We start from the raw sequence: 230,686 nt of genomic DNA, 5'->3' as shown, positions 1-230,686 counted from the left end.
TCATAAAAATCTGCGGTTTTTAGAAGTATTTCATCAAGAGAACCTGATTCTTCTCCTACTTTAATCATAGAATATACCATTGGAGGAAAAATATCAATATCCTTTATGGTAGTTGAAAGAGGTACTCCCTTTCTTATATCTTTTACAGCTTCTTCAAGTCCATTTACTACAACTACATTTCCAACAACTCTACTCACTACCTCCAAGGCTTGAATGAGAGGTATACCACTAGATAAAAGAGTTGCTAAGGTTCTCGTAAATCTAGATGTGATGATTTTTATATTAGTCCTTTTTATACCAGGAATTTTAAGCTTTATAGTATCAAATAAAAGTCTTCCTGAATTTGTATGACTATAAAACTTGATACCTATAAATATCAAAAATATAATTGAAATATCTATATACCAATAATTCTCAAGTCTATTGCTCATATTTAATAATATTCTAGTCGGAGTAGGTAATCCTGTACCACTACTTTCAAACATGCCTATAAATGTAGGCATGACATTGACTAACAAAAATATAACTACTGCTATGGATACAATGATGAGTATAACTGGATATACAAAGGCACCTTTAACTTTATTGTCAATTTTATTTTCCTTTTCATAGTGAGTAGCCATTCTGTCCATAATGACATCTAGAGTACCACTCACTTCTCCAGCTTCCACCATGTTTATTAAAAGCATTGGAAATACTTTTTCATGTTTTTTCATTGCCTCAGACAAAGTCATACCTTTTTGTACATCTTCATAACTTTCTTTTATAGCATTTTTTAAGGTTTTATTTTCAGTTTGTTTTTCAAGTATATCAAGACAAGTTACAATACTTATTCCAGCATTGAGCATAGTATAAAACTGTCTGCAAAATACAGCAATATCTTTTTTCCCCACTTTAGAATTTAGTGAAATTGCCCTTTTAGGGTCTGAAACTTCAGCTTCTTCAATAGAAATAGGATGAAATTTCTTTCCCTTTAGCATATATATGACATCTTCTGTACTTTGACCTTCAAAAATTCCCTCTGTTATTTGACCTGTATCTGAAACAGCCCTATATTTATAAATCAAATCATCACCACCCTAAATCACATATCTTTTCATGAGTTCTGTATTAAATGCTTGATTTAAAGCTGTTTCTCTTGATATAATTCCTTTTTTATAGTGTTCTAATATGGAATTGTCCATAGTTTCCATTCCATACTTTGCACCAGTTTGAATAGCTGTATCTATCTGATAAGATTTTTCTTCTCTAATCAAATTTCTTATAGCTGGAGTTGCAATCATCACTTCAAAAGCAGCAACTCTACCGCTTCCATCAGATTTTTGCAATAATTGTTGAGAAACAATGCCCTGTATAGTAGACGCAAATTGAATTCTAATTTGTTGCTGTTGATGAGGTGGAAATACATCTATGATTCTATCAATAGTTTTAGCTGCTCCCAATGTATGAAGAGTTGAAAAAACTAAGTGGCCAGTTTCAGCAGCTGTAAGAGCTATACCTATTGTCTCTAAATCCCTCATCTCTCCTACCAATATCACATCTGGGTCTTGCCTTAAAGCTGCCCTAAGTGCATTTGAAAAACTATAGGAATCGGAGCCAATTTCTCTTTGATTAACGATACTTTTTTCATGTCTATGTAAATATTCAATGGGATCCTCAAGCGTTAAAATATGACAACTCCTTTCGTGATTTATGAGATCTATCATAGAAGCTAGAGTAGTAGATTTTCCACTTCCTGTTGGACCTGTTACAAGGACAAGTCCTCTTGGTTGTCTAGCTAAATCACTGACTACTTTAGGAAGTCCCAATTCCTCCATAGTAGGAATTTTAAGCGGAATAATTCTTAGTGCCGCTCCAAAACTACCTCTTTGTTTATACGCATTGACACGAAATCTTCCAACACCAGGACTAGAAAAAGAAGTATCTATTTCGCCATTTCTATTTAACTCTTCAAACTGTCTTTCATTTAATATCTCTTGAACTAATTTTTTTGTATCCTCAGGTCTTAGTACTTCTTCCCCATATTTTATCAAGGAACCATTTATTCTAAATATAGGTGGTACTCCAACTGTTAAGTGAATATCAGATGCATTTTTCTCTGTCCCAATTTTTATTAAATCAAATAGTTCCATCAAAATCCCCCTATCCTAAAGTATATCCTACTCTCAATACTTCATCTACAGTAGTTGTGCCTTCCAATGCAAGCTTTTTAGCATTTTCAAACAGAGTATTCATTCCCTTATTCACAGCAGAATTTCTAATATCATCTGTTGTCATCTTTTTATCTATGAAATTTCTTATTTCTTCATCTATATTCATCACTTCATGGACAGCAGTTCTTCCTTTAAATCCATTGTTGCATACATTACAACCGCTAGGTCTATATAAAGTAATACTTTCACTTGTATCTATACCCAAAATCTCCTTCTCAATGTCACTAGCCTCATAGGGTACTTTGCATTTATCGCAAAGTTTCTTAACAAGTCTTTGAGAAATAATCCCTATAACTGCAGAAGATATCAAATAGGGTTCAATCCCCATATCTACAAGTCTAGCTATACTTGAAGCAGTGTCATTGGTATGAAGAGTTGACAATACCAAGTGACCTGTGATAGCTGCTCTAACTGCAATTTCTGCTGTCTCAGAATCTCTTATCTCTCCAACCATGATTATATCTGGGTCTTGTCTAAGAATAGATCTCAAACCACTGGCAAAAGTAAGTCCTGCTTTATTGTTGACTTGAACTTGGTTTATACCTTTCAATTTATATTCCACTGGATCTTCAACAGTAATAATATTTTTTTCTATACTATTGAGTTCCTTCAATACAGTATATAGAGTAGTTGTCTTTCCGCTTCCTGTTGGGCCTGTAACCAATATAATACCATAAGGTTGAGCTAATATTTTGTCAAAAGTATCTAAATCCCTTTTTCTAAATCCCAATTGACTTTTTGTAAACATGAAATTGCTTCTATCAAGTAATCTTATAACTACTTTTTCTCCATAAACTGTAGGCAAAGAAGAAATACGCATATCTATTTCTTTTCCTTCAAGTATAGTTTCAACCCTACCATCTTGAGGAATTCTTTTTTCTGCTATATCCATTTTGCCCATGATTTTTATCCTAGTAGTTATAGCGGATAAGCTATTTTTAGACAATGTCATTATCTCTACTAAATCCCCATCTATTCTAAATCTAACTCTGATTTCTTCAGAAAAAGGTTCTATATGTATATCACTAGCTCTCATCTTTATAGCTTGTCCAATAATAGAATTTACAAGCTTAACAACCGGAGCACTATTTACATCCACAAGCTCTTCTTCGTTTATATCTTCAACTGAAACCGGTTCATAAGATCCCTCAAATTCTTCCAGTAATTTTTTAGCCGCTTCTTCTTCATAATATTTTTCAATAGCATTTAAAATATGGAATTTTGAAGATATGACCGGTTGAATATCATATCCTGTTGAAAGTTTAATATCATCTATAGCAAAAATATTTAAAGGATCAGCCATAGCTACAATTAAATACCCATTCTTTTTATCTATAGCAATCAAATCATATCTTCTTGCCAAATTTTCAGGTATTATTTTAGCTATTTTAGGATTGACTATATATTTCTCCAAATCTACATGAGGTATACCTAGTTGAAACTCCAATACCTCTATTATATCGTTTTCTGTAACAAATCCCATTTCTACCAGTACTTCTCCAAGCCTTCTATTTGTCTTTTTCTGTTCATCCAATGCCTGTTCTAATTGCTTGTCATCAATTTTATTTGCATACAATAGAAGATCTCCCAATTTCATATTGTTCATTCTCATACAATTCACCTTTTTATAGTCTATTTTGCTTCATACTATTATTCTACACTATAATGTAAAAATCCTTTTATTTCATCAATATTTATTGCTATATTTTTATCGACAGAAAACCATATTTTTTGACTTAATATTGCTTGATTGATAAGCATATCCATGCCGCCAATTATCTTCATGTTTTTTTTCTCTGCATTTTTCAAAAATTTTGTTTTAATTGGTTTATATATAATATCGCAAACTACAGTTTTATTAGAAAAAATTGAAATATCAATAGGAACTTCATCAGTATCTGGATACATTCCTATTGAAGTGCAATTTACAACTATATCTACATCTGTATATTGGGAAAAACTTTTTAAATCATCATATTCTACTGATATATCTCCAAATTTATTAGAGATATTATAAGCTAATTTTTTGCTTTTTTCTATAGTTCTATTTAAAATTATAATCTTTTTAGCTCCACTCTGTGCTAATTTCATAGAAATAGCATGACTTCCACCACCTGCTCCTAAAACTAAAATTTTTTTGTCTTTTATATGAATTCCACTATCTATGAGAGATTTGACAAATCCAGCTCCATCAGTATTGTATCCTATAAATTTCCCATCTAGATATTTTACAGTGTTTACAGCACCTAACAATCTTGCCTCCTCATCAATCTCATCTAAATATTTCATAATGTGAATTTTATAAGGAATTGTAACATTGAAGCCTTTAATTCCTAAAATTTTAAAAGTATCTAATACTTGGTGTAAATCATTATCCTCTACGTTGAAGCACATATAAATGCAATTCATATTGTTTATATTAAAAATATAATTGTGAATTTCAGGTGACAAACTTTTTTCAATTGGATTTCCTATTAGGCAATACAATTGAGTGTTCCAATTTATATTCATTTTTTCACTCCTATGATTTTTATTTATCACTAGTATATCATTTTTTTTATTTTTTTAAATATATCATTTATGATAATATTTATTATGATATATTTTCCCTTAAAGTTCCTTCATAAAAAAAATATAAAATGAAACAATATTAATTAGGAGGTGAAGAATTTGAAAAATAACAAAATAGCTATTTTCCTCACAATAGTTTTAGCTTTTGTTTTTACAGCTACAGGGTGTCAAACTAAAACGCCTCAACGTCCAAATGTAAGAAATGAAAGAATAGAAAATAGAGTTGGAACCAATCAAAAAAGAAATATAACTCAAAATAAAGTTGGAAATAATAGGATTGATTCTAACTTAAACAATGATGTAAGAAATAGAGATATGGTTAAAACTGACAGAAATTTAAATATGACTGATAGGGCTGAAAAAATAGCAAGAAATGTGGCAAAATTAAAAGAAGTAAACAGTGCAACTTGTGTAATAACTGGAAATACTGCTTTAATTGGTATTGATATGAAAGATAATATAGAAGGTAAAATGACTAATGATTTAAAAAGAAAAGTTGAAAGTTCTGTAAGAAACACTGACAAAAATATAAAAAATGTTACAGTTACAGCAGATGTAGATTTATATAAAAGAATTAGCAATATGGCAAGAGATATACGTAATGGAAGACCTATAACTGGTTTTACTGATGAAATTCAAGAAATGCTTAGAAGAATAACTCCTAGCAAATAAAAATCCGGATTTTTCCGGATTTTTATTTAATTTAACAGCTTTGATTTTTGAAAGCTTTGTTTAATTTTTTTATAGCTCTCTTTTCAATTCTGGATACATAAGATCTAGATATTCCAAGAAAATTTGCTATTTCTCTTTGAGTTTTACAGCCACCATCAACTAATCCGTATCTCAATTCAATAATAGTTTTTTCTCTTCCTTTTAAAACTTCATTTATTTTTGAGTACAATTTTTTTACTTGTATTTTTAAATCTACTTCGTCAATAACTTCATCTGCATCAGTCCCTAATATATCAATTAAAGATATTTCATTGCCTTCCTTGTCTACTCCAATAGGTTCTTGAAGAGAAATTTCTACTTTAGATTTTTTATCTGCACGAATAGTCATGAGTATTTCATTATCTATACACCTAGCTGCATAAGTTGCTAATCTGGTGCCTTTTTCTTTGTCATAGGTAGATATGGCTTTTATAAGTCCAATAGTTCCAATAGATATGAGATCATCTAAATCCTTCCCAGTATTTGTGTATTTCTTTACAATATGGGCTACAAGTCTTAAATTCCTTTCTATTAAAATATTTCTTGCCTCTTCATCCCCTTGCTCATACAAATCTAAATAGTATTCTTCTTCTTCCTTGGTCAATGGATTTGGAAAAGAATTCGTACTGGAAATATATCCTGAAAAGACTAAAAAAGGGTTCAATAACCCCCCCAAAAAAAACCAAAAAGTCATGCTCATGAAAAGGCACCTCCATATTTCCCTTAATAAAGTATATGAAGGTAGCCCAATAGAAGTGCCAGTCCTATCTATTTTTCATATATATTTCTCTTGCAATTTTCCCAAATATAGGAACAGCTGATTTAGAACCAGAAAACCCCTCTTCTACAAAAACTGTAATCACATATTTAGGATTTTCTCTTGGATAATATCCAGAAAACCAACCATGAATTGTATTTTCCCCGTTTAATATGGCTTGGGCTGATCCTGTTTTACCACAAGCACCTCCTATATCTTCTAAATTCAATTTCTTGGCCGTTCCCCTCAGTACTACTTCTGCCATAAATTTATTGACTATTTGGCTGTTTTCTTTAGATATAATTCTTTTTTCCTCGTTTTTCTTGAATTCTTTAACCATACGTCCATCTTCAGTGACTATTCCTTTAACTATTGATAAATCTTTTTCCACTCCATTATTTGCAAGTATCATCATCATATTTGTCACTTGAAGAGGCGTAACTTCAATCTTTCCTTGACCAATAGATATATTGCCTACGGATGGCCCTATTAGCTCTTCTCCATAAGGTAAATTTCCAGCAACTTCTTCAAGAAGCCCTATATTTAATTTTCTACCATAGCCCATCTTTTGAGCCATATCAATTATTTTTTTACTTCCCACCCTTTTCCCTATCTGAATAAACACTGAATTGCAGGATTTAGCAAAAGCTTCTTCCGCTGAAATGTAGCCATGCCCTCCTTCTTTGTTACATTTTATGACTAAATCATTTAATTTCTCAAATCCACTACAATAAAAATATTCATTTGCTATATCTGGCTCTTCTTCAAGAGCAGCAAGAAGTACCACAATCTTGAACAATGAACCAGGAGGATAAGAAACTTGAATAGCTTTATTGTAAAGTTCCATATTATCTTTTTTTAAATAAGCATCTACTTCATCTTGATCAAAATTTGGTCTACTTGCAACCGCCACTATATCACCAGTATCTACTTCAGCTACTACAACAGCACCATTGACATTTTCCTCATCTATAGCCTCTTCTACTATTTTTTGTATATGATAATCAATAGTTAATTTCACACTATTAGGTTTTTTGAATTCTTCATTTTCTACTACTACAAATCCTCCACCAGGTATAATTCTTTTTTTCTTATTATCAACTTCAAAATATATAGACCCTACTTCATTGTTTTTAAGTATATCGTCAAATACTTTTTCAATCCCACTTTCTCCGCTATTATCACTTCGCTTTACATAACCTATAACATGAGACAGCATATTCATTTCATCATATCTTAACGTTTTTTCAGAAATAAAAATTCCTTTAGGCAATTTTTTATCTTTTAAAGTTTTTTTAAGTGGAAATTCTAAAATCTTGTCAGAACTATTCTCAACAATACTTTTCTTATTTGCATCTGTATATTCCATGATAAATTTGATACTCTCTTCATTATCTATAACTTGATCTTTTATGACAAACATGGTTGTGACTCTACTTCTATTAGTCAGAGGAATAAGATTTCTATCATATATAATTCCTCTAGGAGGATATACTTTTACTTCCCTCGCTCTTTGTCTTATAGCTGCTAATCTATATTCATTAGATTTAGCAGTTTGAATCCATGCAAGTCTAGATATCAATATAATAAATATGGATAATGACAACATTGACAATCTCAATATTTTAGTTTTAATTGGACTATTTCTTTGACTCCTCATAAAAAAACCTCCATTATATTGGTATAAATAGTATTTCCAATTTATAATGGAGGTATTATAATTTTATGCATTTATTATAGATTTTATTTTCGTAACCATTATATCTATGGCTACTTTGTTATATCCACCTTCTGGAATTATAATATCAGCATATTTCTTAGTTGGCTCTATAAATTGCATATGTGCAGGCCTTACTGTACTCATATACTGATCAATGACAGAATCTAAACTTCTTCCTCTTTCCTGTAAGTCCCTAGTGATACGTCTTATAACTCTCACATCTGAATCTGTATCTACAAATATCTTTATGTCCAATAAATCTCTAATTCTTTCATCATACAATATAAGTATCCCTTCTAAAATAATAATATCTTTAGGACATACAGTCACAGTCTCTTTTTTTCTATTGTGTATTTCAAAATCATAAATAGGTTTCTCTATAGTTTTACCTTCCATAAGCATTTTTAAATGCTCTATAAGCAAATCATTGTCAAAAGCAAATGGATGGTCATAATTTGTCTTTTTTCTCTCATCAAAAGTCAAATGGCTCTGGTCTTTGTAATAAGAATCTTGTTCAATAATTGCCACATTTTTATCTTCAATGGATTTATAGATTTCTTTTGAAACAGTACTCTTTCCAGAGCCTGTCCCTCCAGTAATTCCTATGATTATAGGTTTTTTCAACTATATCAATCCCTTCTTGGTATTCTTATGATATCCCATTTCTGGACTGGTCTATCCATCTTCATCTTTACGATCTGCTGTGGATGTGGAGCAACATCTATGCTATTTCCCTCTTCATCCCACATGTTTTCTATCTTTTGTTTGAAATAATCTTTATTGGGCCCAAAAACTTCTATTTCATCACCTAAAAACATTCTATTTCTCTGCTCTATAGTAGCTATTTTAGTTTCTTCATCATAATCCAATACAAGCCCTACAAAATCATATTCTCTAATATAAGAACTACTAGTATACACTTGATCCTCACCAGTAGGCTTGTTAAAGTAAAATCCTGTAGTAAAATCTCTATAGCTAGCTTTTTTAATTTCATCTAGCCACTCTTCTTTATATTTGTATTGATTACCTAATCTAAAATACTCGTCTATAGCCATCCTATAAGATCTAACTACAGTAGCTACATAATATTGACTTTTAACTCTTCCTTCAATTTTAAAACTAGAAATACCTGCTTCTACCAATTCAGGAATATGGTCTATCATGCATAAATCTTTTGAATTAAATATAAAAGTTCCCTTTTCATTTTCATATATTGGATAGTATTCGCCTGGTCTTTTTTCCTCCATAAGTGTATACTTCCATCTGCAAGGATGAGCGCATTCTCCTCTATTTGAATCTCTTCCTGCCATATAATTGCTAAGTAAACATCTACCTGAATAAGATATGCACATAGCACCATGAACAAAAGCTTCTATTTCTAAATCTTCAGGCAATCTCTTTTTAATTTCCTTGATTTCTTCTAAAGATAGTTCCCTAGCAACAACTATTCTCTTGATTCCTAAATCATACCAAAACTTTACAGTTTCATAATTTGTAACGCTAGCTTGAGTACTCAAATGTATTGGCATATTTGGAGAAACCCTTCTAACTATAGAAAAAACTCCTGGATCAGCTACAATCACCCCATCTATATGAAGTTTTTCCAACTCAAGAACATATTCATCTAAACCAATCAAATCTTCATTGTGAGGAATTATATTTAAAGTAATATATACTTTTTTGCCCCTTTCATGAGCAAATTTGACTCCCTCACCAATTTCTTCAATAGTGAAATTTTTAGAAGCTTTCCTTAAACCAAATTCTTCTCCACCTAGATAAACTGCATCAGCACCATATATAATTGCCATCTTTAATTTTTCTAAATCTCCAGCAGGAGCTAACAATTCTAATTTTTTCAACTAATTCCCTCCTTCCTTATACGTTAAAGCTACGCCATCTCCCAAAGGCAAAACACTTGTTATAAAACCTTCTAAATCAGAAATATACTTTAAATATTGTCGCATTCGTTTAACTATTGTTTTTTTTCTTCTAACAACCAATTCATCACTAGCAACCATTCCTTTATATAATACATTGTCAGAAACTATCAATCCATCATCATTTAACAATTTAGAACAATCTCTAAAAAAATCCAAATAATGACCCTTTGATGCATCCAGAAATATAAAATCATATTTACCAGTCAATTTTGGCAATATCTCCTCTGCATCTCCTTCAAGAATTTCTATTTTGCCACTATAATATGAACTGTTTATATTATTCATAGCTATATCAATCATATCTTGCCTTTTCTCAATAGTTGTAATATTTGCTTTACCTTGGGTTCCATATGCCATAATCAATGCCGAATATCCAATGGCTGTTCCAACTTCCAATATGTTTAAAGGCTTTTTCATTTTTAAGATAAGTATTAGAAATTGTGCTACTTCAGGGTGAATTATAGGTATATGGTTTTCATTGGCATACTTTTCCAAATCCATGAAAATTTCAGGTTTACAAGGCAATATACTTCTTATGTATTCTTCAATATACTCCTCATTTATATTGTTCAACTAAATCTCTCCTTTAATTTGTTACATAAATAATACGTGGAGTTCTACCACGTATTATTCCATATTCAATACAAAAATACTACTTTTTATTTTTAGCATTGATATGATCTTTATAATTCGTTGAAAATGTATGGGTTCCATCTCCATTAGACACAAAAAACAAATAGTCTACATCAGCTGGATGCATAGCTGCTTGAATAGATTTAAGTCCTGGAGAAGCTATAGGACCAGGTGGCAAACCCTTATGTGTATAAGTATTATAAACTGAATCTACTTTTAAATCATCATAACTAAGCTTTTCTTTTCTCTCTCCCAATGCATATTGAACCGTAGCACAGGATTCTAAAAGCATACCTTTTTTTATTCTATTGTAAAATACTGCAGAAATAATATCTCTTTCCTCATCAACTTTAGCCTCTCTTTCAACAATAGAAGCTAAAGTCACTATCTCATTTAAAGACAATTCGCTATTAGCTAAATTGTCTTTAATATTATCTTCATAGACTTCTTCAAATTTATCCAGCATTTTCTCTATTATTTCTTCTTCTGTAGATCCTATTTTTACAGTATAAGTAGCTGGAAACAAATAGCCCTCTAAACTTAGTCCTTTTGGTACCTCTTTTAAAAAGGGATACTTGTCCCCATATTTTCTAGCATTTTTGGTCAAAGCCATAAACTTTTCTTCATCTACCAAATTCATTGCCGAAAGTCTACTTCCAATTTGTTTAAGCTCAAATCCCTCAGGTATAGTAAATTTAACTATATTTTTATTTTCTCCTCCCATAGAAAGATTTTCTATGATTTGACTTACATCCATACTTGTGTTTAATATATATTCTCCAGCCTTCAATTTCCCATCAAGACCTAGACTTTTAACTACATATCTAAATACATTTTTATCTTTAATTAAACCTTCCCTCTTCAATATATCTGCAATCTTTGCTGTACTACTCCCCATAGGAATATCTACATTAATATCTACAGGATTCTCATATGAAACTGCTTCAAGACTATTTTTATAATAAACCCTCAATCCTATAAATATAAATACAAGTAGAAATAAAAATATTATTTTGTTTTTCTTCCCCTTTTTTTTATTTGCACTTTCTGACACAAAATCTCCACCTTTTTTTAGCTTTTACTTATTTTATTATACAATCATTAGCTTTTCATTACAAGAATTATGTCCTAAAAGCAATAATTATTTATTACCTTGTCTAAATATACTATTATATGCCATAAGTATAATATTCCCAAAGATAGCCACTGAAGCCAGCTCTCCTCCAGCAATCCCTATTACAGTATACCAATATGGCACCTTAGTAAAATAAGATACCCATATAGATACTATAAATCCATTTAATATAACAGGTGGAAGAATTCCAAAAATTTTATTTGGCATTTTGCTTGTCAGATAAGCTGCAAAAAGAGTCACTAAACTGCCACCAACAATATCTATAAGCCCGAAACCAGATACAAAAGCCAATATCAAATTTGAAATAAAGCATCCTATAAAAACGCCTGGTACAGCTGCACTTTCTATTAAAGGCAATAAAGTTAAACCTTCCGCTATCCTCAATTGAATAGGTCCAAATGCTAACTGTCCAATGGGAATTTGAATGGCAACCAATACAACATATATACCTGCAATTAGACCAGCTTTAGTTAAATATTTAGTATCCATTCGAACCCTCCAATACTCTAATTTTCTTCTATCTCTACATTTACAGCTTTTTCAATTATATCATAGATATCTGCTACCAATTGAGAAAATCTCATTTCAGCTATAAAATAATCTTTAATATCTGGATTTAGCATAAGTACATCTTGCAATTTCTGCAATTTTTCTACCTTGTCTTCAGATATTTCATTCCCTGACAACTGTTCCATCTGAATTTCAAGAGCTTTTTTTCTAAAATCTTCAATCATCTCTTTGTTTTTTTCATTTGAAAAAGCTTTCTTCTGTTTTTCACAGTATTCCTTATACTCATTAGATTCTTTTATAGACTTTGCCAATCTATGAGCTTCATCATAAACATTCATCTTATCTCCTCCTAATCAAATATTTAACATGATTGGGACCAATATGGGAACTAATGTAGATAAAATCACTCCCGTAATAAAGGCCACTACTGCCGTCTGAGAATTTGTAGATTTAGAAATAATTGGGAGAGATGTATCCATTGCTGTTGCTCCACAAGGAGCAATACTTTCTAAAAAACCTATACGATTTGCAACTGTTGGAACTATTATGAGTGCTATTATTTCTCTAAATACATTGGTCAAAAAAGCTATAGCACTTAATTCATTTGAATAACTAGCAAGTATCATAGCCGACAAACTATACCAGCCAAGTCCTGCTCCTACAGCTCCTGCTTCATTTATAGGCATCTTTAAGAAAAATCCTCCTACTATACTTCCAATGATGCTACCAACAATAATCATCAATGGAACTAACAATATCTTAAATCCCATTTTTTTGAGATTTGAAAACACGTTTTTTTGCTTTCCAATATCTATTCCAACAAAAAACAATAGTAGACACAATCCAACGTCTATTACAATATCTGTATATTGAAAAAAACAAGATGGCAATAAAAAATATCCTACACCAATGCCTAGTCCAACAGATAGAATAATTTTAAGACTCATGGGACTTTTCCTCCTCATCGGTTATTATGAATTTTCTTACTAATCTTACAAAAAATATACTAAAAACAATTGAGAACACAGCTAAAAACAATGCCTTAATACCAATAGTAAAAAATGAAGAAATCACTTTATCATCTAATCCTATTCTTATTCCCATGATAAAAAGAAGAAATAAAAGACAAATATTTTGTATAATCCCAAGTTTGCTATTAAATTTTTCACCCATCAAATCCTTATATCCTATCATGCCGCCAATTATAAGTAATGCTAAATATAGAATAAGTCTTAAACCCATACTGTTCCTCCTTTAAAGTTTAATATCTTATTTATTAATTATTATACTATAAATAAATAAGATACTAAAGAGAAAGTCGTAATTTTATACGACTTTCTCAATTGAACATATTTTTTATAACCCATAGGAAAATTCTAATTTTCCTTAATATAAAACTTTCCAAAATGAGTCTCAAAAGGCTTCCTTGATTTTTAATGCTTCCATTGGAAGCATTTTTTACACTTCCATGATAATAGGAAGTATCATCGGATTTCTCTTTATTTTCTCATATATAAAACCTCTTAGTCCATCTCTAATATTAGATTTTAGCGTAGCCCAATCAGTTATGTGATTTTTTACACATTCATCCAATACTTCTTTTACTACAGCTCTAGATTCTTCCATGAGATCTTCAGATTCTCTTACATAGACAAATCCTCTTGATATAATATCTGGTCCTGCTATAACCGTACCATCTTGCTTACTAATAGTCACTACAACTACAATCAAACCATCTTCAGAAAGATGCTTTCTATCACGAAGCACTATATTTCCAACATCTCCTATGCCCAATCCATCAACCAATATATTTCCAGAAGTAACACTTGGTCCAAAATGAGCAGAATCAGGAGTAAACTCTATAACAGATCCATTTTGAGCTATAAATATGTTTTCTTTATCCATTCCCAATTCTTCTGCCAATTGGGCATGCCTCTTTAAATGCCTATATTCTCCATGAACAGGTATGAAATACTTAGGATTTACAAGAGTATGAATGAGCTTTAATTCTTCTTGACAAGCATGACCTGATACATGGACATCAGCCAAAGATTCATATATTACATTTGCACCTTTTTCCATCAATTGATTTATAACTCTAGAAACGGTTTTCTCATTTCCAGGTATAGGAGTTGCTGATATTATAACTAAATCTCCAGGAACTAATTCCAATTTCCTATGTTCTGAATATGCCATCCTTGATAGGGCTGACATAGGTTCACCTTGGCTACCAGTAGTTATGACAACTATTTCATTATAGGGGAAATTGTTCATATCATTTATATCTATTAATGTACCATCAGGAATGTTCAAATATCCAAGTTCTAATGCTACATTTATGACATTCACCATACTTCTTCCTGAAACTACAACTTTTCTTCCAAACAATACGGCTGAGTTTACAATTTGTTGAATCCTATGAATATTTGAAGCAAAAGTTGCAACTATAATTCTTTGGTCTGCCATCAAAAAAATATCATTAAATGTAGCTCCAACAGTTTTCTCTGACATAGTATATCCTGGTCTTTCTACATTCGTACTATCTGCCAAAAGGGCAAGAACTCCTCTGCTACCTATCTCAGCAAATTTATGCAAATCAATCATATTGTTGTTTATTGGTGTATAATCAATCTTAAAATCACCAGTATGAACAACAGTACCAATAGGTGTGTGTATAGCCAATGCAACAGAATCAGGTATGCTATGTGCAGTTTTTATAAACTCAATATTAAAACATCCCAAATTTATATTGTCATTTGGTTTTATTATATTTAATTTTACATTGTTCATATTGTGTTCCTTAAATTTATTTTCCACCAATCCCAAGGTCAACTTAGTTCCATATATAGGAACATTTATTTTTTTCAAAACATATGGCAAGGCTCCGATGTGATCTTCATGTCCATGAGTTAAAACTATAGCCCTAACCTTTTCCCTATTCTTCAATAGATAGGTTATATCTGGTATCACCATATCTATGCCCAACATCTCATCTTCAGGAAAAATAAGACCACAATCTATAACTACAATATCATCATCATATTCTATAACTGTAATATTTTTTCCAACCTCTCCCAATCCTCCAAGAGGTATTATTTTTAATTTGCTATTTTTCTTTGCCAAACTATAATCACTCCTTTAATCATTAATTTTCCCATTTAGTATGATATTTAGTATTCTAAATATTAATTATTAATCGCTACAAAAAAATAACCCCCATAAGGGGATTTATTTTTGACAATTTTTTTGACATTCTTTACAATACCCAAAAAATTTTACATTGTGGTCTACTATTCTAAACATCCCTTCCTTCTCAATTTCATGTTCTAGATTTTCCAGCAAATCCAATTTAACTTCATACACTTTGCCGCAACCTAAACATATTAAATGATGATGATGATGATCCGTTGTATTTGTATTTATTTCATACCTATTGCATCCATCATCAAAATTTAGTTTTGAAATTATGTTCAATTGTTCAAAAAGTTGCAATGTTCTATAAACCGTTGCCAATCCTATCTCTGGATATTTGTCCTTTACGATATCATAAATTTCCTCAGGACTTAAATGGCTCCCCCTATTGTCTATAATTACATCCAATATAGCTCTTCTCTGTGTAGTAAGTTTATACCCTGCTTCCTTTAATATTTCTTTTATACTATCAGCATTGATATCCATTTTTTCACCTGCTCAATCATTCTATATATAGAATACATATATATAAATTAAATGTCAACTACTCTAATTTCTTTTATTGCATATTTTCTTTAACAATAGTTTCATAAGCAAGTATTACATCGTTTAATTCTTCATCATCATCTATGCCCGAAAGATATACTTGACCGTCTGCATCATGTTCAATTCTTAAAATATAAGCATCCCCTTCCAAATCATCAATAGGAAACAATACAGCGTAGTCAGAATCATCCAATCCAAAAGTAGCAGAAACCTCAAACTCTTTTTCCTTTCCCATCTCATCTATAAGAATTATTTTTTCATCCACAGTATTCACCTTCTTCTTATCTTCTATCTAAAAAAGTCTGCAATATATAAGTAGCTGCTACTTTATCAATAACTTTTTTCCTCTCTTCTCTCTTTACATCTCCATCTATCAGCATACGTTCAGCAGATACAGTAGTCAGTCTCTCATCTTCCAATATTATCTCAATATTATTTAAAGCTTTTTTCATTTTTTCAACAAAATTTAAAACCTTTTGACCTTGAGGACCAATAGTATTGTTCATGTTTTTAGGCAAACCAACTACTACTTTACTTACATTGTATTCGTTTACAATATTTTTTAACTCTTCCATATCATTTTTGATACTAGTTCTTCTAATAGTAGTCACCCCTTGAGCAATCATTCCCAAGGGATCACTTACTGCAACTCCTATAGTCTTATCTCCAACATCTAATCCTAATATTCTCTCCATAATCATTCTCCATTTAAATAAATTCTATTCATTTGCCAAATATTCCATCACCGTATATATAAAGAAAACCATTATTAAATTCATAGATAACCCAGCTAATATTATACCAGAATCATTAACCAAAAATCCTACTATGCTTCCTACTATGCTACTTACAAAACCTATAAAAAGATATTTATTCTTATTAAAAATATCCCTTATTTTATCTTCAAGTACTGTAAATATCAACACTTGACAAAAAATATTTACATATAATGCCTTTGCCCAAATAGAAGAACCAACTAATTTTATATTCATAAGTATCTTCCTAAAAGCAATGTTGTTGGCAATATTGCTTCCATCACTACTCATCATCATAATAGTTTTGCCTAAATGAGTAGGATTGGGATTAAATTTAATATCTATAAAGGCCATGGCCACAACAAACAAAATCGTTAAAATACCCATGCTCAATATTTTTTTCAAACTCATTTCCCTATCTAAGCTTTCCATTATAAAATATAATAATGCAAAGACTATAGAAATAGAACCTCCCACATTAGCTCCAAGTTTAGGATGTCCTACTACAATAGCAGATAAAACAAGTAAAATATATGATATAAACTTATTTCCACCTCTATTCAAATTCATACTTAAAAAAACTGTAGTAGCACCCAAAAATACTCCAACTAACTCATTTCCTAATCCAAAGTATCTAGCTCCAATAGCTGGATCATGTCCCAATACAGAATACCTAGATAAATTGCCTCCACTAAACATATCCACAATAATTATTCCATAAATAAGTCCAGAAATTAAAATTGCTTTGTTCTTCACTTTTAAATTATATATAATAAAAATAAAAGCAACTATAGAAAATAAAAGAGTCAATATAAACTTTGTATAAGTATCCCATTTTCCAAAAGAAGCTACTAAAAATCCAATGGGAATTACTCCTATAGCAATTAAAAAAATTTTTAACATCTTGTACAAATTATCCTTTATTTTAATCTTTAAAGCTAGCACTATTGTGACAAATAACATTACGATTATAGATAAAATACTATATATATTTAATAGATAAAATCTACTTTTAGAAACAATATCTATCCTTCCATTGCTATTTAAAATAAATTGTAGATTTTCAATACTCTTTTTACATTCAATAATATTTCCTGACATATTGTCTCTTGATGTATTTAAAAAACTTGAAATTGTAGGAGCTATATCTATATTTGTTACAACACCATCTCTTCTAGTAGTTGATGAAGTAAGTATACCTTTTGGTACATTGTGACCCCATATGATTACAGGTGAAAGTTTTGAATTTTGTATTCTTTCTTCTCCACTATTAGGACTCAATATAATGAAAAGTGAATTGTCTTTATCAATTTCTTTGGTAAAATTTCCTAAAAACTCATCTATTCTATAAAGTATTTCTGTTCTATGCTTTTCAAACATTTCATCCGTCAATTCACTACTATAAAAACTAAGTCTATCTAAATCTCCAGTTTCTATGACTATAAGAGACGATTCATCTTTTACTTTACCTATCTCTTTAATAAGTTTGTCATAATCAGTCCTAAAACCATAAGGTGATTCTCCGTCTTCAACCAACACACCATCTACATTTCCAAAATCAATCAAGCCTTTTGAATCCATTGGTATCAAGCTACTAGGTCTATATACTTTATCAATAGTATCTGCATTTCCAAATATAGCAGTTTTAAGATTAGCTTCATGCAAACTATCACCTAAAGCCCCTATATATGGCATATAAGTATTTTCCTTATTATATTCTAGTATTTTATTTAAATTTGTATTTCCTACTTCATAACTTCCTTCTATAGGGGCTATTCTTCTCTCATAGACTTCTATATTGTTTTCATTTAAATTATAGGCTTTGGCCCCTTCATCAGTAGTATAAGCCTTTTTGGAAGAATTTATAGTCAGAAAACTTTCTGGTCCCTTATATCCATATAATCCTTTAGTATTCATAAGTCCAATGGAACCTTCATCAATAATTTTTTTAAGCTTAGGCATATGAGAAATATCTTCTAATGTATATTTATTTACAACCACTAGATATACAGTTTTCTTGCTATCTTTATCCTCTTGAGCAAAACTATATTCATTTGTAAAAATAGAAAAAACAATTATTAATATAAAAAACCAAATTATATATTTTGACTTATGCAATTGAATCTCTCCTACTTTTCATCCTTCTCATTTTTTAAATAGTATTTTAGCAATTCTTCAATTAATTCATCTCTCTCAAGCTTTCTAATTAAACTTCTAGCATTGTTGTAGCTAGTTATATATGTTGGATCTCCAGATAATATATATCCAATCATTTGATTGATAGGATTGTACCCTTTTTCTTCTAGAGCTTCATATACAGTTAGAATTATATTTCTAGCCTCATTTACATTTTCTTTTGGTGGTTCAAACTTCATGGTTTCATTAAAGTTGTTGTTCATAAAAACACCCCCTTATATATATATACCATAAACTGTTCATTATATACACCCTTTTAAAATAAATATTAGCCAAATAAATGGCTAATATTTATTTTAATTTACTATTTTTTTAATTGTACTTTTATGAGACTATCTACTAATTTCAAGGCTTCATCTATCTTAGTTGGATCCTTGCCACCAGCCTGTGCCATGTCTGGGCGGCCACCACCACCGCCACCAGTAGTTTTAGCGACTTCTCTTATGATATTTCCTGCATGAAGTCCCCTACCAACTAAATCCTTTGTGACCATAGTGACAAATGATACTTTGTCATCTATAACTGAAGACAATACAATCACTCCAGAATCTAAATGACTTTTAACCTCATCGCCTAAATTTCTAAGACTATTTATATCCATGCCTTCCGCTCTATAAGTGACAACATTTATATCCTCTACAATATGCCTTTGTTTTGCAACATCTTCAGCTAAAGAAGAAGCCATTTTGGATTTTAAGGATTCAATTTCCTTTTCTTTCTCTTTTAGTTCTTCTGTTAGATTTCTTACCTTTTCTTTTATATCTTTTTTACTTGTCTTAAGTATGGCTGAAATTGAATGTATATCTTCTTCCAATTCTATTAGGTATCCATAAGCTCCTCTTCCAGTTACAGCCTCTATTCTTCTAACTCCTGATGCTATACTAGATTCATTGACAATTTTAAATAATCCTATACTGCTAGTATTAGCTACGTGAGTTCCTCCGCATAATTCTTTGCTGTAATCACCCATTTTAACCATTCTCACTATATCTTTATATTTTTCATCAAATAGTGCCATAGCTCCAGATTCTTGTGCTTCTTTCAAACTTGTTTCAACTACATTTACCTCTAATTCTTCTAGAATTTTCTCATTGACTATTTTTTCTATTCTATTTAAATCCTCATTGCTAATAGCTTCAAAATGCGTAAAATCGAATCTCAATCTGTTAGATAATACTAGCGAACCCGCCTGATTCACATGTTCTCCCAAAACATCTTTTAAAGCTCTATGGAGCAAATGAGTAGCAGAGTGATTTCTTGCAATATCTTTTCTTCTCTTTTCATCAACTAATGCAAGAATTTCTTCTCCTTCTCTTATTTCTCCACTCTCTACCTTTACTAAATGAAATATCACATCTTCTTTGGTCTTTTTTGTATCTAAAACATAAGCTTTAAAATTATCATTCTCAATTAGCCCTATATCGCCTATTTGACCTCCGCTTTCTCCATAAAAAGGAGTTTCGTGAAGAAGAACTATACCCTCTTCACCTTCGTTTAGAGAAGAAACTTTATTATTATCTTTAAATAATCCAATGATATTAGAATTCAATCTAGTATGCTCATAGCCTTTAAATAGAGTATTATACCCTTTAAATCTTTCAGAAAGCTCATCTTTTCCCCAAGCTCCTACACCAACATCTTCTCTAGCTTTTCTCGCTCTTTCTCTTTGAGCTTCCATTTCCATATTAAATTCCATTTCATCAACCTTAAGTCCCATTTCTTCTAAAATCTCTCTAGTCAAATCTAGTGGAAAACCATAAGTATCATAAAGTTTAAATGCTTTATCTCCATCCAATACAGTTTCATTATTTGCCTTCATTTCTTCCACGTATTCTTCAAGTATATGAATGCCTTGATCTATGGTTTCTCTGAACTTTTCTTCCTCTGATTTAATAACTTTCTTTATCTGTTCCCCATTTCTTTCAATTTCATCATATTCATCTTTCCAAATATCAATTACTTTAGATGAAAGATTATATAAAAATATATCTTCAATTCCAAGTAACTTTCCATGTCTTGCAGCTCTTCTTATAAGCCTTCTAAGCACATATCCTCTACCTTCATTGCTTGGAAGTATGCCATCAGAAACCATGAAAGTTATAGCCCTTATATGATCAGTTATAACTCTTATGGATTCATCTACCTTTGGGTCTTCTCCATATTTCTTACCACAAACATTTTCTACTTCCCTCAACAAAGTGTTTATAACTCCAACTTCAAAAATATTTCTAGCTCCTTCTAATACAGCTGTAATCCTCTCAAGACCCATTCCTGTATCTATATTTGGATTTGGAAGTGGATTGTAGTTACCAAACTCATCTTTATCATATTGAGAAAATACTAAATTCCAAACTTCTACATATCTATCACAGTCACAACCTGGCTTACATGTAGGTTTCCCGCATCCATATTCCTCTCCTCTATCTACATATATCTCTGAACATGGCCCACAAGGTCCAACCTCAAGTTCCCAAAAATTATCTTCTTTCCCGAGCCTAACTATTTTTTTAGCTTCAATGCCTATTTTCTCATTCCATATTTGAAAAGCCTCATCATCATCAGTATATATAGTAACCCAAATTTTGTCTTCAGGTATCTCTAATCTTTGAGTTATAAACTCCCACGCCCACTCTATAGCTTCCTCTTTAAAGTAATCCCCAAAAGAAAAATTTCCGAGCATTTCAAAGAAAGTAGCATGTCTATCTGTTTTACCTACATTTTCAATATCCCCAGTTCTAACACATTTCTGACAAGTTGCAACTCTCCTTCTAGGTGGAACACTTTCACCAGTAAAATATGGTTTTAAAGGTGCCATTCCTGCATTTATTAAAAGTAAACTCTTGTCATTTTTAGGAACTAACGAAAAACTATCTAGTACTAAATGGTTTTTTTCTTCAAAAAAACTTAAAAATTCTTTCCTCACTTCATGTAATCCGAATTTCTTCATGCCATATACACCTCGCTTATATCCTTGAAAATTTATTATTACAAAAAACCCGTCCTAAAACAAAAAAGGACGAGTACCAATTTCTGCTCTATACCTAGGATTATAATTAAAAAACTTTCAATTGTCAACAATCTAACTTCTACTGCGACTTTCTACAAAATGTGAATATATAATTTTTAGTATTGCAACCACAGGTATAGCAAGAACCATTCCCAATATCCCAAAAAAACCTCCTCCAATTATCAAAGATAGCATAACAGTCACAGGATGAATTCCTACACTCTCTCCAACTATTTTGGGAGTTATTATATCATTTTCTATTTGTTGTATAATGGTGAATATAATTATTACCCATAAAGCTTTAATGGGACTTTCTAAAATAGCAAAAAAAACTGCTGGAATTATTCCTATGATTGGGCCAAAATAAGGTATTATATCAGCAAGTCCCGCCAACATACCTATGATAAATGCAAAATTAATTTTTAATAAAGCTAAAGCAATAGTTGTACTAACACCAACAAATATGGCTACTATAACTCTTCCTCTTATAAACTGACCCAACATATTATCTATCTCTTTAAATAAATTTATCATTTCATTTCTATGAGATTTTGGAATTATCAAATAAATTTTTTTCTTGAAGAACTCTTTGTCTTTCAAAAAATAAAATGAAATAATGGGGATAATAGCAATGATAAATATTTTAGAAAACATATTTATTATTTTATCTACAAAATCAGAAAACCACTTTATAATAAAACTCTCAATACTTTCCAGATTTTCTTTAAACACATCCTTTACTCCATCTAATTGAGGAGGTAAATTGCTTGATTTTAATAAACTACTATTATTTATATTGTATAAAAAATTGTTTATCTGATCTATATAATTTGGCAAAACATTTCCTAATTTTTTAAATTCTCTTATGATTTTAGGTAAAAACGTAAAGAAAACAACAGCTAATATAGCTATAATGAGAATATAAACTATAATTACACTCCATAATCTAGGTATTCCTTTTTTTTCAATGAGTTCAACTACAGGATTAAATAAATAGGCAAAAATTAGAGAGAAAATTGTTATATTTATTATTTCTGATAAAAATGGATACTTTTTTATTAGCATATATAAAATATATAATATAAGTACATATATGAATGTAGTAGTAAATTTCTTATTGTCTACTTTGATTTTCTTCTCTTCATCCACATATCTATTACCAATATTTATTATATAGTATATAATGACAAGAAGAAGTATACCAATGAGGAGCAAAATGTTATGTCTTATGTTTTCCCAAAATGGCATATAATTCCTTGATATAAGATAGGTAGCCAAAGCTACCTATCCCCAAAATGAAGTTATCCCATTTTTTATATTAGACATAGTTTTTCTAGTATTTCTTCTCATCTTTCTTCTTTGTTTTGAGTCTATTCTAGAAGCTGCATACATTCCAGTTGAAGCTCCTAATATTGTTCCTATCATTGCTCCTCTTCCAAAACCGTTTTTCATCTTTATCCTCTCCTTTATTTTATTTCTACATTTATTGTTCCTATTTCCTACTGTACTAATTCTAGTAGTTTTTTGTAATATTCTTTGTTTTTGCTAATAATGTCTTTTATATTCTCCCCAACTATTAAACTATCATCATTTATCCTTATATCTCCTACATCTGGTATGAAACTTCTTCCTTTAGATATATCTTCTAAAAAACCTTCCGTAATAATATAGCCAACTAATTTGCCATCATTAAAATTAAATAGCAAATCCTTCACCATTCCTAAACATTCTCCAGTCTCTGTATAAACTATTTTGTCTATAAATTTTATCTTCTCTATTGAAACACATTCCTGTTCATTCCACTCTTCAAATTTTATAATACTATTTCCATTTACTATAATTGAATCTTTTTTAAATGAAATTATTTTTTTTAATGGCAAAGTATTTTTTTCTTTTATTAACTTTCCATTTTTAATCACTATATTTGTTAAATATTTTAAGTTTTTAGACAATATCCCATCATATACTTCTCCAATTTTTTCATTGCTTTCAACATCTAACACTTTCATTCCAATCAAATTTTTATATTTAATCAATTGTACTCCTCTTTTCAAAATATAGTTTATTATTATTATTATTATTATTGTTTCACATAATAAAACAAATATTAAAAGCTACTGAAAAATTTCAGTAGCTTTTAATATTTCCTATTCTTCTATTTCTTCACCATGAGGATCTTCATCTGGGTTAAAATCCTCCAGTCCATCTATATGGATATTGTTCTTTTTCGAATAATCCAATAGAGCTGATTTTATAGCTTGTTCTGCAAGTACTGAACAATGCATTTTAACTGGTGGCAATCCATCAAGAGCTTCAGCAACAGCTTTGTTTGAAATTTTCATTGCCTCATTTATAGATTTTCCTTTAATCATTTCAGTTGCCATACTTGATGATGCAATAGCTGAGCCACATCCAAAAGTTTTAAATTTAGCATCAACAATAATACCATCTTCTATTTTTAAATACATTTTCATGATATCTCCACATTTTGGATTCCCAACTTCTCCTACTCCATCAGCATTTGGAATTTCTCCAACATTTCTTGGATTTCTAAAATGATCCATTACTTTTTCTGAATACATTATTTCTCCCCCTTTGCTTTTTCGTATAATGGTGACATATCCCTAAGTCTTTGAACTATAGGTATAAGTTTTTCAACTACATAATCAACTTCTTCCTCAGTATTGAAATCACCTAATGTAAGTCTCAACGAACCATGAGCTATCTCATGTGGCAATCCTATAGCTAGCAATACATGAGAGGGATCTAATGAGCCAGATGTACAGGCAGAACCACTAGAACCTGCCACGCCTTCCATATCTAAGCTAAGTAGCAAGGATTCGCCTTCAATATATTTGAAACAAAAGTTTGTGTTTCCAGGCAATCTATTTGTTGGATGACCATTTAGTCTTACATCCTCAATATTATCAAATACTCCCTTTATAAGCCTTTCCCTTAAACTGATGAGTTTTTTATTGTGTTCATCTAATTTTTCATATGCAAGTTCTATAGCTTTGCCTAGTCCTACAATTCCTGGAACATTTTCAGTTCCTGCTCTTTTATTTTTTTCTTGAGCTCCACCTTCTATCAAATTGTCAAGCTTAACTCCTTGTCTAATATATAGTGCACCTATGCCTTTTGGTCCATAAAACTTGTGAGCTGACAACGAAAGTAAATCTATATTTAGTTCATTTACATCTATCTTTATATTTCCTATAGCTTGAACTGCATCAGTATGAAAATATATACCTTTTTCCTTAGCTATTTCACCAATTTCCTTGATAGGCTGTATAGTTCCAATTTCATTGTTAGCAAACATTATTGAAATAAGTATAGTTTCATCAGTGATTGAACTTTTTAATTGTTCAATATCCACTACACCATATTCATCAACATCCAAATAGGTAATTCTAAAACCTTGCCTTTCTAAAAATTCACAAGTATGAAGGACTGCATGATGTTCAATCTTTGATGTAATAATATGATTTCCTTTATGTCTATTGGCAAATGCAATTCCCTTTATCGCCCAGTTATCTGCCTCAGAACCACCACTAGTAAAATAAATTTCTTTTGATTTTGCACCTAGAACTGTAGCCACTTGTTCTCTAGCCTTTTCAATAGCATTTTTAGATTGACCGCCTAGAGAATATATGCTAGATGGATTTCCATACTTTTCACTAAAATAAGGTAACATTTCAGCCAACACTTCTTTTTTTGTAGGAGTTGTGGCTGCATTATCCATATAAATATAGTTTCTCATAACAATTCCTCCTAAACTTCTAATTTCTTATTTGCCATAATAGTATTATGTTCATCAACCATATCCTGAAGAGTAATAGAATCAACTACATCATCTATGCTATCCCTAATTCTTGTCCATACAAGCTTTGTAACACAATACTCTGCTTTTTCACATTTAAACATCTCATTATCAAGTACACAATCTGCTGGTGCCATATCTCCTTCCAAAACTCTCAAAATATTCCCTACAGTAATTTCATCAGGAGACTTGGCAAGTAAATAACCACCTTGAGCTCCACGAACACTTTCAAGGAGTCCATTTTTTTTCAATACAGCAACCAATTGTTCTAAATAATTTTCAGATATATTTTGTTCATCAGCCACATTTTTCAAAGGAATTGGCCCTTCTCCATAGTGAAGTGCAAGTTGAAACATCGCTTTAAGCCCATATCTTCCCTTTGTAGACAGCTTCATTTTTTCACCTCTTTTAATCCCAACTGAATTACTTGGTTTTCTTTTATAAGTATATTATACCCTAGTATTTTTGTCAACATTCATTTAAATAAAAAAGAAGAGCATTTTGCTCTTCTTTTCGTTAGTCTTCAAGTTGTGGAGGGAAGAAATCAGGGAATGGCTCATATTCGAAATTATCACATATATCCCCAAACTCCTCACACTCTCGTGGTTCTGGACAAAAATCAACAACAGGTATCAACAATTGAACTCTTCCAACAACTTTAGTTATTATAAATACTCCTGCAGCAAAAGAAACTTTTCCACTAGATACTATAGGGGTGCCTAAAACTTTTGAACTAGTTTCAACTACTATATCAAAAGTGAATTCATCTCTAGCATCTGGTATAAATAATTTTATATCTTTTAATATATCAGGTAAGAATTTTTCCATGCTGCTTCCATCAGTAAAAATAATCTCATATGGTATTTTTAGTGTAAAACTCACCCTTTTGAAATTTGTTTGATTTTCTATATCTGTTACAATCAATGTATTTGGTTCTATAAACCCTTGCTTGAACCTGATAGCTTTAAATGTTTTTCCACCTAAATCTTGCTCAATTTTACTAAAACAACGCCTTTGTTGACAACTATCATATACTTTATCAACTATTATGCAATCATATTCATATTCCACCTCTTGTTTTGTATGAACTTCATCACTCCCGTTAATTACTTTCTTAAATTCACTCATGTTTTCACTCCTTTCTTTTAATAAAATAACTTCTTCTTACATATTATGAAATAAGAGAAGTTTTGTGATATTTTTTTAAGGGGTGAGAATATGAATATAAAAATAATAAAAAGTTCACTTTTAAGAGATTTAAACGGTCAATATTGCAATTTTTATATAAATCAAAACAATAAACTCATGGTAGATAAATTTGACTCTTCTAGCAATCTTATGAATACTTCTTTAGTATATAGTGAGCATGTACTAGATTTTTCAGCTTTTATAGATAATAAAAACAAAATACATTTAATCTATTTGTTAGAAGATGGAAGTTTGATTTATTCTATATACTTTGATGATAAATGGTCAGAGAGTTTAGTTGGAAAATTAAATTTGAAATCTAATATTTATAACAATCTTTCCATATATATAATAAAAAATGTAATATATATTTTTTATGCCTATTCCAATTTAGTCAACAGGAAAATTTGGACTATAGAAGTAGTCATTGGTAACAAAACAAGTTGGAGCAAAAAAAGAATTGCAACGACATTATCTGAAAATTTGTTTAATCCATTTTATGTTGATTATGATAAAATAGGAAACATACATTTTATTTATACGTCCAAAGATGGTGAAACAAGCCAAATATACTACACTTTTTACAATACCTATATAGAAAGTTGGAATCAAATGCCCTTTCAAATTTCTGATTCAAATACAAAAAATCTATTTCCATATTTATTTGTAGATTCAAAAGATAATATACATGTATTGTGGTATGCACTAAAAAACAGAGATTACGAACTTCAATATAAAAAGCTCTCTCAAAATAGCAAAAACAAATATAAATGGAAAACAATTAATTTACCTTCCATAAAAAACTGTACTTTTACTCCAATCATATTTGAATCAAAAAATATGCTAAAAATTGTATACTTAAAAAACAAAACTATAAATTCACTATATTCCTTAGATAATGGAGAATCTTGGAATACAAGTGATAAAATGAACTTAGATTTAGAATGTTTGCATTTTTCAAATTACGTATCTGTTTTTGAAGAAGATTATTGCCTGGGAAAAGTAAACAATTCTTATTGCAAAATAGACAACAAAATATCATTCTATTTTAAAGATGTTAATGATACTAATTCAAAAATAAAAATGGAAACTTTAGAATTTCTTCATGAAAACACAGAAAATAAAAGCAATGAAGAAATAGAAAAGATTCCAAAAACAAAAGAAATAGATGATTTAGCCAATTTAAAAGAAAGCATAATGGAAATGAACAGTATAATCAAGAAAATTCAAATATCCATAGATAATATAGAAAATGATATACTCACCTTAAAAAAGGCAATTAAAAAAAAAGATGATGTGAATTTTTTAGAAAAATTGCTTGCTTTTTTTAAATGAGATAATTTAGATTTTTAATTGTCTTTTTCCCATTTTTTCTTTCGATGCAATAAAGACTTTCTATATCAGTATTTAATTTGCTAGTTTCTCTTTTCAAAATTTCTAAATAATTTATATCTTTAAATTTGATAGAATAGCTACATCCAGCTTTTAATTCACATGGTGTTGAAATGAGCTGAAAACAGCTATATCCTAAATTTTCTAATATATATTGAATTTGTATAGCATAATTTTTAGATTTAAATACAGCTATATAATATTTTTCGTCTTTCATTTTCTTCACCTCTTTATATTATAAATATTTTAAAATATAAATATTTGTTACATCTTTATATGTGTAAAATAAAAATTTAGGAGTATGAATATGAGTATGAATGTTGTATTTCCATCAAACCGATTTATTAAAATTGAACCTGATGATTTAGATAGACTTTCCAGCAAAGGAGTATCTGTAATTACCCCAACTAATAGATTGAACTGCATGTACAATATATTTAACAATTTTCTAAATCAATCTTTTTTGAAAAAAGAACTAATAATAATATTAAACAACAATTTACTAAATTTAAACGAATGGAGAAAAGAAGCTAGTAAATATGAAAATGAAAATATAAGAATTTATCAATTAGATGAAAAAATATCTTTAGGAGAATGCTTAAATTATGCTGTAGAAAAAGCAAATTATCAAATAATAGCTAAATTTGATGATGATGATTTTTATGCTCATGAATACATTAAAGACTCAATAAAACCTTTTCTCTATACCGAGGCAAGCATAATAGGAAAATCTACTACATATATTTATTTTCAAAAAAATAATATCTTAGCAATAAAAAATCCTAAAAGAGAAAATAGATATACTTATAGAGTAGAGGGAGCTACTATGTTGATAGATAGAGAGGTATTTCAAAATGTAAAATTTTCCGATAAAAATATTGGTGAAGATCTACAGTTTTGCAAAGACTGTATAAAAGAAGGCTATAAAATTTTTTCTACCAACAAATATTATTATATTTATATAAGACACAACAATCACACTTGGAATATCGATGATGATGAATTGATAAAACAATGCAAAGTAATAGGAAAACTAGAGTCGCCAATAGATATACCCATTTTCTAATGCTTCTTTTTTGTCAAACATTCCTTTTATATCAATCAGTATCTTTTCTTCATCTTTTTTGTACATTTTATCTAAATCTTCTAAATTAAGTTTTAAAAACTCCTTATGAGGTACTGAAAATATCAGTATATCCGCCTCTTTTATAGATCCTATAGAATGCAATTTTATATTGAAATTATTTAAAACTTCTTCGCCATTGGCAACTTGATCAACTACCTCTACAATAGCTCCCTTTTCTTCCAACCTTTTTACTATTTTAGCTACTTGAGTATTTCTTATATCTGAACAATTTTCTTTAAAAGTAATACCAAATACAACTATTTTAACTTTATTTATTTTTTTATTTTTAGAAGACAATATATCTAAAATATTATTGACAACGTATTCTTCCATATACTCATTTATATTTCTTGCTTCATAAATAATTTTAGGGTCATATCCTAATTCTCTAGCTTTGAACATTAAATAATAGGAATCCACTCCTATACAATGACCACCTACCAGTCCTGGAGTGAAATTTAAAAAATTCCACTTTGTCCTAGCACTTTCCAATACTTTGTTTGTGTCTATTTTGGCTTTATTTAGTATAATAGATATTTCATTCATAAGTGCAATATTTACATCCCTTTGTACATTTTCTATTAGTTTTGATGCTTCTGCTACTTTTATATTATCTACCTTATATATTCCAGCTTTTACTACCATTTCGTATACCTTTGAAACTATTTCAACAGTTTCATCATCTATACCAGCTACTATTTTTTTTATGTTTTCAAGCCTGTTTGTAATATCTCCTGGATTTAACCTTTCTGGAGAATAAGATACTTTAAAATCTGACCTTACTTTTAATCCTGACTCAATTTCAAGCAATGGTATACATATTTCTTCTGTAACTCCGGGATAAACTGTAGATTCATATACTATTATGGAACCTTTTGTAATATTTCTAGCTACCATTTTTGTAGCATTCAACACAAACTTTAAATCTGGTTGACCATTTACTACTGGTGTTGGAACTGCAATAATGAAAAACTTTGCTTCCCTAAGGAGTTTCTCTTCATCAGTAAATACAACTCCAGAACTTTCTATTTCTTCTTTACTTATTTCATTTGTAATGTCAATTCCCTTTTGCAAATTTTCTATTTTATTTTTATTTATATCAAATCCAATAACTGATGCTCTTTTGGCAAAAGCTATGGATAATGGCAAACCAACATATCCTAGTCCAACAACTACTATCTTAGCTTTTTTATTTTTTATTTCTTCATATAAATTCATCCTATCTCCTCCTAAAATGTCTCTTTTCATAAATATAATATGTATAAGATAGATAATAAGTTAAATATTGTAACAGAATAAAACATAAAAAAATACATTAGATTAGGAACTCTATTAGGAGGTAAAAACATGAATTTTAGAGGTATTTCAGTGATTACATGTACCAATAGAAAAAATTTCATTGACAATGTTTTTGAAAATTTTAATAGACAAAACTATAAAGATAAAGAACTCATCATAATAATAAATGACAACAATATAGATAAATCTCTATATGATGAAAAATGTGAAAATCATGAAAATATTAGAGTTTATAGAATAAATCAAGCATATAATTTAGGATTTTGTCTAAACTTTGGCATAGAAAAAGCTAAAAAAGATATAATTGCTAAATTTGATGATGATGACTATTATGGTGAAAAATATTTGGAGGAATGTATGGAAGCTTTCAATTTCACAAACGCTGATATAGTTGGAAAATATACTTTCTTTATATATTTTGAAAATTTAAGTGCACTAGCCCTTAGAAAAAGAAATCAAGAAAATTCCTTTGTCACCAATGTATCAGGTGCCACATTAGCTTTTAAAAAAAGTGTATTTAAAAAAGTAAAATTTAATACATCTCTAAGAAGTGGAGTAGATACGGATTTTAGGAAACGAGCTTCAAGAAATGAATTTAAAATTTATTCAACTTCTAAATACAATTTTGTTGCACACCGGCATGCAAATCTAAAAGATCATACGTGGAAAATAAAAGATAGTGAACTTCTAAAAACATTCCCTATAATAAAATATACAGATGATTATAGAGAAATAGTTTCACCACTTGAATTAAATTTATGAAAAGTAACAAAACAAATTATTGTTCATATATTTTAAATATAGAATAAATACTTCATATTGGAGGAGAATTTCAAATGGAAGATAGTCAGACAAAAATCATGATAATAGAAAGTAGTTTCAATATATGGCCTATGAAAAAAGAGCGACTTAGTAGCGATTGGATTGAAAATAGAATAAAAATATTTATGGGCTATACTTTAAAAAGTCTTAAAGCTCAAACAAATCAAAATTTTTTAGCTCTAATAAAATATGATTCTAGAAGTAAAAACATAATAGAAAACGAACTCAAAAAATATGAAAAGCTTCCTGAAAATATTAAATTCGTGACATCAGAAGAATTCGCAGAAATAGTCTCAGAAAAAACAAAAAATCATGATTTACTATATATGATACGATTAGACTGTGATGATATGTATCGTAAAACTTTTATACAACAACTCTACGATATAAATCCTTCAAAAGAAACAAAAGTCATCATAAATCAAAATGGATATATATATGATTCTGTAAAAAATAGAATAGCAAAATTTTTCTATACATCCCCAAATTATTATACACTCATCTATGATGTAGATAAATACCTAGATGGTGAAAGATATGCTCTCCCTGGAGGACATGACTATGCTATAAAACTACCACATGAAATAATATCAAAACGCAACTATATTCGCCATGCCCATACACATAACACTGTAACTTGTTTCGAAAGATATGGAATAAAAGATAAAGATATTATTAAAGATGAAAAAATAATAAATGACATATTAAAAGACTTTATGGAATAAACAAAATTTCAACTGAGAGCTTTTACTCAAATATAAACAGCGAGAAGAAAGTTTTTTAATCTTCTCGCTACTAGTATGTTCTTCAAACTTAATCTACTATGACCAAACTATTTTTAGCTAATAAAAATGAATTAACTTTTCTCAATTGGGTACTTTTTTTGATAACAGATCCTTTTTCTACAATACTTGAATCAATTATAGAATCAATATTTGAAATATTGGATTCATCTAATATAATACTATTTTCAATTTGACAATTAGAAATAGAGACATTGTTCCCTAGTGATGTATAGGGACCTATATAAGAATTTTGTATCATGACACCATCTCCTATACTAACTGGTCCCCTAATGATACTATTTATTATTTTTGAATCTTTACCAAGAACTATTTTCCCAGTGATATTAGTCGAAATAATTTCTCCCGATACATTATTTTCTATATCAATAAGTTTATTCATATTTTCTTTCAATATATCTTCAGGGCCACCTAAATCCTTCCATTCTCCTTCTAATATATCATAAGTCACACTATAATTATTATCTAGTAGCCATTTTATAGCATCTGTTATCTCATATTCACCTCTCCATGAAGGTTTTATATTTTCGCATGCTTTAAATATATTTGAATCAAAAGCATATATACCTGTAATAGCTAAATTTGTTGGTGGATTTTTAGGCTTTTCAACTAAATCTACTATTTTACCATTTAAAACATCAGCTACTCCAAATTGAGATGGATTTTCAACTTCTTTCAATAATATACTACAGTTTACCTTTTCAGAATTAAATTTATCTAGAAATTTTTTCAAACTAAATTGATAAATATTGTCTCCCAATATCATGATAAATTTTTCATCACCAATAAATCCCCTTGCGGAAACAACTGCATTGGCAAGTCCGATTGGTTTATCTTGATCTATATAAGTGTATTTTATTTTTTCTCTTTTTTCGTAGAAGCTTAATGCTCTATTAAAAATCTCTTCTTTTTGATTTGACAAAATTCCAATATCCACTATATTAGCTTCAACTAAAGAATCTATTATATAGAATAATATTGGTTTATTTGCTATAGGAATAAGCTGCTTTTGAATGGAAAGAGTCACAGGCCAAAGCCTGCTACCCATTCCACCACACAATATAAGAGCCTTCATAGTATAAACTCCTCCCTTAATCAATTAGTTTGTTCCACCAATTTTGGTTTTTCTCATACCATTTTACAGTTTCATTTAATCCATCTTTTAAATTATAAATAGGTTTCCATCCTATTTCTTTTAATATTTTAGTATTATCTAATGCATACCTAAAATCATGACCTCGCCTATCACTTACAAATTCAATCTGATCTTCTGATTTATTTAATAGTCTCAATATCTCCTTCACTATATTTATATTGCTTTCTTCTTCACCTGTACTAATATTATATATCTCCCCTATCTTTCCCCTATCAATAACCATATCTATCGCTCTACAATGATCAAATACATAAATCCACTCTCTTATATTTTGTCCATTGCCATAAATAGGCAATTTCTCTCCTTTTATTGCTTTTATCGTCATCAAAGGAATAAGCTTTTCTGGAAACTGATATGGTCCATAATTGTTACAACTCCTCGTAATAATTACAGGAAATTTATATGTCTTGTAATAAGAAAGGCAAAGCAAATCTGCACCAGCTTTACTTGCAGAATAAGGATTTGATGGATTTATATTAGAATTCTCTGTAAAGAGACCATCTCTTCCCAATGAACCATAAACTTCATCAGTAGATACTTGTATGAATTTTTCTATCCCATGTTTTCGAGCAACTTCCAATAGAGTATGAGTTCCAACTATATTTGTTTTAGTAAATATAAGTGAATCTTCTATGCTCCTATCAACATGAGACTCAGCTGCAAAATTAACTATATAGTCAATTTTATCATTAAACAATTGTTGCAACAGTTTTTCATCGTTTATAGAACCCTTAACAAATCTATGTCTTTTATCTTCTAGCAAATCTCTTATATTATCTATATTTCCTGCATAAGTCAATTTGTTTAAATTTATAACTTCACAATCACGATATTTATTTAAAAAATATCGTGTAAAATTGCTCCCAATAAAACCTGCTCCACCTGTCACTAATATTCTTTTCAATTTTAATCACCATCCTATTTGTTTTCTAATACCATAGTATTTAAATAGGAGCAATTTTGATATTGTAAATCAGATAAAATAGATAAAATAAAAAGTCTTAGTATTTCAACTAAGACTTTTTATTTTATCTATTTGTTTAGTTTTTCTTTTAATTTTTCCAACATATCAACAGTCATACTTGACAAATCATATTTTGGATCCCAACCCCATTCTTCTCTTGCTGCACTATCATCTAGAGAATTTGGCCAAGAATCTGCAATAGCTTGTCTCACTGGGTCTACATCATAATCTATTTCGAACTCTGGTATATGTTTCTTGATTTCAGCTGCAATATCTTCTGGTGCAAAACTCATAGCAGTTATATTGAAAGCATTTCTATGAATAAGTTTATCTGGATTTGCTTCCATCAAACCTATGATTGCATCAAGAGCATCTGGCATATACATCATATCCATAAAAGTACCTTCTTTGATAAAGCTTGTATATTTCTTTTGTTTCAATGCTTCGTAGTAGATATGTACAGCATAATCTGTAGTTCCACCACCTGGCAATGTTTCATAAGAAATAAGTCCTGGAAAACGTACTCCTCTTGTGTCTACGCCAAACTTTTTATAGTAATAGTCACATAACAATTCTCCTGCTACTTTTGTCACACCATACATAGTCTCTGGCCTTTGTATAGTATCTTGTGGTGTTTTGTCTTTTGGAGTAGATGGACCAAAAGCCGCAATAGAACTTGGAGTAAATACAGCACAATTTGCTTCTCTTGCTACTTCCAATACATTGTATAGACCATTCATGTTTATATTCCATGCTTGATTTGGTTTTTGTTCTCCAACTGCTGAAAGTAATGCTGCTAAGTGAACAATTGTATTTACTCCATGTTTTTTCACAACATCTGCAATTTGTTCAGCATTTGTCACTTCTACAATTTCAAAAGGGCCTGATTCAATTACTTTTTCTTGACCTTCTTTCATTCTTCTACTACTAGCTACAACATTGTCATTTCCGTATATTTTTCTCAATTCCATAGTTAGTTCTGAACCAATTTGACCTAAAGCACCAGTAACTAAAATTTTTCTCATTACATCGCACCTCCAAATAATAGGTATACTTTTTTAACTAGCAATTCAATTATAACATATTTTCACAAATTCAAAAACTTAATTTAATTTAATAATCAAACATATAAAATAGTTTGAGGCAAGGGAATTATCCCTTGCCTATTTAACTACAATATTATATATTTTACCTGGGACATATATCTCTTTAACTATATTTTTTCCCTCAACATATTTTCTCGTACCTTCATTTTTCAAAACTTTTTCTCTTATTGACTCTTTTGTCTCGTCTATAGATATTGTTTCCTTTCCTCTAACCTTGCCATTTATTTGTATAGCAATTTCAACTACATCATCTACGATTTTGTCCTTATCCCATTTTGGCCATGTAGCCTCATGTAGCATACCGCCCAAGTTTAATCTATCCCAAATTTCTTCAGTAATATGTGGTGCTACAGGATTTAACAAAATGAGATAAGTTCTCATATCTTCATGAGTAATCTTACCTACACTATTGAATTCATTTAATAGTGACATAAGGGCTGCTATAGCAGTATTAAATTTAAGATTTTCATAATCCTCTGTTACCTTCTTAATAGTTTTATGAATACTGGTTTCTAGCTCTTTAGAGTAAACATCGCCTTCTACGACGATATCTTGCAATCTCCACACTCTTTCCAAAAATCTTCTACATCCTTTAACTCCATTTTCTGACCAAGGAACACTTTTTTCAAAGTCTCCAATAAACATTTCGTAGGTTCTCAATGTATCAGCGCCATATTTATTGACTATCTCATCTGGATTGATTACATTCCCTCTAGATTTTGACATTTTTTCATTATTTTCTCCCAGTATCATTCCATGAGAAGTTCTCTTTTTATATGGTTCAGGACAAGGCACTACTCCTAAATCATATAAAAATTTATGCCAAAATCTTGAATAAAGTAAATGTAGTGTAGTATGCTCCATTCCACCATTGTACCAATCTACTGGTAGCCAATAATCTAATTCTTCTTTACTTGCCAACTCATTTTCATTGTGTGGGTCTATATATCTTAAAAAGTACCAAGATGAACCAGCCCATTGAGGCATAGTATCTGTTTCTCTTTTAGCCTTTCCTCCACATTTAGGGCAAGTTGTTTCTACCCAATCTTTCATCTTAGCAAGAGGTGATTCTCCGTTGTCTGTAGGTTCATAGCTTTCAACTTCAGGCAACAAAACAGGCAATTCTTCTTCTGGAACAGGAACCCATCCACATTTTTCACAATAAACTAGTGGTATAGGTTCTCCCCAATATCTTTGGCGAGAAAATACCCAATCTCTCAACTTGTAATTTATTTTTCTCTCTCCAAGACCTTTTTCTACAAGCCAATCGCTTATCTTCTTTTTAGCTTCTTTGACTTCTAATCCATTTAAGAAGCCTGAATTGACCAATATTCCTGATTCAGTATCTGTATATGCACTTTCTTCTACATTTCCACCCGCTACAACTTCTACTATTGGAAGTCCAAATTTCTTTGCAAATTCCCAGTCCCTACTGTCATGACCAGGTACCGCCATGATAGCTCCTGTACCATAGCTTATAAGTACATAATCAGAAATCCAAATAGGAATTTCTTTTCCATTGGCTGGATTTATAGCTTTTAATCCTTTTATCTCAACACCAGTTTTTTCTTTAACTAATTCAGTTCTTTCAAAATCAGATTTTTTGCTACTCATTTCCTGATAAGCTCTTAACTCATCTAAATTTTCAATTTCATCCTTGTATTTTTCTATCAATGGATGTTCAGGTGCTATAACCATATAAGTAGAACCATACAATGTATCTGGTCTAGTCGTAAAAACTCTCAATTTGTCATTTTTGCCACTGATTTGAAAATCCACTTCCATTCCTTCAGATTTACCTATCCAATTTATTTGTTGTGTTTTTACTCTTTCAATATAGTCTACTGTATCCAAATCATTTATAAGTCTATCTGCATATTCAGTAATCTTAAGCATCCACTGGTTCTTAACCTTTCTTACAACTTCTCCACCACATCTCTCACAAGTACCATTTACAACTTCTTCATTTGCCAAACCTACTTTACAGGAAGTACACCAATTTATAGGCATTTCTTGCTTATAAGCAAGACCTTTTTCAAACATCTTCAAAAATATCCATTGCGTCCATTTATAATACTTTGGATCTGTAGTATTTATTTCTTTTGACCAATCAAAAGAAAAGCCTATAGACTTAAGTTGATTTTTAAACATCTCTACATTTTTTTCTGTAACAATTTTGGGATGAATTTTATTTTTAATTGCAAAATTTTCTGTTGGAAGTCCAAAAGCATCCCAGCCCATTGGATATAATACATTATATCCTTCAAATCTTCTTTTTCTTGCAACTATATCTAAAGCAGTATAAGGTCTTGGATGACCTACATGTAATCCTTTCCCAGAAGGATAAGGAAATTCTATTAGAGCATAAAACTTAGGTTTAGACTTATCGCTACTAGTCTTAAAAACTTCCTTTTCTTCCCAAATATCTTGCCATTTCTTTTCAATAACATTTGGATTGTACTCAGCCATTTTTCAAACCTCCTCATATTTTTAAAGATAAAAAAACCTCTCGTCATATTAGAGACGAAAGGTTTACTCCGCGGTACCACACTAATTGGAAGATTTCATCTTCCCACTTTAAAATATAACGGCTTACAACCGGTCAAAGCTACTATTTTCACTTTGACAACTCAGAAACGAGTTCAGTTTTAGCTAATACTGTTTTGCACCAACCAACAGTTCTCTTTAAATAACTTGAAACCTACTACTTTTCTTCAAAGTTTATATATGATTTTTCTGTATTATAACAAATTTAGGATATAAAATCAACAATATTTTAAAATTCTGCTGAATTAACCGTCCTTGGGAAAGGTAATACGTCTCTAATATTGCTCATACCAGTTATATACATTATAGCTCTTTCAAATCCAAGACCATACCCTGCATGTTTAGTTCCACCATATTTTCTCAATTCTAAATACCACCAATATGCCTCCTTATCTAATCCCAATTCGTCCATTCTTCCCTCAAGCACATCTAGTCTTTCTTCTCTTTGGCTTCCTCCAATTATTTCTCCCACTCCAGGTACAAGTAAGTCCATAGCTGCAACAGTTTTTTCATCATCATTTAATCTCATATAAAAAGCCTTTATATCCTTTGGATAATCTATAACAAATACGGGTTTCTTGAATACTTTCTCAGTTATATATCGCTCATGTTCAGTCTGCAAATCCATTCCCCATTCTACAGGATAATCAAATTTCTCTCCTGATTTCTTTAAAATATCAACTGCTTCTGTATATGTTATACATCCAAAATCAGAATTTACTACATTTTCTAATCTTCCAAAAAGTCCTTTATCTACAAAAGAATTAAAAAACTCCATTTCTTCTTTTGCATTTTCCAAACAATAATTTATAACATATTTCATCATATCTTCTGCCAAGTTCATATCATCACGAAGATCTGCAAATGCAATTTCAGGTTCTATCATCCAAAATTCTGCCGCATGTCTTGCAGTATTTGAATTTTCTGCTCTAAATGTTGGGCCAAAAGTATATACATTTCTAAAAGCTAGTGCATAAGCTTCTGCTTCCAACTGACCACTAACTGTTAAATTAGTTTCTTTTCCAAAAAAATCTTCTTTAAAATCAACTTTTTTGTTCTCATCTAATGGCAAATTTTCTAAATCCAAAGTAGTGACTCTAAACATTTCTCCTGCTCCTTCAGCATCACTTGCTGTAATTATAGGAGTGTGGACATAGACGAACCCTCTTTCTTGGAAAAATTTGTGTATTGCATATGCAGCTAAACTCCTCACTCTAAATACTGCAGAAAAAGTATTGCTTCTAGGCCTTAAATGAGCTATTGTTCTCAAATATTCAAAAGAATGTCTTTTCTTTTGCAGTGGATAATCATTGTTAGAATAGCCCTCCACTAAAATATTAGTCGCTTTAATTTCAAAAGGCTGTTTAGCTTCAGGAGTTGGATCTAATTTCCCTTCAACTACTATAGATGAACTAATAGGAAGTTTGCAAATATCTTTAAAATTTTCCATATTTTCATCAAATACAACCTGAATGTTCTTGAAAAAAGTTCCATCATTAACTTCAATAAAACCAAATACTTTAGAACTCCTTAAAGTTCTCACCCATCCTTCAATTTTTACATCCTTATTTAGATATTTTTCCGTTTCTCTATAAATTTCTTTTACAGTAAGTTTTTCCATTTTATCTCTCCTCTCATAAAAATGTACAAAAAAACCTTTCATCCTTCTAAAGGGACGAAAGGTTCGCGGTGCCACCCTAATTGCTACATAAATAGCCACTTAATTTTGGTACTTTTCTATATACCTATCACATATAACGGTGTGAATCCGTCTAAGCCTACTCTAAAAATTTCGGTTAGAGACTCTAGGATGTTCTTCAATATAGCCTAAGTATCGGTCTTCCACCATCACCGAATCGCTATAACTTCAACTATACCTACTCTTCCCTTCACTGTCTTTAAACTATTATTATCATCATTATAGTTTTATTATTCATTTTTGTCAAATAGTTCATGCAATCTTTCACTAATAATTTTTTCATAACCATTTTTAGTAGGATTATAATAAATTTTATCTTTATATTCATCAGGTAAATATTGTTGCACAACAAAAGAATTAGGATAATCATGAGGGTATTTGTACTGAAGACCATAGCCAAAATTTTTAGCTCCATTGTAACTAGCATCTTTTAAATGTTTGGGAACTCCTCCTATCTCATTGTTCCTAACATCTGACAAAGCTTTATTTATTCCTAGATAAGAAGCATTGCTTTTAGGTGCACAAGCTATATACAGAGCTGCTTGGGCTAAAGGAATTCTTCCTTCAGGCATCCCAACTATTTCAACTGCGTGAAAAGCAGATACAGCTATAGAAAGTGCTTGAGGATCGGCATTCCCAACATCTTCAGAGGCACATATGATAATGCGCCTTGCTATAAACTTTGGATCTTCTCCGGCTTCTATCATCTTTGCTAACCAATACAAAGTAGCATCTGGATCTGAACCCCTCATACTTTTTATGAAAGCGGAAATTGTATCATAGTGCTCATCCCCACTTTTGTCATATTTAATTCCTTTCGTCTGAATTGAATTAATTATGGTATCTTTGTCTATATAAATCGTATTGTTTACATCACTTTCAGTTGTTAAAACCGCTAACTCTAAAGAGTTTAGCACTACCCTTGCATCTCCATTTGCTATATCTACAAGACATTCTATTGCTTCTTCATCTATATTTACATTGAATTTTCCAAGACCTTTTTCACTGTCATTTAAAGCCCTTAAAATAAGTTTTTTTAAATCATCCCTTTTTAAGGGTTCCATCTTTATGATTACAGTTCTAGAAAGAAGTGCTTTATTTACTTCAAAATAAGGATTTTCTGTAGTCGCACCTATAAGTATTATTATACCTTTTTCAACAAAAGGTAATAGTGCATCTTGTTGAGATTTATTAAATCTGTGAATTTCATCAATGAACAATATAGTCCTATTGCCATGCATTTTCAATTCTTCTTCTGCTCTTTCCGTAACAAGTCTAATATCCTTCACTCCAGATGTAACGGCACTTAGTTTCTCAAATTTCATATTTGTAGTGTTGGCAACAATCATAGCCAATGTAGTTTTCCCAGTTCCAGGAGGACCATATAATATCATAGAAGGAAGTCTATCTGCACTAATTGATCTTCTTAAAAACTTTCCATCTCCCAGCACATGCTCTTGACCAACAAATTCTTCTAATGTTGTAGGCCTCATTCTTTCAGCAAGAGGTGCTTCCCTTTTCAATTGTCTTTCCATACTGTAGCTAAATAAATCCATTTAATCACCTAATTCGCTTTAAACATATATTTTCTTTACATATATAGAGGTCATAGCTTTAAGTATTCCTCCATATTTTAGTTTAAAATTTATTTTATCTCCGACTTTATATTCTATTTTACTATCAGTTACATCTAATAGCAAGTGGTCGCTACTTCCCCCTAAAATTATTATATCTTCATCTAAAGGCAATATATCCCCTAAATCTATATCTTGCTTTCCAATAGCACATATCATTCTCTTTCTAATTCCTCTATCAATGAATTCAGGTTTATTCCCAAAAGCATCCATTCCTATCTCTCCAATGGGCACTGAAGGCTTTTCTTTAAGCTCTATAGCTTCTACTTCCAATATAAAGGCATCGTCAAAAGTTCCCTCTATTCTATTTCCAAAGGCAGTTTCTCTTCCAAGTACCAATGATTCACCCAATCTAAGTTGATTTATTCCTTTAGGTATTTTGTTTTCAAACACAAGATGTAAACTGCTAGAATTCCCTCCAGATATAATTTCTAATTCAATTCCATATTTTCTAGATATAGACTTTTTCAATTCAACCAATCTACTTAAATTTTCTTCCCTTGGAATTACTCCTCCATAGCAAGTCAAATTTGTACCTATTCCTATAAGTTTAATCCCTTCAAGCTTTAGTACTTCACCTACAGTAGTGTATATGTCTTCATCTTTAAAAAGTCCTTCCCTTAAATCTCCTAAATCAATCATCAAAATAATTTTGTGAATTTTATTTTTTCTCATAGCAATTTTTGAAAGAGCTTTTATAGTTTCTATTTCAGAATTCAAAGATATATCTGCATATTGAACTACTTCTTCAGCCTCACTAATCATAGGTAATCGCAACAATATTTTAGGTATATCTATATCTTTTAATTTCATTAAATTTTCAATTCTAGAATCTGCTAAATAGTTAACTCCACCATCTATATAAGCTTTTACTATTTTAGGATCAGCACAAAAAACTTTCGTTACTCCAGCAACATTTATACCTAATTTATCACATTTATTAACTATTGTCTCTGTATTTTTTTTAACTTTCTCTAAATTGATTTTAATTCTAGGATATTCCATTTTTACCCCCCATTTTTATATTATATTTTAAACAAGCCCAACAATATTGTTGGACTTGTTTAATCAATTTCTAAGCTATTCTTTAGAAGTTTAAGTGAAGCTTCAGGATATTTTATAGAAAGTACCCCTAGAGAAGCCATTATATAATCATTATCTATTAATATAGTCACATCTTCATTTGGCAAAAGTTCCATTCCATTATTACTTTTTGAGATTTTTTTCATTATATCCAATCTCCTAGAAAGTCGAGTCAATGCTCCCCCTGTTCCAACAATATATTTTACTTGTGTCAAATCTTTTCCCTCTGCAACAGTTCTTTTCCCATTCGGCCCATAAAGATTCCTATAAGAACCTGAATGCCTTTTTAAAGCTACTGCTACTGCATGATGGGTCAATTCTTCAACAAATTTTTTTTCTTTTTCCGTTACAGGTATAGGTTTGCGATTAGCTATAATTTCTTTTAATTCTTGTGAACTTATGCTTAAGTTTTCCATTAATTTATCTTTTCCTACTATATCTACAATATTGTGCATATTTACATATACACCTAAATCTCCTTCTACTGTTCTTTTAGCTTTAGGCTCAGGGCTTATCAAAATCCTAGAAATCTCTTCACTTCCATCTGTCACTGAATGCACATCAGTCGTAGCTCCTCCAACATCTAATGTAAGCAAATCCCCTAATTCCTCATACAGTAGTTGAGACGAAAGCATCACCGCACCAGGAGTAGGAAGTATCGGACCTGTAACCATATCTCTTATTTTCTCCATTCCTGGAGCATGAACTATATGCTTTTCGAAAACATCCTGAATTACTTTTCTAGTAGGCTCAATATTTAACTCATCAATTTTAGGATAGACATTCTCTACTATATATAGTTCTGATTTTGAATTTGCAAAAATTTCTTTTACTTCTTCCTGATTTTCAATATTTCCAGCATAAATAACTGGTACATTTAAATTTAGTTCAGCTATTATTTGAGAATTGTAAATTGCCGTATCTCTTTCTCCATAATCCACCCCACCAGCAATTAAAATGATATTAGGATTTATTTCAACAATCTTCTTTATATCAGTTTTTCTAAGCTTGCCTGAAGTAATATACTTTATATTGGCTCCTGCCCCTAATGCTGCCTCTTTAGCTGCTCTAACCGTCATATCATACACTAGACCATGAACAGTCATTCTAAGTCCTCCTGCCGCACTACTGGTGGCTATAAGCTCATCATAATCTATATTATCAATCTTTAAATTATTTTTCAAATCCTCAATTGCATCTTTTAGTCCAATATTTACATCTCCTTCTAATACAGACGTTGGAGCCTGCCCTTGTCCTATAAATATAGGACAAGGGCTATGAATACCATCAAAAGCATTTATAACTGTAGTAGTACTACCTATTTCTGCAACTAAAATATCAATCTTCATTTTTCATCTCTCTTCTCTTTTTAACTAGAAATGTTGCTACATGAGCTCCATTAGTTCCTCTTCCAAATCCTGCATCTACTCCACTTTTAACTGCAATTTCATTTGAAACTTGAGTTCCACCTGCAGCAAGAATTATCTTATCCCTTACACCCTTTTCAATACAATATTCATTTAATCTCTTCATATTTTTATAATGAATATCATCGTGACTAATAATTGTAGAAGCCAGTATAGCATCGGCATTAAGTTCTATTGCAGCATCTACTAATTTTTCAACAGGCACCGATGTCCCAAGATAATGACATTCTATCCCAAATTTTTCAATTCCCCCATGTTTGATGTCTATTATTTCTCTTAAGCCAACAGAATGTTCATCTTCTCCTACTGTTGCTGCTACTATCTTCATAGGATGAGCTTCTATCTCTTTTCTAATCTCATCATCAGACATTATTTCTGGTTTTGGAGGTATAACTAAATCTTTAGTATCTATGGTGAATGGTACTCTGCCCTTTAACTCAATTCTAGTTCCTTCTGCCTGTTGCATTATTTCTTTGTGAATAACTTCCACATCCTCAAGACCCAATTTTTTACCTATTTCAATTGCTGCAAATTCAGCAACTCTTTCTTCAGCAGGTAAAAACAATGTAATTTGAATGATTCCATCACCCATCCATTCCATTTCTGGTTTCAACTTTGTAGTCTCTCTTAATTCTCTAGTTTCTTCCAATCTTATATTTACATTATCATTTTCATCTAATTCATCAATATACACAATCTTTTCTGGCTTTTCAAAAGTACAACCATCAATAAGTGTCGATGGATTATCTACTGCATTTTCATCATATTGAGCCACATTGTTGTATCCAAAATGTGCTGTAACTGGTGCCATATAATCTTTTTCTCTTTCATATACTGTACCTACACCTACTCCACCATCAATCTTTCTAAATATTCCATCTCCATTTCGTTCTGGATAATATCCTGAATCTACAAAGAAACCTTCTTCAACAGCTTTAAAATATCCACCTACTTCTATGATTTCTTCCATAAATAAAACTGCTCTTTCTTTTAACTCTCTTACTTTCTCTGCCAGTTCTCCTTCATCTCTCTTTATTTCAACCATTTCTATTAATCCATCCATACCTATAAGTGCTTGCTTAGCAGTATCAATAGCTTCCATATTGTATATATGCCATGGAACATTTCTACCCTCATCAGGTGTAATTGTTGATTGAATTTCCGCTCTTGTCAATTTAGAAATAAGTAAATTTAAAACATGAGTCACAGTAGCTTCTCTTGTAGAAGATTCCATATATTTTGTATTCATTTGAGCACGCATTTTATATTCGCTAAACAACTCCCTTAAGGCTACAGCATAAGGTAAATCTAATCTCATACAAGGTGCTGGAGGAGCTGTTGGTGGTACAGTCGAAAGACAAATATTTTCTTTTTTCATTCCAACCTTAACTGAAAACATAGAGTTTAATGCATGCTGTACCATAAGTTCTGGCATGACTTTCCAAGCTTCTCTAGCAGTAGCATTTGCATTGTGTGCACCATCAATTTGAGCCATATCTGCCCAAGACATAATCTTTTTGGCACAGGCAGCATCTACAAAAGATCTAACCATATTTATATTTCTATATAAAACATTGTATTGAGGATCTTGATGAGCTCCATTTACACCTTCTTCTGCAAACATAACTGCTATTTCAGGTCCAGCAACACCACTCACATAAGAGTGATAGTTGATTGGACGACCAACCTCGTCTTCAATCATATCTAAGGCTTTTCTCTGTGCACGTACCTGTTTTCTAGTAACAGGTATTCCTCCAATTCCCTGTGGTGTTCCCTCTATTAGTCCATCAAAATGACTTTGCCCTGCAGTTCTGATGACCATGATGTGATCTGCACCATGCCATGCAGCCATCCTCATACGTCTTATATCATCTTCAAACCTTCCAGATGCAATTTCTGTAGTTATGACATTATTTGGTTGAGGATCTATAAAATCAAAAGATTTGCTAGCTGGCAATGGTTGACTTTGTTTTAATGGCTCTGAAGTCTCATAGTATTCAAACTTTCCTATTTTCATAGGTTCATCTGAACCCTTTCTCCAAGTCCAGCCTCTCCTTCTAGGCCTATATTTATCTAAATCTTTCAATATATTTTCAATATCTAATTTTTCATTTGGTTTAAGCTCCATCAATTTTCACCTCCCTTAAATATATCTATCACATCTTCCCACATTGTATCTTCTGAAAGTGCAAGTCCTGCATCTCTTATAGACATATCTTTTTCTTTTGCCAATCTATATACAAGATTCCCAGCTCCCTTTCCTAGAAGTCCTCTTTCTACCGCTCCATTGACTATACTATTAGCCTCCAAACTAGAAAAACCCATTCTCAAAAGTACGGATCTTTCTATTGAAGGAGATGTATTTTTATATGCTAAATCCACAAGTGGATTTACAATCTGTTCTGCCAATTCCCAAAATCTTTGCTCAAGTTCTTCTTCAGTTAAATTTGCAAGATGCTTTCTCCTCTCTTGAAAATCATCTTCCCTTTTCAATTAAAACACCCCCTTAATATTCAACACCAAGCTCATCCAATACATTTTTTACAAATTTTGCATCTGACTTGCTGTCTTCCTCTAAAAATTTAAAATCCTCCTCTGTCACTTTACCCACCTTAAAATTTTCAATACATTTTTTTATATAAGATTTTTTGAGTTTATCTAAATCAACTTCTTCAATTTCTATATAACTTGGATCTTTGGGTAATATTATATTCTCCCCAGGTATTTCCTCTATCGGATCTCCTATTTTTATTTCAATTCCATTTTCCTTTGCAAAAGTAAGCTGTGGCTGTATATGTTTACCTGCCCCAGTATATTCAGTTTCTTGAACAACTATCATTTCATCTTTATCTAATTCTTGAGCTATTTTAAATGCTGCAGTAAGTGCAGTATTTCCTGCTGGTCCTCTCTCTATTCCCTCCAATTGAGCTAGAGCTTCAGTCATATAAAATACAGAACCCTGATTTACAGTTACATACCTATCCATATATCTCAATGGTCTTGCAGCTGATCTTGGAACATCCGATCTATCTGGCCAAGTAGAAAATGGAATTCCAAATCCTGTATGCCCTGTAGTAAAAGATTTTTTATTGAATTGAGTATCACTTGCCATATGAAGGCCCTTTAAATTCACACTAGCACCTACCACTTGACTTTGAGCTCCAGCTTTTAAAAGCCCTCTAGCAGTTCCAGTTAAATTGCCCCCACCAGCATTTGTCACGACCACTACATCTGGGTCTCTTCCTTCTCTTTCCCTAAATTGCATTGACAACTCATATCCCAATGTTTCTACTCCTGCAATTCCAAAAGGAGTATATAGAGAAGCATTGAAAAATCCAGTTTCTTCTAGCAGCATCAAAAAAGTAGAAAACAATTCTGGTCCAACAGTAAGTTGTAAAACTTCGGCACCAAAAGCTTCACACTTTCTTGCTTTTTCAACAATTTCAGGTTGACCAATTCCTCTTGAATCATAGCACTCTTGAACTATTATGCACTTAAGCCCTCTCATAGCAGCTTGACTGGCAACAGCAGCACCATAATTTCCACTTGTAGCAGCAATGACACCCTTATATCCTAATTTTTGAGCATGATAACAAGCTGTAGCTGCTCTTCTCGCTTTAAAGCTTCCAGATGGATTAGAAGCTTCATCTTTTACAAAGATTCTAGCTCCTTTTCCACTAGGTGCAAATTTTCTTGCCAACTTGGTCAAATTTTTAAGTTCTAATATAGGTGTATTTCCAACACCAGTTTCTCTTTGAATACTTTCAATCTCTTGTAGACTATAACCAGTCTCTCTCATCATTCTTTCATAATCAAAGGCTATGCTTCCAGATTCAAACGTATCATAATCTATTCCTACAGCTTTTTTCATTATCTCCCCTTTTCTAGCCATCAATCCTTCAAAACTCTTATCTTTAGTCATCTCTCTCACCTACCTCTTCAAGGATATTCCTAACTTGTCTGCCTATATACAAAAGTTCAGGAATACATTTGCCAAAATCATGAGTATAATAAGGATTTATCTCTATCAAAATTCCGCTAGTCTTTCTTCCGATATAAGTTTCAATTTCTACTTCATCACCTATATTGGCCACATCATTTAAAAGAAATCCTTTATCCCACATTTCTAAAGGTACTTTTTGTGTATCCTCTGGCAAATGGGGTGACCTTTCTTCTGGTTTCAATACTATCTTGTGAATTCTTACCCAATCACCTTTTTTAGCATCCATCAAAATCTCCTCTTTTCATCAACTATTTTTCAATTAAATCTCTCATATCGCCCATTATAGCTCTAGGTACAGGCAAATCTATCATTGTTTTGAGTCCTGGACATGCATTTATGACATGTGGAATCATATTTACACACATAGCAATAGTTCCTATTCCACCAGGAATTTCAGGATTTATAGCCATACTGATATTTGGTGTACCCTTTATCCTTATATAATCTCCTGTATGAACCCCCTCAAGTTCTGGCTCTACCTGTTGTGGATGTATCATTTTTACTTTTACTTTTCCATCCACCTTTCCGAACCCTAGCATATTTACTCCAGCAACATTTCCTGCTTCTACTTCAGCAAAAGGTGCTTTTCTATAAACAGTTGACACTATTGGTTCCTGTGTTTGAGTTATTTGTTCGTCTAATTCCCAACCTATAGCATCGGTTATCATCCTGATTGATTCATGAAATCCTACATGTCCTGCAATAGTACCATCATTTACACCTCTTTCAAACTCTTCAACTGTAAGTCCAACACCTTGTTCTTCCATAACTGCAGGACCAAATGGAGACAAACTATTCACTCTCTCTGCTTCAATTTCTTCTACACTTTCACAAGCTCCAGTCAAACATATCACAAGTAAATCCATTATAAGACCTGGGTTTATTCCAGTACCTAAAACTGTAACACCATTTTCCTTAGCAATTCTATCTAATTCATCAGCCAATTCTTTTTCTTGTGCTTTTGGATATGCCATTTGCTCAGCAGTGGTTATAACATTTATTTTTCTTTCAAGACAAAATTTTATTTTGTCAAATACTCCTTTCACAAATGAATCTGTAGCAATAAGCACAATATCTGCTGCTCCCTCTTTTATAATTTCTTCAGGTCTATCCCCGATTATGACATCTTTTCTATTTCCTCTTTCAAATCCTAAAACCTCATACATGCTTTTGTTTACTTTTTGTGGATGCATATCACATACTCCAACAATTTCTACTCCTTTTTTCTTAAGTAGCATATTAGCCATTCCACTACCCATTGCTCCAAATCCCCACAATATAACCTTCACATTTTCTCTTTCCATGAAAACACCTCCTGAATATTTTCGCTATGCATATACATATGCAATATTGTTGCCAATTTGTGAGATTTCGAATTTTTAAGAAAATTGCGATAAATACTATACTTCTGTTTCTTAAAATTAATAAAAAAGTGCAAAAAATATTGCACTTTTATGCAATATTTTTTGCACTAAATTTCGTACTTTTTAATTTTATGTTGGAGGGTTTGTCTTTTTATTCCTAAGTCATTTGCAGTTCTAGAAATATTGTACTTGTTTTGGAGCAATGTCTTTTCAATAAGAGCTCGTTCTATCGATTCTAATAACTCTGGCAAAGGCTTATCCTTATTTATCTCATCTATCAAAACAGCTTTTGAGCTACTACTAGGACTAAATAAATGTTCACAAGAAATAAAATATTCCTTTTTCAAAACATGCTCATCACAAGAAATATAATTCATTGCTGATTCTATAGCATTTTCTAGTTCTCTCACGTTTCCTGGCCAATGATATTTTTTAAGACAAGACAACACCTCTTCAGATAGTAACCAAACATCTTTATTTAAAATTTTATTGTATTTTTTGATAAAATGCTCACATAAAATTGGTATATCATCTAATCTTTCTCTTAATGGAGGAATTTTTATATACATAACATTGAGTCTATAATAGAGATCCTTCCGCAAAGTGCCTTTTTTTACACTTTCCAGTGGTTCTTCATTGGTAGTAGCAATTATTTTTATATCTACTGGAATATCCTTTGTTCCTCCAACTCTTCTTATATATCCCTCTTGCAACACTCTTAAAATTTTTGACTGAAGCGATAAAGCCATAGAATTTATCTCATCAAGCATGAGAGTACCTCCATTGGCCTCTTCGAATATGCCAGGTCTATCAACAGCTCCTGTAAATCCACCTTTTTCCGTCCCAAACAATATGCCTTCAAGGAGAGATTCAGGTATAGCAGCACAGTTCTGTGCTATAAAGGGTTTGTTCTTTCTACTTCCTTCATAGTGAATACTTTGAGCAAACAGCTCCTTTCCAGAACCCGTTTCACCATATATAAGTACACTAGAAGGAGATTCACTTGCCCTTCTAGCAATATATATAGACTTTTTCAATTCTTTGTTATTTCCTATAATGTCTTTAAAGACATATTTTTTTATGCCTATTTTCTTGTTTTCTTGTTTTCCAGTACTTAACTCATTTTGCAAATCAATCAATTGATCAGACAATTTCTTTATATATGTGACATTTTGAGAAATTTCCAATGCTCCAACTATTTCTTCTTTATAATATAAGGGTATAGTAGAATTTACAGATGTTATTTTTTGACCCTTATAATTTAAATAAGTTTGAGTTCTATTTAAAATAGCTTCTCCTGTATTTAAAACTTTTATTAGAGTACTGCTTTCCTCATCCAGACTAGGAAAAATCTCAAGTATATCTTTGTTCAATACAGCATTCCCATCAAGTCCCTCTAATTTAGCCATAGCCTCATTATATATTATAGTTTTTCTATTTTTGTCTATCGCATGAATCCCCACATCAGCATGATGCAAAACATTTTGCAGTACTATATCATTAAATTCCTTCTTCGTCATTTTATCAACCTCTTGAAATATGTTTTTTAAAACAGTTATTTCAACACAATAGCTGCTACCATTCTCTCTTTGATCCCCATTTCTTTTCTATAAGAATAAAATATATCATTATTGCAACTGGTACATAATTTGCTTATAGAAATGTTTTCTTCATGAATTCCTGATTTCATAAGAATTTTCTTATTTGCCTCCCACAAATCCAAATGCCACTTATTTTTGTTTGTAGATTTAAATATCTCATTGCAAAATTCAAATCTTTTTTTAAATTCATCATATACCTCTATCCCAATTTCATAGCAGCAAGGACCAATTGAAGGTCCAATAGCCACTAATATATCATCAATACTCGAATTGTATTTTTCTTTCATAAGATTTACCATTTTCCCACCTATATTTTGTACAGTACCCCTCCAACCACCATGTGCTAATCCAATAACTTTTTTATTAGGATCTAAAAAAAACAATGGAACACAATCCGCATAATAAGTAACCAATACAATATTAGTTTTATCAGTTAGTAGTCCATCCACTCCATTAGGATAAACGTTTTCTTTATAAAAATTTATGTCTTCTAAAACAGCAATATTGGTACCATGCACTTGATTTGAAACTACAATATTCTCTAGTCCAACATTAAATACTTTAGCTATGTTTTCTAATGTGTTTTCCTTATTCCATCCCATCCTAGTAGAAAAGAGATGATCTACATTCTCCACATTATCAAAAGATTTTATTGTATAATAAAAAACTTCTTCTTTAGATACAATATTAAAACTCATCATTTCACCTCTTTTTATAAAAATAGGACCTTAAAATATAAAGTCCTCATACTAATTTTCTTCATCTAATAACTTTTTTAATTCATCCATAAAAGTATTTATATCTTTAAATTGTCTATATACAGATGCAAATCTTACATAAGATACTTCATCTACATTTTTAAGATGATTCATCACCATTTCGCCAATATGTTGACTCGTCACTTCTTTTTCCATTGAATTGTACAATGTCTTTTCTATACTATCCACTATATCTTCTATAATTTGCATAGATACTGGACGTTTTTCACATGCCTTTATGATACCTGTAAGTATTTTATTTCTATCATAAGTTTGCCTATTGCCATCTTTTTTTACTACAATTAAAGGAATTTCTTCTACCTTTTCATAAGTAGTAAATCTTTTACCACATTTAATACATTCTCTTCGTCTTCTAATAGCTTGTCCTTCATCAGTAGGTCTCGAATCAATCACTTTAGTTTCATAATAATCACAAAAAGGGCATTTCATATACTCACCTCTTATAAAAATCTATTTATTTTGATTATAATATATAGATTTTAGTTTGTCTAATAGGTATTATTCCACTTCTTTTAAATCCACTAAAATAATGTCTATTCCAATCTTCAATATATCTTTCCAAGCTATGACTAAATCTTGATTTTTACCAAAAAAATTAAATATCTTTCCTGGAGCTGGAATAACTATTGCGGTAACTATACCTTTATCTAAATCAACCTCTACATCATCAATGATACCTACTCTTGAGCCATCTCTTATATTTATAACTTCTTTCTCTGTCATATCAGAAATTTTAACCATTACCTCACACCACCTTTTTTATTTCTTATTTATATATACACTTTAACCATCATAAAATATTACTAAATATTTGTGAGGTAATGGTAGAATTTATATAAGCTTTCTCATGTGTTTTAATGCATTTTTCTCAAGCCTTGAAACTTGAGCCTGAGATATGCCAATTTCTTCTGCTACCTCCATCTGAGTTTTTCCTTCATAAAACCTCAAATTCAATATAAGTTTTTCTCTTTCATTTAATCTATCCAATGCTTCCCTAAGGGCTATCTCTTGAAGCCAAACCTCATCTTCACTTTTATCATCTTTTACTTGATCCATTACATATATTGCATCCCCACTGTCGTGATAAATAGGTTCAAACAATGATATTGGTTCTTGAATTGAATCTAGGGCAAAAACTACTTCTTCCTTGGGTAAATTTAATTCTTCTGCAATTTCAGTGATAGTTGGCTCTTTTGAATTTTTATAAATCAACTGATCCCTAGCTTGTAGTGCCTTATATGCAATATCTCTCAATGACCTACTAACCCTTATAGAATTGTTATCTCTTAAATACCTCCTTATTTCTCCTATAATCATAGGTACTGCATAAGTAGAAAATTTGACATTTTGGCTCAAATCAAAATTGTCTATAGCTTTTATTAAGCCAATACAACCTACTTGAAACAAATCGTCTACATACTCGCCCCTTTTGTTAAATCTTTGTATGATACTTAATACAAGTCTTAAATTGCCATTTATAAATTTTTCTCTAGCTTCCATATCTCCTGCTTTAATTTTTACAAACAATTCTTGCATTTCTTCATTAGTCAAAACAGGTAATTTTGATGTATTGACTCCACAAATTTCTACTTTATTGTTTCGCATAGGGTCCTTCATTCCTTTCGTGATTTATTGCCCCTTTTAAAATAAAATTATTGCCCATAGATGTTTTTTTATTCAATTATTAATGTAAATAGATTAACTATAGCATTTTACTCATTTCTTTTCTGAGACGTTTTATAATTCTCTTTTCAAGTCGTGAAATATATGACTGAGATATTCCAAGCATATCAGCTACCTCTTTTTGAGTTTTTTCTTGACCATTTTTTAAACCAAATCTAAGTTCAACTATTTTTTTCTCTCTACTTGACAATCTGTCTATAGCTTGATTTAACAATTCCCTATCTATATCTTCTTCCAAGTACTTAAATATTGTATCTCCATCAGTACCCAATATATCTGACAGCAACAACTCATTTCCATCCCAATCTACATTTAAAGGTTCATCAAAAGATATTTCTCCTTTCGATTTGTTATTTCTCCTCAAATACATGAGAATTTCATTTTCTATACATTTAGAAGCATAAGTAGCCAACTTTATATTTTTATCAGGATTAAAAGTATTTACAGCCTTTATAAGTCCAATAGTACCGATAGAAATCAAGTCTTCCACACATACACCAGTATTTTCAAATTTTCGTGCAATATATACAACTAGTCTCAAATTTCTTTCTATCAAAATACTCTTTATATTTTCATCATCTTTCATTTGTGCAACTAAACTTACTTCTTCTTCTGGCTTTAAAGGTGGAGGCAATACTTCTCCACTTCCAATATAAAAAACCTCTTTTAAAATTTTAAGTTTAGAGCCAATTTTAAATAATATTATACTTAACTTTAATCTAAATTTATTTAACCTTTTCATAGTATCACCTTCCAATCAATATAAAATTTCTGGATTTAACAATGCCATATAATTGTCATCCCTAGACAGTTTGTTGTTGTATATGCCAATCAATACATTTTCTTTTACCTTTTTTTCGCATCGCTCATTATCAATAATTATCTTATCAGGTTTAAAACCTAGAAGAATTCCATATTCTTTTCCTATAGATTTAAAAGGAATAACTCTTAATTTAATTTCATTATTTACTTCTACCATGACATTAGAAATAGTATCTAAATCTAAATTTAATTCTTTATTAGCTATGAATACATCTTGAACTTTTTTAGGAAGCAATTCCTTAATAGCATGAAATTCCACTATAATGACTGGATTTTGGCTTATGGGCTCTTTGAGAGAATTTCCTGTATCAACAAGTGCCACTATTTCTGCTTTTTTTTCATTCAAATTGATAATTACATTAGTCAAAATATTTTTCTTATTTAATCGAATTTGTAAAAATTCAAAAATATATTTTACTAAAATAAAAGATAGAGAAATACCTAATATTAAAAATTCAACAGAAAAATCTTGGATATAAAAAGCTCCATTTTTAAGAGATAGATTAGAATTAAATATATAAAATAATCCCAGTGTAGCTCCTGCAAATACAAATGATGTAGTATAAAAAATTGCCAACAATCTTATAAATGAAGAAAATTTTTCGGGATTAAAGGCTAAAATTATTATTAATATAGATATAGAAAATTTAACACTAAATTTAGTCATAAAATTAAGAGATGGGAAAAAAATAACCAAAGTATAAAGAGAACCTACACATGCAGCAATAAATAATCTAATTTTTTTCGAATCCGTTCTACTTACTGCTTTGACAGCATATAGTATAATATAGTTAATGATTACATTTTCTAGGAGTAAGTATTCTACATATATGTCCAATTCGAAAGCCCCCTTAAAATTTCATTATATTTTACTCTTATTCATAATTTATTAAATATATGTCTATTATATAATGTTTGTCTTGAAAATAATGTCATTTCTAGGGTGAAAAAAAATCGCTTCCCGTATTTGAGAAACGATTTTCCGACACATTCTTTATTTTTCTCTTCTTCTTAAAAAAGTTGGAATATCAAGATCGTCCATGTCAAATTGACTACTAGCTACCTCTTCCCTAGCTCTTAATCTATCATCAGCATTGGTCTTCATCATACCGTCAATCTGCTTTGTTTTTTTCTCTCCAAATCCCGTAGCAATAACTGTTATTTTGAGCTCATCATTTAATGTTTCATCTATTCCTGCTCCAAATATAATATTTGCATCTTGATCTACAGATTGTCTTATAAGATCTGCTGCTTCATTTACTTCAAATATTCCTAAATCTCCTCCCCCAGTAATATTTAAAAGTACCGCTTTTGCACCTTCAATAGAAGTTTCAAGAAGAGGACTCTGTATAGCTTGTCTCGCTGCATCTTGTGCTCTATTGTCTCCTGAAGCTTTTCCTATTCCCATATGAGCAATTCCTTGATCATACATAATTGTCTTAACATCAGCAAAATCAAGATTTATAAGAGCTGGTACTGCTATAAGATCTGAAATACCTTGAATACCTTGTTTCAAAACTTCGTCTGCCATCATAAAAGCTTCTACCATTGTAGTCTTTTTTTCAGCTACTTGTAAAAGTCTATCATTTGGAATAGTAACCAGTGTATCAACTCTATTTTTCAATTCCTCTATTCCCTTTTCAGCATGTACCATTCTTCTCTTTCCTTCAAAAGTAAAAGGTTTTGTCACTACACCTACAGTCAATATTCCCATTTCTTTAGCAACTTCAGCTACTATAGGAGCTGCTCCTGTACCAGTACCGCCTCCCATTCCAGCTGTAATAAAAATCATATCTGCACCCCTTATGGCATCTGTAATTTCATTTTTGCTTTCTTCTGCCGCCTTCATTCCAACCTCAGGATTTGCACCAGCACCTAAACCTTTTGTCAATTTTTCTCCTATCTGCACTTTTATTTCAGCCTTAGAAGTTTGCAATGCTTGTCTATCAGTATTTATTGCAATAAATTCAACACCTTTAACATTTGCTTCAACCATTCTATTTATAGCATTGTTTCCGCCTCCACCAACGCCTATAACTTTAATATGAGCAAATTGTTCAAAATCTACATCAAAGTCAAACACTTTGTAAACCCCCTTCTTTATTTACTAAAAATATTCCTCCCAAATTTTCTTAAAAAATGATGATATACTGCTACTAGAACCTTTTCTATTTTTACCTTTCCTGACTTCTAAATTATTATATTCGACATAATAATTAAATTTCCTCTTTAATGAATAATTAATTAGTCCAACTCCACTTGAATAAATAGGATCATTAACCCCAATATATTTAGGTTTACCAATTCTTACTGGTAAATTAAATATTTTATTTGCCAGTTCTTTTACTCCTGGAAAATTACTCGTTCCACCTCCAGTCAATACTATTCCAGTCAATATTTCTTGTTTTACACCTTGCCTTATGAGTTCAGTATTTATAAGTTCAAAAACCTCCCCTACTCTAGCCTCGATGATTCTACTTAATTCCAATTCAGAAATACGTACTTTTTCGTTAATTCCAATAGGATTTATATCAAATACATTCTTGTCACTAGATAAAGGGGTATAGGCAATTCCTAAATTTTTCTTTATATTTTCACTTTCATTGTAAGAAATTCTCAGCCCAACAGAAATATCATTTGTAATATGATTTCCAGCTATAGGAATTAAATTATTATAGATTAATTGTCCATTCTTAAAAAGTGAAAAATCGCTAGTTCCAGCTCCTATATCTATAACAAGAACTCCCAATTCTCTTTCATCTTTTGAAAGCACAGATTCAGATAATGCAAAGGGCTCTGGGACTATTCCAAGTACTTCCAATCCTGCTCCATTCACACTTTTGACTGCATTTAATATTGTAGTAGACGAACCAATAACAATATCAACATCAGCTTCCAGTCTGATTCCTACCATCCCAATAGGGTCTTTTATCTCATCATATCCATCTATTATGTATTGGATAGGAATGATATCAATAATCTGCTGATCTTGAGGCATAGAAATAATTGTTGCTGAATTTAAAACCCTTTTTACATCATCATAATTTATTTCTCTGTCTTCCCCAGATACTGCTATTATACCTTTGTTTCTTATGAGCTTTGTATATCCACCTGGTATATTCACATAAGTATCAAATACCTCGACATCTGCCATATTTTCTGCCTGTTCCAAAGCATAATTTATTGCATTGGAAGTTGACTCAATGTCCACAACTACACCCTTTTTTATTCCCTCACAAGGACAATTTCCAACTCCAACTATTTGAAGTTGACCATTCTTATCTATCTCGCTAATAATAACACAAACCTTTGATGTTCCTAAATCAATGGAGGTAATATGCTCACCCATAAGTCTGCCCCCTTTGGACAAAAAAACAATAGCCTTTTAAAAAGTATATCATTTTTTTGATTGTTTTGATATAAGAAAAACTTCTATAGAAGTATTAAAAATTATTGTTTTTGTTTGGTTCTAAATAAAAGAAGTCTTCTAATAGTAGCAAAGTTTTCAAACAATCTGCCACCAAAAGTAAAAATCGCAGCATAGTATAGAGGCACTCCCAATCGATCACCAATATAAGCCAAAAAAGCTGCTAGTATTGCATTTCCAAAAAAACCTGATATAAATATTTTTACATCAAACTTATCCTCCAAATTAGCTCTTACTCCTCCAAAAACCGAGTCAAGACAAGCCAAAATGGCAACTGATACATATAATGCATAAGTTGGACTATATGTTATTGGCAAAAGCAATCCCACTACAACACCTATTAAAGTACCAATTATTGCATAAAACAATTTAATCACCTTCTTTTTTTGGTTTTGCATAATAAAAACTAAAATATTCAGAATACGCAGGAATGTGAATTTTATCTTCTACATTTGACTCTATAGATATTTTATATACATTTTTCAATGTATATCCATACGTTCCAGGTGCATTTATGGCAGCATATAGTTGTTTAGGATTTCCAATAGCTTTTATAACAAAGGGGCTTCCCAAACTCTTTCCATTAACTCTTATTATAGGACCTCCACACTTTATTTCAGACATGGGCATAATCCTTTGACCATTTATGCTAATTGCTTCAGCACCTGCTACTCTCAAATCATTTAAAATTTCAAGTATATCTGAATCATGTATAACATCATCTTTAGCCTCTGCACCTACTATTTCAATATTTTGATTGTCTCGCATTTTTATAACTATACCAGGCCCTTCCATAGCAGTAAAACCTGCTATAACTTTATTTTTGTTTAATTCTTCTATAATTAGTTCTTGTATATCTTCGCCCTTTTCGTTAAATTCTTCTAATTTTTTTAATTCCTCTTGCTTTTCTTTTATGAGCAATTTTAATTCCTCTATCTCTTTTTCGGAATTACTTATCTCATTTTTTTTAACCTGTATGGATTTTAAAGTAACTAAATTATAGCTTTCAACATGTTGCTTCATCTGAACCACTAACATAAAACCCAACAGTATACTAAAAAATAAAAGTATTAGATTTACATTGCCCTTTCTATTCATATTCATCCCCCTAGGGTTATTTAGCTATTTCAGGTAATGGCTTTGCATAAGTAAACTCTTTGGTTTTTTTATATTTGGAGATCATAATGTTTTTTTCCTGTTTGATTTGAACAATATAATCAGTATAATATTCCAAATGCCACAATATTCCTCCCTTTAACGCTAAAGAAGACTCCAACAATGCTGGATCTCCAATAGCCTTAATAACTATAGGCGGACTAATAGATACCCCATTTATTTCAATATGATTTCCTACTCTAACTATTTCAGTATAAGCTGTATACCTTTGATCATTTATAGATATGGCCTCTGCCTCAGAAGCATTTAATGCACTAATAATTTGCAACAATATATCCAATTCATTTACTATACTTGATTCTTCTCCAAACTGTACATCCATAGGAGGATCATTTATCTCCAAAACTATTCCAGGACCTTCTACATCTGAATATCCTGCAAACATTCTATATTTTTCCAAATCCTTGTATAAATTTTCTGTATATACACTTTTATCTGCCTCATTTTTCTCATACTTATTTATTTTACTCTCTACCTCATTTAATTCTCTAGTTAAAGCTTGCTTTTCATCTTGCAGCTTTTTTAGCTCCAAACCTAACTGTTGAGCCCTCTGAGTAGGTAATACTCCTTCACCTACAGTTTCATTTACAGTTTTAATTTGTATAGCTAAAATAATTCCAAGGAATATGCACACCAACATAATAGCTATTTGACCTTTATTGTTCTTCATTTGAATCCTCCCGCTCATTATCAGTTACAACAATAGGATTTTCTCCTTTATTTAAATAAATATATCTACAAGGAATATCTTTTACATTTAAATCATTTAAAATTTCTTTTATATACCTTAATTTATATTCTACATTATTTAATGGTCCAAAATCAACAAGAACACCATCCTTCAATTCCATAATAATATTGTCACCGTTAGAAACATCAATGGTATTTATTTCATTTAACAAATTCGTCTTATTGCTAATATCTATAAAACCTAATATATTATCTACAAATTCTTCATTTTCACTTGTTATCTTATACCCTACATCCGGCTTATCTATATTTGCACCTTTCAATATAGTTAATTTGTTGTTAGGCTCTGAATCAATCTTAAGCACAATTCCGTCAACATCTAAATAAACATTTGAACCTCCATGAGATATTATAAATTTTTCATTTCTTTCTTCTATTTCAATTATTAATTTGTTTGGAAGTCTTCTTTTCACAACTGCTTCTTTTATATAGGGATGTTTTTTTAAATTCTTCTCAATTTCACCAGAACTTACTTTGAAAATATTTTCTCGCATTGGATTGCCAGAAGCTTTGATTACCTTATCGTTGGAAATCTTTTTATTTCCAATGACTTCAATATTAGATATATTAAAAAAAGTCGTCTTAAAAGAAACTACCAAAAATATTCCAAATAACAGCAATAAAATTATAAATACAATTTTTCTTCTTTTCCTCTTGATTCTTTTATCTATTCTTTCCTTTTTACCCATGAATGCACCACCTATAATAGCTTGTCCCTTCGCATTATAGCAGCAAAAAGCTGCTATTTCACTTTTTCAATATCTGCTCCTAGTTCTCTTAATTTTAAGTCCAAATCTTCATAACCTCTTTCTATATGATATATATTATCTACCTCTGTAGTTCCCTTAGCTACAAGACCCGCTAGAACTAGACTTGCTCCACCTCTTAAATCCTTTGATTTCACTTTTGCTCCTGTCAATTCCTTTACACCTTTAACTACAGCTACACGACCTATGATTTTAATATTAGCTCCCATACGTATAAGCTCTTCTGCATGTTTAAATCTATTTTCAAAAACTGTTTCTGAAATAATACTTGTACCATTTGCTATACTTAATAATGCCATCATTTGAGCCTGCATATCTGTTGGAAATCCTGGATAAGGCAATGTTTGAACCATTTCTATGGAATTTAGCTTTTTAGGACCCACAATTTTTAAAGAATTAGAATCATAATAAACTAATGCTCCAGCTTCTTTCAATTTAGCTACAATTGCTTGAATATGATCTGTTTCAATGTTTTTTAAAACTACTTCTCCACCTGTTATAGTAGAAGCTGTCATATAAGTACCCGCAACTATTCGATCTGGAATTATTGTATGCTTTACATCTTTAAATTTATCAACACCTTCAATTTTAATAATGCTAGTTCCTGCTCCAGAAATTTTAGCTCCACATTTGTTTAGATAAGTCTGCAAATCTACAATCTCTGGTTCTCTTGCGGCATTTCTAATGACTGTAGTTCCCCTTGCCCTTACAGCAGCCAGTATTGTGTTTTCAGTAGCTCCTACACTTGGATAATCAAGTTGTATTTCACATCCTTCTAATTTTTCACATTTACAATGAAGAAAACCATGAGATTCTTCTATTGTTGCCCCCATTTCCTTTAAAGCTTTTAAATGCAAATCTATAGGCCTTGGGCCTATCTCACATCCACCTGGATAACTTATTATCACTTCCCCACATCTAGAAAGCATTGCTCCCATAAGTATTATAGAGGAACGCATCTCTCTTACTAAATCATCAGGAATAACAAAACTATTTAAATGCCTCGAATCAACATATATAATATTATCCATTCTATCTACTATACAGCCAATAGAAAGTAATATTTTCTCCATTATTTCTACATCTCTTAAATTGGGAGTATTAAATATTGTACTCCTGTTTTGACCAACAACTGTAGCGGCTAGAATAGGCAGTACTGCATTTTTTGCACCAGAAACATTAACTTCTCCTGCCAGTTTTTTTCCTCCATTAATTATATACTTACCCATCATCACACCTCCAAAATATGCAACAACTATGTATAACATATATTTACATTGTATGCATATTCTAAAAAAGGTGTTACAGAGAAATTATTTTATCATATCATCTATCATATCAACTATTTTATTGACTGCATTTATTTTTCCCATTTTTTTACTGTTTAGTGCCATGTTTTTTAATCTTTCTTTATCATTTAAAAGTTCCAAAATAAGTTCATTTAACCTTTCTCCTGTCAAGTCTTTTTCTAAAATAACCATACTAGCACCTTGCTTTTCAAGAGCACGAGCATTGTACTCTTGATGGTTTTCAGCAGTATAGGCCTTGGGGATTATAATACTTGGAACACCTATAGCTGTGAGCTCTGAAAGAGTTATGGCTCCCGCACTAGTAATAACTAAATCTGCAATGTTTAAACCCTTTGGCATATCAAAAAAATAAGGCAATATTTTTATATTATCTTTAATCGCTATTTTATCTTGACCTATCATTTGTATAAAATCATCATAAAATCTTTTCCCTGTTATGTGAAGTATTTGTATATTGGGATTATCTACATTTTTACTTATGACATAATACATTGCTTCGTTTAACTTTTTTTGACCACCACTTCCACCAAAAGAAAGTACAAAAGGAATATCTGGACTAATTCCAAGCTCTTTATAGGCCTCTTCTCTATCAATTGTAGCTAAACTTTTCCTGACTGGGTTTCCTGTAATAACAACTTTTTCAGGGTATTTAAAATATTTTTTGGATTCTTCAAAGCTACCTGCTACCTTATCTACATATCTACAAAGAATTTTGTTTGTCACTCCTGGAAATGCATTTTGTTCATGTATAAGAGTAGGAATTTTTCTTTTACTCGCTACATAAACTACAGGTCCACATACATAACCACCAGTTCCTATGACAACATCTGGTCTAAATTCTTTTATGATTTTTTTAGCATCATTTATTCCAAGAAACAGTTCTTTAACCGCCTTAAAAGCATCTTTCGAAAGCTTTCTAGGAAAGCCTTGTACACGTATAGTCTTAAATTTAAAACCCTCTTTAGGAACCAATTCACTTTCCATACCTTTCTCAGTACCAACATATAATATATCTGCATCTTTATATCTTTCCTTAATTTCATTGGCAATGGCTAATGCAGGATAAATATGTCCACCAGTTCCTCCACCAGTAATTAAAAATTTCATTTATCTTCAACTCCTATCTAGTTGCGTATGCCTTGATATATTCAAAAGTATTCCTATGGAACCCATATATAGTATAAGAGAAGTACCTCCAGCACTAATAAGTGGTAATGGAATTCCAGTTGTAGGAACAGAAGATGTGACTACTGCTATATGTATTAGAGTTTGTATTGTAATAAGTGCAGTAATACCAGTAGCCAAAAAACATCCGAAAAGATCATCAATATTCAGTGCTATTTTTATCCCTCGCCATATAAGCAATAAGAATAATAATATAACCGTTAGACAACCTAAAAAACCTAATTCCTCACCAATAATAGAAAAGATAAAATCATTATATGGCTCAGGAATATAAAAGAATTTCTGCCTACTCTTTCCCAAACCTAACCCAAACAATCCTCCAGAACCTAATGCATAAAGAGATTGAACAGCTTGCCATCCATAGTCATTTTTATATAAAAAAGGATCTCTAAATGCAAGCATTCTCATCTTTCTAAATTCTTCTGCCATAATTGCCTTATATATTCCAAAGCCCCCCATAACACCCAAAACTACTAAATATACAATTTGAATTCCTGCTACAAATACCATACTAATCAAAGTCAATCCCAAAGTAACACTTGTACTTAAGTCTTTTTGTGCAATTATAAGCCCACATGAAATCCCTATAATGATAAGAGATGGCAGTACACCTTTTTTTAAATTTTTGATTTTATCTCTATTTCTAGATAAAAAATATGACATATATATTATAGAACCTATTTTTATTAAATCTGAAGGCATAAAAGTAGTAAAGCCTATATATACCCATCTCCTTGCACCATTAAATTCCCTGCCAAGTGGGGTAAATACCAACAGCCCTGATAGCAATGACAAAATGAAAATAGGAGTAGCCATTTTCTCTAATTTTTTATAATTAAAATTCATAAAGAAAAATAGAATAAATAATCCTAATACACTGGCTATTATTTGTTTCCTTAAAAAATAGTATCCATCTTTCATCTTATATATTGCATCAGGCCAGCTAGAACTAAAAACCATGATAATTCCTATGAATACCAATAGGATAGTAGATAAGAGCAAAGTAAAATCACTAGCTCTCTTTTTCGCCATCACTTTTCCTCCTTTAATTCAAAAGCAGCTTTTTTAAAATCCCTGCCCCTTTCTTCATAACTTTTATACATATCCCAACTTGCACAAGCAGGTGAAAGCAATATTTCATCTCCATTTTCAGCTAGCTCAAAACACTTATTTACTGCTTCTTTCATATTATTTACTATATATATATTATTAAAGCCATGATTAATTGCAGTTTGTTTAATTTTTTCTTTAGTTTCTCCTAAAAGCACCAAAGACTTAACCTTTCCATCAAATGATTTAACAAAATCATCAAATTCAGTCCCTTTGTCCATACCACCTGCTATAAGTACAATTGGTCCTTTAAGAGCTTCAACTGCTTTAATGCTTGCATCTGGATTGGTTCCTTTTGAATCATTGTAAAACTTTATTCCATCTATAGTAGTTACATATTCTATTCTGTGTTCTACTCCTTCAAAGGTTCTAAGTACATTAGCCATAGTATCAATATCTATTCCCATAGCATATCCAATAGCTATACTTCCTAGTGCATTTTCTAGATTGTGCTTACCAGGAATTTTTATTTCATTCCAAGGCATAACCTTTATTTTTTCACTTCCAGTATTTATAACTATATAGTCTCCATCTATATATACACCACTATCTAAAGTATTGTTTGTGCTAAACCATATAACATTTGAATGCAATTCATTTTTAATGCTTCTTAAAATATCATTATCATAATTTAATACAGTATAGTCTTCACTATCTTGCTTTATAAGTATTTTTTTCTTTGCCTCTATATATTTTTCATAAGAACCATGCCAATTTATATGATCAGGAGTGATATTTATAATGAGACTCACCTTAGGTTTGAAATATTTTGTGCTTTCCAATTGAAAACTACTAGTTTCTATAACAAAGATATCATTAGCACTTGAATTTACTACTTCCCAAAGTATTCCCACACCAATATTGCCAACTACATGACATGGATATCCAGCTTTTTTAAAAAATTCACCTGTCAAAGTAGTTGTTGTAGTTTTCCCATTGGTACCAGTAATAGCTATAAATTTATTTTTAATATTCAATCTATAGGCAAGTTCTATATCAGTCATAACTTCAATATTAAGTTTTTCGGCTTTTTGTATAATAGGCAACCCTAATGGAATTCCAGGACTTTTTATGATCAAATCTATATCATCTAATGGTATATCATTTGTTCCTAAATACAATTTAGCTCCATAAGAATCTATCTCTTCCAGAAAATCTTTTAGTTCTTCTTCTTTTTTTGCATCGCTTATAACAATATTTGCTCCCAATTTGTCTAGAGCTTTAACAGTAGAAACGCCGCTAATTCCTAATCCTAAAATAAGTACATTTTTATTTTTTAAATCCATTTCAAACACCTAGCTTTCTAATTTAATTTACACTTACAATTCCAATTAAACAAAGTATAACTGTTGCAATCCAAAAAACAGCTACAACTCTAGTTTCTGGCCATCCTTTTTGTTCAAAGTGATGATGTAATGGAGCCATTAAAAAGACCCTTTTCCCAGTCAATTTATATGATATGACTTGAATAATAACAGATAGAGCTTCTATGAAATATATTCCACCAGCAATAGGAATGACTAATGGCAAATTAAGAAGTATTGCAATAGCTGAGACAGCACCTCCAAGGGCAAGAGAACCTGTATCTCCCATAAAAACTCTAGCAGGATAAGAATTATACACCAAAAACCCAAGACATGCACCTGCCATTGCTGCTGCAAAAATAGAAGTACTAGTCATACCCCAATTTAGAGCTACGAGCCCAAAAAAAGATAGAACTATCAAAGTAACACCAGAAGCCAATCCATCAAGACCATCAGTTAAATTCACACTGTTTACAGTGCCAACTACAACAAAAACAATGAAAGGCACATAAAAAGCTCCTAAATCTAAATATTTATTTGCTGCAAAAGGAATAAGTATTTTTGTCCCCAATACAGAAGTATGAGATTGGTAAACTGCCAATATTGTCGCCAATATAATTTGACCAATAAGTTTTTGATAAGGCTTTAATCCCAAAGATCTCTTTTTAGCTACCTTTATATAATCATCAATAAACCCAATGAGCCCAAATCCAAGAGTAGATAAAAGCAATACATACATATCTCTATTCATCATTCCAGATGTAAATGTAGTAATAATTAATGCAATAAGCATAATCACTCCACCCATGGTAGGAGTTCCACTTTTTTTTAAGTGAGTTTTAGGACCTTCCTCTCTAACATTTTGCCCAATTTTTAACTTTCTTAAAAGTGGTATAAGTATTGGACCCAAAATAATCGTTATAGCAAAAGAAATAACAGTAATCCTTATCGCATCTGTATATTCAATCATTGTAATTTCTCCTCTCTTGTATAAAACTAATTATCCAATTTTTTTAAAGTATCTAAGACAATTTGTCTTTCATCAAAAGGTATTATATTGTCCTTAATAATAGTGTATGTTTCATGACCTTTCCCAGCAAGTAAAATAATATCCTTAGGTTTTGCATTTTTTATAGCATATTCTATGGCTTCTTTCCTATCAACTATCTTTATATAATTAGCATTGACTTTTTTTACTCCTTCTACTACATCATCTATGATTTCTTCTGGTTCTTCATATCTGGGATTGTCTGAAGTAACAATCAAAAAATCTGCATACTTGCCGACAGTTTCCCCCATTATAGGTCTTTTTGTCTTATCTCTATTTCCCCCAGCTCCAAAAACTACAACTATTCTTCCTTCCCTAAATTTTTCAATAGCAGTCAAAACTTTTTCAAGACCATCTGGAGTATGTGCAAAATCTATTATTACTGTAAAATCTCTATCTGTAGGAACAAGTTCAAATCTTCCTTTAACCCCTTTTACAGCTTCAAGACCATTTTTTATTGTTTCAAGCTCAATACCATAAAAATAGCCACAACTAGCTGCTGCAAGAGAATTATATATGCTAAATTCACCAGGAATATTTAAATTTATATCTATAGAGCCCTTTGGTGTATTTAATACAAAATCAACACCTCTAGAATGATATTCTATATTAGTTGCATAAATATCTGAACTTTCTCTAATTCCATAGGTAAGAATAGGAGTATCAATTGAAGAAATTTTTTTAACAATTTTTTGTCCATAAAAATCATCAATATTTATTATATTGCATTTACTAGTCATATAAAATAATTTCAATTTTGCATTGAAATAATTTTCTATTGTTTCATGATAATCCAAATGATCTCTACTTAAATTTGTAAATATACCTACATCAAAATTACAATCCATAACTCTCTTTAAATCCAATGAATGGGATGAAACTTCCATAACGCAATACTCTATTTTTTCTCTATGCATATCATGCAAATACTTTTGAATAACCAATGATTCTGGTGTGGTATTTTCAGTTTTTTTCAATTCTCCATTTATAACGCTTCCAATTGTTCCAATGATTCCAGTTTTTCTATCAGCACATTCCAAAATACTTTGCACTAAATAAGTAATAGTAGTCTTTCCATTTGTACCTGTAATCCCTATCATCTCCATATTTTTCGACGGACTATCATAAAAATTAGAACTCACCTTAGAAAGACTAGCTCTGCTATCTTTAACTTTTATAAGTGTAATGTCTTCATCTAATATTTCAACATCTTTTTCAACTATAATTGCAGTAGCACCTCTTTTTATAGCATCTTCTATGTACTTATGACCATCTGTTTTAAATCCTTCAATTGCAACAAATAAATATTTTTCTTTTGTTTCTCTAGAATTGTAACAAATTCCAACTATATCTTTATCTAAACTCCCATTTATTTTTTCAATTTCTAATCCTTTAACAAGAGTTTCAAGCTCCATGATTTCACCTCTTTAGTTTTTTCTTTATTTGTAAATCAATTAAAAGGCAACTATAAAGTCGCCCTTTAATATATTACTCTTTAATGTCAGAAAATTCAACTTCAACTATTATATTTTCATCAATTTCTGTACCTGGACTTGGTTTCTGACTTGTAACAGTACCATTCCCATTAAGTTTATATTTTAAATTCATCTCGTCTAAAATTTTAATTACTTCATCTTTATTTTTACCAGTAAGTTCAGGCATTACTATAATATTCGAATTTTTTCTCTTATCATTTAAATACAAATCTATAATAGCGCCCCTACTTACTTCTGTTCCAGGTAATGGGAACTGATCTATGACTATGGATTTTTCTGTAACTTCTATAGTCTCTGTATTGTACTTAAATTGTAAATCTGTAAGTATCTTTCCAGCATCTACTATATTTTTATTTCTAACATCTGGGACTTTTACTTTATTGTTAAACTCTTCCCTTTCTTTTTCTGTATATTTAGGTTCTATATCTAAATATTTAAGAGTTTCTTCTACTATCTCACCCATTACAGGCCCAGCAATAACTCCTCCATAGTAAGCTCCGGCAGTAGGTTCATCAATTATAACCAATACAGCTATTTTAGGATCATCTACTGGAGCTATGGCTGCAAAAGAAGAAATATATTTCCCTTGAGCATATTTCCCATCAATAACCTTTTGTGCTGTTCCAGTTTTCCCACCAATTCTATATCCAGGAACATATGCATTTTTCCCTGTTCCCTCTGAAACAACCGATTCCAATATATCAAGCAATTGCTTTGAAGTCTCTTCCGATATAACTTTTCTTTTTACTTCAGGTTCAAAATTATGAACAATATTTCCATCTGAATCTATTAACTCTTTAACCAATCTAGGTTTCATGAGATTTCCACCATTTCCAACAGCAGAAATAGCAGTTATAAGTTGAATAGGAGTCACAGCAATTCCCTGTCCATAAGATATAGTAGCCAAATTTATTTCTTTAATGTTTTCTGCACTAGGTGGAATAATACCGGCTTGCTCACCTGTCAAATCTATTCCTGTAGTTTGACCAAATCCAAAAGCCTTTATATATTTATACATTCTTTCATTTCCAATTCTTCTTCCCAAATTTACAAATACCACATTGCAAGAATTTTGAACGCCTTCCTTAAAAGTTTGATCCCCATGAGGATTGTAATATCGCCAACATTTTAGTTTCGATCCAGGTATATCATTAATAAATCCACCACAATAAAAATGGCTATCAGGAGATACTACATTTTCTTCAAGACCAATAGCTGAAGTTATAATCTTAAAAGTAGAGCCAGGTTCATAAGCATCATTTATCGCAAAATTTCTCCACATATCATACCACTTCTTTTGAAGTTCGTCTTGAGGTAGATTTTTCCATTCCTCTTTTAAGTTTTCATCTAGAGGTTCCCTCGGATTGTTTGGATCAAAATCAGGTTTCGAAGCCATAGCCAATATATCTCCAGTATTGGGATCCATAACAATTATAGAAACATTTTTCGCTTTATTCTTAATCAAAGCTTCTAATGCTGCCTTTTCTGCAAAATGTTGTATTGTTTCATCTATGGTTAATACGACACCTAGTCCATCTTTAGCTTCATACATTTTTTCACTTCCATAAGGAAGTTGTCTTTGTTTTGCATCAGTGCTTTTTATCCATTTCCCTGGTGTACCATTTAAATATTTGTCATAAGTTTTTTCAATTCCATATAGACCATTGTTGTCAATATCCGTAAAACCTATAATATGGCTTGCAAAACTTCCATAAGGATAATACCTTTTATTGTCATCGATTATTTCTATTCCTTTTAAATTTGCCTTTCTAAGTTCTTCTGCCTCTTCTTTTGTTATCCATTGCTTTATTTTTTCTACTCTTTGTCTTTTAGTTATTTTTTTATATACTTCTTCTTCATCCATATTAAGTATTTCTGAAACTTTTTTAGCTGTAGCTTCAGGTTTTTCTACATCTGCTGGACTACACCACACAGTATAAGCACTGACACTAATAGCTAATTTTTTCCCATTGGTATCGTATATTATTCCTCTTTTAGCTTTTATCTCAATGCCTTTAGTTTGCTGCTCAAGAGCACCCTTCTTTAGTTCTTCTCCTTTTACAATCTGTATATATCCTAACTTTATCGTTAAAAAAAGTGTTATAAAAGATACAGCAAAAAATATAAATACTAATCTTTTCTTTGTTATGTTGCTAGGTGCTGGCATCGACTAACCCTCCTAGAATAATTTTAATACCGCATCCATCATACTTTTAATATATTGAACTAAAAAGAAATTTTCTTCTGCTACTTCCTTATCATCCTGAACATTTTCATCCATAGAAATATAAACTATCTGCTCATCCGTTGGATAATCCATTCCCAATTTTATTTTTGCATCCTCTTCTATTTTAGAAGAACTTTTAACTCTGTCAAGTTCAGCTAATAAATCTTGCTTTTCTTTTTCCAATTCTATTTTTTGACTTTCCAATTGTGTGATTTCAAGTCTTAATTGAGTAATATGTGCATATCTATATAATATTAATAAACAGATCATTAAAGCTATAATTGCAGAAGCAATAAATTGCAACTTATTTTTAGAATTGCTTTTTTTACTTGTATTTTTTCTTCTTCTGTCTGAAACATTGTTGTTTCTAACATTCTCTCTAATATTTTCATTGTAATAATAGTTTTCTTCAGTTTTAGCTACTAACAAATTTATTCACACCTCCTTTAGAATAGAACATTAAATTTTTTCAGCTACTCTCAACTTAGCACTTCTAGACCTAGGATTTGTTTGTATTTCATCCATACTAGGTACAATAGGCTTTCTAGTCACTATATTTATTTCTCTTTTCTTGTTGCAAACACATACTGGAAATTCTTTAGGACAAATACAATCTTGATATAATTCTTTAAAAGTATCTTTAACTATTCTATCTTCTAGTGAATGAAAAGTAATGATACATATACGCCCACCTGCATTTAACATATGAGTTGCATCTATTATTGCATTTTTTAAAATCTTCAATTCTCCATTTACTTCAATACGAATTGCCTGAAAAGTCTTTTTAGCCGGATGATGTCCTTCTTGTCTTGCACCCTTTGGTATGGCTTTTTTAATAACCGAAACCAAATCCAAAGTAGTATCAATAGTTCTACTTTTCCTTTCTTCTACTATAAATTCTGCAATTCTTTTAGCCCATTTTTCCTCTCCATAATCCCATAAAATCTTTTCTAATTCTAATTCACTATATTTATTGACTATATCCCAAGCAGAAAACTCTTGACTTAAATCCATTCTCATATCTAACGGTGCATCTTTTTGATAAGAAAACCCCCTTGATTCCTCATCTAATTGATGAGAAGACACACCTAAATCAAGTAATATTCCATCAACACCTTCTATATTTAAATCTTCAAGTACAAGTTTTATATTTTTGAAATTGTTCTTAACTATAGTGACTCTATTTTCATATGGTGCTAATACTGTTTTAGCTTTTTTTATAGCATTTATGTCCTGATCAATCCCTATCAATTTGCCATATTTAAGTCTCTTTGCTATTTCTATAGAATGACCAGCACCACCTAAAGTACCATCTACATATATTCCATCTTCTTTTATATTTAGTCCTTCTAAAACCTCATTAAGCATAACTGGCACATGTTCAAAATTCAAAATATCAACTCCTAATTTTATATTCCCAATTCAGCCATTTTTTCTGATATACTTTCATAACTTAAATTTTCATCTTCATTGTACAAATTCCATTCATCCTTGCTCCATATTTCAACTCTAGTAGATACTCCTATGATAACTGCATCCTTTTCTAGCTTTGAATGAACTCTTAAATTAGATGGTATAAGTACTCTGCCTTGTTTATCCAATTCACATTCGCAAGCACCAGAAAAGAAAAATCTCACAAAAGCTCTAGCATCTCTACTAGTTAAAGGCAAGGATTTCAATTTCTCCTCTAATACATGCCATTCACTTTTAGGGTAAATAAACAGACAATTATCCAAACCTTTAGTCATGATAAAATTAGAACCAAGATCATCTCTAAATCTAGATGGAATTGTAATTCTTCCCTTGTCATCTAATGTATGCTGATATTCTCCAATGAACATCTATCTCACCCCAAAAGTATAACATTTCAAACCACTTCTCACCACTTTAAACCACTTCTTATTAGTTCTATATAGTTTCTTAAAATCCTTCAATGAAATGAAAAAATTTTTGAATATTTCATAGGACTTTTAGCCCATTTTCACTTGTTTTTGACAAATTTCTTAGGAAAAAATCATAAAAAAAATAAAGTAGACAAAAATCCACTTTATTTTGACAAGTTTTTTATGAAATACTTGCTTTTTTCTTCCTATAAAATAATATAATCATTGCTAATATTGCTATGACTAGACTTACCAATTGGGCTACTCTAATAGGTCCTAACATGAGACTGTCAATCCTTAAACCTTCTATGAAAAACCTGCCTAAAGAATATAGTGCTAAATATAACAAAAACGTTTCTCCATTTACTTTAGATTTGTTTTTTCTATACCACATTAAAAATATGAAAACTAAAAAGTCCCATATGGATTCATACAAAAAAGTAGGATGAACTTTTACTCCATCTATCACAATTCCCCAAGGTAAATCTGTCGGAGTGCCATAGGCTTCTTGATTTATATAATTTCCCCATCTGCCAATAGCCTGACCAAGAACAATACTAGGAGCACATATATCAACTAATTGCCAAAAATTCACCTTCCTCTTTTTACAAAATATAATTGCTGTAACTACTGCTGCAATTAGAGCTCCATGTATGGCCATTCCTCCACCTCTAAAATTTAAAATCTGTTTGGGATTTTTCCCATAATAGTCCCACATAAAAGCTACATAATACAGTCTTGCTCCCAATACAGATAATGGAATAGCATAAAGCAATACATCAATTAAATCATCTTCTTTAAATCCTACTCTCTTTGCTTCCCTAAATGCCAACAATGCTCCTATAACAATCCCACTAGAAATAAGTATCCCATACCATTTAACTTCTAATCCAAATAATGTGAAAGCTACAGGGTCCATATAAACCGCCCCCTTTCTATTTATCAGTATCTTTTAATAATAACACACAAGTAAATTTTTTTAAAGTCAAATTACATTGGTTTTATAACTGATAGTGTATAATTATCTTTGTCAAAATGTGAATTAAATCTATGAAATACATCATCAAAAGTAATTTTATCATATACATCTAAAAGATTTATAAATAGATAATCTAAAAAATAGTAATTAACAAAATTGTTGGCTATAAATTCTACTGAATTAAATCCCATTAAATCGGAACCCATACTTTTCTTTTTAATTCTCAAAAAATCTTCTTCTTTTAAGCCTTTACTTTTCAATTCATTTAAATACTTAATTATCCTTTCAAGAACTAATTCAGGATTTTTAGACTGACCAGATATAACAGAATGACCATAGTTCTCATGACCAGTATACTGACCTCCAAAACTGCCATCTATGATTCCTTCATTGTACAATTCTTGATAAAACTCTGAACTTTGACCAAATAGCATATCTAGCAATATATTTGTTGTCACCTCTCTTTTTATGAGTTTTTCTCCCAAAAATCCAATATCCTTTTCTTTAAATCCAATAGCAAATATAGGCATATAGGTGATAAGCTTTTCTTCAATGTATTTTTCTTTGATACTATTTGGTTCTTCATTATATATTCGAACTATATCTTCACTAGAATTTATATCTTTTTTTTCAACTCTTTCAACAGCTTCAACTGCCTTGTCAAAAGAAATATCTCCAGTCATAACTAAAATCATATTTTTAGGATTGTAAAAAGTATTGTAGCATTTGTAAAGAATATTTACATCAATTTTCTGTATGCTTTCCACTGTTCCAGCTATATCTATTTTAACTGGATGTTCATAATACATTCCTCTTAAACAGTTAAAAAAAACCCTCCATCCAGGATTGTCCTCATACATTTTTATTTCCTGTGCTATAATTCCTTTTTCCTTTTCCACATTTTCATTTGTAAAATATGGATTCTGAACAAATTTTATTAAAAGTTCCAAACTCTCATAGAAATTGTCTGTGCAAGAAAAAAGATATGCTGTCTGATTAAAATTTGTATAGGCATTTACATCCGTTCCAAGTCTTGAAAACTTATCAATTATATCTTCATCTGGCTCTTCAAATAATTTATGCTCTAAAAAATGTGCTACTCCTTGTGGAACTTCTAATACATTTTTTTCACCAATAGGTATAAATCTATTGTCATTCGAACCATAGTTTGTTGCAAAAATTGCATATTTTTTGCTATAGCCTTTTTTAGGTATAAAATATATTTTTAATCCACTATCCAATTCACAAGAAATAACTTCTTCATTTATCTTGTTGTTCCTGTATACTTTTTTATCCAAAAAAATTCCCTCCTAAATCATCAATTCTTTTTTCCCAAAAAATAAATTGTATCTAAATAAAAGGTATTTGATGCTTTTTTGATATCCTCTTTATTTATTTTATAAATATCTTCTACAATTTCCTCAATAGTTCTACTATCATTAGATATAACTCTGCTTAAAAAATATTCACTTATTAAATAATTGCTATCTACTATAGACTTCATTTGACTAGATACAGATTTTTTTGCTATTTTAATTTCTTCTTCTGTAAACAATCCATTTCTCATTTCATCTAGTTGCTTTCTTATTATTTCTATAGTTTTTTCTAAATTATCTACATCTATTCCAGCATCTATAAGTATAAGAGATTTATATTTATACATACTTGAGCCAATATAATAAGCTAAACTTTCTTTTTCTCTGACCATTCTAAAAAGTTTTGAATTTGGCCCTCCCCCAAATATATAATTTGCTAGTATTGCACTACTATACAACTTATCTTCATAAGGAAGGCTAGTTCTATAACCTATAACAAGCTTTCCTTGATTTACATCCATGTCTTCATAAACCATATTTTTGGTCTGTATCACACTTGCAATTTTTTCCCTAGGAACTTCAACAATATTTCTCCTATCAATTCTAAAAATATTTGCTATATTAACTATAAGTTTTTCATCAAATTCTCCTACGTAAAATATCTCTATAGGGAATTTTTCTAAAATATATCTATAATGTTCATATAAATTTTCTTCATTTATTTTATCTAAATCTTCAGTATAACCATATTCATATACGCTGTATTTTTCATTTCTACACATCTCTTCTATGCATCTATTTATGGCATAATCTCTCTTGTTGTTGATTTTTCCTTCAATAATTCTCTTTAAATTTTCTTTTTCTTGTTCTACATATTTATGACTAAAAAAATTGTTTTCTAAATAAGGTTCATATACTATTTCCCTTAACATTTTTATCACATCTGTAAAATATTCCTCATCATTTACATACATACCCTTAGGAAACTCTATAGTAAATCTCAAAACATGTCTTTCTCCTTTTTTATTTATATTTATACTCATGGATGAACCATACATTTCTTCAAGTTTTCTCTCAAGTTCTAGATTTGTACTGTAATTTTTTGTTCCTCTCTTCAAAACCAGTGGTATTAAAGCGTTTTTTGTAGCATCTTTGCGATTTAAAGGCATTATGATATAAAAACTAATCAAATTTGACTTTAATTTATCAGTTTTAATAAGATTTAAGTTCATACCTTCAGTTATATTTACTCTTAAATTTGACAATGACACAATTCCACCCTCCTCAAATCTTTTTATTTCATAATATCACATTTATATAAATAATATGGCTTATTAATCATTATATGAAAAAATCCAGCCTAAAGACCGGATTTCACTCATTATTCTTTTCACTGGATATCCTCTTTTTTATTTTATTTATCTCTTCTCTATAATTTTTTATATCTTCACCTTTTATTAAATTTTGTTCTATATTATCTACTTTTTCAAAAATTTTTGCATCATCCGTTATGAATACATTGTTTATCGTATTGTCATTATTCATAACAATATCTTTTATCATCCCCTTCATTCCAATAGTTAAAGTATTTTCATCTGACATTTCTACAGCCACAACAATATCATCATCATATATAATAGCAGTGGCATCTTCTATGCCTATCAGATCAACAACATTGTCTGCAATGTTTTCTGCTATTTCTACAAATTCATTTGTTTTACTTGCAACTACATTTGTACTCACATTTTCATTGTTTTCCTCTTCTACTTTTACCTCATTTTTTTTACAACTACACATTATAAACACTAAAAATACTACTAAAAAAGTTGAAACAATCACTTTTGTTTTTTTTCTTATCATGTTTTATAACCTCCCATTTACAAAATTCCTTTAATATATATTGTCCTATTTATGAAAATTTTATGAAATATAATAGATATTTTAAGAAAAATAAAATCTAATTAAAATATCTATTATATTGAATAAACAAAATTGATAATATATAATTGTTTAGGAGAATGATTACTATTTTTTGAAAGGAAGATTTAGATGAAATTAGGAATTGTAGGACTACCAAATGTAGGAAAAAGCACTCTTTTCAATGCCTTGACTGCTTCTAAAGCAGAGGCAGAAAATTATCCATTTTGCACAATAGAGCCAAATGTAGGAATAGTACCTGTGCCTGATCATAGATTGGATGAATTGGCAGAGCTTGTTCATCCTGAAAAAATAACGCCTGCAACTGTTGAGTTTTTCGATATTGCAGGCCTTGTAAAAGGTGCCAGTAGTGGAGAAGGATTGGGAAACAAGTTTCTATCTCATATTCGTGAAGTAGAAGCCATAGCACATGTAGTTAGATGCTTTGAAGATGAAAATGTAACCCATGTAGAAGGCCGAATAGATCCTATAAATGACATAGAAATTATAAATATAGAACTAATGCTTGCAGACTTAGAGATAATAGATAAAAGATTGTCTAAAGTTGAAAAAGTTCTAAAAGGAGATAAAAGTTATTTAAAAGAATATGAATTGTTAGCCACACTAAAAAAGACTATTGAAGATGGAAAATCTCCCAGAACATTAGATTTTTCTCAGGAAGAAAAAGAGATAATTAAAAGCTTTAGTCTTCTATCATTAAAACCAGTTTTATATATTTGCAATATTTCTGAAGATGATTTGATAGAAGGATACGAAGATAATTCATATGTAAATAGTGTAAAAAAATATGCTGAACTTGAAAACTCCGAAGTAATAGCCGTTTCGGCAAAAATAGAATCCGAAATTTCTCTACTTGATAAAGAAGAAAAAGAAATGTTCCTAAATGAATTGAATTTAAAAGAATCAGGATTGGATAAATTGATAAAAGCAAGTTATAACCTTCTAGGACTTATGAGTTTCTTAACTGCAGGCCCTAAAGAAGTAAGAGCTTGGACTATCAAAAAAGGAACAAAAGCACCTCAAGCTGCAGGAAAAATTCATACTGATATGGAAAGAGGATTTATAAGAGCTGAAGTCATAAACTATAAAGAATTGATTGAATGTGGTGGATATACTCATGCCAGAGAAAAAGGACTTATTCGTTCAGAAGGAAAAGATTATATAATGCAAGATGGAGACGTAGTAGTATTTAGATTCAATGTATAAAATTGATTATAAAAAAGTATAAAATTGATTATAAAAAACCATAGTTAAACTATGGTTTTTTATTCTTCTATAGATTGTACTATTTTAACGGAAGCACTAGCTCCAATTCTACTTGCTCCTGCTTCGATCATTTTTTTCACAGTATCATAATCTCTTATGCCACCTGAAGCCTTGACTCCTAATCTATCTCCAACTGTTTTTCTCATCAATTTTACATCCTCTACTGTTGCTCCACCTGTACTAAACCCTGTAGAAGTCTTCACAAAGTCTGCTCCAGCCTCTTCTGAAATTTCACAAGCTTTTACTTTTTCCTCATCATTTAAAAGACAAGTTTCAATGATTACTTTAACTAGCGCCTTTCCTTTAGCTGCATCAACTACTGCCTTTATATCTTCCTTCACAGTATCATAGTCTTTACTTTTTAGTGCTCCTATATTTATGACCATATCTAATTCATCAGCACCATTTTTTATAGCTTCCAAAGCTTCAAAGGCTTTTACTTCCTTTGGAGTACTTCCCAATGGAAACCCTATAACAGTAGCTACTTTAACACTACTTTCTTTCAATTCATCTTTAGCCAATTTTACATAATAAGGATTTACACAAACTGAAAAGAAATTGTATTCCTTGGCTTCCCTACAAAGGTCCACAATCATTTCAGCTGTAGCATCTGGCTTAAGTAGTGTATGATCAATCATAGATGCTATATTTTTCATAGATTCCCAACCTCCATTATTTTATTATTTCCACGATGTCACCATTTTTTAATCCTGCAGCATTTCCCTCTTCCATGTCTATATGCATTTCTAGTCTATGTCCTTCTCCAGAACGTATAAGTACATTGTCAAACACCAATCCTCTAAGTCCTTTAACTTTTACACTGACAATATCTCCATTTTCAACACCAAATTCTTTTGCTTCTTCTGGATGCATATGGATATGTCTAGCTGCTACGATGACTCCTTCTTTTATTTCAATTTCAGCTTTTGGTCCAACTATCTTGACTCCAGGTGTTCCTAAAATATCTCCTGAATTTCTAACCATTGGTTCAATTCCAAGAGTGAAAGCATCAGAAATTGAAATTTCTACTTGAGTATTTTTTCTAACAGGTCCCAATACTCGTACACCTTTTAAAGTTCCTTTTGGTCCAACTATATCAACTTTTTCCTCAGCTGCAAACTGACCTGGCTGTGATAAATCTTTTTTCTTATTTAACTCATATCCTGTTCCAAACAATACATCTAAATCACTTTGAGATAAATGTATATGTTTATTGGACATAGCTGCTGGCAATTCTGTTCTCATATAAAAATTCCTCCCCATGTTTATGTAAGATATTTTTTCTTATTGATTACCGTAATTATTATATGACTTTACAATATAAAAATCAAATCATTAGATTAAAAGTTTGTACAATTTATCAAAAAAGCTAGGAAACGATACCGTTACACATTCACTTTGTTGTATATGAGATTTACCATCTGCATTAAGTGCTGCAATATTTAAGGCCATCGCTATTCTATGGTCATTGTAGCTATTCAAAGTTGCTGGTTTTAAAGAGGAAACCCCCTCAATGACAAGACCATCTTCAAGTTCTTCTACTTTTGCTCCCATTTTATTTAACTCAACAGCCATAGCATTTAACCTATTGCTTTCTTTGTATTTTAACTCCTCGGCATCTCTTATAGTAGTTGTTCCTTCTGCAAGAGCTGCTGCTACAGCCAAAATAGGTATTTCATCTATTAGAGTACTTATTCTGCTTCCATTTATATCTATACCCTTTAGTTTTGAATACCTAACCCTTATATCTCCTATCGGCTCATAATTTGCTATTCTTTTATTTTGAATCTCAATATCTCCCCCCATTTCCTTCAATGCTTCCAAAATACCTATCCTGCTTTTGTTTATTCCTACATCTCTAATCAAAATATCCGAACCCTTCAACGTCAAAGCTCCAACTATAAAAAATGCAGCTGACGAAATATCTCCTGGAACAAATAAATTTTTCCCTTTTAATTTAGCATTATCTTTCATATAAATTAATTTATCAATTTTACATATATAAGCACCAAAATATTTTAGCATTCTTTCAGTATGATCTCTAGAAAAACCTTTTTCTTCAATACAAGTCTCTCCTTGAGCATAAATAGAAGCTAACAATATTGCTGATTTAACTTGGGCACTATCTATTGGCATTTTATAGTAAATCCCATTTAATTTTTCAGATGGATAAATTTCAATGGGAGGATATTCATCTTCTACCCCCTTAATATTTCCATTCATTTGTCTAAGAGGAAAAATAATTCTCTTCATAGGTCTACCATTTAAAGAACTGTCTCCTACAAGAATTGAAGGAAAATCTTGTCCTATAAGTATTCCACTTATAAGCCTCATGGTAGTCCCTGAATTTCCACAATATAATATTCCCTCAGGACTCTTTAATCCACTTTTACCAACCCCTTCTATTAGAACATTATCTTCTTTCATATCTATATGAACACCCATTTTTCTAAAACATTCTATAGTAGCTAAAGTATCCTCTGAAACTAAAAAATTTTTTATTTCTGTCTTACCTTCAGCAATAGCACCAAGCATTATACTTCTATGAGATATGGATTTATCTCCTGGTACTCTTATTTCTCCTTTCAACATAGCCAATCACCCTTTAAAGATTTTCTTATAGTTTCTTTACTTACATTGTCAAATATATCTACCTTGTTTTTCCCTGTAGGAAGAACAAATACTATTCTTTCATTTAGGTTTTTCTTATCGTGAGACATTTTAGACAATATCTTTGTCATATTCTCATTGGAAAAATGTACTGGTACAACTAAACTTTTCAGGGTTTCAATTATTTCACAGAAATATTCTTCATCTATTAAACCCATTTCTTTAGAAATAAAGCTTTCATACATCATACCCAATATAATAGCTTCTCCATGTTTATATCTATTAAAATCATAAAGTGATTCAATCCCATGACCTATAGTATGTCCAAAATTTAAAATTTTTCTAATTCCCTTATCTTTCTCATCCATTGCTACAACTTGAGTTTTTATAGATACACATTTTTCTACAACTTCTGTTAAAATTTCCTCATCAAAATCATATATACTTTGAATATTACCTTTCACATATCTAAAAAAATCATAATCTTTTATTATGCCATATTTTAAAACTTCTCCCAATCCAGAAGTCATTTCCCTTCTATCTAAAGTTTTTAAAAAATTAATATCTATAAAAGTTTTTATAGGGAAATAAAAAGAACCTATCATATTTTTATATTTACCAAAATCTATACCTACTTTTCCTCCAATACTACTATCTACTTGAGCTAAAAGAGTGGTTGGAATTTGAATATATTCAACTCCCCTCAAATAAGTAGCAGCCACAAAACCTGAAATATCTCCTACTACACCGCCACCAAAACTTATAATTGTAGTAGACCTGTCATAATTATATTTTATAAGTTCCATATAAATATTTTCCACAACTTTTAAACACTTGCTTTTTTCTCCTGACTCTAAAATATACACTCTGGTTTTAAAAGGTGATAAATAATAGAGTACCTCCTCTAAATAGTATTCACTCACATTCTCATCAGTTATGAGAAAAATATTCTTCTTATTTTCTTCTTTTAAAAATTGTCTTATATCTTTAAATAAAGAAACTCCAATGACATTTTCCATCTCATCACCTGCTTGATAAATAATTTATATATGCTTTGAAATTTCTATTCATCTCTTCTATACTGTCACCGCCAAATTTTCCTATCATTTCATTGGCTAATACAATTCCAAGCATATGTTCCCCTACTATGCTAGCAGAAGGTACAGCACATACATCAGAACGTTCCACTTGAGCCAACGCTACTTTTTTAGTCACCATATCCACACTATTTAATGGTTTTTTCAATGTTGGTATAGGTTTCATAGTACATCTAATTATAATATCTTCTCCATTTGATATTCCTCCTTCTATACCTCCAGCATTGTTAGTAACTCTATAGTATCCATTGTCATCATAAAAAATTTCATCATGAACTTCCGAACCATATTTTCCGCTAAATTCATGCCCCAAACCTATTTCCACACTCTTAATTCCTGGTATACTCATGATTGCCTGTGCTATTTTCCCATCTAATTTACTATCCCAACTTATATGGTTTCCTAATCCTATAGAAACTCCACTAGCTACAATCTCAATACTTCCCCCCAAAGTGTCTCCAGCATCTCCTGTTTTTTGTATTTTTTTTAAAATATCACTTTCTGCTTTGTCATCTATAACGCGCACAGGAGAAGAATCAGCATTTTTTATTTCATCCAAAAATGTTCCTGAATACAAAGTTTTCTTTGATTTAATACCTCCTATTTCTATGACATGGCTATATATCTCAATATTAAATTTTTTAAGCATAAGTTTACAAATACTTCCTATAGCTACTCTCATAGCTGTTTCCCTAGCACTAGCTCTTTCTAATACATTTCTAATATTAGTCTGATTGTATTTAATAGCTCCTGAAAAATCTGCATGACCTGGTCTTGGTCTTGTTATTTCAGATAATTCCTTTAAACACCCTCTATTTGCTATAGAAATACCAATAGGATTTCCAGTAGTTAAACCATTGTATACACCAGATAATATATTTACTTCATCCATTTCTATACTCATTCTTTCACTTCTACCAAAACCTTTTTGTCTTCTTTTCAATTCATTGTTTATAAAATCTAAATCTATTTCTAGATTTGCAGGAATTCCCTCAACTATACCTGTCAGTTGCTCTCCATGAGATTCACCTGATGTCAAAAAACGAATCATATTTTCACCACCCTATATATTTTACAAAAAACTTCTACCTATGAAGGTAGAAGTTTTTGATATTTTCAATATTTTTCCCTATACTGCATACTTCTTTTAGTACTTCTTCTCTACTTTGAACAGGTAAATCATCCGTTCCAGAAACAAAATAGTTTCCTAAATATTTTACATCAATAGATTTAAAAAATAAATCAACAGTTTTCACAGAAGCATCAAATTGATCATGTGAAAAAGGTGCTCCTCCTACAGACAAAAAAACGCCTATTCTATCTTCATCTTTCCTATATTTCTTTTTCAATGAATATTTCATTGAAAAATATTTTTGGCACCTATCTATAACTATTTTAGACAAACTACTGACTGTATTGAAATATAATGGAGAAGCCAATATAAATATATCACTTTCATCAAAATATTTATAAACTATTTGCATATCATCTTTTATTACGCATTCTCCAGTTTTTTCACAATATCCACAAGCAGTACAAGAATATATTTTTAAATCTTTTAAATACAATTTATCTATAATATAATCATTTTCACTCATGCCTTTTAAAAGAGTGTCCAAAATCAAATCTGTATTTTGGCCTTTTCTTGGGCTACCCATAAGGGCTATCACCTTTTTCATAAAACCCTCCTACTCATTCATTGCATATTTGGTATATCTAAGCAAAGTTGAAATAAGCATAGAGTGAATTGGTATACATGCTAAACTACTTAGTAATCTACCAGGAAAAAGAACCAAGAAACCTTTCTTAAATATTATAGATAGCCAATAAGTATTTAATCCAAGGGAAATGACAATATATGAAATACTGACCATGAAAACTACTTTGTCAAAAGAAAAAAACTTGTTTCCACTTTCTTTTCCTCTCAAAAATATTGGCAAAAATATAAGTGCTCCAAATACTATTATGAATATTATTGAAATCAATAATGACACAGGTTCCTCATAAAGATAAAGTTTACCTTCATTTATTGATAAAAGTTTTTCTTCAAAGAAAACTCCTATCATGCCCAAAACTAAAAGAAAAATAATGATAGAATTAACAATACTATAATCTTTTTCAATTTTATTTTTCTTAAAGAAATTTGAAATAAGTCCTGGTATAGCTCCCCAAAGTATAGAACTCAATGTAAATCCAGGAAAATATGCTCCTTGAGGATTCACAACTACTCCTATCAAATCAGCTGCAAGTCCACTTAAACCTCCAACCAATGGCCCAAACAATATGCCACTGAGCATTAGAGGAGATTCACCAAAACTAAGCCTTATGGCTGGCAATCCTCCTAGAGGAATCATGAAATAAAGGAATCTAGTGAATACTATACTCAAAGCTGTCAAAAAACTAGCCATTACCAATTTTCTTGTAGTTATACCCTTTCTTGCTCTATCCACGACTACACCTCCTTTCCTTTTAGTGATAGACATGCTATCACATAAAGGAAAGGAAGCTCCTTAATGGACAGCGGACGCAATAGAGAACCGCAGAAAATATCTTTCGTTTAAGGGCTACTTCCCATCCCTTAACACTTAACGCTCTCTATCTACTCTGTCTATTCTCATATGCATTATACATGAAAAAAATGTTTTTGTAAATTAAAATCAATATATATGTTTTTTAATTATCATTTCATATATTACTCCATAAAATATTGAAACAAGTCCAAAAATCAGAGAAAAAATCGCCATAATCTTATAATATAAGCCAAAAGACGTACTTTTAGATAAAACATATAAAGTCATACCCAAAAATAAATACCTAAATACTTTTTCACTACTAAAAACATGATTTTTAGCACTCATAACCTTATTTTTATTCTCTTTGTATTTATTGATAATTATCTCCTCTATATCATCTTTTGATGGATACATATTTACTTTCTTTAAAATAAAAAGTAATTTTTCAAAATCAATAAACTCTATATCTTTATATTCCTCTTTTATCCCCTCAACAAAATAAGAACTTGTGACACAAATTCCTTCTTCCGCCCCCATCATTGACATATGATACTTAAAACTTTTAATATCTCTTGTCGTAACCCTCTCATCCTGCGCAATTCTTATACATTTAACAGCATATATTTTGTCATGTATCTGTCCTATCAAATCAATATCATTTTCATATTCAACAAAAGATGTATTGTAATAATTTTCCAATACTTTTTTTACATACAATATAAATTCATAATTTGTAAAGGTATTTATTTCTTTCATTATTTTCTTTTTGCTAAGATCGTTGTTTATATCAAGTATTTTTTTCTTGAATTTTCGCATTTTAAAATAATAGCTTATATATAAAACAAAAATAAGTGCTGATATTGAAATAATTATAGAAAAAACAATATTATTAGTTTGTATAAACAAATAAATTAAGAATACAATAGAAAGTATCAATTTAATCAAAACACTGTCAATTACAACAGCATTGTATCCCTTGCCATCTTTCATTTTTTTCAAGTAATAATTTTTAATTTTTTTGTCCCTATTTATTTTTTTTATATAATTACTCATTTTATCCAATAAATCATCATCCAATTTTATTTTTCATCCTCACTTTCAATGAATTTATAGATATTAGTATTATTGACATAAAAATTAAAAATGATAACCCTATATCCTTTACAATATTAATGAAAAATTCTTCAGGAAAAATTCTAATCATAATATCTGTACTTGGATCTAAAAGCCATAAATCATTGTTGAATAATGCCAAATGAAAATATGTAAAATATTTGTTAAAATCCAAATGCAAAAGTAAATATAGGATACCCATAGCTAAAAATGAACTACAAATAGAATAATTTAAAGTCTTCATAAGTATATTAAAATCTATTAAATACAAATAAGTAAAACTTATTAAAAATAATGTCATGGAAATATCTCTGATTAAAAATCCTTTATCAAACAATAGTTTAACATCGCTTATATGAGCTAATTCTCTTTCATTAAAATATCTTTTTAAATATTTTTCACCTTTATGTCCTTTAAAATAATCAAACAATTCATTGGTCAATTTCATCAATTCATTTATCTCTAGCCCTGTACTATTGGGAATATTATATTGTAAATATTTACTTTCATAGTATTTTTCATTGAATGCCAAAAGACTAATGCATATAAAAAGAATAGATATAGGTAAAAATATTCCTAATAGCGCTGAGTATCCTTTTTTCATATATACCTCCTAGGAATGAGTTAAAATAAGACCCGAAAAATCGGGTCTATGACATGGCCTGTTCTAATTTATCCAAATACTTTATAGGAAACATTCTAAGTAATTCTTTGTATTGCTCTACGGTAAGTCCTTGAACTGTTGTATATATTTCAATCTTTTCATCTACACTTGCATTTTTAAATCTTTCTTTTATGTTTTCAAAATCGGTCACATTTTCCATCTTAACACTCCTCTATAAATATATTTATATGTTTTTAGTATGTTTAGTAAAGTATTTTTTATTCAAAAAAAGAACTAACTTTAATTTAAAGTTAGCCCCTTTTCACAAAAAACACTTAAGATTATTCAATTTCTAAATCATCAGGAATTTCCCAATTGTGGTAAACTTCTTGAACATCATCATTATCTTCAAGATTTTCTATGAGTTTCACCATATTTTTTATGTCTTTTTCTTCTGTAAGACTAATTGTATTTTGCGGTATTTGTGAAATTTCAGCGGTCACAAAATTGAATCCCTTTTCTTTTAGTGCATCTCTTATACTATTGAAATCTTCTGGTGAAGTAATAATTTCATATCCATTTTCATCACTTGTAAAATCTTCGGCTCCTAGTTCTATAGCTTCCATCATAAGTTCCTCTTCGTCTATACTATCATCTCTTTCAATAGCAAGTACACCTTTTCTGTCAAACATAAATGAAACGCAACCAGTTTGACCTAAATTCCCACCAAATTTATCAAAAGCATGTCTTACATCTGATGCAGTTCTATTTCTATTGTCAGTTAAACAAGATACTAGTACTGCTATTCCTCCAGGACCATATCCTTCGTATACAATTTCTTCAAAATTGCTTGCATCTAAATCTCCAGCAGCTTTTTTTATAGCTCTTTCTATATTGTCATTTGGCAAATTTTCTGCTTTTGCTTTTTCAATAGCAGCTTTAAGTGCAGTATTATATTCTGGATCAGTTCCACCTTCTCTTACAGCCACCATTATATATCTTGTCAATTTGGTAAACACTTTTCCTCTTCTAGCATCCTCTTTGCCTTTTTTGTGTTTTATATTTGACCATTTAGAATGTCCTGACATAACTGTTTCTACCTCCTTAAATTACTAGCATAAATATTTTACCATATACTTTAATTTATTTCATCTAAAATTTAAAAATTGGAGGATATTTTCTCTTGTGTTCACTTCTTTTATTTAGCCTTTCAATTTTTTCTTTTACTTCATCTTCTGCATAACCGGTCTTTATATAATTGTCCAGCACATCATATCCAAATCCCATTTCCTTTTCATCAGTCTGATCTTCCCAAAGTCCTGCAGTAGGTGCCTTTTTGATGACTATTTCTGGAATGTTTAAAAATTTAGCCATTTCCCTCACTTCGCTTTTCACAAATGAGGCAATAGGAAGTATATCCACTCCACTATCTCCATGCTTTGTAAAATAGCCCACAGTTAATTCACTTTTATTGCTTGGACCTACTACCAAATAGTTATTTAATTGAGCAAAATAATATAGGGTAGTCATTCTAAGTCTTGGCTTCACATTTGCTTGTGCTAATTTATTTTCCCCCTTATCTAGTACAGTTTTCATAAAAACATCATAAGTATCTGTCAAATCAACTTTAATGGTCTTTAAATCTAAACTTTCCGCCACCAACATTCCATGTTCTTCATCTATTGGATTGCTATGACAAGGCATGATGATTCCTAAACTATCTTCTGGAAAAGCCTTTTTAGAAAGTCCCGCTACCACTGCCGAATCTATTCCACCACTTAATCCAAAAACTACGCCTTTACTTCCTGATTCTTCTACTCTTTCTTTTATCCATCCAACTATTTCATTACATACTTTTTCAACATTTTCCATATATTTTCCTCCCCATATTATTCATAAATACCTGTACTCAAATACCTTTCTCCAGTATCTGGAGCTATAGCTACAATTTTTTTACCTTTACCTAGTTTTTTAGCCCACTTTAAAGCAGCAAAAGCTGCTGCACCAGAAGAAATTCCCACTAGCAACCCTTCTCTTTTGGCCAGCATAATTGTAGTATTTATGGCATCTTCATCCGAAACAGTTTCTACTGTATCTAGTATATCAACATCCAATATTTCAGGTATGAAATTTGCTCCTATTCCTTGAATTTTGTGAGGCCCTGGCTTGCCACCAGAAATAATTGGCGAAGACTTTGGTTCTACACCTATTATTTTTACATCTGGTATTTCATTTTTTAAAACTTTTCCTATACCTGTAATAGTACCACCCGTTCCTATACCTGCAACAAAAGCATCTATAGCACCATCCATTTGATTTATTATTTCTAATGCAGTAGTCTTTTCATGTGCCTTTGGGTTATCTTTGTTCCTGAATTGATAGGGCATGAAATAGTTCTCATTTTCTCTAACCAATTCTTCTGCTTTTGCTACTGCACCACTCATACCACTAGCACCTGGCGTCAAAAGAACTTCCGCACCATAGGCCTTTAACAAATTTCTTCTCTCTATACTCATAGTTTCTGGCATAACTAATATTACTTTGTATCCTTTAGAAGCTCCAACCATTGCAAGACCTATTCCAGTATTCCCACTAGTAGGTTCTACGATTACAGAACCACTTTTTAATCTTCCACATTTTTCTGCTTCTTCTATCATATATAATGCTGGTCTATCCTTGACGCTACCTCCTGGATTAAAATATTCCAATTTCAAATATACATCTGCCCAATCTTTTTCCACAATATGAGAAATTTTCAATATAGGAGTATTCCCAATAAGATCTATAATATTATTTGCAACTTTCATTTTATACCTCCAAAATTTTTATTTAAATATATTGAATAAGGTTGACTTATTTAGGCAAGATTAAATATAATACATAACTTTCATAATATTATATCATAAAGTTTCTAAAAGGAGAAAATATGAAGAAAAACAATCTTAAAATAATAAGTATAGGCCTTATAACTGGACTTATAAATGGGCTTTTTGGTTCTGGAGGTGGCACCATTATAGTTCCAACAATGACATTTTTGTTAGGAATAGATGATCACAAAGCTCATGCAACAGCTATAGCTGTAATACTTCCTTTAACTATCATAAGTACTATAATATATTGTAGACAAAATATCATAAAATATGATGTAGCATTTAAAGTAGCCATAGGTGGAATTGCAGGAAGTTTTATAGGATCTAACTTGCTTAACAAAGTTCCTACAAATATTTTAAGAAAAATTTTTGGTTCATTTATGATATTAGCAGCAATAAGGTTGTTGATAAAATGAAGCTACTCATCATTGGATTTTTATCTGGAATAATCAGTGGAATGGGAATTGGTGGTGGTACTATACTTATACCATCCTTATTACTTTTTACAACTCTATCGCAAAAAGAAACTCAAGGCATAAATTTAATTGTATTTATCCCCATAGCAATTGTAGCCCTAATCACTCATTTAAAAAACAAAAATATAGAATTAAAACTAACAATTCATCTCATCATAGGTGGTATTGCAGGAGCAATTATTGGTTCAATACTAGCCACCAATATAGATTCAAATATGCTCAGAAAATTGTTCAGTGTATTTCTGTTGATTATAGGAATATATGAGCTTTTCAGTCAAAAAAATAGGCTATAGAAGCCTATTTTTGGTCAATCCAATTTTACTCCATTTTTTAAGGAAAGATATTCTTCTCCAATATCATCAACTATAGCTGTACCGTTAGTTAAATCCATTATAATTCCTATAAACGAATTGTAATCTTCATAATCTGCATAGACCAATAAATTAACTGCATCATCATAAATAGTATCTATCATTATAATCCCATTAGTTTTTAGATAATTTTCAACTTTCCCATATAGAGTATAGTCTAGTCTTATTTTGACCTTCCTAAAAAGTACTTTTTCTATGATATTTCCTGCTTCCAATCCAATTTTTGCTCCTTTTGTATATGCCCTTATGAGTCCCCCTGTTCCCAATTTTATTCCACCAAAATATCTAGTGACTACTACCACTACATTTCTCAAATCCTCTTTCTTTATGACTTCCAATACAGGAATACCAGCTGTACCACTAGGCTCTCCATCATCACTATATCTTTGAATATTGTTGTCATCTCCTACTACATAAGCATATACATTATGAGTTGCATCTTTATGTAAAGTTTTTATTTCTTCGATAAAAGCTAAAGCCTCTCCTTCATTTTCAATAGGTTTAGCATATCCAATAAATCTAGACTTATTTATAATTATTTCATCTTTTCCTATATTATGAATAGTTTTATATCGTATGTTCATTTAAATCCCCTTTCATGCTTAAGCTAAATATATTATACCATTAAAACAAAAAAAAATAGAAGGGCAGATATCTGCCCTAAACATAAACTTCTTCCATTTTCTCGAATTCTTTAAAGACTAAATACTTTTTAAAAGAAAGATTTACAAGAGATTTATCTTGACTATAGGTTATTCTTTCCATAGCTTCTTTTATACTAAAAAATCCCCCATCCAAAAATCCTTCATCTTTATTCACTTCATATTTTTTGCTAGGAGCCTCCATGATGTACCATGTAATCACATTACATACTGGCTGTTTCCTCGATAAAGAATAAAATTCGTAACTAGTCTCGCCTGCAGTAGACACAATTTTTGCATCTATCCCTGCTTCAAACTTGATACGGTTTAAAGCAGTATCCGTAGGTAGAGAATTGTTACGAATTTTACCTTTTGGCAAAACCCATTCACCTTTTTCATTTTTTAAGATGAATACCTTATCATTGTGGAAAACTATACCGCCAGCACAGCTTCTCACTATCATTGGCAATCAGCCTCCTTTTTCTTATTATTATAATCATACCCCAAAATAGAAAGAATTTCAACATTTTTCTGAAAATTATTTTCCTACTACTATCTTATGTAATAAATACATATTTAATCATATTTATATATTGTTTCTTATCTTGTCTATAGTATCTAAAGCATTTCTTCTCACATACCCCTTCTCATCATTTAATGATATTCTTTTAAGCAACTCTATAGTTTCATCATCTCCAATTGAAGATAGTGCCTTTATAGCATATTGCCTAACTTGAGGATTTTCATCTTTCAACTTTTCCTCCAGCAAAGATTTTGTTTCTTTTTTATTTATCTTTCCTAGTGCTGAGCAAGAAAGTCTTCTATAATTGACATTTTTGCTATTTAGCTCCATCTTCAAAAAAGGAATCAGTCTTTCATCTTTTAATTCTCCTATTAACCATATAAGTATCATTCTATCTTCAGGATTTTTAAATTTTATATACCTTTTATATATATCTTTGGAGAGCAATTCTTTTTCTTCATCCGTCATACCATTCAAATAGCATAATCTCTCTTTCTTGGGCAAACTTATTATTTTTATCAGTTCATCTTCTTTTTTATTATCTTTGTTTGCCTGCTCTATCTTACATCTAATAATATCCTTCTCCACTTCCTCCTTTGACATTCTTCTAATAATAGCTATAGTTTCCAATGATTTTCCCTCTTTGTACAAAAAATAGCTTATATAATGATCCTCTATATTAGATATGTTCTTCCATAAATCTTCGTACATAATATCACCTATTCCAATATATAATCAGAATACTTAATAAAATCTATGCTATTTAAGCTGACTAAGACCTCTGTCCCTTCTTCTCTATGCAAAATTTTTTCTACATTGTAATTGTCAAGAATGTAAGATAATATATTTTGCTTATCATAAGGAATTCGCATAGTTACTTTTCTGTATTCAAAAGGCAAATTTTCTTCAATCATTTTAAATAAAACATCCATATTATGTCCTTCTTTAGCAGATATGAATACTTTTTTATCTATAAATTTGTTATCATATACCAATTTATCTATTTCTGCTATATCGATCTTGTTAAAAACAGTAATTATAGGTTTATCTAAAACATCCAAATCTTTTAAAATATCATAAGTAGTTTTTATTTGAATGTCTAAATCACTATTTGAAGCATCTACTACATGAAGAAGCAAATCAGCATATTTAACTTCCTCTAATGTTCCCTTAAAGGCTTCAATTAAATGAGTAGGCAATTTACTTACAAAACCGACTGTATCTGTTATAAGAAAATCTTGTCCATTTAATAGTTTTCCTCTACGTAATGTGGTATCTAAAGTAGCAAAAAGCATATCATAGACAAATACTTCTTTTTGTTCATCAAAATCTTCTCTATACTCTAGCATCTTATTCATAAGAGTAGACTTTCCTGCATTTGTATACCCAACCAGTGCTACAACAGGCAAATTTGAATCTATTCTCTTTTTTCTCTTAACTTCTCTTACCTTTTCAATTTCCTTTAATTGTTTTTCAATATTCCCAATTTCTCTTAATATATGACGTCTATCAGTTTCCAATTTCATTTCACCAGGACCTCTAGTACCTATTCCTCCACCTTCTCTTGACAAATAATCCCTAAGTCCTATAAGCCTTGGAAGTCTATATTTAAGTTGAGCAAGCTCTACTTGGAGTTTACCCTCTTTTGAAGTAGCTCTTTTGGCAAAAATATCTAAAATCAAATTAGTTCTATCGATTATTTTCTTTTCAATTATATTCTCTAAATTTCTAATTTGAGCAGGAGAAAGTTCATCATTAAATACAACTGTATCTATATCCAATTCATAGCAATAGTTTTTTATCTCCTCTGCCTTTCCTTTACCTATATAAAAAGCTGCATCTACTCTGTCTTTCTTTTGAATAATTCTCTCAACAACTTCACCGTTAGCTGCCTTTACAAGTTCTTCCAATTCATTTATAGAATTGTCTATATCATACTTTTCATCTTTTAAATCTACACCTACAACAAGTACCTTTTCAAGTTTATCCTGTGTAAAATCCACAATATCACCATCCATTTTTATTAGATCATCTACTATTATATTACATTTAAAGATTTTTTCCTAATATTATTTAATAATACTTAGTATATCATCTTTAGGCACATTTACATATTGATTTGGTACATCTCCTATAATTATAGTTTCAGCAATAGGAACACTTGAAGTAACCTTTATATTTTCCGATACCAATGGAACTATAATTTTTATTTCAGCTATAACTATTAGATAAATCCTATGCCTAGTTTGGTTTATTCCTGATTCTTGAAATTCAGTGGCAAAATCTACAGTTACTGCACCCTGTGGTACTATTTGAAGTTTTATACTTGGAAGCTTCACTATTTGAATGTCAAAAGCATTATTTAAGGGAATTTTTATGTCTGATTTTGAAATATTCTTAAGTTGATTTTGCACCTCTACAGCTACTTCTGAGGCTATAGAATTCATAAGTATTGTATTGGCCTGCATAAGAGTCACTTTACCTTTGTCATCATATTTTACAGAAATAAGATCAGTATAATCTATATTGTCATTTGTAATTATAGATGTTGCATCATTTATTGCTTGAGTAGCAATTGCTTTAGCCCTTATTTCAGAAACAGCTACTAAAGTAGCCTTTATATTGTTGTTTATATAGATGAACATGTATACTATAATTACAGCTGGCAAAACTATCCATACAATAAATCTTTTATTTTTGTTTCTATGCTTCAAAAAAAGTCCCCCCCTGTATATAATATATGCAGATAAAGTTAATAGTGTGCATTTTAAAATTTTATATTATAATAGTATTGAAACTACCCTATGAGTTAACAAGGCTTTTTTTATGTGGTATAATTAAACTATTATTTTACCTATCTCTCATTTAAGGAGGTATATTGATGTCTGAAGATAATACTAGAAAACAAGAAAGTGAAAAGAAAAAGAAGAAAAAGAAGAAAAAAAATGGACTTAAAATCTTTTTATTGATATTGTTAATGATTCTTGTAGTTGGAATTGGTACAGTAACTGGTATGGTCATAGCTATTGCAAAAGATGCCCCACAAATAGATCCAACTAATATTGGTTCATTACTTAGTCAAACTTCATTTATATTGGATGAAAATGGCAATACAATAGAAAAAATTCAAACAGATGAATACAGAACTATTGTCAGCTTAGAAAAAATGCCACCTCATTTACAAAATGCTTTTATATCAATAGAGGATGAAAGATTTAGAAAACATATTGGAGTAGATCCAAAAGGTATAATTAGTGCTATGTTTGATAATATAAAAGCTGGGGCAACTGTCAGAGGTGCTAGCACTATAACACAACAATTAGCAAGAAACTTATATTTAAACAATGACAAAAAATTAGATAGAAAAATAAAAGAAGCCTATCTTGCTATGCAAATGGAAAAAGCTTTGACTAAAGATCAAATACTAGAAGCCTATTTAAATAGGATAGATTTAGGTCAAGGTGCCTTTGGTGTTCAAGAAGCAGCTCAGACATATTTCTCAAAAAATGTAGATGAATTAACTATTGCAGAAAGTGCTCTTTTGGCCGGGATAGTCAAGAGCCCTTCAAAGTATTCACCATACTTTACAGTTAGACCTGAAGATTTTAATAGCGATACACAAGAAGAAATTGGACAGATAGATAAATTTGGAGAAAAATTTATTGTCATAAGTAATAAAAACGCCATTAAAAGACAACATGTAGTTTTAGGTAAAATGAAAGAGCTTGGATATATTTCTGATAAAGAATATAATGAAGCAATAAACCAAGATATTAAAGCAATTTTAAAACCTGGACAAAAGAAAATAAATGGTATATCTTCTTATTTCACAGACTATGTAAAAGTACAAGCAATAGAGGCAATGATAGAGAAACTGGGATATACTAGAGAGCAAGCTGAAAAAGAATTGTACACTGGCGGACTCAAGATCTATTCTACTATGGATGTAAATATGCAACACAAAGTAGAAGATATCTATGCAAATTTTACCGAAATATTATTTGGAAATCCTGAAAAATTGAAAGGCCCAGTTCTTATTGACTGGTCTTTGGACAAAAAAAAGAATATAGTAGATGAAAGAAAAAAAATCATATACTACAAACAAGAAAATCTATTTGATGAAAATTTCAATCTTGTGATAGAAAAAGGAACTTTTGAAATTCGAGATGGGAATATAGCTATAAACAATAAAAAGATTACTCCATACAAAAATAATTTAGATATTGGGGATTATTATGTTATTGATAATAAGAAAAATTTAGTTACTCATCCTGTAGGCAGCTTAACTTTGCCAGAAAATAGTTTTAAAGTAGAAGAAAATGGTGAAATATTGATACTAAATACTTTTTTATCACAAAAAGAAGATTTCTATAAAATTAATGAAAATGGTCATTTGATTATTAATTCAAATTATTTCTATAGAAGCAAGGATGGAATTGTGCAACCACAATCTGCAACTGTAATTATGGATTATAGAACCGGAGCAATAAAAGCTCTAGTTGGTGGAAGAGATATAAAAGGAAACAAACTTTTAAATAGAGCTACTTCTTCCCAAAGACAACCAGGTTCATCTATAAAACCAATTGCTGTATATCTTCCAGCACTCGACAATGGATTCACTGCAGCTTCTGTAATAGATGATATTCCACATTACAACGAAAATGGAGAACTATGGCCAAAAAACTGGTACAGTGGCTATAGAGGTCTTACTACTTTAAGAAATAGTGTAGAACAATCTATAAATGTAAACTCAGTAAAAGTACTGGAATCTATAGGAATAAATACTTCTTTGGAATATTTAAAACGCCTTGGGATAATTAATGAAGAACATCCTGAAAAAGATAACTTTGTATCAAGAGCAGAAGATAAAGCTAATAATGACGAAAATTTAGCAGCACTAGGGCTTGGTGGTATGACTAAAGGATTAACTCCGCTAGAAATGACGGCAGCTTATGGTGCAATTGCAAATGGTGGAACTTACACAAAACCTATAACTTTTACAAAGATATTAGATAAGGATGGCAATATCCTTATTGAAAATAATCCTAAACAAAATATAGTAGTATCACCAGAAATAGCTTATATAATGTCTGATATTTTAAGAACTACAGTGGCTAATGGAATTGCTGGAAGAGCACAGATTCCAAAAATGCCTACAGCAGGTAAAACTGGTACTACTCAAGAAAATGCAGATGCATGGTTTGTAGGATTTACTCCATATTATGTATCTGCTGTATGGATAGGAAATGACTCGCCTACTATAAAGTTGACAAAAGGAAGCGCTATGGCTGCTGAACTTTGGAAAAATATAATGATAAAATCTCATGAAAATTTAGAACCTAAAAGTTTTGAAATGCCTCCAAATATAGTAAAACTAAGTGTATGTAGTCAATCTGGAAAATTGCCTTCAGAAACGTGCAGTGGAGACCCTAGGGGGAATACAATTGTAAGCGAAATATTTGCCAAAGGTACTGAACCTAGAGAACATTGTGATACCCATATAGTACTAGATATTGATACAACCACAGGTAAAATTGCAAATGAATACTGTCCTAAAGATGCTATTCAAAGTAAAGTATTCATAAAAAGAGAACCACCATATAATCCTTCAGAACACAATGGTATTGTACCAAAAGATTATCAATATACTGCACCATGGGAAATTTGTCCTGTACACAATCAGGAAAATGCCATAGATGAATGGATGAATGAACAATTCAACGAAGAAAATAACGGCGAAGAAGAAACACCCATTGATGAAAACCCAGGAAACAATACTGAAAATCCAAACAATAAAAATGAAAACAACCAGAATGAACAAAATCCAGGAAATAACGGGAATGAAAACGGAAACTAAGGAAGATATTCTTCCTTAGTTTTTTGTCTTTGGATTAGATACTACAGACATTATATATCCAAAAATAATAGCTGCTGCTATTCCACCTGACGCCGCTTCTAATCCTCCTGTAAAAACCCCTATAAACCCATTTTTATCTACTCCTTTAAATACACCTTTACACAATGCATATCCAAATCCAGTGAGAGGCACAGAAGCTCCAGCACCTGCAAATTTAATCAATGGTTCATAAATACCTAGAGCAGTGAGAATGACCCCCGAGGTAACATATATGACTAATATATGAGCTGGAGTCAATTTTGTTGTATTCATAATTATTTGAGCTATAGCACAAATAAGCCCCCCAACTATAAAAGCCTTTAAATACTCCATATTTTCACCTCCTGTTTTATTTTTCATTGGAAATAGTCAATGCATGAGCTATCCCTGGTATAGACTCACCTTGTTGTGTCATGGTAGGTGAATGCAAAGCTCCTGTAGAAATAAGCAGCACTTTATTTAAATTTCCATTCAACATTTCATTATATATATAGCCATTAAACACTACAGCAGAGCAACCACAACCACTTCCACCAGCATGGGTATCCTGTTTTTTGCTATCAAATATTTTTATACCACAATCAGTATATACTTTGGAAATATCATATCCCTGCTTTTTCATGAAATCTACAACTATATCTTTCCCCACATGACCTAAATCTCCTGTAATGATCAAATCATAGTCATCTGGTGTATATCCTGTATCCTTAAAATGAATAGAAATAGTATCTACAGCTGCAGGTGCCATGGCAGAGCCCATATTGTTTACATCTTTTATGCCTAGATCTATAACTTTCCCAGTAGTAATATATGTGATATAAGGACCACTTCCTTCCAAAGACAAAATAGATGCTCCAGCACCTGTAACTGTCCACTGAGCTGAAAATGGTCTTTGAGTTCCAAATTCCAATGGAAATCTATATTGTCTTTCAGCTGTACTAAAATGACTCGAAGTAACACAAGCTACCTTGTCAGCAAAACCACCATCTATAATCATAGCCCCTAAGCTTAATGATTCAGACATAGTAGAACAAGCCCCATATAATCCAAAATAGGGCACACCTAGTTGCCTAGCACAATAAGAAGAAGTTGTGATTTGATTTAGTAAATCACCAGAAAAAAGGTAATCTATATCGCGTTCAGATAAATTAGCTTTTGAAATAGCAAGTTTAACAGCCTCCTCTTGCATTTTACTTTCACATTTTTCCCAAGACTCTTGTCCCCATTTGTCATCTTCAAGAATTAAATCAAAGTAATTCTTAAGTGGTCCTCCACCCTCTTTGGGACCTACTATAGTAGCTGTACTGATAATCGAAGGGGGATTTGCAAATTTAATAGTTTGAGCGCCTATTTTTTTTAATGACATATCATTTACCTCCTCCCAACAATATATAAATAATCCCAACTATTGTAGAACTTCCTATACCATAAACAAGTACTGGTCCCGCTATAGTAAACATTCTTGCTGCAACCCCAAATACATATCCCTCTCTTTTAAACTCCATTGCAGGAGATACTATGGAATTTGCAAAACCCGTTATAGGGACAGCCGCACCAGCTCCTCCTATCTTTGCTATCTTGTCATAAATACCAATACCTGTCAAAAATGAACCTAAAAAAACTAAAACTATAGATGTCCCAGCTGCAACTTCACTTTCATCCAATCCTCTCCCTATAAGCCAATTTCTAATTAATTGACCTAATGTACATATAAGACCGCCTATCACGAAAGCCCAAAATATATTTTTAAAATAAGTAGGCCTTGGAATTTTCCTTTCTGCGTATTCCTGATAATCCTTTTTGTTTAATTTATCCATGTTTTACTCCTTTCTATATCATTTTATGATTATTAGCCAATGTGCAAGGGAACCTACCACTTTCCCCATAACTATTGCCAATATTAAATAAGTAACATAATCTCTTAAATCTAATTTCCTAGCTACTACAGGAATTACATTTAATACTTCTGCCAATGCAGATGCAGATAATCCAACAAATATACCAAAAAATACCCCAAAGAATATTGACATATATTTATTTAATTTAAAAGAAATATTTAAGCAAAAAATTAGACTAAACAAAAACATTCCTAATGTAAGCACTCTTTGATACAGTACTATATGTTCATCAGTATCTGAAATTTGAGCAAGTCTAGGTATGATTCCAAGCAATGTAATAAAAGCTGCTGCTGCATTTCCTACTACAACACCTCCTGATATAGAAAGAATTAGAAGAACAATATTTTTTATCATTTCTTCACCACCATCTAAAGAGGATTATTTGTATCTTTAATCTTTTGTATCATAAACTCATCTACATTTTTATTGTACAAATCCATCTCCACCTCTAGTGGCCCTGGTTCTTTTCTTCTAGATTTATTGCTAAAATTAGAACTAAAAAATGCTGTCATACCTATTCCTATACCTATCGAATAAGGAATAAGCATTATAAGAGGATTACTTTTCCCTTCCCCTGTAACTATAAAATATAATTTTTCCATAGAATCTTTCATATTTACATCTTCATGAAAGTTTACTATCGCCAATCCTGCACCTAAAAATAATGATATACATACAATCAATACTTTAAGAATTTTGAAAAAATTGTTTTTTTTCGTTGAAGATTTTACTTCAATAAGTATTTCTTCTTTACCAATCATATTTACCTCAACATCATTCCTTGTATTTTCAATCTTATTGATAATATCTATAGCAGATACAAAATCTGAAATTTCTTCTTCCTTTGCTTTATATATTTTTAAATTTTCAAGATACTTTTGAACATCAGAATTTCTACAATAAACTTCAGCTACGTCAGTTAACAATACACTGCTATTTGGCTCAGCAGTATACCTAGTTTCTAACTTTATGTATATTTGCTCTTTATCCATATCTTTCACTCTCCTAAATCATATATACGATTCTGTTTACAAATTTTGCTTTTTTAGGAACGGATTTGTTAGAATTGTTTGTTCTATAAAATATTAAACCTATTGAAAAAGATAATACTAAAACTAAAACTAAAATTATTTTCTTGGTTATGATTTTTTTCATTCTATCACTCCAATTTAAAAATTCTAATTTTAGTATTTGCACTTATCTAATTTTCATTCAAAAAAAAAGGCATGTATTCATGCCTTCACCAACATATTTCTTATATCTTCCAATATTCTTTTTTCTATTCTAGAGACTTGAACTTGAGATATTCCAAGCATTTCTGCCACTTCAACTTGAGTTTTATCCCTAAAATATCTCATGACTATCACTTGTCTATCTCTAGGTTTCAACCGATTTAAGAGTTCCTTTAAAAGTATACTATCAATAACATCTATTTCGTCTTCTTCATTACTTAATTTATCTATAAGATATAGCGGAGAACCATCGCTTTGATTAATAACATCATACAAATAATCTGGCTGATAACTTGAATCTAATGCTACAACTATTTCCTCTTTATCTACATCAACTTCATCAGCTATCTCTTGTATTGTAGGTTCTCTTCCCAATTCTTTAGTTAATCTTTCTTTAGCGTATTTAGCCTTAGTAGCAGTTTGTTTTAGAGATCTGCTGACTTTTATCATACCATCATCTCTTAAAAATCTTTTTATTTCACCCATAATCATAGGAACAGCATAAGTAGAAAATCTAACATCATAGCTTGAATCGAATTTATCAATAGCCTTTAGCAAACCAATACATCCTATTTGAAATAAATCTTCAATATCATAACCCCTATTAGTAAATCCTCTTAAAACACTTTTTACAAGACCTAGATTGCTACAAACCAGTTTTTCTTTTGCTGTCTCGTCTCCCTGTTGAGCCAGTTGAATCAATTTCATAGTTTCTTCATGGCTTAAAAGATTGTTTTCATAAGATTCTCTATTCTCCATAGTATCTACTCCTTATTGGAAAGACTTTGGAACTTTTTCCTCATTTTAACCACTGTCCCTTCTCCTATATGACTAACAACTTCTAATTTATCCATAAAAGTTTCCATGACAGTAAATCCCATACCCGATCTTTCCAATTCAGGTCTTGACGTATAAAAAGGCTCCATAGCTTTTTCTAAATCTTCTATGCCCTTCCCATTGTCATAAACTAATATCTCTATTTCTTGATTCTCTATTATAGCTTCTATAGTAACAATTCCTTCTGTATCTTCATATCCATGTATGATAGCATTAGTCACTGCCTCTGACACAGCTGTTTTTATATCAGATATTTCTTCAATAGTAGGATCCAATTGGGAAGCAAAAGCAGCCACAACTACTCTTGCAAATGCCTCATTTGTTGATTTGCTCAGAAATTCAAGCTTCATATAATTTTTATCGTTCATAGTATTCTCACCTCTCTAAACTATTATTTATAGCATTTTCTATAGAATCGTATAGCTCAATTATTTTTAGAATTCCAGACATACGTAATATTCTAATCACATTTGAACTAGAACTAACAATAGAAACTTTTCCACCATTTTCTTCACACATCTTATACCTTCCCATGATAAGTCCAATCCCTGAGCTGTCCATAAAATTTAACTCTCTTAAATCAAATACAATATTTTTCTTTCCTTCATCCAAATACCAACTATCAATTTTCTCTCTTGCCTCTTCTGTACTATGATGATCTAATTCCCCCTTAAATTTAACTATCAAAGTATCCTCAATAGTATCTAAAATAAGTCGCAAAATACCGCCTCCTGACCTTGAATTTTAAATTAACTATTCTACAAAGCCTATATATATTCCTTCAATGAAAAATGACTAGTTTTGTAAAAAAAAGAAAAATAGAGTCAAAAGACTCTATTTTAAATGTTTACATGCAACTACAACATGACTCAACAATATAGATGTTGTCACACTACCTACACCTCCAGGCACAGGAGTGATACTCTTTACTTTCGTATTTACATTATCAAAATCTACATCGCCAGAAATATTTCCATCTTTGTCTAAACTAATTCCTACATCTATTATAGATGAATTTTCATTAAAATATTCTTCATTAAAATATTTGGCTCTTCCAAGAGCTGTAACTACTATGTCTGAATTTTTTGTGACTTCTTTTAAATCTTTTGTTCTTGAATGACAAATAGTTACTGTAGCATTTTTCCCTAAAAGCATCATACTCAAAGGTTTTCCCACAACCATACTTCTATTTACAACTGAAACTTTTGCACCTTCTAGGGGTATGCCATAAAATTCCATGATCTTCATTGCTGCTTTAGGAGTACATGGAGCAAATCCATCCATATTTCCTTCAAATACCTTTTCTAAATTTAGTGGATTCATACAATCTACATCCTTTAATGGACTAATTGTATTGTTTATTAGTTCTTCATCTATATGTTTAGGAAGAGGCCTAAAAATAAGTATACCATGAACATCCATATCTTGATTTAATTTTTCTATAATCTCTAACAAGCCTTCAGTAGAAATAGATTCTTCCAATTCATATACTTTTCCAACAATTCCTACGCTATCACAATTTTTTAAAATACTTTTTTCATATGCAATGTCATCGGGATTTTGGCCTACTCTTAAAATCGCTAGTGTAGGATTTATCCCTCTATTTTTTAATTCAACTACTTCTTTTTTTACATTTTCTTTTATACTTTTAGCTACTTCTTTTCCACTTAAAATATTAGCCATACAGAAACCTCCCAATATATATGTAGTAATTTTATTATAACATAAAAATCCCAAAAAAATGTAGTAGAGAGTTGCTCTCCACTACATTTTTTCACATATATAAATATATGTCTTTATTTCCTTCTATTTAGTTTTAGCAGTTTTGCCTTTCAAATCCTCTTCAAGAACAGATTTTCCCATAAATCTAACTATGCTATAAATTAAAGCTAAACCAAGAATCAAAACTAGTGCCGCAGGTGCACCTGTAAGTCCTTCTATTAAATAGCATATTATTGAAACAACTGCAACTACCATGGCATAGGGCATTTGAGTACTTACATGATCCAAGTGATCAGCTCCAGCTGCCATAGATGACATAATCGTTGTATCTGAAATAGGTGAAACGTGATCTCCCAAAATTGCCCCACTTAGAACTGTACTTATAGTTACAATCAACATAGTAGGATCTGCTCCCATTTCTACATAACTTTCTGCCAATGGCAATGCCAATGGTACAACTATAGCCATTGTTCCCCAAGCAGTACCAGTAGCAATAGAAATAAGAGAAGATATTATAAATACTATCACTGGCAACAATGCAATTGGCAAAGAACCAGATACAGCTCCTACCAAAAATCTAGCAGCCCCTACATCTTTTGTCACACTGCCAATTGACCAAGCAAGTACCAATATAATACAAGCCATGACCATAGACTTAGCTCCCTCTACCCAAGTATCAAAAGCTTCTCCAACTGTGAAAATTTTTTGTGCTACTCCCATAATTATGGCAACCATACTAGAAATAATAGAACCCCATAACAAAGCTTTAAATGAGTCTCCATTTCCAAAAGCTTCTCTAAAGCTTGTAGCACCTTCTGAGCCAGTATACCAAATACCTACAAATACAACTATTATCAATGTCAATATAGGTACAATAGCATTTGAAGCCTTAAGCTTAATATCACTTCTAATTTCCATCTTTGCTATTTCACTACTACTCATTGGATTGGAACCATCTGCAACAAGTTTTCCCTGTAAGTCTAGCTCTTTTTTCAGCTTCATACATTGGTCCAAAATCCCTTTGAGTTAAGATTATAATTAAAACCATAAATAAAGTGAAAATGCAATAATACATATATGGTATAGTTTTTAGAAAAATGCCATATCCATTGACTTCCATTCCCATTCCCTTATATGCATCAACTATAACTCCAATCATATATCCAACCCAAGTTGATACCAAAGCAAGACCTGTAATTGGTGCTGCAGTTGAATCTATAATATATGATAATTTTTCCTTTGACACATTGTTCCTGTCTGTCAAAGGTCGCATTGTAGGTCCAACTATCAATGTATTGGCATAATCATCAAAAAATACAAGTACTCCCAAAACCCAAGTGAAAAGTTGTGCAGTTTTAGGATTCTTCACTTTTTTCCCTAGTTTTTCTGCAACAGCCAAAGTTCCACCCATCTTATTTACTACGCCAATCATTCCACCAATAGCCAATAAAAATATAATAACGCTAGCAGAATCTGGATCTGCAAGTGAACCTAAAATATATTCATCTAAAGATCTCAAAAAACCAAGACCTGGATTCCATCCATTAAGCATTGTAGCTCCAAGAAATACTCCTAAAAATAAAGATAATAATACCTGTTTAGTGACAAAAGCTAATACAATTGCAACAAGTGGTGGTAAAATTGATAACCACCCAAAATCAAGTTCTTCATTGTTTTCTGCAAATACTGGGATTGTTAATATAAAAACTAAAATTATCAACACAGACAAAAACGTTTTCTTGTTCATTGATAATCCTCCTTCTGTTTATTTTTTCACAATGATCGCTATAATAACCTCCTTCCTAAAATATTAGAACTCCTCCCTTTAAATAATTTATTTAAAACTATTAAAAGAAGCCAAGTGCAATAACTGTTGAAAGTATTCCTACTAAAGTTCCTGTCACTAAGTCCTTAAAAGAGTGCCTTTTTAATTTTATTCTAGCCCAAAACACTACAGGTAATAATAAGAACAGCCAAAGTGCTGAAGCCCCCAAAAAATTATATAAAAGTGTTATCGGACCAGATACCCCACAAGCATGTCCACTAGCTTTAACTTTGACAATCTTATTCACGAAAGCTAGCATACCTCCCGAAGCAATATATGCACTAAAAATCTTTTCTACAATAACTGGTGCCCTCAAGATAAAAACAAGAATCGTACCTAATATATAACTTGAAACTGCTAAAATAAAAGCAAGCTTTCTTTCTCCATCTCTTCCCTGATCCTTGAAACCCGGCAAAATCTTTTTAAGAGGATAAGCCAACAATGGTGTTAGAGTTAGAAAAAAAATTGAATACAAATACCATCCAACACTCTTAAAATCTTTTCTAAAATTTAAATATAATAGTGTAACTGAAAAAAAAGCTACTATTGGAACTACTGTCAAAACACTGATTAATTTAGCTATTTTTTCTTTCAAATAATTACCCCCTAAAAACTATTTATTAGTCACAATTCTTCTCGCCGTTACATATCTAGAGGCATAATATTTTGAATTTATATTTATTTTCTCTACTCTTTTAGACCCTGAAGATGCATGAATCATCTCTTGATCTCCTATGTAAAGACCTACATGAGAAATTCCCTTTCCAGAAGTATTAAAAAACACCAAATCTCCAGGTAAAAGTTCTGATTTTTTAACAGGAGTACCTACTCCTACTTGATCTCTAGATGATCTTGGAAGTTTAATTCCTAAACTATTTTTATAAATTGAAAATGTAAGCCCTGAACAATCATAACCTTTTTTTCCTGTATCTCCAGATACATAGCGACTGCCAACTGCAGCATAAGCACTTGATATAAGCTTATTCAAACTAGAAGTTCTTCTTGAAAACATATTTCTTGAAGCAAATTCTCTTTCTCCATTAAACTTTATATAATCCTTTGGTATTTGAAATTCATTTCCAGATTCATCTATAATAATAAATTTATTGTTCTTAAATTCCTTAATGGGTACTATATCTCCTTTAACTAATACATAAAAATATTTACCACCATTATTTATAGTTTTATTGACTGTGGAAATTCCACAATTTATGTAATCTTCTTCAAATGACTCATCTTTAAAGAATTTCAATTTTGCATAGCCTTTATTGAAGTTCTTTCCCGCAAATAATCCATACTCTCCAGAAGAACTGATTAAAGTAACAACTTCTCCAGGCTTTAATTCTCCTATAACTTTTCCATCTAAATTTGGTTTGTCCAACAAATTTGTTTTGTCTATAGCTCTATAATTTTTATTAATTTTTTTAGTTTTTAAAACATACTCTTTGGGCACTTCGTAAAAATTCGAATCTCTCTTTATTGTATATGAATCTTTAGACTCTTCTTCTATATCAACTACTTCCTCTTGACTAAAATTTTCTTTAACTCCATTTTTATTGGATGAACTAAAATTTTTTATAAATATTCCTGTATCAGCAAATCCTATAGATGAAAACATGACTAATATTAAAATAGTAGCTATAAAAGGTCTTCTCTTTTCCCCCACCGCCAACACATCCTTTTTTATTAGTCTTCCCTAAAAACTTATTATATTTTTTATTATATATTATATTATGCTATGTAGCAATATCATAAACGATTTTTATTTTAAGAATTTTGCAAATTTTTTAAGTGTTTAAGTGTTATGAAAAACCCAAGAAAATTAGTCCTCTTGGGTTCCAATTGGTTCTACGTGAACCATACAATGCTTTACATTCGAAACTCCGCCTTCAATAGAATCATGAACCTCTTCTGCTATTTCATGACCTTTTTTTACAGTAAGAGCTCCCTCAACAGAAATCTCAATATCTACATACAGTTTGTTTCCAAACATTCTAGTCTTTAATAAATTTATATTTTCAACCCCTTCTATAGATTGAGCCAATTTTTTTATCTTGTCTACAGTTTCATCATCTGCAGACTCATCTACTAATTCCTTAGTAGCTCTTATATATAGAGTCAACACCTACCTTAATTACAAACAAACTAACCACTATACCGGCTATAGGATCTAATACCTTTAAGCCCATCCTAGCACCAAGTATTCCAGCAAAAGTTCCAATAGAAGAAAATGCATCCGATCTATGATGCCATGCATCAGCTTCAAGCGATAGGCTTTTTATTTTTCTTGCTACTTTAACTGTATACCAATACATACCTTCCTTAGCTATAATAGAAACCAAAGCAGCTATCAACGCTATAAAGCCAGGTGTTTTAATATCGCCATATATTAATACCTTTATTCCTTCATATCCAATAAATAGGCCTGTTAATATAAGCATGGCACTTAAAATTTTTGCAAATACAGCTTCATACCTCTCATGACCATAAGGATGTTCTTTGTCTGCTTCTTTCGATGATAACTTTAATCCAAAAATCACTACAACGGTAGTCAAGCACATCTGACAAAGTATGAACTCCATCAGCAAGCATAGCACTACTTTTCCCTACAACTCCAGCAATTATTTTAAAAATAGACAAAATTACATTTACTATTATTGTGATAACTGAAGTTTTAACTCCCAATTTGTAATCATCCATAATATTACCTCCAGAATATATAATATTATATTATTATATGCATAATTTATTTCAATTGATAATATTATATACCCATCAATCTCAAAAATCTAGCATTTTACACAAATAGAACTCATTATCAATTGATAATGAGTTCTATTAAATAAAAGGAGTAGCAATAAAAAATCCACTAAAATAGGATTAGTAAGTGTAATGGCTATTTCACTTCCAATTCATCAACGTATTCATTACAATTTTTACAATAATATCTAATTTCCACTTGAGTTCCACAATCTTTATGACAAACTGTTTTATTGCAATTATCTAGATACCTATTTGCCCATAATATCATGGCATTAAATACATGATTAAAATCCTTTCCTTTCTCCGTCATCATATATTTATATCTAGGCGGATGTTCATTGTATAGTTCTAAATATATGAGCTCATTTTCCTCAAGGATTTTTATCCTATCTGAAAGGATATTTGTAGGTATTGGTTCTAATGCTTCTTCCAGTTCTTTAAAAGTATTTTTGCCTTTAGATATTCTGTGAAGAACCAACATAGTCCATCTATCTCCTAAAATATTTAAAGTTTGAGCTAAATTGCAATCAAAATCATAAGTATTCTTCAACATATCACTTCCTTTCTAATCCACCATCTATAAGCATTTTCATAAATTCTTTATCCACAGCTCCTGGCACATAACTAACTAAATTTCCATCCTTGTCTATTACAAAAGTTGTAGGAAAAGCTTGTATAGAGTATTGTCCTAATATATCTCCAGTTTGATCGAATACCACTGGATATGTGTATCCATTGTCCTTTAAAAATTTTTTTATGTCTTCCTCAGACCCTTCTTTCCCCAAATTTGGAGCAGCTACACCTAATATTATAATGTCTCCAGAATTTTTTTCATATTCCTCATATATAGCTTCTATGTCTGGCATTTCCATTCTACAAGGCGGACACCATGTAGCCCAGAAATTCAAAAATATCACTTTTCCTTTATACTCACTTATAGTATGAGTATTTCCATATTGATCAACTAGTGTAAAATCAATTGCTGGAATTTTTGTATCTTCCTCATCAGACTCATCAGAAATCTCTTCATTATACTCCACTACATTTTTATTTGAATTTTTAAAGTATCCTACTGCTTTATCAGTTCCACCTAATGCCATGACTAAGCCTGCTATTAAAAGAATAATTCCCCCAATTTTTTGTATTGTACTCATATGAAGTTTTATTTTGTCTACATATTTAAATAGTTTGTCATAAAAAATAGCAATTAGAATAAAAGGTAATGTAAATCCAATAGTATATACTAATATCAACAAGTTCCCTGCCAATACACTTTTAGAATTTGAAGCTATTATTAATACAGAAGCTAGCATAGGTCCAACACAGGGACTCCATCCAAAGCTAAAAGAAAATCCTAACAAATAAGCTGTCCAGGGTTTCATTTGGCGAGTATCTACATTTAGTCTCTTTCCTTTTTGGAGAAATGGCAAATTTAAATATCCTGAATATAAAAGTCCCATAATCATTATGATAATTCCACCTATTAAATTCATAGTTTCTTTATTCTTTGTAAAAAATTGACTAATTGCATTTATTGAAGTTCCCAGTATAAAAAAAGTTGTAGATACTCCTAATACAAATAAAATAGTATTTTTAAGTAGAGGGCTATCTTTTAAATTATCATCACCTTCTTTTATACTCTTCACATTGCTACCTGATAAAATAGCCAAATATATTGGCAAAATTGAAAGTACACAAGGCGAAAAAAACGAAAGCAATCCTTCCGAAAACACTACAAACCCACTTATATGTCCCATATCATCGTCTCCTTTCTCAATCATATAATTATTTGTTGATTTAAATTTTAAAGTGACTTTATTTTTTAAAGTTACTATTCATTATAAATGTGTTGCTAAAATAAGTCAACACATTTATAATAAATTAAAAGTATCATCTATACTATTCATAGATGATACTTTTATAAATATATCTTATTCTTCTTCCCAAGCTAAGGACCTATTTACTGCTTTCTTCCATCCTCTGTATATCTTTTCTCTATCTTCTTCATTCATTTTTGGATTAAATACTCTATCGACATTCCATTTTGTAGATATTTCTTCTGTATCTTTCCAGAAATCTACTGCTAATCCCGCTAAATATGATGCTCCTAATGCTGTAGTTTCTATGACTTTTGGTCTGTGAACAGGTACTCCTAATATATCTGATTGAAATTGCATTAGGAAATTGTTTGCCACAGCACCACCATCTACTTTTAGTTCTTTTAGATCTATTCCTGAATCTTCTTCCATTGCCTGTAGTACGTCTTTGGTTTGATAGGCTATGGCTTCAAGAGCAGCTCTTATGATATGATTTCTATTTGCCCCTCTTGTAAGTCCTACAATAGTTCCTCTTGCATACATATCCCAATATGGAGCTCCAAGGCCTACAAACGCTGGTACTATATATACTCCATTTGTATCCTCGACCTTTGAAGCAAAATATTCACTGTCTGATGAATCTGATATGAGTCTCAATTCATCTCTTAACCATTGAATAAGTGCTCCTGCTATAAATATGCTACCTTCTAGTGCATAATTAACTTTTCCATCAATACCCCAAGCAATTGTCGTAAGTAATCCATTTTTTGATGGTACGGCTACTTCACCTGTATTCATAAGCATAAAACAACCTGTACCATAGGTGTTTTTAGCCATTCCCTCACCATAACACGCCTGACCAAATAGTGCCGCTTGTTGATCTCCTGCTATTCCCGCTATTGGAATTTCAGCTCCTCCAAAAGTTTTTTCATCTGTCACACCATATACTTCACTAGATGGTCTTGCTTGTGGTAACATAGAAATTGGAATATCTAATTCTTTTAATATTTTTTCATCCCAACATAAATCTTTTATATTAAATAGCATAGTCCTTGATGCATTTGAATAGTCAGTTACATGAACTTTGCCTCTGGTCAAATTCCAAAGTAGCCAAGTGTCAATGTTTCCAAAGAGGAGCTCTCCATTTTCTGCTTTTTCCCTAGCTCCTTCTACATTGTCAAGAATCCATTTGATTTTGGTACCTGAAAAATATGCATCTATTACTAATCCTGTATTATCTTTTATATATTCTTCTAATCCTCTTTTTTTCAATTCATCACATATTGGAGCTGTTCTTCTACATTGCCATACTATAGCATTATATATAGGTTTCCCTGTGTTTTTATCCCATACTACAGTAGTTTCCCTTTGGTTTGTAATTCCTATGGCTGCTATTTCTTGAGGTCTAACCCCGGCAGTTTCTAATACTTCTCTAGCCACTCCCATCTGGCTACCCCATATTTCCATTGGATCGTGCTCTACCCAACCTGGTTTTGGGTATATTTGTTTAAATTCTTTTTGAGCTACTTGAATTATTTCTGCATTTTTGTTAAACAATATAGCCCTTGAACTTGTAGTGCCTTGATCTAGAGCCATTATATATTTCTTTTCCACTGTAACTTCCCCCTTAATTAATTGTATTTAAACATCTAAATCTAAATCCAAATGTTGAAAATTAAATTGTATATTAAAGCTCCAACTATTCCGCCCACTACTGGACCAAAGATTGGAACCCAAGCGTATTCCCAATCTGAATCTCTTTTATTTGGTATTGGAAGTATTGCATGAGCTATTCTTGGACCAAGATCTCTAGCAGGATTTATTGCATAACCTGTAGGTCCTCCTAGACTCAAACCTATTGAGAAAACCACAATACCTGCCAACATTGGTCCTAATGGTCCTACTGCATTGTTTGCATTTCCTGTCCCTAAAATTCCAACTACTAACATTGCAGTTCCTATAACTTCTGTGATGAAATTTCTTCTAAAGTTTCTTATAGCTGGTGCAGTACAAAATACACCTAGTTTTGCATCTTTGTCATCAGTTTCAGCAAAATGATCTTTAAATGCAGCATAAGCAAGCATTGCACCTACTATAGCTCCTAATATTTGTGATATTATATATCCTGGTACTAATTTCCATGAAAGATTGCCTAAAACAGCCATAGCAATAGAAACTGCTGGATTTAGATGAGCTCCACTTACCCATCCAGTAGTATATGCAGCTATTGCTACAGCAAATCCCCAACCAGCCGCTATAACAATCCAACCTGAATTCTGCCCTTTTGATTTTTTCAAAGATACATTACAGCAAACGCCACTACCTAACAATATCAATATAAGTGTACCAAAAAATTCGCTTAAATACATAGCCATATTTGACATTTATGATTCCCCCTTTTTAGTTTTAGATAAATTTTCCTAGCTATTCTTCCGTTTTTCATTTATTTATCGGGGGTTTTACACAATCACCTCCTAAATTTAGTCTCTTGTATATCTCTATGATATAAATAGCGATTTTATTTGCATTTTTCATTTTTTCTAAAAAATCTTTTATTATTATTTTCATATATTATAACAATGAAACTTTCCTATTCATTGCAAAAAATATCTTTCCTACTCAATTTAAGTAACATTAACTAATTTAATTTTTGATTTCTTTTTAAAAATTCCCACATTAGAAAAACCCATCATTTTTACCTATAATACCATCATATCATCAAAGTAGCTAATTTTAAGATAAATATAATATTTGTATTATTCACGTAAGATGATATAATCAATTCAAGAATGTATTAAGCAGTAAAAATATTATATTAGGAGGATAAAAATGATACTTGGATTGTTGATTACAGTATTGGTATTTGTTTTTATACTTATGATATTTTTATTTGTAGGAGTGACTATAACATTTAGTTTGTTTGCAAAATTATTGGCTCCATTTGCATTGATAGGCTTGGGCATTTATCTTATTGACAAAAACAATAAGGTCTAAATATTAAAAATGTGATATAATATATATAAACAACTTAATAAGGAGGCGGATATGAAATGACTAATATACTACTAGATGATGTTGTATCAGCCTTAACTGAACTAAAAAATGAAGTAAATAATATAGAAAATAATATGAACCGCTACCAAAAAAATATGACCAAAAAAATTCAGACTATAGAAAAAAAGATAGATACTAAAAATAACAAAAATTTAGACAATCAAGTATGGATTAATGAATACTTCACATGGATGCATATGAATTAGATAAAGCCTACAAAAAATTGTAGGCTTTAATTATTTTCAAAACCAGCCAAAACTCGCTCCATTGGCTTATGTATGATGAGTAGGTCTATAAGCCGAGTTCTGTCTTAGACGGTCATCTATCTAAGACCTATTGTTGCCAATAGGTTCTTGCGACCTACCTACGGGACGACAACGGGCAGCTGTCTTTTTATGTCCCTACTTGGTCTTGCTCCAGATGGGGTTTACAGAGCCAACTAGTCGCCTAGTTGCTGGTGAGCCCTTACCTCACCTTTCCACCCTTACCTATTGCTAGGCGGTATATTTCTGTTGCACTATCCTTGGGGTCACCCCCACTGGGTATTACCCAGCATCCTGCCCTATGGAGCTCGGACTTTCCTCATGCAAAATGCACGTGACCATCCGACCTACTCATCTCTTCAGTTTTTCAGCATAAATACTATAACACATATATTAAACTATTGCAAAGGTAATTTTTGTGAATTATCTACAAAGTACAAAATTCTACCACAATTTTCACATTGAACTATTTCATGATTCTCTTTTACTTTATTTATCAAATAAGTTGGCAATATCATATGACATCCACTGCATTCATCTCCTATGATTTCTGCCATAACCTTTTCCTTGTTATTTTTAATATTTTTATATTTTTCATATATCCCTTTTTCTAATTTTGAAGATATTTCATATATATAATCAATTTCTTCTTTTGCATTTTGCCTCAACTCATCGGTAATCATCTTGTATTCTTCAGCATATCTTTTAAATTCTTCTTTAATATTTTCGTATTCAACTTCTATCTTTCCCATATCAATTTTAAAATTTTCTATTTCTTCTATTAAAGATATTATCTCCATTTCTATATCATTTATGTCTTTTCTTATATTTTTACTTTCTTTATCCATATAATCTAGTTGTTTTAAATCTGTAATAGTTCCACTATATAACTCTTTCTCAATTTCGTCCAATTGAAAATTTAAATCTCTTAATGTTTCACTGTTTTTAATTAGCTTTTTATCACTTTCATCTATACTTTTTTTCCTGTTCTCTAACTTTAATTCTAAATTTTGAATTTTAATAGTCATATTTTCTATATGACCTTTTTTGGCCAATTCCTCTAACTTTGCTTTTATTTTTTTTAATTTTTCATCGTGCTTTTGAAGTTCCCACAACAAATCTAGTTGTTCCATAATTTTTACCCCCATTTTCAATATATTTTGAATGGAGCGGTACTTTTTTCGTGTATAAACACCTCTACATTTTTGTTGGTTTCTTTCAGAATTTTTTCCTTAATAATAGGCAAGATAATTTTTTCAGTATTGAAATGATTTCCATCTATAAGTACAATCCCTAGTTCATTGGCTAATTGCGCTTCATGATACTTTATGTCACTGGTCAAATATAAATCTACTCCACTCTTGTAAGCAGCATATATAAAATCTCCACCGCTTCCACCACATAAAGCAACTCTTCCAATATTCTTATTTGTTTCGCCATATACCAATAAATTGTCAGCATCTAACTTCTCTTTTACAATATCCAAAAACTCATAAAGGCCCATTTCTTTTATATTTCCTACTCTTCCATAGCCATACAAAATACCATCCATTCCCTCACAAGATTTCTCCAATACTTTCACGTCTTCTAATCCCAGTAGTTCAGCCAGTATATCATTTATACCTCCACTTGCCACATCCAAATTTGTATGGGCATTATATACCACTATATCTTTTTTTATAAGATCACATATAAGCTTTCCTTTATAATTGTCTGTAGTTATTTCATAAATAGGATTAAACAAAATTGGATGATGAGTAATAATCATATCTACATTTTCTTTTACAGCTTTTTCGTATGTATTCAAATCTAAATCCAAAGATACAAGTATTCTTTCTACCTCTTTCTCTCCATCTCCTATCTGAAATCCCGTATGATCCCAACTATCTACTAAATAGGATGGTGCCCACTCATTCATAATATTCATTATATCAAAAGCTTTCATAACATTTTAACACCTCTCTATATTGCCTCAATTTTTCAATAAGTTCTTTTTTTCTCTCTACAGCTTTTTCTGATTCTTCACTATCTAATTTTTCAAGAATGCTTTCAGTCTTCTTAATTTTATACTGTATGTATTCTTTCATTTGTAAATCTCTTTTGTCGACTAATTTCTTACTTATTTCATAATATATCTCATTTTCTACATAGTCCTTTCCATGTTCTGCATATATTATCTCATAATATTTATCTTCTTCTTTAACTATTTTTTCATCTATTATCTTAAAATTGTTGTTGTATAAATATCTTCTCAATTCATCAGCAGCAATCATAGGCTGTAAAATAAAATTGTTTATAGTTTCAGCTATTTGTACATTGGATTTGATTATATCTATAATAAGTGGTCCTCCCATCCCAGCAATTATGACAGTGTCAACTTCAAAAGGTTTTAAAACCTCTAAACCATTACCCAATCTAGTTTCTATATTCCTTTTATATCCCAATTCTTCAATAATTTCCTCTGCTTTTTTCAGCGAACCCTTACTTATATCATTTGCTATAACTTTTTTACTTATATTTTTCTCAATTAAATAAACTGGTATATATCCATGATCTGTGCCTATATCCGCTACTATAGAATGATTTTTAACAAAAGTTGCAATACCTAAAAGTCTTGGTGATAACTTCATATGTTTTCCTTCCTTTTTTTGTAATCTAAAAATTAAAGATTCGCATTGGCGAATCCCTAATTATTCTAAGAAATCTTTCAATTTTTTACTTCTACTTGGATGTCTAAGTTTCCTCAATGCTTTGGCTTCTATTTGTCTAATTCTTTCTCTTGTTACATCAAATTCTTTTCCTACTTCCTCTAGAGTTCTTGCTCTTCCATCATCTAAACCAAATCTGAGTCTCAAAACTTTTTGCTCTCTTGGTGTAAGAGTATCTAATACATCTAACAATTGTTCTTTCAAAAGAGTATAAGTAGCTGCTTCTGCTGGTGCCTGAGCTTCATCATCAGGTATAAAATCTCCCAAATGACTATCTTCTTCTTCTCCTATAGGTGTTTCCAATGAAACTGGCTCTTGAGCTATCTTCATAATTTCTCTAACTTTTTCTACATCCATATTCATTTCTTTAGCAACCTCTTCTGGCGTAGGGTCTCTACCCAACTCTTGCACTAATTGCCTAGACACTCTCATAAGTTTATTTATCGTTTCTACCATATGAACAGGTATCCTTATAGTCCTAGCCTGATCAGCAATAGCCCTAGTAATAGCTTGACGTATCCACCAAGTAGCATAGGTGCTAAACTTATATCCCTTTGTATAATCAAATTTTTCTACAGCTTTCATAAGACCTAAATTGCCTTCTTGTATTAAATCAAGAAATAACATACCTCTTCCCACATATCGCTTTGCAATACTCACTACAAGTCTTAAATTTGCTTCAGCAAGTCGTTTTTTAGCTTCCTCATCTCCATCTTCCATTCTCTTTGCCAATTCTATTTCTTCTTCAGCGGTAAGAAGTGGTATTTTCCCTATTTCCTTCAAATACATTCTAACTGGATCATCTACACTAATTCCTTTTGGAACTGACAAATCTTCTTCTTTTATATCTGGAACATCTTCATCGCTTTCATCAGTTTCTAACAATATCTCATCATCTTTTTCACCAACTATATCTATTCCCATTTCTTCTAAACTTTGATAAACTTCATCTATTTGTTCAGAATCCATATCTATTTCTTCTAAACTATCCATTATTTCCTTATAGGTGAGCATCCCTTGTTTTTTCCCTTTACTTATCAACGCTTTTATAGCGTCCATTTTTTCTTTTTTATTTTTATCTTTTTCCATGTGGTCCACCAGAACTCCCTCCTTTCAGTAAAACTATTGGTGCAAGTTCAACTCTCTGTCTATTTCTAATATTTGTAAACATAACTGTTTGAATTTTTCAACATCCCTTTCAGTTTTATCTGGTTTTTTATCAATCTCATTTATTTCTTTTGATATCTCTTTTCTTTTCATTTTTAATTTAGAGTAAAAAATAGTTTCTAATAAATCTTCTATAACCTTATCTATTTCTCCTTCTTCTATATTTATATCCATGTTTAAGATTTCTTTTATTTTTTCACTATCTACATCATCTCTACCATCAAAATGGTCATAGATACTATCTATATTCATATTTTCGTTTTCTTCATAAAAATCAAATATAAACTTAGCCAACTCTCTGCATTCAAAATTCATAAAATCCTCTGAGTTTAATCTATTTTTAATTTTAAAAAACTTTCTCTTGTCTTTTGATATTAAATATATAATAGTCTTTTCTGCTTTAAGATGAGCAGGTTCTAAAACATTTTTTACAGGAATTATTTTATCTTTATTATTTCTATAATTAGCATTTATATACTTGTCCTTTGGAATCATTTTGTATTCACTTTTAATTGCTTCACTTGATATTCCTGTTTCCTTGGCAATCTTATCTAAATATACATCTCTTTCAACAGGACTTTTTATTCCCTTCAAAAACTTTCCCATATCCCTTGTAAACATAATCTTTTCACTTGGATTATTTAAATCATATCTATTTTTATAGAAATATATTTTAAAATCGATATAATTTAAACTATTTTGAAATAAGTTTTCGAATTTTTCTCTTCCATACTTCTTTATAAAATCATCAGGATCATAGTTCATAGGTAATACCAACACTTTAGCATTTATTCCTTCTTCTTTTAATAAATCCAATGCTCTATTTGCAGCATTGATACCAGCTGTATCAGAATCATAACATATATAAATTTCATCTTTATATCTAACAAGCATCTTACCTTGCTCAGGTGTAAAAGCTGTCCCGAGACTAGCAACTGCATAATCTATCCCGCTATTGTATAGAGAAACTACATCCATATATCCTTCTACAAGAACCACCTTTTTTCTATCGGATTTCCTATTTAAAATATTTAGTCCATATAAATTGTTCCTTTTAGAAAAAACAATTGTTTCAGGAGAATTTAAATATTTAGGATTAGAAGAATCAATAGACCTTCCACCAAAAGCTATAACATTACCTCTAGTATCCACAATAGGAAAAATAATTCTGTTTCTGAACCTGTCATAATAACCATTCTTGCCTTTTTTCTTGATTATTAGTCCAGCCATTTCTAAATCTTTTTCTTCAAATCCTTTTTTTACTAAATAATTAAGCAAACTATCCCATCTGCCATCTGCAAAACCCAGACCATAAACTTTAATAGTCTTTTCACTTACAGCTCTCTTTTTTAGATAAGATAAAGCCGCAGCATTAGATTTTAAACTATAATAAAAAAACCTAGCAGTTTCCCTATTTATATTGTATAAAAGCTTTTTTTCTTTCATAAGTTCAACATTTTTCTCGTTTTCCTTTTCATCTATAATTATTCCTAGTTTGTCTGCTAAAAATTTTACTGCTTCAGGAAAAGACAAATTTTCCTCTTTCATAATGAAAGAAATAACATCTCCACTTTCTCCACAACCAAAGCAATGATAAAACTGTTTTGTAGGCGATACTGAAAAAGATGGTGTCTTTTCACTGTGAAATGGGCACAATCCCACATAATTCGAGCCTGTCCTCTTCAAATTTATATATTGAGATATTATATCAACAATATCACTACTTGAGCGAACCCTTTCTATTATTTCATCATTTATCAAATAACTCATAACAACCACCCTACTAGTAAACACAATATGCATTTACTAAACACTTAAAATATATTCGACATATATTTTTATTTTCCTTCTTTTTTTTAATATTTTTCCCACGGTTTAGGTATGAAAATATTGTAAAACAAATTTATTGCATATCTATCTGTCATCCCTGCAATATAATCACAAATCATATCTTCTCTAGATAAATTTTTTTCTTCATAAATTTTTCTATCAAGACTAGACACTTTGTCTGAATGACTTAAATAATAATCATATAATTCTGTAATGACATACTTAGCTTTTTCTTCTTCAGATTTTGCATTTTTATTTAAATAAACTCTTTCGAACATAAACTCCCTAAGTTTTTTTGTATAGTATTCTACTTCATCACTAGTAGAAATTTGTGGACTATCCATACTACATTCTATTATGTCCAATATCATAGTATTGATTCTTTCTCCATGACTTCTTCCCAATACCTTTATACAATCCTTAGGTAAATCTTTATTCTTTATAATATTTGCCCTAATAGCATCATCTATATCATGATTTATATAAGCTATTCTATCTGCTTTTCTAACTATCAATCCTTCTAAAGTATGAGGAAAATTTTTTCCTGTATGATTGAGTATCCCATCTCTTACCTCATATGTCAGATTTAATCCAACTCTATGCTCATCATGTTCCAAATAATCTACTACCCTTAAGCTTTGCTCATTGTGCCGAAATCCTCCAGGATGAAGTTCATTTAATACATTCTCTCCCGTATGGCCAAATGGTGTATGCCCTAAATCATGCCCTAAGGCTATAGCTTCTGCCAAATCTTCATTTAATCTAAGGGCTCTAGATATGGTTCTAGAAATTTGAGATACTTCTAAAGTATGAGTAAGTCTAGTTCTATAATGATCTCCACCAGGAGATATAAATACCTGAGTCTTATGTTTTAATCTCCTAAAAGCTTTTGAATGTATAATTCTATCTCTATCTCTTTGAAAATCTGTTCTAATTTCGCATTTATTCTCTAAAGTTAATCTACCTTTTGTCTCTGAACTCAAAGTTGCATATTGAGAAAGAATGTTTCTTTCAATCTCTTCAGTTTTTAATCGTATATTCATATCATATATACCCCTTTTACATAAATACTTAAAAATATTCCTGATATTATATATACAACAAAATTATTTATAATCCTTTATTTTTCAAAAATTTTATTTGCACTTTAAAAGTAAAATAGAAGCATTGTATATAACAATACTTCTATTTTCCATAATCATCTCCAAAATTGTGTTTCATTATCTCCAATATTATCCCTGCGGTTTCCTCTACTGCTTTGTTGGAAACATCTATAACTTTACATTGCAATTTCTCCATTATCTTTTTTGAATATTCAAGCTCTTCTTCTATCCTTGAAATACTTGCATAGTTTGCATTGTTGCTAAGGCCAAGGGCTTTTAATCTTTCCTGTCTTATTTCGTTGAGTTTTTGAGAATTTGCAATCAATCCAAATACTCTTTTCGTATCCTTTTCAAAAAGTTCTGATGGTGCAGGTACTTCAGGTACTAGTGGCACATTAGCTACTTTAAAATTTTTATGTGCTAAATACATACTAAGTGGTGTTTTAGAAGTTCTAGATACACCGACTAAAACTATATCAGCTTTTTTTATGCCTCTTGGATCTTTACCATCATCGTATTTAACTGCAAATTCAACAGCCTCAACTTTTTTAAAATATTGTTCATCTAATTTTCGTATAAGACCTGATTCTCTTTTTGGTCCAAATCCAACTACATTCTCTATAGCATCTAATATTGGACTCATCAAATCTACAACTTGTATATTGTATTCTTTTGATTTCTCTATAATAAATTTCTTTAGTCTCTCTATAACAATAGTAAAAACTATAATGCTTCTTTCTTCTTTAGCCTCTTCAAATATTTCTACTATTTGTTCTTCTTCAGTCACATATGGAAATCTTCTGACTTCATATTTTTCTGTATTGAATTGACTCACAGCAGCTTTAGCAACCTGTTCACCTGTTTCTCCAATGGAATCTGATAAAACATAAACTACTACATTTCCATCCATAAATTTACCCCCTTAATCATTCTTCCCAAGCTCTACAAACAATTGGGTAATAGTAGTTTTGGAAATTTTTCCTACGATTCTATATTCACTTTTCCCGTCTTTTATTTCAACTTCTTCCACTACTGGAATACTATCTACTTCATGATCTATAATTTTCATAGCTGCATCTAATATAGTTTCTTCTGGCTTTGTAACAACGATATTAGGCATCCTAGTCATGATAACCCCTATAGGCGTTTTGTTTAAATCCAATCCTCCTATAGCATTTTTCAAAAAATCTTTTCTTGAAACTACTCCTGTTAAAAAGCCATTGGATGTAACAAATATAGAACTTACATCCTCTAAAAAAAGAGTAACTATTGCATCATAAATACTGACTTCTTCATCAACTACTACAGGAACAGATTTCACTTCAGCTACCTTTATTTTTCTTATACTTTCAGAAACAAAACTAAAAGCTGTCTTTCCAGTATAAAAATATCCCACTTTGGGCCTAGCATCTAAAATTCCAGACATAGTGAGTATGGCTAAATCAGGTCTTAATGTAGATCTTGTAAGTTTAAGCTTTTTTGCAATTGCTTCCCCAGTAATAGGCTCATTTTCTTTCACAATATCTATTATTTTTTCTTGTCTCTCACTTAATTGAATAAAAATCACCACCCCTCACATGATGGTATATTTTAAACAAGCCCACATATGTGGGCTTATATTTATTTGCTTACTATTTTAGATAAATCACAAATCATAAGCATGGTATCAGATATTTTTCTTATAAGTCCCAATCTATTGTACTTTATTTTTTCATCTTCAACCATTACCATTACATTGTCAAAAAAACTATCAATAGGCTCTTTGAGAGAAATCATATAATCTAGTGCTTTATCATATTCTTTTTTATTAAGAGCAGCTATTACTTTCTCTTCAACAATATTGAACGTTTCATAAAGTCTTATTTCTTCTTTCTCAACTAATAAATCTCTTTTAACTTCATTAGTTTCTGATTTATCAGCTAGTGTCTTGACTCTATTGAAAGCCTGAAGTATATCATTTAACTCTTCTTTATTTAGCCATGTATTTAATTTATCTGCTCTAAGTTTCATATCGAATACATCATCTATTCCTGTAGCTAATATAGCATCTACTATATCATATCTAATACCCATATCTATAAACATGTTTTTTATTCTTCCATTGAAGAACTCCAATATATCCCCTTTTACTTGATTGTAATCAAAAGCTAAGCCATTTTCTTCTACATAAATATATAATGCGAAATCTATTAGTTCTCCTAATGAAAGATTTAATTTTTTATCCAATATTATATTTATTATGCCTAGGGCCTGCCTTCTTAATCCATAAGGATCTTGAGAACCTGTTGGTTGAATTCCTATGGCAAAACATCCGGCAATAGTATCTAACTTGTCAGCAATACTTAAAACTGCTCCTGCTGTAGTTGTTGGAAGTTCATCTCCAGCATATCTAGGAAGATATTGCTCATATATAGCTAAACTTGTTATTTCATTTTCTCCTGATATTTTCGCATACTCTCTACCCATAACTCCTTGAAGTTCAGTGAATTCATCTACCATCTTAGTCACTAAATCAGCTTTTGACAAATATCCTGCTCTTTCAATATTTTTTGCTGTTTCTTCTCCTACCTCGAGATAATTCCCAATTTTGACTGCTAACTTCTGAATTCTAATAGTTTTGTCATAAAGGGTTCCCAATTTTTCTTGAAATACAATATCCTTTAACCTTTCTACACAATTTTCTAGAGGCTCTTTCTTATCTTCATTGAAGAAAAACTTTGCATCCTCTAGCCTTGCGCCTATTACTTTTTCATTCCCTTTTATGACCATATCTATATAATCTTCATTTCCATTTCTTACAGTTATAAAATATGGTAGCAATCTTTTTTTATCATCTACAACTGGAAAATATCTCTGATGTTCTTTCATAGGGGTAATGACTACTTCTTTAGGTAATTCCAAATATTCTTCTTTTATTCTGCCTATAATTGGGGTTGGATATTCTACTATATTAGTTATTTCATCTAGGAGTGCTTCGTCTTGCAATATATTTCCGCCTTTTTCTCTAGCTAATTTCTCACAACCATATTTTATTTTTTCTTTTCTTATATTTGCATCAACTATTACATAATTTTCCTTTAGCTTTGGAACATACTCATCTACATTTTCTATTTCTATATGACTACTGCCTAAAAATCTGTGCCCTCTGGTTATGTTTGAAGCAACTATTCCTTCCAAATCAAATTCTACAACTCTGTCATTTAGCATTGACAATATCCATCTAATAGGCCTTGCAAAACGTAAGTTTTTGCCTCCCCATTTCATGGATTTAGGAAAAGATATAGATTTTATCATATTGGGCATATTTTCTTTTAATATATCTTCTACAAATTTTCCTTCTTTAACCTTATTTACATATACATATTCTTCTCCATTGTGTTCTTGCAAAAATATATCATCCAAACTAATTCCTTGACCCCTCATAAAACCTTCTAGTGCTTTTGTTGGGTTGCCTTCCTCATCAAAAGCTATTTTTTTTGATGGTCCCTTAACTACTTCTTTTAAATCCTTTTGTCTTTCTGCCAAACCATCTATTAGAAGTACTAATCTTCTTGGTGTTGAATTCAATTTTACTTCTTCAAATTCAATTCTCTCATTTTCAAGTAAATTTATAGTATAATTTTTCATCTGCTCTAAAGTACTTTTTACAAACCTTGCAGGCATTTCTTCTACTCCAATTTCTAATAAGTATTTATTACTCATTAGACACACCTCCCTTATTTAAGAGGGGATACCCAAGTTCTTCTCTTTTCTTTAAATATCTTTGTGCTACAAGCTTAGCTAAATTTCTAACTCTACTTATATAATGAGTTCTCTCCGTAACAGAAATAGCCCCTCTAGCATCTAATACATTGAATGCATGAGAACACTTAAGTACATAATCATAACTAGGAAGTACTAGTCCTTCTTCAATAGCTCTTCTTGCTTCTTCTTCATACATATTAAATAATGTAGTCAAACTTTCTATATTAGCTTTTTCAAAACTGTATACAGACTGTTCATACTCTGCTTGCTTGAATATTTCACCATATTTAATTCTATCATTCCACTGAATATCAAATATATTGTCTACATCTTGAAGATACATCGCTATCCTTTCTAGACCATAAGTAAGTTCTGCTGACTCTAAATCGCAGTTTACGCTACCTATTTGTTGAAAGTATGTAAATTGAGTAATTTCCATTCCATCTAACCATACTTCCCAACCTAAACCCCATGCACCCAAGGTAGGAGCTTCCCAATTATCTTCAACAAATCTTATATCATGCTTTAAAGGTTCTATCCCTATTGCTTTCAAACTTTCCAAATAAAGATCTTGTACATCCTCTGGAGATGGTTTTAAAATGACTTGTAGTTGATGATGCTGATAAACCCTGTTTGGATTTTCCCCATACCTTGCATCTGCAGGTCTTCTTGATGGTTCCACATATACTACCTTCCAAGGCTCTGGACCTAATGCCCTTAAAAAAGTATGTGGATTCATCGTTCCAGCACCTTTTTCTACATCATAAGGCTCTAAAATAATGCACCCCTTGCTTCCCCAATATTCAAGTAATTTCAGCATTAATTCCTGAAAATACATTTTTGTTACCTCCTTAATTTGTGGATTAAAAATATTTTGACATAAAAAAACCTTTACATCCCTATAGGGACGAAAGGTAACTTCCGCGGTTCCACCCTACTTAATACCTTTTAAAAGGTATTCTCTCATGATATATGCTCAGAAGTGCCCTTTATCAATTCATTATACTAGGCTCTCACCACCCCTAGCTCGCTTATATAATATATATTGACTACTATCTTCTTCATTGCATAGTTTCTTTAGTTCATCTATAGTTAATAATCTAGCAAAAAAATTTAAGCTTGTCAATACTATGCATTATCATCATCTGAATCAGAAGATTGTTTACTACCTGACATTTTCTTTTCCACAGCTTCATTGATATTTACAACTTCTCCATTTTCTTTTACTATTTCGAAAGTACATTTTGAAAACAAAGCTGTACTAAAACCTAATAGTGCAATCTGTGGAGATAGTACTGTACCTATTGCCCCAGCAGTAATTGGTATATTCATAATCACTTCCCCATCTTTTCTTATAATTATCTTTGTAACATTTCCTTTTTTCAAAGATTCTTTTACTTTTTCAAATATTTGCTCACTTGTATTCCCTAAATTTTGTGCAAAAGTTTTATCCTTGCTTTCAATATAAACAATAGCCTCAACTACATCTCCATCACAAGCCTCCAAAGCTTCCTTTGCTTCTTTATAGCTAGCATTCGTTCTTGCAACTACTTTATCAATATCATCTAAAGATATACTCACATTAGGCACCTCCATTTTTTTCAATTGATTTAATAAAATTTAATGAATTAAAATGATCTTTTTCTATACATGTCAATATATATTGTACCAAAATATCCTGCAATTTAGTCATGACATCTTTAGGCAACTTGATTTCACCTAAATTGTCTAGAGAAGTATATAAAAGAAGTTTTAAATATTTAAGCATAGATTTATCCATGTACCGACTAGTTTTTTCCAATCCAAAGCAATCTTCGCATATAATTCCACCTTGCTTTATACTAAATCTTAGTGTTTCATTTATATCCTTTCCACATATAACGCAACTGTCTAAAAATGGTCTAAAACCTAAAAATGATATATATTTTATTTCAAAACTAATTATAAATTTTAAAAAATCATCATCCATATTAGACAGTACACTCAAAGCTTTTATCAACAATTTAAAAAGTTTTTCATTTGGTTCCTCTTCCACAATAGAAGAATCAACCAGTTCTAAAAGATAAGTACCATATAGAAGCCTATTCATATCTTCTCTTATATCATAGAAAGAATTCAAGATATCACCTTGACTTATATGATAAAAATTTTTACCTTTATAGAAAGTATATTCACTATAAGAAAAGACTTGACTACTAGCAATAAATGGGCTTCTTGGTCTCAATGCTCCTCTAGCAATGGCATGAATTTTCCCATGTTTTAGAGAAAATATATTTAGTATCTTATCTGTTTCTTCAAACTTTGTTTCTCTTAAAACTATTCCTTCAGATTTTACAAGCATTTAGTCACTCCAATACTATTCATATCCAAAATACTTTATCTTATTTTCCTTGTCTCTCCAATTTTTTTCTACCTTTACCCATAGTTGTAAATTAACTTGACTTCCCAAAAGATTTTCTATATCAATTCTAGCACTTTTACCTATCCCTTTTAATTTTCTTCCATTTTTCCCAATGATAATCCCTTTATGAGATTCTTTTTCGCAATAAATTGTAGCATGAACATCTATTATGTCTTTGTCATCTCTTGTATTTATCATATCAATTGCTACAAATACTCCATGAGGTACTTCTTCTTCCAGATAATGAAGTGCTTTTTCCCTTATAATTTCAGCTATAATAAATCTCTCAGGCTGATCTGTTATCATATCTTCTGGAAAATATTGTGGCCCTTCTGGCAACATTCTTTTTAATACATCTATATAAAGAGCCACATTGGTCCCATTCATTGCAGAAATTGGTATTATGTCATCAAACATATTTAATCTTCTATATGTGTCCATTATTTCAGCTATATCTTCTTTTGAGAGCTTATCTATTTTATTTATAACTAATATTTTAGGTGTTCTAACACCCCTTAATTGCGAAATAATATTTTCATCTAGTGGTCCTATTCTTTTGCTATTGTCTACCATAAAAGTAACTACATCAACTTCATTTAATGTACTCTTAGATATATTCATCATATATTCATCTAATTTATTTTTAGGTTTATGAATACCTGGAGTATCTATAAACACTATTTGAAAATCATTTTGAGTATATACACATTGAATTTTGTTTCTTGTAGTTTGAGGTTTATCTGAAATAATTGAAACCTTTTCTCCGATTATAAAATTTAAAAGCGTTGATTTTCCTACATTAGGTCTTCCTATTATAGTTACAAAACCTGATTTATACATAGCATCACTCCTATTTCACTGCATTTTCTAAATCTTCTGGCCCAAAACTGTAAGGCAACAATTCATCTAAAGTATATTCTTTGTATTCATCTAATGATTTAGCAATGATTATTTTTGCATTTTTCCCAAATTCTCTTATAACTTGTCTACAAACTCCACATGGATAAGTAAAACCCGCATCTCCTACAATAGCTATAGCTTTTATGTTTCTCTTTCCTTCTGAAATTGCCTTAAAAATAGCAGTTCTTTCAGCACAGTTTGTAGGACTATATGAGGCTGATTCAATATTGCACCCTCCATATATACTACCATCTTCCATAAGTACTGCTGCTCCTACATGAAAATTTGAATAAGGCACATAAGCCATTTTTTTAGCTTCAAAAGCCTTTTCTATAAGTTCTCTTTGATTCAAAACAATCACTCCTATTTAATAGCTAAATTTGTTTTTGTATTTATCACTTGAATCCAAGTGATGCCAGAATTGAATTTTATTTCTCTTCCACTTTCATCATAGTATTTAGTTTTAGCATTTCTAGAATTTTTAGTCCAAGTAATATTTTGACCTTGTCCATTGGTTATATATATACCATTTCCACTACCTATCAAATCAATTTTAAGTCTACCTTCTTTATCAACAACTTTTGTATTGGCCTCTTGTATGACAATATTTTTAGCTACAATTGGTATATTGTAATATTCATCAATATGAAGCTTACCATCTTTATATCTTTTATAATTTTTTTTAGCTTCATCATACACATACTGAGTATTGTTTTCATTGTTGTAGATAATAGTTACATCTTTTGCAGAAAAGCCATTTATTTCAGTATCTTCAGTGAAAAATTTAAATCCTTCAAAGTTTCCTTCTAGTTTATATCCTCTTTCAGCCTGAGTTTTTCGTATAATATTCATATTTGTATAAAGATTGTGAGGCTTTTTTTTGCCATTCTTAGTATTTCTATAAAAAACACTTGGTGAACTTGACAATCCATCAATATCTGCAATACCTAAGGTTTTTATATCTTTTTTAGCTTCCTCGCTTCCGCCGACTCTTACATATATTGGATCATACTCCAATAGAGTAGTAACAAAATAAGGTCTTGAACTTCTAATTGGCCCTAATTCTTCTGGGTCATTTATAAGAAATATTCCCATATATCTTGTATAAGGTGCTTCTACCATAAATTCATAAACCACTTCTGCTTCTGAAAGGCCCGCTTGCCATCTAGCTCTTGGATGATTATCAAACATAACCGCTACTGGCCTTCTACTTACTTTTCCCTTAGATGCATAAATTCCGCTTAAAGGTGAAGGTATGCCTTCCTTCAAACCTTCGTCTTCTTTTCCATCTTCTTTATTTACTTCTTCATCGTCAGCAATTACTATCCCTTCATCATCTCCTATCCCCACTTCATTTCTTCTGCAACCCACACCAATTAAGCCAATAGAAAATACCAAGAAAATAAATAATATCTTTTTCATAAATCCCTCCTGTTAGCCTATAATTTGGAAAACTAAAATTCCTATTAAAATTCCCAATACAGCACCTGTTATCACTTCAAAAGAACTATGAATTTTCCCTTCTACTCTACTTTCTCCTAATAGTATAGCCATAAAATAAGCCAATGTTGTGATTAATACATTTTGAGCTAAAAAACTTATGATTGTTGCTATTAAAAAACCAATAGCTGAATGTCCACTAACTATTCCTCCTTTAAAAGGAGTACCTGTTTGAGCTATTGTTTTTATAATTACAGTTATAATTATGACTAAAAATATAGATATAAAAGTCAAATGAATTGGTGAATTTTTGATTTTAAATAATAGTAAATGGGAATAAGGATTTAATCTATCAAAAAACAATAAATAACCCACCACTATAGCATTTATAGCTGATACGAGAACTGCCCCTGCCGCCACATCTTTTGCAATTTTTGCTAAAGGATGATAATCCTCTGTAAAAAGATCTATGGATTTTTCTATAGATGTATTTATCATTTCTGAAGCTATCACAAAACTTACTGTTAAAAATAGTATCAAAAATTCAAGTCTACTAAAATTTAAAAATAGACTTAAAACAAGAACTATAACAGCTAAACTAAAATGTATCCTCATATTTCTTTGAGTTTTTAATGTATAAATTATTCCATCTACCGCATAATTAAAACTATCTATAAGACTTCTAGATTTCATTTAACCACCTTATTTTATTCATTTTTAAATATCTTTAAAGTTTTCATGACGCTTTTTTCCTTTTCTCTCATAATCCTTTTATCTTCATCTGTCATATGATCATATCCAAGAAGATGAAACATACTATGAGCAGTTAAATACGCTATTTCTCTTTCAAAAGTATGTCCATATTCTTTTGATTGTTCTAAAGCACGTTCAAGAGATATGACAATATCACCTAAAAGAGGTGTAAAAAGACCAAAAGAATCTTCCTCCATAGGAAAAGAAAGCACATCTGTAGGAGAATCTACATTTCTATATTCTTTATTTAATTCTCTAATTTCTTCATTGTCTACAAAAGAAACGCTCACTTCCACATCTGTAGAATGTTCCTCTTCTTTTAAACATTCCTCTATAACCTGATTTATAATAGTTTCAATGGCTTCAATTTTTTCATCTATTTCTATCTTGTCCTGTCTATTATCTATATATATATCCATCTATATCTCTCCTTTAATTTCGCCTTTTACTTCATTTATATCAAGCTTTGGATACTCTATCCTATCATGGAATATGCCCAAAAGTACAGTACAAAAAATATTGGCAATTGTGTTTAAATCTTTTAAAGTCAAGTCACATTCTTCAAGTTGTCCATCTTCTAATTTGCCCTTTATAATATTTCTGACCATTTCTTCTATTTTCCCTTTGTTAGGTTCCTTAATAGATCTAACTGCAGCCTCCACTGAATCAGCTAACATTATTATAGCTGCTTCTTTGGTCTGAGGCCTAGGCCCTTTATATCTGAAATCCTCAATCTTTACATTTTCACTATTTTCACCTTTTAGTGCTTTATAATAAAAATATGCTACTATCGTATCTCCATGATGTTGAATTATTATATCCTTTATTTCTTTAGGCAAATTATACTCTTCTGCCATTGTTAGCCCATCTTTAGTATGATTTGTTATAATCAGTGTACTAAGGCTTGGGTTTAATTTGTCATGAGGATTGTCAAATCCAAACTGATTTTCTTTAAACAAATAAGGTCTCTTTAGTTTTCCTATATCATGATAATATGCTCCAACTCTTGCTATAAGTGGATTTGCTCCTACTTCCTCTGCAGCTGCCTCACTTAAATTTCCTACCAACACACTGTGATGATATGTCCCAGGAGCCTCCATAAGTAATTTTTTTAGAAGGGGCTGATTTGGGTTAGAAAGTTCTAGTAACTTAAGAGGAGTCAATATTTGAAATACATTTTCCCACAAAGGCAATGTACCTATAGTTAAAACTGCACAAAAAATCCCATTTAATACACCATATCCACTCTTTATAAGGGTATCTAAAATATCTGCTCTTTTTACAAGACCAAAAGATACTATAGTCAAAACATTTACAATTCCAACTACCAATCCATTGAAAAAAATATTATATCTTTGGGAGGCATTTATCACGCTAAATGCTCCTATACTTCCTCCAATCAATAGCATAGCTACTACACTTTCATCAACTTTTAAAATAATTCCAATTAAAAAGGCCAATATAGCATTTATTATTAAAGCCAGTTTTGGATTTATGATAAGAGTAATGAGCATAGCGGCTGTAGAAACAGGCATTATATATGGTGAAATACTATATACTCCTTCAGATATAAGAACTATACTTATAATTATAATATCTAGTATAACTAGCTTTGAACTTGTGAAAACTTCCTTGTTAAAATGATATAAATACAACCCTATCACAGATTCTACTAATAGAATAATAATAATTGTACCTATTATGGTACTTAAATCATACCCTTCTTTTTCTTTTAAAAGCCCAGAATCTTTTATCATTTCATATGCATTTACATCTATTCTATCGCCTTTTCTTACAATTACTTGATTTTCTTTCACAATAACTGGCTCTACATTTTCAGCTACCTCTAACTTTTTCCTTTGAGTTGCCTCCATATCTAAAAACTTATTGGGTTCTATAGTAGATTCTATAAGAACCATACCTAGTTCCTTTTCTTCTTTGGACATATCCAAAGTTTTAAAAATACTTTTTACATTTTCCATTTCATACTCTAACTCTTCTTCTTTTATACCTGTGCTCATTATTTGATTTATAATATCATATATAGCATTTTCTAAAGAATTTAATTCTTTGTTGTCTATTCTCACAGCTATATTAAAGTATTTAGGTTGTAATTTTATATTTGATTGTTCTTCAAGCAAATTGGCTTTCTTTGTATTGCTCATATTGTCATAAGCTTTTACATCTTTCACAAGGCCAAAAAAAACTCTAATATCATTTTTCATTTTCATCTGAACAGATGGATTGACTCTAAATCTAGGCTCAACCCTTTCCATTGCCTCATTTTTTAATTTTTGCGTAGCACCTTTATCTTCTATATCTTTAGTAGCTCTAATTTCATAAGGAGATACATCTCCTATCCTTACCTTTACCTTTTTCGGCTCTATGTTGTCAATAATTGTAAAAAACAGAAGCAATGTAAAAATAATTTGTAATACTATAATGCCAACATTTTTGTGTTCAGAAAAATATGAAACCACCCTTTTAACTTTTGGCCTTTTTATTCGTTTGTCCTTAATTTTTTGTTTCATCATGGGATAACCCCCCAACAAAATATCTACTCAGCATTTTTTTCATATTTGTCATAAGCTTCTATTATTTTCTGTACCAATGGATGTCTCACAATATCTAATTTTGTTAGATAAACAAAATCTATACCATTTATTCCAGAAAGTATTTTAGTTACAGTCTTAAGACCAGAGGACTTTCCACGTGGCAAGTCTATTTGAGTGATATCACCAGTGATTATAGCTTTTGAACCAAATCCTAATCTTGTTAAAAACATTTTCATCTGCTCATTTGTAGTATTTTGTGCTTCATCAAGTATTACATAAGCAGAATCCAATGTTCTTCCTCTCATATATGCTAATGGTGCTACTTCTATAAGCCCTTTCTCAACAAACTTTCCATAAGTCTCAAAACCCATTATATCAAATAGTGCATCATATACAGGTCTTAAATATGGATCCACTTTTTCTTGTAAATCTCCAGGCAAAAATCCTAGATTTTCTCCAGCTTCCACTGCAGGCCTTGTCAATATTATTCTATTGACTTCCTTATTCTTAAAAGCATTTACTGCCATAGCCATAGCAAGATAAGTTTTCCCAGTACCTGCTGGACCAATTCCAAATACTATATCATTATTTTTTATAGAATCAATGTATCTTTTCTGACCTAAAGTTTTAGGTTTTATACTCTTTCCAGATGAAGTGATACATATAGTTTCATCTATTAATTCTTTTACCTTTTCTTCTTTTCCTTCATAAATAAGTTGAATGGTATACATTAGCTCTTGCTTTGCAAGTTTACCTTGTGCTTTTATTATTTCAATTAATTTATATATAAGCCTATCTACCAGCATAACTGGAATTTCTTCACCTATTATTTTTATTTCTCCACTCCTCAAAAGAATTTCTACACTAAATTCACTTTCAATTATCTTTATATTTTCATCAAATTTGCCAAATAACTCAAATACAACATTTTCATCCTCTATAGCAATGATTTTCTCCGTGATGTCTTTACTCAAAACTAATCCTCCCTATTATAAATTATTTGCTTTTCTCCTATATCTTCAATAGCTTCTATAATTACCTGTGTTATCAATTTGTTATCTTCTATATTATACTTCACATCTTTAGATATTACTTGACTATCTTTAGGCAATATCTTATTTATTTCTTGTACTGCCAATACTTGGGTTGAACGTTTCAGTGAATCTATATTTTGTTTTATTTTCTTTACTTCAACTTCTCTATATTCATAGCTTACAATTTGTATAGGTAAAAAATCCACTATATTTTTTGTATCCTCAACTACTATATACTCTTTAAAAGGAATTTCTCCTTCTATAATTTGTATTCCTTTTTCTCCAAATTTCAACTCTTTTCTTATATAAACCTCACCAGTCTCCTCTTTTATTTCTTTTTCGATAGCTTCTTCCATTGTATACGCATATCTAGTGATGGCTAATACTTCCCCATCTGAATGAACAAGTATATTTTCTTCCATAGACTCATCTTTTATGATCCCAGTTATTAATACTTGACCTTTTTCTACTACCTGGCCCTCTTCTACGATGCTTTTCCCATTTCTTGCAATGACTTTTTTTATAACTCCTTTTTTCTTAGCTACAATATTGCAAGGAGTTTTCGTATCTATTTTTTCAGGTGGTAATTCCTGTTCTTTTACATTTATAAAAAGTTTAGTTCCTCTCATCTCAACTGAAACAAAAGAAAATTCATCAAATTCATCAAATATTTTATTTTTTATATTTTCAAAGTCTATATTATATTTCATTTTACCTGAAGAAACATCTATGCTATTCAAAAATTTTATGATTTCTTCATCCTTAATCTTTTCATTTCCTAATATTTCAATACTCCATATAAACGAAGATAAAAATATTATAAGTGCTATAAATATTATAAAACCAATTCCAAACATTTTTCTCTTTCTAATCTTTTCTAACAAAAAAGGAAAACCCTTTTTATCAATTATATATACCCTACAGCCTACAGTCTTTACAACCTCCCTTAGAGCTTTAAAACCCTCTAAACTTACTTTCCCTTCAATAACTGTATATTCAATTCTTTCTATATCCCAAAGGTATATATCCTTGTTTACAGCTAAGTTTAAAAACTTTTCAAGAGTAAGTCCTTCAACTCTAATAATAACATATCCTCTAAAATAATTCCATATTTTTATAGCTAGCATATATACACCCCTTAGTACAAAAATTCAAGCTTTTCGATAAGCCCTGAAATAATTATCTCTTCTGAAAGAATGGTTTTTAAATACATATCAGAACCAGTTATTTTAATAACTCCAGAATTCGTATTAATTCTTATAATTTCTTTTGTGTATTCAATAATACCTTTGTGATTAGTAACTAGTATTTGCATATTACCTATCATTGTTATCTTCGGCAAATCCATGACTATTTCTTTTGGAAGCTCAAATATATCTGAAATATTCGACTTTATATCATCCACTTTATTTTTCACTTAAAAAGCCCTCCTTTTTATTTAAATTTATGCTTAAAATAAAGGAGGTATTACAAAATAAAGAGTATGTAGTCTTTGTACTTGACTAACATACTCTTTATTTTTAATAAACTTTATTTTGTCTACATTTTGGTTCTGATAATATTTCTTTCATTACTATCCCTTTAACAATATCATTTTTAGTAAATTCACCTAATACTTGTGATTTTTCTTTGGCTTCTTTGCTTTCTTTTTCTACATCAATATTTTGTACTTTAACTTCATCAAGCTCATATTCCGAGTCTAGATATCTGTAATTTTCATTAGTTTCTCTTCTTTCTTCAACTAAAGATTTCCTTTGTTTATTTTCTACAGTTAAAGGTACTTTTTTTTCTTTTTTCTTTGTATTGTATTTTTTCATGTCAGACTTAGATAAAGTATTTGATTTAGTACCTTTAGCCATTTCTATTTTGTTTTTTTCTTGAATGCTTTTGATTATTATAGGTAGTAGAAAAATAAAAAATATAGTTAAAATATCGGAAATGTCCATATTAACACATCCTCAAAATTTATTCTTTATACTCATCTTCTTTAGTCATTTTAGAAATAGAACTTCTCATATCTGTATCAGCTAATAAATTTTTCATATTGTAATAATCCATAAAACCAATTTTTCCTTCTTTAAGTGAAACTGCCAATGCAAGTGGTACTTCTGCCTCTGATTCTACTACTTTTGCTTTCATAGCTTGAACTTCTGCTTTCATTTCTTGTTCTCTTGCTACAGCCATAGCTCTTCTTTCTTCTGCCTTAGCTTGAGCAATTCTTTTATCAGCTTCTGCCTGATCCGTCTGCAATTTAGCTCCAATATTTCTTCCTACATCTACATCAGCTATATCAATGGAAAGTATCTCAAATGCTGTGCCTGAATCTAGTCCTTTATCTAATACAGTTTTGGATATACTGTCAGGGTTTTCAAGCACTTCTTTATGGCTGCTTGAACTACCTACTGTTGTAACAATGCCTTCTCCAACTCTGGCAATAATAGTTTCTTCACCAGCGCCTCCTACTAACCTTTCAATATTAGCTCTCACAGTGACTCTAGCTTTAACCATAACTTCAATACCATCTTTTGCTACCGCAGATATCACTGGTGTTTCAATGACCTTAGGGTTTACACTTACTTGCACTGCTTCTAATACATTTCTTCCAGCTAAATCTATAGCAGCTGCCCTCTCAAATTCCAATGGAATTTCTGCTCTTTGAGCTGCTATCAATGCATCTACTAAAACATTTACATTCCCACCAGCTAAATAATGTGCTTCCAACTCATTTACGCTTATATCTAATCCAGCTTTTGTTGCTTTAATCATTGGATTAACAATTCTTGAAGGTACAACTCTTCTAAGTCTCATACCTATCAAATTTGAAATACTTACTTTTACACCTGAAAAGAAAGCCGTTATCCACAATCCTACAGGAACAAAAGTAAAAAACAATATTACCAGTAAAACAATAAGAATTGTAATTCCTATAGTAAATCCTAAACTACCTGTCATTTTCTAACCTCCTCACAATAATTTTTGAGCCTTCCACTTTTCCTATTTTTATCTTTGAACCTTTACTTATATAGTTTCCCTCTGATAGTGCATCCATTCTTTTTCCTTCTACCTCTATTATTCCACTTGGTCTCAATTCTGTTATAGCTATACCTTCTTTTCCTAAATATTCAATTTTAGAATTTGCACTTGTATATCCTTCCTGATTTTTCTGCTCTGTAGAAAGTACTATTTTGTCAAAATAGGGTTTCTTATGACCATATTTTACCAATATAACTGTGATAATAGCGGTGATAATAATAGAAATACTTACAGCCATTAAAGCGTTTTGTAGGGAATTCATAGCCAATACTAATCCTATGACCACAAGAATTATGCCGCTTATCCCAGGTAATCCAAACCCTGGAACCATTCCTTCGACTATTAAAAGTATCATACCTGCAACAAATAAAATTATAGAAGTCCATTCTGTATTCCCTGCCATCATATTGCCACCAAAAAATAATCCAAATGAAATAATACTTATGATGCCACCAATTCCAAATCCAGGAGTAAATATTTCTATCATCATTCCAATGAAACCAAGAGTTAATAAAATTGTACTGACATAAGGATTGGTGATTATTTTGACTATTTTCATTTCTGTTTCTGTAGAATTTGTATTTCCTTCACAATAAGATAGTGAACTAACAAAAATCAAGATCATAAATACTGTCAATAAAATTTTACCCACATTCCTACACTTCATATCATCACCCCCATTAATCCTATTATATTATCTAATCATTAAAAATACAATAAATAAAAAACCTAGGTAATTAAACCTAGGTTTATTCCAAGTATTTTCTTGCAATACTATTCACCATGCTACCATCAGCTTTACCTTTGATCTTAGGCATAACTGATTTCATAATAAGTCCAATATCTTTTATGGATTTAGCATCTACTTCTTTTATTGTTTCCTTGACTATTTCTTCAACTTCTTCTTCTGTTAATTGTTTAGGCAAATATTCAAGTAAAATTTCAATTTCTTTTTTTGTCTGTTCAACTAAATCTTCTCGTCCACCTTTTTCAAAATCCTGTATAACATCTCTTTTTTCTTTTACTTGCTTAGCTATAATATCTATAATATCTTCATCAGTTAGTTCAATTCTTTCATCGACTTCTCTTTGCTTGATACTTGCTCTCACCATCGTGATAGTATTTTTCCTCAAGGTGTCTTTATTTTTCATTGAAGATTTCATATCTTCCATAAGCTTATCTTTTAGAGACATACTTCCACCTTCTTAGTATCTACCTTTGTTTTTTCTTCTAGCTGCTTCAGATTTTTTCTTACGTTTCACGCTAGGCTTTTCATAGTGTTCTCTTTTTCTAACTTCAGCCATAACACCTGAACGAGCACATTGTCTTTTAAATCTTTTTAGTGCATTGTCTAGTGATTCGTTTTCTCCGACCCTAATTTCTGCCATCTATTTCTCCCTCCCCTCATCCACTGCAAGAGTACCTACTACACTATATGCAGTAAGCGGAATTCGGCACTAGATTATTATACATTATATGTGGAATTTATGCAACTAGATTTTAACCTGGTGGCCATAACAATTGTCTTCCACCTAATACGTGAAAATGAAGATGTTCTACTGTTTGTCCTCCATATTCACCACAATTATTTATAATCCTGTATCCTTTTTCATCTAGTCCTTTTTCCTTAGCTATTTTCTTTATAATCAATACAATATGACTAATAATAGATACATTGTTTTCATCAATTTCTTTTATAGAAGAAATATGCTCTTTAGGAATAACTAAAAAGTGGACAGGAGATTGTGGGTTTATGTCATTAAAAACTATAACTTTATCATCTTCATAAATCTTATCTGCCGGTATTTCTCCATGTGCAATTTTACAAAATATGCAATCACTCATCCCATTCACCTCCTAATACCATTCTAATTATTATATTCTACGTAAAAATTAAAATTCCTCTATTTCTCCAATTAAATTTTCATCATCTAGACTAATTATTTTTACAGATAGTATTTCTCCCTTATATTCATCCTTAAAAGGTGCCTTAACCCTTACATAATTTGTAGTATAGCCTTCTATGAACCTTGGATCTTTTGATTCTTCTTCGAACAATACTTTGAGTTTTTTACCTAATAAGTTTTTATTGAATTTATTAGAAAGTTCTTCTCCCAAATTGATCAATTTTTCACTTCTCTCATTTTTTATATTGCCATCTACTTGATTTATATATTTGCTAGCAGGGGTCCCTTTTCTAGGAGAATATTTGAACACATGAATTCTAGAAAAATTTATTTCCTTTACAAAATCATAAGTCTCTTCAAATTCTTTTTCTCCTTCTCCAGGAAATCCTACTATTACATCAGTAGTAATTCCAGCATAAGGCATATACTCCCTTATGAGCTTTACAATATTTCTATATTCGCATGTCGTATATTTTCTATTCATCCTCTTTAGAATAGTATCTGAACCACTTTGTAGGGATAAATGAAAATGATCACAAACTTTGGGCATATTGCTTATACTTTCCATAAACTCTCTATCTATGAGTGTTGGTTCAATAGAACTAAGTCTTATTCTTTCAATACCTTCAATTTTATTTACTTCTTTTATAACATCTAGTAAACTGATGTCTCCTAGATCTTTTCCATAACTGGCTACATGAATACCTGTAAGGACTACCTCTTTAAACCCAGCTTGTGAAAGCCTTTCCGCTTCATCTATTATGTTTTCAAGTGGTCTACTTCTAATAGGACCTCTAGCATAAGGTATAATACAATATGAACAATATTGATTACAGCCGTCTTGTATCTTTATATAGGCCCTAGTCCTTGATTTAACTTCTTCAATCTCCAATTCTTCGAAATCTTTAAGTTCTCTAAAATCTTTAACCATATTTATCTGTTTTTTTTCTTCTTTTGCCTTTTCACATAGCTCCACAATTTTTCTTTTATCACTTGTACCAATTATGACATCTACATCACTCATTTTCTCTATCTCTTTTGGGGCTACTTGAGCATAGCACCCTACCACCGCTATAATAGAATCATGATTAAGTTTCTTTGCCCTTCTAATAAATTGTCTGGATTTTCTATCTCCTAAATTGGTTACAGTACACGTATTTATAACATATACATCTGCATATTCATTTTCATTTACTATATTATATCCAAATTTTTCAAACAATTCTTCCATTGCTTCTGTTTCATATTGGTTTACTTTACATCCTAGTGTGTGAAAAGCAACTTTTTTCATTTAACCACTCCTAAATATCTCCTAATTCATATAATAATATTGACATAGCCACCAATCCTGCAGTTTCTGTTCTGAGTATTCTGGGCCCTAAAGAAACTATATTGCTACCAATACTTCTAAGTTCTTCAATTTCTCTTTCTTCAAATCCACCTTCTGGACCAATAATGATATGAATTTTTTCTCCCTCAATATTTTTCATAACATCCTTTAAATGAACTGTTTCTTCATCCTCATAGGGCACCAGAATGTTTTTTTCATCTTTTAGGGAAGATAGCATGTCATTAAATGAAATAATGTTTTTAACTATTGGTATGCAATCTCTCTTGCTCTGTTTAGCTGCTTCTAAAGCTATTTTATTCCAACGTTCTACCTTTTTATTTTCCTTTTTTATATCATTTATTTTTACGACAGTTCTATCAGTAATCAAAGGATATATCTCCGCAGCTCCCAATTCAGTAGCTTTTTGAACTATAAAATCCATTTTGCTACTTTTAGGAAGTCCTTGATAGAGAACTATATGAATTGGAGGTTCATTTTTACTTTTAAACTTTTCTTCTATATTCGCAAGTATAATGTTCTTTTCTATACTATGTATTTGACATAAATACAATATGCCTTTAGATACTACCTCTATACTATCTCCTACTTTTAATCTAAGAACATCTTTTATATGTTTTACATCTTCCCCTACAATTGTTATAAGATTTTTATTGACTTGATTTTCTTGTACAAAAAATCTATTCATATTACTCATCCTTTTCAAGCTTTGATACTATGCAAGCCCAACCGTTCATTTTAGATATTTCTAAAACTTTGAATCCCTCTTTTGAAAGAGCATCCACTACCATATCTATTTTTTCTATTATAATTCCTGAGGATATAAATATACTATCTCCTTTTAAATATGGAGTTATATCAGATGTTAAATCCACAATTATTTCTGCAATAATATTTGATACTATTATATCGGCTTTTTCATCTACCACATCTAATAAGTTTCCTCTTCTTATTTCAACCACATCAGAAACTTTGTTTAATTTTACATTTTCTTTTGAAACTTTGACAGGTAATTCATCCAAATCTACTCCAACAACTCTTTTTCCACCCAATTTTGCTGCTGCAATACTCAATATACCACTACCACAACCAATATCAAATATAGTAGAATTAGGTTTTGTATATTTTTCCAACGCTCTAATACACATGGTAGTAGTTTCATGAGTTCCTGTACCAAAAGCCATTCCTGGATCTAATTCAACTATTATTTCTCCCGACTTTTCTTCATACTCTTCCCAAGTAGGTTTAACAACTATTTTTTCTCCTATTTTTTTTGGTTTATAATATTTTTTCCAAGATTCTGCCCAATCCTTTTCATAAACTTCTGTTGTAGTTACTTCTCCTAATCCCTTATCTAAATTATATTGAGGAATCTTTTCAACATTTTGTTTTATGAGTTCTATTTTATCTATTAGATCTTCACTTTCTGGGAAATATCCTTTTATGATTACTCCTTCAAAATCTTGTTTTAGAAGACTTGGATCAATATAATCCCAATCATCTTCATTTTTAGCAAAAGCTAATATATCATTCGGATCTTCAATAGCTAGCCCTCCAACTCCTAATTCATACAAAATGTTGGCAACAGCTTCTTCCGCTTCAGTAGTTGTCTTAATCTGTACTTCTATCCATTTCATATGTCTTCACATCCTTTTAAGATTAAGTAAATTCCACACTATTATACCCTATTTTGCATTTTTAAAAAAGGTTTTTAAAAAACAATCACCTTTTTATAGGTGATCGTTTTTTAATTGAAGGCATCCTTCATTTTGTCAAAGAAACCTTTTTTGCCCCCTTTATAACTATCTCCACTTTCTTTGGCAAATTCCATCAAAATTTGTTTTTGCCTTTCTGTAAGTTTCCTTGGTACTTCTACTTCTACTTTAAAATAAAAATCTCCTTTACCATATCCTCTGACATTCTGTACACCTTTGTTTTTTAGCTTAAATACTGTGCCAGTTTGAGTTCCTTCTGGAATATCATATTTAATAGGTCCTTCCAATGTAGGAACTTCTATTTCAGCTCCTAAAGCTGCCTGAACAAAAGAAATAGGAATATCACAATATATATCATTTCCTTCTCGTTTAAATATATCATGTTCTCTAACATTTATATAAATATATAAATCTCCCGCAGAACCTCCTCTTTCTCCTGCATCTCCTTCACCTCTAATAGATATTATGGAACCTGTATTTACTCCAGCTGGAACTTTTACTTTAATTTTTTTTGTATTTTTCACTTTGCCCGTTCCACCACAAGTTGTACATTTGTCTTTAATTATTTCACCAGTACCACCACATTCATCACAAGTAGCCACTCTTACAAATTGTCCAAAAGCTGTATTCTGTGCATACCTTACTTCTCCTGTACCACCACATTTAGGACAAATAGTTTTGCTACTACCAGGTTCAACTCCAGAACCAGAACACACACTACATTCATCAACTTTTCTTATCTGTATTTCTTTTTCTACTCCAAACACTGCCTCTTCAAAGCTTAAGTTTAGATTATGTCTGATATCTGCCCCTTTTCTTGGACCAGTTCTCCTAGCTTGTGACGAAAAACCTCCTCCAAAAATATCAAATATATCATCAAATATATCAGAAAAACCCGTAAATCCACCAGTTTGTCCTTCTACACCAGCATGGCCAAATCTGTCATATTTCGCCCTTTTTTCAGGATCACTTAATACTTCATAAGCTTCATTTAACTCTTTAAACTTCTGTTCTGCTTCTTCATCGCCTGGATTCAAATCTGGATGATATTTTTTTGCTAAAGTTCTATATGCTTTCTTTAGTTCTTCTTCTGTTGCATCTCTTGATACATTTAAAACCTCATAATAATCCCTTTTTTCCACTATTTCACCAACTTTCAATGCTATACTAAAGATATTTTACCAAAAATCAAAGCTAAATGAAACCATTTAGCTTTGATTTTTTTAATTATTTATCATCGTCATCTACTACTTCATAATCTGCATCAACTACATCATCACCTTCATTTTCTGTACTTCCACTTGTGTCTTGCTGTTGTTGCGCAGTTTTTTCATATAGCTTTTGTGATATAGCATAAAATTCATTTGTCAATTCTTCAGTTTTCTTTTTAATATCACTTACATCGTCACCTTCAAGGGACTTCTTCAACTCTTTCAATCTTTCTTCCACTTTAGACTTTTCACTATCTGAAATTGAATCTCCCAATTCATTTAATGTCTTTTCTGTTTGATATACCAATGAATCTGCATTGTTTCTAACTTCAATTTCTTCTTGCTTTCTCTTATCTTCTTCAGCAAATTTTTCAGCTTCCTTTACCTTTCTTTCAATTTCTTCTTCAGTTAAATTGGTAGAGGCTGTAATTGTTATTTTTTGTTCTTTTCCAGTTCCTAAATCCTTAGCTGACACATTAACTATTCCATTGGCATCAATATCAAAAGTAACTTCAATTTGTGGAACTCCTCTTGGAGCTGGTGGTATTCCTGTTAATTGGAATCTACCTAGAGTTGTATTATCTTTGGCCATTGGTCTTTCACCCTGTAGAACGTGAATATCAACAGCAGTTTGACCATCTGCAGCTGTAGAAAATATTTGGCTCTTCTTCGTTGGAATAGTAGTATTCCTCTCAATCAATCTTGTCATAACTCCACCTAATGTTTCAATTCCCAAAGATAGTGGCGTAACATCTAATAGCAACAAATCTTTTACTTCTCCACTCAATACTCCACCTTGAATAGCTGCTCCTATAGCAACACATTCATCTGGATTTACTCCCTTGTGAGGTTCTTTTCCTATAAGTCTTTTAACTGCTTCTTGAACCGCTGGAATTCTAGTTGAACCACCAACCAATATAACTCTATCTATATCTGATGGAGATAATCCCGCATCTTTCAATGCCATTCTAACTGGCTCAAGAGATTTTTCTACTAAGTGAGCTGTCAATTCTTCAAATTTAGCTCTTGAAATATCCATATTTAAATGCAATGGACCTGATTGAGTAGCTGTAATAAATGGCAAATTCACATTTGTAGTCATAGTACTTGACAACTCTTTTTTAGCCTTTTCTGCTGCTTCTTTCAATCTTTGAAGTGCCATTTTGTCTTGTCTTAAATCTATGCCATTTTCTTTTTTAAATTCTTCAGCCATATAATCAATAAGTTCTTGATCAAAATCATCTCCACCTAAATGGTTGTTTCCTCTAGTAGCTATTACTTCGAACACTCCATCTCCAAGTTCAAGAATAGATACGTCAAAAGTTCCTCCACCCAAGTCAAAAACCATTATTTTATGATGTTCTCCTTCTTTATCCATACCATATGCAAGAGATGCTGCTGTAGGCTCATTTATAATTCTTCTAACATTTAGCCCTGCAATCTTTCCTGCATCCTTTGTTGCTTGTCTTTGACTATCCGTAAAATATGCTGGCACCGTGATTACAGCATCTGTTACCTTTTCTCCCAAATAATTTTCTGCATCCATTTTCATTTTTTGTAAAATCATAGCTGAAATATCTTGAGGCGTATATTTTTTCCCATCAATAGTTATTGTGTAATCAGTACCCATTTGTCTCTTAATAGAAGCTATAGTTCTCTCTGGATTAGTTATAGCTTGCCTTTTAGCAGTTTCCCCTACTAATCTTTCTCCATCTTTGGTGAAAGCTACTACAGAAGGCGTAGTTCTATTTCCTTCAGCATTAGGTATAACTACAGGTTCTCCACCTTCCATTACGGCAACACAAGAATTTGTAGTTCCTAAGTCAATTCCTATTATTTTTCCCATATAAATTCCTCCTTGTATACATATTTACTTTATTTTGCAACCTTTACCATACTAGGTCTGATAACTTTATCTTTTAGCTTATATCCTTTTTGAAAAACTTCTATAATTGTTCCCTCTTCATATTCATCTGATTCTTCTTGAAATACAGCATGATGATAATTTGGATCGAATTTTTCATGCAGTGCTTCTATTTCTTCTAAACCATTTTCACTAAGTACTTTTATTAATTGATTATATATCATTTCCATTCCTTTATAAAATCCATCTTCAACATCTGTTGAACTACTAAGTGCTCTTTCAAAATTATCTAATATTGGCAACATAGAATTTAAAATATCTTCTGATGCATAACTATATATGCTTTCTTTTTCTTTCTCAACTCTAGTTTTGAAATTAACAAAATCTGCTTGCAATCTTAGAAACCTATTGTTTAGCTCCTCAATTTCTTTTGTCTTACTTTCCAACTCTCTTTTAAGTTTTTCTAATTCAGCTACATCTTCCTTTGTTTCTTCTGTGTTTTCTACATTTTCTATTTTTTCATTATGAAGCTCCTCAGAAATCCTATCTTCCTTGTTCTCCATTAAATCACCTCTTATATCTGTTTTTAGTGCTAAATAATAAAACATAGCATCAATCTCACTTTAATAGAGTGTAAGAATCCTTACACCCCATTATTTTGAGAAAAATTTGCTCATTATTTCATTTAAGTTCATTGCCAATAAATTTACTGCATTTATAACTTTGAAATAATCCATCCTAGTAGGCCCTATAACACCTATTTTACCTATAGTATTCCCATCTAACTTATAAGTAGCCGTTATGAGACTGCAATCCTTTATTTCATCTATGGAATTTTCGCCTCCTATAGTTATTTCAAAATCATCTAGTGTATTTTTTAACATTATATCTACTACTAAATTTTTGTCCTCAATAAAACTTAAAAATGCCTTAGCTTTTGTGACATCACTATATTCAGGAAAATTGAATATATTCGTAACACCATCAGCAAAAACTTCTACATTTTCTACTTCTTCCAGTGATTGATTGATAACAGGTATAATGCTTTCTATAATATTTTTATACTCATACATTTCTTTAAATACTACTGTATCTATTTCATTGCCAATTTCTTCAATAGTTAAACCCTTAAGCTTCCCATTTAAAAAATTTGAAATGATATTTAATTGATCATCTGGTATTTGATTATCTATCCTAAAAATAGTATTCTTAACTATTCCTGAATCACTTACAATGACTACCAATATTTCATATTCATCTATAGGTATAAGTTGAATATGTTTAAGTGTACTCCTTTCAAATTGAGGAGCTATAGCCAAAGCTGTATAATTTGTAAGCTTTGAAAGTATCTTTGTTGAATTTTCAATGAGACTATCTATTTCTACAGCTTCTTTCAATAAAGTTTTTTTAATCTCCTGTTTTTTTCTCATATCAATGAGAGTTTTTGAATCTTTTAAAAGCATATCCACATAGAGCCTGTAAGCTTTGTCTGAAGGTACTCTTCCCGCTGAGGTATAAGGCTTGTTTAAATACCCTAAATCCTCCAAATCGGACATTTCATTTCTTATAGTTGCAGAGCTTACCCCTAAATCGTATTTTTTTGAAATAGTTCTAGAACCAATAGGTTCTGCACTTGAAATATAGCTGTTTATGATGGCATGAAGCACTCTTAGCTTTCTTTCATCTAACATTTTATCACCCCATAAACGTAGATTGATTTACAATAAAAGGGTTTTATTAGCACTCTATATTATTGAGTGCTAATCCTTACGATTTAAAGTTATCACTACTATTAAAATTTGTCAATACCTTTTAAGAAATTAATTTATTATTTATGGCAACAAATCTACAAAAACTAAATTGCACAAATCTAAACCTTTTTCAGTTAGTCGTATACTTTTATCATCAATATAAATTAAACCATTTTCCTTATGTTTATCGAAAACTTCACCGTATATACCATCAATTGAAACTTTAAATCTATTTAAAAAATCTTTTTTGTCTATTCCCTGCACTAATCTTAGACCCAGTATTAAATACTCTGCTATTTCCATTTCTCTATCAATTGTTTCTTCTCCACTTATAGGAAGTTTATTTGTACTTAAAGATTCAAAATACTCCCGAAAACTTTCATGATTCCAATACCTCTTTCCCCAAATATTTGAATGAGAGCCAAGGCCTACACCTATATAAGGTTTAAGTGTCCAATAAAACAAATTGTGTTTGCAAGCATATCCTTTTTTAGCTAAATTCGATATTTCATAATGTTCGTAGCACTTTGATTTCAAATATTTCACTCCATCATGATACATGTTTCTTTCCTCTTCTTCATCAGGCAATATTATTTCCCCATCTTTGTACCAATCATAATATTTAGTTCCTTCTTCTATTATCAAACTATAAAAAGATATATGTTCTACACCTAAATTAACAACTTCTTCTAATGTAAAAAACAAGTCATCGCGAGTTTGACCAGGTAATCCAAACATTAAATCTACATTTATATTTGAAAAATCATATTTTCTCAAGAGATTATATGTTTCATAAAAATCTTTTGAATTGTGTACTCTTCCAATCTTTGTTAGTATATCATCTCTTAAAGACTGACATCCTATGCTTATTCTATTTATACCCATTTCCTTATATATTTTAACTTTTTCCCCATCTATAGTTTTGGGATTTACTTCTATAGAAATCTCTTCTAAATTATCTACATTTAAATTTTCATGAATAGTTTCAAGTACTTTACCTATATATATTGCTTCTATGGAAGAAGGTGTTCCTCCTCCAAAAAAAATAGTTTTTATTGTATAGTCTTCTAATTTATCTTTATATAACTTTATTTCATTGATTAAATAATATATATAATCTGGTATCAATAACTTTTTATTTGAAAAAGAATTAAAATCACAATAATAACATTTGCTTATACAAAATGGAATATGTATATACAAAGCCAATTCCTTCATGTTTTACCTCCTAAAATATAATGCACACAAATTGTGTGCATTATTTTTTTTCATCATATTTTAGAACTGATAAAAACGCTTCTTGAGGAACTTCTACACTACCTATTTGTCTCATTCTCTTTTTCCCTTCTTTTTGTTTCTCAAGCAATTTCTTCTTTCTAGATATATCTCCACCATAGCATTTTGCAAGAACATCTTTTCTCAAAGCTTTAACTGTCTCTCTTGCTATTATCTTCGAACCTATAGCAGCTTGTATAGGTACAGCAAATTGATGTCTTGGTATAACATCTTTAAGTCTTTCCACAATAGCCCTAGCTCTCTCATAAGATTTTTCCTCATGTACTATAATAGAGAAAGCATCTACTAGTTCCCCATTTATCAAAATATCTAATTTAACTAATTCTGATTGCTTGTATCCCTTTAAATCATAATCAAGAGATGCATAACCTCTAGTTTTAGATTTGAGTGCATCGAAAAAGTCATATATAACTTCATTAAGTGGAAGTTCATAATGCATAACTACCCTTGTCTCTTCAAGATATTCCATATTTATAAATGTACCTCTTCGGTTTTGACAAAGCTCCATAATAGCTCCTACATAATCTGTTGGAGTCATTATAGACACATCTACAATAGGTTCTTCCATATATTCTATTTCAGTAGCTGGTGGAAGATTGGTTGGGTTTTGTATATAAAGCATTTCACCATCTGATTTTTTCACTTTATATATAACACTTGGTGCAGTAGTTATGATATTTAAATCAAATTCTCTTTCAAGCCTTTCCTGTACGATTTCCATATGAAGAAGTCCTAAAAAACCACATCTGAAACCAAAACCCAAAGCTATAGAAGTTTCAGGTTCAAATACAAGACTTGCATCATTTACCTGAAGTTTTTCTAAAGCATCTCGCACTGAGTTGAAGTCTTCTCCTTCTGCTGGATAAATACCGCAATAAACCATTGGAGTTACTTTTTTATATCCTGGCAGAGGCTTTTCTGTTGGATTCTCATAACTAGTGATAGTATCACCAACTCGTGCATCTTTTACATTCTTGATGCTAGCAGTTACATATCCTACATCTCCCGCTTCAAGTCTATCTAGTTGCAATTGTTTAGATGCATTCACTCCCACTTCTACTACTTCATATACTTTGCCTGTAGACATCATCTGTATTTCCATTCCAGGCACTATAGAACCTTCAAATACTCTTATATATGAAACAACTCCTTTATAGCTATCATAGTAGGAGTCAAAAATAAGAGCTTTCAATGGTGCATTTATATCGCCCACCGGTGCTGGAACAGCTGATACTATTTTTTCTAACACTTCTTCAATATTGGTACCTTCTTTTGCTGAAATCAAAGGTGCATCAGAACAATCTATTCCAATTACATCTTCTACTTCTTTTTTAACCTCATCAGGTCTAGCACTTGGCAAATCAATTTTATTTATGATGGGAATTATTTCAAGATTTTGCTCTAAAGCTAAATAAACATTGGCTAGTGTTTGAGCTTCTATCCCTTGAGTAGCATCCACTACTAGAAGTGCTCCCTCACAAGCTGCAAGACTTCTTGACACTTCATAGTTAAAATCTACATGGCCTGGCGTATCTATTAGATTTAAAATATATTCTTCCCCATCATTGGCCTTATATATAAGTCTTATGGCTTTTAACTTAATAGTTATTCCTCTTTCTCTTTCCAAATCCATACTATCCAACATTTGAGCATGCATTTCCCTGGAAGTTAAAAGCCCAGTTTTTTCTATGAGCCTATCTGCTAATGTAGACTTCCCATGATCTATATGAGCTATTATAGAAAAATTCCTAATCCTTTTCTGTTTATCTTTTTGCATGTTTTTCCTCCTTAGAGTGTGAAAATAATCTTAAACAATTATAGCAAAAAAATTAGTTTATGTAAATTAAATGACCAGATTTACTGGTCATTTAATATTTTTGATAAATTCTTTTATAAAATTTGCAATATTCAAGTTGTAAGTCTTACCAAACAATTGAATAGAAGGTTTGTCTTCCAAATTTAATAAAAAAATATGCTGATCTTGTACATAAGTAAGTTCTTGAATAGATTTTTCCGTTGTTTTTAAACCTAAATAGAAAATAAATAAAACGACTATAATTGTTAAAACTTCAAAGCGATATTTTGATTTTTCTTTTTTTTGTTTTCTAACACGTTCCACTCTACTTCCCATAACAATCACCAAGATTATTATGGACATTTTTTTCTATTATATACTATTCTATTTTCCCAAATCTATCTCCAAAAGGAAAATATCTAAAATTTGCTTTTCCCTTAATGGATTCTACAGGAATACAGCCAAAATATCTGCTATCTTTACTTGCCCCTTCTTCTCTGTTGTCACCTAAAACAAATACATATCCCTTTGGAACTACCCAAGTATCCTCATCATAAGTGTGCGTATAAGCATCCTTTGCTATATAATCTTCTTCTAAAATCTCACCATTTAAATATACTTTTCCATCCTTTATTTCCACTGTATCACCAGCCAAAGCTATAACACGTTTTATATAATCTTTACTTGGATTGTCTGGAGCCTTAAGTATTACAATATCGCCCCTATCAGGATTGGAAAAATATAAGGATATTTTATTTGTAAACAATCTATCTTTTTCATGCAAAGTAGGATACATTGAACTTCCCAACACATAAGTAGTATTAAATATAAATGTTTTTATCAAAATAGCAACAACAACAGCAAAAAAGATGCTTTTTATCCATTCCATAGCCTCACTCTTTGGTTTTGTTTTTTTATCTTCTTCCATAAGAATCCCTCCACAAATGTAATACTAAGTTTATACCATTATAGCACTTTTTCTTATTAAAAAAAAGCAAAATTATTCCTGAAGTTTATCTATAACTACACTCAATATTTTTCCCACCAATTTTGCTGACTCTTGAGCCTCCTCTATGGTGTTGAAATTGCTACCTATTTCTATTAAAGCATAATAATCAGAAACAAATTGATTAAATTTGCCACTAGGCTTTATTATTATTCCTTTACATAGTCCAGGATAAAGAGTATCAGAAACTACTTTTATATATTTGGCAAACTTTAGAACCTCATCTACATTTGGAGAATCTGGACCAATAACTATGGAAAAAGTAGCTACATCTTTTTCATCTATCACAATTTTAGATTGTTTTACTGCTTTGCTTTTATAGCTTGCATTTTCCGGTATTCCATCCCTGTGAATATCAAATACCACTTTTAAATTTGAATCATTTCCCATAACATTTTTAATAGTATTTAGCGATCTTGTATATGAACCATTATAAGAAGGAGAATCATGATAAGTAGTCACATGTAAAACACCATGACCAGCGTTTTCTAAACTTTCAGAAATAATATCTCCAATAGTCAATACATTGTACTTTTTTTCTATAGTATGACATGTATTTTCCACAACTGGCAAATAAGCTTCTGTCCCATGGGTATGATATATTAAAACATAAGGTTTTTCTTTATTTACTTCCAATTTTTTGATGTTTTGAGCAACAGGTATTCCTTCTAAATTTATATTTTCTGATTTAATTTCGTTTTCTTTAAGAAATTCTCCTTCTTCACTTTCCATCAAATCCTCAACAAATATCAAATCTTCTAATTGCTGTACGTCTAAATTATCGTCTTTAGACACTTCTATATCTTTGCCTTTGGGTATTTGTATTGAATTTTTCGCATCTATTAAAGTAAATAGCGCCGGAAATTGAGCCTTTATATAAATATCTATATTCAAAGCATCACTTAAATTCTTTCTAATTAATTCATATAATCCAGTATCAATTTCTCTTTCCCCTTTTAAAAAAGCACTCATAGACGAGTTTGAAACTGATATGATTTTTAACAATATTTCTGATTTATCTATTCTTTCAGGTTTCTCAAAACTAAATACCTCAACACTTTCTTCATAATCAGATATGGGATTTAAATCATCTTTAAAATATTTCATCACAACTGTAGAACCTAAAAAAAATATAAAAACACAAAAAAGAGCAAACAATACATAATAAAATCTTGTCCTATAAACCTTTGTATTCATATAAATACACTCCTTTTCAATAAAGCTATCATAAAAATATATTCTAAAAGGAAGATTTATATGAAAAAACTATTTATTTTATATACCTATTCACATCTTTTAAATCAATTCCTGGATGAAGAGCTATATTTAGTCCATTTGCTATTATAATAGAAAGATTATCTATAAGTTCATCAATTTCCTTTGGAGTCACAATAGTATTAGGCATAAAAGGCTCTAGCACTTCTCTTATTAGCGAATATTTTTCTTCTTTTGATAATTCAACTAGCATTTCATAAAATTCCGATCCATTTTTTGCTTCTTTCATCATAGAATCAATGATCAAATCCATAGTATCATTAACCATAGTAGCAGCATCTACTACAGTAGGAATACCTATTGAAATAACTGGAATCCCTAGATATTCACTATTAAGTCCCTGTCTTTTATTTCCTACTCCACTACCTGGATTTATTCCTGTATCAGAAATTTGTATAGTAGTGCTAATTCTATTCATATTTCTTGATGCCAGTGCATCAATAGCTATAACTAAATCCGGATTAATTTTTTCTACAACTCCTTTTATAATCTCTCCTGTTTCAATCCCAGTAAGACCCATAACACCTGGAGATAGTGCTGAAACATTAGCCATCTCTTCATCATCTTCTTTTTTATATGAAACAAAAAAATGTCTCGTAACAAGAACTCTTTTCACTACTTTAGGCCCTAATGCATCTGGAGTGACATTCCAATTTCCCAGCCCTACTATAAGAGTTTTGGTCTTGTTGGTATTCTTTGCTATTGCCTTTATTTCTTTTGCCAGTTGGATACTTACCTCATCTTTTAAATCTTGAGTGGGATTTTTTAAATTAGGGACTTCTATAGTCACATATGTACCTATAGGTTTCCCCATGTTTTTTTCACCAATTTCATCTAATATTTTCACTCTTGTTATAGTATAGTGTTCCTCTTCCTCTATTCTGACCTCTACTCCAGGAACTTCCCTATTTGTTCCATGACTATATAATTCTCTAGCCTCAACAGCTAAATCTGTTCTTACTTGAAACATTGAAATCACTCCTCTCATTTTTTTAACTTTATAAGTCATCATAACTATTTTTAGTATTATAATTTTTTTTATGTATAATAAATAAAATCTATTTTGCCTTGCATTTTATAGACCTTCATGGTAAAATATTTCTTGTTAGATAATGGGGAGGTGAATTTGTTGGCAAACATCAAATCAGCAGAAAAGAGAATTCGTGTTATTAATAAAAAAACTGAAATAAATAAAAGTAGAAAGTCAGAAATTAGAACATATATTAGAAAATTTGATGGAGCAGTAGAAAAAGGTAATTTCGATGAAGCTAGAGAATTACTTAAGATTATAGATAAAAAATTAAAAAGAGCTGCTACAAAAAATGTTGTTTCCAAAAACGCTGCTTCAAGAAAAGTTAGTCGTTTGACTAAAAGATTAAACAACAAAGTAAATGAAGCTATATAATATAAAACTTCGGTTATATCCCGAAGTTTTTTCATTTTATTGACACAATATGACTATAAGCATCTCCAAAACCAATTTAGAATTTATTGAGGTACTTTTAAGTTTTTCATCTGCTTCCAAACAAAGTTTCAATGCATTATCCAATTTTTCACAAGAAAAGCTTTTACACTGCCTAGATATCTTCCCAAATTCATAAGGTTTAATTCCCATTCTCTCTATAGATTCTTTTTCACCAAAGCCACTTTCCTTTAAAATTTTACATTGTCTTAAAAGTCGAAATTGCCTAATTATCATAAATAGTATTTTAGGCAATGGTTCATTCAAAATACATATTTCATTGAATGTTTTTAATGATTCATTTACATCTTTAGCTGCAATACTATCCAGCAATTTAAATATATTTTTGTCTAAAGATTTAGCTACTATTTTATCTATATCATCTTTAGAAATTTCTTTTTTATCTCTTGCAAAATTTGAAATTTGAGCTATTTGATTTTCCAAATCATACAATGTCTTGTTCCCATCTCTAGATAAATAAGATGAATACTGTATTAAATAATTTATACTTGGATAAGATATACTTTTATCATATTTTCTAAATTCTTTTTCTATCCAATTATATAAATCTTTTCCTTTTATTCTCTCAAAATCCACAACTCCACCAATTTTATTGATTGTTTTAACTATAGATTTACTTTTATCAACTTTTCTTTCTTTTTCAATAAATATAACCACTACATAATTTCCCAAAATTTTAAGATACTCTTTTAATTCTTCATCTTTTTTTGACTCTGTCTCATCTTCTTCATCATCTTTTTTCCTTCTACTAAATATACCTAAATTCTTTACAACTACAATCTTTTTTTCAGACATAAAAGGAAGGGTTTCGCAGGCATTGTAAATTTCGTTAAATTTTGTATCTTTACCTTCAAAACTTATATAATTAAGTGATTCAAGCCCTTGAGAAACATATTTTTCTTTTATCAATTTGAGAGAATAATCTATAAGATAATGTTCTTCTCCACAAAAAATATAAACCGTTTTTAATTTGTTGTTTTTTATATCTACAAGCAATTCTTCATATTTCATAATCTTCCCACTCCCTAAATATATGACAATTTTTTTTAGAAATATAATATGATAATAGCATATATATAAGTACAAAACTTATTTCTAATCCATAATTTAATATTATATCATTTATAGCAGATTTTTCTCTAATAAAAGTATGAATATCATATTCATTTGGCCTAATATCTAATGTTATAAGTCCAGATTCATCAGTTCTATATATCTCTATTCCCCTATCCTTATACCTCTCAAGGACTTCCTCATTGGGATGGCCAAAATTATTTTTCCCAACTTGTATAAATCCATATTTAGGACTGAAAAAATCTATAAAATCTTCACTAGATGATGTACTACTTCCATGATGTGGAACTTTCAAAAAATCTATATCTTCTTTTTCACCTTGTACTAAAATAGATTCTATCTCAAATTCTATGTCTCCTGTAAACAGTATTTTCTTATCAAAACTGTTCAACAAAAGCACTAGTGACAAATTATTTTCATTATCTATATGCTTTAAATGAGTTTCTTCTTTGGGCCATAGAACTCTAATAGAAACATTTTGTCCAATATCTAGCTTTTGATTATACCCAATTTTATAGACATGTACCTTGTTCTCTTTAGCACTAGAAATTATATCATTGTAAATACGACTATCTTCATTTTCATAAGCTATAAAAACCCTTTTTACTTTTAAATTTTCCATAAGTAGTGGCAAAGACTTGCAGTGATCTTCATGAAAATGAGTAATAAAAACTCCATCTAGTGAAAATACTCCTTTTTTCACTAGATAAGGCAAAACTATATTTTCTCCTACATCAAAATTTCCAAATGCATTTCCACCTGTGTCAAGCAAAAAATATCTACCATCAGTTTCTATGAGCATACAATCCCCTTGTCCCACATCTATAAACTCTATAGTCAAGTTCCTCTCTACTACGGGTAAAATAGCTGTAAACAATATACATACTATAAGATAATAAAAAATCACTCTATTTATCTTAAATGGAAAAACATCAACTCTAACAATATTAAATATGCAAAAAACAGCAAAATAATAAAGAAACATTTCCAAAACACTTGGTGACAACATTTTGACACTTCCAAAAGGCAGAACATATATCATGTTTAATATAATATTTTCCACATTTAAAATACCGTTCAATACAAGTCCTAAAAAGTAGCAAACAAAACTACTTACAAAAGAAAATAATAAAATAAGAAAAGCTATTATGACTCCTATTGACAACAAAGGTATCAATAAAAAATTTGCCAGTATGCTTATAGGAGAAATGCTGTTAAAGTAATATATAGTTATGGGAGCTATCCCTATCTGAACCGCTAATATGCTATAAAGAGAAGTCATGGCTTTGCCTTTGTAAGGATAAAATTTATTTCTCATTTCTTTCAAAAACAATAACAACGATAGTGTAGCCATAAAAGATAATTGAAATCCTACATTAAAAAGCCATAGTGGATTATAAATAAGAAGTACAAATGCAGCAAAAGCTATAGTATTTATTTCATCATAAGACCTAAATTGTACTTGAGAATACATAAGTACCGTAAACATTATAAGCGATCTGAGTACAGAAGGCGGAAAGCCAATAAGGTATCCATAAATCCACAAGATAGCTATAGTCATTCCAACATTTACCTTTCTATTCACTCCCACTATCGCAAGTGCTGATATTAAAAAAGATGAAATAATTCCAATATGTAGCCCCGATACAGCCATCAAATGAGCTAATCCCATTTCCCTATATTTAATTTGATATTCTTCATCTAAATAAGATATTTCTCCAAGCATAACTGACTTCATCAATTGACTGTTTTTAAGATTTAAATACTCATCAAAAGTACTCTCAACTTTAGTTTTAAATTTTTCTCTTAAATTTTCTCCTAAACTCAAATTGTTTTTCGAAAGAACTTTTACAAAATAACTTCTAGTACTAATAATGGTAAATATGTCATTGGTCTCTAAATACAATTTATAGTTAAAAAGCTTGGGATTTGTATTTGGCCTTGGTTCATTTAAAATGCCAGAAAAACTTATGATATCACCTGTTTCATATTTCCCTTCTCCATAGCATTTTAACAATACCTTTTCTTTTCCAGTATATACGCTGTCATTGTAATATATATTTTGGGACTCTACAATATAATTTGCAAAATCATCTTTATATTTAGCTTCTACAATTCTTCCTTTTATTTCTACATTTTCACCTACAAAAGGTAAAAGAATGCTATTTTCAGTTTTCTCATGAATAGTTAACATACCAATGATGAAAAATAGAAAATATAAAATTAAAAGCTCTCTTTTATTGAAAAAAAAGCAAATCAAAAACAATACCAAAGAAACAATCAGTCCTATAGCAATAAATTTAAAATCAATTTTTACATAATAATAAAAAACTATTCCTATAATTATAGGAATAGTAAATTGAACAAAAGGTTGATTAAAGTAAGTTTTTTTATACATAAAATCACCTATTAATTATTTACATAGAAATTCTCGTACCTTGTTTTCCTTTTACAGCTTCTAAACAATTATCTAATGAAGCTATAATAGCCACTCTGCCTTCTTTAGATTCAGCAAATTTTATAGCTGCTTCAACTTTTGGAAGCATACTTCCACTTGCAAAATGACCCTCTTCAATATATTTTTTAGCTTCTTCAACTGTTATATCATCTAAATCTACTTGATTTGGCTTTCCAAAGTTCAAGGAAACCTTATCAACTGCTGTAAGTATTAAAAGTGTATCTGCAGCAAGGTCTTCAGCTAATTTTTCGCTCGCCAAATCCTTATCTATAACTGCAGCTACTCCCTTTAATTCACCATTTTCTTCTATGACTGGAATTCCGCCACCTCCAACAGTTATGACAACAGCACCAGAATTTACAAGAGTCTCTACTGCATCTATTTCAACTATTCGTTTAGGCATTGGTGAAGCTACTACTCTTCTAAATCCCCTTCCAGCATCCTCTACCATATCATAGCCTTTTTCTTTCTTAAGCAAATTTGCCTCTTCTTCTGTATAAAATGGTCCAATAGGTTTTGTAGGATTTTTAAAAGCACTATCTTCCTTATCTACTACGACTTGAGTCACAATTGTTGAAACTGCTTTTTTACTACCTCTTTTTTGTAACTCATTTTTCAATGCTTGCTGTATATGATATCCTATCATGCCTTGGCTCATTGCACCACACACATCAAAAGGCATTGCTGGAGTGATATGGTTTGCCGCTTCGTTTTGGAGAACTATTCTACCTACTTGAGGCCCATTTCCATGAGCAATAACTACTTGGTATCCTGCATCTATTAAATCAGCAATATATCTAGTCGTATCTTTAACTACCTCAAGCTGAGCTTCAGCTGTTGCTGGCTTTCCTGCTGCCTGTAGGGCATTTCCTCCCAATGCTACTACTATCTTTTCCAAACAGATTTCCCCCTTCTAAAATATCTATACAACTATTTTCCTAAAGTAGCCACCATTACAGCTTTTATAGTATGCATCCTATTTTCAGCTTCATCAAATACAACTGAATGTTTGCTTCTAAATACTTCATCAGTTACTTCCATTTCTTTTAAACCATATTTTTCATATATTTCTCTACCTACTTCTGTTTCTAAATCATGGAAAGCTGGTAAACAGTGTAGGAACAAAACTTCTTCATCTGCCATTTTCACCATGTCCATATTTACTTGATAAGGTTTAAGTAAATTGATTCTTTCTTCAAAATGAGCTTCTTCTCCCATAGATACCCAAACATCTGTATATAGAACATCTGCGTCCTTTACTCCTTCTTCTACTGATTCTGTTATAGTTATTTTTGCTTTGTTTTCTTCTGCTATTTTTCTTGCCTCTGCTACCAATTCTTCTTCTGGGAACAATTCTTTTGGTGATACTATTCTAAAATCCATACCCATTTTTGCAGCACCAATCATCAAAGAATTTGCCATATTATTTCTTCCATCTCCAATATAAGCAAATTTAATTCCCTTTAAATATCCTTTATGTTCTCTAATAGTTAAAAAATCTGCCAATACTTGAGTTGGATGATATTTGTCTGTAAGTCCATTCCAAACTGGAACACCAGAATATTCTGCAAGAGCTTCTACAGTTTCATGTTTGAATCCTCTAAACTCTATGCCATCAAACATTCTACCTAATACTTTTGCAGTATCCTCTATACTTTCTTTTTTCCCTAATTGTATATCGCCTTTTCCTAAATACTCTGGATGAGCTCCTTCATCTATTGCTGCTACAGTAAAAGCACATCTAGTTCTAGTTGAAGGTTTTTCAAAAATTAAAGCTATATTTTTCCCTTCCAAATTTCTAGGTCTAATGCCAGCATATTTTTGTCTTTTCAATTCAGCTGCTAAATTCAATAAATAATCAATCTCACCTGGTGTGTAATCCTTTAATGTTAAAAAATTTCTTCCTTTTAAATTGTAAGCCATATTAAACCTCCTATCATGTTATTTATTTAAATAGGGATTATTAAATCCCTATATTTTCAAAGATTAGATATCTTCTCTTGAAAAAGGCATACTCATGCATCTTGGACCTCCACGTCCCCTAACTAATTCAGAACTATTCAACTTATGAACTATAACGCCATTTTCCTCTAAAATCTTGTTTGTAATATAATTTCTTCCATAAACAATTACTTCTCCTGGCGCAATAGCCAAAGTATTTGAGCCGTCATTCCATTGTTCTCTAGCTGCATCTACAATGTTTCCTCCGCCACATCTTATCAATGATACTTTGTCCAATTTCAAGTATTTCATGAGTATATCTTCTAATTCACTTTCTTCTTTTTCTATAGATAGCTTTTCTTTACCATGTAAACTCTTTGTAATAGAAAATACAGTCAAAGGTCCTTCTATTTCTGGATGAATAGTAAATTTGTCATAATCAATCATAGTAAATACCGTATCAAGATGCATAAAAGCTCTTTTTTTAGGAATATCAAAAGCTAATACAGTTCTAAAACCACTATCTGACCACAATATCTTCCTTGCAAATTTTTCAATAGCCGCTGAATCAGTTCTCTGAGAAATGCCAACTGCTATAACCTCATTGTTTAGTATCAAAATGTCTCCACCTTCAATAGAATACCTTTCATCCCTATTATACCAAATAGGAATATCTACGTCTTTAAATTTTGGATGATATTCAAAAATATATTTTGCAAAAAGAGTTTCTCGGTTTCTAGTTTCTGTCCTCATATGATTTATGCAGACACCATTTCCAACTATAGCAAAAGGATCTCGTGTAAAATATAAATTTGGCATAGGATCTAATATAAATGGATAATCGCCATCAAGCATATCCGATAAAGTATGAATCTTATGACTTTGAATTTCAGTTTTCCTAATTCCAGCTATCATTTTATCAATCAATTCATTATTTGATAAACTATCAAAATATTCTTTTATTGTTTCCCTGTTTCCTTCACCGGCAATATCAGATTCATCAAGAAAATCATCGATAAATTTTTCTCTAACCTTTCCATTTTCAATTGCCTCGCTTGCCAAATCCTCTAAATATATTACTTCTACTCCGTTCTCTTTAAATATTTTAGCAAATTCATCATGCTCACTAACTGCATTTTCAAGATATGGTATGTCATCAAACAATAGCCTGTCTAAACAATCAGGTACTAAGTTTTCCAGTTCTTTCCCTGGACGATGTAATAACACAGTATTCAATTTTCCAATTTCAGATTTCACATTTAATGGATTTTTCAAAGGTACTCCCCCTTTTTATGCACTAATATACATTTGAAACACTTTTCAAACGAAAGGATAATTTATAGTTAAATTATAACTTTAAATTGTCATTTATGTCAAGCAAAAATAAATATTTATTCACGTCATGTATATTTATGCAGCTCATGTTGCATTTTTGTACTCTATTTTAGTGAAAATGTTTTCTTTAAGTGTAAATATAAGCATATTTATACTTTTCTATTTCTATTCATTCTATTTAAAGACCATATTACAAGCAACATTCCAGCCATAACGAGCAGATAACCATTAGGTTTCATTTTTTAACCCCCTTGTGTATTTATTATATCACAAGTTTATTTTCCTTTTAAAATTACTTTTCTCTAAGAAAAAATGATAAAATATATATTGACAAAATATTAAAGTAGATGAGATGAGGTGAAAATATGACAGAAAAAATATATCTTAAAAATCCATATATAACTGAAATAAATGCAAGAATAGTAGAAAAAAAATATAATGACAACAAATTTTATTTAAAACTTGATAGAACTATATTTTATCCAAATCTAGCTGGCGGACAACCTGGAGATAAAGGAACCATAGCTGGTGTAAAAGTAATAGACACATATGAGGAAAATAATGATATTATTCATATAGTCAATGAAAATATAGACACCAATAAAGTTCAATTGTCTATAGACTGGGATACTAGATTAGATTATATGCAACAACACACAGGCCAACATCTTCTTTCTTCAGTATTTTATAAACTATATAGTGCACAAACTTTGGGTTTTCACATAGGAGAAGATTATGTATATATTGATATTACTATACCAGAATTGAAAATTGAAGATATAGAACGAGTAGAAATTGTTGCAAATAAAATCATCTATTCCAACTTTTCAATAAATACTTATATTGTCCAAAAAAATGATTTAGATAGAATTCCACTTCGAGAAAAACCTATTGTAGATTCAAATATTAGAATTGTAGAAATAGATGATATAGATTATTCTCCTTGCTGTGGAACTCATCTTAGAAATACTGGAGAAATAGGTATGATAAAAATAAGGAAATCTGAAAAATATAAAGAAAATACTAGAGTGGAATTTGTCTGCGGAAACAGAGCTTTAAAAGATTACTCACAAAAAAATTTACAAATAAATAATATTTCTGCTCTTCTTTCTATAAACGATACAAATGTATATGAAAAAGTAGAAAAACTCTATACTCAAAAAGAAAAATTAGAAAAAGAAAATAGAATTCTTAAAGAAGAACTTTTAAAATACAAATGTGAAAAACTAACAAATAAAGAGGAGCTTTAGATTTTATGACTAAACTCCTCTTTACTAAAAGCTTCTTTTATAAATTTTCAATTTCATTAATGATATATTCTTTTTCCTTATTTACTCCATCAAAGTCAATAGCAAGATGATAATATTTTTCTAAAATATCATGATTTGCTTTGGCATTAGATAAATTAGATATTCCTAAATCTATTAATTCTTTATAAGCTTTATAATCATTTTCATTTTTTCTTGAAATATTAAAATATTCGTCTAAATTTATTTTCTTGAAATAATTATCTCCTATCATAGTACTAGTTGTAAATCCTATATTTAGCTCTGGGATTAAAACTGTATTTATTTTTTGAGGAATAAATGGGTCGTGATAAACTTCTATATAGTAACCTCTAATTTTCCCATTTTCATAAACTTTGCCTAATAGTGTTGATTTACCAGTACCATAGTCTCCAGTTACAAAATATACCCTTTCTAAGCCTTCTAAAAGAGCATCTGTATAATCTACAAAGCCACTGGGAGTAAATGCACTACCAAATAGATGTCTTTCACCACCCAATAGGTTTTTATCCCCTTCTGTAGAATATATTTCTGCTATTAAATCTAATATCATTCTATTCATACTTTTAAAATCAACACATTCACTATTTTCTTCTATTATTTGATTTAGTATTTGTCTAGCAGCTCTAAAATATGAATAGGTTCTTCTATAACAGTTTTTGTTGCCACTTTTCGCATTTATTATAATATCTTTATTTTCCATAAGCTTTTCACTATCTATATATCTTCCAAGATCAATTATCTCATCCATTATCCCAGGAAGTTCTGGATCTATTATGTGGGGTGCTGTTCCATCTAATATGGCAATACCTAGTTCCTGTACAACTATCCCATCTACTGAATATCTATCTGAAGGGCAATGATGATATTCAATACTATATCCTTTTTCTAGCATTTCATCTCCAATTTCAGTCATGATTGTAGATTTTCCTGAGCCTGGCCCACCCTTTAAAATGAATTTTTTCTTATGTATATTGTTGGTAATATACTTGTGATATGAAAAAAAACCTTCTGAAGTATTTCCTCCAGGAAACATCCTCTTTATACCTATCACGAAATTCCTCCTTCAATATTAATTTTAAAGTCTAATACAACATACATCTATACTTTTATAATATGACAAATTCTACTTCTGGTAACATTTTATTTAATTTAAAAGTTAAGTTTTGACTCTCCCCGCCATCTGCCTCTGGCGATGCTCCCATGAGTATATGGGTAATCTTATTTTTCACTGCAAAATCTTCTATAGTTTTAACCACATCTTTTGATCTTAATACTGTCAAATTAGCCCCAACCTTTTTTGATACATTAAATAAATATTCTAAAGCTTCACCATCACTATTATTATCTAAAAAATTATCTTTTTCATTCACTACATGTATTACAAATAATTTATCATTATCATTCTTTAACATCTCATAGCCACTTAATATTAATCTTTCACAAGTTTTTTGTTGAGTAACACATACCATGACATTTCTATTTTTCATCAAAAATCCTCCTTTAAAAAAAGTACGGCCATTATCATTATATCATGAATAAGCTCATAGATTTTCTTAATTTTTGTTAACTATTTAACATATAAAGGTTCTATAATAAATGTTGGGGTGGAAAATAATTTACCCTAACATTTATTTTTTCTAAAAATAAAATGCACTCGTGAAATAAACCTGCTAAAATGTTAATTGGTTAAAAAAACATACAAAGGAGGTTTATTCACAAGTGCAATCTAATTTTATCACACAATTATTAGATTTAAAAGGGGTTAAAGTAACTAAAATATCGCATGAGGATTCTTTCGTTAAAATCTACATTACAACTGATCCAAAAGAGCATATTTGCCCTGCTTGTGGTGCTAAAACTTCTAAAATTCATGACTACAGAGAACAGACAATTAAGGATTTACCTTTTCAATTTAAGCACACATATCTTGTACTTCGAAAAAGAAGGTATGCTTGCTCTTGTGGAAAGAGGTTTTATGAGTCTTATGACTTTCTACCTCGCTATCACCGCATGACTAACCGTTTAGCATTTTTTATTTGCCAAGAGCTTACCAAGCTAACTAGTCTAACTTCTGTAGCTAAAGTGGCCAACGTCTCTGTTTCTACTGTTATTCGTATCTTTAATCATGTTAATTATGGTACTCCTACACTACCTAAGGTTCTATGTATTGATGAGTTTAAGGGGAATGCAGAGACTGGAAAGTATCAGTGTATTCTTGTTGATGGGGAAAACAATAAGGTTTTAGATATTATTCCTGACAGGTGTCAAAGTGATCTTGTAAGCTACTTTAGGCAATTTTCTCGTAAGGAAAGGAATAAGGTGAAGTTCTTTGTATGCGACATGTGGCAGCCTTACGTTGATTTAGCTAAAGTATTTTTCCCTAATGCTATAATTGTTATCGATAAATACCACTTTATTAGGCATGTAACTTGGGCTATTGAAAATGTCAGGAAACGCATACAAAAATCTATGACTGCTACTCTTAGAAAATACTATAAACGGAGCAGAAAGCTAATTTTAACGCGATATCATAAGCTTAAGGATGAGAATAAAGAAGCCGTTGATTTAATGTTTTAATGATGGATAAGTTTCTTTATTCTCTACTGATTTTTCAGAAACAATTGATGCCCATTGGATTTTTTTAGATGTTTGTTCCTTTTCTTTATTGAATTGTGTAATTTTATATCTAAGTGTATGGACAGAAACATTGTTTTCTTCAGCCCATTTAACTGCTGTTAATCCACTGGCTCTATAATCTTCAATTCTTTTAGTCCAAAGTTTTCTTTCTTCTTCATTCATTTGAGATAACCTCCCTTATTGATGATGTTTAAAGGTATTATCTCATAGAAAGCATTTCTTTAAAATGTGGGGTAGATTTGACGCTTACTTTTATATAATGATGACCTACGTATTGCCCATAAACTTAAAGAATGGTTTTATGAAATCTGTCAAAGCGATAAATATTCTTACCAATGTAGGGAATTAGCTAAGTGGATTCAAAATGCAGAAAGCTCTGGAATACCAGAGTTTGAAAAATGTGCAGCTACATATAGAAGATGGCATAAGGAAATTAAAAATGCATTTAAATATGGTTATACTAATGGTCCAACTGAAGGTTTCAACAATAAAATCAAGGTATTAAAACGAATATCCTTTGGACTTAAAAACTTTTATAGGTTTCGTAATAGAATACTTCACTGTACAAGCTAAACATTTTAAAAATGAATACCTGTAAGAAGCCTACATTTTAGCTAGGTTTATTAAGTGCACCCTAAAACACATGTAACTCTATCCATCTCAGTCATTATACAAAAATAGGCTTAAAAATAGTAATGGAGCGGGATTGCAAAAAATCCCACCCCAACTATTGACAAAGAGCCCAAAAAAACAAAAAAGCGACTTAAAGTCGCTTATAATCTTTGGCGGGAGCATGTGAGAATCGAACTCACCCAAGAGGCTCCTAACCCCTCGCGCTGGTTTTGAAGACCAGAGAGCCCACCAGGACTCATCTACCCCCAGATTAAAAACCATATTCTATTATAAGACATAATATGCTATTTTTCAAGCTTTTTTTAATATATAATTCCTTCTATTAAAAAGTCCTCTCCATTATAAATCAACTTTAAATTTTTTTGAGAATTTTTTACACTACCTTTTTCATAGCTTATAGTATATTTAACACTCATTTTTAGTTCATCTGAATATTCATATATTGTATAATCTTTAATATCATAATTAATTATGCCCTTAAATTCCTCTATCAAATAAGTCTTTAGTGTATTATATTTAAATTTATCCACATCCTTTAAATTTAACATAGATATGCTTTCATCATACTTATGGTTTAGTATAGAATCATAATAATTATTTATTATTGAAACAGGGCTTACATATTTTTTAGAAACTATCATGCCACTAAACTCAAAAGGTTCTCTAATACAATAGTATTTATACAACACATCTCTTGCTTTCCCATCTATAAGTATCTGAACTTTGTTTATGGAAGAAATAGAAGTCAAAGAATTGACGATAGAATATATTACAAAGGCTTCCTCTTTTTCAGTATAATCTTTTCCTACTAAATCGCTTGAAAAACTTACATAAGCTACACCATCATTTATATCAATAGATAATACTTTAGTACTAGCTGGTACAATACTTTTCAAGTTTTTTTTAGAAGTTCCCTTTAACAATTCATCTATAACCATCTCTTCTATTTGGGCATTTTTTCTTGGTACAACTCTAAATTCTGGAGCTAAATAGTCCATTGATTCATTGGGATAGTAAAGAACAATTTCAAGCTTATCTTCTGGCAAGGGATTTATGGGAGGAAAATTGTTGCTTTCTTCATTTACTACATCATATTTTTGACATGATGTAGTGGTTATAGAAATTATAAATACGAATAATATAATTAAATATTTTTTACTCATATATATCACCCCAAAACATCAAGTCGTAATAGGCAGTTTAATATAAAATGTACTACCCACTCCAACTTTACTTTCTACTTCTATAGTCCCTTGATGCAGTGATACTATCTGCCATGCAATAGACAACCCCAATCCTGTTCCTCCTGTATCCCTAGATCTAGCTTTATCTACTCTATAAAATCTTTCAAAAATATTTTGAATGTTCTCTTCTGGAATACCTATGCCATTATCTTTTATTTCTATAATGGCATATTTCCCTTCATTATACAATTTTAACTTCACTTTTCCCCCAGTTTGCGTATACTTGATTGCATTGTCTATAATATTTATAATAGCCTGTTGTATTTTCTCATTATCTACTTTTAATTGTATCTTTTCATTTAAAACTAATTCTAAATCTATAGATTTCTTTTCAGCTAGAGGCTTTAGTCTTAAATAAATCCTTTCAAGCAAAAAATTCATATAAGTTATCTTTAAATCCAATGTGAGCTTTTCCTTATCTAAATCCACCAATGTCAATAAATCCGTTATGATATTGTTTAGTCTATCTACTTCTGAATCTATATCAGTCAAAAACTCTTTATACACATCTACATTAAAATCTTCTCCAGAAATAAGAGATTCTGACAAGATTTTTATTGATGTCAATGGAGTTCTTAACTCATGAGATACATTGGCTACAAAATCCTTTCTTTGAGTATCGACTTGATCCAATTTTAAAATCATAATATTAAAAGCTTCAGCTACTTCTTTAAATTCATCGTTACTATCTATATTTACCTTTTCTTCTAAATGACCTTGAGCTACTTTATTTATTGCATTTTTTAATTGTCCTAGGGGTTTAAATATAGCATCAGAAAAGAAAAAAGCTATAATAGCTGTAACAAGCATGCTTATTCCAGATATAAGTGCTACCTTTCTTGAAATATGTTTAACTTCTAAGTATATATTATCAATAGATACAGATATAAGAGTAGCACCTACTATTTCATCATTTAGTATTACTGGTACAGAAACATACATAACCCTACCAGTATCTCTAAAATTATATACTCTTCTACTATTTTCCCCATTCAAAGCTTTCTGTATCTCATCATGCTTAAAAGTATCCCCAATAAATAAATTGTTTGAATCCCCCTTAACAATATTATTTTTATCTACAATGATAATTCTTCCATTTATCTCCTTGCTATACTCATTTATAGTCTTTTTAACCCATTCTTCATTCATTCTATCTGAAGCCAATTGATATCTGGTTCTGTTAGAAATAATATTGGCTTTTATAAATGTCTCATTTTGTTTTTGCTGAATATATATTTTTAAGACAGTATTAAATATAAAAATATTTATTATTATAAGGGTGACAAATATCAATAATAAATAGGTGGAAACTAATTTCCACCTAACACTCATAAATTTTTTTTTATTATTGTGGCCTACTTCTAAAATAGTAACCAACTCCCCATTTTGTAAGTATATATTCTGCCTGACTTGAATCTCTTTCAATTTTTTCTCTAAGCCTTCTAATGTGAACATCAACTGTTCTTAAATCTCCAAAATATTCATAGCCCCATATAGTTTCTAGCAATTCTTCTCTAGTAAATACTTTCCCAGGATTTGAAGCTAAAAGTAACAATAAATCAAATTCTTTTGCAGTAAGATTGACTTCTTTTTCACGTACAGTTAATTTTCTGCCCAATGTATTTATGGTGAAATCATCAATTTGAATTACTTGATCGGTAATATTGGTACTCTTCATATTTACTCGCCTAAGTATAGCCTTTATCCTTGCTTTAAGTTCTAGTATATTAAAAGGCTTAGTTAAATAATCATCTGCACCATATTCTAATCCCAAAATTTTAGTTATATCCTCACCTTTTGCTGTAAGCATGATGATTGGCACTTGTGAGTCTTGTCGCAACTTCTGACACACTTCTAATCCATCTATACCTGGCAACATCAAATCTAAAAGAATCAAATCATATCTTTTATTTTTAGCTTTTTCTAATGCCTCATATCCATCAAAAGCAGCATCTACAATATACCCATCCTGTTCTAGACTATACTTCAAACCCTTTACGAAAAGTTTTTCATCATCTACGATTAATATTTTGGTGCCCATTTTATCACCTCATATATTTTCTCAAAAACATCACATTAATTACATATTAATTATATTTCGACATTTTATCTAGTTTTCCTTTATTTTTCCTAAAATAATATTCTTTTATCTTCTATACGTTTGGTAATTTTTAACTGATCAAAATATTCAAGAAGTCCTATAGCTATTTTCCTGTTGGTATTCAACAAGTCTCTATACTCAGATGCAGTAATATACCTATTTTCAATTAAATAGTTTTTTAAAATATCTAAAGCTTTTGTATATAATTCCTTTAAAAAGTAAATATCTTCTTTTATTTGAATCACTTCACCACAATCCAACAATGATTCAAATACCTGTTCTAATTCTTCCCTATCATATTTAATTCTATCATACAATTCCTCTGGTTTAGGTGGTATAAATCCTCCAGCCAAAAATTCTTTTTTTATGCTATCTATAATCTTTAACTGTTCCTCAGAATACACAATCTTAAAATCTTTCAAAAATAATACTTGACCATTTTGACATATAGTACCATCACTCATCATTAAACTAAGTAAGTTGTCTGCCATTTTAGGCTTAGCATCTTTTAAATATTTACTTCTAATTTCCTCTTTTGACATTCCAGCTTTTAATGGCTTCTTTTTATGGTAATTTTTAAGCTCATTTTCAATTTTGCTTTTCAATTGGTTAAAATAATCTATATGAATAATATAAACATCTTTCAATAAAGATATAATCTTTATTTTACCATTCTGCTCCAATTTTTTTATTTCATTTACTACTTTGTCTTCAGGCATAACAGTGTACATGACAATATCCTTAACTGTTGGATAGCTACTACTCTTATCTAATATTATTTTCTCTACTATTTCACTGAAATCCCCTGTTTCTTTTATTTTTAATTCTTCCAATGCTCTCTCATCAAATCTTTTCTTCTTGTCTGGATTTGATTCTAACACTTCTCCTCCTCCAATAGTGAACATTGGAGAATAAAATCTTAAAATAAATTTATCTCCTCTCTTTGCAACTATAGGCTCTTCTAATCTCAATTGAGCATATCCGCTTTCTCCTGGAGATAAGAACTCACTATCTAACAATACTACTCTACATAGTACCTCTTTAGTCCCTATATAAAGTCTAACCCTTGATCTATTTTCAATAATCTTTGGAATATCTTTAAGTATCTTAAGTTTCACATCTAGCATCATAGTATCTTTCATGGAACCAATAGGAGCTATTACATTCCCCCTTTCCAATTCAGATTTTTTTAGCCCTGCCAAATTTATTGCAACTCTCTGCCCAGCATAGGCAACAGATGTATCTTTGTCATGCACTTGAAGTGAACGTATTCTAGTTGTTTTATTTCCTGGGAAAACTTGCACTTCTTCTCCTACTTTAAGCGTCCCAGAAATTAAAGTCCCAGTGACAATAGTGCCAAATCCAGATATAGTAAATACTCTATCTACAGGCAATCTAGGCATACCTTCACTGTCTCTTTCCTCTACTTCATCTGACAATTTATCTATCAGTTTAATAGTTTCATCTATTCCAGTACCTTTAGTTGAAGAAACAGGAATGATTGGAGACCCTTCAAGAAAAGTGCCTTCTACACTCATACTCACTTCTTCCTTCACAAGTTCCAGCCACTCCTCTTCTACTAAATCTGCTTTAGTCAAAACTATAAATCCACTTTTTATCCCAAGAAGGTCCAATATAGCTAAATGCTCCTTGGTTTGCGGCATTACTCCTTCATCTGCTGCAACAACTAATATAACTATATCTATACCAATAACTCCTGCCAACATATTCTTAATAAACTTTTCATGTCCAGGAACATCAATTATTCCTGCTCTCTTCCCACTAGGTAAATCAAAATATGTAAAACCTAATTCTATTGAAATGCCTCTTTCTTGTTCTTCTCTCAATCTATCAGTATTTCTCCCAGTTAGAGCCCTGATTAAAGTTGTTTTTCCATGATCTATATGACCTGCAGTCCCTATAATTATATGCTTCATCTAAAGCACTCTCCTCACTTTTCTAAAGCATTTTTAACGCCTTCTACTATTATATCAAATTCATCATTTTTAACAGTTCTCAAATCAAAATATATTTTATCTTTATATACACGAGTAATAATTGGAATTCTAAAACATCTCAATTTTTTTTCAAATTGTGCTGAACTCAGATTTTTGGGAGATAAAGTCAAGCATTTAGTGGACAATTTTTCCAAAGGCAAAGATCCTCCACCCACTTCAGAATAATCATCTTCTATTTGTACTTGAATTAAATCTTCACTTATTTCTTCTCTAAGCATATTTTCTAATCTGTCTGCTTTTCTCTCAAGTTCATCAATTGAGATAGTAAGCATATTGAGTGTAGGAATACTTTCTACAGCCAAATCCTCATCTAAATACAATTTAAGAGTTGCCTCCAGTGCAGATATAGTGAATTTATCTACCCTAAATGCTCTAGTTAGAGGATTTCTTTTCATCTTCTCAATATACTCTTTTTTACCAACTATAATCCCAGCTTGAGGCCCTCCTAAAAGTTTATCTCCACTAAACGTTACAACATCTACACCATTTTTTATAGAATCTTGTACAGTTGGCTCATATTCCAATCCATATTTAGATAAATCTATCAACACACCGCTACCTAAGTCTTCTACAATAGGTATTTCATATTTCTCCTTCAAGCTTTTCAACTCTTCTAAAGAAACCGAAGAAGTAAAACCAAGTATTCTATAATTACTTGTATGAACCTTTAAAAAAGCAGCAGTATTTTCATTTATGGCATTTTCATAATCCCATATATGTGTCTTATTAGTTGTACCTACATCTACAAGATATGCTCCACTTTGTTCCATAACTTCAGGAACCCTAAATGAGCCGCCAATTTCTATCAATTCTCCTCTAGATACAATGACTTCTCTATCCTTTGCCATGGTACTTAAAACTAGCAACACTGCAGCAGCATTGTTATTCACAACCATTGCACTTTCTCCACCAGTAATTCTTGTAATTATTTCTTCTAAATGACTATACCTAGAACCCCTCTGACCTAATTCTAAATCATACTCCAAATTAGAATAATTGGAAGATACCTCCATTATATTTTTCATAACTTTTTCACTCATAAGAGATCTTCCTAAATTTGTATGAATTATAACTCCTGTTGCATTTACAACTCTTTTCAATTTGAAGCTATTTTTTTGTTCTGCACTTTTAATTATAAAATATGGCAATGTTTTTATTTTTTCTTCTATATTCTTCTCGCTTACAACTCCATCTTTTATATCATTTCTTAAACCATCAAGTTCTTCTCTTATAGAATCCAATATAGTAACCCTTGGCAATTTATTTAATTTTTCACTTATGATAGGGTTTTCTAAAAGTTCATCAACTTTAGGTATAAAACTAAACAAATTTTTTCTTTCTTCCATTCTCATCCATCCTCTTCATTATTCTACATAAATATAATAATCCTGTTTTTCAACAACTTCTCCAACAACACTAAAAGAAGTAGGTGTGTTTTTAAGTTCTTCTAACAATTTATCTACTTTATCTTCTGGCACAGATATAAGCAACCCACCGGAAGTTTGAGGATCAAATAAAATATCCTTGTTTTCCACTGGAATATCTACTAAAAATTTAACTCTATCTCCAATATACGCTTCATTTTTATAAGTTCCTGCTGGAACCAAGCCCATTTGTGCAAAATAAAGGGCACCTTCAATTAAAGGTATTTTGTCATGATCTATTTTTAGGCTCACCGAACTGGCCATAGCCATCTCTAAACTATGACCTAAAAACCCAAATCCAGTTATATCAGTACAACCATTTACTCCAACTTTATCAATAGCTTCTTTGGCATATTTATTTAACGTAGTCATTACTTTAACTGCTTCATCATAGGATTTTTTATCTGCTAAACCACCTTTGATGGCCGTATTTATGATACCAGTTCCTATAGGTTTTGTAAGAACAAGCAAATCCTTTGGTTTTGCACCACCATTGGCAAGTACTTTATCAGGATGAACAAATCCAGTTACAGAAAGGCCATATTTAGGTTCATCATCTTCGACTGTATGACCTCCAACTAGTATTGCACCAGCTTCTTGTACTTTGTCATGACCTCCTTTTAATATTTGAACTAATACATCTGGAGATAAGCAATTTGGAAAGCAAACTATATTCATAGCCATGATAGGTTGCCCACCCATAGCATACACATCACTCAAGGAATTGGTAGCTGCTATTTGACCAAAAGTATATGGATCATCAACTACAGGTGTAAAAAAATCTAATGTTTGTATTATAGCCAAATCATCATTTACTTTATATACAGCAGCATCATCTGAAGTGTCTAATCCTATAATCAAATTTTCATCATAAGTTTTTGGTAATTGACACAAAACTTGTGCCAAGGTATCAGGACCTATTTTAGCTGCTCACCCTGAACTCTTTGTAAGCTCTGTAAGTCTTTTATTCATCTTAATCCCTTCCTTCTATTTATTTAACAGTAATTAAATCTTTTATATTTTCAAATTTTTTATTTCCTATACCTGATACATTCATGATATCTTCAATGCTATTGAACTTCGTAGATTGCCTATATTCTACAATTCTTGTAGCTAATACTTCTCCAATTCCAGGCAGGTTCATCAATTCTTCTTTTGTACAAGTATTTATATTTATCTTGTTGTCCCTATTTTCTGAACTATTTTCCGAACCAACGCCATCAGAAATTTCAACTTCATCTACCATGTCATTAGCTTCACCAATTTTGGGAATATATATTTTTTCTTCATCTACTAATTTTTTAGCTAAATTTATTCTATCTAAATCTGCCTCACTCTTAAGCCCACCAGCACTGTTTACAGCATCGATGACTCTAGATCCATTTTTTAGCTCAACAAGCCCTGGCTTATATACTTGTCCACTAATATGAACCATTATGATTTCTTCTGCTTCATTTTCTTCTTTTATTTTTCCTTCATCCATTTCATTTAATTTATTGGAACCAAATTCGTCCAAGTTTAAATCTTTCTCTAATAATACGTTTTTGTTATATAAATTAAAAAATATAATGAAAACGACTAGTATAACTAGTACTAGTATAACTATTTGTTCTCTTTTTGTAAAGAATCTCACATTTATCACCTCATTTTGACAAATAATCATACTATTTTTATTCTACTAATTTTAGGTTTTTCCTCTTTTTATAAAAATATTAATTATGGTATTAAAAATTTGATAAATTTCTGATATACTAATATCAGTAATATGTAAGGAAGGTGTATATTTTGAAAAAAATCGGACTTGTGTTTTTAATTTTTGTTCTTATATTTAATTGTAGTTTTTCCTATGCTGATGACTTATCTATAACTGGAGAAGCAGCTATTTTAATAGATGCAGAAACCGGACAAATACTTTATGAAAAAAATGCTGATATGCAACTTTTCCCTGCTAGCACTACAAAAATAATAACAGCAATACTTGCAATTGAATATGGGAATTTAAATGACATTGTAACAATTGATGAAGAAGTTGTAAAAAGAACTGATGGAACACATATTGCATTAGAAGTAGGAGAACAGATGTCACTAGATGATTTATTGCATGCACTTTTAATAGAATCTGCAAATGATGCTGCAGTGGCAATAGCTATACATATTTCTGGAAGTGTTGAAGACTTTGCTGAACTTATGAATGAAAAAGCAAAAGAAATAGGAGCTACAAATACTCACTTTACAAACCCAAATGGCCTTCCAGATGAAAATCATTTAACTACTGCCCACGATTTAGCCATGATGGCAAAATATGCAATGAAAAATGAAACTTTCAGAGAAATAGTAAAAAATTATACATATATAATTCCTCCAACTAATAAAAAGGAGGAATCTAGATATTTAAAATCAAACAACAGATTATTATATAGCAACAAAAAAATCAATGTAGATGGCAAGGTTGTACCCATTAAATACGAATGGGCAAATGGAGTTAAAAGCGGTTACACAACAGCTGCCCAACAATGCTTAGTATCATCTGCTGCTAAGGGCAATATGAATCTTATTTGTGTCGTATTGAAATCTACTGGTACAGATATTTATGTAGATACACATAAACTGCTCAATTATGGTTTTGACAATTTTGAAAAAGCACATTTATCATTTAAAAATGAATTCATAAAAAATGTAAATATTGAAAATGGATCTAGTTCTTATGTTTCAAGCGTAGCTGATGAAGACTTGTATGTTACAATTCCCAAAGGAAGTAGAAATAATATTGAAAAAACTATTTCTTTAGATGAAAACCTACAAGCTCCTATAGTGGAAGGACAAGCTCTTGGAAAAATAGAATATTTCCTTAATGGAAATTCATTAGGAACTGTAAACATTGTTTCTACAATGAATATACCCAAAAAAACTGTAGAAGAAAAGATAAAAGAAAGTTTCTTTTTTAAGGAATGGTGGTTAATTTTATTGATTTTATTTATATTTTGGAGAATACTTTCTACAGCTAAAAAAGCCAAGAGAAGAAAAAGAAGAAAAAATGCATACATAAAAGTAAATGACCCTATAAAATAGGGTCATTTACTTTTATATAACTGCTATAGCTTCAATTTCAACATTGCCGTTCTTAGGCAATTTAGCTACTTCTACACAAGATCTAGCTGGCTTGTGATCTTTAAAATATTCTCCATATACTTCATTTATTTCTCCAAATTTGTTCATATCACTTATGAATATAGTTACTTTCACTACATCTTCAAGAGTAGCACCAGCTTCATTGAGTATTGCTTTAACATTTTCCAAACTCTGTCTAGTCTCTTTTTTTATGTCATTGGTTATAAGTTCCCCTGTTTCAGGAACTATTGGCAATTGACCAGATGTGAAAATCATATTTCCTGCTTTCATCCCTTGTGAATAAGGTCCTATAGCTGCTGGAGCCTTATCAGTGCTTACAACTACTTTGTCCATAATAATAGCCTCCTTTATATGTAAAAATCTTCTCATTTCTTATGAAATGAGAAGGCTTATATCAACTTCCTCACTATCTGACCACAATCTCTCTAGATTGTAAAAACTTCTATCCTCTTTATGAAAAACATGAACTATAATATCACCATAGTCTAAAAGTATCCATCTTGCAGAACTGTATCCTTCTTTTTGTACCAAATCAAATCCTACTTTAGACATTTTTTCATCTATTTCATCTGCAATAGCTGTCACTTGACTAGTAGAATTTCCACTAGCTATAACAAAATAATCTCCTATAGTACTAATTTTTTGTATATTTAATACCTTTATATCAAATGCCTTTTTGTCATCACAAGCTTTTACAATAGTAGAAAGTCTTTCATCAATTTCAGTCACAACAAAACCTCCTATTTAATTGTTTATTTTTTGGCTGTCATCTATACTCTCTATAGATTTATTTTCTACAGCCTTGTGTTCTATAAACATATTTTTTACCAATTCCCGAGATTCATCTATATGTGGTATATAATATGCTATCCCATTTATGGTTTTTGGCTCTCCTGGCAATGTTGCCATCTGAATATTTTCTGTATCTATATCTTTTGCTTTCATAGCAAATTTCATTATTACATCTAATGGTATATTTGTATCTACATATTTGTAATAATTGTTTATTATTTGAGGAATTTTAACTATATTTCTAGGCTTTAAAGTTTGTTTTATAGTTGCTTTGACAAATTGTTGCTGTGCTCTTATTCTTCCTAAATCCGCATCTTTATATCCCTTTCCTTTATAGCCTTTTCTATATCTCAAAAACTGTAGTGATTTATCTCCATTTAATACTTGTCTGCCTTCTTTTAAATGTATTCTAAGAGGTGGATCTGCTACTAAATCTTCATAGTCCATATCCATAGGCACATCTACTTCTACTCCACCTATTAAATCTATATATTTTTCAACAAATTTGTAATCTACTCTTACATAATAATCCAAATCTATTCCTAATAAATCCTTGACTGCTTTTATAGACAAATCAGGACCTCCATAAGCATGAGCATGATTTATTCTTTCTTCATTTTCCCTACCTCTTATATAGACTTTGGTATCTCTAGGTATAGACAATACAGATACACCACCAGTGGATTTGTCCATTTTACAGAGCATCATAGTATCTGATCTTCGTTTATTATCTTTTAAAATATCCTTTGTATCTATTCCAAGTAAAAGAAATGTAAGCTCATCATCGTCATCAGTAATTGTGTTTTCAAAAAAATTGTCATTTCCCCCAGTTATTTCATTTTTAGCATTTGCAAAATAATAAACTACTCCCCCGTAAACTATAGCAAAAATTAAAAAAGATATAAAAAACGTCTTGAAAAATTTCTTTTTCACAGAACCTCACTCCAAATCCTTTCTTATTTTTAAATAGTTTCTTGCTTTAATAGTATCTAAGTGGATAAGATCTCCACTTTTTACTACAAATACAATAGTATTGTCCATCGCCTTTATCAAACTCTTGTCTAAATCCCTATAAGCCAATTGTCTAACTTCCTCTACCCCTTCAAATTTCCTATTTGGCTCAATATAATCAGCTATAAACACAATCTTATCTAAAATACTCATATCTTCTTTCCCAGTGGTATGATATCTAATTGCACTAAGTATTTCTTCATCATAAATATTATATATACGTTTTGCAACTTCTGCACCTAAAGGCCCATGTATAAGTTCCACATTTCTTTCCATAACATTATCTAAAATTATATCAAACTCGGTGGCCATTTTCAATAAATTTCTTTTTTCTCTAAATTTAGCACAATCATGAAATAATCCTGCAATTTTAGCTTTTTCCTCATCTGCTTTATAAATCTTGGCAAGCTCCATACTTGTATTCATGACACCAATGGAGTGTATATATCTCTTTTGTCCTATATCTTCTTTTAGTTTCTCATAAGCCCACGCCTCAATCATTTATAATTCCTCCAGTATTATTCTATATATAATTTCTTCTTTTTTATGTATCTTTCAACTTCTTTAGGTACATAATATTTTATAGACTTTCCACTTTTAACTCTATCTCTTATCTCTGTAGAAGATATATCAATATAAGGTATAGTAAGTAAATATGCAGTATCTCTATGTTCTTTATTTATTTTATCTATCAAGTTTTCTAATTCATTATTTGGAATCCCTATCCTTTTAGCAGTAACAAATTTACACAATTTAAGCAATTCATCATGGCTTTTCCATTTATATATATCAACCAAAGAATCTGCCCCTGTAATAAAATAATACTCAGCATCTTCATTTTCTTTTTTTAATCTTTTTATTGTATCTACAGTATATGTAAGACCTGCCCTTTCAATTTCCATAGCTGATACAAAAAAATATGGATTATCATTTGTAGCTAGTAATGTCATCTCATATCTATCATAGGGTTCAGTTATATCATCCCAATTTTTATGTGGTGGTCTACCTGAAGGAATAAATACCACTTTATCTAAATTAAAATATACTCTTGTCTCTTCTGCCAATATCAAATGGCCTAAGTGAATTGGGTCAAAAGTACCCCCCATAATTCCTATTTTAGTCTTCATACTCTTCTCCCTCCAAAACAGAAAAGATTGGCTATGCCAATCTTATGGTAGTTCTATTCTTTTTTTATCTTTTGATTCTCTATACAGTACAAATTTATTTCCTATACTTTGAACAAACTCTGCATCTGTCAATTCAGCTACTTGATTAGCTACTTCTTTTGTATTTAATAAACTATTGTTCAAAACATTTATTTTAACAATCTCTCTAGCCTCAAGAGCATCGTCTACTTGTTTTATTAAATTGTCATTGACTCCATTTTTACCTATTTGAAAAATAGGATCAATACCATTTGCAATACCTTTTAAATAACTCCTCTGTTTTCCAGTTAACAATTAATACACTCCCCTTAAACTTCTACTTCTTTTCTTGTCTTTCTTCTGTGAATTTCATAATTTTTAGTTCCCTTTTTCCAACCAGTTCTTTCTTTATCTTCTGGTACATAATTTTCATTTATAACAACTTCATTCCTAGCTAGGCAATAATAAGTTGGTTGATTTTCCTTGCAATTTCCACAGTTCAAGCAGTCCATTTTCCTTTTCTGACCTCCATTTTTTATTCAAAAAATTCAAATTCAAAACCACAAATATATACTGTATCATTTTCGCTTACTCCTAGCTTTTTGAGTTCATCTACTACTCCCCTCTTTCTAAGTGTATTTTGAAAATATCTACTAGAATCTATATCCTCAAAATTTGTTGAGTATAGTAGTTTCTCAATAAAACTTCCTTCAACAATATACATACCATTTTCATACTTAACTATTATATCATCTTCTACATTCTTTACTTCTTCATATTCTTCAATTATATCATCAAATGTTTCATAGTTTGTCTCAATATCTATAAGTCTATCCCATATAGCATATTTAAGTGCTTCCACCCCTTCTTTAGTAACGGCAGATATAGGATAAACTTCAAAACCCTTTTTAGTCAATTCTTCTTTGAAATTTTCATAATATTCACTCGATGTGCTTAAATCCATTTTATTCGCTACCACAATCTGAGGCTTTTTAGATAATTTAGAGCTATATTTTTCTAATTCCTCATTTATCTTATAAAAATCCTCTAGTGGATTTCTTCCTTCAATACCTGAAACATCAACTAAATGAACTAACAATCTAGTTCTCTCTACATGGCGAAGAAACTCATGCCCAAGTCCTGCTCCTTCATGAGCACCCTCTATCAGCCCTGGAATATCTGCAATAACAAAACTCTTGCCCTCATCAACTTTTACAACACCCAAATTTGGTGTAAGTGTAGTAAAATGATAATTAGCTATTTTAGGTTTTGCAGAAGACAACACAGATAAAAGAGTCGATTTCCCAACATTGGGAAAACCAATCAAACCTACATCGGCCAATAATTTTAATTCAAGAATTATGAACTTTTCTTCTCCTTTTTCACCTGCTTCAGCGAATCTAGGGGCCTGTCTAGTAGGTGTAGCAAATTTTGCATTTCCTTTGCCCCCTTTTCCGCCCTTTGCAATAACAAAAGTTTGGCCTTCTTCTTTTAAATCTACAATAACTTTTCCAGAATCTCCATCCTTTACAATAGTTCCTAAAGGAACTTTCAGTATTAAATCAGAACCTTTTTTCCCATATTGTTTTTTGGTCTTACCATTTTCTCCATCTTCTGCTTTATAATTTCTCTTATATTTAAAATCCATAAGAGTTCTTATGCTATTATCTACTTGTAATATGATACTTCCGCCATTTCCTCCATCTCCACCATATGGACCACCAGAAGGCTCATATTTTTCTCTTCTAAAGGCAACAGCTCCATCTCCGCCTTTACCTGCCTTAACACGTATTTTAGCTATATCTATAAACATAATATCATCCCTATTGTACCTTTCTATAATAGTAATTTAATTATACCAATTCTATTTTACCTGTCAATACTATTCTTCCTCTAAAATGTCTATAGGATTTACATATGTGAAAGTAAAACTAGTGCCTTCTTCTACTATTTCAAAGTTAAACCCTCTTGTTTCTTCCAAAATTTCAGCAATATTATATTTTCCCACAAATAAAAAACTTATTCTATCCTCAAATTCTTCAATTTTTATATGTATTTTATCTTTGCAAAATTCTTCTCTTTCCATATAATAATCAAATACTTTTCCCAACAAATTCACTATATCATCCTCATTATCTACCATTCTCAAAGTGCAATCTATATATTTTTTTATATCTAATTCTACAATGCAATCAATATCGCTAAACTCCCTAACCATCTTATCTAAAAGTATACTTACTTTCAATAAAGATATGCTATAGGCCTTACTCATATTTTTATTTAATTCCATGATTCCCTTTATATATTCATTTGCCTCATTTATTTTCCCAAGCTGTATATATCCATAAAGAATTTGAAAATAATTCATAAAATCATGACGTTGAGCCCTAAAATTGTCACTCATATATTTGACATATTTTGTCTGTCTCATTTTCCTTCCTCCCCTACTTTTATTCAAACAAACAAAAAAGCTTACCTTGCGGTAAGCCACTTTATATCTATGCTAGTTCTTCAACTGGATAAATACTAACTTGTTTCTTATCTTTACCTTTTCTTTCAAATTTAACTACACCATCTACTTTTGCATATAGTGTATCGTCGCTACCTCTACCTACGTTTGTACCTGGATGAATTTTAGTTCCTCTTTGACGAACTATAATGTTTCCAGCTAAAACATATTGGCCATCTCCTCTTTTAACACCTAATCTCTTTGCTTGACTATCACGGCCATTTCTTGAACTACCTACTCCTTTTTTGTGAGCAAATAATTGTAAATTCAATTTTATCATTTCATTACACCTCCCCATATTTGAGAGTAATATATTGAGGATAGCTATCAATCAAAGCTTTTATTCCAACTTCCATAGTTTTCAATACTATATTAGCAGAATATAATTTTTCACTTTGAAGAGTTTTCGGAATAGCTACACTCATCTTTCCCTTTTCATCATCTATAAAATAGTCTATATCTTCTTCGTCAATTTTACAAACTTCATTTAAAGCAATTAAAGTAGTTTGTGTAAGCATAGATACAGCTGCACAAACTATATCACTTCCACTAGTTGAATAACCAGCATGACCTTCTACAACATACTTGAAAATATTTTCATTTAAATCTCTGTAAATCTTTACATTGATCATTTCAATTATCCTAAAATATTTTCAATTTTAACTTTTGTATATGGTTGACGATGGCCTTGTCTCTTTCTATAATCTTTCTTTGACTTGTACTTAAATACTACAACTTTTCTTGCTTTGCCTTGTTCTAAAACTGTTGCTTCTACTTTTGCTCCTTCAACATAAGGCTTGCCAACTTCAGCATTATCTTCTTTTGAAATGAAAAGTACTTTATCAAAATTAATCTTTTCCCCTTCATTTACATTTAACTTCTCAACAAATATAGTATCTCCTTCTTGTACCCTATACTGTTTTCCGCCTGTTTCAATTACAGCATACATTTCTATTGCACCTCCCCTATCCAGTCTCGCCAATGTCAGGTGACTATGCTTCAAAACCCACATTGAGCGGCTACTTACAAAGTAGTATTCTATCAAAAAATTTCATTTTTGTCAACATCCATAATCAAGTATTTTCCCTCTTCCTTGACAATGGGTACAAGTTTGTATAAAATCCCAAGATAATCTATTTCTAACTTTTTTTCTAGTCATCTCCACAAGCCCTAATTTAGTTATACCCACAATAGTAGCTTTAGTTCTATCCTTAAGCAACTCTTCTTCTAATTTCTTTAGAACTATTTTTGCATTAACTTCTTCTTGCATATCTATAAAATCAATTATAATTATACCGCCTATATCTCTAAGCCTCAATTGTCTAGCTATTTCTTCTGCTGCTTCTAAATTAGTTTTAACCACAGTTTTTTCTAAACTTAAATTACCTATATAATGACCCGTATTTACATCAATAGCCGTCAAAGCTTCTGCTTCATCTATAACTATATATCCTCCACTTTTCAATGTAACTTCTCTTTTAAAAGCATTTTTTAACTCTTTCTCAATATTAAAGGATTTAAAAATATCTTCTCCAGATCTCAATTCTATATTGTCTTCCAATTCAGGAGATATATGTTTAAGAGAAGATACGATACTATCATATTTTTCTTTATCATTTATAATCAATCTATCAGAAGAATTTATAAATACATCTCTAACAATTCTGTGCACCATGTCCATTTCTCTATAAATAAGCTTTGGACAAGGTGAAAAATTTTTTTCTCTTTCTATTTTTTTGAACAATTCTATTGAAATATTCATATCCTCTTCTATTTGCTCTTTTTCAACATCTCTAGATATAGTTCTCAAAATAATTCCCATATTATCTCTTTGAATTTCTCTTCCTATATTCAAAAGTCTTTCTACATCATTCATATCTTTTATTTTTCTAGAAACTTTTATCTTATTTGAATAAGGAGTAAGAACTGTATACCTACCTGGTATAGTAATATGTGTCGTAACTTTAGGGCCCTTTGTACCAATAGATTCCTTGATTACTTGTACTATTATCTCTTCTCCACTCTTTACAACATCATTAATAGACACATCTCTTTGATTTCTCATATCTTTAGGAAGTGCATCTTTTAAATACAAATAAGCATTTTTTTCAAGTCCTATGTCTACAAAAGCAGCTTCCATTCCTGGCAATACATTTACTACTCTTCCTCTATAAATATTTCCCAAAGTCTTTTCTTCACTTTTTTCTATATAGTATTCAACCAATTTATCATCTTGTTTTATAGCTATGCGATTTACATTTTCCTTTACATCTACAAGTATTAGGCTCATATTATCTCTCCTAAACTATAATGGACTTTCTATCTTGTTGTCTCTTTCACTATATAGCTCAATCCTATGAATTTTGACAGTATCATATACTATTTTTATATCTGTATAATTTTCTAAAGCTTTTAAAAAATCTATAGGTTTTAAATTCCCACTATCTCCTGTTTTCAATAAAATTTCTATCTCAACTTTGTCATCTTCTAAATTTTTGAAATTTAAATTTCCTATCTGTTCTCTGATATTCTCCTCTTTTTCATATATTCTACCTTTTTTTCGTTTCTCTTTTTTCACGATTATTTCATCTAAAGACAAAAATTTCTCTATTTCACTTTGTACTTCTTCGAAATTGAGCGTATTTTCCAACTTGAAAGATATATTGTAAAATCCCCAAGAAATAATCGAGGAAATAGATGAACTTCCATCTACATAGTTTCCCTTTACAATCCTCATATTATCTGGCAATGCCCTATTCATCCTATCCATAAATTTTTCTACTGGCATTTTTTCTTCTAATTCTATATCCATATATTCTCCTTCACTTGATATGCCCAAAGAAAGAGCTGAGCCTATAGAAAATTTAGGATGTGGGTTAAATCCTTCTGAATACCTTATAGGAATATCAGCTATTCTAAATGCCCTTTGAAAAAGTCTCATCGTATCTAAGTGGGAAATATATTTTAAATAATTTTCTTTTGTAAATTTAACTCTTAAAATCAATTGCATACACCACCTGTAAAACTTTTATTTATACCACATCCTGTACAACCAAGTCTACAATCTCTTGTCAATTCCCCATTTAGTGCTTTTTTATATTCATTTAATAAATAATCTTTTGATACTCCTGGATCAATGAAATCCCATGGAAATACTTCATCAAAACTTCTCTCCCTTATGGCATAAAAATCTGGATCGATACCAGTTTCTTTAAAAGCTTCCATCCATTTTTCAAAATCAAACAATTCTGACCAGCCATCAAATTTACAGCCCTTTTCCCAAGCACTAACTAGTACCTTTGAAAGTCTTCTATCTCCCCTTGCTAGCACTGCTTCTAAAAAGCTCAAATCAGGATCATGATAATTATACACAACTTTTTTGTCCCTAATAGAATCTTTTAATATATTTATTTTCCTATTGAATTCATCTATAGTATTCTGTCCAACCCACTGAAAGGGCGTAAAAGGCTTTGGAACAAAGCAAGATGTACTGACAGTCACACTAAAATTTCCTCTTCTCTTATCCTTTGGTATGCTAAAAAATATATCCTTTACTTTATATCCCAATTCCTTTATTCCAAGAATATCCTCATCAGTCTCTGTGGGTAATCCAATCATAAAATATAATTTTACCCTTGACCAGCCCTCATTAAAAGCGTAAGTAACAGTCCTTTCCAAATCTTCTTCTGTAACTCCCTTGTTGATAACATCTCTAAGTCTTTGACTGCCTGCTTCTGGTGCAAAAGTAAGCCCTGTTTTCCTCACCTTTTCTATTTCTTGAATAACTTCTTGTGTAAAACTATCTAATCTCAAAGATGGAAGAGATATACCTATCTTTTTGTCATTGTATTTACTCATGAGTTGTCTAATAAGAATTTCTAATTCAGAATAATCACAGGAACTCAATGAAATAAGAGATATTTCTTCATATCCTGTAGATTCTACCAATTTTTGTGAATGTTCTATCAATGTATCTATATTTCTCTCCCTTACAGGTCTATAAATCATACCAGCCTGACAAAACCTACATCCTCTAGTACAACCTCTAAATATTTCTAAAGCTATTCTACTGTGTACAGTTTCTATATAAGGGACTAGCATTTTTTCAGGATAATAAGAGCTATCTAAATCTTTCATAATTCTCTTTTTTACTTTTTGTGGTACACCTTGAATATTGGGCTCTATAGATTTTATTGTAAAATCATCATTGTATTCGACACTAAAGAATTTAGGAATATATACACCTTCGATACTACTAATTCTCTTTAAAAACTCATCCCTATCTAAACCTGATTTTTTCCAATCTTTATATTCATCAAGTATCTCAAGAGTAACTTCCTCTCCTTCTCCTATAACAAATATATCTACTATATCTGCTAGTGGCTCTGGATTGTACACACAAGGTCCTCCAGCCATAACAAAAGGATCTAAATCTCCTCTATCCTTTGAAAATATAGGAATATCCCCCAAATGAAGCATATTTACAATATTTGTATAACTCATTTCATATTGCAAAGTAAAACCAACAAAATCAAAGTTTTTTATTGGCTCCTTATTTTCCAATGAAAATAAAGGTATTCCTTCTTTTTTCATTTCTTTTTCCATATCAATCCATGGAGCAAAAACTCTTTCACAGCAATAATCTTCCCTTTCATTCAAAAGATTATATAGAATGTGAAGACCTAAATGAGACATTCCTACATCATATACATCTGGAAATGCAAAGACGAACTTTACATTCATGTTGCTTAAATCTTTTTTTATCATATTTTGTTCCATACCTATATATCTTGCTGGTTTTTCAACTCTATTTAGTACTCTTTCTAGTTTTTCTAAATCAATCATATAATCACCTTTCATAATTTTTCTGTAAGTATTATATTAACACTTTTTATGTTTTTTTAATAGTCTTTTAATATAATTGTTTAAAAAAAAGCAGCAAAGCTGCTTTTCAATTTAATCTTACAACATCAATTGGATTTATAGGACTTCCATCCTTCCATATTTCAAAATGTAGATATCTATTTCCCTCACTAAAATCTCCCAAAGAACCAATCTTTTCACCTTTAGAAACAGTACATCCAGCAGATACCTCTACTTTATCTAAATGTCCATAGACTGCTTCATAATCATCATATTTGATTGTGACATAATATCCTCTACTATTTTTATTTTCTATACTCTTAACAACGCCATCACCAATAGATAAAATGTCGCTACTATTTTCCGGTATGATATCTATTCCCTTGTTATATTTACCTTTAGAGTTTTTCAATTCTCCAAAAGGTTTGTAAACTTTCCCCTCAACAGGTGGCACGACTTCATCTTTGTCCTCATCAAATTTAAATACCGAAATTATTTTCTCTGGTAATTTCAGCACTACTTTTGATTTTTTCAATATCTTTTTACCATCCTCTTTAAAACTAAATTCATAATTTATATTTTCATTTACAATCCTTATGACATTGTTCGTAAATTTAGTATTTATCTTTTTCATAAGTATTAAGATAATTAAAATAACAATAGCAGCAATCAACTTATTTAATTGCTTTTTATAAAAGTGCTTATCTTTATAAAATTTTTTATAGTTTACACGTTTCCTTGCACTACTTTTTTTCCGCATAATATCACCCACCTAATATCTACTAATATGATATTTATAATAGGTGGGTTTTATTCTCATTAATATTCATTATTAATTATATTAAATTTCTTATTTTTCAACTCAAATTTATCTTTCAAATCAGGCGAAATATAAGTTTTACCATCTTTAGCTATAAAAATTGCATCAACATTTTCAAGTTTTTTAATCAATTCAGTGCCCTTCTCTCTTCCTAGTATGAAAAGAGATGTGGAAAGGGCATCTCCATCTATTGAATTCTTAGTCACAACACTTACTGCAGACAATCCACTTTCTGCTGGATAGCCTGTTTTTGGATCAATGATATGATGATATCTTTTACCATTCACTTCAAAGTATCTTTCATAATCTCCTGATGTAACTATAGAACTGTCAACCACACTCATGATACCAATATAATTTCCTCTAAATTCAAAAGGATTTTGAATTCCTATCTTCCAATACTTGTCCTTAGGTTTTTCTCCATAAGCATAAACATTGCCTCCCAAATCTATTATTGCACTATTTACGCCTTTTTGTTTCAAAATCTTTTTGACTTCATCCGCAGCATACCCTTTAACTATTCCTCCCAAATCTATTATCATTCCTTCTTCTTTTAATAAAACATTGTTGTCATCTAACAATTCCAGTTTTCTATAATCTACTTTGTTCATAGCCTCAACTATTTTTTCTTTTTCTGGAATTGAATGAACTTCATTTTCCCCTTCTTCTTTGATATTCCAAAGTTCCACCAGTGGACCTATAGTAGGATCATAGGCTCCATCAGTCAATTCAGCAAATTCTATCGATTTTTTTAGAACATAATATACATCTTTATGAACTTTAACTGGGTTCTTACCTGCATTTTGATTTATTTTACTTACATCGCTATCTGATATAGTCTTACTCATTCTATTTTCAATTTCTCTCAATCTATCAAATACTTCTTCAAGTATTTTTTCATCTTTGCTATCATATATTTTTATTGTCATGACTGTATTCATCATGAATTCAGTTTTAGATATTGGCTCACCCACAGTTTGCCTTTCACATCCCGTAACTACTATGCATAGACAAATAAGTACAACCAAAGCAAAAACTATCTTAAATTCGTATTTCATATTCATCCCTTTCTTCCTAGAAATTCAAAAACCCTAACATATGTTAGGGTTTTCTACTATAATCTAATTTATACTATTTCGCATTCTCTAATGCTTTTGTTGCTAAACTTATGACATTATCTCTAGTATGAGTTGCCCCTGATATTGCATCTAGATTTAAATTTTCTACTCCGTTGTTGTCAATAATTTGTTTTTCAAGTGCTGCAGCTGTATCTAGTGATGGCAAATAAGCATAATTTTCCATTGATTTAATATCTCCAGTTTTTATTTGTGTTGGTTCTGTCTTTGGATTTCCATCATCACCTATAACAGGTTTGTTTTCTTCATCAACTACAACCTTTTGCCCTTCCATATCTTCAACTGCTACTTCTTCATAATTTACTCCTACAATAGTTCCTTCTTTAACAACTATTTTAATTTGAGCTAACCAACCATGAGAAGCCTCATCAGCTTTAGCTTCATATACCCCATCTTTAAATACAGGTTCATATGTTTCACCTTTTCTAGCTTTTTCTAACAAAGCATTTACAACTTCTTTAAAACTTGCTTTTGTGTGAGTAGCTCCTGATACTGCATCGTAGTCAATACTGTCAACATCTTTCTTTTCCATAAATTGTTCATTTAAATTTTTAATAACTTCTATTCCTTCTTGGTAATTATAGTTTGATTCATTCTTTTCTTCGCCAGTTTCTGCAAAATATTCGTTGTAATCGAATGAAATAATTTCTCCATTTTTAACTTCTAAAGTTGCCATTGGATAATTTCCATGCTCACTAACTGGCATCTTAACTAAGTACTTTCCATCTTTCAAACTACTTGTTGCAGTTTCTCCACTACCTTCTTTTACTGGAACCTTAGCTTCTTTTTCAGAACAACCTGAAAATACAGCTAAAGATAAAACTAAAACCAAAGCCAATGCTAAATATTTCTTCTTCATTTGTCACCCTCCTCAATTTTTGCATAACAACATTTAATTATCGAAGTTAGACTAAAATAGTATACTATGATACATATTATACAAAGTTAGACCAATAAAGTCAACATTGTTTTGGTTTTAGTATTTAAATAAATAATTTAGAAACTTTATTTTATATTTTTTTCTTTTACTTTTACTATTGGTATATTAGCAACTAAAGCAGGTATAGGAGCATCATCGCTTTCCCTTTTCGTTCGAGTAAGCTTTATATCAAAGCCTTCTTCATCTATTACCATATATTCAGATACAACCCTAGTTATATCACTTTTGAGCATTTCAATAAACTTAGGAGAAATATCTGCTCTATCATTGATAAGTACTAATTTTAATCTTTCTTTTGCTACTGTTTTACTATTTGTATTGTTCTTAGAAAAAATTTTTAACAGATCCAAGGAAATTCCCCCTTTTATTTACCAAACAAAATTTTCATTATCCTAGAAAATTTTCCTTCTTCAGAATCAAAATTTAGAAGTTCTACTTCCTCCCCCAATATCCTTCTACAAATATTTTGGTATGCTTTCCCAGACATAGCTTTTTCATCAGTTACAACGGGTTCACCTTTATTTGTAGAAATAACTATGGCTTCATCATCAGGAACAACACCTAATAAATCTATAGCCAATATATCTATCATATCGTCTATATTCATCATATCACCTTTTTTAACCATATCTGGTCTAATTCTATTTATGATGAGCTTCGGATTATGTAAGCCTTTTGCTTCTAAAAGGCCTATAACTCTATCTGCATCCCTCACTGCTGAAATTTCAGGTGTTGTAACAATTACAGCTTCATCAGCTCCAACAATTGCATTTTGAAAGCCTTGCTCTATACCAGCAGGAGAATCGATTAAGACAAAATCAAATTCCTCCCTCAACTCATGAGTAAGTTCCAACATCTGTTCAGGTTTTACAGCATTTTTATCTTTTGTCTGTGCTGCAGGCAATAAATATAAACTATCATAGCGCTTGTCCTTAATGAGCCCTTGTTTCAATCGACAATTCTTTTCAACTACATCTACTAAGTCATAAACTATTCTATTTTCCAATCCCATAACTACATCCAAATTCCTCAATCCAATGTCTGCATCTAAAACTACAACCTTGTTCCCAAGCATTGCAAGTCCAGTTCCAATATTAGCTGTAGTAGTAGTTTTACCAACTCCCCCTTTACCTGAAGTTATGACTATCACTTTTCCCATATTTTTCCTGCCTCCTCTTCAATTTATTTTTTCGGTAAATATGTTTCAATGATTACTTCTTCACCTTCTATTTTAGCTATTTCTGGCCATTTAGATTCTTCTGCATTTTCTTCATCTGGACATCTAGCAATAAAGTTTGCAATTCTAAGTTGAGTGGGTTGAAGATGAAATGCAGCAACAATAGCTTCTTTATTCCCATTACTTCCAGCATGAGCTATACCTCTCAATGTTCCTAATACCACGATATTTCCCCAAGCTTCAACTACTGAACCAGGATTTAAATCTCCAAATATAACTACATTCCCTTTATAGCTGATGAACTGACCAGATCTTAATGTAGTTTTTACAAATTTTGTCATTCCTTCCCCTATTCCCTTAAAAATTTCTACTTCTTCTTTTACTTCTTCTTTTACCCCTTCTGCAATTTTTATTTTATATTTATCTTTTATTATTCTTCTCAATTCATTTTCTTCATCTTCTGAAAGCTTTCTACCTTTAAAATCAATTATTTGCCCCCCCTCAAAAAATGATATGGAATTTTTTAATTTTTTATCCAGTTCCTTTTTTATTGAATTGAAATTTCCATCTTTTATATAGATATATAAACCATCTTGAGTTCCTTTGAACACTACTAGATCTTGATTCATTTTATTACCTCCAGAAAACTTTCATTGTTTATATTCTTCATATTATCTTTAATTCCTTCTTTTTATTGAAAAAAAACTGAACTGGAAGGTATTCTACCTAGCCAATTCAGTTGTAAAGGGCAATTTTTCTTTTACTTCTTCTTTATTTAACCCAAGGTATTCAGCTATTACATCTCTAGCAATAGGTCCTGCATATCCTCCACTTCCACCTTGGAACAACACTACAGCAACTGCAATTTCAGGATCTTCATAAGGTGCAAAAGCAACAAACCACGCAAAATCGTCGTAGAAAGCACCTGTAGCAGGGTTTCTTCCGCTCTTTTGTGCTGTACCAGTTTTGGCAGCTACTGATATTGGAAAACCTGAAAAAGTACTTCTAGCAGTACCTTCTGTGACAACTTTTCTCATTCCCAATTTTAAATGTTCCAAATTTTCATAGTTATTTAATTGTATTCTCTCTTTATTTCTCTCTCCTTTATATACAGTTTTTGTATTGTCATAGTTTTTGATACTATCCACTAAACTTACATTGTGCTTATATCCTCCATTAGCTAATATGGCTATATAATTTGCCATTTGTATTGGAGTATAAGCATTTTGTCCTTGACCTATAGAAATATTCAAAGTATCTGCTACACTCCATCCAGCTTGATTTAAATAAGAATATTTTATCTTATCAACAAGTCCCTCACTTTCTCCATCTAGTTTTTTTTCAGGATCTATTCCCATCTTGTCCAATCGTCTAAATACTTCTCCCCTTGTAAGAGGTTCTTCATATTCCAGCCAACTGATTATTTCCTCTATATCTTTTTTAATTTCAGAATCCGATAAGGATACATCAGATTTCAAGTATTTTTTAAAATTTTGGTTTAGATATCTTTTCAAAGTAGCCTTTGCATTTGCAACCTTTCTTTCCGGATCTGGAACTCCACCATGAGCCTCACTAGGTATATCTATTTCTATTCCAGTTTTATCATTCATACCAAATTCTTTAGCCAATCGTACAATATCCTCAATATCTACTTTCATACCTAGTCCCTCTCCAGTTCGAGGATTTTTTCCAAGAGTCAATGAATAAAAATAATAGTTACAAGAATCTTTAAGTGCATCATAAAGATTTTCTGCCCCATGAGTTCCCCTATGACTGTTCCAAATCCAACAACCAAATCTCTTAGTCCCGATATCTACGTAACCCATATCTCTTATGGTCTTTGTAGGGCTAAAACCATTTTCAAGAGCCGCCAAACCCGTTATCATTTTAAATGTAGAACCAGGTTGAATAGCAGTCTGTGTAGCAATATTGTAAAGTGGTCTTGGAGCCAGTGGATCTTCATCATTTTCTGGAAAAAGGCTAGCCCAATCAGCACTAGAAATACCTGTTGCAAATAAATTTGGATCATAAGAAGGATAGCTTGACATAGCCAATACTTCTCCTGTCTTTACATCAATTGCAACTACTGCTCCAGATGTTGCGTTTACATAAGGCCTTCCTTCCTTTTTATTTGTCCCAAATTTATAATTCCCCCATTTGCTCTCATATACACCACCAACTCGAATTTGTTCAAGACCATATTTTAGAGACTCATCAGCTACTTTCTGAAGATCAGAATCTATAGTCAAATATAAATTGTTTCCTGGTATAGCTTTTTTTTCATCTAAAACATTGATAGTATTTCCAAGAACATCTACTTCAACTTTCTTTATCCCATCCTTGCCCTTGAGTTTATCTTCAAATTTTTCTTCAACTCCTGTCTTACCAATTAAATCATTTGGTGAATACTTCTTTTCATCAATATATTTTTTAATTTCATTTGGTTGAGATATCTTCCCTATATAACCTAGTATATGAGCTGCAGTGGTCCCCATTGGATAATATCTTACTGGTTCAATTGAAACACTTACACCAGGAAGATCCATGCCACCTTCTTCAATTTTAGCTACTGTTGTATCTTTTATACCATAGGCAATATTTATTGGCTTATAAGCCATATATCCTTGCTTACTCAATTGTTCATATATAAGTAACATAGACCTTATCTCATACTTACTCAATTTGTCACTTATCTTAAAATTATCTCTTAAAAAATTAAATGCTTTATCAACATCATAATCTTCAGGTATTTTAAATCTTTTATACCAATCTTTTTTATTGTTAATTGATACATATTCTAAATTTGATACAGATATCTTAGGATTTATGCCATTTTCTAAGAGTATTTCCTGAGCAGTGCCTTTTATAGATTTGTCAGTAATCATAGCATTTATAGCCTTTGTCTTTTTACCTTGTTCTATAAGATAATTTATTGGAGTAAGCTCTTTAGATCGTGACTTATCTGAATATTTATAAACTACTCTTTTGTTTTCTTCGTCAATTTCAAAAGTTACTGGACACTTCTCTCCACTTTCTTCAATTTTTCTAATGAGCACTTCTCCAGGTACAACTCTTTTTTTTACATTTCCTTTTTCATCTGTTTCTTCAACCACTACTTCCAACAATTCCTTTATATTTGTCTCAAGTACAATATTCACAAAATCATCTTCGCCACTAGAATTCATAGTGATTCCGCTATAATTTCTCATAAGATTTCTTTTTTGCTCAATATATTCATCTTCATAAGTAAGAGAATATGGAACCATTTCTATATTATTTATAAAACCTCTGCTTCTTAAAAAATTGTAAGTTAATTCTCTAGAAATAGGGTGATCTATTATCTTTCTTACAATGCTTTTGTCATTATCTATAAGTCTTAAAAGTGCATCTTTAGGTTCTATATTGGGAGGCAAGTTGTTTTCTAACTTCCATTTATCTATATCTTTAGTTTCATCAAAAGATAGCAACACATTTTCCCCATTGAAATCAGTCAATATAGGCACCTCTAAACCTTTATTCTGAAGAGCATGAATTGCTTTATTTACAGTCAAATATTGAAAATGTCCCTCATTATCCCTAACATAATAGGTATCTAATATTTCTTTCAGCAAATTGTTTTCAACTATAATATCTATAATCATATCTTCAGGATCAGACAAATCTCCTGAATATTCATTTTCATCTATATATTTAAATTTATTTAATTCAATAGGAAATTCATCAATATAATCTACGCCATCTTCTTCAAGTAGTCTAACCAAATTTAAAATCACTTCATTTTTCTTTTTTTTATCCGTTATATTTAACTCATCCTTAAGAATTTGAACAGTAAAGCTAGGCTTATTCCCAGCAAGCAATCTCCCATACCTATCTCTAATCTCACCACGTGGAGCAGTTGTGGCAATTTCCTTAACCCTTTTGTTGTCGGACATCTCCCTATATTTATCTCCTTCAACTATAGTCAAAGTTGCCAATCTAAACAAAAGAACTACCAACATAGCTGATATAACTATCATGATTATATTGTATCTATCCTTTAATTTCTCCAAAAATTTCAAAATACCTCACTCCTATCTCCTTCCAAAACGTATAGAAGGGACTACAAAAATATTAGAAAACCATTTATAAATAGGAATTGCTAAAATACTATTATACAATATTTCAATTAGTACAACATTTTTCAAAAAAAGTGGAAAACGAATATTTATACCAAGAAAATAGACAACTACAAAATACAATCCATGATAAGCAATCGTAGAAACAGCTGTAAAAATAAAAGGAATAAATGAGCTTTCTTTGTAAAATTTTTGCTCCATCATACCAACAAAATATCCAATAAAAAAATATACAAAAGCATTTGGACCTATAGTTGTACTAAAAATAATATCTTGAAGTAGTCCAGCCAAAACTCCTACTATTCCCCCAACCTTTTTACCTTTCAAAATAGCTATACAAACTATTATTATCAAGGTCGTATTTGGTATGACGCCAAGTATACCTAGGTGCTGAAAAACGGTACTTTGCAATATAAAATTTGCTAAAACAATTATAAACATTAAAAATCCTTGCAAATTTATATACCTCTTTTCTATTTATTGGATATAACATAAACTTTATAAATTTTCTTAAAATCAACAGCAGGAGTAACAGATATTTGTTTCATCAAATCCTCATCTTTTTTGACAACATCATTTATTTCCCCAATGTACAAATCCTTAACAAACACTCCTCCAAGACCTGATGTGAATAGCTTGTCTCCCTTTACTACATCTGCCTTACTATCAAAAAGATATCCTTTCAATTCATTGTCAATACTACCAGATATTATTCCCCCATCTTGAGTTCTTATAGTTTTAAAAGATATGTTGTTGGTTTCATCAACAATGGATACTACCTTTGCCCAATTATCTCCTACATCAGCCACTCTACCTACTATACCCTCTTTAACAATATTTTGCTCAACTTCTACCCCTTGAATGACAGTATCACCTTTATTTATTCCATCTTTAAGACCTTTGTCTATAATAAATCTGTCAAACCAATTTCCAGGCTCTTTCCCTATAACTTGAGCTTCTATTAAATTAAATTTAGTATTTCTTTTTAAATCTAGTTCATTTTTTAAAAAATCAGATTTAGCAATGATATCTTCATATCTCATATTTTCTTCTTCTAATTTTGCAATTTCTTTTTTCAATTCTTCATTTTCATTTTTCATCTTTCTTATATTCCCTATGGTACTGAAAGCATTAGAAATAGATCTCCCAATATTAAAAAAAACCTTTTCTACTGGAGATAATATATTCCCTATAATTTTTTCAATACCTGTAATTTTAAGTCTCCCACTACTCGTCATGCCAATTACAATAATGAGAATGATAGCAACTATAGTCACTATCATTCTATCTTTATATTTTTTAAATATTGACATATTATATCACCACTTAACCTAATCTTTTATTGTTTGATGTAGTCTTCTTTAATATTTCTATGCTCTCTAAAGCCCTTCCCGTACCTATCGCCACACAATCAAGAGGATCTTCAGCTATATGAACAGGCATTCCTGTCTCACTTTTTATAAGTCTATCAATTCCATTTAGCAATGCACCACCACCAGTAAGCATAATACCTTGTTCCATAATATCTGAGGCCAATTCTGGAGGGGTCTTTTCTAGAGTAAATTTGATAGCATCTATAATATTTGATATGGGTTCTTTCATAGCCTCGTGGATTTCCGATGAAGTAATCTCGATAGTTTTAGGAAGTCCACTTATGAGATCTCGTCCTCTTATCTGCATTTTAGTTTCCTTATTTCCACCATCTGCAGAGCCAATAACTATCTTTACTTCTTCTGCAGTCCTTTCACCTATCATCAAGCTATATTCTTTCTTTATATAATAAACTATTGATTCGTCTAACTCGTCCCCACCAATTCTTATGGACTTGCTAGTCACTATTCCACCTAAAGAAATAATAGCTACTTCTGTAGTTCCTCCACCTATATCTACTATCATACTACCAGTAGCTTCATGAACTGGCAGTCCAGCTCCAATTGCTGCAGCCATTGGCTCTTCTATAAGATAAGCATCCCTTGCTCCAGCATGAATTGTAGCTTCTTCAACAGCTCTCTTTTCGACTTCAGTCACGCCAGAAGGCACACATACAACCACTCTAGGTTGGAAGATAGATTTCTTTTGATTAGCTTTTCTAATAAAATATTTCAACATATTTTGTGTTATATCAAAGTCTGCAATAACACCATCTTTTAATGGTCTTATAGCTACAATATGTCCAGGTGTTCTTCCTATCATCTTTTTAGCTTCTTCACCTACAGCTAATACTTCCTTTGTATTGGTCTGAATAGCCACAACAGAAGGCTCTCTCGTAACAATTCCCTTACCTTTTATATATACTAGAGTATTTGCTGTACCCAAATCAATTCCCATATCTTTAGTAAAAGCACTGAATAATCCCATATTTTTTGCTCCTTCCTTCCATATCTTATATTATATTTCTTTCTTTAAAACTTATATACTTATTATCTCCTATGACAATATGGTCTAACACTTTTATTCCCAAAATATTTCCTGACTCAATTAGTCTATTGGTTATATTTATATCTTCCTTGCTTGGCGTAGGGTCCCCACTGGGATGATTGTGAATAAGTATAATCGAATTGGCACTCCTTCTTATAGCAGCATTAAATACCTCTCTTGGATGAACTATAGAAGAATTGAGATTGCCCACTGAAATATTCTCTATAGTTATTATTTGATTTTTGGTATCAAGTATAGCTACCTTGAAATGTTCCTTTTTCAAATATCTCATATCTTCCATAAGTATATTGACTATATCTATAGGAGAAGCAATTTTAACCTTTTCTTCACCTCTTTGAGCTGAAATTCTCTTTCCCAACTCTACAGCTGCTATTATTTGTGAAGCTTTACACTCTCCTATACCTTTAACTTTTGTCAGCTCTTCAAAAGATGCATCAGCTAAAAATCCAATTCCTGTATTGTCTATGCTGATTAGCCTTTGTCCTAATTCAATAGCAGTGTCTTCTCTATTCCCAGTCCTTATGATAACGGCAATAAGTTCAGCGTTAGACAGAGAATTCACTCCATATTTATGCAATTTTTCTCTAGGCCTTTCACTTAATGGCAAATCTTTAATAGTATAATTTTCCCCCATATTCCTCACCCATTCATAATTTTATAATAAGCTAATACCAAAATATTTTTCTAAAAGCATCTCCAATTTAGGCATTGGCAAACCTACTACATTGGAATAGCAACCCTCTATTTTTTCCACAAGTATTTCCCCATACCCTTGAATACCATAAGCTCCAGCTTTATCTTTATATTCACCTGTATTTAAATATCTTTGTATTTTTTCATCTGTCAAGCTTTTAAAAACAACAGATGTTTTTTCATAATCAACTACTTTTACATTTGTATTAGCTTTTACAATTGCTATCCCAGTAATTACACAATGAGCCCTGCCACTTAAAATCTTTAGCATATTGAAAGCTTCTTCATAATCTTTAGGCTTCCCTAATATTTCATTTTGAAAAACTACTATAGTATCTGCCCCTATGATTATTTCTTCGTCATGAAATGCCTTAGATACATCATAGGCTTTTTCATAAGCCAATGACATAGCTACTTGCTCTGGCAATTCTCCTTGTGCTATTTTTTCTTCAATAGTACTTTTAACTATTTCAATTTTTAAATTGTATTTTTCTATCAGTTCTCGCCTTCTAGGAGAAGCTGAGGCCAATACTATTTTTTTCATGAAATCACCTACATTTTACTTGTATCACAACTCTTTGGAAAACTTTTTTTTAAATTTTTACTTATGAAAATAGAAGATAGCCCTACAAAATAGCCTGTAAAAAGACTAGTCAACAACAAAATAGGCAAATAGGAAAAAATCTTTAAATTTTTCATCATAAGACTAGCTACAGAAACTTGAGCTAAATTGTGTGCTACAGCTCCAAAAATGCTTACTCCTATTAAACTATATATATTTGAAAAATAAGAATATACAATATACATCGTTATGCAACTTAAAACAGAACCCGACAAACTATAAAACAAGCTAGAAATACTACCTGTAGCCAAACTAAAAAGCATACTCTTAAGTACCCCAACAGCTAAAGCCTCTTTAAAGCCAAATATTACAAGTGTGACAAGTACTACCATATTTGACAATCCCAACTTTGCCCCAGGAGCAACAAAAGGTATTGGCATAAAAGACTCCAATATACTAAGTGCCAGTCCCAAAGAAACTAACAATGACAAAAACACAAGTTTTCTCAAATTTTTCATCTATACAACACTCACCTTAATGACTAATATAGTCTATATCATTATCTTTACTTTCTCCTTTTATTTCAATAACCAATTTGTTTGGCAAACAGACTATAACTTCTCCTGGCCTTTCAATATAACCTTGCTTTACATCTAACTTGTCTGGGCAATCTGCTTCAATAACCCTTACCTTTCCATCCCCAATTTCAATTAGATTGTATCCAAATTCGGTTTTAACTGAAATTTGCTTGCCCACCACTTCTGGGCCAAAATATATTTTCTTATAATCCTTTCCATCAACAGATATTATGAAATATTTTTTATCATAATTTGATATATCTCTTTTTACAAAAAATAATGATACTACACTTATTATTATAATAAAAATTATTAAATATTTATCCCCTTTTGTCAACAAAAACACCCTTTATTTTTTCTTTTGTTTATAAATACACATATTAAGTTTACCACTTATATTATTTGTTTACAAGTTACAATTTTTATGAATATGTGTAAAAAAAAGACCTAAAAAATAGGTCTTTTAAGCTTCTTTTATTTCATATCTTCTTTCAAAATACTCCATATAGCACCTGTTGGACATTTCTGTGCACACAATCCACAGTTAATACATTTTTCATAATCTATATGGGCCAAATTGTTTTCAAATTGCATAGCTTTTGGATCTGTAGGACATGCCTTAACGCACATTTGGCATCCAATACATCCAATAGTACACTTTTCTTTAACTGGTTTCCCAAATTCATTGCTCTTACATTTAACTATAACTTTTTGCTTGTATGGAACCAGCTCAATTATTCCTTTAGGACAAGCTTTTATACATTGACCACAAGAAGTACATTTTTCAGGATCAATATTAGCTATACCATCAACTATTTCTATAGCTCCAAATTGGCATACATCCTTACATGTTCCAAAGCCTAAACAGCCATATTGACAGCCTTTGTTTCCTCCTGCCACAATATTTGCAGCTTTGCAATCTTGTATCCCCGTATACTCATATTTTTTAATAGCCTTGCAATCAGTACCTTGACATAATACTTTAGCTACCATCTTTTCTGTATCTTGCCCTGATACTCCCATGATTTCTGCAACCTTATCAGCCACTGCTTTTCCTCCAACAGCACAACCGTTGACTGGAGCCTTTCCTTCAGCAATTGCACTAGCTAAACCATCACAACCCGGAAAACCACATGCACCACAATTGGCACCAGGAAGTACACTTCTTATCTCTTCAACTTTTGGATCTGTTTCAACTGCAAAAGCTTTTGATGCAAGGGAAAGAATCACACCAAACAACAATCCTAATCCCCCTAAAACCAACAATGGATATAATATTGCACTCATTTTCTTCCCTCCTATACAAGTCCATTAAATCCTAAAAATGCAATGCTCATAAGTCCTGCAGATATGAGGGCTATTGGAAAACCTTTCAATGCTTCTGGAATATCTGCCAATTCCAATTGTTCTCTAACACCAGCCATCAATACCAATGCCAATGCAAAACCTACAGATGCTCCCACAGAATTGACAATAGTCTCAATTAAATTGTATCCTTCTTGAATATTTAATATTGCCACACCAAGTACAACACAGTTTGTAGTTATAAGTGGTAAATATACTCCCAAAGCATTGTAAAGTGTAGGACTTGTCTTTTTAATTACCATTTCAACAAATTGAACCAATGTAGCTATGACCAATATAAAAACAATAGTCTGTAGATATTCTAGTCCCAATTTATCTAATATAGCCTTTTGAATAATATAAGTTAAAATAGAAGACAATGTAATAACAAAAGTTACTGCAACTCCCATTCCAAAGGCAGTATCAGTTTTCTTTGATACACCAAGAAAAGGACATATACCTAAAAATCTTGCAAAAACATAGTTGTTTACAAATATAGTGCTAATCAATATAGTAAATAAAGACATTTAGTTTTCCCCCTTTCCTTAAGCTTCAACACTAGCTTTGTCGTTTTTAACTTCATTTTCTCTTTTTTCATTCTTCATCCTAATATTATTAAATATACCAATTAGAATTCCAAGAATAATAAACGCTCCCGGTGGCATGATTGCAATTAAAGCTGGTTGATAAGAAGCACTCATTATTTGATACCCAAATAATGCCCCAGCACCCAAAAGTTCCCTTATGCTACCCAATATCAACAATGCAAGAGTATATCCAAGCCCCATTCCTAATCCGTCCACTATGGATGGTAAAATACCATTCTTTGAAGCAAAAGATTCTGCTCTAGCAAATATTATACAATTAACAACAATCAAAGGGATAAATAGTCCTAAAGCATTATAAATTGTTGGAGAATAAGCTTTCAAAAACATATCAATTATTGTTACAAATGTTGCAATTACAACAACAAACGATGGAATCCTTATCTTATCTGGCACAACATTTCTTATAAGCGATATAACAAGATTTGAACCTATTAGAACTACTGTTACTGCCAATCCCATAGCTATACCATTTACAGCAGAAGTAGTAACAGCTAATGTAGAACACATTCCTATAAGCTGAACAAATATTGGATTTTCTTTTATCAATCCATTGCGAAACACTTGAGATAACTTCAATTTTTACACCTCCCAAAAGTACATTCTTATTTAGACAATTTGTCATTGTATACTTTTATAGCTATATTAACTCCACTTGTCACAGCTCTTGAAGTAATAGTTGCACCAGTTATAGCTTCGACTTCTGCAGCCTGAGATGAAGCACCTTTAACTACTACCAATTCATTTTCTGTTGATTTATCTCTAAATTTATCTTGAAATTCTGGAGTCGTTGATTTTGCACCAAGTCCTGGAGTTTCACTATGATTTAATACTTTCATTCCAGTAATTTTATCTTCAGTAGATATTCCAGTCATTATTTCTATATCTCCACCAAATCCACCTGAAATAGTCTTTATAGTATATCCTACTACATTTCCACCTTCATCTTTTCCTACATATATCTCTAAAACATCTGGATTCGATGATACTATATCACTAAAAGTATTTTCATCTAAAGCTTCAAATTTATTAGCAATAGGAAGTACTTCTTTTCTAGCATTATCATTTGCAATCTTATCTGCTTCAGCAATCTTGACTGAAGTTATATCGTTTGAAAATCCCAAAACTACTGCTGATATGGATGTGATTAACAATAAAATAAGTCCAAGTTTCAATGTCTCATTCATTTATTTCACCTCCCCAAATACTTTAGGTTTAGTAAACCTTTCAATGAGTGGTGTAGCTATATTCATAAGCAATATTGAATAGGAAACACCTTCTGGATATCCTCCCTTGACTCTGATAAGTGCCGTCAAGAATCCTGCTCCTATCCCAAATATTATCTGACCCCAAGGCGTCACTGGAGAAGACGAGTAGTCAGTAGCCATATAAAATGCACCTAAAATCAATCCACCTGCAAATATATGATAAGGTATATATTCAGCTTCAACTCCAAACAATAAAAGCACAAGAACGGTAGTACCTATATAGGCAAAAGGAATTCTCCAACTAATAACCCCTCTAATAAGCAAATATGCTGCACCAATCAATAACAATAGTGCTGAAGTCTCTCCAATAGCACCTGCTATATTTCCTAAAAACATATCTTTAAGAGCTGGTAGTACATTTCCAGCTTCTGCAACAGAAGCTGAAGCTCCAGCATCTGAAAAACCATATTTCATGATTGCCAATGGTGTAGCTGAAGTAACTGCATCTGCCCCTGGTGCCACATAAGTTGACATAAGAGATGGCCAAGATGATAAAAGCATTGCTCTAGCTGCTAGTGCTGGATTCATGAAGTTTTGACCTAAACCTCCAAAAAATTGTTTTACCACAATGATTGCAAAAGCTGAGCCAACAACTGGTAGCCACCAAGGTGCACTAGCTGGCAAATTAAAAGCTAAAAGTATTCCTGTAACAACAGCACTAAAATCATCTACTGTAACTGGTTTCTTAAACACTTTTTGAATTAGTGCCTCAAACACAACTGATGAAATAACAGAAACTAAAATAAGCTTAAATGCATTAAATCCAAAAAAATATATACTTCCAATTACTGCAGGCAAAAGTGCAATGACTACATCTAACATTATCCTTCTAACAGTCTCTTCTGACCTTATGTGAGGTGATGAAGAGGCAATTAATGTATTATCCATGTTTAATTCCTCCTATCTAGTTTAAGCTTTCTTTCTATTTGCAATAATTTCTCTTTTTGCAACTCTTATAGATTCTACTAGTGGCCTTTTAGCTGGACATATAAAAGAACAAGACCCACATTCAACACAGTCCAATGCATTGAATTCTTCTGCCTTTTCATAATCTCTATTTAATGAATATTTACTCAAATATAGCGGTTGTAGATTTACAGGACAAACTTCAACACACTTTCCACATCTTATACAAGGTGATATAGGCTGTGGCTTTGCTTGTTCCTCTGACAATATTAAAATTCCAGAAGTCCCCTTTATAACTGGAACATCATCAGTATACTGACAAATTCCCATCATAGGTCCACCCATGATGATTTTACCAGGAATACCATTGTATCCACCACATTGTTCTATAACTTCTTTAAAGGATGTCCCAATTTTAACAATTAAATTTTGAGGTTCTTTAACTCCTTCTCCCGTTACAGTCACTATCCTCTCGTATACAGGTTTTCCTTCAAGTATTGCCTCAGCAATCGCATTAGCTGTTCCTACATTGTCCACAACAACGCCTACATCCATAGGTAGCCCACCAGATGGAACACATCTTCCTGTCACAGCATTTATGATACGCTTTTCATCTCCCTGTGGGTACTTTGTCTTTAAAGACACTACCTTTATATTGGTTTCTCCTTCACAAGCTTTACGTATAGCTTTCAATGCATCCGGTTTATTGTTTTCAATAGCAATAAATCCATTTTCAACACCTACTGCCTTCATTATAGCCTTAAGACCAAAAACAACCTTTTCAGGTCTTTCAACCATAAGCCTGTGATCTGAAGTAAGATATGGCTCACATTCAGCCCCATTTATAATAATAGTATCAATTTTCTTTTCTGGTGGTGGAGAAAGTTTTACATGAGTCGGAAATCCAGCTCCCCCCATACCTGTAATACCAGCTTCTTTAATAATTTCAAGTATCTCTTTTTGAGACAAGGAATCTAAAGAGCCTTTTGGTTTTATATTTTCATCTAATTCATTGGAACCATCAGATTCTATCACTATACAATTGACAGTCATTCCTACTGGTGAAACCATAGGAGCAATTTTTTTGACAATACCTGAAACACTTGAATGTATTGGAGCAGAAACAAAAGCCTTTGCTTGTCCAATTTTTTGTCCTACCTTTACAGAATCTCCAACTTTGACTAAAACTTCACAAGGTGCTCCTATATGTTGTTGCAAAGGTATAACTACCATCTCTGGTTCTTTTGCCCTTTTTAGGGGAATTCCCGATGTCAATTCCTTATTATGTGGAACATGAACTCCTCCTTTAAAAGTCAAATTATCTAGTTTCATCCTTCCCACCTCTTTATTTATTGTTAATAATTATACAATTTAAATACAATATCTCTCTAATATAAAAGACCCAATTGCCTTTAAATGGGCCCTTTATATCGAATTATTTCTATTATAACATTTATAGCCTTTGTTGTACATAATATATGCTTTTTGCACTAAAAATAACAAATCATACTTGAGAATGCAGCATTAAAATACTTTCATTTATATAATCTTTTATCCATATGAGAACTCTTGGTTCATTGATATTTACTCCATTTAATACTTTTTTCACATTTCGTGTGTCGAAATTAAATTGAGCATTATTATACATATGACTGTATAAAATTTCTATATCACCATCAAGACTTATCAATGTCATAATAGTTTGACCCATATCTCCTAAAGGTGCTCTATCTATATGACTATATCTATAAGAAAATATAACTTTAGTTCCTTTTCCCTGTTCAGATTCAATCTTAAAATTTCCGTCACAGTGAATAGCAGACTCTTTTGCCAGAGCCAATCCTAATCCAACACTTCTAGTCTTTCTAGTAGTAAAAAAAGGATCCGTTACTTTGTCTATCAATTTCTTGTCTATTCCCTTGCCATTGTCCTCGATCTCAATTGTCAATAAATCCAGTTCTAAATCCTCAACTATTATTATGGATATCATATCTGAACCTGCTTCTATGGAATTTCTTGCTATATCTAATATATGAAGAGAAAGTTCTTTCAATTTTATCTACCTCTTTTTTTCTTTTAAATATTTTATCACATCTTTTCTTGCCAATTCATCTATATCAATGAAGTTTTCAGCTTCACTGATATTGTATAAATCATGAGCATCTGAATTTACAATCTTTTTATACCTAGATAAATCCATGAATTTCTTCAATTTTTTTAAATCTCCATAAGGAGATACTTCAATAGTGGCAATTTGAAGTTCTTCTGGTATAAAACCAAGAGTAGATATAATACTATAAGACATTCTATCTACATGGGCAGGTACCATAACTCCATTGTTCAAACTTGCAAATTTGTTTACTTCATCAATAGTATATGAACAGCTACTTATGAGCAATTTGTCCAATTTACCTACAATTTCGTCTTTAGTATCAAGTATCAATTGCTCTTTGAAAAAATTTCCTTTGTTTTTTATATAAGGTAAGCTATCATAGATCCTTTGAGAAAATTTTAATCCATCTTTTACATCTTCAAAAAAACAGAGGACGTGCACTTCTTCCTTTGTAGTCACTTCAATTCCTGGAATAACAAGTATATTTTTATCTTCACCCAATTTCATGATGTTTTCTACATTTTCCATTGTATTGTGATCTGTAATAGATATAATATCAAGTTTTTTTATATAGGCCATATTTACAATATTGTTGGGAGTCATATCACGAGATGCACAAGGAGACAAAGCTGAATGTATGTGAAGATCTATACTATAATCCATATCAAATACCTAAATCATTTAATCTACAAGCTATTCTATAGCTATTTAAATTGCTTCTAAACAGTGGCATATTTATTTCATTAGCCTTTTTTATAGTTTCTTCATCTATTTCCATACTTTCTGCCACAATAATACACGAAGTACCAACAAGGGTAGCCACTGCTATGATATTTAAATGCGTTTGTATGGTTATCCAAATATTATTTTCACTTGCACTAGACATGACTACACTCAACAAATCCCCTATATATGCACCATCAACTTCCTTATCTTCTTCATTATATCCAGCAATTACCTCTAAATTTAAACTTTCTTTTACCTTTTTTAAATTCATAAACATTTCCTCCTATTTAAAAATACAATCTTCTACATTGGCAAATCCTCTCACTACATCTTCTGCCAAAGCTCTACATGTAGGAGCTCCACAAGAACCACAATCCAATCCTGGAAGAAAATCTAATATTTCTTCTATCTTTTCAAACTTTTCAATGGCTTTTTGTATATCATCATCAAGAGTTAATATTCCTTTAGGCTCAATATTTTCCGTCCAATTTATAAATCCATTTTTTAAATAATAGTCTACATACTTATCCTCTATATATATTGATGATTTATATTCTTTCTTTGTAGCTTTGGTTGACAATTCTCTTACAATGCTTTTAGCTATAAAAGGATTCTCTACATTTAAAGGACCTCCTACACATCCTCCTATACAAGCAAGCCCTTCAAAAAATACTACTCCATCCAATTTCCCCAACTCTATTTCTTCCAAAATATTTATGACATTTTCTATACCATCTACTGCAATATAATTATCCACATCAATAGAATAGCTTTGACCACCAACTCTAGCCCAACCTATTCCACTTGGAGTAGCCCTTTCATACTCGCAAATACTTTCTACATCCTTCATCTTTTTAACTATCTCCCCATAAATCTTGTTTATAGCTATAGCACCATCCAAAGAAGAGTCCTTTATACCTATGGGGTTTTTTATACTAGTCACTTTTGCTGGACAAGGTGTCAAATAAAACACACCAACTTCTTCTTTTTTATATCCATATTTCTTCATAGCCATATCCTTTGCTATCCTTCCAGCCACTTCCATAGCTGATTCTACAGTTATTATATTGTCAATAAGAGAAGAAAATCTCACTTGTATAAGTCTTAAAACCGCTGGACAAAAAGAAGAAATAATGGGTTTAGGCAAATTGTTGTTTTTTATCATATCCTTTATTGTTACAGAAAGGATATCAGCTGCTATTCCCTCATCAAAGACATCGTCAAATCCTAACATTTTTATTCCTTCATATACCTTGTTCATATCTGTCTTCGAACTAAACTGTCCATATAGTGTAATCCCAGGAATAGCAATATTGTATTTGAACTCTTTCAATTTATCCAAACTGTCCGTTATTGAATCTTGAGCATGACTGGGACATACCCTTATACATTCTCCACAATCAACACATCTTTCCTTGATGATGTGGGCTTTTTTATTTCTAACCCTTATGGCTTCTGTAGGACAACGTCTCATGCAATGAGTGCAACCTATACACTTATCTTCATTCAACAATACCGAATGGATATATTTTCCCATCTCTATACCACCCAATCTTTTTTTATTTTAAATAAATCTTCATATTGACACATGTTTCATTCCCTTCGCTAGATAATATCTCAAAATCATCACAAAATTTTCTCATATTGGGTAAACCCATACCAGCCCCAAATCCTAATTCTCTTACATCATTAGGTGCCGTAGAATATCCTTCTTGCATTGCCAAATCCAAATCTTTAATTCCAGGGCCCTTATCTTTAGCTACAATTTCAATACATTCTGGAGATACTGTCACAAAAATTTTGCCTCCCTTTGAATGAATAACAATGTTCATCTCCGCTTCATAAGTAACTATAGCAGCTTTTCTAATTATTTTAGAATTTATGCCTAAATGAGTAAGCATTTTTTTCATATTGCTAGAAGCTTCACCTGCTCTGGAAAAATCATTCTCCAATATTTCATATTCCAATTTAATCAGACTATGACTCATTTCTCTATTGATCCTTCCTTTATTTTTAGACCTTCTAAACCATTTTTATAGAGTTTTCCAGAAGCTGTATACATAGTATCCGTAGTGAACAATATAGTTAAATGATTGTTTTTAGCCAACTCAATTAAATCACTACCGGGAAGCTTGCCTCTTACAAAAACTATAGCAGGTAAATCCATCATTTCAGCAGTTCTTATGACTTGCGGATTGTTAAGACCTGTAAGCAGTATAGTATCCTCATTTACATACGCCAGTACATCACTCATTAAATCTGAACTAAAGGCATATAAAACCTCTCTGTCCAGGTATTCTTCTCCAACTATAACCTTTGCCTCCAATATCTCTTGAATTTCTCTTAATTTCAACTAGGCACCTCCTCAAAATTTATTTTATAGTAAAACTTAATTGAAGCGGATCATTTGGGTAAATAAAATTTGAAGCTGTAATACCCAGCAATCTAATCTTTTTATTTATTAAAAACTTATTTTTAAATATAAACAGACTTATTTTATATATAGTTTCAAAATCATCTGTAGGAATATTCAATGTAATGCTCCTAGTTTCAGTTGAAAAATCCTCATACTTGAGCTTTACAGTTATAGTTCTTGCCAACAATCCATTATGCTCCAATTTGTAGGAAATATTTAGCGAATATTCTTGCAACTTCGTATACATAAACTCCATATCCAAAGTATCTTTGACAAAAGTTTCTTCCTCTCCAATTGATTGACTAGCAATATTCATTTCCACAGGTCTATTGTCAATCCCCATAGAAAACTCAAAGAGTTCCTCTCCTCTCTTGCCAAATTTATCAATCAATACATTTACATCATAATTTTGCAAATCACCAATAGTGTATATTCCCAATTTTTTTAGTTCTCTTTCTGTTTTAGGACCTATCCCCCACAATTTCCTCAAAGAAAGTGGCCTTAAAAAATCTACTGCTTCTTCTTCTCCAATGATAGTCAAACCATCTGGCTTATTTGTATCAGAGGCAATTTTAGCCAAAAGTTTATTTACAGATATCCCTACAGAAGCTGTTAAATCCAATTCATCCTTTATATTTCTTTTTATATTCATTGCTGTACTTAAAGGTTCTTTCCCCGTTATATCAATAAAAGCTTCATCTATAGAAACAGGTTCTATTGTATGACTATATCTTCTAAATATATCATTTATGCTTCTTGAAACTTCTTTATATTTTTTCATATTTACCGGAAGAAATATTCCTTCTGGACAAAGTTTTTTCGCCATAGCTATAGACATAGCAGAATGAACTCCATATTTTCTCGCCTCATAAGAAGCTGTAGAAACTACTCCTCTATTTTCCAAACTACCGCCCACAATCACAGGCTTGTTTTTAAATTTCTTGTTGTCTCTTTGTTCTACTGAGGCAAAAAATGCATCCATATCCACATGAATTATAGTCCTACTATTCATAAAATCACACCTTAGTATTTACTAGCTCAATTTCTATTCTAACACATTAAAAGATAATTAATTTCAATAAATTTACTTATCAAAAAAGAATGACTTTATCACTGCAAAATACTCTCTTATATATTGTGGAACAACAATTGATATAGGAGTTTTGGCAGGCAATCCATATGGAATCATACCCAATCTTTTGGCCAAAAACTTTGCTCTAAATATATGATATTTGTTGGTAGCAATTAAAACTTTTATATTTTCTTTATCATCTATTTCTTTGATTTTTTCTAAACTAAATTGCAGATTTTCAAAAGTAGAAATAGATTTATCTTCAATGATTATCATGTCTTTGTCAATTCCATTGTCTACTAAATATTCTTTCATTGCCTGTCCTTCTGATATATCTTCGTCTATGCCTTGTCCACCTGATACTATTACTTTTACATCTCTGTTTTGACTTAAATACTCTTTTGCAACCTTAAGCCTTTCCAATAGCGCTGGTGAAGGTTTATCTCCATAAAGTCTAGCTCCCAAAACTATAACATAATCAACCTTATCTACTGTTTTTCTACTCCCTTCAACAATAATCAAAACTTCAACAATTAAAAAAGACATAAATACCATTAATGCCAAAGTAGTTATTATTTTAAGTATTATTTTCTTCATTTGCTTTTTCCTTTCTGTTCGATTGCTCCATTGATTGGAATAATCAAAAACCACATTCTATCTATATTCCCACATTCTTATTATATACTTAATACTATATTAGCATATAATTTATAAATTTGATTATATCTTTCAATAAATGTTTTAATTTTATATAATTCTCATTTTACACAATATGCATATATTACCTTATTATGAATTTTTCTATAGAAATTATAAAAAAGACGTCTAACTGCTAATTGATTTTAGCAACTAAACGTCTCTTTCTTTCTTAGTGGTGCAGGAGAAGGGATTTGAACCCTCAAGGCTATTGCCATACGCCCCTCAAACGTACGTGTCTGCCAATTCCACCACTCCTGCAATTTAACATATCCACTATATATTATAATGATTTTTGGCAATTTATCAACAGTTATTTTTGTTGATATTTCTTTGGAATATACCATTCTTCAATATTGTCGTATATATTGTAAAATTGTGGTTCTATATTCCCTTTTACTTTTTTGTCTAAAAGCAAAGCTTTATTTCTAAAAAAAAGACTCACATAGGGCAATTCTTCAACTATTTTAGTTTCCAATTTGTCATAGGCATTCTTTTTCATTTCTCTATTAGGAGCACTAAATGCTTCTACCAACAATTCGTCCATCTCTTCATCTTGATAGCTGATGAAATTGGTTCCATACTGAATTTGAGATGAATGAAAAGCAAAAGACAAATCTGGAACACTAGACAATTGCCATCCCAACAAGGCTACATCAAAATTTCCTCTATCTAATTTCCCTCTAAATGTTTCCCAATCATTTTCTATCATTTCTTCAGTGAGCTTGTCAGGAATTTCTTCAGCATAATCTTTTATCACTTCAATTCCTATTTGTTTCAAGTTTTCTGCTATCATCTCCGCAGTTTTAAATCTCAATGGGTTGTAGGAATTTGTAGATAGTCTTATGGAGAGTTTGTTTCCATTTTCATCTTCACATATTCCATCCCCATCTCTATCTATCCATCCAGCTTTATCTAATACTTCTTTGGCTTTTGATTTATTATAACCATATATACTTGCTTCTTGATTAAGTAGCCAAGAATCTGGATGTATAGGCAAATCAGTTTGTGTAGCGTGACCTAAATATACCTTTTGAATTATAGCTTGTCTGTCTATTCCATAGGCAATAGCTTTTCTTATAGCTAATCCACTTTCATCAGCAAATATTTCATTTTTAAAATTGAAAGCTAAAAACTCATAGTTTTGTGAAACATATTCATATATTTTTACTCTATCCTTTTGTGTATACTTTTCCCAATCAACATCAACAGTATTAGCTAAATCAACTTGTCCTGTTTCAAAGGCTGTAAGAGACAATTCTTCATCATCTAGCACTTTGCCAACAATCGTATCAATATAGGGTCTTCCCTTCCACCATTCTTCATTAGCAACTAATTTTATAGTTTTAAGCTTCTCATATTGACTAAATTTATATGGTCCAGTCCCAATTGGATTATATCCTTCATCGTTTAAAGCATTTATATATGAAGCTTTCTCATTTTTCGCTATAAATCGATGTTTAGGTACAATTGGAAAAGTCAAAATTTCTAGTGCATTGCTATAAGATCTATCAAAATATATTTCTAAATTGTAATCATCAACTATTTTTACATCTAAAATATGTCTTATATCTGAAGTACTGAAAGGTTTCAGTCCATTGAGTATCAAATCTTTATAAGCCGACTCCCCACTCCCATATTTAATAGCATTTATAGTAAAAGCCACATCATCTGCTGTAAATTTCTCTCCATCATGCCAATACACATCATCTTTAAGTCTAATATCTACAACCTTTCCTTCATCTCTTATTGAGTAATCTTCTGCAAGACAATTTTCTATATTTAAATTGCTATCTAATTGAAACAAGCTCTCGAAAATTAATTTACTAAAATGATAAAAACTTGCATTTTCGCTTAAAAGAGGATTTAATGATTTAATTGTCGTAATAGGTACTACCAATTCTCCTCCATATTCTGGTTCATCACTTTCATTGGCAACTGTTTCGCTTTTATCTTCTAATGTTTCAATATCCTTTTCTATTTTTGCCTTATTTTCACATCCTGTCATGAATGACAAGGAAATGATTGTCAGCACAAGAAATAATATTAGCTTTTTTTTCAACGCTTTTTCCCCCTCATGTTCAAACTAAACATCAATATAATTTTCAAACATTTTAATGAATTTATTTTTCATATCTTTCTTGAAATCATACCTAGATGAACTTTCCATGTCAAAAGTATTTTTGTAGATTTTTTTATACATTTCATAATTTTTAAGTACCTTTTCTACATAATCACTAGTTTCTTTAAAAGGTATATAATCTAAACTTTTCCCATCTTTGCTATATCTATCATCTTTAAGCCATTTGTTCACATTGCCACTTCCTCCATTATATGCTGCCAATATGAGCTGTAAATTTCCATTAAATTCATCTGCAAGAACGCTTAAATACCAACAGCCAATCCTTATATTTATCTCTGGATCATATAAGGATTCCAACGTAAAATCCTGTATATCTATTTTTTCAGAGGCCCATTTTCCTGTATTAGGTGAAATTTGCATAAGCCCTCGTGCATCTTTTTTAGACATGGCAAATGTATCATATTTGCTCTCTACATTGATTATAGCAGCAACCAGATGAGAATCTATATTGTAATTTTGTGAATATTTTTTTATATAATTTTCATAGTCAATTGGATATATAATTTTTACAACTAGCTTTATACTTACAAACAACAACACGGCAATCAATATGCAAATGAAAAATCTCTTGATTTTATGATTAAATAACTTTGCCAAATTATATACCTCCGATATCTATTTGAGATTTTCTATGAGAATTTCTACTTTCTCTTTGAGTTCTTCAAGATTTCCATTGTTGTTTATAATTTTATCTGCATATTTTTTTTTGCAATCCATGGAAATTTGTGATTTTATTCTAGCTAAAGCTTCTTCATTGGAAAGACCATTTCTTTTTTTTAGCCTTTCTAATTGAATTTTTTCATCTACATAAACTAGCCATATCTCATCTATATTGATTCCATAAACTTTAAATTTATCCAACTCCTCAATCAAAAGAGGAATGTCTAAAAAAATAACCCTTTCTATTTTAGAATATTTATCTATTTCATCCTTTATAGCTTGAAAAATTCTAGGATGAACTATACTATTTAATTTTTTTCTTATATTTTCATCTTCAAATGTCAATTTCCCTAGTTCTATTCTATCAATAGTCAAATCTTCTTTTAATATTTTTTCTCCAAACTCTCCTACAATATCAATATACGCTGATTCTCCTACACATACTACTTTTCTTGCTATTTTGTCTGCATCTATGACTTTAAAGCCTTTTTCAATTAAAAGATTGGTAACTGTACTTTTCCCCGATGCAATTCCTCCAGTTAGACCAATTATCTTGCAACTACTTTGTTTCATACCAACTATCTCCCATCATTATATCTACTTTCAATGGCACATTTAATTTTATAGAGTTCTCCATTGTGTTTTTTAAGATTTCCCTAACTTCATCTTTTTCATCTTTATATGTCTCTATAATGAGCTCATCATGAACTTGAAGTATAAGCTTGGATTTTAAATTTCTCAATTTAAGTTCTTTATATACCCTTACCATGGCAACTTTTATAATATCTGCCGCACTTCCTTGAATAGGAGTATTCATAGCAACTCTTTCTCCAAAAGATCTGACTACATAGTTTTTAGATTTCAATTCAGGAAGATATCTTCTCCTATTCAATATAGTTTCTACAAAGCCCTCTTTCTTCCCAAATTCCACGATTTCATCCATGTACTCCTTTACTTTCTTGTAATTCTTTAGATAATTATCTATATATTCTTTTGCCTCTTTTCTAGAAATATTTAAATCCCTTGACAATCCATAGTCACTAATTCCATACACAATTCCAAAATTCACTGCTTTTGCTCTGCTTCTCATAATAGATGTGACTTCTTCTTTAGGTACATTAAATACTTCACTAGCAGTTTTGGTATGAATATCTTCATTGTTATAAAATGCTTCTTTTAATTTTGGATCATCTGAAATATGAGCCAATACTCTCAATTCAATTTGTGAATAATCTCCATCTATCAAGATATAGTCTTTATTTTGTGGAACAAAAGCTTTTCTTATTTTTCTTCCTTCCTCTGTTTTTACAGGTATATTCTGTAGATTTGGCTCCGTACTACTAATTCTACCTGTATTCGTTATAGTCTGGTTAAAGCTTGAATGCACTCTATCTGTATTTTTATCTACAAGATTCATAAGACCATCAATGTATGTAGACTTTAATTTTACAATTTGTCTATACTTTAATATATTTTCTACAATAGGATGTTTATCTTTAAGTTTATCTAATACTTCTGCATCTGTTGAATACCCTGTTTTCGTTTTTTTTATAATTGGTAATTCTAATTTATCAAACAATATTTCTCCCAATTGTTTAGTTGAATTTATATTAAATTCCTCTCCCGCTAATTCATATATTTCTCTTGTCAAATCGTCTATTTCTTTGTCAAATTCACTTCCTAGTTCTTTCAATATTTCCACATCAATTTTAAAACCATAGTACTCCATGCTTGCCAATACTTCAGCAAGTGGAAGTTCCACATCATAATAAAGTTCTTTCATTCCTTGACTTTCAATGATTCCAACAATCTTATCTTCTAACATATATACTAAATCTAATATTTTAGCAAAATATTGTCCTCTTTCATCTATGGATAAAGCTTTATAAGTTTTTTTATTTTTACCTTTTCCCAATAGTTCTTCTTCCTTTTCTATATTGAGATTTAAATACTCATTGCTCAATTTAGAAATGCTATAATCTGTTTCCGATGGATTTATTAAATACTCACCTATCATGCTATCAAAAGTAATAGAACTAATTTTTATACCCAATTTAAAAAGTCCTAGTATATCATTCTTTATATTGTGTCCTGAAACCAATATATCTTCTCTTTCAAATACTTCTTTAAAGCTATTTTGAAACTTTAATAGCAGTTCATTTCCCTCAAAATTTATATAATAAGTGCTATGTCCTTTTGGCTTAATTGCAATTCCCAATATTTCAGATTTAAGAATATCATCATCACCATATACAAATTTAAAGGCAAATGCTTTTGATTTAAGTATTTCATCAACAATTTCATGAAATTTAGATTCACTTTCTATCAATGTAAATTCTGATATATAATATTTTGTGTTTGTCTCAATTTTATCTTTTGGTATCTTTTCTATTAGTGATTTAAATTCCAATTTTTCATAGATTTCTTTTAATTTTTCCCAATCTGGTTCTTCATATTTTAGTTCTTCTAAATTTAATTCCAATGGAACACTGGTGACAATTTCAGCTAGTCTTCTGCTTAAAAAGGCTTGTTGCTTATATTCTATGAGAGACTCTTTTAATTTATTTCCACTTACTTCTTCTATATTTTCATATATATTTTCTATAGAACCAAATTGTTTCAACAACTTAAGTCCTGTTTTTTCTCCTATACCAGGAACTCCAGGTATATTGTCTGATTTATCTCCCATAAGTCCTTTCAAATCTATGAATTGTTCTGGAGTTATGCCGTACTTGTCAATCATGGCTTCTTTGTCAAACACTTCTAGTTCTGTTATACCTTTTTTAGTCACTAGTACTTTAGATTTATCTGAAGCTAATTGTAAGTAATCTCTATCTCCAGAAACCAATATGACATTTAAATTTTTTTCTTCTCCAAATCTAGCAACAGTTCCTGCTATATCATCTGCTTCATAACCTTCAATTTCTATTTGATTTATATTCATTGCCTTAAGTATTTCTTTTAATATTGGAAACTGCAATGATAGTTCATTTGGTGCTTTTTGTCTATTGGCCTTATATAAATCAAATTCTAAATGTCTAAAAGTCGGAGCTTTCATATCAAATGCAACACATAAATATTTAGGATTGTATTCATCTGTTATTTTATATAGCATAGTCAAAAATCCATATACTCCATTCGTATAAATTCCATCTTTTGTTGATAACAATGGTAATGCATAAAAAGCTCTATGTAATAAACTACTGCCATCTATTATGATCAGAGTATCTTTATCCAACAAAATCATCCCCTTAAAATTTGTGATTAACCACTAAACATATATTAAGTATATATGAAAAAAGTTGTTCAGTAAATAATTTAAATAAAATACTTGCATTTTATTCTTTTTTGTGGTACTATATTTTTTGTAGTTGACAAGCCGAAGTGATGGAATTGGCAGACGTGCTGGACTCAAAATCCAGTGGGGCTTAAACCTCGTGCGGGTTCGACTCCCGCCTTCGGCACCATCAAATTTAGCTCTATAGTTTAAACTATAGAGCTTTTTTTATTACCACATTGCCCTTATACCGTAAGTATTTCTACTCTCAGTTTGCATTTATGCTATTTTTATTCTTTATGTATTACGTTGTATATGTTTTTAGATAAAAAACACAATTCTTTTATTTATATGATATAAAAAAGAAAAACTTAGCTAATGCTAAGCAAAAATTCGCCACCCACTTATACAAGGTGGCGTACTCTTTTTGTTTAAAGATATTAAAGATAGATATTTAAAAAGCGTATTGCAATGCAATTATGATACCCCTAATTATAGGGGTATCATAGAGTTTAACGTTCACATATAAATATTCCATCATGAATTCTCCATACTACATCTGATTGACTTGCTATATCCATATCATGGGTAACAATGATTATGCAAAAATCTTGTTTATGTGCCAGTTCTAGCAATAGCAACTCTTTTATATCTATAATATAAATTCTTCATCTCAAGCTTTACCAATATACTCCCTCCCTTTATTCCCTTACCTGTAGCATTTCTAATGGCTTTTTATAAAGCACATTTTTTAAACTTGCTAAAACACCTATAATACTTGCTAACAAGTACCCAACTATGACAAAGAGATACTTCCATATTGGATATACTCCGGATTTAAAGGTTACTACACTTATTACTGCGATAGCTATTACCTCTCCAATAATTGTTAGCAATAAGCTCTCTGTAAATACGTATCGTTTTACTTCCACTTCTTTTACTCCAAGGATTCTCATGATTGCCAACTCCTCACTTCTCCTAAGGATTAATAAATAAGGTAAAACTACAGCGATTATCAATGATAACACTAAGATGATTGGATATATAATACTTAGTAATTCCATGTTTTTTTCCAATGGTCCAATAGTTTCGGTCAGTATATCATCATAAAGGACCAGTTTGTATCCAGTACTATCACCAGATGTAGTTTTAGCTATTCGATTCAATATCTCTTCCCTATTATCGTAAAGTTCTGCATTCTTCTCTTTATCAAATAATAAATCAATTTTTACATAGTTAATTCCGTTTCTTTCAATTAATCTAACTGCATCTATTGGAAAGATAAAAGTTTCATGTACACAATCACTTGGGATTAGGTGTTGTTCATAATAGGCATCATGTGTTGGGAATCCATAGCTTTCAAAAGTACCGACAATAGTTCCGTATACATCAGGATAATTTGATCCTGCATCTTTTAAGGATACTTTATGTCCTATCTCTAAGTTATAGGTATCCATAGCTTCAGTAGAGGCTAAAATTGGAATTTCATCTTGTATTGAAGTATAGGAGTTGATCTTACCAACTATACTTTGATCCTCTATCCCCGATAGTTTAATTCCGTTATCAGAGTTTAGTTCTTTATTAGATGCTAATATAGTCATCTGTATATGTTTTTCGTAATATGCTAAATCTAAATCACTTTCTCTTTTAATGGTTTCTTTAATTCCATTTCTGTCAATATTTATCTCACTATAATCATTATCCACAACTCCAAAGTAATCTTCAACTAAACCAGTTTCTAAGATTTTATTTAAAATATCTTCAGAAATATATCCTTTATATGAAAATTTTGCTTCACCAATATATTCTATCTCTCCATATACGGTTGTTTCAGATATGGTTTTATCAATGAATACCTGATTTGATTCTATTACATTGATTAACCATGTAAGAGTCCCAATCAAAAGTCCCGTTACAACTACCATTAAAATCGTAGTTACAATAGATCTAGAAATATGTTTTTTACCATACCCTTTGAGGACTGTCTTTCCTTTACTGATATTTATATTTGAATCGTCAAATGAAAGGACATCTGCCAAGTCATCGGTATGAAATTCATTATCAATTATGTCTAAATCATCTGCATCTACATCTTGAACTTTCTTTTTGTTTTTTTCTTCACTAAAGAATTCAAGCAAAGACCTAGTTTTAAGTCTAAACACCATAAATAACGATAGTATCACAAAAACGCCTATGATTGTTAGAAATATTAGAAATACAAGTTTTACACTAATTGAAGAATCTAAATTGTTTGGTAATTTTCCTAAGATTCCTTCTAATATCTTTTTAGAATTCTTTATAGCAGTTTGGTAGCCAAAATAATATGATAATCCTATTCCCATCGCAGCAAAAATATATAATGGCATCAACAGATGCCTAGAGGCAGATTTATGCGTAAAACCTAGGATTCTTTCAATGGCATAATTTTTCTTATAGATCTCTATATACATATATATAATAAATAGCATTGCAAATATCAATAAAATCCCATATAATAGAATATTTATTTTAAGATTATTTAGAACCTTATCCGCAGATATCCAAAATGTTTCAGCATTATTCTCTATGAATTGAAGTTCAAACCCAGCTTCTTTAATACTATCTCCATACTTTTCAATGAACTGCGATTGTTCAGCAGGGTTCTTTAGGACAAAGCTATAACATTGACTAAATAAATAAGGTTTTCCAGTTTCAATAAGAAAATTTTTAGTAGGAAGTTTTAGAAATTCCTTAGATACTGTACTTGTAGGTACATATATCTCTTTACCTGAATAAATTTGATTATAAACGCCTACTATTTCGTATTCTATAACATCACTTTTATGATAATTTTTCCACTCTTTTCTGTCTTTTTCAGTCACTAAGAACTCTGGGATTTCAGATTCCATATATTGAAGGGAAATTTTATCTCCTAATTTTAATTCTCGTGCTTCAAATAAATTTTTTCCAACTGCACAAACTTTATTATTGTTCTTATAATCATCATAGTTGATCCATCTTCCATCATACAAAGTATATCCCTCTAGATTTCCTTGGGTATAGGGGTGAGTTTCCATGTTTTTGGTTGCAACTATGTTAAATGCTCTGGTATTCATATCTAAAAGCTCTATATCCTCTCTCATTTTTTGCCATTTAGGATCTTCTAAATTGAACTCATCAATATTATCAATTTTCTCATATAAAGGACCTCCATCATATAATGGTTTTAACATATATGAATCCGGTCTTTCCATATGTGAAGCATCATAAGACATTGCCTCACATCTAAAAAGATAATCAGCTCCAATTTCAAGTCCATATAACTCATCAAGGACGGCATCATTTATATATGGAATTAATTTTAATATGCCGTTTGCTCTACTACTATTTTCATATTTTTGTGCTATAAGACTAAAGAATCCGTCTTCAAACATTTCTTCGCTATCCGGCATATAGATCCAATCCGGATATCCGGCAATTAGTTTTTGCACGTGGCCTTCCAAGGTCACCCCATCATATCTATCCTTGACGTAGTTTCTAGTTCGTATATTTTCAGGTCTTACTATAACGAATAGATCATAAACAAAAAGATCCATGCCTGGATATTCATCTAAAAAATCGCCTTCAAGATATTTGTTGGCTGCATTTAATAGATTATCACTGATTCCTAACGACCATATTCTACAGTCTTCATAAGCAATCATTGGATCATCTTTGAACAGTTCTCTTATCTCATACACATTGCCGTCGCTTCCATCTGATAAATCCATCTGCAGATATCCAATACTATTATATGCTCCTTTTGCAGACTCAACTTCTTTACTAACTAGGCTATATGAGGTAAAATTCATAATAAAAGCACCAGAAACTAATGAAAGTATTAGAATAAGCAAGACAAATTTGATTGGACGTCTGATGATAGATTTTAATATTGGATTTTTCACGCTAATTCACCTCCAGAAGAATAGTGGTTCATAAAACCTAATACATATAAGTCATTGTATAAAGAGGAAAACAAAAAAATGTCTAAAGAAAAACTTATACAGATGAATTTAAAACTATGATTACAGAATTAATAATGTCAGGCAAAGAAATTAAAAATATATCTCATAAATATGATCTGGATGAATCAACTATATGATTGATTTGCAATATTCTGAATATTTTGTATGGCAATATCGCAACAAGAAAACTAAAAATACATTTTATGTACAACCTTTCTTAATCAAATTGTACCATATAATGAAATAATATCAAGCTATTATTGGAAAAAATTACTGGAGAAAACGCAAAACAAATACTAGCACTTTTTATAGAAGACATTAGAATCATAAAAGATAATTATGACATTGACTTTTTTATAAAATCGCCTTATAATGATGGTGATAATAGTGCGAGCTGTTTTAGTGTCAGTCTTTCGGCACCAAAACAAGCAGGCTAGTCTTATTGACTAGCCACTTTAATTTATTCTGCTTCATTGGCTCAGATGGTAGAGCGACTGATTCGTAATCAGTAGGTCGGGGGTTCAAGTCCCCCATGAAGCTCCAAAGGAAAGTAGTAGAAATTTTCTACTACTTTATTATATTTTCTTTATCTTTTGTATGAAGATACTTATCTATGAAAAATATAATTGCCAAAGCTATGACACCTATGAGTACCTCTGAAGTAGTAGAAGAACTTATAAGCATTTTCCTTGCAACAGCATAAAGCATCACTTCCAATACACTTCCAGGTGAATGTTTTATGAGCATAAGAGCAAGTTCAAGACCTACTACTAGGAGCAAAACATAAGAAAGGAAACCTTGCAATAGCTCATAAGAACTCATTGCTTCTGTTGTGAAAACATTATATGCCAATGAGGCTAAATCTTTGCAACTTAAAATAACTGTTATTATTATAAAAGTTGCCAATACAATCTCAAGCCACATAATAATTTTTTCCATTATGTTTTCAACTTTTCTAAACTTTCTTTTATTACTTTCTTCACCCATTAGATCACTCCTTTATCATTTTCCTAAGAGCATATTTACATCCATCAATTTTTGTTGCAATTCTAACAATTTATTTTTTAGCTCATCATAATCTTCATTTAAAAACTCTGGATCTATTAGCTTATCTGTCTTATATACAAGGGCTTCAAATTGATTGTAAACATCCTGCAATTCTTTTTCTATATCTTCTTTTTGTTTTATAGGCTCTAGTACTTCGCCACTTTGACTTTTAACTATAACTTCTTTAATCTCAAAAGCATCGCCTAGGTTGGGTATTATGGTTTCAACATTCAATTCGTTCTCAATCATACTTGCTAGCATTTTCGATGATTCTTCTTCTCCATGAACTACAAATATCTTTTTAGGCTTTCTTTTAAAATTCTTGACCCAATTCATCAATACTTTCTGATCTGCATGGCCAGAAAATCCTTCAAGATCATATATTTCTGACTCTACTTTTATTTCTTCTCCCAATATTTTTACTTTTTTCTTTCCGTCTAATATTATCCTACCCAATGTACCTTCTGCTTGATAACCTACAAAAACTACACTATTTTTCTTTTGCCATAAATTATGCTTTAGATGATGACGTACTCTTCCCGCTGTACACATACCACTAGATGAAATGATTACTTTAGGAAAACTATATTGATTTAACTTCATAGACTCATCTTGACTTTTTACATAAAATAAATTTGGAAACTCAAAAGGATTGTCTCCATTCAGTATAAGTTTTTTTGCTTCTTCATTAAAACAACTGGAATTTTTCTTAAAAGCTTCCGTAGCCATAACAGCCATAGGACTATCTACATAAACAGGAATTTTCATAAATTCTTCTACATGTTTATCATATTCATAGTATTTATTTAACTCGTATATTATTTCTTGAGTTCTTCCCACGGCAAAAGAAGGTATAATTACTGTTCCTCCCCTTAACACAGTTGAATTGATGATATCTACCAATTTTTTTGCACTTTCTTTTATATCATCGTGTATTCTATTTCCATAGGTAGATTCTACTATTAAATAATCTGTCTCTTCAATATATTCAGGTTCATTTATGATAGGACGACCTGGCATTCCCAAATCACCTGAAAAAACGATTTTGGTAAAATCCTTATTTTCTCTTATCCACAATTCCACTATAGCTGATCCCAATATATGACCAGCATCTTTAAATCTCACTACAATATCATCATTTAAAGTAATTTTTTGTTCATAAAGATAAGGTTCAAAATATCTCAAGCTCAAATCTGCATCATCTACTGTATAAAGTGGTTCTATAGGTTCTTTCCCTGCTCTTCGTCTTTTCCTATTTTCCCATTCTACATCTGATTGTTGAATATTGGCACTATCTATAAGCATTATTTTACATAAATCAAATGTAGCATTTGTAGTTATGATTCTACCTTTGAATCCCTCTTTTACCAATTTGGGTATTCTTCCACTATGATCTATATGAGCATGACTTAATATCAAAAAATCTATATCTTCTGGATTGTATTGAAATTTTTCAAAATTTAGTCTTTCTAGCTGTTCACTTCCCTGAAACATACCACAATCTAATAGTATTTTATATTTATCCGTAGTTATCAATACATTAGAACCAGTAACTACTTTGGCAGCACCTAAAAATTTAATCTCCACAATATATCCCTCCAGAACAATAAACTTTACTTATATTATAATGGATTTTTTAAACAAAAAGTGTATTTTATCTATATTTTATTTAGAAAAAAACTCCAGGATAAACCTGGAGTTTTATCTGAATGCTATTCCGTCTTTTAAATATATATCTGCATCCATATTTTCAAGAACAGCTTTTCTCAAACTATTCATTTCGGATATATCACCAAACAATATAGCTCCTGTAATTTTTCCATCTGTTGTAAACAATTTATGATGTATTTCGCTTCCTTCTTTATATTCATAGACCTTGTCAAAATTATTCACATCTCCTGCTGAAAACAATGAAATATCTCCTATTTGAAGATTTGTATATGGTTTTGGTGATGTGTATTCTTTTGTACCCCCTGTCATGTTTTCTCCTGCAATTTTACCTTGTTCATTTCCAGCACTCCAAAGTCCAAGTACTACTCCTTCTACTTCTGCCACATCACCAGCTGCATAGATATTGTCAATATTGGTCCTTAAATATTTATCTACTTTGACTCCTCTATCATGTTCAATTTTAGTATCTCTAACTAAATCAAGATTAGAACGAACTCCAGAGGATACCAAAACTGCATCTGTAGATACTATTCTTTCTCCATTCAATTTGATACCATTTGCTTTGTCTTCCCCCAATATTTCCTCTGCTTGAGAATTTAAATATAAATTAAATCCAGCTTCTCTCAACTTATTTTCAAGTTTTCTAGATATTTCTTCATCTAATTGTTTATTTAATAAATAAGGTGAAGATTGAATGATGTTTACTTTTTTGTTGAGTTTCTTAACTGAATAGGCGGCTTCCAGTCCCAATAACCCACCACCTATAATAGTAATAGTTTGGCAATTTGAAAAATAGTCTTGAATGTATCTTAAATCTTTAAGGGTTCTAAGTGCAAGAACTCCATTTTTATATTTTCCAGCTATTGGTGGTATAAAGGGCCTGCTCCCCATAGCTAATAACAATTTATTGTACTGAATTTCACTTCCATCATCTATTTTTATCTTATTTCCTTCTGTATCAATTTCTTCAACTATTTTATTCACTATAACATTTATATTTTTATCTTTGTACCATTTTTCTTTATTCACCAAAAGTTCTTCATCTTGAAAATCCTTGCTTAAGTATTCTGTAAGTTTAACCCTATAATAAGTAAGATAGGGTTCACTGGAAACCATAGTTATGGAACCGGTTTCATCATTTTTCCTTATCTCTCTTGCAGCAGCTAAACCTGCAATTCCATTCCCAATAATAAGATATTCACACTTATCCATCGTAAAACCTCCTAAAATAATATAATACTAGTATTTTATTACCCTTAATTTTTATTACCCTTAATTTTCTGCATTACACAAAATACTCTTGCATGTATTCATATGCAAGAGTATTTTGTGTTATTGAGCAAGAATTTCTGTCCAAATTCTAGAATATTCTTTTGTAAACTCACCAAGATCATTAAATATTTCACAGTTCTTTAAACTCTCAGCCTTAGGGTATGCTACATCATTGTTTTTCATTTCTTCAGAAAGCAATTTAAATGTTTCTTTATTGGGAGTTGAATATCCAATGTATTCAGTATTTTTTAATGCAATATCTGGTCTACACATGAAATTTATAAAAAGTTCTGCTTCTTTTTTGTGCTTGCTAGTACTTGGTATAACCATATTATCAAACCACAGATTTGAACCTTCTTTAGGAACTACATAATCCAAATTTTCATTTTCACCCATCATATATACTGCATCTCCAGACCAAACTACTCCAATATCTGCTTCTTCACCTATCATCAAATCCTTTACTTCATCCCCAACATAAGCATATACAAGTGGTTTTTGCTTTATAAGTTCCTCTTTCGCTTTTTCTAACTCATCTTTATCTGTTGAATTCATAGAATATCCCAATCTCTTTAGCGAAATAGCAATAGAATCTCTTTGGCTATTTAACATTAAAATCTGGCCACTGTATTTTTCATTCCAAAGAGCATCCCAACTATCTATTTTATCAGTAACTGCATTTTTATTGTATATAATCCCCAATGTTCCCCACATATAAGGAACTGAGTATTCATTATCTGGATCAAAATCTAAATTCTTAAATTTTTCATCTATGTTTTTATAGTTAGGAATGTTGTTCATATCTAATTTAAGTAGCATATCTTCTTTTATCATTTTCTCAATGATATAATCAGAAGGAAACAATACATCGTAGCTATTGCCACCAGATTTAACTTTTACATACATATCTTCATTGGTATCAAAAGTACTATAATTTACCTTTATACCGTATTCTTTTTCAAATTCCTCAATAACTTCTGGAGCTATATAATCTCCCCAATTGTAAACATTCAATGTATCCGTATCTTTCTTGCACCCTGTAAAAACAGTTCCAATGATTGCAATTAATAATATTAATAAAACATATTTTATACTTCTTTTCATGCAATATCACCTCTTTTTTCCAAGTCTTTTGTAGTTCTTTTGTTTATAATTAAAAGCAAAACAAGTACTGTCAAAAACATAAGGGACGACAACGCATTGATTTCAGGTTTGATTCCTCTTCTAGCCATAGAATATACTGTTATGCTTAAATTTGTAACCCCAGAACCTGTGTTGAAAAAACTTATTACAAAATCATCAATAGATAATGTAAAAGCCATAAGAGCTCCTGTGACTATTCCAGGCATTATTTCAGGAATAATAACTTTCCTCAATGCATAAAAAGGAGTTGCACCTAAATCCATTGCAGCTTCTGCAAGATGTCTATTTAGCTGCTTCAATTTAGGAAGTACTGATAGTATGACATAAGGTATACAAAATGTAATATGAGATAGTAGCATTGATAAAAATCCCAATTGTATATTCATAAATCTATATAAAGTCATAAGTGACACAGCCGTAACTATATCTGGATTTAGCACTGGCAAGTAGTTTATATTTAAAGCTACCTTTTTACTTAAATAATTCATATTATATATACCTATAGCTGCAAAAGTTCCTATTATAGTTGAAATAATTGCTGAAAGCACAGCTATGATTATAGTATAATATAGTGCTTTCATTATTTCCTCATTTTTGAAAAGTTCTATATACCATTTCAATGTAAAACCATTCCAAGAACCTCTAGACTTCGAATTGTTAAAGGAAAATACAATCAATACTACAATGGGAGCATATAAAAATATGAATATAAGTATAGTATAAATTTTTTTCAAAAATTTACTCACCACAAGCCCCCTCCTTCTTTTTCTTTGTCAAATTTTGATGTAATAGCCATACCTATTAAAATAAAGGCCATCATAATTATTGATATGGCAGAACCAAAATGCCAATCTCCTGTCCACAAGAATTGTTGTTCAATTAAGTTGCCAATAAGCATATATTGGCCTCCACCTAAGAGTCTAGATATGACAAATGTACTTAGTGCTGGCATAAACACCATAGTAAATCCTGAAACAACTCCAGGTAAGCTTAGTGGAAATATAATCTTTAAAAACACTTTTACCTTGTTGGCCCCCAAATCTTCTGCAGCCTCTATTAGACTTCTATCCATTTTTATGAGTACAGAATATATGGGAAGTACCATAAAGGGCAAAAAATTATACACCATTCCAAGAAGTACAGCATTGTCATTGTAAATAAAATTTAATGGTGTAAATCCCAATTTTTTAATAAGAAAATTTAAAACTCCATTTTTCCCAAGCAAAGTCATCCAAGCATAAGTTCTCAACAAAAAATTCATCCACATTGGAACTACAAATAAAAGAATCATGACATTTCGTTTTTTGATATTTTCTCTTGAAATAATCATAGCCATAGGATATCCCAACAATAGGCATATTATAGTAGACTTTAATGCCAAATTTACAGACTTTCCCAATACTTTTAAGTAAAGTGGATCAAAAAATCTTTGAAAGTTTTCAATAGAAAATTGAAAATCTCCATTTAAACGAATATCTCCTGTAGTAAAGCTAAAAATAAATACCAATATTAAAGGTACTATTATAAATAATATCATCCAAAAAATATAAGGATAAGAAAGCCATTTTAACTGTTTCAATTTTCTATCACCTTCTTCATAATGTGTATATTGTCAGGAATAACTGTCAAACCAATTTCTGTATCTACTGGCTTCATAATAGTACTATGAACTTTCCACTGAAACTCTTTACTTTCTACAAGCATTTCATAATGAACACCTTTAAATGTTATAGATGTAACTCTTCCTTTAATCATCCCATCTTTTGCATCTACTATGTTTAAATCTTCAGGTCTTATGACTACTTGAACTTCTTCATCTCTTTCAAATCCACTATCTACGCAATCAAATACCTTTCCTGCAAATTCAACTACATAGTCCTCATGCATTATTCCATCAATGATATTACTTTCACCAATAAACCTAGCTACAAAAGCATTTTTAGGCTCATTGTATATATCAACTGGTGTGCCTATTTGCTGTATTTCCCCTTTATCCATAACAACTATTGTATCTGACATGGTTAAAGCTTCCTCTTGATCGTGTGTTACATATATAAAAGTAATTCCTACTCTTTTTTGCATATTCTTGAGTTCTAATTGCATTTCTTTTCTAAGCTTTAAATCCAATGCCCCAAGCGGCTCATCTAGTAGTAACACTTTTGGTTCATTTACAAGTGCTCTTGCTATGGCAACTCTTTGTTGTTGTCCCCCACTTAAAGATTCTATAGACCTATTTTCAAATCCTTCAAGGTTAACCATTTTAAGCATATTTATTACTTTATTTTTTATTTCATCTTTAGGCAATTTTTTTATTTTCAAACCAAAAGCTACATTTTCAAATACATTCATATGAGGAAAAAGTGCATATTTCTGAAAAACAGTATTTATTTGTCTTTCGTAGGGAGGCACATTTATGATGTCTTTTCCTTCAAATATCAATTCTCCACTTGTAGGTCGTTCAAAACCACCAATAATTCGTAGCGTAGTAGTTTTGCCACATCCACTAGGACCAAGCAATGTCAAAAATTCATTTTTTCTGATATAAAAATTTATATTCTTCAAAACTTCCACGCCATCGTATTCTTTATAAATATTTTTTAAGTCAATTATTAAATTTTTCTCCAATGATGATCCCCCCATAAAAATATTCTTTAAAAATTTGGTGGTGTACTCACCCAAATAATTCTAGCTACAGATTTCCCTGCATTTCTTATATAGTGATTTGCATTTGCTTTAAAATAAAAACTTTCACCTTTTCTTGCTTTATATTCTTCATTTCCAATATGAACAAATATACTGCCAGATATTACATATCCAAATTCTTCTCCTTCATGTGGAGAATCTTCTTTAGATCTTCCTTCTGGCTCCAATTCAAGAAGTATTGGTTCCATTAAATTCTTCTGTGCATTGGGAATTATCCATTTTAAATTGTATTTATACTCCTCATTTTCTGTTTCAAAAGCATCTTCTTTTGTAAAAACTACTTTTTCTTCTTCTATATCATTGAAAAAATCTTTTAAATTAGTTCCAAGTCCCTCGAGAATATCTACTAGTGTAGCTATAGAAGGAGAAGTTAAATCCCTTTCAACCTGTGAAATAAATCCTTTAGTCAATTCACATCTCTCAGCTAGCTCTTCTTGAGTAAGGGAATTTCTGATCCTTAATTGCTTAATTTTTTCACCAATTTTCACGGATATCCTCCTAACAGTGCTTATCATATATTAAACTATTTGTTTATAATTACTAAACATCCCAATCGACTAATCTATTATAATCAAAATTATAGTTAAAAGTCAATATCTTTTTTTGTTTTTTTCAACCTATTCTATCCCTTTTAATTACAAGCTTAAAGAACATAAGATATTTTCTCTTGTTTAATATATAAATCTTTTTACTTAATAAAAAAAACTAGTTTCTCAACTAGTTTTTTTGCGATTTATAAATATTACAATCAAAAGTATTGACAATGCTGTTAAAACAATAGTTCCTCCCGGAGCTAAATCAAAATAAAAAGAAAGTATAAGCCCCACAAATACTGATAGTATTCCAAACAAATTAGAATATAGAAGAGCTTGTTTAAAGCTTTTTGATATTATCAAACTTGTGGCTACAGGCAAAATCATAAGAGAAGAAATGAGTAAAACTCCCACTATTCTCATAGATATGCCAATAGTTAATGCTACAAGTATAGCAAAATATATATTTATAAACTTTACAGGTACTCCAGCTAGCTTTGCACTTTCTTCATCGAAAGATACATAAAACAGCCCCTTATAAAGAGTCAGTATAGAAATTATTATAAATGCTCCAAGTATAGATACAACCAATATGTCCTTTTCAGTAACCAATGCTAAACTCCCAAAGAGATAAGCAAATATACCTGAAGTATTCCCAAAGCTTATGAGTATTGATGCAAGCCCAATACCTGCTGACAGCACTATAGAAAGAGAAAGCTCTTCATATTCTGAATATTCGTTTCTTAACTTTTCAATTCCTAAAGCTCCAGCAATAGAAAATATAATTGCTCCATATACAGGATAGATACCCATAAGCATTCCAAAAGCTGCCCCAGCCAAAGCTACATGAGACAGTGCATCTCCTATGACAGAGGCTCGCCTTAAAACGAGAAATAGCCCAATAGTAGGGGCTATAATTGCAATGATTGTTCCCATTATAAACGATCTTTGCATAAAACTATAAGAAAATATATCCATCATATTCATCACCCTAATGATCATGGTCTAATATATCCATATTTTTGCCATAAATTTCACCCATTACGTGCGAAAGTTCAACATTTTTTGAATCGTGAACATAGAACTTTCCATTTCCCAAACATAATATCTTGTTAACTTTTTTCGAAATCACACCTATGTCGTGAGAAACCATAACTAATGTAATATTGTATTTCATATTAAGTTTTTCCATCAAATCATAAAATCTGTTTTGAGATTCAATATCTACGCCTACAAGAGGCTCATCCATAAATAGTATTTCTGGATTGCTCACAAGAGCTCTAGCTATAAATATCCTTTGTTTTTGACCACCTGAAAGATTACCTATGAGTCTATCGCTATAATCCTCCATTTCCACTACTTCTAACGCCTTGTGTACATTTTCATATATCTTTTTGTTTCCTATTTTGAAAAATCCCATTTTCTTATACAAATTAGCTCCAACAATTTCTTCTACAGTAGCAGGAAACTTTGTATTAAATTCTCTTACATTTTGAGATATATATCCAATTCTGTGGAAATCTTTGAATTTATCTATATCAGTACTAAATAGTTTTATGTTTCCTTTTTCTAGCTTTAAAATTCCTATCATTAATTTCATGAGAGTACTTTTAGCAGAACCATTTGGACCTATAATTCCAACAAAATCACCTTTTTCAATATCGAAATTCACATTTTCCAACACTTTATTTTTCCCATAACTAAAATACAAATTTTCTACACTTACAATTTTTTCTCCCATTTTAATCCACCAATGCCTTTTTTAAATTGAGTAGATTTTGTTCCATGATAGAAATATAATCTTCACCACTTTTTTGTTCTTCTTCTGTAAGTCCTTCAACTGGATTTAAAATCAAAACTTCTAAATTAGCTTCTTCAGCTATAATATTTGCAGTTTTAGGACTAGCTAAAGTTTCTAAGAAAATGTATTTCATGTTCTCAGCTTTAGCCATATCTATAAGCTCTGCCATAGCTCCAGGACTAGGTTCTTCTTCAGGACTTATACCAGTAACAGCAATTTGTTTAAATCCATATTCATTGGCTAAATAAGAAAAAGCAGCATGAGAAACCAATATAGCATCTCTTTTCTTATCTTTTAAAATAGTTTCATAATTTTTATCTAGCTCCATTAATTTTTTAGACAATTCCTTATAATTGCTTTCATAGAAATCAGCGTTTTTAGCATCCTTTTTTATAAATACTTCTTTTATTTCGTAAGCTATCTTAGCCATATTTTTAGGATTCAACCAAATATGAGGATCTTCTATCCCATCTGTTTTAATAACATCTACATACTTGCTACTCTCTATTATTTTTATATCTTGTGTATTTATTGATTTTAGCAATTTATCTTTCCAGTGTTCCATATTGGCACCGTTTAAGATAAGTACATCTGCTGATTGTATTTCTTTTATCTGTTTTATAGTCAATTCAAAATCATGAGGTTCCACTCCATTGGGAACTATAGAGCTTAAGTTTATTTTATCTTTCCCAATTTCTTTGGCTAAATAATATTGAGGATAAAAACTTGCAGATACTACCAACTTCTCACTATCACCAATATTTAAATCTTTGTTAGAACAAGCTGTTAGAAAACTTAAAACTATTAACGATATGATAAGAATAGTTTTTTTCATTTGCATATCATCACTCCCGTAGACTCCACTATATTTTCCATTGTAAAATAGACATTGATATAATTATAGCCAAGATAATAATAGCTAAACCCTCATTCAGCCAAAGTAAATCATACCCATCAGAATAATTATATTATTTTAAGAGCTCCAGTGCAAGAAAAGATAATAGTATTATTCATCATTAAATAAAAATAAGCTGGAATACACCAGCTTATTTTTATTTAATTTTTCATTATAAATTAAGCCTCTTGTTCAGCTTCTTTTGCTTTTTTGGCTTGAGATTCATTCCATAACCTATCTGCTACTTTTGCCCATTCTTTTGATATTTCCTCAGTTTTAGCAGTTAAATCTTCTACTTCTTCTCTATCCATAGGTTGAGTTGAATAAGCACCTGATTTTTTAACCATACTTCTCAATTTTTCAGGATTGTCTAGCAATGGACATGGTCTCAAGTGATTTTCGTTAAATGGTTGATTTTCTTTATATTGCATAAACAATGGTGATTGAAGTGCTTCAACCAAACTTACATCTTTTATATTTAAATTAGAATAGTGGATAAATGCACAAGGTTCAACATCTCCATTAGCATTTATATGGAAATAGTTTCTTCCTCCAGCAATACAACCATTTACATATTCTCCGTCATTCCAGAAATCTAATATAAATATTGGTTTTTCTTTTCTCATCTTTCTAACTTGGTGATACATATATTCACGTTGTTCTGGTGTAGCTAATAAATCAGTTACAGCATCTTTTCCTATTGGAATATAAGTAAAATACCAGCCAAACATACATCCCTTATCTATCAATAAATCTAAGTACTCTTCTGAACCTACTACATCCACATTGTATTTGTGGTAACATGTGGAAAATCCAAATACTACTCCTTCTTTCTTAAGTAAATCCATAGCATGCATTACTTTGTCAAAAGTACCTTTTCCTCTTCTCATATCTGTAGTATCTTCAAAACCTTCAACGCTTATTGCAAGTCCGAAATTTCCCAATTCGCCTAGTTTTTTAGCGAATTCTTCATCTACCAATGTTGCATTTGTAAATGAAAGGAAAGAACAGTCACTATGAGTTTCAGCAAGTTTAACTAAATCATTTTTTCTAACTAGAGGTTCTCCACCAGAGAATATATACATATATATTCCAAGTTCTTTTCCTTCTCTAATTATTCTATCCAATGTATCATAGCTTAGAGAATCTGTTTTTTCATATTCAGCAGCCCAGCAACCTGTACATTTTAAATTACATGCACTAGTTGGGTCCATAAGTATTGCCCATGGAACATTGCAATTGTATTTTTTCTTCGCCTTATCTTGCATAGGAATCCCAATTATACCCGAATTCACCATATAGTTTATTAAGAATTTCTTTCTTGTATTTGGTGACAATTCGTCAAAATATCTTTCCATAAGTTTATACCAGTTGCTTTCAGGATTAGCTACGATTTCTCTGAAATTTTCTAGATATCTTTTATGGTTTTCCTTTGTGATGATTTTTTCTGCCCAATCTAACAATTTAGGCATATTCTCCATTGGATCTTTCTCAATATACTTTAACCCTTCATTCATCAAAGCAGTGCTCAAAACTTGTTTTACACTTGCCATGAAAATTCCCCCTTCATTTTTAAGCTTTTAGTCCATCAATTAAAACATTAACAGAACTTATTTTTTTATTTATATCCACATTGTTGCTAGTGGATATTTGTATTATCAATGATTCAATAAAATAATATATGGTATTTGCCATACTTTCGCTGTCAACAGGTTTAATCTCTTTGGCCTTAATACCTTGAGAAATTAAGTCCTTTATAGCCTTTTTAAAATCTTCAATATGCTCTGACAGTGATTCTAAAAACTCATTTCTTTCTCTTTTGCTAATAATCCATATTTCTGCCAATAATACAAAAATGTAGTTATGTTCATATTCACTGGTTATTTCAAATACTAGTTTCTTCAATTTTTCTATGAAGCTTAATGTATCATCTTCTACTATAATTTCTACTTTTCTTTTTATTTCCGCTAATGCATCTTTTGCTGAATAATAAAAAATTTCATCCTTATTTTTAAAATACTGATAAATTGTAGTTCTTCCCATTCCACAGCTCTTTGATATGTCTGATATATTTGTGTTGTAATAACCTCGTTTTGCAAATACTTCTTTAGCTTTTTCTATAATGTCTTGCTTTTTAATTTCATAATCTACAATTTTAGGCAAGTTATCTGCTTCTCCTCCTTCCATTTTTATCGACATACCTGTCTATTTAATTTTATCACAAAAGATTTCATTGTCAATAAAGTTAATTTATTATTTAACCTTTTGTGATAGCTTCTACGGTTCTATAACTGAAAATATAGCATTTGAAATAGCTTTATCTACAAGATACTCTATATCTAATTTTCTTTCTGCTTCTTCAATATTCTCTAATTTGGGCCTCGTCAATGGATGTTTTGGCAAAAAGACTGTACAACAATCTTCAAAAGGTAAAATCGATGTCTCATATGTTTCAATTTCTTTTGCTATGCTTATTATATCTACTTTGTCAAAGCCTATTAGAGGTCTCAATATAGGAATAGAAACTGACGAATTAGTTACTCCAATGCCTTCTATTGTTTGACTTGCTACTTGACCTAAACTCTCTCCAGTAATAAGAGCATTTATATCTTGACTTTGTGCAATTTTTTCTGCTATTCTCATCATAAATCTCCTAGTTATGATAGTCATTTGATTTTCTGGACATTTCTCATGAATTTCTTTTTGTATATCAATTATATTTATACTATAAAGATGCATATCACCAGAATACCTAGCTAATAGTCTTGCTAATTCTTTTACTTTTTGTTCTGCCCTTTCACTGGTAAAAGGATAGCTATGAAAATGGACTGCACTAAGGCTTACACCTCTTTTGGCCATCATAAATCCTGCTACAGGGCTATCTATACCTCCAGACAATAAAAGAAGTCCTTTCCCATTTGTTCCAAGAGGAAGCCCCCCCTGAGCCTTGTATCTCTCTGTATATATATAACATTTATCTTTAATGTCTATATAAAGATAAAGTTCTGGATTATGAACATCTACTTTTATCCCATCAATATTTTTAAGTAAAACACTGCCAATTTTTTTTGACATATCTGGAGATTTTATGGGAAAATCTTTATCCACTCTATTTGTCTTTACCTTAAAAGTACTTATATCTCTTTTTTCTAAAGTTTCCTCTACAGCCAATATTGAAGCTTTTTCTATAATGTCGATATCCTTTTCTACTCTAATGCAGGGACTTATATAAACTATTCCAAAAACTTTTTTGAGTCTGTTTATGATCTGATCAAAATAGTTTTCTTCTGCTTCAATATACATTTTACCTTGTTCTTTATAAATATTGGGTGAACCAAATTCTCTTGTAGCACTTCTTATTTGCTTTAGCAACTTATTTTCAAAATATCCTCTGTTCAAACCCTTTAAAGCTACTTCTCCTAAACTAACACTTATCACTTTATCCACACAATCACCTCATAGTTACTTTTCTTATATCTGATACTGAGTTTTTAAGCTTATCTACTGCATAATCAATTT

General features: G+C 30.8%; 242 protein-coding genes, 4 tRNA genes, 1 other RNA gene, 1 pseudogene, 1 riboswitch and 3 other annotated features (2 of these 252 cut by a window edge). Of the genes and pseudogenes, 18 read left to right on the top strand and 230 right to left on the bottom strand.

The annotated features are described in order from the left end of the window. The 4 genes in view from ACFWUA_RS10050 to aroE are tightly spaced (at most 38 nt apart) and all read right to left on the bottom strand, a layout consistent with a single transcriptional unit that may run on beyond the window. Positions 1-1,067, bottom strand: the 5' portion of a protein-coding gene (locus ACFWUA_RS10050) for a type II secretion system F family protein (protein WP_416197887.1). 139 nt of this gene lie to the left of the window's left edge; 1,067 of the gene's 1,206 nt are visible here — the first part of the coding sequence; the start codon lies at positions 1,065-1,067; its stop codon lies beyond the left edge, outside the window. Positions 1,068-1,079: 12 nt separating this feature from the next. Further along, positions 1,080-2,132, bottom strand: a complete 1,053-nt coding sequence (locus ACFWUA_RS10045) for a type IV pilus twitching motility protein PilT (RefSeq protein ID WP_416197886.1) — start codon at positions 2,130-2,132, stop codon at positions 1,080-1,082. Between the two features lie 10 nt (positions 2,133-2,142). Beyond that, the gene (locus ACFWUA_RS10040) at positions 2,143-3,825 is read right to left on the bottom strand and encodes a GspE/PulE family protein (RefSeq protein WP_416197885.1); all 1,683 of its coding nucleotides are present in this window, start codon (positions 3,823-3,825) and stop codon (positions 2,143-2,145) included. A gap of 38 nt (positions 3,826-3,863) precedes the next feature. Further along, complete coding sequence (gene aroE, locus ACFWUA_RS10035) at positions 3,864-4,724, bottom strand: shikimate dehydrogenase (RefSeq protein ID WP_416197884.1); 861 nt, start codon at positions 4,722-4,724, stop codon at positions 3,864-3,866. Between the two features lie 159 nt (positions 4,725-4,883). Here aroE and ACFWUA_RS10030 point away from each other — a divergent pair, with 159 nt between their 5' ends. After that, complete coding sequence (locus tag ACFWUA_RS10030) at positions 4,884-5,456, top strand: YhcN/YlaJ family sporulation lipoprotein (RefSeq protein WP_416197883.1); 573 nt, start codon at positions 4,884-4,886, stop codon at positions 5,454-5,456. A gap of 31 nt (positions 5,457-5,487) precedes the next feature. Here the strand turns inward: ACFWUA_RS10030 and sigK are convergent, their stop codons facing one another. From sigK to ACFWUA_RS09910, 24 genes are all read right to left on the bottom strand, one after another. Beyond that, positions 5,488-6,189, bottom strand: a complete 702-nt coding sequence (sigK, locus tag ACFWUA_RS10025; RefSeq protein WP_416199196.1) for an RNA polymerase sporulation sigma factor SigK — start codon at positions 6,187-6,189, stop codon at positions 5,488-5,490. A gap of 70 nt (positions 6,190-6,259) precedes the next feature. After that, complete coding sequence (locus tag ACFWUA_RS10020; RefSeq protein WP_416197882.1) at positions 6,260-7,912, bottom strand: peptidoglycan D,D-transpeptidase FtsI family protein; 1,653 nt, start codon at positions 7,910-7,912, stop codon at positions 6,260-6,262. Between the two features lie 63 nt (positions 7,913-7,975). Beyond that, entirely contained in the window at positions 7,976-8,596 is a 621-nt protein-coding gene (gene udk / locus ACFWUA_RS10015) for a uridine kinase (protein WP_416197881.1), read from the bottom strand. Positions 8,597-8,601: 5 nt separating this feature from the next. Next, positions 8,602-9,831, bottom strand: coding sequence for a peptidase U32 family protein (locus tag ACFWUA_RS10010; RefSeq protein ID WP_416197880.1), 1,230 nt, complete (start codon positions 9,829-9,831; stop codon positions 8,602-8,604). After that, the gene (locus ACFWUA_RS10005; RefSeq protein WP_416197879.1) at positions 9,832-10,485 is read right to left on the bottom strand and encodes an O-methyltransferase; all 654 of its coding nucleotides are present in this window, start codon (positions 10,483-10,485) and stop codon (positions 9,832-9,834) included. 79 nt (positions 10,486-10,564) lie between these two features. After that, positions 10,565-11,599 carry an endolytic transglycosylase MltG gene (mltG, locus tag ACFWUA_RS10000; RefSeq protein ID WP_416197878.1) on the bottom strand — a complete coding sequence of 345 codons (1,035 nt, stop codon included), beginning with the start codon at positions 11,597-11,599 and terminating at the stop codon, positions 10,565-10,567. Between the two features lie 87 nt (positions 11,600-11,686). Further along, positions 11,687-12,169 carry a QueT transporter family protein gene (locus ACFWUA_RS09995; RefSeq protein WP_416197877.1) on the bottom strand — a complete coding sequence of 161 codons (483 nt, stop codon included), beginning with the start codon at positions 12,167-12,169 and terminating at the stop codon, positions 11,687-11,689. 17 nt (positions 12,170-12,186) lie between these two features. Beyond that, a complete protein-coding gene (locus ACFWUA_RS09990; RefSeq protein WP_416197876.1) occupies positions 12,187-12,528 on the bottom strand; it encodes a YlbF family regulator in 342 nt (113 codons plus the stop codon). Positions 12,529-12,543: 15 nt separating this feature from the next. After that, positions 12,544-13,137, bottom strand: a complete 594-nt coding sequence (locus ACFWUA_RS09985) for a lysine exporter LysO family protein (protein ID WP_416197875.1) — start codon at positions 13,135-13,137, stop codon at positions 12,544-12,546. Then, on the bottom strand, positions 13,127-13,432 hold the full coding sequence (locus ACFWUA_RS09980; RefSeq protein WP_416197874.1) for a LysO family transporter: 306 nt from the start codon (positions 13,430-13,432) through the stop codon (positions 13,127-13,129). Before ACFWUA_RS09980 ends, ACFWUA_RS09985 begins: the two co-directional genes overlap by 11 nt. 216 nt (positions 13,433-13,648) lie before the next feature. Continuing rightward, complete coding sequence (locus tag ACFWUA_RS09975) at positions 13,649-15,313, bottom strand: ribonuclease J (protein WP_416197873.1); 1,665 nt, start codon at positions 15,311-15,313, stop codon at positions 13,649-13,651. 105 nt (positions 15,314-15,418) lie between these two features. After that, the gene (locus ACFWUA_RS09970) at positions 15,419-15,868 is read right to left on the bottom strand and encodes a Fur family transcriptional regulator (RefSeq protein WP_416197872.1); all 450 of its coding nucleotides are present in this window, start codon (positions 15,866-15,868) and stop codon (positions 15,419-15,421) included. 73 nt (positions 15,869-15,941) lie between these two features. After that, on the bottom strand, positions 15,942-16,193 hold the full coding sequence (locus ACFWUA_RS09965; RefSeq protein ID WP_416197871.1) for a DUF1292 domain-containing protein: 252 nt from the start codon (positions 16,191-16,193) through the stop codon (positions 15,942-15,944). A gap of 16 nt (positions 16,194-16,209) precedes the next feature. Further along, positions 16,210-16,623: a Holliday junction resolvase RuvX gene (ruvX, locus tag ACFWUA_RS09960; protein WP_416197870.1), complete on the bottom strand. Its 414-nt coding sequence runs from the start codon at positions 16,621-16,623 to the stop codon at positions 16,210-16,212. 24 nt (positions 16,624-16,647) lie between these two features. Further along, a complete protein-coding gene (locus ACFWUA_RS09955) occupies positions 16,648-18,801 on the bottom strand; it encodes a hypothetical protein (RefSeq protein ID WP_416197869.1) in 2,154 nt (717 codons plus the stop codon). Positions 18,802-18,812: 11 nt separating this feature from the next. Next, positions 18,813-19,082: an IreB family regulatory phosphoprotein gene (locus ACFWUA_RS09950; RefSeq protein ID WP_416197868.1), complete on the bottom strand. Its 270-nt coding sequence runs from the start codon at positions 19,080-19,082 to the stop codon at positions 18,813-18,815. Positions 19,083-19,183: 101 nt separating this feature from the next. Beyond that, positions 19,184-21,826, bottom strand: a complete 2,643-nt coding sequence (gene alaS, locus ACFWUA_RS09945) for an alanine--tRNA ligase (protein ID WP_416197867.1) — start codon at positions 21,824-21,826, stop codon at positions 19,184-19,186. Between the two features lie 132 nt (positions 21,827-21,958). After that, positions 21,959-23,164, bottom strand: coding sequence for an AI-2E family transporter (locus tag ACFWUA_RS09940; protein ID WP_416197866.1), 1,206 nt, complete (start codon positions 23,162-23,164; stop codon positions 21,959-21,961). A gap of 6 nt (positions 23,165-23,170) precedes the next feature. After that, on the bottom strand, positions 23,171-23,338 hold the full coding sequence (locus ACFWUA_RS09935) for a hypothetical protein (protein WP_416197865.1): 168 nt from the start codon (positions 23,336-23,338) through the stop codon (positions 23,171-23,173). Positions 23,339-23,385: 47 nt separating this feature from the next. Next, the gene (locus ACFWUA_RS09930) at positions 23,386-23,922 is read right to left on the bottom strand and encodes a PRC-barrel domain-containing protein (protein ID WP_416197864.1); all 537 of its coding nucleotides are present in this window, start codon (positions 23,920-23,922) and stop codon (positions 23,386-23,388) included. Between the two features lie 111 nt (positions 23,923-24,033). Further along, complete coding sequence (gene nifU / locus ACFWUA_RS09925; protein WP_416197863.1) at positions 24,034-24,468, bottom strand: Fe-S cluster assembly scaffold protein NifU; 435 nt, start codon at positions 24,466-24,468, stop codon at positions 24,034-24,036. Continuing rightward, the gene (gene nifS / locus ACFWUA_RS09920; protein WP_416197862.1) at positions 24,468-25,646 is read right to left on the bottom strand and encodes a cysteine desulfurase NifS; all 1,179 of its coding nucleotides are present in this window, start codon (positions 25,644-25,646) and stop codon (positions 24,468-24,470) included. Before nifS ends, nifU begins: the two co-directional genes overlap by 1 nt. Before the next feature lie 11 nt (positions 25,647-25,657). Then, entirely contained in the window at positions 25,658-26,101 is a 444-nt protein-coding gene (locus ACFWUA_RS09915) for an RrF2 family transcriptional regulator (protein WP_416197861.1), read from the bottom strand. 121 nt (positions 26,102-26,222) lie between these two features. Beyond that, complete coding sequence (locus tag ACFWUA_RS09910; protein WP_416197860.1) at positions 26,223-26,834, bottom strand: hypothetical protein; 612 nt, start codon at positions 26,832-26,834, stop codon at positions 26,223-26,225. Positions 26,835-26,924: 90 nt separating this feature from the next. Between ACFWUA_RS09910 and ACFWUA_RS09905 the strand changes: the two genes are divergently transcribed. Then, positions 26,925-28,229: a hypothetical protein gene (locus ACFWUA_RS09905; RefSeq protein ID WP_416197859.1), complete on the top strand. Its 1,305-nt coding sequence runs from the start codon at positions 26,925-26,927 to the stop codon at positions 28,227-28,229. On the opposite strand, the gene ACFWUA_RS09900 is transcribed toward ACFWUA_RS09905, so the two are convergent. Next, a complete protein-coding gene (locus ACFWUA_RS09900) occupies positions 28,222-28,503 on the bottom strand; it encodes a DUF3343 domain-containing protein (RefSeq protein ID WP_416197858.1) in 282 nt (93 codons plus the stop codon). The genes ACFWUA_RS09905 and ACFWUA_RS09900 overlap by 8 nt on opposite strands. 90 nt (positions 28,504-28,593) lie before the next feature. On the opposite strand from ACFWUA_RS09900, the gene ACFWUA_RS09895 reads away from it, so the two are divergent. Beyond that, positions 28,594-29,352: a glycosyltransferase gene (locus ACFWUA_RS09895; protein ID WP_416197857.1), complete on the top strand. Its 759-nt coding sequence runs from the start codon at positions 28,594-28,596 to the stop codon at positions 29,350-29,352. On the opposite strand, the gene ACFWUA_RS09890 is transcribed toward ACFWUA_RS09895, so the two are convergent. Further along, the gene (locus ACFWUA_RS09890; RefSeq protein ID WP_416197856.1) at positions 29,320-30,630 is read right to left on the bottom strand and encodes a nucleotide sugar dehydrogenase; all 1,311 of its coding nucleotides are present in this window, start codon (positions 30,628-30,630) and stop codon (positions 29,320-29,322) included. The two genes, ACFWUA_RS09895 and ACFWUA_RS09890, sit on opposite strands and share 33 nt — an antisense overlap. A 129-nt stretch (positions 30,631-30,759) precedes the next feature. On the opposite strand from ACFWUA_RS09890, the gene ACFWUA_RS09885 reads away from it, so the two are divergent. Next, positions 30,760-31,473, top strand: coding sequence for a glycosyltransferase (locus ACFWUA_RS09885; protein WP_416197855.1), 714 nt, complete (start codon positions 30,760-30,762; stop codon positions 31,471-31,473). Positions 31,474-31,547: 74 nt separating this feature from the next. Further along, positions 31,548-32,258, top strand: coding sequence for a glycosyltransferase (locus ACFWUA_RS09880; protein WP_416197854.1), 711 nt, complete (start codon positions 31,548-31,550; stop codon positions 32,256-32,258). An 88-nt stretch (positions 32,259-32,346) separates the two neighbouring features. On the opposite strand, the gene ACFWUA_RS09875 is transcribed toward ACFWUA_RS09880, so the two are convergent. The 40 genes from ACFWUA_RS09875 to ACFWUA_RS09680 form a co-directional block, all read right to left on the bottom strand. Further along, complete coding sequence (locus ACFWUA_RS09875) at positions 32,347-33,411, bottom strand: glucose-1-phosphate thymidylyltransferase (RefSeq protein WP_416197853.1); 1,065 nt, start codon at positions 33,409-33,411, stop codon at positions 32,347-32,349. Positions 33,412-33,427: 16 nt separating this feature from the next. Next, positions 33,428-34,396: a dTDP-glucose 4,6-dehydratase gene (rfbB, locus tag ACFWUA_RS09870; RefSeq protein WP_416197852.1), complete on the bottom strand. Its 969-nt coding sequence runs from the start codon at positions 34,394-34,396 to the stop codon at positions 33,428-33,430. Positions 34,397-34,524: 128 nt separating this feature from the next. After that, positions 34,525-35,481 (bottom strand): L-threonine 3-dehydrogenase, encoded by a 957-nt coding sequence (locus tag ACFWUA_RS09865; protein ID WP_416197851.1) that lies wholly within the window; start codon positions 35,479-35,481, stop codon positions 34,525-34,527. Positions 35,482-35,619: 138 nt separating this feature from the next. After that, on the bottom strand, positions 35,620-38,031 hold the full coding sequence (gene leuS, locus ACFWUA_RS09860) for a leucine--tRNA ligase (RefSeq protein ID WP_416197850.1): 2,412 nt from the start codon (positions 38,029-38,031) through the stop codon (positions 35,620-35,622). Positions 38,032-38,078: 47 nt separating this feature from the next. Next, positions 38,079-38,289 (bottom strand) — a binding site (T-box leader). Positions 38,290-38,338: 49 nt separating this feature from the next. After that, complete coding sequence (gene asnS / locus ACFWUA_RS09855; protein WP_416197849.1) at positions 38,339-39,730, bottom strand: asparagine--tRNA ligase; 1,392 nt, start codon at positions 39,728-39,730, stop codon at positions 38,339-38,341. A 47-nt stretch (positions 39,731-39,777) separates the two neighbouring features. Next, positions 39,778-40,011, bottom strand: a binding site (T-box leader). Between the two features lie 27 nt (positions 40,012-40,038). Then, positions 40,039-41,364: a replication-associated recombination protein A gene (locus ACFWUA_RS09850; protein ID WP_416197848.1), complete on the bottom strand. Its 1,326-nt coding sequence runs from the start codon at positions 41,362-41,364 to the stop codon at positions 40,039-40,041. Between the two features lie 18 nt (positions 41,365-41,382). Beyond that, a complete protein-coding gene (orr, locus tag ACFWUA_RS09845; protein ID WP_416197847.1) occupies positions 41,383-42,447 on the bottom strand; it encodes an ornithine racemase Orr in 1,065 nt (354 codons plus the stop codon). A gap of 59 nt (positions 42,448-42,506) precedes the next feature. Then, positions 42,507-43,874, bottom strand: coding sequence for a GlmL-related ornithine degradation protein (locus ACFWUA_RS09840; protein ID WP_416197846.1), 1,368 nt, complete (start codon positions 43,872-43,874; stop codon positions 42,507-42,509). After that, on the bottom strand, positions 43,864-46,080 hold the full coding sequence (oraE, locus tag ACFWUA_RS09835) for a D-ornithine 4,5-aminomutase subunit OraE (protein WP_416197845.1): 2,217 nt from the start codon (positions 46,078-46,080) through the stop codon (positions 43,864-43,866). The genes ACFWUA_RS09840 and oraE overlap by 11 nt, the downstream gene beginning before the upstream one ends. Next, positions 46,080-46,445 (bottom strand): ornithine aminomutase subunit alpha, encoded by a 366-nt coding sequence (locus ACFWUA_RS09830; RefSeq protein WP_416197844.1) that lies wholly within the window; start codon positions 46,443-46,445, stop codon positions 46,080-46,082. The genes oraE and ACFWUA_RS09830 overlap by 1 nt, the downstream gene beginning before the upstream one ends. Positions 46,446-46,458: 13 nt before the next feature. Next, positions 46,459-47,874 (bottom strand): 2-amino-4-oxopentanoate thiolase subunit OrtB, encoded by a 1,416-nt coding sequence (ortB, locus tag ACFWUA_RS09825; protein WP_416197843.1) that lies wholly within the window; start codon positions 47,872-47,874, stop codon positions 46,459-46,461. After that, positions 47,867-48,181, bottom strand: coding sequence for a 2-amino-4-oxopentanoate thiolase subunit OrtA (gene ortA, locus ACFWUA_RS09820; RefSeq protein WP_416197842.1), 315 nt, complete (start codon positions 48,179-48,181; stop codon positions 47,867-47,869). Before ortA ends, ortB begins: the two co-directional genes overlap by 8 nt. A gap of 22 nt (positions 48,182-48,203) precedes the next feature. Next, complete coding sequence (ord, locus tag ACFWUA_RS09815) at positions 48,204-49,259, bottom strand: 2,4-diaminopentanoate dehydrogenase (RefSeq protein ID WP_416197841.1); 1,056 nt, start codon at positions 49,257-49,259, stop codon at positions 48,204-48,206. Between the two features lie 167 nt (positions 49,260-49,426). Next, positions 49,427-50,839, bottom strand: coding sequence for a sigma-54 interaction domain-containing protein (locus ACFWUA_RS09810; RefSeq protein ID WP_416197840.1), 1,413 nt, complete (start codon positions 50,837-50,839; stop codon positions 49,427-49,429). Between the two features lie 35 nt (positions 50,840-50,874). Further along, positions 50,875-51,618, bottom strand: coding sequence for a peptidoglycan editing factor PgeF (gene pgeF / locus ACFWUA_RS09805; RefSeq protein ID WP_416197839.1), 744 nt, complete (start codon positions 51,616-51,618; stop codon positions 50,875-50,877). A 51-nt stretch (positions 51,619-51,669) separates the two neighbouring features. Next, the gene (nrdR, locus tag ACFWUA_RS09800) at positions 51,670-52,128 is read right to left on the bottom strand and encodes a transcriptional regulator NrdR (protein WP_416197838.1); all 459 of its coding nucleotides are present in this window, start codon (positions 52,126-52,128) and stop codon (positions 51,670-51,672) included. 69 nt (positions 52,129-52,197) lie between these two features. Further along, on the bottom strand, positions 52,198-52,440 hold the full coding sequence (locus ACFWUA_RS09795; RefSeq protein WP_416197837.1) for a YlmC/YmxH family sporulation protein: 243 nt from the start codon (positions 52,438-52,440) through the stop codon (positions 52,198-52,200). Between the two features lie 90 nt (positions 52,441-52,530). After that, positions 52,531-53,304, bottom strand: a complete 774-nt coding sequence (gene sigG / locus ACFWUA_RS09790) for an RNA polymerase sporulation sigma factor SigG (protein WP_072743433.1) — start codon at positions 53,302-53,304, stop codon at positions 52,531-52,533. Positions 53,305-53,401: 97 nt separating this feature from the next. Then, complete coding sequence (gene sigE, locus ACFWUA_RS09785; RefSeq protein ID WP_416197836.1) at positions 53,402-54,124, bottom strand: RNA polymerase sporulation sigma factor SigE; 723 nt, start codon at positions 54,122-54,124, stop codon at positions 53,402-53,404. Positions 54,125-54,139: 15 nt separating this feature from the next. Continuing rightward, positions 54,140-55,042 carry a sigma-E processing peptidase SpoIIGA gene (spoIIGA, locus tag ACFWUA_RS09780; protein WP_416197835.1) on the bottom strand — a complete coding sequence of 301 codons (903 nt, stop codon included), beginning with the start codon at positions 55,040-55,042 and terminating at the stop codon, positions 54,140-54,142. A 156-nt stretch (positions 55,043-55,198) separates the two neighbouring features. Continuing rightward, positions 55,199-56,287, bottom strand: a complete 1,089-nt coding sequence (gene ftsZ / locus ACFWUA_RS09775; protein WP_416197834.1) for a cell division protein FtsZ — start codon at positions 56,285-56,287, stop codon at positions 55,199-55,201. A gap of 24 nt (positions 56,288-56,311) precedes the next feature. Further along, entirely contained in the window at positions 56,312-57,553 is a 1,242-nt protein-coding gene (gene ftsA, locus ACFWUA_RS09770; protein WP_416197833.1) for a cell division protein FtsA, read from the bottom strand. Between the two features lie 101 nt (positions 57,554-57,654). Then, positions 57,655-57,999 carry a small basic family protein gene (locus ACFWUA_RS09765; protein ID WP_416197832.1) on the bottom strand — a complete coding sequence of 115 codons (345 nt, stop codon included), beginning with the start codon at positions 57,997-57,999 and terminating at the stop codon, positions 57,655-57,657. A 1-nt stretch (position 58,000) separates the two neighbouring features. Beyond that, on the bottom strand, positions 58,001-58,729 hold the full coding sequence (locus ACFWUA_RS09760; RefSeq protein ID WP_416197831.1) for a DUF881 domain-containing protein: 729 nt from the start codon (positions 58,727-58,729) through the stop codon (positions 58,001-58,003). Positions 58,730-58,745: 16 nt separating this feature from the next. Next, positions 58,746-59,477 (bottom strand): DUF881 domain-containing protein, encoded by a 732-nt coding sequence (locus ACFWUA_RS09755; protein WP_416197830.1) that lies wholly within the window; start codon positions 59,475-59,477, stop codon positions 58,746-58,748. After that, positions 59,464-60,246: a cell division protein FtsQ/DivIB gene (locus tag ACFWUA_RS09750; protein ID WP_416197829.1), complete on the bottom strand. Its 783-nt coding sequence runs from the start codon at positions 60,244-60,246 to the stop codon at positions 59,464-59,466. The genes ACFWUA_RS09755 and ACFWUA_RS09750 overlap by 14 nt, the downstream gene beginning before the upstream one ends. A 53-nt stretch (positions 60,247-60,299) precedes the next feature. Further along, the gene (gene murA / locus ACFWUA_RS09745) at positions 60,300-61,553 is read right to left on the bottom strand and encodes a UDP-N-acetylglucosamine 1-carboxyvinyltransferase (protein ID WP_416197828.1); all 1,254 of its coding nucleotides are present in this window, start codon (positions 61,551-61,553) and stop codon (positions 60,300-60,302) included. 84 nt (positions 61,554-61,637) lie between these two features. Continuing rightward, the gene (gene murG / locus ACFWUA_RS09740) at positions 61,638-62,741 is read right to left on the bottom strand and encodes an undecaprenyldiphospho-muramoylpentapeptide beta-N-acetylglucosaminyltransferase (protein ID WP_416197827.1); all 1,104 of its coding nucleotides are present in this window, start codon (positions 62,739-62,741) and stop codon (positions 61,638-61,640) included. A 6-nt stretch (positions 62,742-62,747) separates the two neighbouring features. Then, positions 62,748-63,851, bottom strand: a complete 1,104-nt coding sequence (gene ftsW, locus ACFWUA_RS09735; RefSeq protein ID WP_416197826.1) for a putative lipid II flippase FtsW — start codon at positions 63,849-63,851, stop codon at positions 62,748-62,750. Next, entirely contained in the window at positions 63,851-65,215 is a 1,365-nt protein-coding gene (gene murD / locus ACFWUA_RS09730) for a UDP-N-acetylmuramoyl-L-alanine--D-glutamate ligase (protein ID WP_416197825.1), read from the bottom strand. The genes ftsW and murD overlap by 1 nt, the downstream gene beginning before the upstream one ends. Positions 65,216-65,237: 22 nt before the next feature. After that, positions 65,238-66,203 carry a phospho-N-acetylmuramoyl-pentapeptide-transferase gene (gene mraY, locus ACFWUA_RS09725; protein WP_416197824.1) on the bottom strand — a complete coding sequence of 322 codons (966 nt, stop codon included), beginning with the start codon at positions 66,201-66,203 and terminating at the stop codon, positions 65,238-65,240. A gap of 26 nt (positions 66,204-66,229) precedes the next feature. Further along, positions 66,230-67,696, bottom strand: coding sequence for a UDP-N-acetylmuramoyl-L-alanyl-D-glutamate--2,6-diaminopimelate ligase (locus tag ACFWUA_RS09720; protein WP_416197823.1), 1,467 nt, complete (start codon positions 67,694-67,696; stop codon positions 66,230-66,232). Between the two features lie 73 nt (positions 67,697-67,769). Next, on the bottom strand, positions 67,770-69,944 hold the full coding sequence (locus ACFWUA_RS09715) for a stage V sporulation protein D (protein WP_416197822.1): 2,175 nt from the start codon (positions 69,942-69,944) through the stop codon (positions 67,770-67,772). 12 nt (positions 69,945-69,956) lie between these two features. Continuing rightward, positions 69,957-70,433, bottom strand: a complete 477-nt coding sequence (gene ftsL, locus ACFWUA_RS09710; protein ID WP_416197821.1) for a cell division protein FtsL — start codon at positions 70,431-70,433, stop codon at positions 69,957-69,959. A 30-nt stretch (positions 70,434-70,463) separates the two neighbouring features. Continuing rightward, complete coding sequence (gene rsmH / locus ACFWUA_RS09705; protein ID WP_416197820.1) at positions 70,464-71,396, bottom strand: 16S rRNA (cytosine(1402)-N(4))-methyltransferase RsmH; 933 nt, start codon at positions 71,394-71,396, stop codon at positions 70,464-70,466. A 17-nt stretch (positions 71,397-71,413) separates the two neighbouring features. After that, positions 71,414-71,845 carry a division/cell wall cluster transcriptional repressor MraZ gene (gene mraZ / locus ACFWUA_RS09700; RefSeq protein WP_416197819.1) on the bottom strand — a complete coding sequence of 144 codons (432 nt, stop codon included), beginning with the start codon at positions 71,843-71,845 and terminating at the stop codon, positions 71,414-71,416. A gap of 223 nt (positions 71,846-72,068) precedes the next feature. Continuing rightward, positions 72,069-72,806 carry a prolipoprotein diacylglyceryl transferase gene (lgt, locus tag ACFWUA_RS09695; RefSeq protein ID WP_416197818.1) on the bottom strand — a complete coding sequence of 246 codons (738 nt, stop codon included), beginning with the start codon at positions 72,804-72,806 and terminating at the stop codon, positions 72,069-72,071. Positions 72,807-72,877: 71 nt separating this feature from the next. Beyond that, positions 72,878-74,164 carry an EF-P 5-aminopentanol modification-associated protein YfmH gene (gene yfmH / locus ACFWUA_RS09690; RefSeq protein ID WP_416197817.1) on the bottom strand — a complete coding sequence of 429 codons (1,287 nt, stop codon included), beginning with the start codon at positions 74,162-74,164 and terminating at the stop codon, positions 72,878-72,880. Positions 74,165-74,184: 20 nt separating this feature from the next. Then, positions 74,185-75,453, bottom strand: a complete 1,269-nt coding sequence (gene yfmF, locus ACFWUA_RS09685) for an EF-P 5-aminopentanol modification-associated protein YfmF (protein ID WP_416197816.1) — start codon at positions 75,451-75,453, stop codon at positions 74,185-74,187. Between the two features lie 103 nt (positions 75,454-75,556). Continuing rightward, positions 75,557-76,042 carry a YhcN/YlaJ family sporulation lipoprotein gene (locus ACFWUA_RS09680; protein ID WP_416197815.1) on the bottom strand — a complete coding sequence of 162 codons (486 nt, stop codon included), beginning with the start codon at positions 76,040-76,042 and terminating at the stop codon, positions 75,557-75,559. 189 nt (positions 76,043-76,231) lie between these two features. On the opposite strand from ACFWUA_RS09680, the gene ychF reads away from it, so the two are divergent. Further along, positions 76,232-77,326, top strand: a complete 1,095-nt coding sequence (gene ychF, locus ACFWUA_RS09675; RefSeq protein WP_416197814.1) for a redox-regulated ATPase YchF — start codon at positions 76,232-76,234, stop codon at positions 77,324-77,326. Positions 77,327-77,385: 59 nt separating this feature from the next. On the opposite strand, the gene deoC is transcribed toward ychF, so the two are convergent. From deoC to cysK, 13 genes are all read right to left on the bottom strand, one after another. Continuing rightward, positions 77,386-78,042 (bottom strand): deoxyribose-phosphate aldolase, encoded by a 657-nt coding sequence (gene deoC / locus ACFWUA_RS09670; protein ID WP_416197813.1) that lies wholly within the window; start codon positions 78,040-78,042, stop codon positions 77,386-77,388. A 16-nt stretch (positions 78,043-78,058) separates the two neighbouring features. Continuing rightward, on the bottom strand, positions 78,059-78,631 hold the full coding sequence (gene pduL / locus ACFWUA_RS09665) for a phosphate propanoyltransferase (protein ID WP_416197812.1): 573 nt from the start codon (positions 78,629-78,631) through the stop codon (positions 78,059-78,061). A gap of 90 nt (positions 78,632-78,721) precedes the next feature. After that, positions 78,722-79,978, bottom strand: a complete 1,257-nt coding sequence (gene aroA / locus ACFWUA_RS09660; RefSeq protein ID WP_416197811.1) for a 3-phosphoshikimate 1-carboxyvinyltransferase — start codon at positions 79,976-79,978, stop codon at positions 78,722-78,724. Continuing rightward, on the bottom strand, positions 79,972-81,015 hold the full coding sequence (gene aroB, locus ACFWUA_RS09655) for a 3-dehydroquinate synthase (RefSeq protein WP_416197810.1): 1,044 nt from the start codon (positions 81,013-81,015) through the stop codon (positions 79,972-79,974). Before aroB ends, aroA begins: the two co-directional genes overlap by 7 nt. A gap of 4 nt (positions 81,016-81,019) precedes the next feature. Next, positions 81,020-82,144 (bottom strand): chorismate synthase, encoded by a 1,125-nt coding sequence (gene aroC / locus ACFWUA_RS09650; protein ID WP_416197809.1) that lies wholly within the window; start codon positions 82,142-82,144, stop codon positions 81,020-81,022. Between the two features lie 34 nt (positions 82,145-82,178). Then, positions 82,179-82,772 (bottom strand): flavodoxin family protein, encoded by a 594-nt coding sequence (locus ACFWUA_RS09645; protein ID WP_416197808.1) that lies wholly within the window; start codon positions 82,770-82,772, stop codon positions 82,179-82,181. 9 nt (positions 82,773-82,781) lie between these two features. Continuing rightward, positions 82,782-83,543, bottom strand: coding sequence for a folate family ECF transporter S component (locus tag ACFWUA_RS09640; RefSeq protein WP_416197807.1), 762 nt, complete (start codon positions 83,541-83,543; stop codon positions 82,782-82,784). A 66-nt stretch (positions 83,544-83,609) separates the two neighbouring features. Next, a riboswitch (THF riboswitch) is annotated at positions 83,610-83,702 on the bottom strand. Positions 83,703-83,750: 48 nt separating this feature from the next. Continuing rightward, complete coding sequence (locus ACFWUA_RS09635) at positions 83,751-84,683, bottom strand: restriction endonuclease (protein WP_416197806.1); 933 nt, start codon at positions 84,681-84,683, stop codon at positions 83,751-83,753. After that, positions 84,676-85,323, bottom strand: coding sequence for a TIGR01906 family membrane protein (locus ACFWUA_RS09630; RefSeq protein WP_416197805.1), 648 nt, complete (start codon positions 85,321-85,323; stop codon positions 84,676-84,678). Before ACFWUA_RS09630 ends, ACFWUA_RS09635 begins: the two co-directional genes overlap by 8 nt. A 46-nt stretch (positions 85,324-85,369) precedes the next feature. Beyond that, positions 85,370-85,543 carry a hypothetical protein gene (locus ACFWUA_RS09625; RefSeq protein WP_416197804.1) on the bottom strand — a complete coding sequence of 58 codons (174 nt, stop codon included), beginning with the start codon at positions 85,541-85,543 and terminating at the stop codon, positions 85,370-85,372. A gap of 121 nt (positions 85,544-85,664) precedes the next feature. Further along, a complete protein-coding gene (locus ACFWUA_RS09620; RefSeq protein ID WP_416197803.1) occupies positions 85,665-86,411 on the bottom strand; it encodes a YebC/PmpR family DNA-binding transcriptional regulator in 747 nt (248 codons plus the stop codon). A 64-nt stretch (positions 86,412-86,475) separates the two neighbouring features. Next, positions 86,476-87,195 carry an NAD(+) synthase gene (gene nadE, locus ACFWUA_RS09615; RefSeq protein WP_416197802.1) on the bottom strand — a complete coding sequence of 240 codons (720 nt, stop codon included), beginning with the start codon at positions 87,193-87,195 and terminating at the stop codon, positions 86,476-86,478. 17 nt (positions 87,196-87,212) lie between these two features. Further along, the gene (gene cysK / locus ACFWUA_RS09610; protein WP_416197801.1) at positions 87,213-88,130 is read right to left on the bottom strand and encodes a cysteine synthase A; all 918 of its coding nucleotides are present in this window, start codon (positions 88,128-88,130) and stop codon (positions 87,213-87,215) included. Between the two features lie 119 nt (positions 88,131-88,249). On the opposite strand from cysK, the gene ACFWUA_RS09605 reads away from it, so the two are divergent. Together ACFWUA_RS09605 and ACFWUA_RS09600 are read left to right on the top strand one after the other, a co-directional pair. Next, positions 88,250-88,609: a sulfite exporter TauE/SafE family protein gene (locus ACFWUA_RS09605; RefSeq protein ID WP_416197800.1), complete on the top strand. Its 360-nt coding sequence runs from the start codon at positions 88,250-88,252 to the stop codon at positions 88,607-88,609. After that, a complete protein-coding gene (locus ACFWUA_RS09600) occupies positions 88,606-88,962 on the top strand; it encodes a TSUP family transporter (protein ID WP_416197799.1) in 357 nt (118 codons plus the stop codon). The genes ACFWUA_RS09605 and ACFWUA_RS09600 overlap by 4 nt, the downstream gene beginning before the upstream one ends. Before the next feature lie 14 nt (positions 88,963-88,976). Here ACFWUA_RS09600 and ACFWUA_RS09595 read toward each other — a convergent pair whose 3' ends face one another. The 5 genes from ACFWUA_RS09595 to yunB form a co-directional block, all read right to left on the bottom strand. After that, positions 88,977-89,624 carry a YigZ family protein gene (locus ACFWUA_RS09595; RefSeq protein WP_416197798.1) on the bottom strand — a complete coding sequence of 216 codons (648 nt, stop codon included), beginning with the start codon at positions 89,622-89,624 and terminating at the stop codon, positions 88,977-88,979. 76 nt (positions 89,625-89,700) lie between these two features. Next, positions 89,701-90,144: an NUDIX hydrolase gene (locus tag ACFWUA_RS09590; protein WP_416197797.1), complete on the bottom strand. Its 444-nt coding sequence runs from the start codon at positions 90,142-90,144 to the stop codon at positions 89,701-89,703. 123 nt (positions 90,145-90,267) lie between these two features. Then, positions 90,268-90,915, bottom strand: coding sequence for a HEAT repeat domain-containing protein (locus ACFWUA_RS09585; RefSeq protein ID WP_416197796.1), 648 nt, complete (start codon positions 90,913-90,915; stop codon positions 90,268-90,270). Positions 90,916-90,923: 8 nt separating this feature from the next. Further along, complete coding sequence (hflX, locus tag ACFWUA_RS09580; RefSeq protein ID WP_416197795.1) at positions 90,924-92,207, bottom strand: GTPase HflX; 1,284 nt, start codon at positions 92,205-92,207, stop codon at positions 90,924-90,926. 66 nt (positions 92,208-92,273) lie between these two features. Next, positions 92,274-92,918, bottom strand: coding sequence for a sporulation protein YunB (gene yunB, locus ACFWUA_RS09575; protein ID WP_416197794.1), 645 nt, complete (start codon positions 92,916-92,918; stop codon positions 92,274-92,276). A gap of 167 nt (positions 92,919-93,085) precedes the next feature. On the opposite strand from yunB, the gene ACFWUA_RS09570 reads away from it, so the two are divergent. Further along, entirely contained in the window at positions 93,086-96,061 is a 2,976-nt protein-coding gene (locus tag ACFWUA_RS09570; RefSeq protein ID WP_416197793.1) for a penicillin-binding protein 1A, read from the top strand. A gap of 15 nt (positions 96,062-96,076) precedes the next feature. Here ACFWUA_RS09570 and spoVAE read toward each other — a convergent pair whose 3' ends face one another. The 20 genes from spoVAE to ACFWUA_RS09470 form a co-directional block, all read right to left on the bottom strand. Then, positions 96,077-96,433, bottom strand: a complete 357-nt coding sequence (spoVAE, locus tag ACFWUA_RS09565) for a stage V sporulation protein AE (RefSeq protein ID WP_416197792.1) — start codon at positions 96,431-96,433, stop codon at positions 96,077-96,079. A 16-nt stretch (positions 96,434-96,449) separates the two neighbouring features. Beyond that, positions 96,450-97,466, bottom strand: a complete 1,017-nt coding sequence (spoVAD, locus tag ACFWUA_RS09560) for a stage V sporulation protein AD (RefSeq protein ID WP_416197791.1) — start codon at positions 97,464-97,466, stop codon at positions 96,450-96,452. A gap of 1 nt (position 97,467) precedes the next feature. Continuing rightward, positions 97,468-97,917, bottom strand: coding sequence for a stage V sporulation protein AC (gene spoVAC, locus ACFWUA_RS09555; RefSeq protein WP_416197790.1), 450 nt, complete (start codon positions 97,915-97,917; stop codon positions 97,468-97,470). 18 nt (positions 97,918-97,935) lie between these two features. Beyond that, positions 97,936-98,352 (bottom strand): stage V sporulation protein AB, encoded by a 417-nt coding sequence (locus ACFWUA_RS09550; protein ID WP_416197789.1) that lies wholly within the window; start codon positions 98,350-98,352, stop codon positions 97,936-97,938. 14 nt (positions 98,353-98,366) lie between these two features. Next, on the bottom strand, positions 98,367-98,990 hold the full coding sequence (locus ACFWUA_RS09545) for a stage V sporulation protein AA (RefSeq protein ID WP_416197788.1): 624 nt from the start codon (positions 98,988-98,990) through the stop codon (positions 98,367-98,369). 240 nt (positions 98,991-99,230) lie between these two features. Continuing rightward, the gene (gene sigF / locus ACFWUA_RS09540) at positions 99,231-99,989 is read right to left on the bottom strand and encodes an RNA polymerase sporulation sigma factor SigF (RefSeq protein ID WP_416197787.1); all 759 of its coding nucleotides are present in this window, start codon (positions 99,987-99,989) and stop codon (positions 99,231-99,233) included. A 5-nt stretch (positions 99,990-99,994) separates the two neighbouring features. Continuing rightward, entirely contained in the window at positions 99,995-100,435 is a 441-nt protein-coding gene (gene spoIIAB / locus ACFWUA_RS09535; protein ID WP_416197786.1) for an anti-sigma F factor, read from the bottom strand. Between the two features lie 7 nt (positions 100,436-100,442). Then, positions 100,443-100,787 (bottom strand): anti-sigma F factor antagonist, encoded by a 345-nt coding sequence (spoIIAA, locus tag ACFWUA_RS09530; protein ID WP_416197785.1) that lies wholly within the window; start codon positions 100,785-100,787, stop codon positions 100,443-100,445. 114 nt (positions 100,788-100,901) lie between these two features. After that, the gene (locus ACFWUA_RS09525; protein WP_416197784.1) at positions 100,902-101,750 is read right to left on the bottom strand and encodes a bifunctional 5,10-methylenetetrahydrofolate dehydrogenase/5,10-methenyltetrahydrofolate cyclohydrolase; all 849 of its coding nucleotides are present in this window, start codon (positions 101,748-101,750) and stop codon (positions 100,902-100,904) included. Between the two features lie 123 nt (positions 101,751-101,873). Beyond that, positions 101,874-102,791, bottom strand: a complete 918-nt coding sequence (locus tag ACFWUA_RS09520; RefSeq protein WP_416197783.1) for a Na+/H+ antiporter NhaC family protein — start codon at positions 102,789-102,791, stop codon at positions 101,874-101,876. After that, positions 102,724-103,536 (bottom strand): Na+/H+ antiporter NhaC family protein, encoded by an 813-nt coding sequence (locus ACFWUA_RS09515; protein WP_416197782.1) that lies wholly within the window; start codon positions 103,534-103,536, stop codon positions 102,724-102,726. Before ACFWUA_RS09515 ends, ACFWUA_RS09520 begins: the two co-directional genes overlap by 68 nt. 100 nt (positions 103,537-103,636) lie before the next feature. Further along, complete coding sequence (locus tag ACFWUA_RS09510) at positions 103,637-104,209, bottom strand: hypothetical protein (RefSeq protein ID WP_416197781.1); 573 nt, start codon at positions 104,207-104,209, stop codon at positions 103,637-103,639. An 18-nt stretch (positions 104,210-104,227) separates the two neighbouring features. Beyond that, positions 104,228-105,280, bottom strand: a complete 1,053-nt coding sequence (locus ACFWUA_RS09505; protein ID WP_416197780.1) for an NlpC/P60 family protein — start codon at positions 105,278-105,280, stop codon at positions 104,228-104,230. 156 nt (positions 105,281-105,436) lie between these two features. Then, positions 105,437-105,736, bottom strand: a complete 300-nt coding sequence (locus ACFWUA_RS09500) for a cation diffusion facilitator family transporter (RefSeq protein WP_416197779.1) — start codon at positions 105,734-105,736, stop codon at positions 105,437-105,439. Beyond that, positions 105,711-106,154, bottom strand: a complete 444-nt coding sequence (locus ACFWUA_RS09495; RefSeq protein WP_416197778.1) for a cation diffusion facilitator family transporter — start codon at positions 106,152-106,154, stop codon at positions 105,711-105,713. The genes ACFWUA_RS09500 and ACFWUA_RS09495 overlap by 26 nt, the downstream gene beginning before the upstream one ends. After that, the gene (locus ACFWUA_RS09490; protein ID WP_416197777.1) at positions 106,093-106,314 is read right to left on the bottom strand and encodes a cation transporter; all 222 of its coding nucleotides are present in this window, start codon (positions 106,312-106,314) and stop codon (positions 106,093-106,095) included. Before ACFWUA_RS09490 ends, ACFWUA_RS09495 begins: the two co-directional genes overlap by 62 nt. Before the next feature lie 196 nt (positions 106,315-106,510). Beyond that, positions 106,511-106,927: a winged helix-turn-helix transcriptional regulator gene (locus tag ACFWUA_RS09485; RefSeq protein WP_416197776.1), complete on the bottom strand. Its 417-nt coding sequence runs from the start codon at positions 106,925-106,927 to the stop codon at positions 106,511-106,513. 4 nt (positions 106,928-106,931) lie between these two features. Continuing rightward, a complete protein-coding gene (locus tag ACFWUA_RS09480) occupies positions 106,932-108,134 on the bottom strand; it encodes a cytochrome c biogenesis protein CcdA (protein ID WP_416197775.1) in 1,203 nt (400 codons plus the stop codon). Positions 108,135-108,308: 174 nt separating this feature from the next. Then, positions 108,309-109,808, bottom strand: a complete 1,500-nt coding sequence (glpK, locus tag ACFWUA_RS09475; RefSeq protein WP_416197774.1) for a glycerol kinase GlpK — start codon at positions 109,806-109,808, stop codon at positions 108,309-108,311. A 41-nt stretch (positions 109,809-109,849) separates the two neighbouring features. Beyond that, positions 109,850-110,569 (bottom strand): MIP/aquaporin family protein, encoded by a 720-nt coding sequence (locus ACFWUA_RS09470; RefSeq protein ID WP_416199195.1) that lies wholly within the window; start codon positions 110,567-110,569, stop codon positions 109,850-109,852. 454 nt (positions 110,570-111,023) lie between these two features. Here ACFWUA_RS09470 and ACFWUA_RS09465 point away from each other — a divergent pair, with 454 nt between their 5' ends. After that, on the top strand, positions 111,024-111,188 hold the full coding sequence (locus ACFWUA_RS09465) for a hypothetical protein (RefSeq protein WP_416197773.1): 165 nt from the start codon (positions 111,024-111,026) through the stop codon (positions 111,186-111,188). A 56-nt stretch (positions 111,189-111,244) separates the two neighbouring features. Beyond that, complete coding sequence (locus ACFWUA_RS09460) at positions 111,245-111,454, top strand: hypothetical protein (protein WP_416197772.1); 210 nt, start codon at positions 111,245-111,247, stop codon at positions 111,452-111,454. Positions 111,455-111,526: 72 nt separating this feature from the next. On the opposite strand, the gene rnpB is transcribed toward ACFWUA_RS09460, so the two are convergent. The 41 genes from rnpB to gpr all read right to left on the bottom strand — a co-directional run bounded on the left by rnpB (position 111,527) and on the right by gpr (position 150,317). Next, an RNA gene (gene rnpB, locus ACFWUA_RS09455) (RNase P RNA component class A) lies at positions 111,527-111,865 on the bottom strand. A gap of 44 nt (positions 111,866-111,909) precedes the next feature. Continuing rightward, positions 111,910-112,644: a zinc ribbon domain-containing protein gene (locus tag ACFWUA_RS09450; RefSeq protein ID WP_416197771.1), complete on the bottom strand. Its 735-nt coding sequence runs from the start codon at positions 112,642-112,644 to the stop codon at positions 111,910-111,912. A 17-nt stretch (positions 112,645-112,661) separates the two neighbouring features. Further along, positions 112,662-113,456, bottom strand: coding sequence for a Nif3-like dinuclear metal center hexameric protein (locus tag ACFWUA_RS09445; RefSeq protein ID WP_416197770.1), 795 nt, complete (start codon positions 113,454-113,456; stop codon positions 112,662-112,664). Next, on the bottom strand, positions 113,443-114,141 hold the full coding sequence (locus ACFWUA_RS09440; protein WP_416197769.1) for a tRNA (adenine(22)-N(1))-methyltransferase: 699 nt from the start codon (positions 114,139-114,141) through the stop codon (positions 113,443-113,445). Before ACFWUA_RS09440 ends, ACFWUA_RS09445 begins: the two co-directional genes overlap by 14 nt. Before the next feature lie 60 nt (positions 114,142-114,201). Beyond that, positions 114,202-115,308, bottom strand: coding sequence for an RNA polymerase sigma factor RpoD (rpoD, locus tag ACFWUA_RS09435; protein ID WP_416199194.1), 1,107 nt, complete (start codon positions 115,306-115,308; stop codon positions 114,202-114,204). Between the two features lie 33 nt (positions 115,309-115,341). Continuing rightward, positions 115,342-117,156 carry a DNA primase gene (gene dnaG, locus ACFWUA_RS09430; RefSeq protein WP_416197768.1) on the bottom strand — a complete coding sequence of 605 codons (1,815 nt, stop codon included), beginning with the start codon at positions 117,154-117,156 and terminating at the stop codon, positions 115,342-115,344. 86 nt (positions 117,157-117,242) lie between these two features. After that, the gene (locus tag ACFWUA_RS09425; RefSeq protein WP_416197767.1) at positions 117,243-118,259 is read right to left on the bottom strand and encodes a deoxyguanosinetriphosphate triphosphohydrolase; all 1,017 of its coding nucleotides are present in this window, start codon (positions 118,257-118,259) and stop codon (positions 117,243-117,245) included. Between the two features lie 142 nt (positions 118,260-118,401). Beyond that, positions 118,402-119,229, bottom strand: a complete 828-nt coding sequence (locus tag ACFWUA_RS09420; RefSeq protein WP_416197766.1) for a pyruvate, water dikinase regulatory protein — start codon at positions 119,227-119,229, stop codon at positions 118,402-118,404. Between the two features lie 12 nt (positions 119,230-119,241). Beyond that, positions 119,242-119,886 (bottom strand): helix-turn-helix transcriptional regulator, encoded by a 645-nt coding sequence (locus tag ACFWUA_RS09415; protein ID WP_416197765.1) that lies wholly within the window; start codon positions 119,884-119,886, stop codon positions 119,242-119,244. Between the two features lie 53 nt (positions 119,887-119,939). After that, positions 119,940-122,021, bottom strand: coding sequence for a glycine--tRNA ligase subunit beta (glyS, locus tag ACFWUA_RS09410; RefSeq protein WP_416197764.1), 2,082 nt, complete (start codon positions 122,019-122,021; stop codon positions 119,940-119,942). Further along, the gene (gene glyQ / locus ACFWUA_RS09405) at positions 122,014-122,901 is read right to left on the bottom strand and encodes a glycine--tRNA ligase subunit alpha (protein ID WP_416197763.1); all 888 of its coding nucleotides are present in this window, start codon (positions 122,899-122,901) and stop codon (positions 122,014-122,016) included. Before glyQ ends, glyS begins: the two co-directional genes overlap by 8 nt. Before the next feature lie 62 nt (positions 122,902-122,963). Then, positions 122,964-123,137: a binding site (T-box leader), on the bottom strand. A gap of 54 nt (positions 123,138-123,191) precedes the next feature. Further along, positions 123,192-123,644: a DUF4342 domain-containing protein gene (locus ACFWUA_RS09400; protein ID WP_416197762.1), complete on the bottom strand. Its 453-nt coding sequence runs from the start codon at positions 123,642-123,644 to the stop codon at positions 123,192-123,194. Position 123,645: 1 nt separating this feature from the next. Further along, entirely contained in the window at positions 123,646-124,404 is a 759-nt protein-coding gene (gene recO / locus ACFWUA_RS09395) for a DNA repair protein RecO (RefSeq protein ID WP_416197761.1), read from the bottom strand. Positions 124,405-124,419: 15 nt separating this feature from the next. Further along, the gene (gene era / locus ACFWUA_RS09390; protein ID WP_416197760.1) at positions 124,420-125,304 is read right to left on the bottom strand and encodes a GTPase Era; all 885 of its coding nucleotides are present in this window, start codon (positions 125,302-125,304) and stop codon (positions 124,420-124,422) included. A 10-nt stretch (positions 125,305-125,314) separates the two neighbouring features. Continuing rightward, entirely contained in the window at positions 125,315-125,716 is a 402-nt protein-coding gene (locus ACFWUA_RS09385) for a cytidine deaminase (protein WP_416197759.1), read from the bottom strand. 11 nt (positions 125,717-125,727) lie between these two features. Next, positions 125,728-126,786, bottom strand: a complete 1,059-nt coding sequence (locus ACFWUA_RS09380) for a DUF3048 domain-containing protein (protein WP_416197758.1) — start codon at positions 126,784-126,786, stop codon at positions 125,728-125,730. A 12-nt stretch (positions 126,787-126,798) separates the two neighbouring features. Further along, a complete protein-coding gene (locus ACFWUA_RS09375) occupies positions 126,799-127,497 on the bottom strand; it encodes a diacylglycerol kinase (protein ID WP_416197757.1) in 699 nt (232 codons plus the stop codon). A gap of 14 nt (positions 127,498-127,511) precedes the next feature. Further along, positions 127,512-127,976 (bottom strand): rRNA maturation RNase YbeY, encoded by a 465-nt coding sequence (ybeY, locus tag ACFWUA_RS09370; RefSeq protein ID WP_416197756.1) that lies wholly within the window; start codon positions 127,974-127,976, stop codon positions 127,512-127,514. Then, positions 127,977-130,091, bottom strand: coding sequence for an HD family phosphohydrolase (locus ACFWUA_RS09365; RefSeq protein WP_416197755.1), 2,115 nt, complete (start codon positions 130,089-130,091; stop codon positions 127,977-127,979). A 23-nt stretch (positions 130,092-130,114) separates the two neighbouring features. Then, the gene (locus tag ACFWUA_RS09360; RefSeq protein ID WP_416197754.1) at positions 130,115-131,086 is read right to left on the bottom strand and encodes a PhoH family protein; all 972 of its coding nucleotides are present in this window, start codon (positions 131,084-131,086) and stop codon (positions 130,115-130,117) included. Positions 131,087-131,088: 2 nt separating this feature from the next. Next, the gene (gene yqfD / locus ACFWUA_RS09355; RefSeq protein WP_416197753.1) at positions 131,089-132,273 is read right to left on the bottom strand and encodes a sporulation protein YqfD; all 1,185 of its coding nucleotides are present in this window, start codon (positions 132,271-132,273) and stop codon (positions 131,089-131,091) included. Positions 132,274-132,284: 11 nt separating this feature from the next. Next, positions 132,285-132,563 carry a sporulation protein YqfC gene (gene yqfC, locus ACFWUA_RS09350; RefSeq protein ID WP_416197752.1) on the bottom strand — a complete coding sequence of 93 codons (279 nt, stop codon included), beginning with the start codon at positions 132,561-132,563 and terminating at the stop codon, positions 132,285-132,287. A gap of 103 nt (positions 132,564-132,666) precedes the next feature. After that, on the bottom strand, positions 132,667-133,092 hold the full coding sequence (locus ACFWUA_RS09345; RefSeq protein ID WP_416197751.1) for a hypothetical protein: 426 nt from the start codon (positions 133,090-133,092) through the stop codon (positions 132,667-132,669). Positions 133,093-133,111: 19 nt separating this feature from the next. Further along, a complete protein-coding gene (gene floA, locus ACFWUA_RS09340) occupies positions 133,112-134,098 on the bottom strand; it encodes a flotillin-like protein FloA (RefSeq protein WP_416197750.1) in 987 nt (328 codons plus the stop codon). Continuing rightward, on the bottom strand, positions 134,088-134,846 hold the full coding sequence (locus tag ACFWUA_RS09335) for an NfeD family protein (RefSeq protein WP_416197749.1): 759 nt from the start codon (positions 134,844-134,846) through the stop codon (positions 134,088-134,090). Before ACFWUA_RS09335 ends, floA begins: the two co-directional genes overlap by 11 nt. An 82-nt stretch (positions 134,847-134,928) precedes the next feature. Continuing rightward, a complete protein-coding gene (locus ACFWUA_RS09330) occupies positions 134,929-135,372 on the bottom strand; it encodes a GatB/YqeY domain-containing protein (RefSeq protein ID WP_416197748.1) in 444 nt (147 codons plus the stop codon). 12 nt (positions 135,373-135,384) lie between these two features. Then, on the bottom strand, positions 135,385-135,567 hold the full coding sequence (rpsU, locus tag ACFWUA_RS09325; RefSeq protein ID WP_072743307.1) for a 30S ribosomal protein S21: 183 nt from the start codon (positions 135,565-135,567) through the stop codon (positions 135,385-135,387). A gap of 112 nt (positions 135,568-135,679) precedes the next feature. Then, positions 135,680-136,024, bottom strand: a complete 345-nt coding sequence (locus tag ACFWUA_RS09320) for a histidine triad nucleotide-binding protein (RefSeq protein ID WP_416197747.1) — start codon at positions 136,022-136,024, stop codon at positions 135,680-135,682. A 48-nt stretch (positions 136,025-136,072) separates the two neighbouring features. After that, complete coding sequence (gene mtaB / locus ACFWUA_RS09315) at positions 136,073-137,377, bottom strand: tRNA (N(6)-L-threonylcarbamoyladenosine(37)-C(2))-methylthiotransferase MtaB (RefSeq protein ID WP_416197746.1); 1,305 nt, start codon at positions 137,375-137,377, stop codon at positions 136,073-136,075. A gap of 10 nt (positions 137,378-137,387) precedes the next feature. Further along, the gene (locus ACFWUA_RS09310; RefSeq protein ID WP_072743310.1) at positions 137,388-138,122 is read right to left on the bottom strand and encodes a 16S rRNA (uracil(1498)-N(3))-methyltransferase; all 735 of its coding nucleotides are present in this window, start codon (positions 138,120-138,122) and stop codon (positions 137,388-137,390) included. A 1-nt stretch (position 138,123) separates the two neighbouring features. After that, positions 138,124-139,071: a 50S ribosomal protein L11 methyltransferase gene (gene prmA, locus ACFWUA_RS09305; RefSeq protein WP_416197745.1), complete on the bottom strand. Its 948-nt coding sequence runs from the start codon at positions 139,069-139,071 to the stop codon at positions 138,124-138,126. A 110-nt stretch (positions 139,072-139,181) separates the two neighbouring features. Beyond that, positions 139,182-140,291: a molecular chaperone DnaJ gene (dnaJ, locus tag ACFWUA_RS09300; protein WP_416197744.1), complete on the bottom strand. Its 1,110-nt coding sequence runs from the start codon at positions 140,289-140,291 to the stop codon at positions 139,182-139,184. Between the two features lie 85 nt (positions 140,292-140,376). Beyond that, positions 140,377-142,206: a molecular chaperone DnaK gene (gene dnaK / locus ACFWUA_RS09295; protein ID WP_416197743.1), complete on the bottom strand. Its 1,830-nt coding sequence runs from the start codon at positions 142,204-142,206 to the stop codon at positions 140,377-140,379. A gap of 29 nt (positions 142,207-142,235) precedes the next feature. Further along, positions 142,236-142,832 (bottom strand): nucleotide exchange factor GrpE, encoded by a 597-nt coding sequence (gene grpE, locus ACFWUA_RS09290; RefSeq protein ID WP_416197742.1) that lies wholly within the window; start codon positions 142,830-142,832, stop codon positions 142,236-142,238. 45 nt (positions 142,833-142,877) lie between these two features. Continuing rightward, positions 142,878-143,915 (bottom strand): heat-inducible transcriptional repressor HrcA, encoded by a 1,038-nt coding sequence (gene hrcA / locus ACFWUA_RS09285; RefSeq protein WP_416197741.1) that lies wholly within the window; start codon positions 143,913-143,915, stop codon positions 142,878-142,880. A 141-nt stretch (positions 143,916-144,056) separates the two neighbouring features. Then, entirely contained in the window at positions 144,057-145,193 is a 1,137-nt protein-coding gene (hemW, locus tag ACFWUA_RS09280; protein WP_416197740.1) for a radical SAM family heme chaperone HemW, read from the bottom strand. Between the two features lie 40 nt (positions 145,194-145,233). Continuing rightward, positions 145,234-147,048, bottom strand: coding sequence for a translation elongation factor 4 (lepA, locus tag ACFWUA_RS09275; RefSeq protein ID WP_416197739.1), 1,815 nt, complete (start codon positions 147,046-147,048; stop codon positions 145,234-145,236). A gap of 87 nt (positions 147,049-147,135) precedes the next feature. Further along, positions 147,136-147,402: a hypothetical protein gene (locus ACFWUA_RS09270; RefSeq protein WP_416197738.1), complete on the bottom strand. Its 267-nt coding sequence runs from the start codon at positions 147,400-147,402 to the stop codon at positions 147,136-147,138. 43 nt (positions 147,403-147,445) lie between these two features. Beyond that, a complete protein-coding gene (lepB, locus tag ACFWUA_RS09265; protein ID WP_416197737.1) occupies positions 147,446-147,994 on the bottom strand; it encodes a signal peptidase I in 549 nt (182 codons plus the stop codon). Positions 147,995-148,066: 72 nt separating this feature from the next. Beyond that, on the bottom strand, positions 148,067-149,269 hold the full coding sequence (gene spoIIP, locus ACFWUA_RS09260) for a stage II sporulation protein P (RefSeq protein WP_416197736.1): 1,203 nt from the start codon (positions 149,267-149,269) through the stop codon (positions 148,067-148,069). A gap of 73 nt (positions 149,270-149,342) precedes the next feature. Continuing rightward, positions 149,343-150,317 carry a GPR endopeptidase gene (gene gpr / locus ACFWUA_RS09255; protein ID WP_416197735.1) on the bottom strand — a complete coding sequence of 325 codons (975 nt, stop codon included), beginning with the start codon at positions 150,315-150,317 and terminating at the stop codon, positions 149,343-149,345. 159 nt (positions 150,318-150,476) lie between these two features. Here gpr and rpsT point away from each other — a divergent pair, with 159 nt between their 5' ends. Continuing rightward, the gene (gene rpsT, locus ACFWUA_RS09250) at positions 150,477-150,752 is read left to right on the top strand and encodes a 30S ribosomal protein S20 (RefSeq protein WP_416197734.1); all 276 of its coding nucleotides are present in this window, start codon (positions 150,477-150,479) and stop codon (positions 150,750-150,752) included. 36 nt (positions 150,753-150,788) lie between these two features. On the opposite strand, the gene holA is transcribed toward rpsT, so the two are convergent. The 5 genes from holA to arcA form a co-directional block, all read right to left on the bottom strand. Further along, complete coding sequence (gene holA / locus ACFWUA_RS09245) at positions 150,789-151,841, bottom strand: DNA polymerase III subunit delta (protein WP_416197733.1); 1,053 nt, start codon at positions 151,839-151,841, stop codon at positions 150,789-150,791. Continuing rightward, complete coding sequence (locus tag ACFWUA_RS09240) at positions 151,831-154,302, bottom strand: DNA internalization-related competence protein ComEC/Rec2 (RefSeq protein ID WP_416197732.1); 2,472 nt, start codon at positions 154,300-154,302, stop codon at positions 151,831-151,833. The genes holA and ACFWUA_RS09240 overlap by 11 nt, the downstream gene beginning before the upstream one ends. Positions 154,303-154,321: 19 nt before the next feature. Next, positions 154,322-155,260, bottom strand: a complete 939-nt coding sequence (gene arcC / locus ACFWUA_RS09235; protein WP_416197731.1) for a carbamate kinase — start codon at positions 155,258-155,260, stop codon at positions 154,322-154,324. A gap of 32 nt (positions 155,261-155,292) precedes the next feature. Continuing rightward, entirely contained in the window at positions 155,293-156,285 is a 993-nt protein-coding gene (gene argF / locus ACFWUA_RS09230; protein ID WP_416197730.1) for an ornithine carbamoyltransferase, read from the bottom strand. A gap of 63 nt (positions 156,286-156,348) precedes the next feature. Further along, positions 156,349-157,578, bottom strand: a complete 1,230-nt coding sequence (arcA, locus tag ACFWUA_RS09225) for an arginine deiminase (RefSeq protein WP_416197729.1) — start codon at positions 157,576-157,578, stop codon at positions 156,349-156,351. A 425-nt stretch (positions 157,579-158,003) separates the two neighbouring features. On the opposite strand from arcA, the gene ACFWUA_RS09220 reads away from it, so the two are divergent. Beyond that, positions 158,004-158,888, top strand: coding sequence for an alanyl-tRNA editing protein (locus ACFWUA_RS09220; protein WP_416197728.1), 885 nt, complete (start codon positions 158,004-158,006; stop codon positions 158,886-158,888). Between the two features lie 37 nt (positions 158,889-158,925). Here ACFWUA_RS09220 and ACFWUA_RS09215 read toward each other — a convergent pair whose 3' ends face one another. Then, the gene (locus ACFWUA_RS09215; RefSeq protein ID WP_416197727.1) at positions 158,926-159,978 is read right to left on the bottom strand and encodes an ATP-binding protein; all 1,053 of its coding nucleotides are present in this window, start codon (positions 159,976-159,978) and stop codon (positions 158,926-158,928) included. A 55-nt stretch (positions 159,979-160,033) separates the two neighbouring features. Continuing rightward, positions 160,034-160,414, bottom strand: coding sequence for a universal stress protein (locus ACFWUA_RS09210; protein ID WP_416197726.1), 381 nt, complete (start codon positions 160,412-160,414; stop codon positions 160,034-160,036). 232 nt (positions 160,415-160,646) lie between these two features. Between ACFWUA_RS09210 and ACFWUA_RS09205 the strand changes: the two genes are divergently transcribed. Next, positions 160,647-161,504 carry an ISL3 family transposase gene (locus ACFWUA_RS09205; protein WP_416197725.1) on the top strand — a complete coding sequence of 286 codons (858 nt, stop codon included), beginning with the start codon at positions 160,647-160,649 and terminating at the stop codon, positions 161,502-161,504. On the opposite strand, the gene tnpA is transcribed toward ACFWUA_RS09205, so the two are convergent. Next, complete coding sequence (gene tnpA, locus ACFWUA_RS09200) at positions 161,493-161,726, bottom strand: IS66 family insertion sequence element accessory protein TnpA (RefSeq protein WP_416197724.1); 234 nt, start codon at positions 161,724-161,726, stop codon at positions 161,493-161,495. The genes ACFWUA_RS09205 and tnpA overlap by 12 nt on opposite strands. Positions 161,727-161,822: 96 nt before the next feature. Here tnpA and ACFWUA_RS09195 point away from each other — a divergent pair. After that, positions 161,823-162,137, top strand: a pseudogene (locus ACFWUA_RS09195) (ISL3 family transposase); the annotation flags it as partial. Between the two features lie 210 nt (positions 162,138-162,347). On the opposite strand, the gene ACFWUA_RS09190 reads toward ACFWUA_RS09195, so the two are convergent. The 8 genes from ACFWUA_RS09190 to ACFWUA_RS09155 form a co-directional block, all read right to left on the bottom strand. Next, positions 162,348-162,444 (bottom strand) — tRNA-Sec (locus tag ACFWUA_RS09190). A 55-nt stretch (positions 162,445-162,499) separates the two neighbouring features. Next, positions 162,500-163,360: a GerMN domain-containing protein gene (locus ACFWUA_RS09185; RefSeq protein ID WP_416197723.1), complete on the bottom strand. Its 861-nt coding sequence runs from the start codon at positions 163,358-163,360 to the stop codon at positions 162,500-162,502. 18 nt (positions 163,361-163,378) lie between these two features. Continuing rightward, a complete protein-coding gene (locus ACFWUA_RS09180) occupies positions 163,379-164,818 on the bottom strand; it encodes an ATP-binding protein (RefSeq protein ID WP_416197722.1) in 1,440 nt (479 codons plus the stop codon). Next, the gene (locus ACFWUA_RS09175; RefSeq protein WP_416197721.1) at positions 164,787-165,482 is read right to left on the bottom strand and encodes a response regulator transcription factor; all 696 of its coding nucleotides are present in this window, start codon (positions 165,480-165,482) and stop codon (positions 164,787-164,789) included. The genes ACFWUA_RS09180 and ACFWUA_RS09175 overlap by 32 nt, the downstream gene beginning before the upstream one ends. Before the next feature lie 89 nt (positions 165,483-165,571). Then, complete coding sequence (gene selB, locus ACFWUA_RS09170; protein ID WP_416197720.1) at positions 165,572-167,479, bottom strand: selenocysteine-specific translation elongation factor; 1,908 nt, start codon at positions 167,477-167,479, stop codon at positions 165,572-165,574. Between the two features lie 14 nt (positions 167,480-167,493). Next, a complete protein-coding gene (gene selA, locus ACFWUA_RS09165) occupies positions 167,494-168,906 on the bottom strand; it encodes an L-seryl-tRNA(Sec) selenium transferase (protein WP_416197719.1) in 1,413 nt (470 codons plus the stop codon). A gap of 18 nt (positions 168,907-168,924) precedes the next feature. Then, on the bottom strand, positions 168,925-169,956 hold the full coding sequence (selD, locus tag ACFWUA_RS09160) for a selenide, water dikinase SelD (RefSeq protein ID WP_416197718.1): 1,032 nt from the start codon (positions 169,954-169,956) through the stop codon (positions 168,925-168,927). 19 nt (positions 169,957-169,975) lie between these two features. Beyond that, on the bottom strand, positions 169,976-170,617 hold the full coding sequence (locus ACFWUA_RS09155) for a helix-hairpin-helix domain-containing protein (protein ID WP_416197717.1): 642 nt from the start codon (positions 170,615-170,617) through the stop codon (positions 169,976-169,978). 152 nt (positions 170,618-170,769) lie between these two features. Here ACFWUA_RS09155 and ACFWUA_RS09150 point away from each other — a divergent pair, with 152 nt between their 5' ends. Next, positions 170,770-172,053 carry a D-alanyl-D-alanine carboxypeptidase family protein gene (locus tag ACFWUA_RS09150; protein WP_416197716.1) on the top strand — a complete coding sequence of 428 codons (1,284 nt, stop codon included), beginning with the start codon at positions 170,770-170,772 and terminating at the stop codon, positions 172,051-172,053. Positions 172,054-172,065: 12 nt separating this feature from the next. Here the strand turns inward: ACFWUA_RS09150 and ACFWUA_RS09145 are convergent, their stop codons facing one another. The 48 genes from ACFWUA_RS09145 to polA all read right to left on the bottom strand — a co-directional run bounded on the left by ACFWUA_RS09145 (position 172,066) and on the right by polA (position 212,089). Then, positions 172,066-172,446, bottom strand: coding sequence for a RidA family protein (locus ACFWUA_RS09145; protein ID WP_416197715.1), 381 nt, complete (start codon positions 172,444-172,446; stop codon positions 172,066-172,068). A gap of 39 nt (positions 172,447-172,485) precedes the next feature. After that, the gene (gene rsfS / locus ACFWUA_RS09140) at positions 172,486-172,842 is read right to left on the bottom strand and encodes a ribosome silencing factor (RefSeq protein ID WP_416197714.1); all 357 of its coding nucleotides are present in this window, start codon (positions 172,840-172,842) and stop codon (positions 172,486-172,488) included. 15 nt (positions 172,843-172,857) lie between these two features. Beyond that, positions 172,858-173,838 carry an LCP family protein gene (locus tag ACFWUA_RS09135; RefSeq protein ID WP_416197713.1) on the bottom strand — a complete coding sequence of 327 codons (981 nt, stop codon included), beginning with the start codon at positions 173,836-173,838 and terminating at the stop codon, positions 172,858-172,860. Positions 173,839-173,844: 6 nt separating this feature from the next. Further along, positions 173,845-174,417 (bottom strand): bis(5'-nucleosyl)-tetraphosphatase (symmetrical) YqeK, encoded by a 573-nt coding sequence (yqeK, locus tag ACFWUA_RS09130; protein ID WP_416197712.1) that lies wholly within the window; start codon positions 174,415-174,417, stop codon positions 173,845-173,847. A 17-nt stretch (positions 174,418-174,434) separates the two neighbouring features. Further along, positions 174,435-175,043 (bottom strand): nicotinate-nucleotide adenylyltransferase, encoded by a 609-nt coding sequence (nadD, locus tag ACFWUA_RS09125; protein ID WP_416197711.1) that lies wholly within the window; start codon positions 175,041-175,043, stop codon positions 174,435-174,437. 42 nt (positions 175,044-175,085) lie between these two features. After that, positions 175,086-175,376, bottom strand: coding sequence for a ribosome assembly RNA-binding protein YhbY (gene yhbY / locus ACFWUA_RS09120; protein WP_416197710.1), 291 nt, complete (start codon positions 175,374-175,376; stop codon positions 175,086-175,088). Positions 175,377-175,390: 14 nt separating this feature from the next. Continuing rightward, on the bottom strand, positions 175,391-175,573 hold the full coding sequence (locus tag ACFWUA_RS09115) for a hypothetical protein (protein ID WP_072743358.1): 183 nt from the start codon (positions 175,571-175,573) through the stop codon (positions 175,391-175,393). Between the two features lie 23 nt (positions 175,574-175,596). Beyond that, entirely contained in the window at positions 175,597-176,874 is a 1,278-nt protein-coding gene (gene obgE, locus ACFWUA_RS09110) for a GTPase ObgE (RefSeq protein ID WP_416197709.1), read from the bottom strand. Positions 176,875-176,943: 69 nt separating this feature from the next. Continuing rightward, positions 176,944-177,492, bottom strand: coding sequence for a Spo0B domain-containing protein (locus tag ACFWUA_RS09105; RefSeq protein WP_416197708.1), 549 nt, complete (start codon positions 177,490-177,492; stop codon positions 176,944-176,946). Positions 177,493-177,559: 67 nt separating this feature from the next. Further along, entirely contained in the window at positions 177,560-177,850 is a 291-nt protein-coding gene (gene rpmA / locus ACFWUA_RS09100) for a 50S ribosomal protein L27 (RefSeq protein ID WP_416197707.1), read from the bottom strand. 4 nt (positions 177,851-177,854) lie between these two features. Further along, positions 177,855-178,202: a ribosomal-processing cysteine protease Prp gene (locus ACFWUA_RS09095; RefSeq protein WP_416197706.1), complete on the bottom strand. Its 348-nt coding sequence runs from the start codon at positions 178,200-178,202 to the stop codon at positions 177,855-177,857. 5 nt (positions 178,203-178,207) lie between these two features. Then, positions 178,208-178,519, bottom strand: coding sequence for a 50S ribosomal protein L21 (gene rplU, locus ACFWUA_RS09090; protein ID WP_416197705.1), 312 nt, complete (start codon positions 178,517-178,519; stop codon positions 178,208-178,210). Between the two features lie 111 nt (positions 178,520-178,630). Beyond that, a complete protein-coding gene (locus tag ACFWUA_RS09085) occupies positions 178,631-179,860 on the bottom strand; it encodes an Rne/Rng family ribonuclease (RefSeq protein WP_416197704.1) in 1,230 nt (409 codons plus the stop codon). 15 nt (positions 179,861-179,875) lie between these two features. Next, complete coding sequence (locus ACFWUA_RS09080; RefSeq protein WP_416197703.1) at positions 179,876-180,574, bottom strand: TIGR03936 family radical SAM-associated protein; 699 nt, start codon at positions 180,572-180,574, stop codon at positions 179,876-179,878. Further along, positions 180,571-182,415 (bottom strand): TIGR03960 family B12-binding radical SAM protein, encoded by a 1,845-nt coding sequence (locus tag ACFWUA_RS09075; RefSeq protein WP_416197702.1) that lies wholly within the window; start codon positions 182,413-182,415, stop codon positions 180,571-180,573. Before ACFWUA_RS09075 ends, ACFWUA_RS09080 begins: the two co-directional genes overlap by 4 nt. A 106-nt stretch (positions 182,416-182,521) precedes the next feature. Further along, complete coding sequence (locus tag ACFWUA_RS09070; RefSeq protein ID WP_416197701.1) at positions 182,522-183,193, bottom strand: murein hydrolase activator EnvC family protein; 672 nt, start codon at positions 183,191-183,193, stop codon at positions 182,522-182,524. Positions 183,194-183,252: 59 nt separating this feature from the next. Further along, positions 183,253-184,317, bottom strand: a complete 1,065-nt coding sequence (locus ACFWUA_RS09065; RefSeq protein WP_416197700.1) for an FAD:protein FMN transferase — start codon at positions 184,315-184,317, stop codon at positions 183,253-183,255. Positions 184,318-184,384: 67 nt separating this feature from the next. Beyond that, entirely contained in the window at positions 184,385-185,248 is an 864-nt protein-coding gene (locus ACFWUA_RS09060; RefSeq protein WP_416197699.1) for a hypothetical protein, read from the bottom strand. A gap of 146 nt (positions 185,249-185,394) precedes the next feature. Continuing rightward, positions 185,395-185,679: a cell division topological specificity factor MinE gene (minE, locus tag ACFWUA_RS09055; protein ID WP_416197698.1), complete on the bottom strand. Its 285-nt coding sequence runs from the start codon at positions 185,677-185,679 to the stop codon at positions 185,395-185,397. Between the two features lie 14 nt (positions 185,680-185,693). After that, positions 185,694-186,488, bottom strand: a complete 795-nt coding sequence (gene minD / locus ACFWUA_RS09050; RefSeq protein ID WP_416197697.1) for a septum site-determining protein MinD — start codon at positions 186,486-186,488, stop codon at positions 185,694-185,696. Between the two features lie 23 nt (positions 186,489-186,511). Beyond that, entirely contained in the window at positions 186,512-187,135 is a 624-nt protein-coding gene (gene minC / locus ACFWUA_RS09045) for a septum site-determining protein MinC (RefSeq protein ID WP_416197696.1), read from the bottom strand. Between the two features lie 93 nt (positions 187,136-187,228). Beyond that, a complete protein-coding gene (locus ACFWUA_RS09040; RefSeq protein ID WP_416197695.1) occupies positions 187,229-190,564 on the bottom strand; it encodes a penicillin-binding transpeptidase domain-containing protein in 3,336 nt (1,111 codons plus the stop codon). Between the two features lie 12 nt (positions 190,565-190,576). Further along, positions 190,577-191,077: a rod shape-determining protein MreD gene (mreD, locus tag ACFWUA_RS09035; protein ID WP_416197694.1), complete on the bottom strand. Its 501-nt coding sequence runs from the start codon at positions 191,075-191,077 to the stop codon at positions 190,577-190,579. Positions 191,078-191,094: 17 nt separating this feature from the next. Beyond that, positions 191,095-191,934, bottom strand: coding sequence for a rod shape-determining protein MreC (gene mreC / locus ACFWUA_RS09030; protein ID WP_416197693.1), 840 nt, complete (start codon positions 191,932-191,934; stop codon positions 191,095-191,097). 13 nt (positions 191,935-191,947) lie between these two features. Further along, positions 191,948-192,979: a rod shape-determining protein gene (locus ACFWUA_RS09025; RefSeq protein ID WP_416197692.1), complete on the bottom strand. Its 1,032-nt coding sequence runs from the start codon at positions 192,977-192,979 to the stop codon at positions 191,948-191,950. Positions 192,980-193,004: 25 nt separating this feature from the next. Further along, the gene (gene radC / locus ACFWUA_RS09020) at positions 193,005-193,694 is read right to left on the bottom strand and encodes a RadC family protein (RefSeq protein ID WP_416197691.1); all 690 of its coding nucleotides are present in this window, start codon (positions 193,692-193,694) and stop codon (positions 193,005-193,007) included. A 21-nt stretch (positions 193,695-193,715) separates the two neighbouring features. Next, the gene (locus ACFWUA_RS09015; protein ID WP_416197690.1) at positions 193,716-194,297 is read right to left on the bottom strand and encodes a Maf family protein; all 582 of its coding nucleotides are present in this window, start codon (positions 194,295-194,297) and stop codon (positions 193,716-193,718) included. Positions 194,298-194,305: 8 nt separating this feature from the next. Further along, a complete protein-coding gene (locus ACFWUA_RS09010; RefSeq protein WP_416197689.1) occupies positions 194,306-194,833 on the bottom strand; it encodes a Gx transporter family protein in 528 nt (175 codons plus the stop codon). 16 nt (positions 194,834-194,849) lie between these two features. Next, positions 194,850-195,239 carry a NusG domain II-containing protein gene (locus ACFWUA_RS09005; protein WP_416197688.1) on the bottom strand — a complete coding sequence of 130 codons (390 nt, stop codon included), beginning with the start codon at positions 195,237-195,239 and terminating at the stop codon, positions 194,850-194,852. Positions 195,240-195,367: 128 nt separating this feature from the next. Then, on the bottom strand, positions 195,368-196,180 hold the full coding sequence (locus ACFWUA_RS09000) for an RnfABCDGE type electron transport complex subunit B (RefSeq protein WP_416197687.1): 813 nt from the start codon (positions 196,178-196,180) through the stop codon (positions 195,368-195,370). A gap of 11 nt (positions 196,181-196,191) precedes the next feature. Continuing rightward, on the bottom strand, positions 196,192-196,764 hold the full coding sequence (gene rsxA / locus ACFWUA_RS08995; RefSeq protein WP_416197686.1) for an electron transport complex subunit RsxA: 573 nt from the start codon (positions 196,762-196,764) through the stop codon (positions 196,192-196,194). A gap of 18 nt (positions 196,765-196,782) precedes the next feature. Next, entirely contained in the window at positions 196,783-197,421 is a 639-nt protein-coding gene (rsxE, locus tag ACFWUA_RS08990; RefSeq protein ID WP_416197685.1) for an electron transport complex subunit RsxE, read from the bottom strand. A 26-nt stretch (positions 197,422-197,447) separates the two neighbouring features. Then, positions 197,448-198,029, bottom strand: a complete 582-nt coding sequence (locus ACFWUA_RS08985; protein ID WP_416197684.1) for an RnfABCDGE type electron transport complex subunit G — start codon at positions 198,027-198,029, stop codon at positions 197,448-197,450. Continuing rightward, positions 198,030-198,998: an RnfABCDGE type electron transport complex subunit D gene (locus ACFWUA_RS08980; RefSeq protein WP_416197683.1), complete on the bottom strand. Its 969-nt coding sequence runs from the start codon at positions 198,996-198,998 to the stop codon at positions 198,030-198,032. It abuts the gene before it with no gap. A 21-nt stretch (positions 198,999-199,019) separates the two neighbouring features. Further along, positions 199,020-200,348: an electron transport complex subunit RsxC gene (rsxC, locus tag ACFWUA_RS08975; RefSeq protein WP_416197682.1), complete on the bottom strand. Its 1,329-nt coding sequence runs from the start codon at positions 200,346-200,348 to the stop codon at positions 199,020-199,022. Between the two features lie 172 nt (positions 200,349-200,520). Next, on the bottom strand, positions 200,521-201,069 hold the full coding sequence (locus tag ACFWUA_RS08970) for an ATP-binding protein (RefSeq protein WP_416197681.1): 549 nt from the start codon (positions 201,067-201,069) through the stop codon (positions 200,521-200,523). A 6-nt stretch (positions 201,070-201,075) separates the two neighbouring features. Beyond that, complete coding sequence (locus tag ACFWUA_RS08965) at positions 201,076-201,792, bottom strand: PHP domain-containing protein (RefSeq protein ID WP_416197680.1); 717 nt, start codon at positions 201,790-201,792, stop codon at positions 201,076-201,078. Position 201,793: 1 nt separating this feature from the next. Then, entirely contained in the window at positions 201,794-202,126 is a 333-nt protein-coding gene (locus ACFWUA_RS08960; protein WP_416197679.1) for a DRTGG domain-containing protein, read from the bottom strand. 12 nt (positions 202,127-202,138) lie between these two features. After that, positions 202,139-203,392 carry a [Fe-Fe] hydrogenase large subunit C-terminal domain-containing protein gene (locus ACFWUA_RS08955; protein ID WP_416197678.1) on the bottom strand — a complete coding sequence of 418 codons (1,254 nt, stop codon included), beginning with the start codon at positions 203,390-203,392 and terminating at the stop codon, positions 202,139-202,141. A gap of 22 nt (positions 203,393-203,414) precedes the next feature. Continuing rightward, the gene (locus tag ACFWUA_RS08950) at positions 203,415-203,843 is read right to left on the bottom strand and encodes an ATP-binding protein (RefSeq protein WP_416197677.1); all 429 of its coding nucleotides are present in this window, start codon (positions 203,841-203,843) and stop codon (positions 203,415-203,417) included. Next, positions 203,840-204,208 carry a DRTGG domain-containing protein gene (locus tag ACFWUA_RS08945; protein WP_416197676.1) on the bottom strand — a complete coding sequence of 123 codons (369 nt, stop codon included), beginning with the start codon at positions 204,206-204,208 and terminating at the stop codon, positions 203,840-203,842. The genes ACFWUA_RS08950 and ACFWUA_RS08945 overlap by 4 nt, the downstream gene beginning before the upstream one ends. Before the next feature lie 19 nt (positions 204,209-204,227). Then, the gene (locus tag ACFWUA_RS08940) at positions 204,228-205,283 is read right to left on the bottom strand and encodes a DNA polymerase IV (RefSeq protein ID WP_416197675.1); all 1,056 of its coding nucleotides are present in this window, start codon (positions 205,281-205,283) and stop codon (positions 204,228-204,230) included. Between the two features lie 72 nt (positions 205,284-205,355). Further along, positions 205,356-205,940 carry a YdcF family protein gene (locus tag ACFWUA_RS08935; protein WP_416197674.1) on the bottom strand — a complete coding sequence of 195 codons (585 nt, stop codon included), beginning with the start codon at positions 205,938-205,940 and terminating at the stop codon, positions 205,356-205,358. A 275-nt stretch (positions 205,941-206,215) separates the two neighbouring features. Next, a tRNA-Leu gene (locus ACFWUA_RS08930) sits at positions 206,216-206,300 on the bottom strand. Between the two features lie 52 nt (positions 206,301-206,352). After that, a complete protein-coding gene (locus ACFWUA_RS08925) occupies positions 206,353-208,101 on the bottom strand; it encodes a peptide ABC transporter substrate-binding protein (RefSeq protein ID WP_416197673.1) in 1,749 nt (582 codons plus the stop codon). 24 nt (positions 208,102-208,125) lie between these two features. Beyond that, positions 208,126-208,779, bottom strand: coding sequence for a lytic transglycosylase domain-containing protein (locus tag ACFWUA_RS08920; protein WP_416197672.1), 654 nt, complete (start codon positions 208,777-208,779; stop codon positions 208,126-208,128). Between the two features lie 18 nt (positions 208,780-208,797). Continuing rightward, on the bottom strand, positions 208,798-209,415 hold the full coding sequence (gene coaE / locus ACFWUA_RS08915; RefSeq protein ID WP_416197671.1) for a dephospho-CoA kinase: 618 nt from the start codon (positions 209,413-209,415) through the stop codon (positions 208,798-208,800). Beyond that, positions 209,402-212,089 (bottom strand): DNA polymerase I, encoded by a 2,688-nt coding sequence (gene polA / locus ACFWUA_RS08910; protein ID WP_416197670.1) that lies wholly within the window; start codon positions 212,087-212,089, stop codon positions 209,402-209,404. The genes coaE and polA overlap by 14 nt, the downstream gene beginning before the upstream one ends. A gap of 131 nt (positions 212,090-212,220) precedes the next feature. Between polA and ACFWUA_RS08905 the strand changes: the two genes are divergently transcribed. After that, positions 212,221-212,309: transfer RNA gene (locus ACFWUA_RS08905), tRNA-Leu, on the top strand. Positions 212,310-212,631: 322 nt separating this feature from the next. On the opposite strand, the gene ACFWUA_RS08900 is transcribed toward ACFWUA_RS08905, so the two are convergent. Together ACFWUA_RS08900 and ACFWUA_RS08895 are read right to left on the bottom strand one after the other, a co-directional pair. Further along, positions 212,632-212,754, bottom strand: coding sequence for a hypothetical protein (locus ACFWUA_RS08900; RefSeq protein WP_416197669.1), 123 nt, complete (start codon positions 212,752-212,754; stop codon positions 212,632-212,634). Between the two features lie 66 nt (positions 212,755-212,820). Next, positions 212,821-216,042, bottom strand: a complete 3,222-nt coding sequence (locus ACFWUA_RS08895) for an FtsX-like permease family protein (protein ID WP_416197668.1) — start codon at positions 216,040-216,042, stop codon at positions 212,821-212,823. 527 nt (positions 216,043-216,569) lie between these two features. Between ACFWUA_RS08895 and ACFWUA_RS08890 the strand changes: the two genes are divergently transcribed. Beyond that, positions 216,570-216,645 (top strand) — tRNA-Thr (locus tag ACFWUA_RS08890). Between the two features lie 24 nt (positions 216,646-216,669). Here ACFWUA_RS08890 and ACFWUA_RS08885 read toward each other — a convergent pair. The 15 genes from ACFWUA_RS08885 to ACFWUA_RS08815 form a co-directional block, all read right to left on the bottom strand. After that, positions 216,670-217,089: a hypothetical protein gene (locus ACFWUA_RS08885; RefSeq protein WP_416197667.1), complete on the bottom strand. Its 420-nt coding sequence runs from the start codon at positions 217,087-217,089 to the stop codon at positions 216,670-216,672. 15 nt (positions 217,090-217,104) lie between these two features. Continuing rightward, the gene (locus ACFWUA_RS08880; RefSeq protein WP_416197666.1) at positions 217,105-218,736 is read right to left on the bottom strand and encodes an MBL fold metallo-hydrolase RNA specificity domain-containing protein; all 1,632 of its coding nucleotides are present in this window, start codon (positions 218,734-218,736) and stop codon (positions 217,105-217,107) included. A 114-nt stretch (positions 218,737-218,850) separates the two neighbouring features. Then, positions 218,851-220,032: an NAD(P)/FAD-dependent oxidoreductase gene (locus ACFWUA_RS08875; protein WP_416197665.1), complete on the bottom strand. Its 1,182-nt coding sequence runs from the start codon at positions 220,030-220,032 to the stop codon at positions 218,851-218,853. A 120-nt stretch (positions 220,033-220,152) separates the two neighbouring features. Beyond that, a complete protein-coding gene (locus ACFWUA_RS08870; protein ID WP_416197664.1) occupies positions 220,153-221,196 on the bottom strand; it encodes an ABC transporter substrate-binding protein in 1,044 nt (347 codons plus the stop codon). Continuing rightward, positions 221,193-221,981 (bottom strand): ABC transporter permease, encoded by a 789-nt coding sequence (locus ACFWUA_RS08865; RefSeq protein WP_416197663.1) that lies wholly within the window; start codon positions 221,979-221,981, stop codon positions 221,193-221,195. Before ACFWUA_RS08865 ends, ACFWUA_RS08870 begins: the two co-directional genes overlap by 4 nt. After that, the gene (locus tag ACFWUA_RS08860) at positions 221,978-222,772 is read right to left on the bottom strand and encodes an ABC transporter permease (RefSeq protein ID WP_416199193.1); all 795 of its coding nucleotides are present in this window, start codon (positions 222,770-222,772) and stop codon (positions 221,978-221,980) included. The genes ACFWUA_RS08865 and ACFWUA_RS08860 overlap by 4 nt, the downstream gene beginning before the upstream one ends. A 38-nt stretch (positions 222,773-222,810) precedes the next feature. Next, the gene (gene potA / locus ACFWUA_RS08855) at positions 222,811-223,860 is read right to left on the bottom strand and encodes a spermidine/putrescine ABC transporter ATP-binding protein (RefSeq protein WP_416197662.1); all 1,050 of its coding nucleotides are present in this window, start codon (positions 223,858-223,860) and stop codon (positions 222,811-222,813) included. A 26-nt stretch (positions 223,861-223,886) separates the two neighbouring features. After that, positions 223,887-224,426 (bottom strand): helix-turn-helix domain-containing protein, encoded by a 540-nt coding sequence (locus ACFWUA_RS08850; protein WP_416197661.1) that lies wholly within the window; start codon positions 224,424-224,426, stop codon positions 223,887-223,889. A 225-nt stretch (positions 224,427-224,651) separates the two neighbouring features. Next, the gene (locus ACFWUA_RS08845; protein ID WP_416197660.1) at positions 224,652-225,452 is read right to left on the bottom strand and encodes a metal ABC transporter permease; all 801 of its coding nucleotides are present in this window, start codon (positions 225,450-225,452) and stop codon (positions 224,652-224,654) included. Positions 225,453-225,462: 10 nt separating this feature from the next. Continuing rightward, positions 225,463-226,212, bottom strand: coding sequence for a metal ABC transporter ATP-binding protein (locus ACFWUA_RS08840; protein ID WP_416197659.1), 750 nt, complete (start codon positions 226,210-226,212; stop codon positions 225,463-225,465). Between the two features lies 1 nt (position 226,213). Then, positions 226,214-227,113 (bottom strand): metal ABC transporter substrate-binding protein, encoded by a 900-nt coding sequence (locus ACFWUA_RS08835; protein WP_416197658.1) that lies wholly within the window; start codon positions 227,111-227,113, stop codon positions 226,214-226,216. 233 nt (positions 227,114-227,346) lie between these two features. Further along, positions 227,347-228,720, bottom strand: a complete 1,374-nt coding sequence (locus ACFWUA_RS08830; RefSeq protein ID WP_416197657.1) for a radical SAM protein — start codon at positions 228,718-228,720, stop codon at positions 227,347-227,349. Between the two features lie 19 nt (positions 228,721-228,739). Beyond that, the gene (locus tag ACFWUA_RS08825) at positions 228,740-229,366 is read right to left on the bottom strand and encodes a TetR/AcrR family transcriptional regulator (protein WP_416197656.1); all 627 of its coding nucleotides are present in this window, start codon (positions 229,364-229,366) and stop codon (positions 228,740-228,742) included. Positions 229,367-229,444: 78 nt separating this feature from the next. Further along, positions 229,445-230,614: a tRNA uracil 4-sulfurtransferase ThiI gene (thiI, locus tag ACFWUA_RS08820; protein WP_416197655.1), complete on the bottom strand. Its 1,170-nt coding sequence runs from the start codon at positions 230,612-230,614 to the stop codon at positions 229,445-229,447. Between the two features lie 4 nt (positions 230,615-230,618). Next, on the bottom strand, positions 230,619-230,686 hold the final stretch of the coding sequence (locus tag ACFWUA_RS08815; RefSeq protein ID WP_416197654.1) for a cysteine desulfurase family protein. The gene runs 1,090 nt beyond the window's last position; only the last 68 of its 1,158 coding nucleotides appear in the window; its start codon lies beyond the right edge, outside the window; the stop codon is at positions 230,619-230,621.

This window comes from Sporanaerobacter sp., from assembly GCF_047830725.1.
GTDB lineage: Bacteria > Bacillota > Clostridia > Tissierellales > Sporanaerobacteraceae > Sporanaerobacter.
This window is presented reverse-complemented; position numbering and strand designations above follow the sequence as displayed.

Coding starts and splice junctions, on each gene's coding strand:
- ACFWUA_RS09145 (WP_416197715.1), bottom strand. CDS start 172,446: ATGGACAAAGTAGTTGTAAGCACTGATAAGGCTCCAGCAGCTATAGGA.
- ACFWUA_RS08935 (WP_416197674.1), bottom strand. CDS start 205,940: ATGAAGAAAATAATACTTAAAATAATAACTACTTTGGCATTAATGGTA.
- sigG (WP_072743433.1), bottom strand. CDS start 53,304: ATGCGAAACAATAAAGTAGAAATTTGTGGAGTCAATACATCAAAATTA.
- aroB (WP_416197810.1), bottom strand. CDS start 81,015: ATGGAAAATGTCATTGGAGTTTCTTTATTTAAAGATATAAGACAATTT.
- asnS (WP_416197849.1), bottom strand. CDS start 39,730: ATGGAAAAACTTACTGTAAAAGAAATTTATAGAGAAACGGAAAAATAT.
- ACFWUA_RS09240 (WP_416197732.1), bottom strand. CDS start 154,302: ATGTATAAAAAAACTTACTTTAATCAACCTTTTGTTCAATTTACTATT.
- ACFWUA_RS09850 (WP_416197848.1), bottom strand. CDS start 41,364: ATGGATTTATTTAGCTACAGTATGGAAAGACAATTGAAAAGGGAAGCA.
- mtaB (WP_416197746.1), bottom strand. CDS start 137,377: ATGAAAAAAGTTGCTTTTCACACACTAGGATGTAAAGTAAACCAATAT.
- ACFWUA_RS09795 (WP_416197837.1), bottom strand. CDS start 52,440: ATGGTTAAAATTTCTGATATGACAGAGAAAGAAGTTATAAATATAAGA.
- spoVAC (WP_416197790.1), bottom strand. CDS start 97,917: ATGGATAAATTAAACAAAAAGGATTATCAGGAATACGCAGAAAGGAAA.
- ACFWUA_RS09525 (WP_416197784.1), bottom strand. CDS start 101,750: ATGGCTAATATTTTAAGTGGAAAAGAAGTAGCTAAAAGTATAAAAGAA.
- hrcA (WP_416197741.1), bottom strand. CDS start 143,915: ATGTTAGATGAAAGAAAGCTAAGAGTGCTTCATGCCATCATAAACAGC.
- ACFWUA_RS09070 (WP_416197701.1), bottom strand. CDS start 183,193: ATGCGGAAAAAAAGTAGTGCAAGGAAACGTGTAAACTATAAAAAATTT.
- lepA (WP_416197739.1), bottom strand. CDS start 147,048: ATGCAAAAAGATAAACAGAAAAGGATTAGGAATTTTTCTATAATAGCT.
- ftsW (WP_416197826.1), bottom strand. CDS start 63,851: ATGGCGAAAAAGAGAGCTAGTGATTTTACTTTGCTCTTATCTACTATC.
- ACFWUA_RS09490 (WP_416197777.1), bottom strand. CDS start 106,314: ATGGATGATTACAAATTGGGAGTTAAAACTTCAGTTATCACAATAATA.
- ACFWUA_RS09175 (WP_416197721.1), bottom strand. CDS start 165,482: ATGGGCACCAAAATATTAATCGTAGATGATGAAAAACTTTTCGTAAAG.
- holA (WP_416197733.1), bottom strand. CDS start 151,841: ATGAAATATGAAGAATTGCTTGTAGATATAAAAAACAACAAATTAAAA.
- ftsA (WP_416197833.1), bottom strand. CDS start 57,553: ATGGGTGAGCATATTACCTCCATTGATTTAGGAACATCAAAGGTTTGT.
- ACFWUA_RS09310 (WP_072743310.1), bottom strand. CDS start 138,122: ATGAATAGATTTTTTGTACAAGAAAATCAAGTCAATAAAAATCTTATA.
- ACFWUA_RS09625 (WP_416197804.1), bottom strand. CDS start 85,543: ATGGAAAATGTGACCGATTTTGAAAACATAAAAGAAAGATTTAAAAAT.
- pduL (WP_416197812.1), bottom strand. CDS start 78,631: ATGAGAACAGAATTGCCAGCAGCTATGTCCAATAAACATATACATTTA.
- rplU (WP_416197705.1), bottom strand. CDS start 178,519: ATGTATGCTGTAATTGAAACAGGCGGAAAACAGTATAGGGTACAAGAA.
- ACFWUA_RS09875 (WP_416197853.1), bottom strand. CDS start 33,411: ATGAAGGCTCTTATATTGTGTGGTGGAATGGGTAGCAGGCTTTGGCCT.
- minC (WP_416197696.1), bottom strand. CDS start 187,135: ATGAATCAAGATCTAGTAGTGTTCAAAGGAACTCAAGATGGTTTATAT.
- ortA (WP_416197842.1), bottom strand. CDS start 48,181: ATGGATGCTAAAAAAGGTGATTGGGTAAGAATTCACAAGATAGTATTG.
- polA (WP_416197670.1), bottom strand. CDS start 212,089: ATGATTTTGTTGGATAAAGATACTCTGATCATAATAGATGGCAGTAGT.
- ACFWUA_RS08835 (WP_416197658.1), bottom strand. CDS start 227,113: ATGCAAATGAAAAAAACTATTCTTATCATATCGTTAATAGTTTTAAGT.
- ACFWUA_RS09330 (WP_416197748.1), bottom strand. CDS start 135,372: ATGTCTCTAAAAGATAAGCTTATGGAAGATATGAAATCTTCAATGAAA.
- deoC (WP_416197813.1), bottom strand. CDS start 78,042: ATGAAAAATATAGCATCTATGATTGATCATACACTACTTAAGCCAGAT.
- ACFWUA_RS09990 (WP_416197876.1), bottom strand. CDS start 12,528: ATGAATGTTTATGATGAAGCTCATAGATTGGCAAAGTCTATAAAAGAA.
- pgeF (WP_416197839.1), bottom strand. CDS start 51,618: ATGAGTTTTAATATTGTATCTAAAGAAGAAGTTTTTTATTATACAATA.
- ACFWUA_RS08885 (WP_416197667.1), bottom strand. CDS start 217,089: ATGGGTGAAGAAAGTAATAAAAGAAAGTTTAGAAAAGTTGAAAACATA.
- ACFWUA_RS09600 (WP_416197799.1), top strand. CDS start 88,606: ATGAAGCTACTCATCATTGGATTTTTATCTGGAATAATCAGTGGAATG.
- coaE (WP_416197671.1), bottom strand. CDS start 209,415: ATGAAACAAAGTAGTTGCAAGATAATTGGTCTAACTGGAGGAATTGCA.
- ACFWUA_RS09060 (WP_416197699.1), bottom strand. CDS start 185,248: ATGAAGAAGAAATATTTAGCATTGGCTTTGGTTTTAGTTTTATCTTTA.
- floA (WP_416197750.1), bottom strand. CDS start 134,098: ATGACAGGTAGTTTAGGATTTACTATAGGAATTACAATTCTTATTGTT.
- ACFWUA_RS09890 (WP_416197856.1), bottom strand. CDS start 30,630: ATGAATTTATATGAAGAAATAAAAAATAAAAAAGCTAAGATAGTAGTT.
- ACFWUA_RS09335 (WP_416197749.1), bottom strand. CDS start 134,846: ATGAAGTGTAGGAATGTGGGTAAAATTTTATTGACAGTATTTATGATC.
- mraZ (WP_416197819.1), bottom strand. CDS start 71,845: ATGTTCATTGGAGAATATCAGCATACATTAGATGACAAGGGAAGAATT.
- ortB (WP_416197843.1), bottom strand. CDS start 47,874: ATGACTAAAGATAAGAGTTTTGAAGGATTGATGGCTAGAAAAGGGGAG.
- ACFWUA_RS09440 (WP_416197769.1), bottom strand. CDS start 114,141: ATGAAGTTATCACCAAGACTTTTAGGTATTGCAACTTTTGTTAAAAAT.
- alaS (WP_416197867.1), bottom strand. CDS start 21,826: ATGAAGAAATTCGGATTACATGAAGTGAGGAAAGAATTTTTAAGTTTT.
- ACFWUA_RS08825 (WP_416197656.1), bottom strand. CDS start 229,366: ATGTCGATAAAAATGGAAGGAGGAGAAGCAGATAACTTGCCTAAAATT.
- ACFWUA_RS09840 (WP_416197846.1), bottom strand. CDS start 43,874: ATGAAGATTGATATTTTAGTTGCAGAAATAGGTAGTACTACTACAGTT.
- ACFWUA_RS08845 (WP_416197660.1), bottom strand. CDS start 225,452: ATGATGGATATATTTTCTTATAGTTTTATGCAAAGATCGTTTATAATG.
- ACFWUA_RS09185 (WP_416197723.1), bottom strand. CDS start 163,360: ATGAGTAAAAAATATTTAATTATATTATTCGTATTTATAATTTCTATA.
- rpmA (WP_416197707.1), bottom strand. CDS start 177,850: ATGATAAAATTGAATTTACAATTATTTGCTCACAAAAAAGGAGTAGGT.
- ACFWUA_RS09970 (WP_416197872.1), bottom strand. CDS start 15,868: ATGGATATCAATGCTGATAGTATAAAAGAAATATTAAAGGAAGCAGGG.
- ACFWUA_RS09885 (WP_416197855.1), top strand. CDS start 30,760: ATGAATTTTAGAGGTATTTCAGTGATTACATGTACCAATAGAAAAAAT.
- ACFWUA_RS09895 (WP_416197857.1), top strand. CDS start 28,594: ATGAGTATGAATGTTGTATTTCCATCAAACCGATTTATTAAAATTGAA.
- ACFWUA_RS09995 (WP_416197877.1), bottom strand. CDS start 12,169: ATGGATACTAAATATTTAACTAAAGCTGGTCTAATTGCAGGTATATAT.
- ACFWUA_RS09620 (WP_416197803.1), bottom strand. CDS start 86,411: ATGTCAGGACATTCTAAATGGTCAAATATAAAACACAAAAAAGGCAAA.
- ACFWUA_RS09585 (WP_416197796.1), bottom strand. CDS start 90,915: ATGTACGAAGATTTATGGAAGAACATATCTAATATAGAGGATCATTAT.
- murG (WP_416197827.1), bottom strand. CDS start 62,741: ATGAAATTTTTAATTACTGGTGGAGGAACTGGTGGACATATTTATCCT.
- ACFWUA_RS09680 (WP_416197815.1), bottom strand. CDS start 76,042: ATGATAAGAAAAAAAACAAAAGTGATTGTTTCAACTTTTTTAGTAGTA.
- ACFWUA_RS08875 (WP_416197665.1), bottom strand. CDS start 220,032: ATGGATAAGTGTGAATATCTTATTATTGGGAATGGAATTGCAGGTTTA.
- leuS (WP_416197850.1), bottom strand. CDS start 38,031: ATGGCTGAGTACAATCCAAATGTTATTGAAAAGAAATGGCAAGATATT.
- era (WP_416197760.1), bottom strand. CDS start 125,304: ATGTATAAATCAGGTTTTGTAACTATAATAGGAAGACCTAATGTAGGA.
- ACFWUA_RS08870 (WP_416197664.1), bottom strand. CDS start 221,196: ATGAAAAGAAGTATAAAATATGTTTTATTAATATTATTAATTGCAATC.
- dnaG (WP_416197768.1), bottom strand. CDS start 117,156: ATGAGTTATTTGATAAATGATGAAATAATAGAAAGGGTTCGCTCAAGT.
- ACFWUA_RS10020 (WP_416197882.1), bottom strand. CDS start 7,912: ATGAGGAGTCAAAGAAATAGTCCAATTAAAACTAAAATATTGAGATTG.
- rsxC (WP_416197682.1), bottom strand. CDS start 200,348: ATGAAACTAGATAATTTGACTTTTAAAGGAGGAGTTCATGTTCCACAT.
- yqfD (WP_416197753.1), bottom strand. CDS start 132,273: ATGCTAGCTATAAAAATATGGAATTATTTTAGAGGATATGTTATTATT.
- ACFWUA_RS09270 (WP_416197738.1), bottom strand. CDS start 147,402: ATGGGAAGTAGAGTGGAACGTGTTAGAAAACAAAAAAAAGAAAAATCA.
- ACFWUA_RS08840 (WP_416197659.1), bottom strand. CDS start 226,212: ATGGGAGAAAAAATTGTAAGTGTAGAAAATTTGTATTTTAGTTATGGG.
- dnaK (WP_416197743.1), bottom strand. CDS start 142,206: ATGGGAAAAATAATAGGAATTGACTTAGGAACTACAAATTCTTGTGTT.
- ACFWUA_RS09630 (WP_416197805.1), bottom strand. CDS start 85,323: ATGAAAAAAGGATACTCAGCGCTATTAGGAATATTTTTACCTATATCT.
- ychF (WP_416197814.1), top strand. CDS start 76,232: ATGAAATTAGGAATTGTAGGACTACCAAATGTAGGAAAAAGCACTCTT.
- nifU (WP_416197863.1), bottom strand. CDS start 24,468: ATGTATTCAGAAAAAGTAATGGATCATTTTAGAAATCCAAGAAATGTT.
- prmA (WP_416197745.1), bottom strand. CDS start 139,071: ATGAAATGGATAGAAGTACAGATTAAGACAACTACTGAAGCGGAAGAA.
- rpoD (WP_416199194.1), bottom strand. CDS start 115,308: ATGGAAAAAGATAAAAATAAAAAAGAAAAAATGGACGCTATAAAAGCG.
- ACFWUA_RS09460 (WP_416197772.1), top strand. CDS start 111,245: ATGACTAATATACTACTAGATGATGTTGTATCAGCCTTAACTGAACTA.
- ACFWUA_RS09085 (WP_416197704.1), bottom strand. CDS start 179,860: ATGAGCCTAATACTTGTAGATGTAAAGGAAAATGTAAATCGCATAGCT.
- glyQ (WP_416197763.1), bottom strand. CDS start 122,901: ATGTATTTTCAGGAATTAATGCTGAAATTACTTGAATATTGGGGAAGC.
- ACFWUA_RS09755 (WP_416197830.1), bottom strand. CDS start 59,477: ATGAAGAACAATAAAGGTCAAATAGCTATTATGTTGGTGTGCATATTC.
- aroE (WP_416197884.1), bottom strand. CDS start 4,724: ATGAATATAAATTGGAACACTCAATTGTATTGCCTAATAGGAAATCCA.
- ACFWUA_RS08950 (WP_416197677.1), bottom strand. CDS start 203,843: ATGAGTCATAGTCTGATTAAATTGGAATATGAAATATTGGAGAATGAT.
- spoIIP (WP_416197736.1), bottom strand. CDS start 149,269: ATGAATACAAAGGTTTATAGGACAAGATTTTATTATGTATTGTTTGCT.
- sigE (WP_416197836.1), bottom strand. CDS start 54,124: ATGAAAAGGTTAAATAAATTTAGATTAAAGTTAAGTATAATATTATTT.
- radC (WP_416197691.1), bottom strand. CDS start 193,694: ATGGGGGAAAATTATACTATTAAAGATTTGCCATTAAGTGAAAGGCCT.
- ACFWUA_RS09865 (WP_416197851.1), bottom strand. CDS start 35,481: ATGAGAAAAATTTTAGTTACTGGTGCTTTAGGTCAAATTGGTTCAGAA.
- ACFWUA_RS10045 (WP_416197886.1), bottom strand. CDS start 2,132: ATGGAACTATTTGATTTAATAAAAATTGGGACAGAGAAAAATGCATCT.
- hemW (WP_416197740.1), bottom strand. CDS start 145,193: ATGAAGGAATTGGCTTTGTATATACATATTCCATTTTGTATAAGCAAA.
- grpE (WP_416197742.1), bottom strand. CDS start 142,832: ATGTTTTATTATTTAGCACTAAAAACAGATATAAGAGGTGATTTAATG.
- ACFWUA_RS09910 (WP_416197860.1), bottom strand. CDS start 26,834: ATGAGTGAATTTAAGAAAGTAATTAACGGGAGTGATGAAGTTCATACA.
- rpsU (WP_072743307.1), bottom strand. CDS start 135,567: ATGGCAGAAATTAGGGTCGGAGAAAACGAATCACTAGACAATGCACTA.
- ACFWUA_RS09810 (WP_416197840.1), bottom strand. CDS start 50,839: ATGACGAAGAAGGAATTTAATGATATAGTACTGCAAAATGTTTTGCAT.
- ACFWUA_RS09985 (WP_416197875.1), bottom strand. CDS start 13,137: ATGAGTCTTAAAATTATTCTATCTGTTGGACTAGGCATTGGTGTAGGA.
- orr (WP_416197847.1), bottom strand. CDS start 42,447: ATGGAATATCCTAGAATTAAAATCAATTTAGAGAAAGTTAAAAAAAAT.
- aroC (WP_416197809.1), bottom strand. CDS start 82,144: ATGATTCGTTTTTTGACATCAGGTGAATCTCATGGAGAGCAACTGACA.
- ACFWUA_RS09375 (WP_416197757.1), bottom strand. CDS start 127,497: ATGAAATCTAGAAGTCTTATAGATAGTTTTAATTATGCGGTAGATGGA.
- nrdR (WP_416197838.1), bottom strand. CDS start 52,128: ATGAAATGCCCTTTTTGTGATTATTATGAAACTAAAGTGATTGATTCG.
- ACFWUA_RS09980 (WP_416197874.1), bottom strand. CDS start 13,432: ATGGGTTTAAGACTTATTCTATATTTAGCATTACTTATAATTGGCGGC.
- ACFWUA_RS09220 (WP_416197728.1), top strand. CDS start 158,004: ATGACAGAAAAAATATATCTTAAAAATCCATATATAACTGAAATAAAT.
- ACFWUA_RS09380 (WP_416197758.1), bottom strand. CDS start 126,786: ATGAAAAAGATATTATTTATTTTCTTGGTATTTTCTATTGGCTTAATT.
- ACFWUA_RS09445 (WP_416197770.1), bottom strand. CDS start 113,456: ATGAAAGCTTTTGATATAATGAATATTATGAATGAGTGGGCACCATCC.
- selB (WP_416197720.1), bottom strand. CDS start 167,479: ATGAAGCATATAATTATAGGGACTGCAGGTCATATAGATCATGGAAAA.
- mreC (WP_416197693.1), bottom strand. CDS start 191,934: ATGTCAATATTTAAAAAATATAAAGATAGAATGATAGTGACTATAGTT.
- ruvX (WP_416197870.1), bottom strand. CDS start 16,623: ATGGAGAGAATATTAGGATTAGATGTTGGAGATAAGACTATAGGAGTT.
- ACFWUA_RS09520 (WP_416197783.1), bottom strand. CDS start 102,791: ATGAAGCTGAAAAAAGAGCTAGACTTACAGGGAAAACTTGTTGCAGAT.
- ACFWUA_RS08960 (WP_416197679.1), bottom strand. CDS start 202,126: ATGAATTTAAAAAAGGTAAAAGAAAGTTTAAATTTAGAGGTAATTGCT.
- ACFWUA_RS09590 (WP_416197797.1), bottom strand. CDS start 90,144: ATGATAGTGAGAAGCTGTGCTGGCGGTATAGTTTTCCACAATGATAAG.
- ACFWUA_RS08940 (WP_416197675.1), bottom strand. CDS start 205,283: ATGAATAGTAGGACTATAATTCATGTGGATATGGATGCATTTTTTGCC.
- glyS (WP_416197764.1), bottom strand. CDS start 122,021: ATGAGTAATAAATACTTATTAGAAATTGGAGTAGAAGAAATGCCTGCA.
- sigF (WP_416197787.1), bottom strand. CDS start 99,989: ATGGAGAATAGAGAATCTTATGAAAACAATCTTTTAAGCCATGAAGAA.
- ACFWUA_RS09015 (WP_416197690.1), bottom strand. CDS start 194,297: ATGAAAAAAATAGTATTGGCCTCAGCTTCTCCTAGAAGGCGAGAACTG.
- mraY (WP_416197824.1), bottom strand. CDS start 66,203: ATGATTGAATATACAGATGCGATAAGGATTACTGTTATTTCTTTTGCT.
- ACFWUA_RS09570 (WP_416197793.1), top strand. CDS start 93,086: ATGTCTGAAGATAATACTAGAAAACAAGAAAGTGAAAAGAAAAAGAAG.
- ACFWUA_RS09515 (WP_416197782.1), bottom strand. CDS start 103,536: ATGAACAAGAAAACGTTTTTGTCTGTGTTGATAATTTTAGTTTTTATA.
- ACFWUA_RS09950 (WP_416197868.1), bottom strand. CDS start 19,082: ATGAACAACAACTTTAATGAAACCATGAAGTTTGAACCACCAAAAGAA.
- ACFWUA_RS09900 (WP_416197858.1), bottom strand. CDS start 28,503: ATGAAAGACGAAAAATATTATATAGCTGTATTTAAATCTAAAAATTAT.
- ACFWUA_RS09480 (WP_416197775.1), bottom strand. CDS start 108,134: ATGGGACATATAAGTGGGTTTGTAGTGTTTTCGGAAGGATTGCTTTCG.
- sigK (WP_416199196.1), bottom strand. CDS start 6,189: ATGACTTTTTGGTTTTTTTTGGGGGGGTTATTGAACCCTTTTTTAGTC.
- ACFWUA_RS08985 (WP_416197684.1), bottom strand. CDS start 198,029: ATGAATGAGACATTGAAACTTGGACTTATTTTATTGTTAATCACATCC.
- ACFWUA_RS09880 (WP_416197854.1), top strand. CDS start 31,548: ATGGAAGATAGTCAGACAAAAATCATGATAATAGAAAGTAGTTTCAAT.
- tnpA (WP_416197724.1), bottom strand. CDS start 161,726: ATGAATGAAGAAGAAAGAAAACTTTGGACTAAAAGAATTGAAGATTAT.
- gpr (WP_416197735.1), bottom strand. CDS start 150,317: ATGTTTCAAGTAAGAACAGATTTAGCTGTTGAGGCTAGAGAATTATAT.
- nadE (WP_416197802.1), bottom strand. CDS start 87,195: ATGGAAAATGTTGAAAAAGTATGTAATGAAATAGTTGGATGGATAAAA.
- ACFWUA_RS09905 (WP_416197859.1), top strand. CDS start 26,925: ATGAATATAAAAATAATAAAAAGTTCACTTTTAAGAGATTTAAACGGT.
- ACFWUA_RS08860 (WP_416199193.1), bottom strand. CDS start 222,772: ATGATATTATTTATAATAGTACCTTTAATATTGGTATTTATTTTTAGC.
- ACFWUA_RS09760 (WP_416197831.1), bottom strand. CDS start 58,729: ATGAATAGAAAGGGCAATGTAAATCTAATACTTTTATTTTTTAGTATA.
- ACFWUA_RS09320 (WP_416197747.1), bottom strand. CDS start 136,024: ATGAGTGATTGCATATTTTGTAAAATTGCACATGGAGAAATACCGGCA.
- spoVAE (WP_416197792.1), bottom strand. CDS start 96,433: ATGGAGTATTTAAAGGCTTTTATAGTTGGGGGGCTTATTTGTGCTATA.
- oraE (WP_416197845.1), bottom strand. CDS start 46,080: ATGGAGCTTAAACCAAATGAAAAATTAGATATTGAAAATATATTGAAA.
- spoIIAB (WP_416197786.1), bottom strand. CDS start 100,435: ATGAACGATAAAAATTATATGAAGCTTGAATTTCTGAGCAAATCAACA.
- ACFWUA_RS09550 (WP_416197789.1), bottom strand. CDS start 98,352: ATGATAAAAAATATTGTTCTTCTAATTCTTTCTATATCAGGAGGTGTT.
- ACFWUA_RS09720 (WP_416197823.1), bottom strand. CDS start 67,696: ATGGAGCTTGAAACTCTTGTTAAAGGATTAGAAATTGAAAAAATAAAT.
- obgE (WP_416197709.1), bottom strand. CDS start 176,874: ATGTTTATAGATATAGCTAAAATACGTGTTAAGGCAGGTAAAGGCGGA.
- ACFWUA_RS09075 (WP_416197702.1), bottom strand. CDS start 182,415: ATGATTGATTTAGAAAAACTAGAAAGAGTACTAAATAGAGTTGAAAAA.
- nadD (WP_416197711.1), bottom strand. CDS start 175,043: ATGAAGACTAAAATAGGAATTATGGGGGGTACTTTTGACCCAATTCAC.
- recO (WP_416197761.1), bottom strand. CDS start 124,404: ATGCTTGTAAAATCTGAAGGAATAGTTTTAAGAGAAACAAAGTTTGAA.
- ACFWUA_RS08955 (WP_416197678.1), bottom strand. CDS start 203,392: ATGGGAAAATATATCCATTCGGTATTGTTGAATGAAGATAAGTGTATA.
- rsxA (WP_416197686.1), bottom strand. CDS start 196,764: ATGTCTTTATTTACTATATTGATTAGCACTATATTTGTAAACAACTAT.
- murD (WP_416197825.1), bottom strand. CDS start 65,215: ATGGATTTAAAAAATAAAAATGTACTTATTTTAGGATTAGGAATTAGC.
- ACFWUA_RS09105 (WP_416197708.1), bottom strand. CDS start 177,492: ATGAGACAGACAAAATATGTCAAATATATGAGTGACAATTTTAGGGCT.
- ACFWUA_RS09210 (WP_416197726.1), bottom strand. CDS start 160,414: ATGAAAAATAGAAATGTCATGGTATGTGTTACTCAACAAAAAACTTGT.
- ACFWUA_RS09425 (WP_416197767.1), bottom strand. CDS start 118,259: ATGAATATACGATTAAAAACTGAAGAGATTGAAAGAAACATTCTTTCT.
- ACFWUA_RS09915 (WP_416197861.1), bottom strand. CDS start 26,101: ATGAAGCTGTCTACAAAGGGAAGATATGGGCTTAAAGCGATGTTTCAA.
- ACFWUA_RS09605 (WP_416197800.1), top strand. CDS start 88,250: ATGAAGAAAAACAATCTTAAAATAATAAGTATAGGCCTTATAACTGGA.
- lepB (WP_416197737.1), bottom strand. CDS start 147,994: ATGGAAGAAGATAAAAAAACAAAACCAAAGAGTGAGGCTATGGAATGG.
- ACFWUA_RS09545 (WP_416197788.1), bottom strand. CDS start 98,990: ATGGATAAAGAGCAAATATACATAAAGTTAGAAACTAGGTATACTGCT.
- lgt (WP_416197818.1), bottom strand. CDS start 72,806: ATGGACCCTGTAGCTTTCACATTATTTGGATTAGAAGTTAAATGGTAT.
- ACFWUA_RS09065 (WP_416197700.1), bottom strand. CDS start 184,317: ATGAATATGAAATACGAATTTAAGATAGTTTTTGCTTTGGTTGTACTT.
- ACFWUA_RS09645 (WP_416197808.1), bottom strand. CDS start 82,772: ATGAAAAAGGTGATAGCCCTTATGGGTAGCCCAAGAAAAGGCCAAAAT.
- aroA (WP_416197811.1), bottom strand. CDS start 79,978: ATGTTGAAAGGAGAAATAAGAGTACCAGGAGATAAATCCATATCTCAT.
- ACFWUA_RS10040 (WP_416197885.1), bottom strand. CDS start 3,825: ATGAGAATGAACAATATGAAATTGGGAGATCTTCTATTGTATGCAAAT.
- nifS (WP_416197862.1), bottom strand. CDS start 25,646: ATGAGAAACTATATTTATATGGATAATGCAGCCACAACTCCTACAAAA.
- ACFWUA_RS09095 (WP_416197706.1), bottom strand. CDS start 178,202: ATGATCAATGTAAAGATTTACAGAGATTTAAATGAAAATATTTTCAAG.
- spoVAD (WP_416197791.1), bottom strand. CDS start 97,466: ATGTCATTAAAAAAAATAGGCGCTCAAACTATTAAATTTGCAAATCCC.
- argF (WP_416197730.1), bottom strand. CDS start 156,285: ATGGCTTACAATTTAAAAGGAAGAAATTTTTTAACATTAAAGGATTAC.
- ACFWUA_RS09465 (WP_416197773.1), top strand. CDS start 111,024: ATGATACTTGGATTGTTGATTACAGTATTGGTATTTGTTTTTATACTT.
- ACFWUA_RS09025 (WP_416197692.1), bottom strand. CDS start 192,979: ATGGGATTATTCAGTGCTTTTACTAAAGATATGGGAATTGATTTGGGT.
- ACFWUA_RS09365 (WP_416197755.1), bottom strand. CDS start 130,091: ATGATGAAACAAAAAATTAAGGACAAACGAATAAAAAGGCCAAAAGTT.
- selA (WP_416197719.1), bottom strand. CDS start 168,906: ATGGAAGAAAGAAAAAATTTGTTTAGTTTTATACCTAAAGTTGATGAA.
- ACFWUA_RS09115 (WP_072743358.1), bottom strand. CDS start 175,573: ATGGACTGCTTGAACTGTGGAAATTGCAAGGAAAATCAACCAACTTAT.
- ACFWUA_RS09595 (WP_416197798.1), bottom strand. CDS start 89,624: ATGAACATACGATATAAAACTATTCATAATATAGGAAAAGATGAAATA.
- ord (WP_416197841.1), bottom strand. CDS start 49,259: ATGGAAAGAGAAAATGTGAAGGTTATATTGTGGGGATTTGGAGCAATG.
- yqeK (WP_416197712.1), bottom strand. CDS start 174,417: ATGATTGAGGCGTGGGCTTATGAGAAACTAAAAGAAGATATAGGACAA.
- minD (WP_416197697.1), bottom strand. CDS start 186,488: ATGGGAAAAGTGATAGTCATAACTTCAGGTAAAGGGGGAGTTGGTAAA.
- ACFWUA_RS09750 (WP_416197829.1), bottom strand. CDS start 60,246: ATGGGTAAAAAGGAAAGAATAGATAAAAGAATCAAGAGGAAAAGAAGA.
- ybeY (WP_416197756.1), bottom strand. CDS start 127,976: ATGGATATATATATAGATAATAGACAGGACAAGATAGAAATAGATGAA.
- murA (WP_416197828.1), bottom strand. CDS start 61,553: ATGGGTAAGTATATAATTAATGGAGGAAAAAAACTGGCAGGAGAAGTT.
- ACFWUA_RS09450 (WP_416197771.1), bottom strand. CDS start 112,644: ATGGAACAACTAGATTTGTTGTGGGAACTTCAAAAGCACGATGAAAAA.
- ACFWUA_RS09345 (WP_416197751.1), bottom strand. CDS start 133,092: ATGGACATTTCCGATATTTTAACTATATTTTTTATTTTTCTACTACCT.
- ACFWUA_RS08965 (WP_416197680.1), bottom strand. CDS start 201,792: ATGGATTATAGTATAGATCTTCACATACATTCAGCTTTGTCTCCTTGT.
- ACFWUA_RS09715 (WP_416197822.1), bottom strand. CDS start 69,944: ATGCCAGCACCTAGCAACATAACAAAGAAAAGATTAGTATTTATATTT.
- cysK (WP_416197801.1), bottom strand. CDS start 88,130: ATGAAAGTTGCAAATAATATTATAGATCTTATTGGGAATACTCCTATA.
- ACFWUA_RS09470 (WP_416199195.1), bottom strand. CDS start 110,569: ATGGCTATGTATTTAAGCGAATTTTTTGGTACACTTATATTGATATTG.
- ACFWUA_RS09420 (WP_416197766.1), bottom strand. CDS start 119,229: ATGGATGGAAATGTAGTAGTTTATGTTTTATCAGATTCCATTGGAGAA.
- ACFWUA_RS08830 (WP_416197657.1), bottom strand. CDS start 228,720: ATGGCAAGTGTAAAACAAGTTTTGAGCACTGCTTTGATGAATGAAGGG.
- ACFWUA_RS09000 (WP_416197687.1), bottom strand. CDS start 196,180: ATGAGTGCAATATTATATCCATTGTTGGTTTTAGGGGGATTAGGATTG.
- ACFWUA_RS08980 (WP_416197683.1), bottom strand. CDS start 198,998: ATGGATAATACATTAATTGCCTCTTCATCACCTCACATAAGGTCAGAA.
- ACFWUA_RS09010 (WP_416197689.1), bottom strand. CDS start 194,833: ATGAAAAATTTGAGAAAACTTGTGTTTTTGTCATTGTTAGTTTCTTTG.
- ACFWUA_RS09935 (WP_416197865.1), bottom strand. CDS start 23,338: ATGAAAAACGGTTTTGGAAGAGGAGCAATGATAGGAACAATATTAGGA.